Genomic DNA, 230,686 nt, shown 5'->3' with positions numbered 1-230,686 from the left:
TGCGGGCAGCGGCGCACGGTGGTCGTAGGCGATCAGCAGGTCGCCGGTGAGGGGGTGTTCGGTCACCGCGGCGCGTACGCCGAAGACCTCGGCCAGCAGGTCCGGGGTGAGCACCTCGCGCGGGGTGCCGGAGGCCACCACCCGTCCGTCGTGCAGCACGTGCAGCCGGTCGCAGAGCGCGGCGGCGGCGTTGAGGTCGTGCAGGGAGATCAGCGTGGTGCGGCGGCGGTCGCGCAGCAGGGTGAGCAGGTCGACCTGGTGGCGGATGTCGAGGTGGTTGGTGGGTTCGTCCAGCACCAGCACCTCGGGGTCCTGGGCGAACGCCCTCGCCAGCAGGGCGCGTTGGCGTTCGCCGCCGGAGAGGGCGGAGAACCGGCGGGCCTGGTGTCCGGCGAGTCCGACGGCGGCCAGCGCGTGCGCCACCCGTTCGCGGTCCTCGTGGTCGTCCCCGGCGAAGGCCCGTTTGTAGGGCGTCCGCCCCATCATCACGACCTCGCGCACGGTCAGTTCGAAGTCGCTGCCGCGTTCCTGGGGCAGCGCGGCGACCTGCCGTGCGGTCTGCCCGGGCGTAAGTGTGCGCAGGTCGGTGCCGGCCAGCAGGACGCGTCCGGCGGTGGGCCGCAGGTGGCGGTAGACGGTCCGCAGGACGGTGGACTTGCCGCTGCCGTTGGGGCCGACGAGTCCGGCGATCTCGCCGGAGGCGGCCATCAGGTGCACCCCGGCGACGACGTTGCGGCCCGCGTAGCCGACGTGCAGGTCCTCGATCGCGACGTTCACCGGTCGGCCGCCGTCCGCCGGTCCAGCACGAACAGCAGGGCGGGCGCGCCGATCAGCGCGGTGACCACCCCGACCGGCAGTTCCTGGGCGTCCATGGCCGTACGGCACACCAGGTCCACCACGACCAGCAGCAGCGCCCCGGTCAGCGCGGACAGCGGCAGCAGCCGGCGGTGGTCGCCGCCGATGACCAGCCGGCACAGGTGCGGCACCATCAGGCCGACGAAGGCGACGGCGCCGGAGACCGCGACCAGGACGCCGGTCAGCAGGCTGGTGACGACGAACAGTTCGCGGCGCAGCCGGGTCACCGGGACGCCCACGCCGGCGGCGGTCTCGTCGCCCATGAGCAGGGCGTTCATGGCACGGGCCCGGGCCTGGAGGGCCAGCAGCCCGGCCGTGACGGCGAGCAGCGGCAGCCCCAGCAGGCTCCAGGTGGCCCCGCTCAGGCTGCCCATCAGCCAGAACAGCACGCTGCGGGTCTGCTGCTCGTCGCCGGCCTGGAGGACCAGGTAGCTGGTGAACCCGGAGAGGAACTGGCCGACGCCGACGCCGGCCAGCACCAGCCGCAGCGGCGAGAATCCGCCACCGCGCCGGGCCAGGCTCCACACCAGGGCGAACGCGGCCAGTGCGCCGGCGAACGCGGCCGCGGACAGCCCGAGCCCGAGCAGTCCGCCGGTGCTCGCGCCCAGCACGATCGCGGCGACCGCGCCGAGCGAGGCGCCGTTGGAGATGCCCAGCAGGTACGGGTCGGCCAGCGGGTTGCGGACCAGTGCCTGGGTCGCGGTTCCGACGAGCCCGAGGCCGGCGCCCACCAGGGCGGCCAACAGGGCGCGGGGCACGCGGAGTTGCCAGACGATGAGGTCGTCGGTGCCCGGCCGGGGCGGCGCGCCGCCCAGCCTTCGCAGCACCACCGACCAGACCTCCGCGGGCGGGATGGCGGTGGCGCCGACGGAAACCGCGGCGGTCAGGGCCGCCAGCAGGGCGACGCCCAGGACGAGGGCGAGCAGTCCGGCGCGCGGGGTCCGGCGCCCGGTCCGGTCGTCCGCTTCCGCCCGGCCGGGGGCGTCGGCGAAGACGGGTGTCACCGCCGGGCCTCCTTGAACCGCGCCGGGTAGAGCGTGTGCGCGATCTCCTCGACCGTGTCGGCGGTGCCGACCCCGGGGATCGTCGTGCGCTCCGAACCGATCCGCAGGAAGTGCCCCTTCTTGACCGCGGTCAGTCCCTTGGTGGCGGGGAAGCTCTTCAGGAAGGCCGCCGCCTCGTCGAAGGCGCGGGCGTTGGCCGCGGCGTCGCCCCGGTTGCGCACCCCGAGCTGGATCCAGTCCGGGTCCTTGGCGACCACGTCCTCCCAGGAGACGGGCCGGAAGTCGCCGTCGCAGCCGGCGAAGACGTTGCGGGCGCCGGCCTGGGTGAGGACGGCGTTGGCGACCTGCTTCCGGCAGACCGCGAGGGGCTGCTTGGTGCCGGCGTCGTAGTCGAAGAAGAAGTACGTCGGACGCTGCCGCTCGGGGACGCTGCCGACGGCCTGGTGCACGGCGGCGACCTTGGCCCGCATGCCCGCGATGAGCTGCTTCGCCCGGTCGGCCGTTCCGGTGACCGCGCCGAGCCGGCGGATGTCGTCCTCCACCCCGGACAGGTCCCGCTGCGGCTGCTTCGCCATGGGCGCGCAGGCGGTGGAGGCGAGGTAGAGGTGCTTGATGCCGGCCGCAGCGAACTCGTCGTCGGTGGGTGCGTCCCCGGCGCCGCCCATGTGGCCCATCGAGGCGAAGGTGTCGATGTAGAGGTCGGCTCCCGAACCGAGGAGTTTCTCCTTGGCGATGAGGTGCTTGCCGAGGACGGGCACCTTGCGGGCGCGGGCGTCGAGGGCGGCGGGCAGGGCGCCCTTGCCCGGGGGGAAGCCGGTGCCGATGACGCGGTCGCCGGCGCCCAGCCGGAGCAGCATCTCCAGCGCGGAGGCGTTGCTGGTGACGATTCTGCGCGGCGGGGCGGTGAAGGTGGTCTTCGTGCCCTTGCAGTCGGCGATCCGCACCGGGAATCCGGCGCCGCCGCGGCCGGCGTCGTCCCGGCCGGTGTCCGCTCCCCCGCCGGCGCACGCGGTGGCGGTCAGTGCCACGACCGCGGCCAGACCGCACAACTTCCCAGGACGCATGGTGCTTCTCCCCTACGCTTCCGCGGCCGGTCCGCCCGGCCGGGGGGCCGTGGACACGGCCCGGCACAGGTAGTCGGCCGGTTCGGGGGTGCGGTTCCGGGGCGGTGGGGTGCTTTTCGCGCGGCCCGGCCCGGTCAGTCGTCGAAGCCGCTGCCCTGGGGGCCGTAGAGGTCGAGCAGCCGGGTGCGGGTGCCGTGCAGCCGGTGGGAGACGGTCTCGGCGACGTAGCGGTACACCGCGCGGCCGAGGACCGGGTCGCGTTCGCACAGCTCGCGGACCGCCGGGGCGTCGAATTCGACCGCCTCGACCGGGCCGACGGTCTGCGCGCCCAGGTGCCACAGGTAGGGCGGGAACAGCCAGGACCAGCCGAGCAGTTCGTCCCGGCCGAGGGTTTCCACGACGGCGGACCGGCGGCCGGGGACGTGCTGGTCGAGGGCGACCTGGCCGCTGCGGATGATCCAGAACCGGTCCGCCCGCCGGCCCTCCTCGAAGAGCCGGGTGGCGCGGGGCAGCGTCACCTCGCGGGCGAGCTCGGTCAGCAGTCGCCGCTGCTCGGGGGGCATCGCGTCGATCAGGTTTCGCGCCGTGGCCATCTCATCCTCCGTCCGCCGCTTGGCACGATATGCGGTGGACGGCGGGGATGCCGGGAACGGCTCGTCCGGCGGTGCGGCCGTCCCCGGGGTGCGGTCAGGTCAGCTGACGGCGCACCAGGTCGTGCAGCCGGCCGCCGGTGTCGGCGAGGAGCGTGGCCGGGGCACCCTGCTCGACGATCCGGCCGTCGTCCATGACGATCACCCGGTCGGCGTCCATGACGGTGGAGAGCCGGTGGGCGATCACCAGCCGGCTGGCGCTGAGCTTGCGGGTGCTGTCGATGACGATGCGCTGGGTCTCGTTGTCCAGGGCGCTGGTGGCCTCGTCGAAGAAGAGGATCCGCGGCCGCCGGACCAGGGCCTGGGCGATCATCAGGCGCTGCCGCTGCCCGCCGGAGATCGCGCCGCCACCGGAGATCATGGTGTGCAGGCCCATCGGCATCCGCTTGATGTCCTCGGCCAGGCCCGCCATCTCGGCGGCCGCCCAGGCCTCCTCCTGGGTGAAGGACTCGGCGCCGCAGATGCAGTCCAGGATGGAGCCGGTGAGCGGCTGGGCGTTCTGCAGGACGACCCCGCACTGGCGGCGGACCGCGGCCTGGTCCAGGGCGCCGAGGTCCTGGCCGTCGTAGAGGACGCTGCCGGAGGTGGGTTTGTCGAAGCCGATCAGCAGCCGCAGCAGGGTGGACTTGCCGCAGCCGCTGGGGCCGACGACGGCGACGAATTCGCCGGGGCGGACCTGGAGCGAGATGTCGTCGAGGACGAGCGGGCCGTCGTCGGTGTAGCGGAAGGAGAGCTTCTTGGCCTCGATGGCGCCGGTGAGGGTGCCGGGCTGGGCGCTGGCGCCGCGTACCTCGGGTGCCTCGTCCAGCACCGGCCTGATCTGTTCGAACATCGGCAGGGCGGCGGCGGCCGAGACGAAGGCGCCGGTGATCTGGGTGACCGAGGTCAGCAGCATGGTGACCGAGGTGTTGAAGGTGAGGAACGAGCCGGCCGACATGGTGCCGCGGGCCGGGCCGGCCAGCAGCATGAAGAGGGTCAGCGAGCACAGCGGCAGGTAGACGGCGTTGAGGACGGTGGTGAGGTTCTTGATCCGGCCGGCCTTCTGCTGGAGCTCCCGCGACCGGGCGAACTCCCGGGCCCAGGCGGCGTAGGCGAAGCTCTCGGCCGCGGCGACCCGCAGCTTGGGCAGTCCGCGCAGGGTCTGGAACGCCTGGTTGTTGAGCTTGTTGGACAGCTTGATCAGCCGTCGCTGCCAGCGCAGCTCCCACAGGCCCATGATGAGGAAGACCGCGCCGATGACGACCAGCATGCCGAGCGCGGCGAGCGCCAGCGGCACGCTGTAGACGAGGAGCAGGACGAGGTTCATCGCGCCGACGGTCGTGGACTGCACGGCCACCGGGCCGATGCCGGACAGCACCCGCCGGATGGCGCTGATGCCCATCGCGGCGCTGGCCAGTTCGCCGGTGGAGCGTTCGGTGAAGAACTTGGTCGGCAGCCGCAGCAGCCGGTCCCAGACGGCCGGTTGCAGGGCGCTCTCTATGCGGCCCTCCATGCGGAGCACGGTGAGGCTCTGCAGCAGCATGAAGGCGGCGGCGACCACGCTGCTGATGATGACGGCCAGCGCGACCTGCACGATGAGGCCCTTGTCGGCGGCCGGGACGTACACCCCGAGGACCTTGCCGGTCGCGATCGGGACGAGGGCGCCGAGGGCGACCGTCACCAGTCCGCTGAGGGCGAGGTTGCGGACGTCGGTGCGGGTGCCGCGCAGGCTGAAGCGCATCAGCCGCCACATGTTCATCGGCCGCTCGGGCAGCGGGCGGTAGAACATGACGGCGCGGGCCTCGAACTCGTCGGCGTTGTCCTTGCCGATCCGCATCCGCAGGCCGGAGGCGGGGTTGACCGCCTCGTAGCGGCCGCGGCGCCACAGCAGCGCGACGGGGGCGCCGGACTTGGCGCGGTGGCCGACCAGGGGGCCGCTGTCGGTCCGCCACCAGGTGCCGGTGAGCCGGACCGCGCGGGTGCGGATCCGGGAGCTGACCGCGATCCGTTCGACGGGCGTGATGCGGTCGTTGACGGCGCCGCCCCTGGGGGCTCGGTGAGGGTGATCCCGGCGGCCTCGGCGACCGTGCGGCAGACCGCGAAGGTGGTGTCGTCGCCCCGGTCCGACCCGGAGCCGCCCCGCGCGGCGCGGTCCTGGCGGCCGATGGAGGCCAGCAGCGCCTGGTCGGCGCGCTCGCGGACGGCCTCACCGGCCTTGATGCCGGCCGCCGTACGGTCCTCGTGGGCGCGCTCCAGCTGCTCGATCCAGCGGTCGACGGCGGACAGCAGCCGGTACTGCTGGTTGACCATCCGCTGCCACAGCTCGGGGTCGACGAGCAGGTCGGCGGCCGCCTCCGCGCTGTAGGAGGCACCGTACTGGACGCTGCCGGGCGGGACCGGCATCCAGAGGACGTCGTCGTCGGCCACCGCCTCGTCGCCGGGCCGGCCGTCCAGCGGGGCCTCGAAGAGCACGCCGAGGCTGCGGGCGGTGCCCAGCGCGAAGGCGTGCTCCAGCGGGCCGTACGCCGCGGGGTGGCCGTAGCCGCCGGGCGCGGCGTACAGCGGCTGCGGACCGGTGTCGGCCTGCTCGCCGTACCCGCCGTAGTCCCAACGGGGCAGCTCGCGCAGCGGGATCCGGCGCACCGCGCAGTCCTGCGAGGGGCGGCCGAGCAGGGTGTGCTGGGGGCCGTCGACCGGGCCGAGGAGCAGGGCGCCGGGTTCGAGCCGGCCCAGGAAGTGCCAGTGGCCCTCCGCCGCGGCGTCGACCGCGAACAGGTCGAGCACGCCGGCGGTGACCAGCCACAGCACGTGCGGCCCTTCGAGGGGGACGCTGCGCAGTCCGGCGCAGTCGACGGGCGTGCCGAGGCCGCCGAGGGCCTGCGTCACCGCGTCGGTCTCGCCGGGTCCCGCGTGCGGGAACGGGGGCAGGGCTGACACCTCAGTGCTCCTTGACCAGCTCGGCGTACGCGCCTCCGGCGGCGACCAGGTCCTCGTGCCGGCCGCGTTCGACGACCACACCGTGGTCGAGGACGACGATCTCGTCGCTGTCGCGGACGGTGCTGAGCCGGTGGGCGATGACGACGCAGGCGCAGCCGCGTCGCCGCAGGTTGTCCATGATGATCTGTTCGGTCTGCGCGTCGAGGGCGCTGGTGACCTCGTCGAGGACGAGGATGCTGGGGCGCCGGACCAGGGCGCGGGCGATCTCCAGGCGCTGCCGCTGGCCGCCGGAGAAGTTGCGGCCGTCCTGGTCGACCCGGCTGTGGATGCCGTCGGGGCGGCGGGCGATGACGTCGTCGTAGAGGGCGGCGTCCTTGAGGGCGGTGATGACCGCCTCGTCGGGTATGGACGGGTCCCACAGGGCCACGTTGTCCCGGACCGTTCCCTCGAAGAGGAAGACGTCCTGGTCGACGAAGGAGACGGAGGCGGCGAGCGCGCTGCGGGAGAGGTCCTCCAGGCGCTGTCCGTCGATGCGGATGGTGCCTTCCCAGGGGCTGTAGAGGCCGGATATCAGCCGGGAGACGGTGGACTTGCCGCTGCCGGAGCCGCCGACCAGGGCGATCTGGCGGCCCGGGCCGACGGCCAGTGAGAAGCCGGTGAGCAGCGGCTTGTCCAGCGGGCTGTAGCCGAAGGTGAGGTTCTCCAGCGTCACGTGGCCCTTGAGCCGGCGGGTGTCGCCGTCCGAGCCCGGCCGGGTGTAGAGGCTGTCGGCGGGGAAGGACTCGACGTCCTTGAGGCGGGCCACGTCGGCGGCGAAGTCCTGGATGCGGCCGGCGACGCCGTTGAGCCGGGTGATGGGTGCGGTGAAGCGGGTGACCAGCGCCTGGAAGGCGACCAGCAGGCCGATGGAGATGTGGCCCTCGACGGCCCGCAGTCCGCCGATCCAGAGGATCAGGGCGCTGTTGAGGGTGGCGAGGGTGGGCGCGACGACGGCCAGCCAGGCGCTGGGGACGCCGAGCCGCTGCTGTTCCTCCAGGGTGGCGGCGTGCTGGCCGGCCCAGCGGCGGAAGTAGCCGTTCTCCCCGCCGGTGGCCTTCATGGTCTCGATGAGCTGCAGGCCGGTGTAGGCGGTGTTGGTGAGCCGTGCGGTGTCGGCGCGGAGTTTGGCGGTGTGAGTGGCGCGCAGCCGGATCACGATCCGCATGGCGACGACGTTGAGCAGGGCGATGCCGACGCCGATGACGGTGAGCTGGGGGTCGTAGGTCCACAGCAGCACGGCGTAGAGGACGACGACGATGCCGTCCACGCCGGCCGCGGCGAGGTCCCGGGCGAGGGTTTCGGCGACCGCGTCGTTGGACTGCAGGCGCTGGACCAGGTCGGCCGGGCTGCGCTGGGAGAAGAAGGTGACCGGGAGCCGGAGCAGATGGCGCAGGAACCGGGCGCTGGTGAGGGTGGAGGAGATGATCCGGCCGCGCAGCAGGTTGGCCTGTTGCAGCCCGGTGAGGACGGCGGTGAGCGCGACCATCGCGGCCATCGACGCGAAGAGCGGCCCCAGCAGGGAGGTCTGCTTGCCGATCAGGAACATGTCGATGTACGTCCGGCTGAGCGCGGGCACCGCGGCGCCGACCGCGACCAGCAGCAGGCTGGCGAGGAGCGCGGCGAGCAGGGTGCCGGTGGTGCCGCGCATCCGGGCGGGCACGGCGCCGAGGACGCCGGGCTTGCGGCCGCCCTTGCGGAAGGACTCGGACGGTTCGAAGACCAGGGCGACGCCGGTGAAGCTGGTGTCGAAGTCCTCCGTGGGCACGAAGCGGCGGCCCTTGTCGGGGTCGTTGATGTGCACGCCGCGGCGGCCCATCCGGCGGCCCATGCCGTCGTAGACGACGTAGTGGTTGAACTCCCAGAAGAGGATGGCCGGGGCCTGGACCTCGGCGAGCGCGGCGGTTTCCATCTGCATGCCCTTGGCCTGCAGGCCGTAACTGCGGGCGGCCTTGAGCAGGTTGCTGGCGCGGGAGCCGTCGCGGGAGACGCCGCAGGCGATCCGCAGCTCCTCCAGGGGGACGTGCCGTCCGTAGTGGGCGAGCACCATCGCCAGGGAGGCGGCGCCGCATTCCACGGCCTCCATCTGGAGGACGGTGGGGGTGCGGACCGACTTGACCTTCTTGGGTGCCGGGGGCGGGGTGGCGCGGCGGCGCCGGGCACCGGACGCGGCCTCGGGGCGGTGCCGGCCGCGGCCGGCCGGCGGCAGCCGGTCCTGCGGGGGTGCGGAGTCCTGCGATGCGGTCACGGCAGCAGCCAATCGATCGGGTGCTGCGCGGCGAGGTGGACGGCGCCGCTGGCCAGCGTCATGGAGTCGACGGTGTAGGGCGGTCCGTCGGAGGTGGACCAGGCGTAGCCGGACCTGTTCCCGGGGGCGCGGTCGAGCTGTACCAGGACGGCGACCGGCGGGCCGGCTTTGGAGAACTGCTCGCCGAGCTGGCTGCTGCCCAGGTAGGCGCCGATCCGCTGGCGGGTCTGGGCGGTCCGGCCGACGGCCTTGACCCGGCCGCGCAGCACGCCGTACTGCTGGTTCGGCACGGACTGGACGGTGAGGTCGACGGAGGCGCCGACGGGGACGGAGGCGCCGTTCTCGGCCGGTACGTACAGCGTCGCCGTCAGGGGGTCGCCGGTGTGTGCCACGCGTTCGACGGAGGCCACGTCCGCGCCGGTGGTGACGACCGAGCCGATGGTGGCGACCATCGTGGTCAGCCGGCCGGCGGCGATGGTGCGGACGACGGCGGTGCCCTGCGCGGTGCGGACCTTGAGGACCGGGGCGCCCGCGGACACCCGCTGGCCTTCTTGGGCGAGGACGGCGGTGACCTGTCCCGCGACGGGGCTCTGCAGGACGTAGCTGCCCTGGCCGTGGGTGAGGATCCCGGGTGCGGTGAGGGTGGAGGAGACGGTCCCGGTCACCGCCCATACGGCGGCGGCGAGCAGGCAGAGGACCGTGACGATCAGGACGAGCAGTCCCTGCGGCCGGGCGAAGCGGACCGGCAGATCGATTTCCTCGGGCGACTGCAGCTTGGAAAGGGCCTGTTGGCGGAACTGCACGACACTCTTCCCTCAACTGCAAAGGACTGTCAGGACTTCACGGACCCGGCGCCCGTCCCGGCCACCGCGGTGGGGCCGAGCGTACGGTGTCGGGTCCGGGGCTCGGCAGCCGGGTGCCCCGGAACCCGGCGAAGGCCTGGCGGTTCCGGGGCATCCGGCCGGCATGTCGGCAAGGAGGGGACGCCGACCTGCCGTTCGGTCTTTAGAGACCGGCGACGAGGCCCGTGACCTGGCCGGTGTTGACGCCGGTCAGACCCTCGACGGTGCCGGTGACGGTGCCGAGGGTGCCGCCGACGTTGAGGCCCGTGGCACCGTCAAGGCTGGAGGTGGCCGTGCTGGCCAGGTTGCCGACGAGGCCACCGGCCACGTTGTCCAGCTCGCTGTCGGCGATTTCCTGGGTCTGAATCTCGCGCATGATGATTCCTTTCGGATACATATCTCAAATAGCTGCGACCGAGCCGTCCACAGGGCGGTCCGGCCGCGGCAGCGGTCGCCCGGGCCCTCGAAATCGAGAACCTCCGCGCGACTTCCGCAGTGCGAAGGATCAAAGCATGCAGGTGGGTTGTGCTGCTAATCGGACTACGGCCGATCCGGACCGCTTCGAACCTCTCAATTACCTGACGTGGACGCACGTCCATGAATTGGTGGCAGCTTCTTCACAACCCCTGCGGTTTGCGTTCGCTCATCCTGTCGAAGACCCGTCAGGCGAACGGGACATTCCCGCATCAAACCGCTTACGTGCAGGTCAGCGCCGTGACGGACAGCGGGAGGGGGTGTGCCGGCTGCGCAATCGGTGTGCAGATTCCTTGAAGACACACGGTTTTTACAGCACCGATCAACGGGCGCCCGCGGAACTCCACCGAGGGCCCGGAGAACCCTCCGCCGAATGTTGCGCAAGCTTTAACGGCGCCCGATTTACCCGGAGTTACCGGGGTGGTATCAAGCCCATGGAACACCTTGCACGGATTCTTCGGCACTATCCGTACGGCATTCCCATGGAATCGGATCGACCGCCCCGAGAACGGACATAACCCCATAACGGCACACCGTCCGACTCGGCGGGAATGGGCGATTTACCGCCGGTACCGCCCGCGGGCGACGGTCCGGCCGGCGGGCCCGGTGGCAGCCGGTGTCCGCTTGCGGCACGGTGAGAGGGACCCGCGGGACCGGCGCACCCGGAAGGAGCCGTACGTGGAGCCCGTCGACGCGCTGGAGCGGATCGCGTTCCTGCTGGAGCGGCAGGGCGCGGCGACCTACCGCGTACAGGCGTTCCGCGGGGCCGCGGCCGCCCTCGGCGCACTGTCGGACGACGCGCTGCGCGAGCGGGCGCGGCAGGGCACGCTGGTCCGCCTCAAGGGGCTGGGTCCCAAGACCACCCGGGTGGTCGAAGAGGCGCTGGCGGGCGTGCGGCCCACCTATCTGGCGCGGCTGGAGGACGAGGCCGGCGCGCCGCTGGTCGACGGGGAGCAAGGGCAGCGGCTGCGGCGGGCCCTGCGCGGCGACTGCCATCTGCACTCCGACTGGTCGGACGGCGGCAGCCCGGTCGACGTGATGGCCCGGGCCGCCCGCGACCTGGGGCACGAGTGGTGCGTACTGACCGACCACTCCCCCCGGCTCACCGTCGCCCGCGGACTGTCCGCGGAACGGCTGCGGGAACAGCTGGAGCTGGTGGCGGAGGTGAACCAGCGGCTGGCGCCGTTCCGGCTGCTGACCGGGATCGAGTGCGACATCCTCGACGACGGCTCCCTCGACCAGGAACCGGAGCTGCTGGAGCGGCTCGACGTGGTGGTGGCCTCGGTGCACTCCAAGCTCCGGATGGACCGGGCGCCGATGACCCGGCGGATGGTGGCCGCGGTACGCAATCCCCTGGTGGACGTCCTCGGGCACTGCACCGGGCGGCTGGTGACCGGCCGGGGCCGCCCGGAGTCGGAGTTCGACGCCGACGAGGTGTTCGCGGCCTGCGCGGAGCACCGCACCGCGGTGGAGATCAACTGCCGCCCGAGCGCCTCGATCCGCCGTGCCGGCTGCTGCGCCGGGCGCTGGCGGCCGGGACGCTGTTCGCCATCGACACCGACGCGCACGCCCCGGGCCAGCTGGACTGGCAGATCTACGGCTGCGCCCGCGCCGAGGAGTGCGGCGTACCGGCGGAGCGGGTCATCAACACCTGGACGGAGCGCCAGTTGGCCACCTGGACGGCCACCGGCCGCACCCCGCGCTGAACGGACGCCCGGTCAGGCCGCCGACGGCGCCGGGGCGGGGCGGCCGGGCGCGGCGGGGGCCGGGGTGAGCCGCAGCGTCACCACGTAACCGACCACGACGGCGACGATCACCAGCGGCATCACGGTGAGTCCGCTGCGGCCCATCAGCAGCGTCGCCATCAGCACCGACGTCATCGGGAGCCGGAGCATGGCCACCGCCAGCGCCCCGACGCCCATCGCGAACGCCGGGGTGAGCGACAGCCCGGGCAGATGCGACAGCACCACCCCGCCGGCCGCGCCGAGGAACAGCGACGGGAAGATCGGCCCGCCCCGGAAGGCGCTCAGCGACACGGCGTACGCCAGGCCCTTGCCCAGGAGGAGCAGCAGCAGCGCCGCCATCGAGTATCCGGCGCTGTCGTGGAACAGCGTCCCCAGCGCCGACTGGCCCGAGAAGAGCAGTTCCTGGGCGGGCTTGCCGGTGGCCGCGGAGAAGCCCACCGCCAGCGCGCCCACCACCAGACCCATCAGCACCGTGGCCGGCACCCGGTGGCGGATCACCCGCGCCTTCAGCCACCGCGCCAGCCACCGGATCCCGGTGCCGGCGCACGCGGCGGCCACCCCGATGACCAGGGCCCAGCCGAACTCCGGGACGGTGGGCTCGGCGGCCCGGGGGACGTCGTGCAGCGCGAGGGAGTACGTGCCGAGCCCGGTCCAGTCGCCCAGCCCGGTGAAGACCAGTGCCCCGATGCCCGACGCGAGCAGGCCCGGCACCAGCACCACCCCGAGCAGCGGGCCGGCCAGGCCGGCGACCTCCATCAGGAGGAACGCGCCCAGCAGCGGGGACCCGAGCAGGGCGCTGATCGCGGCGAAACTGCCGGCCGATCCCACCATGGCGACCACCCCGGCGGCGTCGGTTCCCCGCCAGGTCAGCCTGGCCGCGGCCGCGGCCAGGCCGCCGCCCAGGGCGATCAGCGGCGCCTCCGGACCGAGCACCGCGCCGAAGGCGAGCGAGGCCAGGGCCGCGAGCGCGACGCCGGGCAGTGCGGAGAGCAGGGGCGGGCCGCCGAGCGCCAGCCCGTCGGCCGGTTCGTGGCCGCCGTTCCCTGGCAGGTAGCGGATGGCGAGCCCGGTCAGCAGCCCGGCGAGGGCGAGCACCGGCAGCGGCCACCACAGCGGCGTGCCGGCGAAGCCCAGCGCCCGCGGCAGGTCGACGTAGAGCAACGGTTCCAGGGCGTGCACGACGGCGAGGAAGCCGAACGCGATCGCACAGACCGGGAACCCGATCACCGCCGCGGTGAGCAGCAGCTTCGGGTAGCCGCGGGTGCGCACCGGTGCGTAGGGGTCGGGGGGCGCGGCGGCCGGCGGTGTGCCGGTGGGGCCGCCAGGGCCGGTGGGACCGCTCTGGCCGGTGGGGCCGACCGACATCGCCTCGCCTCCTCGCCGCAACCGGGACGAGCCTGCCACGGGCGGGGCGGGCGGCCCGGAAGGACGCCGTCCGGATCAGTCCGAAGCACCCGAACGCCGGTCAGCCCTGCGCGGCCGCCGCCTCCCGGAGCGCGGTCAGGACCGGGCGGAACAGCGGGTGGTCCTCGGCCCCGCGGCGTACCGCGGCGAAGACCCGGCGGGTGGGCGCGACGTCGTCGAGGGGGCGCACGACGACCCCGGTCAGGTCCATGTCGCGCAGCGCCGAGCGGGGCACCAGCGCCACCCCGGCCGCGGCCGACGCGAGCGCGACCACCGCCCGGAAGTCGTCGGAGGAGTGTTCCAGCCGCGGCTCGAAGCCGGCGTACTCGCAGGCCAGGACAACCACGTCGTGACAGGGGTTGCCGGGGTAGGGGCCGATCCAGGGGTCGCCGGCGAGGTCGGCGACGGCGACCCGGTCGGCCTCGGCGAGGCGGTGGCCGGGCGGGAGGACCGCGTCGAAGGGTTCGGCGTAGAGCGGGACCCGGGTCAGCCGGGGATCGTCCGCGCGGGGCGCGCCCCGGTATTCGACGGCCACCGCGATGTCGACCTGCCGGTCGAGGACCATCCGCAGACTGGCGTCGCCCTCGGCGTCCTGGACGCGGACCCGTATGCCGGGCGCGCAGCCGGCCAACGCGGTCAGCGCGGGCGCGACGACCAGGCCGATGCCGGTGGCGAAGGACGCGACGGTGACCGTGCCGGCCTCGCCCGAGCCGTACGCGGCGAGCTCGGACTCGGCGCGTTCCAGCTGGGCGAGGACGGCGTTGGCGTGGCCGAGCAGGATGTCGCCCGCGGGGGTCAGCCGGACGCCGCGGGCGCTGCGCTCCACCAGGCGGTGGCCGGTCTCCTGTTCCAGGGCGGCCAGTTGCTGGGACACCGCCGAGGGCGTGAGGTAGAGCGCGGCGGCCGCGGCGGTGACCGTGCGGTGGTCGGCCACCGCACGAAGGATGTGCAGCCGGCGTGCTTCGATCATGTCCCCAGTGTCCCAGGACGCGGACGGACCGGCCGGTCACTCCCCCGTGGCAGCCGCCGCCCCGGCGCTCATCGCGGCTCACGCCTCAGTGTTCACCGCGGCTCATGCCTCCGCGTTCAGCGCAGCTCACGCCTCCGCGTTCAGCGCGGCTCGCGCCGCTACGAAGGCGTCCACGGCACGGTGCACGTCCTCGGTGGAGTGCGCGGCGGACAGCTGGACGCGGATGCGGGCCTGGCCCTGCGGCACGACCGGGTACGAGAAGCCGATCACGTACACCCCGCGCTCCAGCAGCAGCTCCGCCAGCCGGGCCGCCCGGGACGCGTCGCCGATCATGACGGGGGCGATGGCGTGGTCGCCGGGAAGGACGTCGAAGCCCTCCTCGGTCATCCGGGAGCGGAACAGCGCGGTGTTGGCGTGCAGCCGCTCGCGCAGGTCCCCGGCGGACTCCAGCAGGTCGAGGACCTTGAGCGAGGCCGCGGCGATCACCGGCGCGAGCGAGTTGGAGAAGAGGTACGGCCGCGAGCGCTGGCGCAGCAGGGCGACGATCTCGGCGCGGGCCGCGACATAGCCGCCGGAGGCGCCGCCGAGCGCCTTGCCGAGGGTGCCGGTGATGATGTCGACGCGGTCCATGACCCCGTGGAGCTCGGGGGTGCCGCGGCCGCCGGCGCCGACGAAACCGACCGCGTGCGAGTCGTCGACCATCACCATCGCGTCGTAGGCGTCGGCCAGGTCGCAGATCTCACGCAGCGGCGCCACATAGCCGTCCATGGAGAAGACGCCGTCGGTGACGATCAGCTTGCGGCCCGCGCCGCCCTCGGTGGCCTCCTTCAACTGGCGTTCCAGATCGGCCAGATCGCGGTTGGCGTAGCGGAAGCGGCGGGCCTTGCACAGCCGGATGCCGTCGATGATGGAGGCGTGGTTGAGGGCGTCGGAGATGACCGCGTCGTCCGGGCCGAGCAGGGTCTCGAAGACGCCGCCGTTGGCGTCGAAGCAGGAGGAGTACAGGATGGTGTCCTCCTGGCCGAGGAAGGCGGACAGCCGCGCCTCCAGCTCCTTGTGCACCTCCTGCGTACCGCAGATGAAGCGCACGGACGCCATGCCGTAGCCCCAGCGGTCCAGCGCCTGGTGGGCGGCCGCGACGACCTCGGGGTGGTCGGCGAGACCGAGGTAGTTGTTGGCGCAGAAGTTGAGCACCTCACCGGGGTTGCCTCCGGCGGTGACGCCGACGGTCGCCGACTGGGGCGTGCCGATGACCCGCTCGGGCTTGTGCAGGCCGGCGGCGACGATCTCGTCGAGGGTGCCGCGCAGTTCGTCGCGTACGGAGTGGAACATCAGGGGTTCTCCAGGAGAGTGGGGGTGGTGACGGGCGGGACGGACGCGGTCAGACCGTGATCAGGCACTCCAGTCCAGGATGATCTTGCCGCTGCGGCCGCTCGCGGCGTCGTCGAAGGCGGCCTCGAAGTCGGTGTACGCGTACCGGCCGGTGATCACGGGGGCGAGGTCCAGTCCGCCTTCGAGCAGGACCGACATCGCGTACCAGGTCTCGAACATCTCCCGGCCGTAGATGCCCTTGATCGTGATCATGGAGGTGACGATCCGGGACCAGTCGACGGGGAAGTCCTGGGCGGGCAGGCCGAGCATGGCGATCCGGCCGCCGTGCGTCATGTTGGCGATCATGTCGCGCACCGCCTCGGGCCGCCCGGACATCTCCAGCCCGATGTCGAAGCCCTCGCGCAGCCCGAGCGTGCGCTGCCCGTCGGCGATGTCCGCCTCGGCGACGTTGAGCGCCAGGCTGACGCCGATCTTGCGGGCGAGGGCCAGGCGTTCCTCGCTGACGTCGGTGATCATGACGTTGCGGGCGCCCGCGTGCCGGGCCACCGCCGCCGCCATCAGGCCGATCGGCCCGGCGCCGGTGATCAGGACGTCCTCGCCAACCAGCGGGAACGACAGCGCGGTGTGCACGGCGTTGCCGAACGGGTCGAAGACCGCGGCGATGTCGAGGTCCACGGGAACGCGGTGCACCCACACGTTCGTCGCGGGCAGTGCCACGTACTCGGCGAAGGCACCGTCCCGGCCGACGCCGAGCCCGACCGTGGCGCGGCACAGGTGGCGGCGCCCGGCGAGGCAGTTGCGGCACTTGCCGCAGACCAGGTGGCCCTCGCCGCTGACCAGGTCGCCGGTCGCGACATCGGCCACGTCGCGGCCGGTGGCGACCACCTCGCCGACGAATTCGTGGCCGATCGTCAGCGGGGTGGCGAGCGCCTGCTGGGCCAGCCGTCCCAGGCGCGGATGTGCAGGTCGGTGCCGCAGATGCCGGTGCGGAGCACCTTGATCAGTACGTCGCCCGGGCCGATGGCCGGTTCCGGCACCTCCGTGAGCCAGAGCCCCGGCTCCGCCTTCTGCTTGACCAGTGCCTTCACCGCGACGGCTCCCGTACGTAAGAGTGCATGACGTGTCGGGGGCAGTGAGGTTCCGGCCACCCGATCTCCGCCGGAAAATCTTCCGTACGACGGGCGCCCGGTCCATCGAGGTTTTCTTAAGCGCGGTGACAGCTGATCTTCACGCCCCGCCGCGGCGGCCGCGGCGGGGCGGGCGGGCCGCGGCCCGGTTCAGGAGAAGATCGCGTGTACCTGGTCGACCGCCTCGGGCCCGTACCCGACCGTGCCGACCGGGACCGCGCCGTCGATCGCGTCGATGATCCGGCCGGCCCAGACCGGCCCGAAACCGCCGCACAGCTCGATGAGTTGGACCCCGTCGGCCACCAGTTTGCGGGCCGCCTCGACGCCCTCCTCGGGCTTGGTCACCCCGATGAACACGCTGCGGCACGCGCCGGTGTCCACGACGTTGACCTCGCCGCCGGCGGCGCTGCCGGCCGCCGTGTAGATGAACCCCCAGTGGGTGAGTGCCATGCCGTGGACCTCCCGTGGTCGTGGCGGTCACCCGGTCGTGGTGATCGCCGAGGGCACCAGCCAAGCAGAGCCGGGGCGGCCAGGGCACGGATTCGGTCACGCCGGGCCGGCCGCGCGTGAGCCGGGCGCGGGAGTGTAGGGCGTCGGGGAGGAGGCCGGCGGAATTCATCACAGGTTGAGCGGGCCTGAGCCGGGGGCGCGGCGGACTCCGTAGGACTGGATGCAACCACACACGGGGCGCGCCGCGCCGCACCACGGCGCTCCGTGTGCTCCGTTCCTGTGCGGCCCTGGAGGTCAGTGAAGTGAGCCACCGACATGTGAACAAGCGGACCGGCGTCGTCATCGGCGCCGCCGCGGCCGCCGTCATGGGCGCGGCGATCCTGCTCCCCAACGCCAACGCGAGCACGGACCGGCCGCCGGCCCCGCGCACCTTCAGCGCCTCCGCGGCGACACAGCTGGCGACGGCCCTGAAGTCGGACCTCGGCGGCGACAACGCCGCCTGGTACCTGGACGGCGCCAACGGCCACCTGGTGATGAACGTGCTGTCCAAGGACGCCGCCGAGCGGGTGCAGGCCAAGGGAGCGGTCGCGAGGGTCGTGCACAACAGCATGACCGCGCTGAAGGCGGGGACGAAGACGCTGCGCGAGACCGCCGCGGTCCCGGGCACCGCGTGGTCGATCGACCCGCGGACCAACAAGATCGTGGTGGTCGCCGACAAGACGGTCACCGGCGCGAAGATGGCCACGCTCGCCAAGGCCACCCGCGGCATGGGCGCGGGCATGGTCACCGTCAAGCGGTCGCAGGGCGAGTTCCGGCGGTTCGACGGCGGGGGGATGAGCGAGGACCCGGGGACCCCGCCGGCCGGCGGCGACGGCCAGAACGGGGGCCAAGGAGCCAACGGCGGACAGGGAGCCAACGGGGGCCAAGGGGCCAACGGGGGCCAGGGAGCCAACGGCGGGCAGGGGGCCAACGGCGGACAGGGGGCCAACGGCGGACAGGGCGGTGGGCAGGGCGACGGCGGGCAGGCCAACGGTGGGCAGGGCGGCGGCGGTTCGGCCGCGGGGCCGATCGGGGGCAGTGCCATCTTCGGCGGCAACGCCCGCTGTTCGCTGGGGTTCAACGTCACGGTGAAGGGCGCGCCCGCGTTCCTGACGGCGGGCCACTGCGGCAACGACTCCCCCACCTGGTCCGCCGACCAGGGCGGCAGCCAGCCGCTCGGCAGCGTGCAGGACTCGCAGTTCCCCAAGACCGACTTCGCGATCGTCACCTACGACGACAAGAGCGCGCAGCCGCAGAGCGCGGTGGACCTGGGCAACGGCTCCACCCAGCAGATCACCAAGGCCGCGGAGGCCGCCGTCGGCATGAAGGTGCAGCGCTCGGGATCCACCACCGGGGTGCACGACGGCACCGTCACCGGGCTGGACGCCACGGTCAACTACGGCAACGGCGACATCGTCAACGGCCTCATACAGACGGACGTCTGCGCCGAGCCGGGCGACAGCGGCGGCTCGATGTTCGCCGGTGACTCCGCCGTCGGACTGACCTCGGGCGGCAGCGGCGACTGCACCCAGGGCGGCGAGACCTTCTTCCAGCCGGTCACCGACGCGCTCAAGGCCACCGGAGCGGAGATCGGCGCCGGCGGGGGCGACGGCAGCGGTGGCGCCGCCGCGGGCGGCGACCAGAGCGCCGGCGGTGACCAGAGTGGCGGGAGCGACCAGAGCGCCGGCGGTGACCAGAGTGCCGGAGGCGACCAGAGCGCCAGTGGTGACCAGAGTGCTGGAGGCGACCAGAGCGCGGGTGCCGACCAGGGTGCCGGCAGTGACCAGAGTGCCGGGGGTGATGCGCTGAACTGATCACGAGCACGACGTCCGACGACGACGTCTGACCACGACATCTGAGAACGACGGCGCAGATGACGCCCCGCCCGCCCCCCATCCCCTGGGCGGGCGGGGACGTTGGTGGCCACGGGGTCCTGGAGTACCGGCGGAACCATAGCGACCGCCTGGGACGCGGTGTCAGAATACCGGCCCTACTCCGACCCGTCCTCAGGGGCACCATGGCGTCGAACGAACTCGATTCCCAGATCCCCGTCTTCCGCGGAGCAGGCCATCTGCTCCGTCTGATCGCCGACCTGACCCGCCGGCCACGCCGGCGGGAGTGTCCGGAACCGGTGCGGCACCGCGGCGTGGCGCAGGGCCGGGAGGGCCTGCCGGTGCTCTGCCTGGTGGCCGGCCCGGACCACACCCCGCTCGCCAAGGGCATCGGCTATTTCCTCAGCCACGCCGATCCGCGCCGGGTGCCGCACGTGCTGTACGACCTCGCGGCCGACGCGCCGCGGTCCGAGCCGGAGTCCGTCGAGCCGGTGCGGCGGACCCTGGAACGCCTCGCCCAGGGCTTCGCGCGGAGCGTCAACGGCAGCGACGGCAGGGTCCGCTTCCGCCGGTTCGGTCTCGTCAACTGGCTGACCCAGGTGGGCACCGGCAACCGCCCGGACGACCTGGGCGACATGGAGGGCACCGACCACACCCTGTTACAGGGGCTGCGGGAGCGGGAGTTCCGGCGGCGGCGGATGTTCGGGCTGCTGCGCTCCCCGGAGACCGAGCTGGCGGTCGACGGCAAGGTGCCGTGGTGGGTGTGGCTGTTCGCGGTCCATGTCTTCCCGCTCGCCTGGTTCCGGGTCCGCCGCGGCCTGGGCCGGGAGTACCGCTGGCTGCTCAACCAGCCTACCTCGCCCCGCGCGACCCGGGCACCTTCATCGGCTTCGCCGAGCGGCTGACCGCACCGCACAACCAGGTCGAGGACCCGGAGCAGTTGCGGAAGCTGATGGTCAACGCGTTCCTGGAGGATCTGCGGGTCGCCTTCCGCCGCCGTCCGTGGCGGCCCCGTACGGCCCGGCGCACCGCGTACTGCGTCGCGCTGCTCGACGGGGTCGGCCCGGACAACTGCGGTCATCCGCTGCTCCAGGCCGTCATCGACGTCCGCAACGAGACCGGCGCCTTCGACCCGCTGCTGATCATCGCCTGCGGTGCCCAGCCGCCGGCCGAGGGCAGCCGGGCCCGGGCGGACTGGGGCCGCAGCGAGCTGTGGGAGCTGACCGACCGGCTCTACGGCGGCTGGCGGGACACCTTCCTGCACCAGGGCCGGGCCCGCAACCGCGCCCCCTGGTACCTGCCGGTCAGCGTGCCGCGGCTGATGCCGCCGTCCGAGGAGAGCTACGAGCTGACCCGGCGGCTGGAAGTGGCGCAGGACGCCCGGCTGCGGATCCCCGAACCGCCGCTGTGGGCGCGCCGGGTGGTGGTCCGTCGTGGCGGTCTGCGCGGTCGTCGTCGCCCTGCTGGGCGTGGGCGGCCTGGTGCTGGGCGCGGAGCGCCGGTACCGGCAGGCGCACTGCGGGCTCAGCCGGTTCAACGCCGACGCGGACACCCTGCGCACCGCGGAGACCGGTGAGTGCATCGGGGTGGCGCGGCACGGTTTCACCTTCCACTCCCCCGATCCGTCGCTGGACCGGACCCTGCAGAAGATCTACGCCCAGAACGCGGTCGCCGAGCAGGAGCACCAGGCGGCGCCGGAGCGGCCGTTCGTCACGCTGGTGCACCTGTCCGCGCTGCTCAGCGTCTCGGGCAAGCTGTCCGGCCAACTCGCTTACGGGCGCGAGGCGTTGCAAGGGGCGGCGAGCGCGCAGTCCCGGCAGCTGCGCAGCAGCGGGGCCACCGAGCCGATCCTGCGGATCTTCCCCGCGAACGCCGGGTCGGGGATGCGGTTCGGCCCGCGGGTGGTGGAGATCCTGGACCGGCTCAAGGAGCAGGACCCGTCCCTGGTGGGGGTGACCGGGCTCGACCAGAGCCGGGAGGCGACCAACCGGACGATACGGCAGCTGACCGCGGTGGGGCTGCCGATGGTGGCGACCACGCTGTCCGCGGACTCGCTGGTGCGCCAGTCCCCGATGTACTTCCAGGTGTCACCGCAGAACGCCCGGGAGGCGGAGGTCGCCGCGGCCTACGCCGACCACGTCGTACGGACCGGTGCGGGCAAGCCGGCCCGGCGGGTGCGGATCATCGCGTCCGCCGATCCCAGCGACACCTACAGCCGCACGCTCAGCGACGACGTCGAACGGCGGTTCCGGGCGCGGAAGTTCGCGGTGGAGCGGACGTCGTTCACACCGCCCCCGCCGCCGGGCCAGGAGCCCGCCTCGGACGCCCCGGGCCCCGGCACGGTGGGGCAGCGGAGCTGTTCGTACCCGGGGGTGGTGTTCTTCGCGGGGCGCTCGGAGGACTTCGAATCGCTGCTCGGCGGGATCAACGAGTCCTGCAACTCCGCTCCGCCGGTGCTGATCGGCGGTGACGACGTGGCCCGGCTGGCGGCGGACGCGGACCGCCGGGGGCACTATCCGGGGATCCCGTACGACTTCCTGGACTTCACGCTCGGTTCGGCGCACTGCGACGGCACCAGCGAGCTGTACGCGGAGCTGAGCCGGCTGTTCCCCGAGGAGTGCGCGAAGGTCCCCAACTCCTCGCTCGACGGGCATGCGGCGCTCGGGTTCGACGCCGTGAAGCTGTATGTCAACGCGGTCAAGCAACTGCGGGAGGAGGCCGCGCAGATGCCGCTGACGCCGCCCGCGGTGTGGCACGCGATCAGCGGGGTGCACGGGGACGAGGCGCTCGACGGGGCGAGCGGGATCATCAGCTTCGGCGGGGAGGTGGACCGCCAGGTCCCGCTGGACAAGCTGCTGTCGGTGCAGCGCATCGACAAGACGGGGCGGCCGGTCCAGGCCGGGTTCTGCGGGCGGGTCGGCGGGCGGAAGCAGGCGGCGTGGTGTCCCGCGCTGGAACCGGAGGAGGGCTGACGCACCGGCCGGCCGGGTGGGCGCGGTCCGGCGGGGGTCAGGGGGCTTCGGGCGAGGTGACGGTGAACAGGCCGCCGTCGGGGTCGCGGATGACGGCCTGGCTGCCGTTGCCGTCGGCGGTCGCGGTCACCGGGGTGACGGTCCCGCCGGCGGCGACCGCGGCGGCGGTCACCTTCTCGATGTCGTCGACCGGGAAGTGCACGTGCCAGCGCGGCCGCACCCGCGGGTCCGGGGCGGCCTCCACCCCGCCGCCGCGCAGGGTGGCCACGGTGTGGGTGCCGTCGTGCACGATGACCTGGTCGTGTTCGTAGGTGACGTCGCAGCCGCCGGGCCGGCCGGAGGCCCATTCGAAGACCTCGGCGTAGAAGATGGCGGCCTCGAAGGCGTCGCGGGTGCGCAGTTCCAGGCAGGCCGGGGCGCGGCCGTGCCCGACCGACCAGGCGAGCGTCTGGCCCTCCCAGAAGCCGAAGGTGGCACCGTCGCGGTCGGCGGCCAGCGCGGCGCGTCCGGGGCCGAGCTTGAGCGGGCCGACCGCGACCGTCGCGCCGCGCTCGCGGATCCGGTCGGCGGTCACGTCGGCGTCCTCCACCGCGAAGTACGACGTCCAGGCCACCGCGACCTGGAAGCTCTGGGCGAGTGCGCCCATGCCGGCAACCGGCTGCCCGTCGGCCATCGCGACGGAGAACTCCTGGCCGAGGCTGGCCGGGCGGAACCGCCAGCCCAGCACCGCGGCGTAGAACTCCTGCGCCGATTCGAGATCGCGGGCCATCAGGCTCACCCAGCACGGAGCCCCGCGCACGGGGGTCGTGGGGCCATGGGCCGACATGACATCTGCCTCCTGTCGCTTCGCACCCCCGCCGCACCCCCTCCCACTGTGCCAGCGACGCAGCGGGCCCGCACCGGGGCGCCAGGCGCGGTGCAGCGCAGTTGTGCCGGTCTTGATCAGGCTCGATGCTGTAGGTACTGAACCGGGCTGGGTTGATGCCATGAACGCATGGAACGCGGCGGAGAGCGCCGACTTCCGTGGTCCCCTCGACGTCACCAGGGCGGCCACAGCGGTGCTCGACGCCCAGGACCTGGTCATCGGGTGGAGTCCGGCGGCCCAGCGGCTGCTCGGCTACCGGCCCGAGGAGGCCGTCGGGCGCCCCTGCGAGTCGTTCTTCCCGGCCGCCGAGGCGGCCGGTGACGCGTGGTCCGGGCAGTCGGCGAAGGCCCCGCTGAGCAGCGGCCGGCTGGCGACGGCACGGCACCGGGACGGCCGGCTGCTGCCGGTGGCGGTCACCAGCTGCCCGCTGGAGCCCGCCTCCGGCGGTTCCGTGCCGGGCGCGCCGGCCCGCATCCTGGTGGTGGCCGGGCTGGCCGCGCAGCAGGAGTGGGAGTCCCGGCAGGCGATGCTGCACGGACTGGCCACCCAGTCCCCGGTGGGGCTGGGCATCTATGACACCGATCTGCGGGTGACCTGGGGGAACGCCGCGTTCGTGCGGGAGATCGGGCTGCCGCTGCGGGAGTTCCTCGGCACCCGGGCCGAGGCGCTGTACCCGGACGGGGAGTTCGTGACGGAGGGGTACCCGCGCACGCTCGACGCGGTGATGGAGCAGGTCCTGGAGACCGGTGAGCCGGTCCTCGACCTGCACTTCGTCGGCCAGCAGCCGTCCGAGCCGGGCCCGGACCACGTCTGGTCGTGCTCCTACTACCGGCTGCACGACGCCCATGGGCAGGTCCTCGGGGTGTGCGAGGACGCCTTCGACATCACCGACCGCTACCAGGCGCAGCGCCGGCTCAACCTGCTGGTGGCGGCCGGCACCCGGATCGGGACGACGCTCGACATGACGGCCACCGCGCGGGAGATCACCGAGGTCGCGGTGCCGGACTTCGCGCGGACGGTCACCGTGGACCTGGTGCACCCGGTGCTGGAGGGCGAGGAGCCGGCGCCGGGGGACGGTACGGTGCCGCCGCTGGTCCGGGTCGCCACCCGCAGCGCCGACGACCCGCCGGACGCCGTGCCGCACGGCCCGTACCGCATCGAGTATCCGCCGGGGTCGCTGCCGTACCGCAGTCTGTCCTCCGGGGGGATGGTGCGGGCGGAGAACTCCATGGTCGTGCCGCTGCGGGCGGGCGGCGCCCCGATGGGGCTGGTCACCTTCACCCGGGGCACGCATCCGTCGGTGTTCGACAAGGGCGAGGTCGAGCTCGCCGACGAGCTGGTCACCCGGACGGCGGTGTGCCTGGACAACGCCCGCCGCTTCACCCGGGAGCACACCGCCGCGCTGGCCCTGCAGCGCAACCTGCTGCCGCAGCACGTGCCGGAGCAGTCCGCGGTCGACGTGGCGTACCGCTATCTGCCCAGCGACGACCGGGCCGGGGTGGGCGGCGACTGGTTCGATGTGATCGGGCTGTCCGGGACCCGGGTCGGGCTGGTGGTGGGGGACGTGGTGGGGCACGGCCTGGAGGCGGCGGCGACGATGGGGCGGCTGCGGACGACGGTGCGCGCGCTGGCCCAGCTGGACCTGTCGCCCGACGAGCTGCTGAGCCGGCTGGACGACCTGGTGGGCCAGCCCGCGGAGGAGGGGTCCGGCCAGGTCGGCACGCACACCGGCCCGGACGACGTGGCCACCGGCGTGACCTGCCTCTACGCGGTCTACGACCCGGTGTCGCGGCGCTGCACCATGGCCCGGGCCGGGCATCTGCCGCCGGCCGTGGTCGACCCGTCGGGCACGATGTTCTTCCCCGAGCTGCCGGCCGGTCCGCCGTTGGGCCTGGGCGGGCTGCCGTTCGAGTCGCTGGATCTCGAACTGCCGCCGGGCAGTCTGGTCGCGCTGTTCACGGACGGACTGGTGGAGTCGCCGCACCGGGACGTCGACGAGGGGCTCGCGGTCCTGGCCCGGGTGCTGGGCGAGCACCACCGGCCGCTGGAGGAGCTGTGCGACCGGGCGATGGCCGAACTGCTGCCGGACGGGCCGGCCGCCGACGACTCGGCACTGCTGCTGGTGCGCACCCGGGAGCTGGACGCGAGGCAGGTGGCGGCCTGGGAGCTGCCGGCGGAGCCGGCCGCGGTGGGCGCGGCCCGGGAGCTGGCGACCGCCCAGCTGCGGGAGTGGGGGCTGGAGGAGCTGTCGTACGCGACCGAGCTGGCGGTCAGCGAGCTGGTCACCAACGCGGTGCGGCACGCCTCGGGGCCGCTGCACCTGCGGCTGCTGCGCGATCTGACGCTGCTGACCGAGGTGTCCGACACCGGGCACACCTCGCCGCACCTGCGCCACGCGGCCAGTGAGGACGAGGGCGGGCGGGGGCTGTTCATCGTCGCGCAGCTGGTGCAGCGCTGGGGCACCCGGTACACGCCGTACGGCAAGACCATCTGGACCGAGCAGGCGTTCCCGCCGCGGTATCCGGGGGCGCCGCGGCCGGTGGCCTGACCGGGTGCGGGGGCCGCGGCCCGGCGCACGTCGTGCGGGTGTTCGGTGACCGCCCCATCATGGAACCAAGCGAGGTCCCGGCGACCCGGCGGGCGCGGACGAAGGAGGACCTGTGACGACCAACGGCAAGGAGCAGCCGGCCGAGCACCGGCCGGCCGAGCTGTACACCGGTAGCGAGCGGCCCTACGACCCGGAGGACCTGGTGCGGGCGTCCGGGCGCGAGCCCACCCCGTCGAGCCTGGCATGGGCCAGGCGGCTCATCGAGGAGGAGGGGCCGGGCGCCATCGAGCGGTATCTGCCGTGACGGCCGCACGCTCCGGGGGACGCTCCTGAGGGCCTGCTTCCGGATCTCCCGACAACCCCGCGCCGGCGGCTGCGGCGCGGGAGGCGGAGGCGCTGGGGATGGACATCGAGGTCCTGGCGGCCGGTGCGCTCGGCGGTGTGCGGGCCGAGCGCTGGGCGCGGGCACTGTCCGCGCCCGGCGGTGCGGCCCATCCGGTGCTGTCCCCGGACTTCGCGCGGGCGGTCGGCGGGGTCCGTCCGTCCGCCCGGGTCGCGGTGCTGGAGAGCGACGGCCGGTGCGGCTGGCTGGGCTTCGAGGAGCGCGGGCACGGCGTCGGCGAGGTCATCGGCAAGGGCTTCACGGACGTGGGCGGGCTGCTCTGCGAGCCGGGGCTGCCGCGGCCCGACTACCGTGCCGTGCTGGCCGCCTGCGGGCTGGCGGTGTGGCGGTTCGTGCAGGCCGAGCCGGCCGGTCCGCCGCTCGGCGGGGCGGGTACGGCGGTGCCGCCCGGGGTCCGGCTGCTGGGCCGGGTGCCGAGTCCGCTGGCGGATCTGAGCGAGGGCTACGAGGCCCATCGCACGGCCGTCCGGCGGCGCTCGCCCGCCTCGGCGAAGACCCTGCGCAAGCACGAGAACCGGCTGGCGCGCGGCGCGGTGCCGGTGCGGTACGTCTTCGACGAGCGCGATCCGCGGCTGCTGGGGACGATGCTGCGGTGGAAGTCGGCGCAGTACCGGGCGAGCGGCTGGTCCGATCCGCTGGCCGCGGAGCGCGGTTCGGAGCTGGCGCACGCCTTGGCGGGGCTGCGCACGCCGACGTGCACCGGCGCGCTGTCCGTGCTGTACCTCGGTGACGAGCCGGCGGCGATGCAGCTCACGTTGCGTTCGGCGACCGTGCTGACCTGTTGCGTCACCGCCTTCGACCACCGGTACGCGGCGCATTCGCCCGGTACGGTGCTGCTCGGCCGGGTGATCGCGACCGCAGCGGAGCTGGGGGTGACCACCGTCGACCTGGGCACCGGCGACTCGGAGTACAAGCAGGCGTTCACCACCGAGGAACGCGCCCTGCCACAGGGCCTGTTGTGGCGGCCGACGCTGGTGGCGGGCGGCGCCCTGCTGCACGACGCGGCCGAGCGCACGGCGCGGGACTTCATCACCGCCCGGCCGTGGCTGCGGTCCCGGGTGCGGGGCGCGCTGCGGCGCTACGGGGCGCTGCGCGGCTGAACGGGCCGGCGGGTGAACGGGCAAGCGGGCGAAGGGAGTTGTCCGGGTACGGGCCGCGTCATGCGGCGACGGCGGCGTCCTCGGACAGCAGGAACGCCGTGTTCACCAGCGCGACATGGGTGAACGCCTGCGGGGTGTTGCCCAGTTGGCGGCGTTGCTCGGGGTCCCATTCCTCGGAGAGCAGGCCGACGTCGTTGGCCGCCGACAGCACCCGGGCGAAGAGTTCCCGGGCGGCGTCGTGCCGGCCGGTCGCGGCCAGTGCGTCGGCGAGCCACAACGAGCAGGCGAGGAAGGCGCCTTCGGTGCCGGGCAGTCCGTCGACCGCGGCCCGTCCGGCGTAGCGGCGGTGGAAGCCGGCGTGGTCGAGTCCGTCGCGCACCGCGTCGACGGTGCGCACAACCCGGGGGTCGTCGGGCGGCAGGAAGCCGGTCTTGACGATGAACAGGGTGGCCGCGTCCAGTTCCCGGCTGCCGTAGTGCTGGACGAACACCCCGCGTTCCCGGTCGTAACCGTGCGCGCAGACGTCGGCGTGCACCGCGTCGCGCATCGCCCGCCAGCGGTTGACGGGGGCCGCGAGGCCGGTCAGGTGCGCCATCCGGACCGCACGGTCCGCGGCGACCCAGGACATGACCTTGGAGTGCACCCAGTGCCGGCGGCCGCCGCGGCCCTCCCACAGGCCCTCGTCCGGGTCCTGCCAGTGCGCCTCGATGAAGGACATCAAGGTCCGCAGCAGGCCCCAGACATGGCGTTCCATCGGGATGCCGGCCCGCAGCGCGAGGTAGAGGGTGTCGACGACCTCGCCGTAGACGTCGAGCTGGAGCTGGTCGACGGCGGCGTTGCCGAAGCGGACCGGGGCGGAGTGCTCGTAGCCGGGCAGCCAGTCGGCGGCGGTCTCGGGCAGCCGCCGTTCACCGGCGACGCCGTAGACGCTCTGCAGGTCCCGCGGGTCGCCGGCGATGGCCCGAACCAGCCACTGCCGCCAGGCGGCCGCCTCCTCGCGGAAGCCGCCGCGCAGCAGCGCGGACAGCGTCATGCTGGAGTCGCGCAGCCAGCAGAAGCGGTAGTCCCAGTTGCGTACGCCGCCGAGGTGTTCGGGCAGCGAGGCGGTGGCGGCGGCGACGATCCCGCCGGTCGGCCGGTAGGCGAGCGCCTTGAGGGTGATCAGGGAGCGCAGGACGGCCTCGCGCCATTCGCCGTCGTAGCGGCAGCCGGCCGTCCAGCGCCGCCAGGCCTCGGTGGTCTCCCGCAGGGCGCGGTCCGGGTCGACCCGGTGGGCGTTGGGCAGGTGGGAGGGCTGCCAGGTCAGGACGAACGGCACCGTCTCGCCGGCCCGTACGGTGAAGTCCGAGCGGGTGCTGGTGTCCTGGCCGTAGGTGTGCACGCCGGGGGCGAGCCGCAGCCAGGCGGAGTCCGGTCCGGCGACCGCGATGCGGTGGTGCTCGGTGCGCCGCACCCAGGGTGTGATCCGGCCGTAGTTGAAGCGGAGCCGCAGGTCGCCGCGCATCTCGACGCTGCCGCGCAGGCCCTCGACGAGGCGGACCAGGCGCGGTGACTGGTCGCGCTGCGGCATGAAGTCGACGACCCGGACGGCGCCGTCGGGGGTCTCCCAGGTGCTCTCCAGGATCAGGGTGTCGCCGCGGTAGGCCCGGCCGTCGCACGGCCCGCCGGAGACCGGGGCGAGCCGCCAGTGGCCCTGCCGTTCGTCGCCGAGGAGGGCCGCGAAACAGCTGGGCGAGTCGAAGCGGGGCAGGCACAGCCAGTCGATCGAGCCGTCCCGCCCGACCAGGGCGGCGGTCTGCAGGTCGCCCAGCAGGGCGTAGTCCTCGATGCGTCCGGGCATGGCGTCCCTTCGTGCTGTCCATTCTGCGCGCGACGGCGGCGGGGCGCGCGGGCCGCCCGTTCGGCGCACGGCGCACGGCTCCCGACTGGCCCGCTTGCGGCGGATATGGGATCGTAGGAGGCTTTTTTTGCAGCGTGGGATCCCTCGTCTGGGGAGGAGGGACGCTCCATGACGCGGCGGCGGTGGGTGCCCGAGGACACCGACCAGGACGTTCCGAACGTCGCCCGGGTCTACGACTGCTACCTGGGCGGTTCGCACAACTTCGCGGCGGACCGGGATCTGGCCCGGGAGGCCGTCGAGATGTGGCCGGACCTGCCGCTGATCATGCGCGAGAACCGGGCCTTCCTGCGGCGGGCCGTGCAGTTCCTCGCCGGGGAGGGCATCACCCGCTTCCTGGACATCGGCTCCGGGCTCCCCACGTTCGGCCCGGTCCACGAGGTGGCGCGGGTGGTGCAGCCCGAGGCGCGGGTGGTGTACGTGGACATCGACCCGGTGGCCGTGCAGCACAGCAGACTGCTGGTGGCCGATGACCCGCTGTGTGCGGTGGTCGAGGCCGACATGCGGGATCCGGCGCAGCTGCTGGCGCGGCCCGCGGTGGCGGAACTGCTGCGTCCGCGCGAGCCGGTGGCGGCGCTGCTGCTGGCCGTGCTCCACTTCGTGACGGACGAGGAGGACCCGGCGCGGATCGTCCGGGAACTGTCCGCCGCGCTGCCGACGGGCAGTGCGCTGGCGCTGTCGCACGGGGCGCGGGAGGGCCGGCCCGATCTGGTGGAGAAGCACGAGGACCTGTACGCACGGGCGTCGGCGCCGCTGACCATGCGTACCCGGGAGCAGATCGTGGCGCTGTTCGAAGGATTCCGGCTGCTGGAGCCGGGGGTGGTCTACCTCCCCGAGTGGCGTCCGCAGGATCCCGCGTCGGTGGGACCGCATCCGGAGCTGTTGAGCGGCCTGGCGGGAGTGGGGCTGAAGCCGTGAGTTTCCCGGCCGGGGGGCGCGTGGACGCCGCCGCGGTCCGTTTCCGCGACTCCTGGTCCCGGCTGTTGCGGCAGGGCCACGGGGCCGCGGTGAGCCCGGGGGTCCTGGGCCCGCTGGTGTACCGCACGGCCGAGCTGCTCAGCCGGGCCCACGGGGAGGAGCCGTTCGATCCGGGGCCGGCCGAGCGGGCCGGGGCGCTGCTGATCGACGCCCAGTTCACCGACCCCGTGGTGCTCGCCCGGGCCATCGAGCTGCTCCAGGAGTGGCCGGCGCGGGACGACCGGGGACCCGCGCTGACCGGGGCGTTCGCCGCGGGCTGGTCGGCCGCGCTGCGCGACCGGACGCTGCGTGAGCAGGAGGCGATCCGGCGCGCGGTGGACCTGGCACGGCGGGAGGCGGAGCGGGCACTGTACGCGTCGGAGGCCCGGTTCCGGGCGATGTTCGAGCGCGCCGCGATCGGCATCGGCTTCGCGGACCTGGAGGGCAACCTCCTCGTGGTGAACCACACGCTGCAGGAGATGTTCGCGGCCACCGCCGAGGACATGCGCGGGCTCAACGTCGAGTCGCTGGTCCACCCCGAGGACTCGGCCGGCGTCTGGGAGACGTACCACGAGCTGGTCCAGGGCGAGCGGGAGAACTTCCAGTGCGACAAGCCGTACTACCGGCGGGACGGCGAGGTGATCTGGACGCACCTGACGGTCTCGCTGATCCGCGACGAACAGGGCACGCCCCGTTACCAGGTGGCGATGCTGGAGGACATCACCGACCAGCACCGGTTGCAGGAACGGCTGCGCCATCAGGCCACGCACGATCCGCTGACCGGGCTGCCGAACCGGACGGCGTTCTTCGAGCGGCTGGAGGCGCTGTTCGACGATCCGGGGCCGGGGGCGCGGTTCGGGCTGTGCTCGCTGGACCTGGACGGCTTCAAGAACATCAACGACAGCCTGGGCCACGAGGCGGGGGACCAGCTGCTGGGGGCGGTCGCGGACCGGCTGCACTCCGGGGTGGCGCCGTTGGGTCACCTGGTGGCGCGGCTGGGCGGGGACGAGTTCGCGGTGCTGATGGAGCGGAGCAAGGGGCCGCAGGAGGGCATCGCGGTGGCCCAGCGGGTGCTGGGGACCCTGGCGCCGCCCTTCCTGATCGGCGATCAGCATCTGGCGGTCAGGGCCAGCATGGGGGTGGTGGAGCAGCCGGTCTCCGCGACGACGGCGAGCGCCGCGATGCGCAGTGTGGACCTGACGCTGTACCGGGCGAAGAAGGAGGGCCGCGGCCGCTGGACGCTGTTCGATCCGCAGCGCAACGCGGTGGCGGTGAGTCAGTACGCGATGTCGGTGCGGATTCCGATGGCGCTGGACCGCGGGGAGTTCTTCCTCGACTACCAGCCGTTGTGCGCGCTGGACGACGGGGCGATGGTGGCGGTGGAGGCGCTGGTGCGCTGGCGCCACCCGGAGCTGGGGGTGCTGGGACCGGACGAGTTCATCATGACGGCCGAGGACAGCGGGCTGATCATCCCGCTGGGCCGCTGGGTACTGCTGCACGCCTGTGAGCAGGCGGCGCGCTGGGCGGACCGGTTCGGTGACGCGGCGCCGCGGATGAACGTCAATCTGGCGGTGCGGCAGGCCCGTAACGCCGGGCTGATCGCGGACATCGACCGGATCCTGCGGTCGAGCGATCTCGATCCGGGCCGGCTGCAGCTGGAGATCACCGAGAGCGCGATGCTCGGCCCGCGGGACCCGGCGCTGCAGGCCCTGCACGAGCTGGTCGACATGGGGTGTCGCTGACGGTGGACGACTTCGGCACCGGCTGGTCGAACCTGGCGTACCTGCGGGACCTGCCGGTCTCCGGACTGAAGATCGACGGGTCGTTCGTGTCCGAACTGCATGCGGCCGGGGAGGATCCGGTGGGCTGGCGGATCATCGGCGGCATGGTGTCGCTGGCGCATTCGCTGGGGCTGTCGGTGACGGCGGAGGGGGTGGAGACGGCCTCGGACGCACAGCGGTTGCGGGCGATCGGCTGTGACTGCGCGCAGGGCTGGTACTACGGCCGTCCGGTGCGGCCCGGGGAGATCACCCGGCGGATCGTCGAGGCCGCGGGCGGCACCCGCGCCGACGGGGAGGGCTGAACGGCCCCACCATCCCCCGATGATAATTTCTCCGGCATTTTGGACATATCCCCTTGACTCGGCACCGAGGACCTGTCCATGATGGGGCCCTGGCACCCGTAGGCAGTGCGGGCACCGCCCCACAGCCCCAACGGACAGCACATTTGCCAGTCGTGGTGGTCGACGCTTCCAGCGTCCGAGAACGACCCGGCGTCTCATCGCCCGGGGTACAGCGACCGAGTTCCTCCGCGAGCTCCTCCTGCCTCGCGTCCCCGCAGCTCGTTCTCCTCATGGTTCACGGGTGTACCGCGCCTTCTCGAACAGGCCCCGGCGGCCGCGCCGCCGGTGTACGCCCCTCACCTTCCGGTACGCCCTGCGGCTTTCCGGCCCGGGCGTCCGTTGCCGCTTCGTGAGGCACGCTCATGAGTACCACTCTGCCCTCCGGCATGATCCAGCGCACCGTCGACGGCGGCCGCCCGCTGCGCCGCTCCAGCGACCGCATCACCAGTCCACTCCCGATGCGGCGGGAGAGCGACCTCCCACCGACCTCACACACCGTCAGTTTGGTGATCCCGGCGCACAACGAGGCCCGCAACGTCCCCTGGGTGTTCAACCAGATCCCGTCCTCGATCGACGAGGTGATCCTGGTCGACGGAGCGTCCGACGACGCGACCGTGCGGATGGCCGCGCACTGCCTGCCCTCCGTGCGCGTGGTCCAGCAGACCGGGCACGGCAAGGGCGACGCACTGCGCACCGGCTTCCTGTCCGCGACCTGCGAATACATCGTCATGATGGACGCCGACGGCAGCATGTGGCCCGGTGAGATCCCGCATTACGTGCACTTCCTCGACAACGGCTTCGACTTCGTCAAGGGCTCCCGCTTCATCGCCGGTGGCGGCTCGCTCGACCTGACGCCGGTGCGCTCACTGGGCAACCGTGCGCTGCTGACCGTCGTCAACCGGGTCTACCACGCCACCCTGACCGATCTCTGCTACGGCTTCTGCGCCTTCCGCCGCAGCTTCCTGGACGACCTGCACCCGCAGGCGCCCGGGTTCGAGATCGAGGCGGAACTGATCGCCCACGCACTGCGGCTGGGACTTCGCGTCGCCGAAGTGCCCAGCCTGGAACTTCCCCGCCGCAGCGGGCACTCGCATCTCCACGCGGTCTCCGACGGCCGCCGGGTGCTGCGGACGCTGCTCGCCGAACGGCCCGGTGGCCGGCGCACGGCGCCCCTGGGAGTGGGGAAGCGATGACCGGCCTCGGCCCGCGCACCGCAGCGGCCTGCCCCGGTCTCGCCGCCCGCGATTCGCTCTACACCCCCGCCCATGTCGTCGAGCTGGACCTGGCGGCGCCCGGTGAGCTGCGCTCACCCGGCGGCGCACCGGCCGCCGCTCCGGGTGGACGCGTGTTGGCGTTGGTGCGGCTGCAAGGACACCCGCTCGGGATGGTCAGCGCCCACGGTGTGCTCGGGGACACCACCGGCCTGTACCACGCGCTGGCCGAAGCCGCGCATCGCCAACTGACCGCACCGGCCGCCCCGGAGGCACTCCGGACCGGTCCCGGCCGTCCGGCCCGGGCCCCGGGAGCGGCGCAACCACCGGCGGTCACCGTCATCGTCGCCACCCACAACCGTCCCGGGATGCTGCGCCAGTGCCTGGACTCGCTGCTGCGCAGCCGGCACCCCTCGTACGAGATCGTGGTGGTCGACAACGCACCGCGCGACGACGCCGCCGAGCGGCTGGTGCGCGCCCGTTATCCGTCCCGGGTCAGGTATGTGAGGGAATCCATGGCGGGCCTGGCCCGGGCGCACAACCGCGGACTGCTCGCCGCCCGCGGCCGGATCTGCGCCTTCACCGACGACGACACGCTGGCCGACCCCGGGTGGCTGGACGCCCTGGAGCGCGCCTTCGACGACGGCGGCGGCGCACAGGGCGGCGGGGCACGGGTCGGCTGCGTCACCGGGCTGATCGTGCCCGCCGAACTGGTGACCGCGGCACAGTCCGCGCTGGAGTTCCACGGCGGCTTCGGCAAGGGGTTCGCCCCGCGCAGCTGGTCGCTGGCCGACCCGCCCGCCGATCCGCTCTTCCCGTTCACCGCCGGGCAGTTCGGCTCCGGGGCCAACATGGCCTTCCGCACCGACGTGCTGCGGGAACTGGGCGGCTTCGACCCGTCGACCGGCACCGGCACCCCGGCGCACGGCGGCGACGACCTGCTGGCCTTCTTCCTCGTCCTGGCCGCCGGGCACCGCATCGTCTATCAGCCCGACGCCGTCATCTGGCACCGCCACCGCCGCGAGGCGGACGCCCTGCCGGCCCAGGCGTTCGGCTACGGCGCCGGGTTCGGCGCCTTCCTGGCCGCCGCGCTGCGGCACCGTCCCGGGGCGCTGCCCGCCCTGCTGCGCCGGCTGCCGGGCGGCATCCGGCACGCCGTCGGCCGGGCCCACGACCGCTCGGCACCGACCGGTGCCTGGCCGGCCCGGCTGGCCCTGCTGGAGCTGCGCGGCATGCTCTACGGCCCGGTCGGCTATCTGCGCAGCGTCCACGCCACCCACCGGGCCGCCACCGCCCGAACGGGACCGTCATGACCCCGCACACCGCTCCCCCGGGCGTCGCGGACCTGCCCGCCGCGCCCTACCTGGTCGTGCTGCGCCGACGGGTCGGCTCCGCGCTCCGCTACGAGCCGCTGCTGCGCAACGGCCATGTCCTGGTGGCCAGTTCGCTGATGACGGCCGTGGTCGGCGCGTTCTACTGGGTGCTCGCCACGTCCTGGTACCGCCCGGAGACCGTCGGCCGCTCCTACGCCGTGATCTCCGCGGTGACCCTGCTCGCCGGCTTCGGGCAGCTGAACCTCTCCGACGTGCTGGTGCGGTTCGTCCCGTCGGCCGGCCGGCACACCCGGCGGCTGCTGCTGCGCAGCTACGCCGCGGCCGGTCTGTGCGCCGGACTGCTGGCCGGCGCCTTCCTCGCCCTGGTGCCGCTGATCGCCCCCGGACTGAACTTCCTGCGGGGCCCGTTGATCGGCCCGTTCTTCGTGGCGGGGACGATGGGCTATGCGCTGTTCATCGTGCAGGACGGGGCACTGACCGGTGTCCGCCGGGCCAACTGGGTGCTCGGCGAGAACGCGGTGTTCGCGGTGGTCAAGGTCCTGGTGCTGACGCTGGCCGCGGGCTGGGCGATCAGCTCCGGCATCCTGCTGTCGTGGGCCGGGGCGCTGGCCGTCTCGCTCGTCGTCGCCAACTACGTCCTGCTGCGGCGCGCGGTGCCGGCCCACGAACGGGCGCACGGCGACGGGCGGATGCCGCCCCGGCTGCTCGGCTACGCCGCCACCGACTACGGCGGTGCCCTCTTCCGGCTGTCCGCCTACAACATCGTGCCGCTGATCGTGCTCGACACCCTGGGCGGCGCCCGGAACGCCTACTTCTCCCTGTCGTGGGTGATCGCGTACACCCTCTACCTGGCGACCTACAACATGGGCAGTTCGCTGCTGGTCGAGGCCGCGCACGACCCCGCCCGGATCAGCGAGCTCGGCCGCCGGGTGCTGCGGCACACCGGTCCGCCGCTGACCGCCGGGGTGATCGTCCTGGTCGTCACCGCCCCCTGGCTGCTGTCGGTCTTCGGTGCCGAGTACGCCGACCAGGCCACCGGTGTGCTGCGGCTGCTGGCCCTTTCCGCCCTGCCCAACCTGCTGCTCAACGTGGCCATCGACGTGGCGCGCGCCCGCCGCCGGCTGGCCTGGGCCGTCGCCCTCCAGGCGGCGCTGTGCGCCCTGGTGCTGGGCCTGACCGTCCGGCTGATCCATCCCTTCGGCATCACCGGGTGGGCGCCGCCTGGCTGCTGGCCGAGTGCGCACTCGCCCTGCCCCTGCTGATCACACTGCCGCGCTGGCTGCCGTCCCCCGCAAGGAGCCCTCGATGAACGCGCTCCGATTCCGCCTCTTGGGCGCCGGACTGCTGCAGGCGGTCCGCTTCGTGCTCGGCATGCTGTGCAGTGGCGCGTCGACGACCGTGGGGGTGCAGCAAGCTCCGACCGCCGCGGCCCGCACCGAGCCGAGCCTGACCGTCGTCATCTGCGCGTACACCCTCGCTCGCTGGTGGCAACTGCTGGACGCCGTCCGCTCGGTGCAGCTCCAGCACTACCCGGCCGACGAGATCCTGCTGGTCGTCGACCACTGCCCCGAGCTGGCCCGGCGGGCCGAGCGCGCGCTGCCCGGCGTACGGGTGCTGCCCAACGCCGAGGCACAGGGACTCTCCGGTGGCCGCAACACCGGGGTCGCGGCCGCGCACGGCGACATCGTGGCCTTCCTCGACGACGACGCGGCGGCCGACCCGGACTGGACCGCCCGGCTGCTCACCGCCTATCACGACCCGCGGGTGCTCGGCGTCGGCGGGCTGGTCCGCCCCCTGTGGGAGACCGGCCGGCCCGCCTGGTTCCCCCGCGAGTTCGACTGGGTGGTCGGCTGCTCCTACCAGGGGCTGCCCGAACGCCGCGCGCCGGTACGGAACTTCATCGGCGCCAACATGTCCTTCCGGCGCGCCGAGGTGCTGGCCGCCGGCGGTTTCCGCACCGACCTGGGCCGGATCGGCACCCGCCCGCTGGGCTGCGAGGAGACCGAGCTCTGCCTGCGGGTCGCGGCCCGCAACCCCGGCGGGAAGCTGCTGTACGAGCCGGCCGCCGCGGTCCGCCACCACGTACCCGCCGCCCGCACCACCCGCGCGTACTTCCGGGCCCGCTGCTACGCGGAGGGGCTGTCGAAGGCGGCCGTCGCCCGGCACGCCGGTGCCGGCCCGGCGCTGGCCAGCGAACGCACGTATCTGCGCCACACCCTCCCGGCCGCGGTGGCCGACGGGCTGCGGCCGGGCGGCGAGGCACCGCCGCGCACGGTGCCGGCGCTGGTGAGCGGGGTGACCGCCACGGTCCTCGGCTACGCCGTCGGCCGGCTGCGCCGCCCCGTCGAACGCACCCGCGGCCAGGCCGCCCTGCGCGCCCTGGCGGTGCTCGCGCTGCCCGCCGCGCTGCTGCTGTGGCTGTGCACGCTGCTGCGCGGGGTGGACCTCGGCGCGATGGGCGACCTGGGCCTGGTGCAGGTCCTGCCGGTCACCTACTGGACCGGGCTGGTGCTGCTCGCTCTCGGGTTCTGCGCGGCGCTGGCCGACCGGCACAGCCGCACCTGGCAGTACACCGGTTATGTGCTGGCGCTGATCACCTTCCTGCACGCCACGCCGTTGGCGCTCTACCCCGAACTGCGATACTCCTGGGCCTGGAAGCACGTCGCGGTCACCGACGTCCTGCTGGACACCGGCACCCTGCCCACGGCGGCCGGCCGGCTGGCCGTCTACGCCCACTGGCCCGGCTTCTTCTGGCTCAACGACCTCTTCGTCACCCATATCGGCCTCACGTCACCGGGCTCGTACGCGAGTTGGTTCCCCCTGCTGATCAACGCGGCGCTGGTGGTCCCGCTGCTGATGCTGTACCGCACCTTCTCCCGCAGCCGGCGGCTGATCTGGGGCGGCGCCTTCCTCTTCTTCAGCTGCTCATGGGTGGGCCAGGACTACTTCTCGCCGCAGGCCTTCGCCTTCCTGCTGTACGTGTGCGTCATCGCGGCCGTCGCCCACCGCCTCCCGCGGCCCGGCCGGCCGCGACCGGGCCGGCCATCACTGGGCTGGGCGGTGCTGGTGCTGCTCGCGATCGCCACCATCGTCGTGTCGCATCCGCTCACCCCGGTGATGCTGATCGGCTCGCTGCTCCTGCTGTCCCTGCCCCGCCGCAACCGCCGGGTGGTGCTGCCGGTCGCACTGGTCGCGCTGGCGCTGGCGACGGCCTGGGACGCGACCGCGGCCCGGCCGTTCATCGAGGCGAACCTCCACGACCTGATCGGCGGCCTCACCACGCCGGAGTCGAACGCCGGGTCCGGGCTGCTCGGCCTCTCCGGTGCCACCAGCGGACAGGTGATGGTCGCCTGGGCCGACCGGATCCTGTCCGCGGTGGTCTTCCTCTTCGCCGGGCTGGCGGTGCTGGTGCGGCCCTCGCTGCGGCGCACCGCGCTGCCGTGGCTCGCGGTGGCACCGCTGCCCTGGGCCGTGGCCAACAGCTACGGCGGCGAGATGATCTTCCGGGTGTACCTGTTCGCGCTGCCCGCGACCGCGTTCGGCGCCGCGGCGCTGCTGCTGCCCCCGCTGCTGACCCCGTCCCGCGGGCGCGGTCTGCGCCGCGCGCTGCGGCGGGTGCGGGCCGCGGCGGTGCCGCTGGTGCTCGTGGCGCTGTTCGGCGCGCTCTCCCTGGCGTACTTCGGCAAGGAGAACGTCAACTACTTCACCGCCTCGGAGACCTCGGCAGCCAAGTGGCTCGCCACGCACGCCCCCGAGGGCTCGTTGATCGTCGGCGCCTCGGACAACTTCCCGTACGCCTACCACGATTACGAGTACCACGACCGGATCTGGCTGTCCGAGGCGGCGCCCGGCGACCAGTGGCAGGTGCGCCGCGACCCCGCGGCCGAGCTGCACGTGCTGACCGGATCGGGGCCGCCGCGCCCGGCCTACCTGATCCTCAACCGGGCCCAGGAGGCCCAGGTCACCGCCACCGGCGCGCTGCCGCCGGGCACCCTGGCCCATCTGCGGAGCGCACTGGCCCACCGCTCCGACTACCCCGTCATCCACCGCACCGCCGACGCGGTCGTCTACCGCATCCTGCCGGAGCGCACCCCAGGAGGCTCCTGAGAGCACTTCCGGTCCAGAACGGGGGTCCCGAAAGGACACCGGACATGAGCGCCGTGCCCGTCTTCCTCTACCACTCGGTGACCAGCGACCCACCTCCCTGGATCGCGCCGTACACGGTCACCCCCCGGGCCTTCGCCGAGCAACTCGACCGCATCGCGGACGCCGGGCTCACCGTGATCCCGCTGCGCCGGCTGGTCGCCGCGATCCGCGGCGGGCCCGCGCTGCCCGCCCGCTGCGCGGTGCTGACCTTCGACGACGGCTTCGCGGACTTCTACTGGTCGGTGGCACCGCTGCTCACCGAACGCGCCCTGCCCGCGACGGTGTTCATCACCACCGGTGCCGTGCATCCGCCCGGCGGCACCCCGGAGGGCAGCCTGCTGCCGCCCGCCGCCATGCTGAGCTGGCGCCAGATCGCCACCCTGGACGCACTCGGCATCGAGATCGGCGGCCACACCGTCACCCACCCCCAGCTGGACGCCCTGCCCGCGCAGCGCGTCTGGCACGAGGTCGTCGACTGCAAACGGCGGCTGGAGGACGCGCTCAACCACGCCGTTTACGCCTTCGCCTATCCGCACGGCTACTCCAGCAGCGCGGTCCGCCGCACGGTGCGGGAGGCGGGCTGGACCTCGGCCTGCGCGGTGCGCAACGCCCTGGCGACGGCCGACCGCGACCCGATGCGCATCCCCCGCCTGATGGTGCGGGCGGACACCCGGCCGGAGCTGTTCACCCAGTGGGTCCGCGGCGGCGGCGCGCCGGTGAATCCCGCCGGGGAGTCCTTCCGCACGACGGGGTGGCGCCTGTACCGCCGCACCCGCGCCCTGCTCGGCCGCCCGGTCGGCGGGCCGTCGGAATCCGGCACCCTGTCACGGGAATCGGGCTGACTCACCTGACGAGGTGACGCACCTCACATAGTCCAAAATGGATGATTGCCTCCCCGCGGAGCGCGGTCAGCGGTTGGCTGGAGCCGACATCGTCGCCCCGGCCGTCCAGGCCCCGCAACGGGAAGTGATCCTCTTGTCACGTCACTTACGCGCGTTACGCGCCCTTGGCCTCGCCCTCCTCCTCGCCACCCTGTCCCTGGTCACCGCCCCGGCCGCGAGCGCGGACACCCGCACCGCCATCGGGGGCGGCACCGGGATCATCTTCCGGCTGCAGCCGAACCCGCAGGAGCCCACCGGCTTCTACGTCTGCACCCTCACCGCGGTCGGCCGGGACGCGGCCGGCAACCTGGTGGCCCTGACCAACGCCCACTGCTTCATCGACGAGGCGGGCAACAAACTGGTCGGCGAGAAGGTCTACCGGGACCGCTCGCCCGCCGGGACGGCCTTCTCCCCCGCCCCGCTCGCCGACAGCCGCCCCGACCTGGACACCGGCGTCATCGGCACGGTGACCTACGTCAGCACGCCCAACAACCTGCTCAACTCCGGCCCCAAGGGCCTGGACTACGCGGTGATCAAGCTGGACGAGAGCCGGGTCGCGCCGACCAGCACGGTCGGCGGCGTCACCATCACCTCCCTCGGCGCCCCGCCCGCCAACGGCACCCGGATGTGCAAGGAAGGCCACCGCACCGGCCTGACCTGCGGCATCAAGCTGGGCACCCACGACATCTGGTTCACCCACCTCATCTGGACCGACGGCGGTGACTCCGGTTCCCCCGTCGTCGACGGCCAGACGCTGGTCGGCAACGCCTGGGGCGCCCAGCACAGTTCGCCGATCCTGAACATCCTCGACGAGATGAACGCCCACGGCGGCGTCGGCGCCGGCTTCCACCTCGCCACCTGAGCCCGCCCGGAGCGCACGGGCCCGCCCAGGAAGTGCCTCCGGGCCGGGCCCGTGCCCCGCGACCGGCTCAGTGCTGCCAGACCCGCACCCAGTCCACCGACATCCGGGCCGTGTGCACGCCCGGCGGCGGGAGCTCGGGGTAGCCGACCGCGAGGGTGAACAGCAGCTCCATCGGCACGTGCGGGATCTTCGCGGGATCGGTCACCCGGAACCTGAGCTCACCGTCGATGTACCAGGTGAGCGCGTCGCGTTCCCAGTTCAGCGCGAACACGTGGTGACCGGCCGGGAAGTCCACCGGTCCGAAACTCCCCGCGGTCGCCTTTTCCTTGCCGTCCGGGCCCCGCCAGTGCACCGTCATGTCGATCCACCGGGGCATCTCCAGCACCTCCGCGATGTCGATCTCCGGCGGCGTGAACCGCGAGGCCGGCATCAGCCAGAAGGCCGGCAGCATCCCGCCCTGCCCGGGGATGCGCACCGACGCCTCGAAGTAGCCGTAGGTGAAGACGGCGCGCGGGCGGGCGTTCCAGGAGCTGCGGCCGGTGGAGACCATGCCCGAGGTCCAGGGGTAGTCGCGGCCGTCCGTACCCCGGGTCGCCCGCCGCCGGGCGGTGAGGGTGAGCCGGCCGCCGCCGACCGAGACCTGCCCGGGCCGGTACCACTGGAGCTCGTCGTTGCCGCGGTTGGTGCACCCGCCCTGGTTCCAGTCGTAACACGTCGTCCACCGGGCCGGGTTGAGCCGGTCGCCGTGGAAGTCGTCGGCGAAGACCGTGTGCCAGGGCCCGGGGGGCGGCGGGCTCGGCGGCGGGACGCGCGATCCGCCGTCATGGGCGCAGCCCGCGGCGAGGGCGACCGCCAGAAAAAGGCTTGCGGCGGCCCGCACCACTCGGGAAGATCCCATCGGCCGCCTCCCCGGCGCGCTACGGAGCACTCACGAAGATCGTCCCCCAGACCGGGACGCTCCGCTACTTTCCCGCTCCGCCGCCCCGAAGCCCTGGCCGCCTCCCCGCCCGCACCCCTCCCGAAGGACCGGCATGACCACCGAACGCATCTCCCCGCCCGTACGCGCCGGCGAACGGGAGACCCTGCGCGCCTTCCTCGACTTCCACCGCGCGACCCTCACCATGAAGGCCGAGGGCCTGTCCGACGAGGACCTGCGCCGCCGCTCGATGCCGCCCTCCACGCTCACGCTGCTCGGCCTGGTACGCCATATGGCCGAGGTGGAGCGCACGTGGTTCCGCCGGGTGATCAACGGCGAGGACATCCCACTCGTCTGGTCCGCCGAGGGCGACTACCAGGCGGCCTACGACCCGGACGGCTCCACCGGGGCCGAGGCGTTCGCCGTCTGGCAGGAGGAGGTGGCGCACGCCCGCCGCATCGAGCAGCAGGCCCCCTCCCTCGACGTCACCGGCTACCAGCCCCGCTGGGGCGAGCACGTCTCGCTCCGCCTGGTCATGCACCACCTCATCCACGAATACGCCCGCCACAACGGCCACGCGGACTTCCTCCGCGAGGGCATCGACGGCACCGTGGGCGCCTGAACCGTCCGGGCGCCCCCTGGGCGGGGCGCCCGGCGGACGGTCAGCCCAGTTCCAGGCTCGTTACGCCGTACGTGCGGTGCTGGTCCGTCGGAGGGACCGGGCCGGTGTACATGCGGAGGGTGTGGGACCGGGGGGTCAGGCCGCGGCCGGTGGCCAGGGCATGGGCGCCGGTCCGGGGGCCGGGGATGTCGAGGGCGACCTCGTCGGCGGGGGCGAGGGTGGCCGTCAGGGCGTCGAAGAGCGCCTCGGCGACCCGGTCGGTGTCGGCGAAGAGCGGGCCGATGCGGTGGCCGGTGCGGGCCGGTCGCAGCACGCCGTAACCCGCGATCTCGCCGTCCCGCAGGTACGCCCGGGCGGTGTGGCCGGGGGCGGTCAGCCAGCGGGTGACGAAGCCGCGCCGGTCGGCGGGGAAGCAGCGCCGGTCGTAGGCGGCGAGCGCGTCGAGGTGGGAGCCGGTGACGGGGACGACCTCGGGCGGCGGGGTGCCGTTGCGGACCGGCCGCCCGCCGTAGCGGATGGTCTCGTGGGCGGGGGTGAATCCGGCGCGCCGGTAGGTGGCCTGCTGGGCCGGGACGGCATCGAGGCCGACGGTCCGGGTGCCGGCGTGCGGGACGGCGGCGCGCCAGGTCGCCAGGCCCAGTCCCTGCCCGCGCAGGTCGGGGTGGACGAGGTAGTAGCCGAGGAAGGCGTAGGACGCCGAGTAGTTGACGACGGAGACGGCGGAGACGGGCCGGGTGCCGCGGCGGCCCAGGAAGAAGCCGTCCGGGTCGGTGGGGTGGAAGCAGGCGGTGTCGTCGCGGCCGGGGTTCCACTCCTCGTCGGCGGCCCACTGCACCACCTGCTGCCAGTCGTGGGGCGTGGCGGTGGTGACGGTGAGTTCGTCGGTGGCAGGCATGACGGGTGATCGGTTCCCTTCCGGTGGGGCAGCGGGGTGGGGGCGGCGGCGGGCCCCGGGGCCCGGGTGTGCTGTGCGGCCAGGCCCTAGACGAGGTCCATCGCGGCGACCTCGTCCGGGCGGCCGTAGCTGACCGGGCCCTGGAAGCGCCGGCGGGCGGTGGCGAACCACCAGACGGTGGCGATGACGAGCACCACGGCCAGGGCGAGGGGCGCGTAGTTGAAGGAGGCGGGGGTGATCGGGGACGCCTGCGGCAGCATGAACAGCACGTTGCTGATCAGGATCCAGATCACCGCGATCGCCGCGACCGGCTTGCCGTAGCGGCCCAGGTGCCACGGCCCGGCCTGGAAGTCGTCGAGCCGCAGCCGCAGGAAGATCGGCACGGCGTAGGCGAGGAACAGCCCGACGACGTTGACGCTCACCACCGCGGTGAAGGCGGTGTGCGACCACCAGCCGGGCACCACCAGCACGAGCGGGCAGGCCGCCGCGAGCCAGACCGCCTTGACGGGCGTGCGGGTGCGCGCCGACACCGAATGCCACCAGCGGGAGCCGGGCATCGCCCCGTCCCGGGAGAACGCGAAGATCTGCCGGGTATTGCTGGTCATGTTGGCGAGACCGCAGAACAGCATCGCGCCGATGACGATCAACAGCAGGAACTTGGCAGTGCTTTGGCCGAGCGCGTCGATGAGAATCTGCACCGGCGGCGCCTCGGCGCCCGCCGCGTGCCGGTAGTCGCGAATCGCATAGACCAGGGCGAGCATCAGGAGCAGCCCGGTGATCGCGGAGCAGGTGATGGCCCGCATGATGCCGCGGGGCGCGTTGACCGTCGCCTTCACGGTTTCTTCGGACATGTGGAAACTGCCGTCGAAACCGGTGAAGGTCCAGCTGGTGACGAGCAGTCCCAGCATTCCGCCGTACATCGCGTTGGTGAAGCCGGTGTTGTTGACGAAGTGGGTGGCGAACGCGGGCGATTGGTGATGGTCCGGAACGAAGGTGAGCGCGCCGACGATCACCACCATGCCGATCAGCAGCCACCAGACGGAAATCCGGTTCACCAGTGCAACCAGCCGGACGGTATACGTGTTCGCCAGTGCCTGGACGAGCAGGATGGCGGCGGTGATGAGCACGGTCTGCTGCGGCGTCGGTGTGTAGGACGGCCACTGCATCGCGATGAAGGCCTGGATGAAGGTGGCGGCCGCGAAGTTGGTGGCCGCGGTCCCGCCGACCTGGCCCACGAAGTTCAGCCAGCCGGTGTACCAGGACCAGGCGCCCTGGTGCCGCTTGGCCAGCTTGCCGGCCGAGAAGTAGAGCGCGCCGCTGGTCGGGTAGGCGGAGGCGATCTCGCCCATCGCGGCGCCGACGAACAGCACCATGACCGACACACCGATCCAGCCGAAGACGAGGATCCGCGGGCCGCCCGCGGTCATGCCGAATCCGAAGGACGAAAAGATCCCGGAGATGATGTTGATGATGGTGAACGAGATGGCGAAATTGTCGAACGCGCGGAATCTCCGGGTGAGTTTCCGCGGATAGCCCATGGCGTGCAGTGTGGCGTCATCGTCGAGGGTGGCCGGGTCGACCGCGTGGGGGGATTTCGAGCGGGTTATTGACGTGCGCTCGGACACAACCGCAACCTTTCTGGGGGGAGTTTTCCGCATCATGTGTCGTGCGGTACCGGGAGACCGCAGGAACGTCTGGCTTTCGACAATTGCTCCGCCGGGTCGCCGAATGCGCTCCAGGGCATGCGGGAGGCGTACGGCCCCATCGCGGTGAGGACTTCACGCGCCTCGAATTCGTGTTTCGCCATGTACAACGCATGCGCCAGATAGGCCAGATCGAGTACCGGCGTGAAACGGTATCCGGACACCTGAGGCAGCCAATTGCGGTAGATGCCGAGCGCCGTGCTGATCCACTGGGGCTGTTCCCAGGTGCGATCGGCGAGCGGCGCCCCGGGGACGTAGTCCTCGACCAGGGCCACCAGGGGCAGCAGCCGCAGCGCCGAGGTGGCCGGCGCCCGCTGGCTGAGGAAGGCGGCCACGTCCCAGCTCGCGCTGGAGGCACCGCCGTAGCGGGGGAAGAAGAAGGACAGGAAGCGGTGGTGGGCCTCACGGTGCCAGGGGTCGAGCCGGAGGATGTGGGCGAAGAGGTACCAGGGACCGGGCGGTGCGGTCAGCAGCCCTTGCGGCGCGGGGTCCAGGGGGCGGTCGAGACGGGTCAGCGCCAGCTGGGCGACCCAGGGGGTGGGGTCCTCGGGCAGCAGTTTCGCGGCCCGGTCGCACGCCGTCCGGGCGATCCGCGCCAGCGCGCCCTGCCGCCGGTCGGCCGCGCCGGCGTCGGCCATGCGCAGCGCCCGGACCATGGCCACCCGGGCCCACAGCAGGGCGGCCTCCGGGCCGGGCTCCTCGGCCAGCCAGCGTTCGGCGAGGTCCGAGTCGGCGGCGACGGAGGCCAGGACGAGCGAGCGGTGGGCGCGGACCTCGAAATCGTCGCGGGTCTCCTTGAGGACGTCGTGTGCGCTCAGGTACCGCCCGGCGGTGACGTCCATGCAGGCCCGGGCCAGCGCCCGGTCGTCGGCCGCCGGACTCCACACGTACTGCCCCTCGAATGAGCCGGCCGCCATGGTCCCCTCCCGGTCACGAAGGCGTCATCCGCCACACCGCATTCCAGCCGCGCCGAATTCAGCTGGTCCTGCCACCGGTCGAGCAGCAGCGGGCCACACCCTACTCATCATCAACTCACCAGGAAAACAGTCGCCTGGAATATCTGGTTCCGCACCCTTTTGCTCTGGTCGAAGAGAAAGAGATTGAAAAGGAAACCACTTTCCGGCCAACTTCCTCAGGACCCCTTCTCTTTGAGCCTCGTTCAGCCCCAGCGCATTTAATTGGCATATTCGGGCGTTCACCCACCCTCCACAAGCGGAGGCCATCGACGCCCTACCCCTCCGTATCGCGCACGACTCCCCGTCCGCTCCCCGCGCCGGCCGCCGCCCCGTCGGACCGGGCACCTTGTGCGCCGACGGCCCGCACCTCTCGGCCAGTTCGCCCGCGATTTCCGGCCATGCCGGGCGGAGACCGGTTCCCGGACCGGGAAGTCGTCGCGAGCGCGGTACGCGTGCCGCTCCGGGCCTCTTCACGGCGCACTTCCAGGCGCAAACGACTCCCACGCTGATGACGGTCCCTCAGGTTCCGGCAGTTTTTCGCACCTTCGTTGAACGAAACGGCACTCCGCGCCGGTCACCACCCACCCGACGCCCCAAGGGAGTTGACGCACCGCAAGCACGGATTCGACCCAAGAGCAACCGAAATTAGCGGAAGCTACTTTCCGGAAGCGCGCGATCACATGTAGCGTTCGTCCCGACCGGAGGCCGTGGCCACGCACCACGTCATGGCCGAGTACGGGCATGGGCGCGAACGTTCTTGTGCACGGACGGAGCGATTGCCCCCGTTGGGCGCAGCCGCCTCCCACGTGCGTGTTCGCCACCACGCCCCACCACCGGAATGAACGTCGCGATGGCTGCACAGCACCTCAGCACCCTTCGAACGTCGAGCACCGCCATGTCTGTCCGTACACGCCTGCTTTGCAAGAGGAATGGGCCCAGATCATGTTTATGAACTCCTCGACGACCCCGCTTGCGTTGCGACCGGACGCCGACTTCGGCCGACCGGTCATGGCCGGGCCCGGCGAAGGGCCACCCCTGGCGGTCGACCGTCTCCCGGACGGCACCTGGCAACTGACCCTGCACGCCCTGGAGCCCGTCTCCGTGCACCGGCTGCCCTCGGACGAGGTGCACATCATCCTGGCCCCGCCCGGTGAGAACCCGCCCCGTTCCGGGGAGCCGGCGGCCGGGCCGGCCTCCCGCCCGGAGCCGATCCAGATCGACAACGCGGCCCGCACGGTCTTCATCAAGGGCCGCCAACTCGGCCTGCCAAAACTCGAATTCGACCTGCTCGCGCACCTCGTCCGGCATCCCCAGCGGGCCTTCACCCGGGAGCAGCTGATGGCCGCGGTCTGGCCGAGCTGTCAGTCGAGCACCCGCACCGTGGACGTGCACATCGCCCGGCTGCGCCGCCGTCTGGGGCCGGGCCTGCGCGATTCGATCCGCACGGTCTTCGGCATCGGATACAAGTACCACCCCGCGCCCTGACGACGGCCGGCACCCCGGCGCCGTACCTCAACCCCCGCGGAAGCGGCCGGGTTGAGGTGCGCCGGGGTGCCGTCCGAGGGCTCCTTGCGGACGAACGCCCGGCGCAGGGCGTGGTACGGCTGGTCCGGGTCGAAGAAGATCCGGTGCATACGGGCGAGTTCGTGCTCCCGGTAGGCGGCGAGCGGCCGCTCCGCCTCGTCCCGCTCCCGGGCGTCCTTCTTGGCGGCGATCCGCGGCTGGACCGCCGGCGAGGCCGCCAGCCGCCGCGCCAGTTCGGTGGTCCGGTCCGTGAAGTCCCGCGCGGCACAGTCGACGGTCCGGTCCACCAGTCCGAGCCGCTGCCCGGTCGCGGCGGTGACCGGCAGGGCGCGGGTGGTGAGCCGTTCGGCCGCCTCGCGCCCGGCCCGGCGGGGCAGGGTGTAGGTCCAGTACTCCGAGCCGTAGAGCCCCATCAGCCGGTAGTGCGGGTTGAGCACCGCGGCCGAGCGGCACCACACCTCGTCGGCGGCGAGCGCCAGCATCACCCCGCCGGCCGCGGCGTTGCCGCCGAGCGCGGCGACCACCAGCCGGTCGGTGGTGGTCAGCACGGCCTCCACCAGGTCGTCCATGGCGTTGAGGTTGGCCCAGGACTCCTCGGCGGGGTCGGCCGCGGCCTCGATCACGTTGAGGTGGATGCCGTTGGAGAAGAAGTCCCGGCGTCCGCCGAGGACCAGCACCGACGTGGGCCGGGTGCAGGCGTGGCGGTAGGCGGCGAGCAGCCGCCGGCAGTGGTCGGTGCTCATCGCCCCGCCCGGGAAGGAGAACTCCAGGAATCCCGCCGGGCCCTCCTCGCGGTAGCGGATGTCGCTCCAGGTACGGGGCGCCTCGCCCCGGTCGAGTGGTGCCGGGAGCTCGGGGAGCGGCGGCAGGCGGTCGCCCAGTGCGAGGGTGGCGGGGAGCTTGACGGTGCCGGGCTCCCCCGGCCGGCGCGGCGCCCGGAGTTCGGGGATCCACACCGCGCCGTCGGCCGTCGCCCGGCAGATCGCGCCGCACCGGGTGGCGAGAAGTTCACCCGGCCGCCCGCGCAGGGTGTCCTCGGGGTGGCCGCCGTGCAACATCCAGGTGTCGCCGAGGAGTTCGTCCCGTACGCCGGGGCGGGAATCGGCGGCACGGAGCGTGCGTACGACGGTGGCGGTGGAGTCGGAGCCCCAGTCGATCCGGCGCAGGTCCTGGCGGAACGGCGGCCGGGGCCGGCCGGGGCGCGCGCCGGCGGGCAGGCCGGCCTGGGGCTGCGGGCGGTGGGTGCCGGAGGCGAAGCGCTCGACGGCGGTGAGCACCGCCTCGACGGCCGCGTCGGCGATCTCGTTGCGGTACAGGTCGCTCTTACCCACCGCGGGGACCGGGCAGCTCGCCGAGGCCCAGATGTCGCCGGCGTCCATCTCGGCGTTGGCCTGCAGGACGGTCACACCCCAGGCGTCCGCGCCCAGGTGCACCGCCCAGTCCACGGAGGACGGGCCGCGGTCGCCGACCGGGCCGGGGTGCACGATCAGACAGGTGTGGGCGGACCACACCTCCCGGGGAACGGCCGTGGTGAGCATCGGCGCCACGATCAGGTCGGGGGCGTGGCGGCGTACGACGTCGAGCAGCGGGGTCCGCGGAGTCACCAGTTCCACGCCCACCCGGTGGCCGCGGTCGCCTAGTTCGGCGTGGACGCGCTGGGTCAGGCTGTTGAAGGCGCCGGCGATGAGCAGAATGTGCACAGCTTCACTCCCCTGGTGCGGCAACCGGTGCGGTGGGCCGGGGTGGCCGGTGGTGAGCGTTCCCCGGGCACGGCCGTACGCCGCGCGCCCGCCCGGCAGGTCCCCCGTTCGGCGACGGCCGTATGGCGCAACCCGACCGCCGAACCCCCGTCCGCCACGCCGATGACTGACTGGCCGTCAGGTAGTTCCGGGCTCCGTTCACCTCGGCGGTATCCCGCCAAAGTTGGCGCGCCGGGGCCGCCTGACACCGTTCCGGCATTGCCTTTCATTGACATTGGCTTGGCCAGCCTTTTACTTTCGGTGTGCGGCATCGACGCAGGTCAGCGCTGATGCCGGACCGTCTTCCGCACTCTCACGGAGGTTCCCATGGAGCAGCTCATCAAGAAGATGGCCCAGGACGACGTGTGGCGCAGCTGGCTGGCCGCCAACTCCGCCGCACAGGCGGCGAAGGAGGGCTGCATCAGCGCCGCACCCAAGGCCGGCTGCATCAGCGCCGCGCCGAAGGCCGGCTGTATCTCCTGATCGTCCACCGGCACTCCCCGGCGCCCGGGAGCAAGGGACGGCGGCGGCACTTCCCCCGCCGCCGGCCCGCTCCCGGGCGCCGCGCCCCGTCCCCGCGGGCACTCCCCGTTCCTCCCCGAGCCATGACGAGGGTTCCATGGATGGTCAGCCGACCGCCGAGGTCATCGAGCAGATCCGCGACATACCGCTCTACCGCGCATCGCTGGCGAAGGGCTATTTCCCGGTCCTCGACAAACCGGACATCGCCCGCGGCTTCCCCGAGAACTGGATGACCCCCCGGCTGGCCGCGGCCCTGGAGGCCGGCGAGGCGGAATACGTGCTCTCCACCGGCACCAACCACGCCCGGATGCAGCTGATCCGGCCCCCGTACTTCCTGCTGCACTCCTACTACCGGCTGTGGAGCGAGCATCCGGACATCGCCGGGACCTGGGAGTCGGGCTGCCGGCGGGTCTCGCTCACCACCGTGCTGGCGACCGAGCACGTGGCCCGGGTCGGCGCGGCCCGGCGCGGCGTCCCGCCGGCGCAGGTGCCCTCCTTCGAGGACCGGTGGCTGGACGACCGCACCTGCTACCTCAACCTGCGGCTCGACCCCGCGGGGTGGGAGCGCGACGAGGTCGTACGGATGCTCCGGGAGATCGAAGCGGCCCGGGCATCGCATCCGCAGGGCGCGTACCACCTCGACTGCTCCGGGTACCACCTGGCGCATCTGCTGCGGAAGGTCGGGGAGTGGGGACTGTGGGACGACTTCCCGCCGCCCGCCAGCATCATCCACGCCTACGAGTACACCCCGGTCAACGTCCGCCGCTTCCTGGCACAGCACTTCGACTGCCCGGTCATCGACCTCTTCGGCAGCACCGAGCTCGGCTACCTCTACTTCAGCGACCGGCGCGGCGGATACCGGCCGTACCTCGACGGGATGAGCGTGGAACTGCATCCGGTCGCCCCGGAGAGCACGATCCACGAACTCATCGTCTCCAGCGTGCGCAATCCCTTCATGCCGCTGATCCGCTACCGCTCGGGCGACTGCGTGCGCACCCTGGACGGCACGCCGGACCCGGACCGGATCGCCCAATTCTGCGGCCGCCGGAAGGAGTTGCTGCCGATGCGGAACGGGCCGGTCGCCCAGGGCGACCTCGACCGGTGCATCGGCGAGCTGTCGCCGGACGTGTTCGTCTACCAGCTGCAGCTGACCGGTCCCACCGAGGCCCTGCTGGCGTACACCACCTTCCACGGCACCCCCCTCGGGGCCGCCGAGTCCGCCGCGCTGGCGGACGCCGTCGGCGCGCTCACCGGGCGGCGCTGCCGGCTGGTGCACCACGCCCACATCCCCATCGGGAAGTCCGGGAAGTACGCCTGGCTCGTCGACGCCGACTGATCCGCGCACACTCCCTTCCGCCTGCCCGTCCGCACCCGCACAGGAGACCCATGACCAGCCGCCCGCCGCTGTCCGCCGACGCCCTCCGGGAACTGCTCGGGGAGGCGCTGCACACCGAGGTCCTCGACCATTTCGCCGCCCGCAGCGAGGCACCGCGGGAGTTCGTGGCGCGGCAGGTCACGGAATGCCTGCGCTACCTCTTCCTCGTCTCGCGGTACCGCGACCGGCTCGGCGGCCTGTTCCTCCCGGTCGAGCAGGACATCGACGAGATCTGGCACTACCTCATCCTGCAGACCCGGGAGTACCGCGCGCTGTGCGAACAGCGGCTGCCCGGGGGGTACTTCATCGAGCACCGCAGCATCGCCTACGAGGACTATCAGCAGGAGCCGGGCCGCGAGCAGGTCCTCGAAGAGGCGCTGCGCTGGATCCCGTTGTACTGCGCCGAGTTCGGGCCGTTCGACGAGGGTGCGCTGCCGCACTGGACGATCGTGCGCTTCCTCCACGAGCAACTGGGCATGCCGCTCGCGGACATCGCGGCGCTGAAGTCGCCGACACCGGTATAGGGGACCACAGGTCATGCGCGAAAGGCCGGAACAACGGCGCGTCCTGGCCGTCCTGGTGGTGGCCCAGGTCCTCAGCGGGGCCGGGCTCGCCGCGGGCATCACCGTCGGGGCGCTCCTCGCCGAGGAGATGTTCGGCTCCACCGGGCTGGCGGGCGTGCCCAGTGCGCTGTTCACCGCCGGGGCCGCGGGCGGCGCGGCCGTGATCGGCCGGCTGTGCCGCCGCTGGGGCCGGCGCCCCGGCCTCGCCCTCGGCTACGGCGCCGGAGCACTGGGCAGCCTCGGGGTGGTCGCGGCGGCCGCCGCCGGGAGCGCCGTGCTGCTGTGCGCATCCCTGCTGGTCTACGGGGCCGGCACCGCGACCAACCTGATGGCGCGGTACGCGGGCGCCGACCTGGCCTCCCCCGAGCGGCGCGGGCGCGCGGTGAGCACGGTGCTGTTCGCCACCACGCTCGGCGCGGTGGCCGGCCCCAACCTGGTGACGTGGACCGGTGACCTGGCGCGGTCCTGGGGCATTCCCCGGCTGGCCGGGCCGTTCCTGCTGGCCTGCGTGGCGTTCGCCGCGGCGGCGCTGGTGCTGGCCGCGCTGCTGCGGCCCGACCCGCTCCGGCTGGCCGCGCGCCTGGCCGCCGCGCCGGAAGGGGCGGACACCCCACCGGCCGCCGCCCCGGCGAGCGGCCCCCCGTGGGGCGACGCCCGGCGGCGCGGCCTGGCGGCCGGCACCGCGGTCATGGTCCTCACCCAGCTCGTGATGATCGCGGTGATGACGATGACGCCGGTCCACATGCTGGCCCACGGGTCGGACCCGCAGGCCGCCGGGCTGGTCATCGCGCTGCACGTGGCGGCCATGTTCCTGCCCTCGCCGCTCACCGGGCTGCTCGTCGACCGGTACGGCCGGCGGTGGATCGCCGCCGCGTCGGGCCCGCTGCTGCTGGCCGCCGGTGTGCTCGCCGCGACGGCGCCGCCGCACGCGGTTCCGCAACTCGCCACGGCACTGGTGCTGCTCGGCCTGGGCTGGAACGCCGGGCTGATCAGCGGCACGGCCCTGGTCACCGACGCGCTGCCGCCCGAGCGGCGGGCCGCGGTCCAGGGCCTGGTGGACGTCGGCATCGCGGGCGCCGGTGCGGCCGGCGGGCTGTCGTCGGGGCTGGTCGTGGCGGCGGGCGGTTACCCGGTCCTGGCGCTGGCCGGCGGGGTTCTGGCGCTGGCGGTCGTGCCCGCCGTGGGCTGGTCGGCCCGGGTGCCGCGCACCGTCCGCGGGGCGCCGGCGGCCGCAGGTACGGACGCGGAAGGGTCGTGAACTCCCGTACGCACGACGGGTGGTGCGCAAGTGCACCAGGAGAAATCTCGAAACATGGCGTCATTTCGCGTTTTCCTGCCGGAAACCTGGATGCTGCACTATGAGGGAAGGCTGTAGGCGCATGGACCTGCGACGGGGGACGAGGATGCGGAAGGACCGCGGCACACCCGGCATACCGGTGCGCGGCCTGCTCCGGGTCCCGCTGATCGCCGTCGCCGTGGTGCTGGCGTTCCTGCTGGGTGCGGTGGCCGCCGGCGCCGATGCGACCACCACGTTCGCCGCCCCGCTGCCACGCCCGCGGGCGCCCCGCCCGCCGTCAAGCCCGGTTCCGACTCCAACGAGGAGAAGACCAAACGGGACGCCGAGCGCGGCGCCCCCCGGGGGACCGCGCGCACCTCCGTCGGCGTGCCCCGGCACGCCGGCCGGCCGCTGCCGCCGTCCGGCCCCGACCGGCCTGCGCTGCCTTCCGCCGGCGGGTCCGGCGTCCCGGCCGCGGGCACTTCCACCCGGGCCGCTTCGAGACCGGCCCCGTTCCCCGTCCTGCACTGCGTCTTCCGCTGCTGAGCGCGGCCGTGGTGGCTCGCTCCACCGGCCGCATCCCGCACTTTCCCGCCACCACCCCCACAGTGGCACCACTCATCAGCAGGAGACCTCCTCGTGGAGACCTTCATCCAGCATGCCCGGGGCCTGACGGCCCGTATCGCCGAGCGGCGCGAGGAGCAGGAGACCTACGGTCGGCTCGCGGCCGGCCAGTCCCCCCTCGCCCTCTTCATCACCTGCTCCGACTCCCGCGTCGTCCCGTCCCTGATCACCGGGGCGCGTCCGGGCGAACTGTTCGAACTGCGCACCGCCGGCAACGCCGTGCCCGTCTACCGCGAGGACATGGCGGCCTGCGCGGAAGCCGCCACCATCGAGTACGCGATGCGGGTGCTGCGGGTCGCCGACATCGTGGTGTGCGGTCATTCGCACTGCGGCGCGGTCGGCGCCAAGGCCCGCGGCGAGGACCTGACCGGCGCGCCGGCCGTGCGCGACTGGCTGGCCCAGGCGCTCTCCGACGAACTGCCCGAGGATCCCGAGCCCACGGTCTCCGCCGCCGTGCAGCAGCACGTGCGCCAGCAGGTCGACCGGCTGCGCGCCTACCCCTGCGTGCGGGAGCGGCTGGCGGCCGGCGAGGTGAACCTGCACGGCTGGTTCTACGAAGTGCACACCGGCCTGGTCGCGGCCCACCACCCGGCCTCCGACCTGTTCCTTCCACTGTGAGCGCGGGGGTGACGACGATGAAGCGACTGCTCTCCTCCCGTGCGACACCTTCCCGCGCAGCGTCTTTCCGGGCCGACTTCACCGCCTCCCTGGTGGTCTTCCTGGTGGCCGTCCCGCTGTGCGTCGGGGTGGCCGTGGCCTCCGGCGTACCGGCCGAACTGGGCCTGGTCACCGGTGTCGTCGGCGGTCTGCTCACCGGGCTGCTGCCCGGCAGCAGCCTGCAGGTCAGCGGCCCGGCCGCGGGTCTGACGGTGCTGGTCTTCGAGGCCGTCAAGGAGTACGGCCTCGGGGCGCTGGGCGCCCTGGTGCTGGCGGCCGGGGTGCTCCAACTGGCCATGGGCGCCCTGAAGTTGGGGCGCTGGTTCCGGGCGATCTCGGTCGCCGTCGTGCAGGGCATGCTGGCGGGCATCGGCCTGGTGCTGATCGCCGGCCAGCTCTACGCCCTCACGGACGCCAAGGCTCCCGGCAGCGGACTGGCCAACATCGGCGGCGTGCCGGCGCTGGTCACCGCCACCGTCGGCTCGGGCACCGCGCTGTCCGCGCTCGCGGTCGGCGCCGGGACCATCGCCGTGCTGGTCCTGTGGCCGCGCTGGCGGCGCGGCGCCCGGGTGCTCCCGGCGCCGCTGGTCGCGGTGGCGCTCGCCACCACCACGGTCTGGGCACTGGACCTGCCGGTCGCCCGGGTCCGGGTCAGCGGGCTGCTGGACGCGATCCAGCCACCGGGCATGTCGGACCTGAGCCGGCTCACCGAGGTCGGGGTGCTGGGCACCGTGCTCGCCTTCGCGCTGATCGCCTCCGCCGAGTCGCTGTTCAGCGCGGCGGCGGTGGACCGGCTGCACGACGGGCCGAAGACCGACTACGACAAGGAGCTGATGGCCCAGGGCGCCGGCAACACCGTCTGCGGCCTGCTCGGCGCGCTGCCGATGACCGCGGTGATCGTACGCAGTGCCGCCAACGTCCAGGCCGGTGCGCGGACCAAGGCGTCGCGGGTGCTGCACGGCGTCTGGCTGCTGGTCTTCGCGGCGGCGTTCCCGGCCGCGCTGGGCATCGTCCCGGTGGCGGCGCTGGCGGGCGTACTGATCCACGCGGGCTGGAAGCTGCTGCCGCTGAAGTCGTGGCGGCCGCTGTGGCGCGAGCACCGCGGGGAGGCCGTGGTGCTGCTGGTCACCGCGCTGGCCATCGTCACGGTCAACATGTTCGAGGGGGTGCTGATCGGTCTGCTGCTGGCGATCGCGAAGACGGCCTGGGAGACCTCGCACGTCCACCTGGACATCCACACCCCGGACGACGCCGGGCAGCCGGTGGTGGTGCGGGCGGTCGGCAACGCCACGTTCCTGCGGCTGCCCAAGATCCTGGACCAGCTCGACGCGCTGCCCGCCCACCGGGACGTCGAACTGGACCTCGGCGGCCTGCGCCATCTCGACCACGCCTGTGAGGCGGCGCTGACCAACTGGGCCGAGCAGCACCGCCGGAGCCGCCGCGCGGTGGAACTGGTGTCCTGACATCCGACTGGCCTCGGGGCCCGGTTCGCGCACCGGACGGTGTGCGGGCCGGGCCCGTCGTCATGTCCCTTCGGTCCACCGGGCCCGGACCGCCCCGAGGGCGCACAGGCGGCGCCGGAGAGCAGGGGCGGCGACCACCCGCCACCACCGCTGGCGGGACGGCCGCGTACGTGGGCAGGCCGTCGGAGACGGTCCGGCGGGACACGACGGGGCGGCCGGGATGATTGCGTCCGCCGCGGTTGTTGAGCGAAGGTCAGGGCGGCCGCGGGCCGAAGGGCGCCGCGGCCGGTGTCATCGCCGCCGTGCAGGGAGAGAGGACGGGCGGATGCCTCTTCAGGGTGAGTACGAACCGAGCCCGACGCCGTGGGTGCGGGAGCAGGTCGAGGAGTACGAGAGCTCCGGCGGGAGACGGGGCACGACGATCCGGGGGCTGCCGGTCGTGGTCCTGACCACCCGCGGCGCCCGGAGCGGCCGGATCCGCAAGTCCCCGGTGATGCGGGTGGAGCACGAGGGGACGTACGCCGTGGTGGCGTCCCTGGGCGGCGCGCCCAAGAACCCCCTCTGGTACCACAACGTGGTCGCCGACCCCCGGGTGGAGCTCCAGGACGGCCCGGTCCGCCGGGACATGACGGCCCGTGAGGTCACCGGCGAGGAGAAGGCCGTGTGGTGGGGGCGGGCGGTCGAGGCGTTCCCCGATTACGACGCCTACCAGAAGAAGACGGCCCGCGAGATCCCGGTGTTCGTCCTGGAGCCGGCGGCCACGGCACACGGCTGAGGCGGCGGGGCCCCGACGTCCGCTAGAGCGTCACGAGCGAGACCTCGGTGGCCTTGATGCCGGTCCACACCGGCACCCCGTCGGCCAGGCCGAGTTCGAGGGCGGCGGACGGGGTGATCTCGGCGACGAGGTCGGGGGCGTGCGGCGAGGTGATGAGGATCCGCAGCCGGCTGCCGGCCGAGGTGATCTCCCGTACGGTGCCGGACCAGACGTTGCGCGGGCTGCCGGCCGGCTTGTCGAGGTGGACGGAGACCGCCTCGGGGGCGATCACGGCCAGCGCCCGGGCGCCCTCGGGCAGGCGGTCGGCGACGACGAGGTGCCCGCCGCCGGCGAGCGCGAGGCCGTCGCCGGTGGCGGTGCCGGGCCAGGCGTTGCGGCCCAGCATCCGGGCGACCCAGGGCGAGCGGGGGTGCCGGGTGACCTCGGCGGGCGGGGCGTCCTGGAGGGCGCGGCCGTCGTCGAGGACGAGGACCCGGTGGGCGAGCGAGACCGCCTCGACGGGGTCGTGGGTGACGATCAGGCAGACCCCGTCGAAGCCCGCGAGATGGCCGCGCAGCGCGTGCCGGACGTGGGCCCGGGTGGTCTGGTCGAGGGCGGCCAGCGGTTCGTCGAGCAGCAGCAGACGGGGGCGGGCGGCCAGGGCCCTGGCCAGCGCGACGCGTTGGGCCTGGCCGCCGGAGAGCTGGGCGGGCCGGCGGTGGGCGAGGTGGCCGACGCCGAGCCGGTCGAGCCACTCCTGGGCGGCGCGGCGGGCCTCGGCGCGCGGGACGCGCTGCGCGCGCAGTCCGTAGGCGGTGTTGCCCAGGGCGCTGAGGTGCGGGAAGAGCGCGCCGTCCTGGGGGACCCAGGCGACGCCGCGGCGGTGCGGGGGCAGGGCGGTGACGTCGGCGTCGCCGAGGCGCAGGGTGGCGTGGGCGCGCGGGGTGAGGCCGAGCAGGGCGCGCAGCAGGGTGGTCTTGCCGGCGCCGTTGGGGCCGACGACCGCGATGGTGGTGCCGGGCGCGGCCTCCAGGGTCAGCGCGGTGAAGCCGGTGACCTCGGCGTGCAGCGGCCAGCGTTCCGGGTGCGGTTCCACGGCGGCCTCCTGACGCTCCGTCACCATGCGCGGACCGCCGCCGTCGGTTCCGGACGGCTCGGTCTCGTCGGCGGCCGGCGCGGGGCGCGGGGCGCGGCCGGCGGGCAGCGCGCCGGTCCAGCGGCCGCGCAGGCAGATCAGCACGGCCATGGCGATGACGAGCAGCAGCAGGGAGACCGAGGTGGCGGCTTCCGGGGAGTCCTGGAGCAGCAGGTAGACCTGGAGCGGGAGGGTCTGGGTGGTGCCGGGCAGATTCCCGGCGAAGGTGATCGTGGCGCCGAATTCGCCGAGCGCGCGGGCCCAGGTGAGCGCCGCGCCGGCGGCCAGGCCGGGGGCGACCATGGGCAGGGTGACGGTGGCGAAGACCCGGACCGGGGACGCGCCGAGCGAGGCCGCGGTCTCCTCGTAACTGGGGCGCAGGCCGGCGAGCGTGCCCTCCAGGCTGATGATGAGGAACGGCATGGCGACGAAGGTGGCGGCGACCACCGCGCCCGAGGTGTGGAACGGCAGGACGATGCCGAAGGTGTCCTCCAGCCAGGGGCCGAGCAGTCCGCGGCGGCCGAAGCCGAGCAGCAGGGCCACACCGCCGACGGTCGGCGGCAGCACCATCGGCAGCAGCACCAGCGAGCGGACCACCGCCTTGCCGGGGAAGCTGACCCGGGCCAGCAGCCAGGCCAGCGGCACGCCGAGCAGCAGCGAAAGTCCCAGGGCCCAGAAGGAGACCAGCAGGGAGAGGCCGAGCGCCTCGGTGACGCCGGGACTGGTCAGATGGGTGCCGAGGTCGCTCCAGGTGGTCCGGGCGAGGATGCCGAGCAGCGGCATCAGCAGGAACGCGACGGCGACCAGCGCGGGCACGGCGAGCGCGGCCGGGGTACGGGCGCCGGGCGTGCGGCGCCGGGCGGCCGCGGGCCCGGCGGGGGTGCGGGAGCGTCTCATCGTCGGTCCTGGGGTCGGGGCGGGGTCGGGCCGGCCGGGGTGGGCCGGCCATGGTGGCGCGCACGGGGCTGTCCGCTCCCCCGAGCCGGGCAGTCCCGTGCGCGCGGAGCCCCCGTTACGGCTTCTGGAAGCCCGCGTCCTGCAGGATCTTCTGTGCCTCGGGGGTGCTCAGCCACTTCACGAAGGCGGCCGCGGCGGCGGCGTGCTTCGAGGTCTTCAGGGTCGCGGCCGGGTAGGCGGCGACGGCGTTCTGCTTGTCGGGGATGTCGACGGCGTCGACCTTCTTCGGCGCGGAGGCGGCGTCCGTCTTGTAGACCAGGCCGGCGTCCGCCTCGCCCAGTTCGACCTTGCTGAGGACGGCGCGGACGTTGGGCTCCTGGGAGACCGGCGTGACCTTGAGCTTCTGGGCGTCCAGGACCTTCTTGCCGTAGCGGCCGACCGGCACCTCCGGGGCGGCGAGGACGACCTTCAGCTTGCTGTCGGTGAGGTCCTTGAGGGTGTGGACCTTCTTCGGGTTGCCCTCGCCGGTGACGATGACCAGGCGGTTGTGGGCGATGACGGTCGGGGTGCCGGTGTCCGCCTTGAGCCCGTCCATGGTCTTGGTGTCGGCGGTGACCAGCGCGTCGGCGGGGGCGCCCTGCTTGACCTGGGCGGCGAGTTCCTGGGAGCCGGCGAAGGAGAAGTTCACCTTCGTGCCCTGGTGTTCCTTCTCGTACACCGCGGCGGCCTTCTTGAAGACGTCGGTGAGCGAGGAGGCGGCGAGGACGGTCAGCTGGGTATTCACAGTGCTGCCGCCGGACTTCCCGGCGCCCTTGTCGGTCTTGCCGTCGTCCTTGCCACAGGCGGCGAGCGGGACGAGGAGGGCGGCGGTCACGACCGCGGCGGCGGCGCGGCGTCCGGTGAGGAACTGGGGCATGGGCGGGACTCCTTGTGACGCGGGACGAGGGGATCGTCCGAGCGGATGGGCAAAGCCGCGCCGGTGGGGGCCTGCCCTGCTCAAGGACGTTCGAGAGCGGGGGGAAGGGCGACGCCGCTGGGGTGAGAGCCGGCCGGTGGGGACGGGGCGCGGTCCGGCTGTGGTGCTGCCGCGGTGGACGGTGGGGAGCCGGCCCGGGGGTGCGGGCGGACGCCGCCGCGGGGGGTCGGGGCGCGGTCGGTGGCCTCAGGAGCGGTCGATGTGCACGCTGGTGGATTTCACGCGGGCGGTGGCCTGCATGCCGACCTCCAGTCCCAGTTCCTCCACCGCTTCCCGGGTCAGCAGGGAGACCAGCCGGTGCGGACCGGCCTGGATCTCGACCTGGGCGGCGACATCGCCGAGTTTCACGGCGGTGACGATGCCCGGGAAGGCGTTGCGGGCGGAGGTGTACGAGGCGTCGTCCTCACCGGTGCCGGTCTGCGCGACCTCGATGGAGAAGGCGGCCAGATCACGGCCGTCGATGAGGCGGCGGCCGCTGTCGTCGCGATGGGTCGCGACCTTGCCGGCGTCCGCCCATCGGCGGGCGGTGTCCGGGCTGACGCCCAGCAGCCGCGCCGCCTGGCCGATTGTGTAGGACTGCATGTGCGACAACATAGGCAGCCCAGCCTGGCAGGTGCAATCCACAGGGAGGATCTCCGTAGCAAATGCCAGTCGCCTTGGAGGAAGGGACGAATTTCCTCGCGCTGCGCGGCCGGACGGCAGCGCGCAGGGTGTGGGCATGAGCCTGAGCATCCGCAATCAGTTGTCCGGGACCGTGCGCTCCGTCGCCCCCGGCGAGGTCATGGCCCTGGTCAGGGTCCGGCTGGACGGCGGGCAGGAGATCACCGCCGCGGTCACCCGCGAGGCGGTCGGGCAACTGGACCTCGCGGAGGGCACGGCGGTGCGGGCGCTGATCAAGTCCACCGAGGTCGCCCTGGCCACCGGCGGGGTCGAGGGGCTGAGCATCCGCAACCGGCTGCCCGGCACGGTCACCGACGTCTCGGCCGGCGGTGCGATGGCCGGGGTGAAGGTCGCCGTCGCGGGCGGCGAACTGACCGCGGCGATCACCAAGGACGCGGCCGAGGACCTGGGGCTGGCGGCCGGTTCCGAGGTGACCGCGCTGATCAAGTCCACCGAGATCGCGCTCGCCACGGTCTGACCGCCCCGGCCCGGGCGGCACTACGGCTGCTCGGGCGGTGCGCAGGTGCCCACCCAGATGCCGGTGATCGTGCTGATGTAGCGGGCGCCGCAGCGGTCGGAGGGGACCACGAGCTGGCTGCCCGCGGCGTCGAGGGGACGGCCGTCCATGGCCGTGGCCAGCAGGACCGGGGCGTCGCCGAAGTCGGCGTCGATCTCCGCCCAGGACAGCACCGTGTGGTGCCCGTCGCCGCCGCTGACGGCGAGCAGGTAGCGGGAGCGGTCCTTGCGCCGGGACGCGTCGAAGGCCGGGCCCGCGGCGTCGAGGACGTCCCGCAGCAGGACGCCCTCGAAGGTGTGCCGCTGCGGCCCGTTGGTGGCACAGTCGAAGACCACCTCGGCCCGGTGCCGCGGCCACCGCTCGCGCAGCTGGGCGACGGTCAGGGCGAGCGGGCGGCGGAGCTGGCCGCGGATCTCCAGCGGCCGGGGGGCGGGCGCGCCGGTGTCCGCGGGCGTCGGGCGTACGGCGGTGGTGGTGCGGGACGGCGGGCTGGGTGGGCGCATTCGAGTCCCCCTTGAGGCGATCCGCGCGGTGACTGCTCTCTGTGATGCCCGGGCCGTGCACCGTTGAATCACGGATACCACCCATCTCACCCGCTTCCCCTCGCTGATGTGAGGGAAATGGCGCCCGGTGGGCGGTATCTCCGACCGGCGGGGCGGTGTCCCCGCGCCCGCCCGGGGCCGGCCGCGGGCGACAGGGGAAACCACCATCGCCGGGGGCCGGAAATGGATGATCAACCAAGAGGGCTTTGGGCTGGATGAGCTGGCATTTACGATGCAGCTACCCACATTCACCTCGTGAATGTGAGATGCCGGGTCCGTCGCCGGCAGTCAATCGAGGAGCCAGCACATGCACGTCCACGATCTCCTGCGGGTCGACTCGCTCGACCTGACCCTGCTGTGGGGCGAGGGCCCCCTGCTCGACCGGGAAGTCCGCGGGGTCACCGCCACCGACCTGGAGGACCCGGCGCGGTTCCTGCAGCCGGGCGAGCTGGCGCTGAGCGGACTGGTGTGGTGGACGCCCGGTGACGAGCGCGCGAAGGTCGACCGGTTCGTCTCCGCGCTGGACGCCGCCGGGGCCACCGCGCTGCTGGCGGGCGAGGAGACCCACGGCAAGGTCCCCGACGTGCTCGTCGACTCCTGCCGTGCCCACGGGATCGTGCTGGTCGCGGTCCCCGCGCACACCACCTTCCGGGCCATCACGGAGGCCGTTTACCTGCGGCAGTGGGGAGAACTGAGCCGGCGCCCCACCGACCACTACGCGCTGCCGGAGAACGTCCGCGACGAACTGGCCGCGCTGCTGGCCGCGGACGCCGCCCCGGACGTGCTGCTGGACCGCGCCTTCGCCCACCTGGGCGGGCCGCCCTGCTACCTGCTGTCCGCGACCGGCCGGGTGATCGCCCGGACCCCGGCCGCGCCGCCGCTGACGGCCCGGCAGGCCGTCAAGGCCCTCGAAGCGGCCGGGACGGGCCCGACGGTGCGGATCGACGGGGACGCCGGCCCGTACGACACCTGGTACCTGCACGTGGGTGGCCGGGCGGACGCACCGCCGCGGGCGGTGCACGAGATCGCCGAGGTCGTGGACGGGTACCGCCGGCGGGCCGCGCCCCGGCAGGCGGCCGCTCGGCGGGCCGCGGACGTGCTGGTCGCCCTGCTCGCGTCGGCCGATGCCAGAGCGGCGGACGGCGCGGCGCTGGAGGCGGCGCTGCAGGCGTGCGGGCTGCCGGCCTCCGGTCCGTACCGGGTGGTGCTCGCCGCGCTGGGCGGTGCGGAGAGCGGCCACGCGGTGAGCGCGCTGACCGAGGCGCTGTGGCACTCCCCCGGCGAACGGTTCGCGGCCGGGCGGCTGCCGGGCGGCGAGGCGGTCGCCGTGGTCCACGCGGCCTCGGACGCCGAGGACTCCACCCCGCTCGCCGAGGTCTGGCCGGCGCTCACCGCCTGCCGCCCGCAGGCGCCGCTGCACGCCGGGGCCAGCGCTCCCGCGGCGGCCCCCGGCGACCTCAACTCCGCCTTCCAGCAGGCCCGTTACGCACTGGCGTCGGCCCGTGCCGCGGCGCCGGACGGCGCCCGGGTGACCGGTGTCGAGGACCTCGGCACGCTGGCCGAGCTGCTGGCCGGGGTCCCCACGGAGGTCCGTGCGGCCTTCAGCAGCCAGGTGCTGGGGCCGCTGGCACGGGCCGGCACGACGTCCCACCGGATGCTGCTGGAGACGCTGGAGGTCTTCCTCGCCCAGCACGGCTCATGGGCGCGGACCGCCGAGGCGCTGCACCTCCACGTGAACACGGTGCACTACCGCATCCAGCGCATCGAGACCCTCACCGGCCGGGACCTGTCCCGGCTGGACCACAAACTCGACCTGCACGCGGCCCTGCTCTGCCGCTGAGGGAGCCGCCCCGGCCGCGCCGCCGAGGGACGCGCCGCACCTCCCCCGCTCACTCCCGCCCGCCCGGCCGGTCGACATGCACATGGGTCGACTTCACCCGGGCGGTGGCGGTCACCCCGACCTCGATCCCCAGCTCCTCGACCGCCTCCCGGCTGACCACCGACACCAGCCGGTGCGGCCCGGACTGGATCTCGACCTGGGCGATCACGTCGTCCATCGTCACCTTGGTGACGATCCCCGCGAAGGAGTTCCGCACGGACGTGAGCACCTCACCGGGCACCGGATGCAGTCCGGCGGCGCGCTCCTTGGCGAACGCGGCCAGGCTGACCCCGTCGATGACGCGGTTCCCCCGCCGTCCCGCCGCATCCCCAGCTGACCGCCGTCGGCCCACCGCCGGACGGTCTCCGAACTCACACCCAGCAGCTCCGCTGCCTGACCAATGCTGTACGTCGGCACGGTCGCACTCTAGGGGGTGTCTCCCCCGGGCCGGCCCGGCCCCCGCGCCGACCGCGGCCACCGGCCATCCCTCCCGGGGTCCGGCGCCATCCGAACGGAGCAGCGAAATCCGCCATCGGTGCGAGCGGACCACCCCTGGCGCGCCCGGGGCGCGGCGCCGGCGGAGCACGCTGCGGGACCGCCCAACTCGACGCACGGAACGCCACGTTGGGGTGCGGAACGCTCCCTGAGCCGACGTCAAGGATGCGACGTTCATGGCGCCTGATGGGCTTTCTCCCGTTGCATCCCAAAAATCCCGATGTGAATCTGGTATCCCATTCGTCAAAGGAGTTGATCGCATGGTTACGGATCGCACAGCGCCGGTCGAGACGGCCACCCTGGCCGCCGAGGTCGAGGGACTGCTTGAACCCGCCGAGGCCGACGGCGTCTTCCGCGACACCCGCGAGTGTGGAGGTGCGCTGCTGCTGGCCGCGCTGCTCCTGATCTCGCCGCCCACCCCCCGGCCCAAGACTGACGTCCGCTGAGGGGAAAGCGTTGGCTGAACAGACGCAAGGAGCAGTCCCGCTCAGCGCTGTGATCGCCGATGCCGCAACCGGGGTCGCCCTCGCCCTGCGGGGTGAGGGCGACCCTTATGCGTTGTCCGGCATGCTGCGGCACGAGGATGCGCTGACCCCGGCCGCGGTGAGGGTGCTCGGCGCCGATGCGCTGGCGCCGTACGCCGTGGAACACCGGGCGGCACCGGCCGGCGCGGACGACGAAGCGGTGGTGCGGCAGGCACTGATGGCCTACCCACCGGGTGACGGCGCCTCGGAGGTGTCGCTGTGGAGTTACCGCGGCCTGGTCGAGGCCGCGCACGCGTTCCTGCCCGGGGGCGGCCGGCCGTGGCCGCCGGCGCCGGAGGCCGGCACCGCGTGGGTCGGCGACTCCCCCTGGCCGAAGCTGTCGCACCGGGTGTCCCAGCTGGCCGCGCTGGCCCTGCCGGGGCTGGCGTCCGGTCTCGCCGAGCAGCTCGCCGCCCGTACGGACGACCTGTCCCGCGGTTTCGTCCGGGCGGTCCGCCGCCGGGACTGGCCGCAGGCGGCCGGGGTGGGCCGTTGGCTGGCCCGGCTGCCGGACGTGCCGCGGACCCTGGGGCTGGACAGCGGGCTGGCGTTCGTGGCGCAGATGGGCGGCGCCGATCCGCGGGTGGCGCTGCACGTCGCGGCCGCCCGGCGGTTCTACGGGCGGGGCGGGTGACCGGCGAGAACGGCGACCCGGGGCTGCTGGACCACATGGTCCGGGCGAGCCTCGGGTGGCTGGACGGGGCGCGCGGGTTCTTCCGCCTGCCGCCCGACGTCACGACCGACGCCGACCCCAATCTGACCCTCAAACCGCTCGGCGAGCTGGCCGAACTCACCCAGCTGATCGGGGTGGTGCACCCGCGGGCGGAGATCCGCCGGACGGCCCGCGGGCTGTTCGCGTTCGCCTGGAACGAGACCCGGGACGGCGAACTCTTCGCCGAGCTGATCCGCGGCGAGCCGTTCGCCACCTACCCGGTGGAGCTGTACGGGGTGTTCGCGCGGGCCGGGCTGCGCCATGCCGAGGCCGACGAGCTGGTGCGGACCACCACGCGGCTGCGCGGCTGGCGGGTGGCGCGCGAGGACCACACCCGCACGCTCGGGGTGCTGAACGCCGAGCGGCGGATCGGGTTGCGGCCGCACGCCGACTTCGCCTCGGTGCTGGCGCTGACCGGGCTCGGCCGGCTGCCGGAGCCCTGGGCGCTGGACCGCAAGGCGGCCTACGGCGTCACCCACGACGTGTTCCACCTGACCGACTGGGGGCGCGACCGGCAGCGGCTGTCCCCCGAACTCGCCGGCTACCTGCGGCTGTGGCTGCCCTCCTGGCTGGAGAACTGGCTGGAGGAACAGCTGTGGGACCTGGTCGGCGAGCTGCTGGCGGTGACCGCCTGCCTGCCCCGGGCCCCGTACGATCCGGTCGCCTGGCAGCGGCTGGCCGGGGCGCAGGCGGCCGACGGCAGCGTGCCGGAGATGGGCGCGGCGCCCGGCTCCGGCGACCCGGGCGAGATGTTCACCGCCTGCTACCACTCCACCCTGGTGACCGCGTTCGCCGCCACCCTGGCCCGGACCGCCGCCGACGAGGCCGAGACCGGCCCGCGGGGCGGGCACCCGGCGCTGGTGGGCGGCCGGACGCCCGGCGAAAGCGAGAGTGCCCCGTGACCGTGACGGCCGCGTCCCCGCCCTGCTGCACGGTGTCGGCGACCGGGCCCTGTCCTGGCTCGACGACCACCGCGAGCATTTCCGGCTGACCCCCGAGGACTTCCGCTCGAACGGCGCGGTGGTCGAACGGCTCAAGCCCATCGGGGAGCTGGCGCTCAACATGCACGTGCTGTTCCGCGAGGGCGTGGCCGGTTCCCGGCAGAAGGCCCGGGCCGGGCAGCTGCTGGACTTCGCCTGGCGCGAGCTGCTGGACGGCGGCAACGTGCTGGCCCGGCTGCAGCACGACGAGCCGCTCTCCCCCGTACCGCTGGAGGTCTACGCGACCTTCCACGAGCTGGGGCACCGGCACCCGGGGCTGGAGGCGGCGGTGGAGGTGTGCCGGCGCACCGCCACCTGGAACGCGCTGGAGATGATGCCCAACCGGCGCCTCGGGGTGCTGAACGCCGAGCGCAAGCTGGGCCTCGCCCCCAGCAGCGACTTCGGGGAGGCGGTGGCGCGCACCTGGCTGGGGCAGCTGGCCGAGCCGTGGACGGTGCAGCTGCACATCGCCTACGACCTCACCCACACCGTCTTCCACCTCACCAACTGGGGCGAGGCGCCCGAGCGGATCCCGCCGGACATCGCGGACTACCTCGCGCGGTACCTGCCGGCCTGGACGGAGGACTGGGCGGACCTCGAACACTGGGACCTGATGGGCGAGTTGCTGGTCGTCGACGCGTGTCTGCCGCGGCCCACGCTGGACGCGGAGCTGTGGGAGCGGTACGCCGCCGCGCAGTCCGACAGCGGCGCGATGCCGATCCAGCGCGGGATGCCGCAGGGCGATCCGGCGCGGGTCTTCGACCTGGTGCACCACCCCACCCTGGTCGCCGCGTTCGCCTCGGCGATGGCCACCTCACGGGCCCTGTCCGCGGTCTGATGGGCACGCTCTGATGGGCGCGACGCGCGGCGCCCCGCCGGGTGACCGCCTCGCCGACGCGGTCACCCGGATCGACGCGCCGGACGTGGTGCTGGCGGTGACCCGGCGGGGCGTACGGACCGTGGTCACCGGCGGCACCGCGCTGGCCCCGCCCACCCCGCGGCAGGCCCTGCGCTATGAACTCGGCTCGCTGTCCAAGACGTTCACCGTGCTGCTGCTGGCCGAGCTGGCCCGCTCCGGGGTGCTGTCGCTGGACGATCCGCTGGTCGACCATCTGCCCGGGCTGCCGCTGCGGTACCCGAATGCGCGCCGGATCACCCTGCGGCATCTGGCCACCCACACCTCGGGGCTGCCGCGGATCCCCGCGGACCTGATCGCCGGTGCACTGCTGCATCCGTACGCCAACGGCTACGCCCGCTACGACACCGAGCGGCTGCTGCGGACCTTCGCCCGCACCCGGCCGCGGAACCGGCCGGGCACCCGCTGGCGGTACTCGAACTTCGGGCTGGCGCTGCTCGGTCCGGCGATGTCGCACGCGGCGGGCGAGGACTATCCGGCGCTGCTCGGCGGCCGGGTGCTGGGCCCGCTGGGGCTGTCCGGGACGACGCTGGCGCCCGGCGCGACCGGCACCGACGCGGTCGGGCACCGGACGAACGGGGTGACGCCGGTGGCCAGCGCCGACATGGGCGCGTTCATGGCCGCCGGGTCGGTCCGGGCCACCCCCGGCGATCTGCTCCGGTACCTGGAGGCGCACCTCTCGCCGGAGGACACCCCGCTGGCCGGGCCGCTGCGCGACGTCCAGGTCCCGCTGCTGCGGCGCGGCTGGCGGCGCCGCAACACCCACACCCTGACGTGGTACCAGCACCCGGCGCCGCGCGGGCCGTTGCTGTTCCACGTCGGGGCGACCTTCGGGCAGCAGGCGTTCCTCGGGTTCCATCCGGCCACCCACACCGGTCTGGTGGCACTGGCCACCCGGCGCGGCCGGACCTGCCGGATGATCACCACCGCCTACGAGACGCTGTACGCGCTGGCCGGTGAGCCGCCCGCGTGACCGCCCGGGGGCCGGCGGTCACAGCTCGCCGGCCAGGATCCGGGGCAGGGAGGTGCCCGGGCGTTCCTCGCTGGCCTGCCGGAAGACCTCCGTGTAGGCCCGGTCGCCGATCGCCGCGCGGGCCCGCTGCTCGCACTCCTCGCGGACCGCGCGCAGTTCCGGGGTGCCGCGCTGGGGGTGCCCGACGGTGCGCCAGAGGGCCTGGCCGCTGCCGTAGACCCGGGCGGCCGCGGCGCCGGCGCCCTGTGCGGCCAGCGCGGCGGCGAGCACGTCCAGGCCGAGCGCGATGCCGAACTTGTCGCCGATGCCCTGCTTGGCGGCGAGCATCGCCCGGGCGTGGCCGGCCGATTCCGCCGGCCGGCCCTGGAACAGCGAGATCAGGGAGAGCTGGTAGTCGGTGTAGGAGCGGGTCCAGTACTCGCCGCGTTCGACGCAGCCGCGGCGCAGTGCGGTGGCCTGGGCGCGGGCCTCGGCGAGCTTGCCGATGCCGGTCAGCGCGAAGATCCGTACCAGGTGGCAGCGCAGCCGCGCCGGTGAGTCGAAGGGGGCGTCCGGCGGTGGGCCGAGGACCTGGTCGGTGACGGCCTGGGCGGACATCGGGCGGCCGGCCATCAGGTGGGTGAGGCCGATGAGGTAGCCGGCCGCCAGCACCGCCTCGGCGTCGCGGGACGTCTGCGCGGCCCGCGCGCACTCCCGCCCGAGGGCGTCGGCCTGCGGCAGATCGCCCTGGAGGAGGACGGCGACGCCGAGCGCCCACAGGGCCCGGGTGCGGGCGCGGCTGGGCCCGTCGGCGGCGGCGAGGGCGCGGGAGAGGTAGTCGCGGGCCTCGTGCAGATGGCCGCAGCAGCTCCAGAAGAAGCCGACCGCGGCGCTGAGTTCCTGGGCCCGCTCGGGGGCGGTGACCAGCAGGTGGTCCAGTGCGGTGCACAGGTCGACGTGCGCGTCGGCGATCCTGCGGTACCAGCCGACCTGTCCGGGACCCAGCCAGGCCTGTTCGGCACGGCGGCCGTGGCCGACGAAGTACGCGGCGTGCCGGTCGGCGAGGGCGGGCGCCTCATCGAGCTCGCCGAGCCACATCCGGCCGTACTCGCGCAAGGTGTCGAGCATGCGGAAGCGGCCGCCCTCGCGGGCGAGCACGGACTTGGCGGCCAGACCGGTCAGGGCGGTGTGCACCTCCGCCTCGGTGAGCGGCCCGCCGGTGCACACCGCGCCGGCCGACTCCATGTCGAAGGTGCCGCGGAAGACGGAGAGCCGGGCCCACAGCAGCCGCTCCAGGGGGGTGCAGAGTTCGTGACTCCAGCCGATGGTGCAGCGCAGGGTGCGGTGGCGGGGCGGCAGCGGCAGCCCTTCGCCGGTGTCGAGGGTGTCGAAGCGGGTGGCCAGCCGCTCCGCGATCCGTTCGACGGAGCTGGTGGCCAGCTGCGCGCCGGCCAGCTCCAGGGCGAGCGGGATGCCTTCGAGGCGCCGGCAGATGACGTCGGCGGTGGCGGCGTGGGCGGGGTCGGTGAGGACGAGGCCGGGCGCGGCGGTGCCGGCCCGGTCGGTGAGCAGGGTCAGGGCGTCGTTGTCGCCGGTGCAGGGCAGCGGCCCGATCTCGGTGACGCGTTCGCCGTCGAGGCCGAGCGGCTGCCGGCTGGTGACCAGCACGGTCACGCCGGGCGCGGCCGTCAGCAGGTCGCCGAGCAGGTCCCGGCTGGCGGCCACGAGGTGTTCGCAGGAATCCAGCACCAGCAGCAGCCGTTTGTCGGTGAGCCAGGAGCACAGCGCGGCGGCCGGGGTGCGCGCGGTGTGGTCGGCGAGCCCGACGGCGTCGCAGACCGTGGCCAGCAGCCGCCCCTCGCCCTGTAACGGCCACAGATCGGCCCAGCCGACCCCGTCGGGGAACCGCGGTGCCGCCGCCCGGGCCGCCCTGACGGCGACCCGGGTCTTGCCCACCCCACCGGGCCCGGTCAGGGTGACCAGCCGGTGTGCCGCCAACTCCTGGTCGATCCGCTCCAGTTCGCTCCGCCGTCCGACGAAGCTGGTCGACTCCTCGGGAATGCTGCTCGCCACGGGGCCAGTGTGCCCCAGCTTCGGCCCGGGTGGCGTGGGGTGGCGTGGTGGTCCGGGGTGCGCGGGGTTGACGCCGGGCGGAAGCGGCGGCAGGGGTCAGGGCGTGACCACCGGGAACGCCGGGTCCGGGGTGGTGGCGAGGGCGAGGAGGTTGCGGAGGGGGCCGGGTTCGACGCGCGGGGCGGCCTCGGTGGCGGCGCGGGGGGTGAGGAGGTCGAGGAGCTGGGGCCTGGTGAGGGTGAGCGTGAGGTCGGGGACGCCGTCGGCGGAGGGGGCCGGCGCGCCGGGGGAAGCGCGGTGGGTGAGGGCGCCGTTGGAGAGGGTCAGCCGCCAGGTGCGGTCCTCGTCGGGGAGGTAGAGGTCGAGGGTGAGCGCGGTGTACCAGGCGCGCGGGCCGTCGATGCGCAGGGCCAGCGAGTCCAGGAGCTGGTCGACGGTGAGCGCCCGGGTGAGGTCGGGTGCGGCGGTGGCGTCCCCGATGTCGTCCCGGGCGGCGGGGGCGCCGCGCAGTTCGCCCGCACCGGTGAGGTAGACGTTGCGCCAGACGGCGTTCTCCGCGCCGTGGCCCAGGCGTTCGTAGACCTGGGCGAGTGCGCGGCGGGCCGGTACGTTGTCCGGGTCGGCGAAGACGGCGTGGTTGAGGAGGGTCGCGGCGAACCGCAGGTCGCCGTCGGCCGCGTACTGCTTGCCGGCGTCCACGGTGGCCTCGACGCCGCCGAGGGCGTGGACGTAGCGCCGGGCCTGTTCGGCCGGCGGGTGCTCCCACAGATGGGCGGGGTTGCCGTCGAACCAGCCCAGGTGGCGCTGGCTGACCGCCTTGACGTGGTCGCTGACCGAGCCGTAGTAGCCGTGGTGGGACCACACCCGCGCGAGGGCCGGCGGCAGCCGCAGCTGTTCGGCGATCTCGGGGCCGGTGTACCCGGCATTGAGCAGCCGGACGGTCTGGTCGTGCAGGTAGGCGTACAGGTCGCGCTGACCGGCGAGGAGGGCCCGGATGCGGTCCTTGCCCCAGGTCGGCCAGTGGTGCGAGGCGAAGGCGACCTCGGTCCCGTCGCCGAAGAGGGCGAGCGCCTCGTCGAGGTGGCGGGCCCAGGCCCGGCTGTCGCGGACCGCCCCGCCGTACAGCGGCAGGACGGTGTGCAGGGTGTGGGTGGCGTTCTCGGCCAGGCAGAGCGCCCGGTGCGCGGGGAAGCCGAAGTTCATCGCGGCGGGGGCCTCGGCGTCCGGGGTGAGCTGGAAGACCAGGTGGACGCCGTCCAGGATCTCCTCCTGGCCGGTGCGGGTGATGTCCACGGTCGGCGGGATCAGGGTGCGGGTGCCGGTGGACCGGGTGGTGCCGAGCCCGCAGCCGATCTGGCCGTCCGGTCCCTTCGGCAGCGCGGTGCCGTAGGTGAAGGCCGCGCGCCGGGACCTCGCGGGCCCGGCGTCGAGGTGCTCGCCGACCGCGTGGGCGAGGAAGCCGGCCGGGGCGAGGACCGGTACGGGGTCGTGCCCGGCGGGGACGACGCCGCCGGCGCCACCGAAGTGGCCGGCGTGCGAGTGGGTGTAGATCAGCCCGGTGACCGGCCGGTCGCCGCGGTACTTGCGGTAGAGCTCCAGGGCCGCGGCGGCGGTCTCGGCGGAGAGCAGCGGGTCGACGACGACGACGCCGTGGTCGCCCTCGACCAGCGTCATGTGGGCCAGGTCCAGGCCGCGGGCCTGGTAGATGCCGTCGGTGACCTCATAGAGGCCCTGGCGGCCGACCAGCCTGCCCTGCCGCCAGAGGCCCTCGTGGGCGGTGTCGGGGCAGTTCTGGGCCAGGAATCCGTAGGCCGCGGCGTCCCAGACCGGCCGGCCGTCGTCCGTGGTGATCCGCGGCGGGTCGAGCTCGGCGATGAAGCCGCGGTCGGCGTCGGCGAAGTCTTCGTGGTCATCGACGGGTGCAGCGGTCACGGGGCGCTCCCTCTCCGGGGCGGCGGCGGGCCGAAGGCTCCTGCCCCACACGTTCGATTTAACCGGCTTTGTCCGGGTGGCGCATGCCTGCCCCCACGGCGGCCGGGGGGCTTCGGCGCGGCCAACGGCGTTATGGGCAGGGCCGGGCAGGGCACAACAACGCAGGTGGGGTCCTCTCCGGGTGCGGCAATTCGGCCGGCCGGGGCGGGCCCGCCCCGAATCTTCCGGGAGGGGAGGGACGCCCTCTGTCCCCGTACGACGACCGCGCCTTCGGTGAGCTCGCCGAGTCGTTCCGGCACCATGCCGTTCCGTACGCCCGCCCCCGCACTCCACCCCGTCCCGGGTTCCGGGGTACGGCCTGGCTGCTGCCCGCCGCCGCGGCCGGCAGCCTGGCCGCCGGGATCCTGCTGGCGCACGCCCTCCTCCTGGCGGGCGGGCTGGTCCTGGCGGGGCTGTCCGGGCACCTCGCGGCGGGCCGGCGCGGGCGGCGCCGGTAAGGGGCGCCGGACCCGGGGGCGGCGCACGGCCGCCGGCCGGCCTGCCCGGGGAAGGGCAGACGGACCGGCGGTCACTCATTGCGGCCCGGTGGGCAGCGCGTCAGGTGGTGCGCCGCTTCGATGCCGCCATGACGCACAGGGCGCCCAACAGGAACGTCAGAGCACCGATGACGATGTTGTTCCAGATGACGCCCGCGTCCGCGCCACGGCCCACGATCCAGGGCGCGATGATCATCCACACGCCGATCGCGCACATCGCGCCGCTCAGCCCGTACATCCGCGCCGGGGTCACGGTGAAGCCGACCGCCAGCAGGCCGATCGCGATCCCGACGATGAGGTTGTGCGTCGCGAGGCTGGGCTGTGCCAGCGAGTAGTGGACGATCCACGGTGAGGCAGCGCAGTACAGGCCGACGAGGAAGACCGGACCGTCGACAAGTACCACATCACGCCCGCCGAGCACCCGCTCGTATCGGGCCTGCATCTCTGAAGCATCGGGGTGACCTGCGAGATCTCCCCTGGGGTGTGAGACGTCGGCCATGCGACTCGCCTCCTTCGCTCGCAAGTCTGGCCGTTATCGCGTGGCATCGGGCCACGGTTTCATTCTGCGCTTATGTCGCCTTTATGTGTAGATGAAGCAGCAGGTGAATTTTGAACGGGTACGGTCAGCTTCTCGCCCCGGGACCGTCCGGCTTCCCGCAGGTCAGCTTCCCGCCCCGCGGTCCAGCGCCCGGCCCAGACCCAGATTCCAGCGACCGCCCCGCCCGCTCAGCTCCGTCACGGTCAGCGGCGCCACGTCCAGCCGCCAGAACGCGTCCGCGGGCACCCGCAGCGCACACACCGCGGCGGCCCGCACCACGTCCGGTTCCACGACCGCCACCACCCGCCCGGCGTCCAGTGCCATCCGGGTCAGCCAGGTCGCGACCCGGTCGCAGAGCTGCCGCAGCGACTCCCCGCCGTGCCCGGCGAAGTCCGGATCGGACAGCCAGGCGGTGACCCCGAGCGGCTCCGTTTCGGCCACCTCCGCAAGGGTCCGTCCCCGCCACTCCCGATCGCGCAGCCCGCCAGCTCCGGCACCGGCCCGGCCGGCAACCCGAGCTCCTCCGCGGTGCGCCGGCAGCGCACGGAGGGCGAGGCGAAGACCCGGCCGGTGACCGGCAGCGCCCCCGCGGCGGCCCGGGCCCGCCGCAGTCCGGCCGCGTGCGGCGGGCAGTCGTCGTCGAAGCGCACCTCGCGCTGGGCGTCGCCCGCGGCCGGTGAGACCAGCATCACCCGAGTTGTCATGCTCTCTTCTTTCCTTCGTTCCCGAGACGCCAACACACCACTCCGACACGGGAGTTGACCGGCCGATGCGCCCCGGTCCGCACCCGTCCGCCCCCCGTACGGTCTTGGCCGGGTGGCCGGATCGCGGTACGTTCACCGGTGCTTGACGACGGCATGACGGAAGCCGGTGGGATCCCGGCGCGGTCGCGCCACTGTATGTCCGGTTCTTTATCAGCCCGCCAGGGGCCGGTACCGGACGAGCCAGACCCGCATGTCGTGACGCACTCCCATTTACCGGGGACGCGAGTTCCCCCAACAGGAGGTCATGCCATGGCTTCGTCCATCGCACCGCCGGCCGCCGGCACCACCACCCCCGCCCCGCTCCCGCTGAAGGCGATCGCCCCCTGGGCACTGTTCGCCGGTGTGCTGATGCTGGTCCTGCTGTACTTCGTCGGCGCGGAGCAGGGCGCCACCTCGCTGCTGTCCGGTTCGGACGTCCACGAATGGCTGCACGACGGGCGCCACCTCCTCGGTTTCCCCTGCCACTGACCCGGGCGGCCGCAGCCATGAACTCCCTCACCGTCAGAACCCTGCTCGTGCGCGGCATGATCGCCGGCCTCGCCGCCGGCGGGTTCGCGCTCCTCGTCGCCTACCTGCTGGGCGAACCGAGGATCGACGCCGCCATCGCCTTCGAGGAGGCACACAGCCACGAACACGAGATGGAAGTGGTCAGCCGTGGACTGCAGTCCACGGCCGGCCTCGCCACCGGCGTCCTGGTCTACGGCGTGGCACTGGGCGGGATCGCCGCCCTGGCCTTCTGCTTCGCCCTGGGGCGGGTCGGCCGGTTCGGGGCGCGCGCCACGGCCCTGCTGCTCTCCGGGGCGGCGCTGGTGGCCGGTTACGTCGTGCCGTTCCTGAAGTACCCGGCGAACCCGCCGTCGGTCGGCGACCCCGACACCATCGGCAAGCGCACCGCCCTGTATTTCCTGATGATGCTGCTCGGCGTCCTGCTGGCCGTCGCCGCCACGATCCTGGGCCGGCGGCTGGCTCCGAAGCTGGGCAACTGGTACGCGACGGTGGCCGCCGTCGCCGCCTTCGCGGTCGCCGTCGGGCTCGCCTATGCGTTCCTGCCGGCCGTCGACGAGGTGCCCGACGGCTTCTCCCCCGCTGCTGTGGCAGTTCCGGCTGTCGGCACTCGCCGTCCAGCTGGTGCTGTGGTCCGCCTTCGGGCTGGTCTTCGGGCATCTGGCGGAACGCGTCGTCGCGCCGCGGCCGGCCACCGAGCCGGCCGGGGCGGTGTCCGTCGCCTCCTGATCCGGATCGCCTCCCGGTCCGGAGCATCCACCGCACCACCGGTCCGGGGCCCGCGAGCACTCCTCGCGGGCCCCGGACCTGGTGCGCCCGGACCGTTTGCGGGCATGACCGTGCGTCAGAGCTGGCCCGGGATCCCGTCGAGGTGCGGCAGGTCGTGGTCGAGGCGCTCGCGCTTGGTGCGGAGATAGCGGATGTTCTCCGCCTGCGGCTCGGCCAGCAGCGGGACGCGTTCGGTGACGGTGATGCCGTACCGCAGCAACGCGGCGCGCTTGCGCGGGTTGTTGGACAGCAGCCGTACCGCGCGGACGCCGAGGTCGTCGAGGATCTGCGCGGCGGCGCGGTACTCCCGGGCGTCGACCGGGAGGCCGAGCGCGATGTTCGCCTCGACGGTGTCCAGCCCCTCCTCCTGGAGCTGCATCGCGCGGAGCTTGGCCAGCAGGCCGATGCCCCGGCCCTCGTGGCCCTGGAGGTAGACCAGCACTCCGCGCCCGGCCGCCGCTATCGCGCGCAGCGCCGCGGACAACTGATCACCGCATTCGCAGTGCCGGGACGCGAAGGCGTCCCCGGTCAGGCACTCCGAATGCACCCGGGTCAGCACCGGTTCGCCGGTGACCTCGCCGTACACCAGCGCCACGTGCTCGGTTCCGCTGGGCCGGTCGAGATAGCCGACCGCCCGGAACTCCCCGTAGGCGGTGGGCAACCGGACCGACACCGCCCGCGCCACACCGGGCAGCGGGCGGGCCGTATCGGGGGCGACGGCGAGGTCATGACCGGGGCGGGGGCCGCACAGGGCGTCGGGGTCCGTCATGGCGCGATGGTACCCACGGGGGTCGGAACCCGACAGCGATCACTCAGATACATGACAAGTATGCTGCGGCACCCGCGTCCCGACCGGCTCCCGGCGAGCCGACCGACGAAAGGCGGACCGATCCCGATGACCGCTCCCCCGCAACCGCCGATGCCCACCGGGCTGTTGCCGGCCGACACCACCGAGGACGTCCGGCGGCGGCGGCCGCGGCTGGCGGTGCTGCCGATCGGCAGCTTCGAACAGCACGGCCCGTTCCTGCCGTTGACCACGGACACGGTCATCGCCTGCACCGTCGCCCGGGAGGTGGCCGCGGCCCATGACGTCCTGCTGCTGCCACCGCTGACCGTCTCCTGTTCCCAGGAGCACGCCGCCTGGCCGGGCACGGTCAGCATCTCGGCGCGGACGCTGCACGCGGTCGTCACGGACCTCGCCGATTCGCTGCTCCGGTCCGGGATCGGGGCGCTGGTCCTGGTCAACGGCCACGGCGGCAACTACGTGCTGCGCAACGTGGTGCAGGAATCCGCCGGACGCCGCATGCGGATGGCGCTGTTCCCCGGCACCGCCGACTGGGACGCGGCCCGCGACCGGGCCGGGATACGCACCTCCGCGCACAGCGACATGCACGCGGGCGAGCTGGAGACCTCGATCCTGCTGCACGCCCATCCGGAACTGGTCAAGGACGGCTACGCCGGCGCGGATTGCCCGGCCGACGACCGCCGGCACCTGCTGACGCTGGGGCTGTCGGCGTACACCACGTCCGGTGTCGTCGGCCGCCCCTCGCTCGCCTCCGCCGACAAGGGCCGGGAGCTGCTGGCCGGGCTGACCGAGGCGTTCGCCGAGTACGTGGCGCTGCTGGGTACGGGGGCGGACGCCGATGACTGAGGTGCTGGGGACCGCGGAGGCGTGGCAGCGGCTGCGGCGGATCCGTACGGAGGAGCAGGCCCGGGCCGCCGGGCTGGTGCGGGACGGCGACGGCCGGCCGCGCTGGGAGGAGCCCGCCTCGGCCGGTGCCGCGGAGCTCGCCGAGCGCTATCTGCCGCTCTGCCTGGCCGGGCCACGGGTGGCGTTCGGGCAGTTGGGGCAGAGCCTGGACGGCTTCGTGGCGACCCGCACCGGCGACGCCGACTACGTCACCGGGACGGCCGACCGCCGCCATCTGCACCGGCTGCGGGCGCTCGCCGACGCCGTGCTGGTCGGGGCGGGCACGGCCGTGGCGGACGACCCCCGGCTGACCGTACGGGCCTGTCCCGGCGACAACCCGGTGCGGGTGGTGCTCGATCCGCGCGGCCGGGTGCCGCACGGCAGCGGGGTGTTCACGGACCGGGCCGCGCCGACGCTGTGGGTGGTGGGGCCGGACGCCGCGGTGGAGCCGGACGTCCCGGGCGACGGGGTCGAGGTGCTCCGGCTGCCCGACGCGGCGGCGTTCGCGCCGTCACGGCTGCTCGCGGCCCTGGCGCGCCGCGGCCTGGGCCGGGTGCTGATCGAGGGCGGCGGGGTGACCGTGTCGCGGTTCGTGCGGGCCGGTGCGCTGGACCGGCTGTACCTCACCGTCGCGCCGGTACTGATCGGGGACGGCGTGCCCGGGCTGCGGTTCCCCGGGACGACGGTGATGCGCGAGGCGCTCCGGCCGCCGCTGCGGCGCAGCCTGCTCGGGGAGGACACCCTCTTCGAGATGGAGCTGCGGACGGCCGGCGCGGAGGGCGGCGCCCCACCGGACGCACAGGACCACGACGCCGGGCAGGCTCGCGGCGAAGGCGAGGACGCCGTAGACGACGGCGGTGGCCAGGCCCTGCGCGGCGCCCAGCCCGGCCGCGCCGAAGGCCCAGGCGGCGACGCCCTCGCGGGGGCCCCAGCCGCCGACGTTGAGCGGCAGCGCCATCGCCAGCAGGGCGAGGACCACCAGCGGCACCAGCTCGGCGGTCGGCGCGGTGACGCCGGCGACCCGGGCGGCCAGGACGAACGTGGCGAGGTAGCCCGCGAGGACCACCGCGGAGGAGAGCGCGACACCGGACCGGACGCCGGGGGCGCCGAGGCCCTGGCGCGCCTCGGTCAGGAAGGTGCCGAGGGCGCGCCGGACGCGTGAGGTGCCGGGGCGGCGTCGCAGCCACCCGGCGAGGACGAGCGCCGCGGCGCCCACCGCGACGGCGACCGCGGCGGCGCCGGGTGTGGCCAGGGCGCGGACGACCGGTGCCAGGACCGGTGACGGCCGGGCGAGCAGCACCACGGCGCCGGCGACCACCAGCACCAGCTGGCCGGCGGTGCGTTCCAGGACCACCGCCCGCACCCCGCGGCCCAGGTCGCCGGAGGCCCGGCCGTGCCCCACCGCACGGTGGACGTCGCCCAGGACGCCGCCGGGCAGCGCCGCGTTGAGGAACAGCGCCCGGTAGTAGTCGGCGACCGCCCGGCCCAGCGGCAGCCGCAGGCCCAGCCCGCGGGCCACCAGGCACCAGCGCCAGGCGCTGCCGAGGGTGGTCAGCAGGCCGAGGGCGAGGGCCGCGAGCAGCGCTTCGGCGTCGATCCGGCGCAGCCCGTCCAGGAAGGCGCCGGAACCCAGGTGCCACACCAGGGCCGCCAGGATGCCCGCGCCCGCGAGCAGCCGCAGCAGCGCCCAGCAGCGCCGGTTCATCCCCCGTCCCCGGACGGCGGACCGGGCAGTGCCAGCAGGTCGGTGTGGTGCAGGGTCACGCCCAGTTCGCCCGCCGCGCACTCCTCCAGCCGGCGTTCCAGATAGGCCGTCGCCTCCGGTGCCAGCGCGGGCCGCTGGGCCTGTGCGGCGCCGACCCAGCCGCGCAGCCATTCGGCGGTCAGCGCGGACTCCGCGCAGCCGAGTCGCCAGGGGCTGGACCGCAACCGCACCGTCCAGCCGTGCCGTTCGAACGCCGTGACCGCCGCCGCGACCGCGTCCGGGCCGAGCAGCCCGCGGCCGCCTTCGGTACGGCGCTGGTGGTCGTTGAAGGCGCCGGCCAGCTCCCCGTCGAGCGGGTCGGGCGGGGTCAGCTCCACCCGCCCGGAGACCGAGAGCGCCAGCAGGACCGGGCAGCCGGCACCGGCACAGGCCGCGGCGAGCGCCTCGATCTCGTCGAGGGTGAGCAGGTCCAGCAGGGCGGATCCGGTGACCAGGGAGGTCCCGGCGAGGTCGGCGTCGGTGAGGGCGGTCAGGTCGCCGCGCTCGGTGGTGGCCGTGACGGGCGTGCCGTCGGCGGCCGTTGCGGGCATCCGGGAGCCGGCCTCGGCGAGCAGCACGGGGTCGTGGTCGTGCAGGATCCAGCGCTGCGGACCGGGCAGCCGGACGGCGAGCCAGCGCGCCATGGAGCCGGTGCCGCAGCCCAGGTCCCGGATGGTCAGACCGGGCGGGCCGGGCCGTCCGGCCAGCGCTCTGCGCAGCGGGCGGAGGAGTTCGGGGGCCCGGGCCGCGGCGTCGGCGCGTTCGCGCAACTCCAGCCAGCGGGGGGCGAATCGGGGGCTGCCGACGGCGGTCATCGGCTGCTCCGGGGCTCGTGCCGAAGCCGTTCCAGCGCTTCGGCCAGGCTGTGCGACGTCATCTCCCACCCCTCCAGCATGGCACGCCGTCCGCGCGCGGCTTCCCTCAGCCGGTGCCGCAGCGCACGGTCCGCCAGCCAGTCGCGCAGGGCGCCGGAGAGCGCCGCGGGCTCCCCGGAGGGGACGAGCAGGCCGGGCGGGGTGCCGTCGGGGGCCCGTCCGAGGGCCTCCGGTACGCCGTCGACGGCCGTGGCCAGAACGGGAATTCCGCGCGCCAGCGCCTCGGTGATCACCATGCCGTAGGTCTCGGCGTACGAGGCGAGGACCAGCAGGTCGGCGGCGGCGTAGTGCGCGGCCAGCTCGGCACCGGTCCGTGGTCCGGCGAAGTGGACCCGGTCGCCGATGCCCAACTCACCCACCTGTGCGTGCAGTTGAGCGGCGTAGCCGGGGTCGCCGCCGGGGCCGCCGACGAAGGTGCAGTGCCAGGGCGGATCGGTGATGGTCGCCAGGGCGTCGAGCAGCCGGCGCTGCCCCTTGCGCGGGGTGAGCGCGGCGACGCAGAGCAGCGCGGTGCCGGCGTCGGTGCCGGGGGCGAGCGGTGCGGGGTCGGTCCCGGGCCGGGCGAGGTGCACGCGGGCGGGCGGCAGGTGGTGGTGGGCGGTGATCCGGCCGGCGGCCCAGGCGCTGGTGGCCACGACGGCGCCGGCGGCGTGCAGGGCGCGGCGTTCGCGGGCGTCCAGGTCGGCCGCGTCGCGGGGGGCGAGCCCGGTCTCGTCGGCGAGCGGCAGGTGGACGAGGACGGCGAGCCGCAGCCGGGCGGCCTCGGGCTCCAGGACCTCGGGGACGCCGCAGCCGACCAGCCCGTCGAGGAGGACCACCGCGCCGTCGGGCCGGGCCGCCAGCACCCGGGCCAGTTCCGCGCGGTCGGCGGCGCCCGGCCGCGGCCAGGTGCCGGGCAGGGCGTACGGGCGCACCCGCCACCCCGCCGCCGGGAGGCCCTGGCACACCCGGCGGTCGTAGGTGTTGCCGCCGCTGGGCACCGCCGGGTCGTCGACGCCGCCGGGCAGGACGACGTGCACCGTCCGCTCCCCCGCCGGGGCGGCGCCGGGGGTCACAGCGCGCGCTCGTAGCTGGCCCAGGCGATGTGCGATTCGTGCAGGGTGACCGATATGCCGGTCAGTTCGCGGGCGCCCTCACCGAGGTTGCCGGCGTGCACGCGATCGGCGAGCCGGTCGGCGATGACCTTGGCCAGCGCCTCCGTCGAGGTGTTGGTGCCGGCGAAGGCGGGCTCGTCGTCGAGGTTGCGGTAGTTCAGCTCGCCGACCACGCCGGCGAGTTCCTGGGTGGCCAGGCCGATGTCGACGACGATGTTGTCGGCGTCGAGCTCGGGCCGGCGGAAGGTGGCGTCCACGATGAACGTCGCGCCGTGGAGCCGCTGCGCGGGGCCGAACACGGCACCGCGGAAGCTGTGCGCGACCATCAGGTGATCGCGGACGGTGATGCTGAACAAGGCCGTTCCTCCGGTGTGATGTCGGTCTCAGTGACGGTGTGGTGGGGGGGCGGATCCGGGCCGGCGCGCGGCGCCTACCGGCCGTCCGGCGGTGCGTACCGGATGCGGTGGCAGAGCGCCGGGAGGTCGCCGGAGGCGAGCCGGGGCAGCACCTGCGGCAGCTCCTCGAAGGCTGACTCCCGGTGATCAGCGCGTCGAAGGCGGGATCGGCGAGGAGTTCGAGGGCCAGCGCCATCCGGTCCGCGTAGCCGCGGCGGGCCCGCCGGGCCGGGGAGACGGTGCCGACCTGGCTGCTGCGCACGACCAGCCGGCGGGAGTGGAACGCCTCGCCCAGCGGCAGGCTGACCCGCCGGTCGCCGTACCAGCTCAGCTCCAGGACGGTGCCCTCCGGCGCGAGCAGTTCGAGGGCGCGGGCCAGGCCTTCCTCGGTGGCGCTGGCGTGCACCACGAGGTCGCAGTCGCCCCGGGCGTCGGCGGGCAGCGCGAAGTCCACGCCGAGGGCCTCGGCGGTGGCGGCGCGGCCGGGATCGGCGTCGACCAACTGCACCCGCACCGCCGGGTAACGGGCGAGGAGGGCGGCCACACTGCATCCGACCATGCCGCCGCCGATCACCGCGATCCGGTCGCCGATCAGCGGCCCGGCGTCCCAGAGGGCGTTGACCGCGGTCTCGACGGTGCCGGCGAGGACGGCGCGGGCGGCGGGCACGGTGTCCGGTACGGGGGTGACGGCGTGGGCCGGGACGACGTAGTGCGTCTGGTGCGGGTACAGGCAGAAGACCGTGCGGCCGCGCAGCGCGGGCGGTCCCTCCTCGACGACACCGACGTTGAGGTAGCCGTATTTGACCGGCGCGGGGAAGTCGCCCTCCTGGTAGGGCGCCCGCATCGCCGTGTGCTGGCTCTCCGGCACCCCGCCGCGGAAGACCAGGGTCTCGGTGCCGCGGCTCACCCCGGACCAGAGCGTGCGCACCAGCACCTCGTCGGGACCGGGCCGGGACAGCTCCGCCGGCCGGATCCCGCCCTGCCCTGGGGCGTTTGTCCAAAAGGCACAAGCGGCGCGCGGCAACGGGATCCTCCTGGACGCTACGGCGAGGAGTCCTCGATGCTGGGGATCAAGGACGCCGTCACCCTACGCGGCGCCCCCCGACTCCGCCACAGGTCAAAGGAGGCATGGTGGCCGTACAAGGGCACTACGACACAAGAGCCTTGGGGCCGGACACCACGGCGGGCATGGGCGTGCAGCTGCTGGTGCTGGAGGTGTTGTGCCGGGTGGTCGGGCTGGGCACCGCGGGGTGGCTGACGGGTTCCGCGTTCGCGGTGGTGACCTGGGCGGTGCTCACGCTGGCGCTGCGCCGGTCGTGGTCCGGTCCGTTCGGGCCGGCGAACCGCGTCACGCTGGCCCGGGCGATCCTGGTGGGCGGGGTGACCGCGCTGGTCGCGGACTCCTTCGACCGGCGGGCCCCGGTCGCGGTGCTGACCGCGCTGGCCACGGTGGCGCTGATCCTGGACGCGGTGGACGGCCAGGTGGCCCGGCGCACCGACACGGCGACGCGGCTGGGGGCGCGCTTCGACATGGAGGTCGACGCGTTCCTGATCCTCGTGCTGTGCGTGTACGTCGCGATGCCGCTGGGCGTCTGGGTCCTGGCCATCGGTCTGATGCGGTACGCGTTCGTCGCGGCGTCCTGGGCGTGGCCGTGGTTGCGCGGTGAGCTGCCGCCGAGCATGGCCCGGAAGACGGTGGCCGCGCTGCAGGGCATCGTGCTGGTGGTGGCCGGTGCCGGGATCGTGCCGCGGGAGGTGGCCGGCGCTGCGGTGGCCGGCGCGCTGGCGCTGCTGGTGTGGTCGTTCGGACGGGACGTCAGGTGGCTGTGGCGGGCCCGGCCGGGGACCCGGGGAGCGACCCCTACGTGCCCGCGTGCCGTCCCAGATAGACGACCAGCGCGAGAAAGAGCAGCAGCAGGTTCGTGACGAGGACGGAGAGCAGGACCCGGCGCAACAGGCCGGTGCGCGGCGCCCGGTGGGTGATCAGTACGGCGCCGGGCAGCCGGGCCAGCTGGAGGCCCGGGCGGAGCGCGGTGGTGCGCGGGCGCCGGACGCCGCAGCGCGGGGAGGCGTGGTGACGGGCGGTCGGCTGGGGGCAGCCGCGGCCGTGTCCGTGGGGGCGGCGCAACGGCCCCCGGGCCGGCGGGCGCCCGCGGCAGGGCCGGCCGGCACCCGGGCCGGAGGGCGCCGGTATGCAGGTGCGGGAGCGGACCGCCCGCCAGGGCGGCGGTCCCTTGCGCCGTGCTGCGCCGGACATCGCGCTCACCCGGTCCCGGTGGGGTGTGACCGGGCGCCGCTCATGTCCGCGCCCCTGCCCGGCCCGCACCGCGGGTCTGGTGTGCCCGTACCGACTCGGCGAAACCGCCCACGCATGGTCCTCCGCGTTCAGGCCGCACGGCCGTCGCGTCATCTGTTGAATTGCGGATTTCTGCAACTGTAGACGACGGGGGTGCCCGACCTGAATGGGTGGGCCGGACAAACCGGGTGCGCTCCCGGCGCGCAATCCCGGTGGACAGGCCCGGGACCTCCGCAGACACTGACGCGCATGAGCTCACTGATACGGCACATCACCGTCGACTGCACCGATGCCCACCGGCTGGCGACCTTCTGGGCCGAGGTGCTGGGCGGTGCGCTGGCCGAGGACGACTTCCCGGGGGATCCGGAGGCCACGGTCCGCACCGCGGCCGGTGCGCTGCTGTTCGTCGCGGTGCCCGAGGCCAAAGCCGGGAAGAACCGGCTGCATCTGGATCTGCAGCCGCAGGACCGCGGCCGCGACGAGGAGGTCGAGCGGCTGCTGGCGCTCGGCGCGACCCTGGTCGCCGACCACCGCCGGCCCGACGGGACGGGGTGGGCGACGATGGCCGACATCGAGGGCAACGAGTTCTGCGTGGAGCGCAGCGCGGCGGAACGCGCCGGCTGAGGCGGGCGGTCAACTCCCTTGCGTGCGGGCTGCGTCGAGGCGGCCGGGGGTGGTCCCGCAGGAGGTGGACGGGCCTACTCGGCCGGTCGGCGGAGGTAGGTCCGCAGGTGGCGGGCCGTCAGGGTGTCGGCGGTGGTGACAAGGTCGGCGGGGGTGCCTTCGAAGACGATGCGGCCGCCGTCGTGGCCGGCGCCGGGGCCGAGGTCGACGATCCAGTCGGCGTGGGCCATGACGGCCTGGTGGTGTTCGATGACGATGACGGTGTTGCCGTCGTCGACGAGCCGGTCGAGCAGGTCCAGCAGCTTGTCCACGTCGGCCGGGTGCAGTCCGCTGGTGGGTTCGTCGAGGACGTAGAGGGCGCCCTTCTCGGCCATGTGGAGGGCGAGTTTGAGCCGCTGCCGTTCGCCCCCGGAGAGGGTGGTGAGCGGCTGGCCGAGGCCGAGGTAGGCCAGGCCCACGTCGGCGAGCCGGTCGAGGACGGTGCGGGCCTGGCCGGAGGGGAAGAACTCCCGGGCCTCGGCGACCGACATCGCGAGCACCTCGCTGATGTTCTTGCCGCGCAGGGTGTAGGTGAGCACCTCGGGCGTGAACCGCCGGCCCTCGCACTCCTCGCAGACGGCGGCCACGCCGGCCATCATCGCCAGGTCGGTGTAGACCAGTCCGATGCCCTTGCAGGTGGGGCAGGCACCTTCGGAGTTGGCGCTGAACAGTCCCGGGCCGACACCGTTGGCCCGGGCGAAGGCGGTGCGCACCGGGCCGAGCAGGCCGGTGTAGGTGGCCGGGTTGGAGCGCCGGGAGCCGCGGATCGGGGACTGGTCGGCGGTGATGACGCCGTCCCGGCCGCTCAGTGAGCCGTGGACGAGGGAGCTCTTGCCGGAGCCGGCCACGCCGGTGACGACGGTGAGCACGCCGAGCGGCAGGTCGACGCTGACGTCCTTGAGGTTGTGGGTGGTCGCGCCGGTGACGGAGAGGAGGCCGGTGGGCCGCCGGACCTGCTCGCGCAGCCCGGCGCGGTGGTCGAGATGGCGGCCGGTGAGGGTGCCGGAGGCCCGCAGGCCTCCGACGTCGCCCGTGTAGCAGAGCCGTCCGCCGGCCGGTCCGGCGCCGGGGCCGAGGTCGACGACGTGGTCGGCGACGGCGATGGTCTCGGGTTTGTGCTCGACGACCAGGACGGTGTTGCCCTTGTCGCGCAGCCGCAGCAGCAGGTCGTTCATCCGCTGGATGTCGTGCGGGTGCAGGCCGACGGTGGGCTCGTCGAAGACGTAGGTGACGTCGGTCAGGCTGGAGCCGAGGTGGCGGACCATCTTCACCCGCTGGGCCTCGCCGCCGGAGAGGGTGCCCGACTCCCGGTCCAGGCTCAGATAGCCGAGGCCGATCTCGACGAGGGATTCCAGGGTGTCGCGGAGGGTGGCGACCAGCGGGGCCACCGACGGGTCGTCGATGCCGCGGACGAAGTCCACCAGATCGCTGATCTGGAGGGCGGAGCAGTCGGCGATGTTGCGGCCATCGATGCGGGAGGCGAGGGCCGCGGCATTGAGGCGGGCGCCGCCGCAGGCCCCGCAGGCGGCGAAGGTCACCGCGCGGTCGACGAAGGCCCGGATGTGCGGTTGCAGGGATTCCCGGTCCTTGGCGAGATAGGTCCGCCGGACCCGGGTCAGCAGTCCTTCATAAGTGATGTTCGAGGTGCCGCGCTTGATTTTCGTGGCGGGTTTGTGCAGGAAGTCGTCCCACTGCGCGGGGGTGAAATCCGCGAGTTTCACGTCGGGGTCGAAGAATCCGGAGTGCGCGAGGGTCTGCCAGTACCACGAGCCGACGGTGAATCCGGGGGCGCTGATCGCGCCCTCGTTGAGCGAGCGCGAGGTGTCCACGAGCTGGTCGAGGGCGATGGTGGAGACCCGGCCGAGCCCTCGCACTCGGGGCACATGCCCTCGGCGCTGTTGAAGCTGAACGCGGTGGAGGTGCCGGCGTGCGGGGTGCCCAGGCGGCTGTAGATGATCCGCAGCATGGTGTGGGCGTCGGTGGCGGTGCCGACGGTGGAGCGCGCGTTGGCGCCCATGCGTTCCTGGTCGACGACGATGGCCGCGCTGAGATTGCGCAGGGCGTCCACGTCCGGCCGGCTGCGGGCCGGCATGAAGGACTGCACGAAGGCCGTGTAGGTCTCGTTGATCAGCCGCTGGACTCGGCCGCGACGGTGCCGAAGACCAGGGAGGACTTCCCGGATCCGGAGACCCCGGTGAAGACCGTGAGCCGGCGCTTGGGTATGTCCAGGGAAATGTCGGCGAGATTGTTCTCCCGGGCGCCGCGCACCTCGATCACGCCGTGACCGTCCGCCGCGTACGCGGTCTCCTGCTCTGGCTTTCCTGCCTGCTCGGCCCCCATGTCAGCCGCCACCCCTCCTGATATCCTTACACCGTAAAGAGTTCGCCGGGTGACGTTACTTTATGGCGTAAGGAGACGGCAAGTGGTGGTATTCGCCGGCCAGGGCGACCCCCGTCGGTCGATGGCTCTGCTCTGGCGCGACGAGCGCCCCGGCGGGGCGCGTACGCGGCAGTGGCCGGGCCCCAAACCGGCCCTGAGCGTCGAGGTGATCGTCCGGGCCGGGATCGCGGTCGCCGACGCGGAGGGCATGGCGGCCCTGTCCATGCGCGCGGTCGGCGAGCGGCTGGGACGCACCGCCATGGCGCTGTACACCTACGTCCCGGGCAAGAGCGAGCTGGTGGACCTGATGTACGACCAGGTGCTGGCCGAGCTGCCGCACGACTACGACCCGGCGGCGGGCTGGCGGGCCGCGGTGACGTCCTGGGCCGAGGACACCTGGGAGTTCTACCTGCGCCACCCCTGGGTGCTCCAGGTCTCCCAGGCCCGCCCGGTGCTCGGCCCGCACGAGTACCGCGCCCTGGAGACGCTGCTCCGGCTGCTGTACGCCACCGGTCTTGACTCCACGGAGCTGCGGCGGGTGGTCGGGACGCTGGTGCACGTCGTGCGCGGGGCCGCGCGGACCGTCGCCGAGTCCCGGGTGGCCGCGGCCTCGACCGGGGTGTCCGACGAGGACTGGTGGCTGGCGCGGTCCGGGATGCTGGAGGAGGTGGTGCCCGACTTCGCCGAGCGCTTCCCGCTGCTGGTCCGGCTGGAGACCGAGGGCGCGGTCCCGGTCACCGACGACTCGGTGCCGTATCTGGAACGCGAGGCGCGGGCGGCCTTCGAGGGCGGGCTCGCGGTCGTCCTGGACGGGGTCGAGGCGGCGATCCGGCGCGCCCGCTGAGCCGGGACCGGACACACCCGCCGCGCCGCGGAGGGCCGTTGGGGTGATGAAGGGGGCGTCCGGCCCCTTGCCGGGTGTCGTCGGCCGGGCCCCGCGCGTTGGTCTGCCATGACCGTCTTCCGCGTCCGACCGTGGTTCCTGCCGGCCAGCCTCACGGCGTTCCTGACCGAGGTGTGGCCGGACGGGCCGGCTGACCCACCGTCGGACGCCGGGCCCGGGGACCGTGCGGACACGGCATCCGATACCCGGTCAGGTGAGTGCCGGCCGGGCGATCCGCCGACCGGCACGGGGAGCCGCGCCGAGCATCCGGAGAACCCCGCTGACCGGCCCTGATGCGCGGCCGGGCGGAAGGCCGGCCAGCGGACTTGACGGCGTGTCGGACGCCGGCGGGCGCACCCTCGGCCGTCATCGGGTCACCACAAATGGCGAGCGGGGTTGATCGCCCATAGCTTCGCCTCATGGCCCTACAACAGATGACACTCCTGGGCTGCGTCGCCGCGGTGATGGCCGGCGGACTGGGCGCGGCACCCCCCTCCGATGCCCCGGGACGGCATGTCGTCCGCCCGGGCGAGTCGATCCAGCAGGCGGTGGACGCGGCCCGGCCGGGTGACACCGTCGTCCTCCGGCCCGGGGTCTACCGCGAGAGCGTGCTGATCACCACGCCGTGGCTGCACCTCGTCGGGGCCGGCAAGAAGACGGTGATCCGCCCGTCGGCGAAGCGGGCGGCGAACCGCTGCGGCAAGGAAGGCAACGGCATCTGCGTGCTCGGCACGCGGAACCGGCTGCTCCGCGGCGTCAGCATCCGCGCGTTGACCGTCTCCGGCTTCCAGCAGAACGGCATCTGGGCCTCCGGCACCGACCGGCTGTCCGTGCTCGGGGTGACGTCCCGGAAGAACGGGGTCTGGGCATCGCGCAGGAGAAGTCCCTCCGCGGCGTGATCCGCGACAACTTCGTCACCGGCAACGGCGATTCCGGCATCTTCCTGGCGAACACCGTCAAGGAGGAGGGCGGTGCGACCGACACCCGGGGCGCGTCGATCACCGAGAACCGGATGTCCCGCAACCGGATCGGTGTCACCATCCGCCGGGTCAGGAACCTGACGGTGGGTCACAACACCGTCGTCGGGAACTGCGCCGGGGTCTTCATCGTCGGCGACGAGTCCCGCCCCCGGGCGGGCGCGCTGACCGTACGGGACAACGACGTCTCCCGGAACAACCAGCACTGCGCCGCCACCAAGCGGCTGCCGTTCCTCCAGGGCTCGGGCATCGTGCTCACCGGCACCGAACGGGCGCTGGTGCGGCACAACCTGGTCCGCGACAACCGGGGCACGTCGCCGCTCTCCGGCGGCATCGTCCTCTTCCACAGCTTCGTGGGCGCGCTCAACGAGCACAACACCGTCGTCGACAACATCGTGCTGCGCAACAAGCCGGTCGACCTGGCCAACCGGGACCCCAAGGGCCGGGGGAACAGGTTCGTCCGCAACGTCTGCCGGACCTCGAAGCCGGCCGGGCTGTGCTGACGGCCCACCGGGCGCACCCGGTGCCACGGGTGCACTCACCTACCACGGGAGAATAGAGGCGGAATGACCACCGTAAGTCCCACGCCCCAGTCGGCCATGCGGCTGCGGGAGCTCGTCTTCGGAGCCGCGTGCGCGGCGGCGGTACGGGCGGCGGCGCGACTCGGCGTCGCCGACGCGCTCGGCGACCGGCCGGCCTCCGCCGAGGAGCTGGCAGCCGAGGTGAAGGCCGAACCGCGGCCGCTGGAACGGCTGTTGCGCGCGCTGTCCTGCTACGGGATCTTCGCCGAGACCGACGACGGGAAGTACGTCCACACCGACATGTCCCGGATGCTGCGCGAGGACACCCCGAACAGCCTGCGCTACATCTCCCTGTGGTGCACCGAGCCGTGGACCTGGGAGGCGTGGCCGCGGCTGGACGAGGCGGTGCGCTCCGGGCGCGATGTCTTCGACGACCTCTACGGCAAGAGCTTCTTCGAGTACCTGCACCAGGACGCCACCGAGTCCGCCCAGGTCTTCGACCGGGCCATGACGACCTCCAGCAAGCAGTCGGCCGAGGACGTCGCCCGCCTGCTGGACCTGTCGAAGGCGCGGTCGGTGGCGGACATCGGCGGCGGGCAGGGCCACGTCCTCGCCAGCCTGCTGGAGAAGTACCCCGCGCTGGAGGGCACCCTGCTCGACCTGCCCACGGTCGTGGCGCAGCCGGACCCCCGGCTGCGCGCGGGCGGCCCGCTCGCCCCACGGGTGAAGGTGGTGCCCGGCGACTGCCGGGAGGACATCCCGGTCCGGGCCGACGTCTACATCATCAAGAACATCCTGGAGTGGGACGACGACTCCACCCGCCGGACGCTGCACAACGTCAAGGCGGCGGCCCGGCCCGGCGCCCGGGTCGTGGTCATCGAGAACCTCGTCGACGACAGCCCGTCGATGAAGTTCACCACCGCCATGGACCTGCTGCTCCTGCTGAACGTGGGCGGCGCCAAGCACACCAAGGACAGCATGATCCGCCGGATCTCGGACGCCGGGCTGGAGGTGCACGACGTCCTCGTCGTCAACCCGTACCTGCACGCCTTCGAGTGCACCGTTCCGGCCTGAGGACGCGGCCGCCACGATGAACCCGTGCGCGCACGGCCGGCCGCCCGGCGGGGAGAGCTCTCCCCGCCGGGCGGCCGTGCCGGTTCCCGGGCGGCGGCCGGGGCCCCGGGGGATCGCCCCGGCCCGGCCCGCGCGTCAGCGGCTGCCGTCGCGCTCCCAGCGGTAGAACTGCTGGGCCATCGCGTCCTTCGGGCTCCGCCAGGTCTCGGGGTCGTAGGCGCTGACGAAGGCGGACAGCTTGTCGCTCACCGCGCGGAACTCGGGGTGCCCGGTGACCTTGGCGATCTCCGGGCCGGGCGGCCGGTCCGATTCGATGAGGTGCAGGTACACGTCACCGAACTGGAACAGGGTCCGCCGCGAGACACCGACCAGGTGCGGCAGTTCCGTACGGTCGGACTCGCGGAAGACGTCCGCGATGTCCGGTGCCGAACCGGGTTTCATGCGGGCGACGATCAGAGCGTGATGCATCGGGAAGATCCCTTCGTTGCCGCCGGAGGGCGGTCCGGACGCGGCCCGGCGGGCCGTCAGCTGACCGCGGCGGACCGCAGCTCACGGTCCCGCTGCTCGATCTTGTCCCGGATGAGCTCCATCTGGATCCGGGAGTTGCGGTTGATGAGCTCGGTCATGCCCTTGTCGTCGACCGGGGCGTCCGGCTTCATCGCGAAGTCCTGGGTCCAGTGCATCGAGGTGCCGCCCGGGATCTCGGAGTACTGCCAGTGGATGTCCATGTGCGCGAACGGGCCGGTCTCGACCCGGCGGGCGCGGACGGTGCGGTGGGCGCGGTCGACGACCCGCTCGGAGACCCAGCTCCAGACGGTGCCGTTGTCGTCCGGGTGCATGGTCAGCCGGAAGGTGGTCTTGTCGCCCTCGCGGGACAGCACCTCGACCGCGGCGTACTCGCTGAACAGCTGCGGCCAGTTCTCGATGTCGTTGGTGATGTCCCAGACGAGGTCGAGGGGCGCGGCGATGGTGATGTCGTTCTCGGTGTGGCCGGGCATGTCAGGCTCCTGTCGTAGGCACTTTGTCGGCTTCCATGGGGGCTTTGCTGGGGGTGTTCACGAGGGCGAGGAAGTCGCGCGGCGTCTTGCAGCGCTCCGCGTCGGTCGGCATCGGCCGGCCGCGCCGGTTCTCCAGCTCGCCCACGATGCCCAGCAGGCCCAGCGAGTCCAGGCCGAACTCGGCGAAGGTCGAGTCGGCCCGGTTCGCCAGGTCCTTCGGGTCGACGGTCAGGCCGGCGGCGGACTTCATCAGCGCTGCCAGCTCGTCGAGGGTCAGTTGAGCGGTCATGTGCGGTTCTCCTTCTCATGAGGGGGACGGCGGGCCCTGCCGCAGCACCATCGCCGCGTTCGAGCCCATCAGTCCCCGGCTCAGCACCAGCGCCGTCCGCAGTTCGGCGGGGCGGGCCCGGCCGGTCACGACGTCAAGGTCGTGGCACACGTCGACGACGTTGGGGGTGGGCGGCACCACACCGTGTTCCATGGCGAGCACCGCGGCCGCGATGTCCAGGACGGGGGCACCGCAGTACGCCCGCCCGGTGCCCGTCTTGGGCGCGGTCACCGGGACCTGGGTGGCCTGCCGGCCCAGGGTGTCCGCGAGGGCCAGCGCCTCGGCCCGGTCGGCCGAGGGGACGCCCAGCGCGTCCGCGAACACCACGTCGATCTCGTCCGGGGCGCACCGCGCGTCCTCCAGCGCGCCGCGGATGGCGTGGGCGAGTCCGGCCCGGGACTCCTCCCAACGGGAGGCGCCGGTGAAGGTCGCGGTGTGTCCGGACAGTTCGGCCCGGACGGGTGCGCCGCGGCCCTCGGCCGCCGTCGCCTCCTCGACGACCAGCATCGCGCCGCCTTCGGCGGGCACGAATCCGCAGGCGCCGTCGGTGAACGGACGGTAGGCGCGGACCGGGTCGTCGAGCGTGCTCAGATCGTCGTAGCCGAGCTGGCAGACGACCGAGTAGGGGGCCAGCGGTGCCTCGGCGGCGCCCACGACGACCGCGTCGGTGCCGCGCCGCACGGTGCGGCAGGCATGCGCCAGGGCGTCCAGGCCGCCCGCCTCGTCGCTGGCCACGACTCCGCAGGGGCCCTTGAAGCCGCCGCGGATGGAGATCTGTCCGGTGCTGGCGGCGTAGAACCAGGCGATCGACTGGTAGGGGCCGACGTACTTGGAGCCCTGGCCCCAGAGCCGTTGCAGCTCGCGCTGGCCGAACTCGCCGCCGCCGGATCCGGCGGCCGTGACGACGCCCACCGCGAACGGCGAGTCGGCGTAGTCGGCGCGGCCGAGACGGGCGTCGTCCAGCGCGAGGTTGGCCGCCGCCATGGCGAAGTGGGTGAACCGGTCGGTCTGGACGAGGTAGCGCTCCTCGATCAGGTCCGCCGGGTCGAAGCCGCGCACCTCACCGGCGACCTTGAGCGGCAGGTGCTCGCAGCCCTCCCGGGTCACCCGGTCGAGGACGCTGATGCCTTCCTTGGTCGCCTTCCAGAAGGCGTCGGTGCTCACCCCGTTGGGGGCGATCACCCCCATGCCGGTGACGACGGAGCGTCGTTCCTTCGGGGAGCTCATGTTGCCCTCCCACCCTGTCGGGTCAGTACCACCGCTGACTGGAATCCGCCGAAGCCGCTGCCGACCGAGAGCACCGAACGCAGCGGCAGTTCCCGCGCCGTCCTGGGCACGTAGTCGAGGTCGCACTCCGGGTCCGGAGTCTCGTAGTTGGCCGTCGGCGGCACGACCTGGTGGGTCAGTGCCAGCACGCAGGCGACGATCTCGATGGCGCCGATCGCGCCGAGCGAGTGGCCCACCATGGATTTGATGGAGCTCATCGGCACCTTGTGGGCGTGTGCGCCCAGCGACCGCTTGACCGCGGCGGTCTCGTGCCGGTCGTTCTGCTGGGTGCCCGACCCGTGCGCGTTGACGTAGTCGACCTGGGTGGCGTCGAGCCTGGCGTGGTCGAGGGCGCGGTTGATCGCCTCGGCCATCTCCAGGCCCTCCTGGGTCAGCCCGGTCATGTGGTACGCGTTGCCGAAGGTGGCGTAGCCGCGGATCTCGCAGTGCACGGTCGCACCGCGGGCCCGGGCGTGCTCCAGCTCCTCCAGGACGAGCACGGCGCCGCCCTCGCCCATGACGAATCCGTCGCGGTGGGCGTCGAACGGCCGGGAGGCGTGGGCGGGGTCGTCGTTGTTGGCGGAGGTCGCCTTGATCGCGTCGAAGCAGGCCACGGTGATCGGGGAGATCGGCGAGTCCGACGCACCGGCGATGCAGACGTCGACCTTGCCCTCCTCGATGGACTGGAAGGCGTAGCCGATGGCGTCGAGGCCGGAGGTGCAGCCCGTGGAGACGGTCTGCACCGGGCCGTGCGCGCCGACCTGTTCGGCCACCGCGGAGGCCAGCGAACTGGGCGAGAAGGCCCGCTCCAGATAGCGGCCGGCCGGCCGGTGGTCGACGTCCCAGCGCTTGCCTCGGTCGCTCACGGCGACGTAGTCGTGTTCGAGGCGGGTGGTGCCGCCGACGGCGGTGCCCAGGGAGACCCCGATGCGCCAGGGGTCCTCCCGCTCGGGGTCGAGGCCGGCGTCGCGCAGTGCCTCGTCCGCGGCGACCATGGCGAACTGGACGTACCGGTCCGAGCGGGCGACCTGTTCCGCGCTCAGGCCGTGCGCCGCGGGGTCGAAGTCGCATTCGGCGGCAATGCGCGAGCGGAATCCCTCCGGGTCGAAGAGGGTGATGCCACGGGTCGCCGTACGGCCGGCGGACAGCAGGTCCCAGAAGGCGGGCACTCCCACCCCGCCGGGCGCGACGATCCCGACTCCGGTGACCGCCACGCGGCGACTCATGACACCGGCTCCGTGTGTTCGGGCGGGGCGGCGGGGCTGCTCTCCTCGGTGCCCTCGGTGTCGACGTGCCCCAGCTCGGGGCGGGGCGCCAGGGGGCCGAGGTGGAAGACCATCCGGGCCTCGACGTCCCCGACATTGCGGAACCGGTGCCGCATGTACGGCGGGATCAGCAGCCCCTGGTCCGGGCGCAGCGGGTGCGGCTCCCCGTCGAGGTCCACTTCGAGCGCGCCCTGGACGACGTACACGAACTCCTCGGAGTACGGGTGGTAGTGCTCGCCGATGCGCTCGCCGGGCTGTACGAGGGCCATGCCCATGAAGCCGCTCGTGGCGCCCACCGCGCTGGGCGTCAGCATGGCGCGCAGATCACCTCCGCGCCGGCGGTTGGGCTGGGTCTCGCTGAGGTCCACGATGCGTGGGCGGTGCGTGGTCATGGCTGATTCCTCCAGGGGCGTGAAGCCGGCGGTGGGTTGGGATGGGACCTGCTGCGGGCGGACGGTTTCAGGCGCCCGCGGACCGGCGGTCGGTGATCAGGGCCATGTCGCAGCGCGCGAGGAAGCGCGCGAGCTCGCGGTCGTTGGACAGACCGCCGGCCACTTCGGTGTCGAGCAGACGGCGCAGCACCGCCGTCTTGCGCTGACCGCGGATGCCGAGCGAGAGCAGCGGGTCCTGGTCGAGCGGGATCCGCATGTCGACGAGCCGGACGACGACGTCGTCGCGCTGGAAGATGGTGCTGCCGGCGACGGGGCAGTCCGGGTCGTCGGCGGCCAGCTCGTCCTGGCGGGCCAGCATCCTGGCCAGCGCCATGCCGCAGCCTCCCTTGGCGGGGTAGAACAGGGCGTGGCGCCGTACGTCCTCGGGCCGTGCGCTGCCGGAGGCGACGTGGTGCACGGCGGGCAGGGCGGCGCGGGTGAAGAACACCCGGGCGGAGTTCGCGTCGCTGAGGTCGCGGTCCTGCTCCAGGTAGGGGTTGATGGCCTCCTCGACGGCCCGGACCTCGGGCTGCTGGGAGACGTGGCGGAGCGCCGCGACCAGGTCGCCCTGCACCTCGACCGCGCGGACGACGCGGTTGCCGTGCATGAACAGGGAGGTGCGGCGCAGCCGGGTGGTGTCGTCGACCCGGGCCTCCGGCGAGTCGTAGCCGGCCAGGATCTCGGCGACCTTGTCCTCGCTGCCGGGCTTCACGGTGAAGGTCAGCGCGTGCCGCACCACACCGTCGCCGACCCGGGGTTGGCCTGGAGCCGGCCCTTGGGGGGCTCGGGGGCCCGGGCGGCGATGTTCGAGGTCTCGCGCAGGACGCTGAAGCGCAGCGAGCGGGTGTCGCGGACGCAGGCGTGCAGCGGCTGGACCATCTTGACGTGTTCCTCGCTGTTGACCCAGGCGAGGAAGGGGGGCGCGCTCTCCCATTCGCTGGTGATCAGCCACTGCGAGGGGTTCTCGATGGACTGGCACAGCTGGTCGGTGAGGTGCCCGGGGACGGACGCGACCTGGTTGCGCAGGTGCTCGTAGGCTTCCAGGAACTGCTGCTGGGCTCCGTCATGGAGGTCCAGGAGCAGTACGACCCTGAGCCGTGAGCCGTCGAAGGCTGACTGGGATATTCGTTCCGACAGCGTTGTCATCGTCTACGCATCTCCTTCGGTGCCCGTTGGCCCCTGTGGTGCGTCGTCAGTTCCGGTGCGATCCGGGTGACTGAGCCGGATGGTGGGGCCGCCCGCCCCGGTGTCCGGGGGGCGTCCCGGATTCGATCGTGGCCGGGACGTACGGGCGGCGCGAGATCTGTGAGCCATGCAGGTGAACCGTGATCGAACAGGTCCGCGGCCGGGCATTCGTGCTCCATCTGCCCTCAATGCGCCTTGGAGCTGGAGCACGCCATGAATCCCACCCCCCGAGAACGGGTCCCGGTACTGGTCGTGGGCGGGTCCCTGGTGGGCCTGTCCGCCTCGCTGTTCCTGGGACGGCTGGGTGTACGGCACCTGTTGGTCGAGAAGCACTCGGACACCTCCCATCACCCGCGCGGGCGCGGCAACAACGTCCGCACGATGGAGCTGTTCCGGGTGGCCGGCGCCGAGCGGCCGATCCGGGAGGCGGCCTCGACCCTGGCCGGCAACCACGGGATCCTGCAGGCCCGTTCACTGACCGGCGACGAACAGGAGTGGCTGTTCAAGGAGATCGACCCGGGCGGCGGGCTGGCCCGGATCAGCCCGGCCGGCTGGTGTCTGTGCAGCCAGAACGACCTCGAACCGGTCCTGGTGCGCTCCGCCCGCGAGCTCGGCGGCGATCTGCGCTTCTCCACCGAGCTGGTCTCCTTCGAACAGGACGCGGACGGGGTGACCGCGGAGCTCAGGAGCCGGGAGACCGGCGAGCGGCACACCGTGCGCGCGGACTACCTCATCGCCGCCGACGGCCCCCGCAGCCCGGTCCGCGAGCGGCTGGGCATCGGGCAGACCGGCCCGGGCGACCTGTTCCACAACGTGAGCATCACCTTCCGCGCTCCGGAGCTGGCGGAGGTGGTGGGCGACCGCCGCTTCATCGCCTGCTACCTGACGAACCCGGAGGCCGACGGCGCCCTGCTGCCGGTGGACAACGAGCGGGACTGGGTCTTCCACGCGCCCTGGCACCCCGACCAGGGCGAGACCCTGGAGGACTTCACCGACGAGCGGTGCATCGACCACATCCGGCGGGCGACCGGTGCGCTGGACATGGCGGTGGAGATCACCGGCAAGGCCCCGTGGCACGCCGCCGAGCGGGTCGCCGAGCGGTACGGCGCGGGCCGGGTCTTCCTCGCCGGCGACTCGGCCCACGAGATGTCGCCCACCGGCGCGTTCGGGTCGAACACCGGCATCCAGGACGCCCACAACCTGGCCTGGAAGATCGCCGCCGTCCTGGACGGTGCGGCGGGCCCGGAGCTGCTGTCGACGTACGAGGCGGAGCGGCTGCCGGTGGCCCGGGAGACCAGTGCCCGCGCCTCGGCCCGCTCCGCGGAGCACAGCCACCCCGGGTACGCGCCGACGCCCGGGGCCGGCGGCGGCCGGCAGCGCGGGGTGCTCACTGTCGCGCTCGGCTACTGCTACCCGAGCGGCGCGGTCGTCGGCGCCGATCCCGAACTGCCGGTGGTTCCGGACCAGTTGCGGATGACCGGCGAGCCGGGCACCCGCGCCCCGCACATGTGGCTGACCGGCCCCGAGGGGCGCCGCTCCACCCTCGACCTCTACGAGACGTCGTTCACCCTGCTGTCCGGCTCCGACGGCGACATGTGGCGCACCGCGGCCAAGGGCGCCGTCCAGCGCTTCGGGGTGCGGCTGAACTGCTACCTGATCGGCACCGAACCGGACGACGACCTGGCCCCGGAGGAGGGCGCCGACTGGGCCGAGAAGCACGGCACGACACCCGAGGGCGCGGTGCTGGTGCGGCCGGACGGCTATGTGGCGTGGCGGGCGGAGGGCCGGGTGGCCGATCCCGAGGCGGCGCTCGCGGAGGTCCTGGAGGCGCTGCTGTGCCGGACCTGATCCCGGCAGAACCGCCGAAGACGCCCCTGTCGGCGCGGCCGGTGGTGCGGAGGTGAGCGAAGGGGCCGGCGGGGCGTCCGCCGGCCCCTTCGCTCCGGGAACGTATCTTCTGCCCGTCACCACCGCAGGGGCATCTGCGGGCCGCCCCGGCCGCGTCCCGCAACCCGGGCGCCGATTTCCGGTTGAGTCCGGGCATGGATGTCAAGAAGCCCGCCTCGCACCCTTTTCAGCGGATCTCGCTGTCGCACCGGCCCCCGTCGCTGCCGCCGCCGCCCGCCCCGCAGGCGCGCCGGCCGCCCGAGGAGGACACTCCGATCTTCGACCAGCTGCTCAAGGAATGGCAGGCCGGCACCCTGCGCCCGACGGTTTCCTGGCCCACCGACGATCCGGGGAAGATCAGGGCGGGCGGCACCGTTGGGAAGAAGGATGAGGGCCGTCCCCGTCCGCGTACCCGTGAAGAGGAGCATGACCGTGAGCCTGTACGACATCCCGCTGCGCACCCTGACCGGTGAGCCCGCCTCGCTCGCCGACCACCGCGGCAAGGCACTGCTGGTGGTCAACGTGGCGTCCAAGTGCGGGCTGACCCCGCAGTACGAAGGCCTGGAGCGGCTGCAGCAGCGCTATGCGGACCGGGGCTTCTCCGTGCTGGGCTTCCCCAGCAACCAGTTCGCGGGCCAGGAGCCCGGCACCGCCGAGGAGATCGCCACGTTCTGCTCGGCGACGTACGGCGTCAGCTTCCCGCTGTTCGAGAAGGGCGACGTCAACGGCGCCGGCCGGCAGCCGCTGTACGCCGAGCTGACGGCCACCGCGGACGCCGAAGGGACCGCCGGCGACGTCCAGTGGAACTTCGAGAAGTTCCTGATCGACACCGAGGGCCGGGTCGCGGGCCGCTTCCGGCCGCGTACCGAGCCGGAGGCTCCTGAGCTGGTCGCCGCGATCGAGGCGACCCTGCCGGCCTGAGCCGGAGCGGGCCTCACGCCACAGCGATGTCCGCGCCCCCGGCCGCTCCGGCACCGTCGCCGGCGGGGCCGGGGGCGCCGTCCGGCACGAGCTCGAAATGACCGGTCAGTCCGGTCATCCGCAGCAGTCGTCCGACGCTGCCGCCGTCGGTGACCCCGGCCAGCCGCAGCCGGCCGCCCCGCTGCCTGGTCCGGCAGCGGGCGCGGCTGAGCAGCGAGAGCCCGGCGCAGTCGATGAAGGCCACCGCGCGCAGGTCGAGGACGAGATCGGCGCCCTGCGCGCCGGTGAGCTCGTCCAGCCGGGCGGAGAGCACCGACACGGCGAGGATGTCGAGCTCGCCGTGGAGCTCCAAGACGGTCGCGCCGTCCGCGGCGCGACCGGGTCCCACGATTCTCGGGTAGTACTGACGTTCGTCCATCGGCCCGGCCCACTTTCGTGCCGCGGCACCGGAAACGGCCATGGGCCACGGCGGAGTCGTACAAGAGAGGTGGGGGGCGCCCGGCGCGATCCGGGCGGGGTCGGCCCGTTTCCGGGGCGTCGTTGCGCTTGAGTTGCCTACGGCTTACCCGCCGTCCCGCCGCCTCAACTCCCCGGCGTACGCCGCCTCGCGAGGTTGTCTCAAAGTCGCCCCTCGGCGCACGGCGGACGGTATCCGCACCCCGCACGCCCTCGGCTGCCGACCGTCGTCCCGAGGTCCGGCGGCGCGTCCGCGCACCGGGTCCCCCGCCGGGCCCGGAGGATGGTCCTGCGGGAATCGCTTGACCTCAATATTGGTTGAGGTCCTAGGTTCCTTTCATGTCGCCGGTCACGTACGGCGATCCCGTGACGACCCGGCACACAGGAGGCCACCATGGACATGGAAGTCACCGCCTGGCACTCGCTGCACAGCACGATGACCGCGCAGCAGGGCCGGCACCGCTTCTCCCGCGGCACACTGCGCCGCATCGCGGCGTTCGCCCGGCCGCACCGCCGGCATCTGATCTGGTTCCTGCTGCTGAGCACGGTGACCGCGATGCTCGCGGTGGCCACCCCGCTGCTCGCCGGCCGGGTGGTGGACGCGATCGTCGGCGGTGACTCGTCCGCCCTCGTGGTCGGACTGTCCGGTCTGATCGCCCTGATCGCGGTCGCCGAGGCGGGCCTGGGACTGCTGACCCGCTGGCTGTCGGCGAGCATCGGCGAGGGACTCATCCTGGACCTGCGGACCACCGTCTACGACCACGTCCAGCGGATGCCGATCGCCTTCTTCACCCGCACCCGCACCGGCGCCCTGGTCAGCCGGCTCAACAACGACGTGATCGGCGCCCAGCGGGCGTTCAGCGACACCCTCTCAGGGGTGGTCAGCAACATCGTCACGCTGCTGCTCACGCTTGGCGTGATGCTCACCCTCTCCTGGCAGATCACCCTGATCGCCCTGGTGCTGCTGCCGGTGTTCGTGCTGCCCGCCCGCCGGGTCGGCCGCCGGCTGGCGGCACTGCGCCGGGAGGGCGCCGACCACAACGCGGCGATGGGCACGCAGATGACCGAGCGGTTCTCCGCACCGGGCGCCACCCTCGTCAAGCTGATGGGCCGCCCGGCCCGCGAGTCCGCCGAGTTCGCCGTCCGCGCCCGCCGGGTCCGGGACATCGGCGTCCGCTCGGCCATGGTCCAGACGTACTTCGTCACCGCGCTGACCCTGGTCTCCGCCCTGGCGCTGGCCGTGGTCTACGGCCTGGGCGGCTTCCTGGCCCTGCGCGGGCAGCTGGAGGCCGGCGCGATCGTCTCGCTCGCGCTGCTGCTCACCCGCCTCTACGCCCCGCTGACCGCGCTGTCCGGCGCCCACATCGAGGTGATGAGCGCCCTGGTCAGCTTCGAGCGGGTCTTCGAGGTGCTCGACCTCCGACCGCTGATCGCCGAGAAGCCGGACGCCCGCGAGGTCCCCGACGGCCCGGTGTCGGTGGAGTTCGACTCGGTACGCTTCGGCTACCCGTCCGCCGACAAGGTCTCGCTGGCCTCCCTGGAGGAGGTCGCCACCCTCGACACCCGCGGCGGCGAGGAGGTGCTGCACGGCATCTCCTTCCGCGCCGAACCCGGCCAGATGGTCGCCCTGGTCGGCTCCTCGGGCGCCGGCAAGTCGACCGTCGCCCAGCTGCTGCCGCGGCTGTACGACGCGGACTCCGGCGCGGTCCGGCTCTCCGGCGTGGACGTCCGCGACCTGACCGCCGCCTCGCTGCGCGGGGCGCTCGGCATGGTCACCCAGGACGGCCACCTCTTCCACGACTCGATCCGCGAGAACCTGCTGCTCGCCAAGCCGGAGGCGACCGAGGACGAGCTGTGGGACGCGCTGCGCCGGGCCCGCCTGGAGGAGCTGATCGCCGGCCTCCCCGACCGCCTGGACACCGTCGTCGGCGAGCGCGGCTACCGGCTCTCCGGCGGCGAACGGCAGCGGCTGACCATCGCCCGGCTGCTGCTCGCCCACCCCCGGGTGGTGATCCTCGACGAGGCCACCGCCCACCTGGACAACACCTCCGAGGCGGCGGTCCAGGAGGCGCTCGGCGAGGCCCTGGAGGGACGTACCGCGCTGGTCATCGCCCACCGGCTGTCGACCGTGCGCGCCGCCGACCTGATCCTGGTCGTCGAGGGCGGACGGATCGTGGAACGCGGCACCCACGAGACGCTGCTGGCGGCCGACGGGCGGTACGCGGAGCTGTACCGCACCCAGTTCGCGGAGGCGGCGGCCACGTCATCCGGCGCCTCCCCCGCGGGCCCGGACTCCGAGTCCGCGGCGGGCCCGGACACCGGTGCCGCACCGGCCGGCCCCGGCGACGACCTCCTGGTGGACCCGGCGCTGGTGAACTGAACACGGCATGCGGAAGGCCCCCACCTCTTGGCGGGGGCCTTCCGCGTGGCGAAAACTGAGGAGATGACGCAGCGCGCGGAACACTCCATCGTCATGGACCGGCTCGCCCTGGACGATCTGGTCACCGGCTACGCGCTCGCCGTGGACGACGGCGACTGGCCGGGCTACCTGGCCCTCTTCGCCCCGGACGCGCGGGTCGACTACCGCTCGGCGGGCGGCATCGAGGGCAGCGCCGAGGACGTCGCCGCCTGGCTGGCCGAGACGCTCCGGCACTTCGTGATCCGCCAGCACCTGATCGTCAACCGCCGGATCACACTGGCCTCGCAGGACGGCGCACCGGGCGACACGGCCGGCATCCGGGCCGACTACCTCAATCCGATGCGGCTGGCCGGCCCGGCGACCGACGCCGACGGCGGGCCCACCGCCCCCAACTACACCTGCGCCGGCCGCTACGACTTCACCGCCCGCCGCACCCCGGACGGCTGGCGGCTGACCGCGGTCGTCGTACGGGAGAAATGGCGGGAGGTGCGGCAGCCGAGCGGCTGACCCCGGGCGGTCCGCGGCCGGGTGCGCCTCGGCCGTCCCGGCGAGGGTCCGGCTCCCCCGGGCGAGGCCCCCTTTCCTTGATCGCACCGCCCGCGCACACTGGGCGTCCGGCCGGTCCCGCGCGCCCGGCCGGACGGACGAACCGGCACCCGGCAGACCGTGGAGACCGTATGGACAGACCGCTCGGCCCCCGGACGCGGTGGCTCGGCTCCGCCTGGGGCCGCGGAGCGACCGCCGCGCTCGCCGGGGCGCTGCCGGCGCTCACCTTCCCCGCCCCGTCGTGGTGGTGGCTGGCGTACGTGGCGCTGGTGCCGTGGCTGCTGCTGGTGCGGACCGCGCCGACGCCCCGGCGGGCGGCGCTGGACGGCTGGCTGGGCGGGGCCGGTTTCATACTGGCGGTGCACCACTGGCTGCTGCCGAGCCTGCACGTCTTCATCCTCGTCCTCGCCCTGCTGCTCGGTGCGCTCTGGGCGCCCTGGGGGCTGCTGGTACGGGCCCTGCTGGGCGGCACGCCCGGCGCCGGGCGGAGGTCGGCCGCACTGGTGCTGGTGCCCTCGGGCTGGCTGATGGTGGAACTCGTCCGCTCCTGGGAGTACTTGGGCGGCCCCTGGGGCCTGCTGGGCGCCAGCCAGTGGCAGGTCGCGCCCGCACTGCGGCTGGCGTCGATCGGCGGGGTCTGGCTGCTGAGCTTCCTGATCGTGGTGGTGAACACCGCCCTGGCCGAGCTGATCGCCCGCGGCTCCGCCTGGCGGCCCGCGGTCGCCGGTCTGCTGGTGTGCGCGCTGGCGGGCGGCGCCGGATGGCTCGTGGCGCCGGTCCCCCGCCCGGCCGGCACGGTGCGGATCGCGGTCGTCCAGCCCGGCCCGGACGGCACCCCGACCCAGCGGCTGGCCCGCAGCGCGGCCCTCACCCGGTCACTGGCCGGCCGCGGGGTGCACCTGGTCGTCTGGGCGAGAGCAGCCTGTACCAGGACCCGGCGGACCGCCCGGCGCTCGCCGCCCGGCTCGCCGCACTGTCCCGGGAGACCGGCGCCGACCTGCTGGTCAACGCCGACTCCCGGCGCGCCGGCCGGCCGGGCATCTACAAGAGCGCGGTACTGATCGGCCCGCACGGCCCGACCGGCGACCGCTACGCCAAGAGACGGCTGGTCCCGTTCGGCGAGTACATACCGTTCCGGTCCGTACTGGGCTGGGCGACGAAGGTGGGCAAGGCGGCCCGCACCGACCGGATACGCGGCACCCGCCAGGTGGTGATGCCCGTCGCCACGGCCGGCGGCCTGCGGATCGGGCCGCTGGTGTGCTTCGAGACCGCCTTCCCCGACCTGAGCCGCGCGCTGGCGCGCGGCGGTGCGCAGGTGATCGTCGCCCAGTCCTCGACGTCCACGTTCCAGCACAGCTGGGCTCCGCTGCAGCACGCCTCCCTGGGCGCCCTGCGGGCCGCTGAGACCTGGCGGCCGATGGTGCACGCCACCCTCACCGGCGTCAGCGCGGTGTACGGCCCCCGGGGCGAGCGGATCGGCACCACGCTCGGCACCGACCGCAGCGCGGCGGCCGTCTACGACCTGCCGCTGGCCACCGGCACCAGCCCGTACACCCGGTTCGGCGACTGGGTGGTGTACGGGGCGGTGGCCGCGCTGGTGGTCGCGGGTGCGTACGGCGGCGGGCGGAGGATCAGAGGCCGGGTGGCCCGGTCCGGTCGCCCCGACGGCCGGACCGCTCCCTCCGCTCGGCTCAGCGGGCGTGCTGCTCGATCGCGTCGGTGATGACGCGCTCGCACAGCTCGTGGGTGCGCAGCGCGTCCCGGGCGGACGGCTGCCGCCCGGCCCGTACGTCGTCCAGGAACGCCAGGACGATCTGCTCGATACCGCGCTGGCGGGCGACCGGCACCCAGTCGCCGCGCCGCCGGATCGTCGGCTGCCCCTTGTGGTCGATGACCTCGGCGAGGTTCACGACCTGCCGCCGGGTGTCCTGGCCCGAGACGTCGAGGACCTCCTCCGCGGAACCGCTGAGGCGGTTCATGGTGCCGATGGCGGTGAACCCGTCACCGGACAGCTGGAGCACCACGTGGTGCATCAGCCCGTCCCGGATCCTGGCCCGGACGTCGATGTGGTCCGGCTCGCCCGGCAGCAGGAATCGCAGGGTGTCGACGACGTGGATGAAGTCGTCCAGCACCAGCGTGCGCGGGTCCTCGGGCAGCCCGACCCGGTTCTTGTGCATCAGGATCAGGTCGCGGGCGTGCTCGCGGCACTGCGCGTAGGCCGGCGCGAACCGGCGGTTGAAGCCGACGGTCAGGCCCACGCCCCGGTCCTCGGCCAGCGCCACGATCCGCCGGGACTCGGCGAGTTCGTAGGAGAGCGGCTTGTCGACGTAGGTCGGCACACCGGCCTCGATGAGCCGGGTGACCAGCTCCGGGTGGGCGGCGGTCGCCGCGTGCACGAACGCCGCGTCCAGGCCGACGGCGAGCAGCGAGTCCAGGTCCGCGTGGAGCTGGTCGCCGGTCAGCCGGTGGGCGGCGCCGACCCGTTGGAGGGTGGCCGCGGTCCGGGTGTGCAGATGGAGTTCGGTCCCCGGCAGGCTGCCCAGCACGGGCAGGTACGCCTTCTGCGCTATGTCGCCGAGTCCGATGCAGCCGATCTTCACTCTTGCTCCTCGCGTCGTGCCGCGGTCCTGGTGCCCCGCGCCCCGGCAGCATACGTGCCGGCCGGCGGCCGCCAGTCGGCGATCCCGTCGAGGGCGCGCAGCGCGAGATCGGGCGCCAGACGGGCGGTGGCCGCCATCAGCCCGGCGCGCAGGGCACACGCGGGCCGGGACCGCCAGGTGCTGAGCCGGCCGATCCGCTCGGCGCGGCGCACCACCTCCATGGTGCGCGGCAGCCGCTGCCGGGTGTACGCGGCGAGCGCGGCGCCCAGATCGGCGTCCGGCGCGGCCTCGTGCGCCAGCACGACGGCGTCCTCGACGGCCTGGCAGCCGCCCTGCCCCAGGTTGGGCGTCATCGGATGGACGGCGTCACCGAGCAGGGCGACCCGGCCGTGGTGGAAGGCGGGCGGCGGAGTCGCCGCGGTGTACACGTCGTTGCGCAGCACCTCGGCCGGGCCGACGGCGTCGAGCAGCGCCGGCACGGGGTGGTGCCAGGCCCCGAAACGCCGCAGGAGTTCGGCCCGCTCGTCGTCCACGGCCCGGCCCCCGGCGGGCACGGCCGCGGTGGCGTACGCGTAGATCCGCCCACCGGCCAGCGGCACGGTGCCCCACACACCGCCGGGCCCCCAGGTCTCGTGCGCCACCCCGCGCACCCCGTCGGGCGCCGGGACGACGAACCGCCAGGCGGTGAATCCGGCGTAACGGGGCGCGGGGTGGCCGGGGAAGACGGCGCGGCGGACGGCGGAGTGGATGCCGTCGGCGGCGACGACCAGGTCGGCGGAGAGTTCGAGGTCGGGGGCGGGGTGGGGGTGGGTGGCGGGGGTGGTGTCGGGGTGGGTGGCGGGGGTGGTGTCCTCGTCGTTGCCGTTGGGGTCGGCCCTGGTGTTGTCCCTGTCGTTGGTGTGGTGGTCGGCCGTGGCGTTGCCCCCGTCGTCGGCGTCGGCCGTGTTGGGCACGGCGATGCGGACCCGCGCCGGGCGGCCGCCCGGGCGGGGGTCGCCCGGGTCGACGAGGGTGGCCGTGGCGTGCGTCCGGACCGCCCCTTCGGGGAGCCGGGCAGCCAGCAGGGCGACCAGTTCGGCGCGGTGGGCGATCACCACCGGCCCACCGAAGCGCCGGACGGCCGCGGTGTTGTCCGTACGGGCCAGCCGACGGCCGCCGGGCAGCCGGAGCTCCCCGCCCCTGCCAGTCGGCCCTCGCGCGCACCGCGTCTCCCACCTCGATCGTGTCCAGCGCGCGCTGGGCGTTCGGCGCCAGCGCGATGCCCGCCCCGACCGGCTCCAGCGCGGCGGCCCGCTCGACGACGGTGACCGACCACCCCGGCGGTCCAGGGCCACCGCGGCGGTGAGCCCACCGATCCCTCCACCGATCACCAGCGCGGTGCGCGGCTGCTCCATGTCGTCTCCGAGTCCGTCCGAGGTCCTGACAGCGCCAACTACAGCCGTAGTTGCCACTTGGGCCAACTACAGCCGTAGTTACCGCTCGACCGGAGACTACACCTGTAGTCAGACGCGGTCACCGCAATCACTACACCCGTAGTAACCCCGCTAGGCTCCCTTCCATGACCGCCCGTGACGCCCGCCCCCGCCCCTCGGCTACGACCGCCACCAGCACCCCCTCGCCCACCCCCGCCTCTGGCCGCGCCCAGCTGATCGCGGATGCGGCAATTCGCCTGCTCGCCGAACGCGGGATGCGGGGGCTCACCCATCGGGCCGTCGACGAGGCGGCCGGTCTGCCGTTGGGATCCACCTCGAACCTCGCGCGGACCCGGGAGGCCCTGCTGGAGGCGGCGGTACGGCGGCTGGCCGAACGGGAGGCCGCGGTACTCACGCCGGCGCACATGCCGGCCGCCCCCGCACCCACCACCGGCGACGAGACGTCGGCCGCCGCCTCGGGGCCTCCGGAGGCGGACACCGGCCCGGAGGCGGACACCGGTCCGGAGGCGGACACCGGTCCGGGGGCGGTCGCGGGTCCGGGGGTGGACACCGGTCCGGGGGTGGACACCGGTCCGGAGGCGGTCGCGGACGTCCTCGCCCTCGCGCTGCACCGGTACCTCTCACGGCACCGGCAGCTGCTCCTCGCCCGCTACGAACTCGCGCTGGAGGCCACCCGCAGGCCCGCACTACGGGAGATCTACGACCGGGCGGGGCGGGCCTTCCGCGAGCCGATGATCGCGATGCTGGCGGCGGCCGGCTCCGCCGCGCCCGAACGGCATGCGCTCACGATGGTGGCCTGGTGCGACGGCGTGCTGTTCTCCTGCACCGCCGGGCAGTTCCACACCACCACCCCCACCCGCGCCGAGCTGCGCACCTCCTGCGCGGAACTCCTGACCGGCATGCTGCGCGGCCAGGACGCAGGGCGCTAGGGGGTACGGCCGGCGGCCCCGCCGAGCTGGAGCTCCAGACGATGGATCGCGTCCCGTAGCCCCTGGCGGTATTCGCCGTCGGCGAGCGCATTGACCGACGCCCGGGCCCGCAGCAGCTGGGCCCGGGCGTCGGCCGGCCGGTCGAGCGCCGCGTAGTCGGCCGCGATGTTGAGATGCAACGAGGGGAAGAACGCCCGCAGCGCGACGAGGGGGTGGTGCCGGGGCCCGGGGCTCCCCTCCGGCGCGGCGGCCACACCGGACTCACCTGCGGCGGGCACGGTGCTCGGACGCCGCTCGGTGACGAATCCCTCGGCCGCTTCCAGGGCCCGCAGGTCCCAGTCCAGTTCGTCCTGCGGGTCGTCCTGGGTATCGGCCATGTAGTGCGCGAGGGCGCAGCGGTGAAAGGCGTCGCCCTGCGGCCCGATCTCGTGCCACAGCGCGGAGAGGCGGTTACGTGCCTCTTCGCGGTCGCCGGCCCGATGCAGCATGATCGCCTGGCCGATCCGGGTCAGTACCCCGTCCTCGGAGACCGCCTCCCGCCGCTCCTCCACCACCGCGCACTCCCCGTATCCGCTCACCACCGCTGACGTTTCCTCGACGCTAACCGCCACCGGAGAGCTTCGCTCGGTGTGCGCGACGCACCGGGTGGCAGCCGGACGAGCACGGGCTACGCCTACGGCCGGCCGGGTGGCAGCCCGGCGAGGGCGGGCACCGTCCCCGCCAGGCGGAAGCCGTACGAGGACGGGCTACGGCCCCGGCCGGGCGGCAGCCGCACCAGGGCCGGCTACGGCCCGGCCGGCCGCTCAGCCCAGGTCCGGGATCCGCCAGTCGATCGGGGCGTGGCCGTGCGCGGCGATCGCGGCGTTGATCTGGGTGAACGGGCGGGAGCCGAAGAACTTCTTCGCCGACAGCGGGGACGGGTGCGCGCCCTGCACCACGACATGCCGGTCCTCGTCGATCAGCGGCAGCTTCTTCTTGGCGTAATTCCCCCACAGCACGAAGACCGCCGGATCGGGCCGGGCCGCCACCGCGCGGATCACCGCGTCGGTGACCTTCTCCCATCCCTTGCCCTTGTGCGAATTGGCCTCCGCCTCGCGGACCGTCAGGACGGCGTTCAGCAGCAGGACGCCCTGCTGGGCCCACGGCATCAGATAGCCGTTGTCCGGAATGGGGTGGCCCAGCTCCTCCTTCATCTCCTTGTAGATGTTCCGCAGCGACGGCGGCGTCTTGACCCCGGGCTGCACGGAGAAGCACAGGCCGTGGCCCTGACCCGCGCCGTGATACGGGTCCTGGCCGAGAATGAGCACCTTCACCTGGTCGTAGGGCGTCGCCTCCAGCGCCGCGAAAACCTGCTCGCGGGGCGGATAGACCGGGCCCTGGGCCCGCTCCTGCTCGACGAAGTCGGTGAGCTCCTGGAAATAGGGCTTCGCCAACTCCTCGCCGAGTACCCCACGCCAGGACTCGGGCAGCATGTCGGTCACCACGTCAACAACCTCCGGTGTGTGTTGCGTTCTCACTCACAGAACCTACCGGCGACCACTGACAACACCGCCCACGGGCCAATTCCTTCCCGGGGGCGGAGCGGGGGCGGGGGCGGGCGGACCAGGCTGGTGCGGCAGCCGCTGCGGCGTGGCGAGGCGAACCAGGCTGGTGCGGCAGGCCGCCGCAGCGTGGGGAGGCGGACCAAGCTGGTGCGGCAGGCCGCCGCAGCGTGGGGCGGGCGGACCAACGGTACGGGGCACGGGCCTCCCTTGCCGAGCCCCGGCCTCCCCCCGCCAAGCCCCGGCCTCCACCTGCGGCCCCCGACCTCCCGTGCCGAACCCCAGCCGCCGCCTTCGAGCCCCGGTCTCCCGCGCCGAACCCCAGCCGCCGCCTTCGAGCCCCGACCTCCGCCTTCGAGCCCCGGCGGCCTTTCCCGCCCCGCCGCGGCTTCCCCCGCCCCCTCCCCCTCTCCCCCTTCGGGGGAGGGGGCGGGGGGTGGGTTCGGGGGTGGGGGGATGGGGCCACCTCCACGCCGCCCACCAAAGCCGCACCCCATCCCCACCTCGCCCCCATCCCCACCTCCCCCCATCCCCGGCCCAGGCTCCCCCAAGCTTCCCCCGGGCCGGTTCCGGCTGCTGCCCGTCCTACGCCCCGCCCCACCCTTCACGCCGTATCCAGCCGAGCCCTCTGCACCGGGTCCAGCGGGAGGTCCAGGGCCGCCAGGCACTCGTCCAGCTGGGCCCGCAACCGGTCACGCCCAGTACGGGCACGACCGGTTGCGGGCCGCCCATGAGCCAGGCCAGGACCACCTGGTTCACCGTGGCGCCGCACTCCGCCGCGACCTCCGCCAGTACGCGCAGCCGCGCCACCGACCCGGGGTGGTCGTAACGCTCCGGCGGCGGGCGGTCCGGGCGGGCGTAGGCGCCGCCCATCAGCGTCCCGCGGGCGAGCAGCGTCAGGCCGGGGTGCGCCGCCACGTAGTCGAGCAGTTCCTCGTCGGTCTCCACCTGGTGCTCCGGCGGCAGCCCCCGGCGCGGCCGCAGATACGTGTACCGCTGCTGGACTGCCCGGAAGCCGGGCAGTCCCCGCCCGGCGGCGAGCAGCCGGGCCTCGGCGAGCCGCCACGTCCGGTGGTTGGCGGCCCCGAGGACCGCCACCGTGCCGTCCCGCACCAGACCGGCCAGCGCCGTCACGGTTTCCTCCGGGGGAACGCCGCGGTCCTCGGTGTGGACGTAATGGTGGGCGAAGGAGGGGGCGTAATACAGGTCCACCCGGTCGGTGCCCAGCCGGCGCAGGCTGCCCTCGATCGCCGCCCGTACGGCTACGGCGCCCAGACCCTCCGTATGGGCGGGCCACCGCCCTCCGCGAGCCGGGGCGGGCCGGGCGCCGGCCGTAGTGGCCACGACCGTACGGCCGGCGGCACGGCGGCTGCGCAGCCAGCGGCCGAGCAGCAGCTCGCTCTCGTCGCCGGTGGCGCCCGGCACCCGGCAGCCGCAGGGGTTCGCGGTGTCGACGAACGTACCGCCGGCCTCCGCGAACCGGTCGAGGATCGCGAACGCGGTCGCCTCGTCGACGGTGGTACCGAACCGCCGCGTGCCCAGGCAGACGGCGCTGATCCGGGGCCCGTGGCCGCCCCCGAGCGTGCGGTGGTGCATGGCATGTCTCCCGACGGTCCGCTCACGCGAGTGGTGCCGGCCCCTCGGGGACCGGCACCACGGACTCTGCCTCTTGGAGCGCACACCAACGCAAGCCGGCCGACGGGCTCGGCGACGCGGGATCGGCCGGGGCCTACCGCTCCGGGCCGGCGCTCACGCCCCCGCGTTGAGGAACAACCCGCCGTCCACGACCAGCGTCTGGCCGGTGATCCAGCCCGCCGCGTCGGACAGCAGGAAGGCCGCCGCCCCGCCGATGTCCTCCGGGACGCCGAGTCGCGCCATCGGGTAGGCGGCCGCCGCCTCCTCCTCGCGGTCCTCGTAGAGCGCGGCCGCGAACTTGGTCTTGATCACGGCGGGTGCGATGGAGTTGACCCGCACCAACGGCGCGAACTCATGCGCCAGTTGCTGCGTCAGGTTGATCATCGCGGCCTTGCTGATGCCGTACGCGCCGATGAACGGCGAGGCGCTGAGCCCGGCGATCGACGCGATGTTGACGATGGCGCCGCCGTTCTCCTTCTGCCACGCGTGCCAGGTGCGCTGCGCGAGGCCGAGCGCCGAGACGACGTTGGTCTCGAACACCTTGCGGGCGACACCGAGGTCGAGGTCGGCGATGGGCCCGAACACCGGGTTCGTTCCGGCGTTGTTGACCAGGTAGTCGACCCGGCCGAAGGCCTCCATCGCGCGCTCCACGGCGACGGCCTGGTGGGCCTCGTCGTGCGCCTTGCCCGCGACGCCGAGCACCCGCTCCGCGCCCAGCTTCTCGACGGCCTCCTTGAGGGCCTCCTCGTTGCGCCCGGTGATGACGACCCGGTCACCGCGGGCGACCAGCGCCTCCGCGATGCCGTAGCCGATCCCGCGGCTGGCGCCGGTCACCAGCGCCACCTTGCCGGAGGGCTCCGGGAGCCCGCTTGCCTGCTCGGTCATGTCCTGTACTCCTGTGGTCGGTGGGCGGTCAGTTGAGCGGGCCGCCGGCGACGTACAGGACCTGGCCGGAAACAAACCCCGCCGCTTCGCCGGTGAAGAAGGCGATCGCGTTGGCGATGTCCTCGGGCCGGCCGACGCGCTGGACCGGGATCTGGGTGGCGGCCGCGGCCTGGAAGTCCTCGAAGCCCATGCCCACGCGCTCGGCGGTGGCGGCGGTCATGTCGGTGACGATGAAGCCGGGGGCGACGGCGTTGGCGGTCACGCCGAACTTGCCGAGCTCGATGGCGAGGGTCTTGGTGAAGCCCTGCAGACCGGCCTTGGCGGCCGAGTAGTTGACCTGGCCGCGGTTGCCCAGCGCCGAACTGGAGGAGAGGTTCACGATCCGGCCGAACTTGGCGTCCACCATGTGCTTCTGGCAGGCGCGGGACATCAGGAACGCGCCCCGCAGGTGCACGTTCATGACCGTGTCCCAGTCGGTGTCGCTCATCTTGAACAGCAGGTTGTCGCGCAGCACACCGGCGTTGTTGACGAGGATGGTCGGCGCGCCGAGCTCGGAGGCGACCCGGGTCACCGCCGCCTCGACCTGCTCGGAGTCCGAGACGTCACAGCCGATCGCGACGGCCTTGCCGCCGGCCGCGGTGATCTTCTCGACGGTGTCCTTACAGGCCGCCTCGTCGAGGTCGATGACGGCGACGGCGCGGCCCTCGGCGGCCAGGCGTACGGCGGTGGCCGCGCCGATACCGCGGGCCGCGCCCGTCACGATGGCGACGCGCTGCTCGGTGGTGGACATGCGGGTTCTCCTCACCTCGAAACCTCGACAAGCGGTCCGCCGCACCGATATCCCGTGGGTGAGCAACCGCTTAGTAGCCTGAGCAGGGCTGACGCTAGAAGCCCGGCCACCCGCTGTCAACGCCCCACCACCGCGCCGTTGCCGAGCTCACCTGCACCGCCCCGGCGGAGGCGAGGAATCCGGACGGACGGAACAAAGGGGCGCCCGGCCCGGGAGACGGGCCGGGCGCCCCTTACGGATACATCCGGGTATCGGCGCGAAGTCCAGCGATCTACAGGATTCAGGCGGCTGGCCGGGTCATGCGGAAGCCGGCTCAGCGGACCAGCAGGTCCAGCAGCCGCTCCGCCTCGATGGCAGGGTCGGTGGTCAGCCCGGTGTGCACCGGGCCGGGCTGGACGATGGTGCTGCGCGGGGCGATCAGCCAGCGGAACCGGCGCCCCGCGTCGTCCGCCGCGGCCTGTCCGGCCCGTTCGCCGCCCGCGCAGATCCCTTCCACGGCGCCGAGCGCGGCGCGCACCCCCTCGACGTCGACCGTCGGATCCAGCGCCAGCAGCCGGGCCTCGTCCAGATGGGTGCGGGCCTCGACGAAGCGCCTGGCGCGGCAGTACACCACCACCCCGGCATTGATCATCTCGCCGCGCTCCACCCGGGGCACGACCTTCAGCAGGGCGTACTCGAAAACATCGCGTCCGTTGTGCAGACCGCTCACTTCACTGCCCTCCGAGGCAACTTCCCGGCCAGCCATGCCGGCGCCTGCGAGGGCTTGTCCTTGGTGGGCTCCCCGACGGTGATCTGATCGCTGATCGTACGGGCGCGCGCCAGCAGCGTCTTCACGTACGCCTGGCGCAGCACGTCCGGCGAGTCGAATCCGGGCTCGTCGACGAGCCATTCGTCCGGCACGTCCGCGGTGATCTCGGTCAGCAGTTCCTCGGTGATCCGCGGCGCGAATTCCTCGGCCGCCGCCGCGAGGTCCGGACCGAACGTGGCGAGTACGTGGTCGGAGGCGTTGTACGGCCGGCTCGCGGCCTTTTCGGCGGTCGGCCAGTTGTGGTGCCAGATCATCGCGGCGCCGTGGTCGATCAGCCAGAGTTCGCCGTGCCAGACCAGCAGATTGGGATTGCGCCAGGACCGGTCGACATTGTTGATCAGCGCGTCGAACCAGACCACCCGGCCCGCCTCCCGGGCGCTCACCTCGAACGCGAGCGGATCGAATCCCAGCGATCCGGGGAGGTAATCCATGCCGAGATTGAGCCCGCCGCTGGCCTTCAGCAGCTCCTGGACCTCCTGGTCGGGCTCGCTGAGACCGATGACGGGGTCGAGCTGCATCCGGACCAGATCCGGCACCCGCAGCCCGAGCCGGCGGCCCAACTGCCCGCAGATCACCTCGGCGACGAGGGTTTTGCGGCCTTGCCCGGCACCGGTGAACTTCATGATATAAGTTCCGAGATCGTCGCCCTCGACGATTCCCGGGAGCGATCCGCCCTCACGCAACGGCGTGACATAGCGGGTCGCCATGACTTCGGTCAACATCCCCACAGGCTACGGCAGCGTTCCGCCACCCGTTATTCCTTTTCCGCCCGGTCCGGTACCGGTGCTCCGCGCTGCGCGGATTCCGGCGGAAAGACCCGGAAAAAGCTCCCCTGGAACGTCCCGGCGGAATGCCCGTGGAACGCCTTGGAAAACGCCTCGTGGAACGCCCCCGCGGCACCCCCGGGATGACAGTGCAGCACACACACTGGAGGACAGCATCGTGAACGACCGTCCCCTGGACGACCGAACCTCGGCACACCGCACCGCCGGCCCCGCGCCCCTCACCGACCCCACCCCTGCCGTCAACTCCGCCGCGTTTCCACGCCAGTTCGCCCGCACCCGCCGCTTCTCCCTCGGGGTGCCCCGGCATGTCACCGTCTCCCCGGACGGCCGCCGGGTGCTCTTCGTCCGGACGGGTTCCGGCACCGACCCCGTGGGCCGGCTGTGGCAGTACGAGGACGGTGCGGAACGGGTGCTGGCCGATCCGGTGCTCCTCGTGGGGGACGCCGCCGAATCGCTCCCCGAGGAGGAGCGGCTGCGCCGGGAGCGCGCCCGTGAGAGGTCGGCCGGGGTGGTCTCCTACGCGACCGACGACGACGCGCGGCTGGTGGCGTTCGCACTGTCCGGTGCGCTGTGGGCGGTGCGGACGGACGGGGGCGCGCCGTTCCCCGTCCCGGCGGCCGGTCCGGTGGTCGATCCCCGCCCCTCGCCCGACGGGCGGTCCATCGCCTATGTGAGCGGCCGCTCCCTCCACGTCGTCACCCTGGCCGGGGACGACCGTCAGCTGGCCCGCGCGGAGGGCCCCGACGTCTCCTACGGCCTCGCCGAATACGTGGCGGCCGAATCCATGGGCCGGCTGCGCGGCTACTGGTGGGCCCCGGACAGCCGCCGCCTCCTGGTGGCGCGGGTCGACACCGGCCGGGTGGCCCGGCGTTACCTCGCCGACCCCGCGGATCCGGCCAGGCCGCCGCGGACGATCCGGTACCCGTCCGCCGGTACCGCCAACGCGGACGTCACGGTGCAGCTCGTCGCGCTGGACGGCAGGCGCGTGGAGGTCACCTGGGACCGCACGGCGTACGAGTACCTCACCGAGGCCGGCTGGGACGCGCACGGCCCGTTCCTGGCCGTGCAGAGCCGAGATCAGCGCACGGTCCGGCTGCTCGCGGTCGATCCGTCGACCGGGGCCACCGAGGTGCGGCACGAGCGGACCGATCCCGCCTGGGTGGAGCTGATACCGGGCACTCCGGCCCGTACCGCCTCGGGCGCGCTGGTGCTCCCCGAGGACGACGGCGGCACCCGCTATCTGACCGTCGGGGGCCGGCGGGTCACCCCGGAAGGTCTCCAACTGCGCGCCGTAGTGGGGGTGGAGGGAGAACGGGTGCTCTTCACGGCGAGCGAGGATCCGCTGGAGACCCATGTGTGGTGCCATGAGCCCGGCCGCGGCAACCGGCGGCTGAGCCGGGGGCCGGGCCGGTTCACGGGCACGGGGCGGGGCGGCACCGTGGTCGTCGAGGGGCAGACCCCGCACGGCCACGAGGTGAGCGTGGTGCGCGAGGGCGAACCCGCGGCGGGCATCACCTCGCTCGCCGAGACCCCGGCGGTCACCCCCAGGCCGGTCCTCCTCACCCTGGGAGAGCGGGAGTTGCGCGCCGCCCTCCACCTGCCGTCGTGGCACAAGGAGGGCGCGGGCCGGCTGCCGGTGCTGCTCGCCCCGTACGGCGGGCCGGGGCTCCAGGTGGTCGGGCGGGCCCAGGGGTGGTCCGCCTGTGTGGCGCAGTGGTTCGCCGAGCAGGGCTTCGCCGTATTGGCGGCCGACGGGCGGGGTACGCCGGGCCGGGGGCCGGCCTGGGAAAAGGCGGTGCACGGTGACCAGCTCGGACCGGCGCTGGAGGACCAGGTGGACGCGGTACGGGCGGCCGCCGCGCGGTACCCGGACCTGGACCTGTCGCGGGTGGCGATCCGCGGCTGGTCGTTCGGCGGGTTCCTGGCCGCCGCCGCGGTGCTGCACCGCCCCGATGTGTTCCACGTGGCGGTGGCCGGCGCCCCGCCCACCGACCAGCGGCTGTACGACACCCACTGGAAGGAGCGGTTCCTGGGCCACCCGGAGGAGCGTCCGGACGCCTACGCGCGCTCCTCCCTGGCCGGGCACGGCCATCTGCTGACCCGTCCACTGCTGCTCGTCCACGGGCTCGCGGACGACAACGTGGCGGCCGCGCACACCCTGCGCTTCTCGGCGGAGCTGCTCGCGGCGGGCCGGCCGCACAGTGTGCTGCCGCTGCCGGGGGCCACCCACATGCCGACCGACGACGCGGTCAACGAGCAGTTGCTGCTCTTCCAGCGGGACTTCCTCCGGGACGCGCTGTCGACCGTCGGAGTGTGACGCGCCGACAAGAACGTGCCCGGGTTTGAACGCGGCCGCCGAGGCCTCCGTATGGAGCTTGTGCAACGTCCATGGACCAGATCGCGCACCGAAGGCACCACCAGGAACCGGAGGCAGACCATGGCACGACAGGCAGCAACGGGGCGGACGGAGACTGCGGCAACGGAGACGGAGGAGACGGTTCCGGCACGGCCGTGCTGCGGAATGGCCCGGCGGACCGTAGTGGCGGCCGCCGGCGCGGCCGGCCTGACGGTGGCGCTCGCGGCCTGTGGCAACGATATGGCCGGCTCGGGCAGCGGTGACAAGGCGGCGGCCGGCGACGGCGCCACGGGAGCGGGCGGTTCCGAGGCCGGCGGTGGCGCCGGCCCGGCCGGCAAGGAGCTCGCCAAGGCGGCGGAGATCCCCCAGGGCGGCGGCAAGATCTTCAAGGCGGAGAAGGTCGTGGTCACCCAGCCGCAGAACGGCGAGATCAAGGCGTTCTCCGCGGTCTGCCCGCATGCCGGCTGCGTCGTCAACGAGGTCTCCGGCGGCACCATCAACTGCCCGTGTCACGGCAGCAAGTTCGACATCACCGATGGCAGCGTGAAGCACGGCCCCGCCACCAAGGGCCTGCCGCCGGCCAAGGTGAGCGTCAAGGGCGGCGCCGTCACCCTGGGCTGACAGCGTCGCCATCCAGCCGTCCGCCGGGGCCGGAGCCCCGGCGGACGGCCGGCACCTGCCCTCCTGCCTTCCGCTCCCCCTGGCGCCCCTCACACCTCGCCGTGCCGCAACAACGCGCGCAATACCGCTTCCGCGTGCGTCCAGAGCAGCAGCCCGCCGGCGTGCCGGACGATGTAGCGGTGGGCCAGGGGCAGGTCACGGACGAAGGGCTCGCTCAGGTGGTGCGAGTGGAACATGCTGGCGTCGTCCTCGCCGTACCAGAGGTCGACCGGGACGGTGATGTCGGTGAGCGTGAACGGCCAGCGGCCCATGGTCAGTACGGTGTCGCGGGCGAAGCCGCCGGGGCCCTGGGCGAAGCCCCTCTCGATCGCCCGGCGGAAAGCGTGGGCGAAGGCCGGGTGGCGGAAGACCGCGCGGTCGGCGGGGGCGCAGCCGGCCGTCACCATGTCCCACATCGAAGCGGCGTCCGCGGAGGCGGCGACCGTCGCTTCGGCGCCCTCGGGGTCGCGGGCCACGGCCGTCACCATGGCCCGTATGTCCGGCGAGAGGGCGTCGGCCAGTTCGGGTGCCGACGGTTCGGCGCTGCCTGAGACGGCCGATACCGCGGTCGCCAGGCCGTGGGCCGCGCAGGCCAGTGCGAAGGGGACGCCCTGGGAGTAGCCGACCAGATGGGGGCGGCGGATGCCGCGGGCGGCGAGGAGGGCGGCCACGTCGTCGGCCCAGTCGGTCAGGGTCCGACCGGGCGCGGGGTCGGAGGCGCCGAGGCCGGGGCGGTCCACGGAGAGCAGGCGGACGCCCAGGTCGTCGAGCAGATGCGTGCCGAAGCCGAGGGTCCGACCGGTGGCGCCCCCGGGGCACAGCAGCACCGGCCGGCCCTCCGGCGGCCCCCATTCCGCCCAGGCCAGTCGGCGGCCGTCGGGCAGTGCGGTGCGGCCGAGCCGGGCGGGAGCCTCGATGCCCAGTGGGGGCCCTCCGTCCGCGGCGGGGGTCATGCGAGGGCCACGAGGTCGGCGTACTCGTCGCCCCACAGGTCCTCGACGCCGTCCGGGAGGAGGATGATCCGCTCCGGTTGGAGGGCGTCGACGGCGCCCTCGTCGTGCGTCACCAGGACGACCGCGCCGGTGTAGGTGCGCAGGGCACCGAGGATCTCCTCGCGGCTGGCCGGGTCGAGGTTGTTGGTGGGCTCGTCGAGCAGCAGGACGTTGGCGGAGGAGACGACCAGGGTGGCGAGGGCGAGCCGGGTCTTCTCGCCGCCGGACAGGACCCGGGCGGGTTTGTCCACGTCATCGCCCGAGAAGAGGAAGGAGCCGAGGACCTTGCGGATCTCGGCCAGGTCCATGCCGGGCGCGGCGGTGCGCATGTTCTCCAGTACGGTGCGGTCGCCGTCGAGGGTCTCGTGTTCCTGGGCGTAGTAGCCGCACTTGAGGCCGTGCCCGGGGATCACCTTGCCGGTGTCGGGGGTGTCGACGCCGGCGAGGAGGCGCAGCAGGGTGGTCTTGCCGGCGCCGTTGAGGCCCAGGATGACGACCCGGGAGCCCTTGTCGATGGCGAGGTCGACCTCGGTGAAGATCTCCAGGGAGCCGTAGGACTTGGAGAGGCCCTCGGCGGTGAGCGGGGTCCGGCCGCACGGTGCGGGCTCGGGGAAGCGGAGTTTGGCCACCTTGTCGGCGTGCCGCTCGGGCTCCAGGTCCTGCAGGAGCTTCTCGGCGCGGCGGGCCATGTTCTGTGCGGCGACCGCCTTGGTGCCGGCGCGCAGCCGGTTGGCCTGGTAGCTGAGGGCCGAGGCCTTCTTCTCGGCGTTGGCGCGCTCGCGCTTGCGGCGGCGTTCGTCGGCGGCCCGCTGGGCCTGGTACTGCTTCCACCCCATGTTGTAGACGTCGATGGCGGCGCGGTTGGCGTCCAGGTGGAAGACCTTGTTGACGACGGTCTCGACGAGGTCGATGTCGTGCGAGATGACGACGAACCCGCCCTGGTAGGTCTTGAGGAAGTCGCGCAGCCAGAGGATGGAGTCCGCGTCGAGGTGGTTGGTGGGCTCGTCCAGCAGCAGGATGTCGGCGTCGGAGAAGAGGATGCGGGCGAGTTCGACGCGGCGGCGCTGGCCGCCGGAGAGGGTGTGCAGGGGCTGTTCGAGTACGCGGTCGGGCAGGCCCAGGCTGGCGGCGATGGTGGCGGCCTCCGCCTCGGTCGCGTATCCGCCCTTGGCCAGGAACTCGGTCTCGAGCCGCTCGTACCTCTTCAGCGCCTTGTCCCGGGTCGCGCCACGGCCGGTGGCGATCCGCTCCTGGCACTCGCGGATGGACCGGAGCACGGTGTCCAGGCCGCGGGCGGAGAGCACCCGGTCGAGCGCCAGCACGTCCAGGTCGCCGGTGCGCGGGTCCTGCGGCAGGTAGCCGATGTCGCCGGTGCGGGTGACGGTGCCGTCGGCAGGCAGGCCCTCCCCCGCGAGGACCTTGGTGAGGGTGGTCTTGCCCGCGCCGTTGCGGCCGACCAGGCCGATGCGGTCGCCGCGGGCAACGCGGAAGGACGCCGACTCGATGAGGACGCGAGCGCCGGCGCGCAGTTCGAGACCGGTGGCGGTGATCATGAGAAGTGGGGCTCCAGGGCCGTAGTTCGGGTGGTACGAGGAGGGGGCGCGCGACGGCCGGTGCGTGGTGTCGCTCCGGCCGCCGCGGCCCGTCGGGGCGGGGGGTCAGGTGAGCGCGGGCGTCACTTGACCGCGGTGACGATGGGCAGTACGCCCTGCGGGCTGTAGCGGATGTCGGCGACGCTCAGGCCGGCGGCCGCCAGCTGGCCGCGTACCTCCTCCTCGCTGGAGAAGTTCAGGTAGGTGGCCTGGATGATGTCGCCCATGATGGACAGTTCGCGGCGCAGATCGGCCTCGGCGATCTGGTACTTCTGCCAGGCCGCGGCCTGCTCCGGGGCCTCCCACGGGGGCGGGGGCGGTGGGGTGAGGAAGCTCAGCAGCAGCCGGCCGCCGGGGCGGAGGGCCTGGTGGAAGCTGCGGTAGAGGTCGGTGAGCCGCTGCGGGTCCGACTCGTACATGTTCAGGCCGTTGCTGACGATGAGGTCGAACTCGCCCTCCACGCCGAGGTTCCAGGCGTCGCGCACGTGGAATGCGGTGTGCTCGGCGAGGCCGCGCTCGGCGGCGTTCTTGCGGGCGTAGCCGATGGATTCCTCGTCGAGGTCGATCCCGACGAGGCGGAAGCCGGTGACGCCTTCGTAGTCCTGCTGGAGGAGGTCGTCCATCACGCCGCAGGGGACGGAGGCGAGGGTGGCGCCCTCGGTGATGCGGGCGGCGATCTCCTCCTTGAAGCGGTGGTAGCGCTCACGGGCCTGGCACAGCAGGGAGTTGTTGAGCAGCCAGTGCTCCAGCGGCGTGGTCGGGCCGGTGGGCTCGTTGCGGAAGATGTAGGAGGTCCAGTAGCCGTTGAGGCCGCGGTTGTGCAGCAGGAAGCGGCCGAGCTCGAACTGCGTCAGCTGCGCGAGGAGTTCGAGCGTCTCGTCCAGCGGCAGTACGAGCCTGTCGGCCTGCCGGAGGCGCTGCTCGATTTCCGCGGCGATTTCCTTGGTGCGCCGGTCGTCGTCGACCTTGGTGGCGGTGTGGTGCGAAATCGTGGAATTCATGATGTTCCTCGTCGGTCCCGGTACGGGTGGAAGGGTGGGCGGTGCGGGTCAGACGGTCCAGCCGATCCGGGTGAAGCCGGCCCGGACGGAAGGGTGGTCGAGCATTCCCGCGTTGCGGAATGCACGGAGGACGTTCTTGACGATCGGCACGTCCGGGGTGATCTCGAATCCGGCGTAGAGCGCTTCCACGGAGGTGCGGGCCTGCTCGCGGTCCTCGATCAAGGAGGCGAGCAATTCGATGTTGAAGAGCTTCTCCGATTCGACGGAGAGGTACAGCAGGATGAAGTCGGCGAGGTGGATGCCGATGGCCTGCCGGTAGTCCTCGGGGACCTCGGCCCACAGGTAGATCATCAGGTCGTAGAAGAACGCGTAGTGCCGGGACTCGTCGTTCATGTGGTCGTTGACGTAGTACTTGATCGACGGGTGGACGCCGGGGCTGTTGAAGAATTCCACGAGTTCGCGAACGAGCGTGGTCTCGAAACAGCAGTTGGCGAGGATCTCGAAGACATCGTGATACTTCGGGTCGAGGTGTTTCTTGGTCTCGATGACCGCGCGCCGCGAGTCGGATATGGGGTAGTCGAGCGGCTTGAGGTCCGGGTGCTGCTCCTGTAGCTGCAGGATCATGTCCTGGGCGATGTACACGTGGTAGTACTCGTCGATGATCACCGAGTAGGTGTTGAGCTTGGTCTCCTCGGAGAACTCCACGGGAAGGTCCGCGTAGAGGATTTTCGAGCAGGCCGCGACGATTTCCTTGATTTCCAGGTTCACGATGTCGTGCAGGTACTTGTAGAAGGACTGCACGAGGATGTCGTTCTTCGCCTTCCCACCGAGCGAGGCGACCTCGTCGGCCAGCAGCAGCGGCTGCTTGTCCTCGGGGAAGAAGTAGCCCTCCTCCTCGAAGTCGATGGTCTTGCGGGGGCGGGTACGCACGGAGGAGCGGGACTCCCAGCGGACGGTGTACTCGCCGGTCAGGCTGGACAGCGTCCGTCCGGTTTCGGGGGTTTCCTGGCCGTTGGCGTTCATGACGGGCCTCTTTCCGGGCGCGGGGTATCGCGATGCGGCCCCGCGCCCCTGGCGCGGGTGCGTCCGCACGACGGCTGCCGGTGGGCGCCGCCGTGCGGACGAGGGGAGGAGAGAAGGAAAGGTGGGAAGCCGAACTTCCCGTCGGTGGACGGCGGTTGTCAGCCGGCCTCGGGCACCGGCTCGGCTTCCACCTGGTCCGCTGCGCTCTGCTTCGGCTTGACGAAGGCCAGGGGCGCGGCGACGACCACGGCGACGGCCATGACTCCGGCGGTCACGATCGAGTCGCCGGTGAACAGGCTGCTGGCGACGCCGGTGAGCAGCGTCACCAGCAGCGCCCGTCCGCTCATGTTCAGCGAGGACGCGGCGCCCTGGAGTTCCGGGAAGACCGCCAGGGAGCGCCCGAAGATGACCGGGTAGACCGCGGCGAAGCCGACGCAGAAGACGGCGATGGGGCCGGTGGTGGCCCAGGCGCCCGCGCCGAACACCAGGAACAGGGCGATGCCGATGACGGTGGCGGCGATGCTGTAGACCACCGTGCGTTCCGGGCCGCCCAGCACCCCGATGAGCTTCGAGGCGAACAGGCTGGTCACGGCGAACGAGGCCACGATGATCAGCAGATGCCCGGCGAAGCCGATCGTGGACAGCCCGTAGGTGTCGGTGTAGAGGAACGAGCTGGACGCGATGAACACCATGTAGGCGGCGAACAGCAGGCTGGGGACCACCGAGGCCGCAAGGAACTCCTTGCTGGACAGCAGCTTGCGGTAGTCCTTGGCGACCTGACGGACGGTCACCTTGACTCGTTCGCCCTTGGTCTCGGGCAGGAAGCACGCCATCAGCAGCAGGGAGACCAGCGTGATGCCGCAGACGGTGGCGTAGTTGCCGCGCCAGCCGATCGTGCGGTTGATGACTCCGCCGAGGGCGGGCGCCGCCGTCATGAACGTGGACATCGCGGCGTTGGTGAGTCCGAACATCCGGAACAGCGCGCTGCCTTGGTAGACGTCGCCGATGATGACGAAGACCAGGACCACCGAGGTGCTGGCGCCGACGCCCTGGACGAGCCGGGAGCCGAGCAGGAACTCGATGCTCGGCGCGATCGCGCAGCCCAGCGCACCGGCCAGCATGATCGTGTTGCCGATCAGCATGACCTTGCGCCGGCCGAACCGGTCCGAGAGCGGGCCGTAGGCCAGGGCGCCGAGGCAGTAGCCGAAGAAGTTGTAGGTGATCGTCAGCTGTACCGAGGACTCGGACGCCGTGAGGCTGTGGGCGATGTCCGGGAAGCTGGGTACGGACATGTCGAGTTCCATGATCGTGCCGATGAGCGTCACGACCAAAAGGGCAGGCAGATATCTGTGTTGTTTCATGGCCTCATGAAGGACGGACCTGATGGGAAGAAGGGATTGCGGGCACGCTGAGCAGAGCCGTGCCGGGTTCGGCAGGCTCTGCGGTGCGGCTATGGTCTTCGGACCAAGGGCCACCAGGTGGCGTGGGCATTGAGAGGCCGTCGGCTCGCCCGTTCACCACCTGCGGCACGTAATGCCGGCTGCAACGTGTCCCCTTCTGCGTCAAGGCTGTCGTCAAGCCCATCGTATGGGCGTGGTCGGATGGTGCGGCAACTCATTTATGACCTGCGTCGATGCGGGCCAACAGCTCCTTGGCGAACAGCTCGGGGGCTTCCAGATGGGGCATGTGTGAGGCCCCGCGATGACCGCGGTGTCGGCGCGCGGTATCGCCCGGGCGTACGCCTCGCCGGCCCGCGGCGGTACGAAGTCGTGCTCGCCGCAGAGGATGAGGGTGTCGGCCGACAGACCCCCCAGCCGGTCGGTGCAGGTGTACGACCGCAGATTGCCGGTCACCCGGAACTCGGTCCGGCCCCACATGGTGTCGCGCACCGCGGCGGCGGTGTCCATGGTGGCGTCCAGCAGGGTGTCCGGCCATTCGGTGCGGCACATGTGCCGCTCGGCGAAGACCATTGCGGCGTCGACGTACTCCGGTGTGTCGTACCGGCCCGTGCGCAGGGCGTCGGTGAATCCCTGGGCGGTGTCCGGCGGCAGCCGGAACAGCAGCTGCCGCATGTCGTCCTCGTACTTGCGGACGCTGAGCACCGGGGAGACCAGCACCAGCCACTCGGGTCGGTGCGGGCCGCCCCGCAAGGCGTACTCGGCGGCGATCATCGTGCCGAAGGAGTGCCCGAGCAGATGGAATCTCGGCAGGTCCAACTCGGCCAGGAGGGCGGCCAGTTCGTCGACGAAGCGGTCCAGCCGCCACAGCGACGGGTCGGCCGGCCGCTCGGAGCGGCCGCAGCCCAGCTGGTCGTAGACGACCACGGGGTGGCCCGGCAGCAGGTCGGCCAGCGGGCGCAGATAGTCGTGCGGCGTGCCGGGACCGCCGTGGACGGTCACGACCGGCGTGCCGGGTGCGCCGGGGTTGAGGATCTCGTACCGGATCCGGCCGCCGGGGACGGCGCACAGTGCCCCGTTCGTCTGCTCACTCACCGTCTTCTCCCTGGGTCGTTGCGAGGTGGGCGCCGACCGTCGCGACGTGCGGCAGCCCGTTCATGCTGAGGTGGTTTCCGGGCACCGGCACCTCGGTCCAGCCGCCGGCGGCCAGCCGGCGCCAGTGCCGGGCCTGGCCCGCGGGGAACTCCGGGATCTCCTCCTGGTGCGCGAAGTACACGAGGTCGCCGGCGTAGGGACGCGGGACGTATCCGTGCATGGCGCGGCCGTGCCGCTGCCAGGTGCGCAGGTAGCGGGGCAGGAACTCGGCCGAGAGCATCTCCTCGAATTCGGTGCCGCGGGACTTGTCGGCGAGGTAGGCGATCTTCTCGTCGAGGGTGGGCAGCGCTTCGAGCTCGGCCACCGGGAAGTCCAGCCGGGCCAGGCCGTAGCGGAACAGGTAGTCCAGGATGTCCTCGCCGGACATCTCGGCGGGCAGGTTGCCGTGGGCGGGGCTGTCGATCAGCACCACCTCGGGGCGGTACCCGTCGCGCGCGTCGAGCAGCTGGGCCATTTCGTAGGCGACGATGCCGCCGAACGAGGAGCCGCCGAGCCGGAACGGGGCCTGGAGGCCGAATTCCGTGAGCTGCTCCAGATAGTGCGCGGCCATCTCCTCGATGGTGCTGAGCTCCGCGGTGCCGTCCAGCATGGGCGAGCGGAGTGCGTACACCGGCTGGTCGTCCGGCAGGCAGCCGGCCAGCTCGCGGTAGAAGTACACATCGCCGCCGATCGGGTGGACCAGGACCAGGGGCGGCCGGGACTGCGGTTCGCCCTTCTTGACGACGACGACCGACGGCGCGGCCGCGGGGGCGAACCGGTTCGCCAGGTGTGCGGCCAGGTGCTCCGCGACGACCTGGGGAGTGTGCCGTTCGAGGGCCATGAACTCCAGGCGGACGCCGGTCCGTTGCCGGATGCGGGCGACGAGCTGTACGGCGGCCAGCGAGTCCCCGCCGCGGGCGAAGAAGTCGTCGTCGGGCCGGACGTCCCGGACGCCGAGGACGGCGCGCCAGGCTTCCGCGACGACGGTGCTCACCTCGTCCTCGGCGACCGCCGCGGCCGGTTCTTCGGTCGTCGGCCGCGCCTCGGCCGGGGTGGCCCTCGACGGGGTGGCGGCCGCGGTGCCGGAGCGGTCGAGCCAGTGTTCGTGCCGCTGGAAGGCGTAGCCGGGCAGCCGCACCCGGTCGCGGTCGGTCAGGCCGTGGAACGCGGCCGGGTCGACGTCGACGCCCGCGGCCCAGGCCGTGCCCAGGGCCGTCAGCGCGGTGGCCGGTTCCTCCCGGCCCGGACGGCCCGCGGCATGGCCGGGACCACCAGGTGGTCGGTGCGCGCCTCGTGGCCGCGCGCCGACCTGGTGAGGATCCCGCCGGGGCCCAGCTCCAGCAGGACCGCGCCCCGGGTACGCGCATCCCCGTACAGGGTGGTGAGCCCGCGGTGGAACTCCACCGTGCCGCGCAGCTGCGCCGTCCAGTACTCGGGGCGGGTCACCCGGTCGGGGTCGGCCCAGTCACCGGTCAGGTTGGACAGGAACGGGACGGTGGGCGTGCGGAGTTCGGTGCGTGCCAGCACGGCGGCGAACTCGTCCAGTACGGGGTCGAGCAGCCGGGAGTGGAAGGCGTGCGACACCGCCACCCGGCGGCCGGTGATCCCGTCGGCGGCAAGCTCGGCGGTCAGCGCCTCGATCCCCTCGGGCGGGCCGGAGACCACGCAGCTCGTGGCGTCGTTGACCGTGGCGAGGTCGAGGCCGTGCCGGTGCGCCACGGGCCGGATCCGCTCGGCGGGCAGCGGGACCGCGAGCATCGCCCGGGCCCGGTGCCGGCGAGCAGTCGGCCGCGCTCCAGGATCAGGGTCAGCGCGTCCTCCAGCGAGAACACCCCGGCCAGGCAGGCCGCGACGTACTCGCCCAGGCTGTGCCCGATCATCGCGGCCGGCCGGACGCCGAGGCCGGTGAACCAGCGGGCCAGTGCGTATTCCACGATGAACAGCGCGGGATGGGTGTGGCGGGTGTCCCCCACGCGCGCGGTGCGGCCCAGCAGATCGGCCTCGTCGACGCCGTCGGGGAGGCGCGGCCGGAGGATCTCCAGGCAGCGGTCCACCTCGGCCCGGAAGGCCGGTTCGCTGTCGTAGAGCGCCCGTCCCATCTCCTGGTACTGGGCCCCCTGGCCGGGGAAGAGGAACACGGCCGGGCGCCCCTCCTGCCAGGTGATCGGCTCGCGCTCCTCGGTGGCGAGCCTGCCGGCCAGGTCGGTCCGGCTGTCGCCGACCACGACCCGGTGGTGCCGGAAGCGGTGCCGGGCGGTGTGCAGGGTGTACGCGAGCCGGTCGAGCGGGACGTCCGGGTGGGCGGCCAGGTGGTCCGCCAGGTCCTGCGACCGCTGTGCCAGCGCCTCCGGGGAGTGCGCCGACAGCATCAGCAGCTGCTGCGAGCGGGCGGGCGGCTCGGTGGACGCCGCGGCGGCCGGTGCCTCTTCCAGGACGACATGGGCGTTGGTACCGCCGATCCCGAAGGAGCTGACGCCGGCCCGCAGCACGGGGTGCTCGCTGGTCCAGGGCGTACAGGCGGTGTGGACGTAGAAGGGGCCCTTCTCCAGCTCCAGGCGGGGGTTGGGGGTGGTGTGGTGCAGCGTGGGGACCAGGGTGCGGTGTTCCAGGCACAGCACGGCCTTGATCAGCCCGGCGATGCCGGACGCGACGTCGAGGTGGCCGATGTTGGTCTTCACCGAACCGAGCGCGATCCGCTGCGCGGGCAGGTCGGCCTCGGCGAACGCCTCGTGCAGGGCGGCGACCTCGATGGGGTCCCCGAGGGCGGTGCCGGTGCCGTGGGCCTCGATGTAGCCGATGGTCGACGGGTCGATGCCGGCCTTCCGGTGGGCGGTGCGGATCACCGCGGCCTGCCGCTGCCGGCTGGGCGCGGTGTAACCGATCTTCTGCTGGCCGTCGTTGTTGATGGCGGTGGCCTTGATGACGGCGCGGATCGGGTCGTTGTCGGCGAGCGCCTGGTCGAGCCGCTTGAGGACGACGATGCCGACGCCCTGTCCCTCGATCGTGCCCTGGGCGGCCTCGTCGAAGGCACGGCAGGAGCCGTCCGGGGAGAACACCATGCCGTCCTGGTGGACGTAGCCCTCGGTGCCCAGTTTGCCGATCGAGACGCCGCCGGCCATGGCGATGTCGCAGTCCCCGGCCAGCAGTGCGGTGCACGCCTGGTGTACGGCCACCAGGGAGGTCGAGCAGGCGGTCTGCACGGTCACCGCGGGCCCGGTGAGGTTGAGCTTGTAGGCGACCTTGGTGCACAGGAAGTTCGCCTGGTTGTTGATCATCGCCTGGTAGCGGGTGGCCAGGTCGGCGCCCTCGAAGCCCGGCAGGACGTGGTCCAGGGCGTAGTCGTTCTGGCCCGCGCCCGCGTAGAGGCCGATGTCGCCCTCGTAGGTGTACGGGTCGCAGTGCGCGTCTTCGAGGGCGTGCCAGGCGCATTCCAGGAACACCCGGTGCTGGGGGTCCATGGTCTCGGCCTCGCGGCGGGAGTAGCCGAAGAACTCCGCGTCGAAGGAGGCGATGTCCCGCAGCCGGCTCTGTGCCCGGACGTATCCGGGCTGGTCGAGCTCGGCCTCCGGTACGCCGGCGGCCAGCAGCTCTTCCCAGCTGTAGTGGACGACGGATTCATGACCGGCCGTCAGGTTGCGCCAGTACTCCTCCAGGGTGTCGGCGTCCGGGAACCGGCCGGCCATGCCGATGACGGCGATGTCCTGCCCGCCGGGCTCCGCGGTGCCGCGCGCGGCCGGTGCGCGGTCCGGCCGGGCCTCGCCGTCGCGCGGTCCGTCGAGGTGCGCGGCGAGCGCGGCGACGGTCGGGTACGCGAACAAGTCGGTGAGGCTCAGCGTGCGCCGGATGTCCTCCGGCAGCCGGGCGTGCAGCTTGGTGAGCAAAATGGAGTTGCCGCCGGCCTCGAAGAAGCGCTGGTGGACGCCGATCTCGTCCACACCGAGCACCTCGCACCAGAGCCGGGCGAGCAGCTGCTCGGTCTCCCCCTCCGGGGCCACCGGCCGGCCGGTGCTCCTACGGGCGGGCCGCGGCAGCGCCTTGACGTCCAGCTTGCCGCTGAAGGACAGCGGCAGGGCGGTCAGGTGCACCAGCGCGGCGGGCCGCATGTGCTCCGGCAGCAGGCCGGTCAGGTGGGCCCGGAGCGCCGGCTCGTCGAGGGCGGTGTCCGCGACGTAGTAGCCGATCAGGCTCTGGGCGCCGGCCGAGGTGTCCGGGCCGCCGTCCAGGGTCCCGACGATCGCCGCGCTCTGCCGCACCCCGGGGAAGGCGGCGAGCGCGCTCTCCACCTCTCCCAGCTCGATGCGGTGGCCGCGCAGTTTGACCTGGGTGTCGATGCGGCCGACGAACTCCAGCTCACCGTCGTCCAGCCAGCGGGCCAGGTCGCCGGTGCGGTACAGCCGGCCGTGCAGCGGGCTTTCGAGGAACCGCGCCGCGGTCAGTTCGGGGTCGTGGAAGTAGCCGCGGGCGAGCCCGTCGCCGCTCAGATACAGCTCACCCGTCGCGCCTACCGGAAGCGGCCGCAGCCGGGCGTCCAGGACGTGGGCCCGCTCGTTCGGCAGGGCGCGGCCGAGGGTCACCTCCGGGCGCTCCTCGACCGCGGCGAGGTACTCGCGGGAGGTGGACCAGATGGTGGTCTCGGTGGGGCCGTAGACGTTCACCACCCGGGGGCAGCGCCCCAACGCGGCGTGCAGCAGGTGCCGTTCGAGCTTCTCCCCGCCGACGAGCAGCCGGGTGCGGTCGAGACCGCGCAGCGCGTCCAGCTTCATCTCCAGCAGGCTGGGCGTCAGCTGCACGAAGTCGTACGCCGAGCAGTCCAGTTCCGTGAAGAGGTGGTCGCCGACGACCATGCTGCCGCCGCCGAGCAGCGTCAGCCCGTATTCGAGGCCGAAGATGTCGAAGACGTAGTTGGTCATGCTGAAGGTGTGCAGCGGGCCGGCGCCGGGGAAGTGCCGCTCCCGCATGGCCGCCGTCGTCGCGGTGTACGCGCGGTGTTCGACCATCACGCCCTTGGGCGCTCCGGTGGTGCCGGAGGTGAAGAGCACATACGCCAGGGCGTCCGCGGTGACCGGCAGGTCCAGGTTGGCGGCGTTTTCCGCGGCGCAGTCGGCGAGGGTCCGCGGGTCGTCCAGGGCGAGCACGGTCAGGTGGGGCCAGCGCGCCCGGACCCGCTCCCGGTGCCGGGAGTGGGTGAGCAGCAGCCTGGCGCCGCAGCTCTCGACGATGCGGGTGGTGCGCTCGTCCGGGTAGCCGGGGTCCAGCGGTACGTAGGCCGCGCCCGCCTTGAGCGTCGCGAGCAGTCCGACGAGGGTGTCGGCGCCGCGGTCGAGGAGGAGCAGAACGGGCTCCTCCGGCGCGGTCGCCACGTGTCGGCGGGCCACCCGGGCCAGCCGGTTGGCGGCCGCATTGAGCTCTGCGTAGCTGAGCGTGCGGCCGTCGTGGTGGACGGCCGGGGCGTCGGGCGTACGGGCGGCCTGGGCCTCGAAGGCGCGGTGGATGACGGGCTCGGCGGGTTCCGCGGTGCCGGTGTCGTTCCACTGCCGCTGGCGTTCCAGGTCGGCGTCGCCGGCCGGGGCGAGGTCCGCCGGGGAGCTGTCCGGGGCGTCCGCGAAGCGCCGCAGCACCGACTCGACGCCGGCCAGCAGCCGTTCGGCGGTTCCGGGCGCGAAGAGTTCACCGGCGTGGTCGAGGGTGAGCTGGACCTCGTCGTCCTGTTCGGTCACCGAGACGACCAGTGGGTAGTCGCGCTTCTGGTGCCGGGAGACGAACCGGGGGCGCAGCAGCCGCTCGTGCTCGGTGTCGGTGACCTCCGGGTAGTTCTCGTAGATGAAGAGGCTGTCGAAGAGCCGGCGGCCGCCCGACTGGAGGGCCGCGAGGTCCACGACGGGCCGCCGGCCGATCTCGTGGATGTCCTCCTGCAGCCGCTGGACCTCCTCGATCAGGCTGTCGGCGCCGGTGTCGTGGCGGGCGATCAGCGGCACGGTGGAGAGGTAGAGGCCGACCGAGGTGTCGATGCCCTCGACGGGGAGGTCCCGGCCGGCGAGGACGGTGCCGACGACGGTGGTGTCGCAGTGGCCGTAGACGCTCAGCACCTTGTGCCAGGCGTACTGCAGCACGGCGTTGGTGGTGACCCCGTGCTGCTGGGCCACGGACCGCAGCGCCGCGAGCAGTTCCGGACGCAGCGGGAGGGTCCGCTGCTCCTGTCGGAGCAGGTGCTTGTACGTGCCGAGGTCGACGTGCCGGGAGCTGCTGTTCAGCAGTCCGCCGAGGTCACAGCCGTTCTCCACGCCGGCCACGTAGCGCCGCCAGAACGCCTGGTGGTCGTCGGCGTGCCGGTGCAGATGGCGCTGGATCTCGGCGTAGTTCTCCGCCGGGAGTACGGCCGGCTCACCGGCGCGCAGCGCGAGGTAGCAGGTGTGCAGCGCCTGGAGCAGCAGCGGGCTGCTCCAGCCGTCGAGGATGGCGTGGTGGGTGTTGAGGACGCAGGTGAAGTGGTCGGCGGCCCGCTTGACGAGGTGGACCCGGAACAGTCCGCCGGCGCCCAGGTCGTAGGGGATGCCGCGGTCGCGCGCCAGCAGTGCGGCGAAGGCCGCGTCGGGGTCGTCGTGGTCACTGAGGTCGACGTACTGCCAGGTCAGCCGGGATTCCCGGTCGACGACCTGGACCATCTCGTGGCGCCAGTCGAAGCGCAGCCGCAGCGCGCTGAACGCCTGCTGGGTCCGGGCCCAGGCGGCTCGGTAGAGGGCCGGGTCGATCTCCGACGCATAGTCCCAGACCGCCTGCACGCGATAGGCGTCGTCGACATCGCCCTGGGTGAGGGCGTGGTGGATGAAGCCCTGCTGGAGGCCGGTGGCGGCGAAGACGCCGTCGAGCTCACCGTGCTCCTGCAGCCGGTCCAGGTGCTCCTGCGGCAGCAGTCCGCCGATGTCACTGGGCGTCAGGTACGTGCGCGGGCTGCGCGCCGTCGCCTCGACGAGGTCGTCCAGCCGTCGGGCGAACGCCCGGGCGAGCCGCTCGGTGTCCTCCTGCGGCAGCCGGGAGTGGAGGGTGCACCGCAGCCGTCCGTCACTGACCATGGCGACCGCGCTGATCATGTACGACAGTTGGTTGTCCGGGTCCGACCAGTCACCGGACGGTTCGCCGGTGGGCTCCCAGAGGCTGTCGCCGGCCGTGTCGAGCCGGCCGAGGTAGTTGAAACAGGCCCGCGGCAGGGCCCGGTCGTAGCCGAGCAGCGGACCGTAGCCGAGGCCCCGGTCGGGCACCGCCCGGAGGGTCTCCTTGACCGAGGTCAGGGCGGCGGCCGGTTCGTCGGACGCGGTCAGCCGCACCGGGTAGAGGGTGGTGAACCAGCCGAGCGTACGGCTGATGTCCGTTGCCTCGTCCGGTTCCTCGCGGCCGTGCCCTTCGACCATCAGGTGGCTGACGGTCCGGCCGGTCAGGTCGGACAGTGCCTGGGCGAAGGCGGCGAGCAGGAACTCGTCCACGCGGGTGCGGTAGGTGCCTTGGCAGCCGTCGAGCAGCAGCGCGGTGCGCTCCTCGTCGAGGGTGAGCTCGGTTTCGACGGGGACGCCGGTGTCCTGCCGGAGGACGGGCGGCTCCCCGAGGTCGGCGAGTACTTCCTGCCAGTAGGTCCGCTCGTCGGCCGTCCGCCCGGCCTGCGCGGTCACGGCCGCGCTCCATTGGCGGTAGCTGGTGCCCTTGGCGCCGAGTTCCCCGCCCTCGTACAGGGTGCGGAGGTCCTCGGCGAGGATCCGCCAGCTGACGGTGTCGACGAGCAGGTGGTGGAGGGCGAGGAAGACCCGGCTGCTGCCGTCGGCGTAGCCGTGCAGATAGCCGAAGGCGTACGCCGGTCCGGCCGTCAGGTCGAAGCCGGCCTGCCAGTCGGTCAGTGTGCGGTGCAGCGCCGCGTCGCGTTCCGGTGTGCCCTCACCGCCCGGCAGGTCGCGCACGTCGAGCACGTGGAGGGCGGGGACCGGGGCGGTGGTGTCGTAGTGCTGCCGCGGCCCCTGGGTGCCGGTCGTGTCGTGGCGCAGCCGGAAGGCGTCGTGGTGGTCGACCAGTGCGCGCAGACAGGCCTCCAGACGCGGCAGTTCCAGTTCCGGGGTGCGGATCAGGAAGGACTGGTTCCAGTGCGCCGGCCGGGCGAGGTCCTGGGCGAAGAACCACGACTGGACGGGCAGCAGTGGCACCTCGCCGTCGAGGGTGCCCTGCTCGGCCCGTACGGCCGGTCCGGTGGGCGCGCCGGCGGCGGCCACCACCCGGTCGTGGAACCGTTCCACGGTGCGGTGGGTGAACAGGTCGCGCACCTGGGCCTGGATGCCGAACTGCTTGCGCAGGCGGCTGACCAGGCGGATGGCGATGATGCTGTCCATGCCGAGCCGCATCAGGTCGTCGGTGATGCCGAGCCGCTCGGCGGGGATGCCCAGCACTTCGGCCCAGGCGTCCCGCAGTTCCCGTTCGCGGTCGGTGCGCGGCGGTACGTGGTCGGCCGCGGCCACCGCCTCGGGTGCGGGCAGCGCGTCGCGGTCCAGTTTGCCGTTGGGGCTCAGCGGCAGCTCGGACAGGTGCAGCAGGACGTCCGGGACCATGTACTCCGGCAGGCCGGCGGAGAGCTGGGCGCGCAGCTGGGCGGGGTCGAGGGCGGTGTCGGCGACGTAGTAGCCGACCAGGGTCTGGCGGGGGCGGACGGCGCCGGTGTCGTCCTCCTTGACCAGGACGACGCTCTGCGAGATCCGCGGGTCCTGGGTGAGGACGCTCTCGATCTCGCCGAGCTCCACCCGGTAGCCGTTGAGCTTGACCTGGAAGTCGTTGCGGCCGATGAATTCCATGTGGCCCGCGCGGGACCACCGGCCGAGGTCGCCGGTGCGGTAGAGCCGGCCCAGGGTGGGGTGTTCGACGTACCGCCGGTCGGTGAGTTCCGCGTCCTGCCAGTACCCGAGGGCGACGCCGGCGCCGCCGATGTGGATCTCGCCGATGACGCCGACCGGACAGTGTTCGCCCTGGTCGTTGAGGACGTACATCCGCTGGTTGGGCATGGCCACGCCGTAGGGGATGCTGCTCCAGGACGGGTCGACCTCGTCGATCTCGTACCAGATGGACCAGATGCTGCCCTCGGTCGCGCCGCCCAGGCTCATCACGACCGCTTGGGGGACAACGCGCGGATGCGGTCCGGCAGGCCGGTGGGGATCCAGTCACCGCTGAGCAGGAAGGCGCGCAGGGAGTCCAGCTGTCCGCCTTCGTCGACGAGGAGTCCGGCGAGCTGCGGCACGCTGTTCCAGACCGAGACCCGGTGCCGGGCCACCAACTCGGCCCAGTGGGCGGGATTCTTGGTCTCCTGCTGGGTGGGGAAGACAATCGTGCCGCCGGCGGCGAGGGTGCCGAACAGATCCCAGACCGACAGGTCGAAGCTGAGCTCGGACAGTGCCAGCACCCGGTCCTCGGCGGTGATGCCGAAGCGTTCGTTGACGGCCAGGAGGGTGTTGACGGCCCCGCGGTGGCTGATCGTCACGCCCTTGGGGCGGCCGGTGGATCCGGAGGTGAAGATGACATAGGCGACGTCGTCGGGGTGCACCTCCGGCAGGGTGTCCACCGGGTCCGGGCGTTGGTCGAGCAGGTCCTCGATGACCAGCAGGCGGGCGTCCAGGGCGCGTACGTCGGCCCGTTCGTACTGCGCGCGCGAGACCAGGAGCGTGCGGACCCCGGCCTGGTGGAGGATCTCCGTGACCCGGCCGGCCGGCCAGTCGACGTGCAGCGGCAGATAGCCCAGACCGGCCTTCATGACCGCGGCGGTGGCCAGCACCTGGCCGTAGCCCTTCTCCGCGAGCACGCCGACCAGCCGCTCCCCGGCGGGCTCGGTCAGCTCGCCGCGCAGCCGCAGGGCGAGGGTGCGTGTCTGCTCGGTCAGCTCGCCGTACGTGTGGGTGCGGCCGGTGCCGGCGTCGATGACGGCGGGCGCCTCCGGCCGGCCCTCGGTGCGGTACCGGTCCTCGTAGAGGCCGAACAGGGTGTGCTCGTCCGGTGCGGCGTCGGCTGCGTTGGCGGCGGCGATGAGGGCCGGTCGGCGTCCGGAAGATAGGCGTCGCGGGGCAGTCCGGCCGCCCAGTCGCCGTCCGCCAGGCGCTCGATGAGCAGGCAGTAGAGGGCGTTGAGGTGGTCGATGGTGGCCTCGTCGAAGAGCTGCTCGACGTAGAGCCATTTGCTCATGAAGCCGCCCGCGACCTCGATGGCCTGGAGGTCGATCCACGCCTGTGAGGTCTGCGCGCTCCAGTGACGGTCCTCGATCAGCTCGCTGTCGTCCAGGTACGCGCCGCGTTCGAAGTCACGGGTCTCGTTGCCGACGACGCCGGTGAAGACGATCGGGGACACGGCCTTGGTGGTGTCCAGGCCGTGCAGCTTGCTCAGGTCGCGCTGGACCTCCACACCCGAGTAGAGCGCATGGCTGATGTCCTCCCACAGCACGTCGTGGGTGCGCCGGGTCAGTTCCTCGATGTCGGCGCCCCGGTCCGCGTAGTGGAAGAGCACGGTGGAGGTGAAGTTGCCGAGCAGCGACTCGGTGCCGTCCAGGACGGGGTAGCGGTTGAACAGGGTGAGGGTGAGCGGGAATTCCGCGGCACCGGAGAAGTACGAGATCACGCTGCCGAAGAGGCTGAGCAGCGCGGAGGACGTGGACACCCCGTGCCGGCGCGCCTGCTCCTTGAACCGCTCCCACACCTCGGGTGCGACATGGCGGGTGTGCTCGCCGAAGCGGGGGTGATCGACGGTGTCGGGCGACTGGGCGAACGGCAGCGTGCAGCGCAGCGGGAGGCCGGGCAGCTTGCGCTGCCAGTAGGCGCGGTCCGCCTCGTACCAGGCCGAGTTCTTCAGCAGGCCGGTGTAGTCCTGGTAGTCCTTGAAGCTGGCCCGGGGCAGTTCCGGGCGCCGGTCGGTGCCGCGGTAGAGGTCGTCGAGGCGGCGCAGCACCGCGAGCCTGCTCTGCACGTCGAGGATGATCAGGTCCCAGCTGATGTGCAGCACGCTGCGGTCGCGGAAGCGGCTCACCTCGAAGCCGAACAGCGGGAACCGCTCCGGGTCGTACAGCTGGTGGGAGAGCCGTTCCCGGATCTCGGTCAGCAGCGTCGGGGCGTAGTCGTGCGCGCTGAAGTCGTGGACCCGCACGTGGAAGCGCGGGACGTCGGCGGCGTCGAGGACGCGCTGCTGGAGCCGTTCGTAGCTGAAGACGGTGCGCAGTACGTCGCATTCGGCGATGAGCCGGTTCACCGACTCCTCCAGCCGGCCGGTGTCCAGCTCGCGGTATACGTGCTCGTGTAGACGTGGTTGGCGACATTGCCGATCTCGTAGTTGCCGAGCCGGCCGACGAGGTAGGCCTTCTGGATCTCGGTCATGTCGAACCAGCCGGCCGGGTCCGCGCCGATGCCCGGCGGCAGCGCGGTCAGGTCGGCCTCGCCGGTGACCTCGCGGAAGTCGCTGGGGGTGTAGCGGACCGCGGTCCGTGCCGTGCAGTGGCCGATGATCTCGACGAGGGCCGCTTCGAGGGAACGGGCCAGCGTCCGGGTGGTGTCGGCGTCCAGCCGGCTGTCGACGCGGAGGTGCAGCCGGCCTTCGGTGACGTACGCGAAGACGGAGACGAGGGCGCCGGAGGCGTTGTCCGCCGGCACGGCCTCGCCGGCGTCCTCCATCACCAGCCGCCAGTCGTCGTCACCGGACCGCTCCCCGTCCAGCTGGCCGAGGTAGTTGAACCAGATGCGGGGCAGCGGCCGGTCCCGGTAGCCGACCAGCGGGCCGAAGCCGAGGCCCCGGTCGGGCACGGCGCGCAGGCTCTCCTTGACGGCGCACAGGCTCGTTCCGAGGTCGTCCGCCAGGGGCAGCCGGACCGGGTAGAGGGTGGTGAACCAGCCCATGGTGCCGCTGACGTCGAGCGCGGCGCCGATGTCCTCGCGGCCGTGCCCTTCGAGCAGGACGTGGTGGGTGCGTCCGCCGTCGACGGTTTCCAGGGCCCGGCCGAGCGCGGTCAGCAGGAGGTCGTCGATGCGGGTGTGGTAGGCGTGGTGGGCCGCGCCCAGCAGGTCGCGGGTGTGCTGCTCGTCGAGGGTGAATTCTTCGGCGCGGGCGGGCCCGTCGGGCGCCCGCTCGGGCTCGTCCGGCCGGAAGTCGGCCAGCAACTCCTCCCAGTACGCCCGCTGTTCCGGCCGTGCTTCGGCGTACTCGGCCACCGCCCGGCTCCACTGCCGGAAGCTGGTGCCCTTGGCCCCGAGCTCGCGGCCGTCGTGGAGCGCGCGCAGGTCGTCGGCGAGGATCCGCCAGCTGACGGTGTCCGTGATCAGGTGGTGCAGGGCGAAGAACACCCGGCTGCTGCCGTCGGCGTAGCCGTGCAGATGGCCCAGGGCGCAGACCGGCCCGTGCGTCAGGTCGAAGCCGCGCTGCCAGTCGGTGAGCGTGCGGTGCAGCGCGTCGGTGAACTCGGGGCTGCCCTCGGTGCCCGGCAGGGTGCGCACGTCGAGCGCGTGGACGCCGGGGAAGGGCGCGGCCGGGTCGTACTGCTGGACCGGGGCCGTGCCGGCGGTGTCCCGGTAGCGCAGCCGGAAGGCGTCGTGGCGTTCGACGAGGGCGCGGAGCGCCGCGGTCAGCCGCTCGTGGTCCAGCGCGGGCGTACGGAGGAGGAAGGACTGGTTCCAGTGCTCGGGGCGGGCGAAGTCCTGTGCGAAGAACCACGACTGGATGGGCAGCAGCTCCAGCTCCCCGTCGAGCGTGCCCTGTTCGGTCCGGGTCTCGGTGTGCGGGCCCGCGGCGGCCTGTTGTTGCTCCGCGACGAAGTCCGCGAACGCCTCGACGGTGGGCAGCGAGAACAGGTCCGGACGCCGATCGCGACCCCGAGCCGCTGGCGCATCCGGCTGGCGAGCCGGATGGCGACGATGCTGTCCATGCCCAGCCGGGTCACGTCGTCGCGGATGCCCAGTTCGCCTTCGCCGAGGCCGAGGCACTCCGCCCACAGCGCGCACAGCTGCGCCTGGAGCTCGGTCTCCGGGGCGACGCGCTCGGGGGCGCCGTCGTCGGACACACCGGGGTCCGGGAGCGCCTTGCGGTCGAGCTTGCCGTTGACGGTGACCGGCACGGTGGTCAGGTGCACCAGCGCGCCGGGGACCATGTAGGACGGCAGGGTGGCGTGCAGCGACCGGAGCAGCGCGGCCTCGTCGAGCGGCCGGTCGGCGAGGTAGTAGCCGACCAGTTGCTTGTGTTCGGGGCGCTGCGGGTCGGGCTGGCGGACCAGAGCGATGCCCTGCCGGACGCCGGGGCAGCGGGCCAACGCGGCCTCGATCTCACCGAGTTCGATGCGGTAGCCGCGGATCTTGACCTGGAAGTCGTTGCGGCCGAGGAATTCGACGGTGCCGTCGGGCAGCCGTCGTACGAGGTCGCCGGTGCGGTAGAGCCGGCCGGGGCCGAAGGGGTTGTCGACGAAGCGCTCGGCGGTCAGCTCCGGGCGGTTCAGATAGCCGCGGGCGAGGCCGGCGCCGCCGAGGTACAGCTCGCCGATCGCCTGCGCGGGCAGCGGCCTGCGGGCCGGGTTCAGCACGTACACCTGGGTGTTGTCGATGGGCGTGCCGATCGGCACGGTGTCGGCCACCGGGCCGGTGCAGGGGTGGTGGAGGACGTCGATGGACGCCTCGGTCGGGCCGTAGAGGTTGTGCAGGGCGGCGCCGGGCAGCAGCCGGTGTGCGGCGCGCACCTGCTCGGGCTTGAGCTCCTCGCCGCTGCAGAAGACGTAGCGCAGGCCGGCGAGTCCGTCCGGCGCGGGTCCCGCGGAGGTCTCCAGGGCCTCCAGGAAGACGCCGAACATCGACGGCACGAAGTGCACCACGCTGATCCGCTCGCGCTCGACGAGGCCCATCAGGGCGTACGGGTCCTTGTGGTCGCCGGGTCGGCGAAGACCACGGCCGCTCCGAACCAGTTGGCCCACAGCAGTTCCCACACCGACACGTCGAAGACGTACGGCGTCTTCTGCAGCACCCGGTCGTCGGGACCGAGCGGGAAGGCCCGGTTCATCCACCGGATGCGGTTGACCAGCCCGCCGTGCTCGCACAGCACGCCCTTGGGGCGGCCGGTGGTGCCGGAGGTGTAGATGACGTACGCGAGGTCTGCGCCGGTGAGCGGCAGTGCGAGGGCGTCGGCGGGCTGCCGGGCCAGCTGGTCCGCGGTGGCGGTTCCGTCGACGGATGCCACGGGTACCGGCAACCCTGCCTCGGTGCACCGGGAGAGGTGCCGCTCCTCGGTGAGCAGCAGCGGGCTGCCGGTGTCGGAGAGCAGGAAGCGGAGCCGCTCGTCGGGGACGTCGGGATCGACGGGCACGTAGGCGCAGCCGGCCTTCATGACGGCCAGGACCGAGATCAGCATGTGCTCGCTGCGGTCCAGGAGCAGACACACCAGGGTGCCGGGCGAGACCTGGTGCTCCGCCACCAGCCAGCGGGCCAGGCGGTTGGCCCGGTCGTCGAGCTCCCGGTAGCTCAGCCGCCGGTCGCGGTGGATGACGGCGACGGCATCGGGTGTGCGCCGCACCTGCTGCTCGAACATCTCGACCGCGGTGCGTACCGGCCCGTGGTCCAGCTGGGTGGCGTTCCACCCGTCGAGCTGCCGCAGCCCGTCGGGGCCCACCAGGTCCAGGCCGTCGGTCGGGGCGTCGGCCCCCGCTTCGGCGACCGACCGCAGCACCCTGAGGTAGGTGTCGAAGAGGCCCTCCACGTAGGCGCGTTCGTAGCGCGCCTCGGCGTAGGTGACGGTGAAGGCCACCCGGTCGCCGTCCTCCTTGGCGATGACCGAGATGCCGAACTTCTCCGCGAGGTCGCGGTAGGGCAGCACGCGGTGGCCGGGTGCGGCAACGGACCGGGCGGGCCGGGTGAAGTTGTGCATCGTGAAGAGGACCTGCAGGGCGTCGGCCAGGTCGGCGACGCCGCCCGGCAGCGCGTCGGTCAGCATGTTCAGGTTGAGCTGGTGGTGCTGGTTGAGCTCGACGACGTCGTCGTTGACCCGGCGGGCGTTGTCCAGGAAGCGGTCCTCGCCGCGGAACTCCGGTATCAGCGGCAGCGTGTTGATGAACGGGCCGATCGCCGACTGGAAGGCGGGCGGCCGGTTGGCAACCGTGATGCCGACGGCGAAGTCCCGCTGCCCGCCGGCGAAGCTGCCCAGTGTGTGGTACAGACCGGTGAACAGCAGGGAGTACAGACTCAGCCGATGCTGCCCGGCGAGCTCCTTCAGTGCCCGGCAGGTCTCGGGCGGCAGCTCGTGGACAAGGGTCTCGGCCCGGTTGTCGGCCCCGCGGGCGGGGCGCCGCTTCAGGCGCAGCTTCTCGGCGGCCGCCAGCCGGCCGGCGAGCCGCTCGCGCAGTGCGGTGTAGGGGGGCCGGGCGATCTCGGTCTGCTGCTGGGCCACGAGGTCGAAGTAGTTCGGCTCGCGGGCGGCGGCGGATGCGCCGTTCTCCGCCTCGTGCAGCGCCGCGAGCCGGTCGGCGAGCAGCTCCATCGAGTAGGCGTCGGACAGCATGTGATGATGCGTCAGCCCGACGACGACGGCCGGGCGGTCGGTGAGTTCGATGACCTCGGGCCGGACCAGCCGCCCGTCGGCCAGCGGTAAGGCCGTCCGGGCCCGCTCCTCCCGCAGCGCGTCCAGCTCCCCGCGGCGAGCCGGGTCCGGGCGATGTCGTACGAGTCCGCCGGCAGCAGCTCGTACGAGAGATCCTCGTGGACGCGCATCCGCAGCACCGGCTCCGTGGCGAGCAGCGCCCGCACCGCGCGTTCGGCCGCGTCCGCGTCGATGCCGGTGAGCTCGACGAACAGCGGGATGGTGTAGGTGTACCCGAGCTCGTCGATGCGGCTCTGCAGGTACATGCCCTGCTGGATGGAGTGCAGCGACCTGTCGTGGGCGTCGTCCGGCAGCCTGTAGTGCGTGGTCTGCCGGGCCTGTTCCTCGGAGTCGATGCCGTTCAGCGCGAGCAGGGGCAGCAGCCGCTGCTTGCCCTCCTTGACCCGGTCCTTGAGCTCCTGCGGGAAGCCGGTGTCCTGCGGGAAGGAGAAGCCGAGCCGGTCCTCGCCCTTGTTCCAGACGAGAACGCGAGCGGCCCGGAGGTCGTTCAGCAGTTCCAGCTCGGGGTTCACAGCTCTCCTTCTTCGCGGTCGGCGGCCACCTCGGCGGCGCCGACGTGCTGCGCAAGCTTGATGATCGTGTCGTTCTGGTAGAGGTCCCGGAGTCTTAGCTCGATCCCCAGGTCCCGCTGGAGCAGGCGCACCAGCTTCATGGCGGCGAGCGAGTTGCCCCCGACCGAGAAGAAGCTGTCGTTGGCGCTGAGGGCGGCGGCGGGGCGGCCGAGGATCTCCGCCCAGACCGCGGCCAGGGCGCGCTCCCGGTCGGTCGACGGCTCGACGTGGACGCCGGCGAACTCGACGGGCGGGAGCCGGTCGGCGGCCAGCTTTCCGTTGGCGCTGAGCGGCAGTGCGTCCAGTACGGCGTACCCGCTGGGCAGCATGTAGTCCGGGAGGGCGCGGGCGAGTTCCTCGGTGACCGCCGCGGTCAGCGTCAGCGGCTCGGCGGGGCTGTCCGGTGCGGTGAACGCCGCCTCGTCGACCGCGCCCGCGGCCATGGTGTAGACGCCGCCGTCGGTGATCCGCAGACCCAGTGGGCAGGTTCCCAGGCCGTCGGCCCGCAGCCGTTCGCTCAGCCGCTGGAAGAGGAACCCGGCCGACAGATCGGTGGCGAGGTCACCGTCGGCCGGACCGCTCTCCAGCGTGAGCAGGCACCGGGCGCGGCGCAGGACGGCGTAGACGTCGCTGACCCGGTCGAAGACGGGCAGACGGTCCGGGTCGTAGCGGCGCTCACCACCCGCTTCGACGTATTCGGCGCTGTCCATCTCCCTTATGAAGCACGTGAGTTGGAGAGGCAGGGGACGGAAGCCGTGGCCGGTTCCGCCGTCGTGGTCACCGTCGCTCAGGACGATGCGGCAGAGCAGGCTGTGCTCGTCGTCCAGTCGGCGCTCCTCCGGCACCACCCGGTACGGGATGCCGCGCGCGTCCAGGGCCTCGGTGAGCAGGGCCAGCATGTGCCCGGCCTCCAGCCGCGCCAGCCGGTCCGACCGGTCGCCGTACAGCGGGGCGATGGCCGGCCGGTGGAGGACCAGTTGGAGCTCCTCCGTCCCTTCCCCGGGCCGCACCTTGAGGTCGTCGAGGCGGTGTGCGCACAGCTCGCCGGTCAGGGGGTGGTGGTAGAGGTGCTCGCCCTCCCCCGCCCCTTGCAGAAAGGTGCGCACCGCGTAGCTGCTGCCCGCGGACGGGTAGCGGTACTTCGGCAGCGCCCGGTCCGGAAGGTCGACCGCGGTCAGCACACTCAGCAGCTGCGCCCAGTCGCCCGGGCCGAGCCGGGCCCGGCCGCGCGGCGGGCGGGCCGTGGCGGACGCCAGGACCTCGGCGTAACGGTTCTGCGGCAGTGCGGGGTCGACCGCCGCATCGAGGAAGTGCCGGTAGCTCTTCGCCCGGACGTACGCCGCCGGGTCGGGCCGGTCGGCCGCGGGGACCCGGGGCTCGGCGGTCGCCAGCACGCCGGGCGCACCCAGCAGGAACGCCTCCTTGTCCAGGTCCGGGTCGCCGCCCCCGGTCAGCGGCCGGTGGTCACCGGCCGGGACCAGGTAGCCGACCAGCCGGTCGTGCTCCTCGCCGGACTGGATGCGGGCGACCGCCCGGTCGACGCCCGGCAGCCGGGTCATCTTGGCGGCGATCTCCTCCAGCTCCACGCGGTAGCCGTTGAGCTTGACCTGGAAGTCGTTGCGGCCGATGAACTCGATGTGGCCGGCGTCCGACCAGCGTCCGAGGTCGCCGGTCCGGTAGAGGCGGCCCAGCCGGGGATGCTCGGCATAGCGCTCGGCGGTCCGCTCCTCGTCGCGCCAGTAGCCCAGCGCCACGCCCGCACCACCGATGTGGATCTCGCCGATCACCCCGACCGGGCAGTGCTCGCCCTCGGCGTCCAGCACGTACATCCGCTGGTTCGGCATCGCCACGCCGTACGGAATGCTGCTCCAGCCCGGGTCGACCCGGCCGATCTCGTACCAGATCGACCAGATGCTGCCCTCGGTCGCGCCGCCGAGGCTCATCACCACCGCGTCCGGCGCCACGGCCCGGATGCGGTCCGGCAGACCGGTGGGGATCCAGTCACCGCTGAGCAGGAAGGCCCGCAGGGAGTCGAGGCGTCCGCCCTGGTCGACGAGGAGTCCGGCGAGCTGCGGCACGCTGTTCCAGACCGAGACCCGTGCTGCTCGACCAGTTCGACCCAGTGCGCCGGGTTCTTGGTCTCGGCCTGTGCCGGGAAGACGACGGTCCCGCCGGCGGCCAGAGTGCCGAACAGGTCCCACACCGACAGGTCGAAGCTGAGCTCCGAGAGGGCCAGCACCCGGTCCGACGCCGACACGCCGAACCGCTCGTTCACCGCGAGCAGCGTGTTGACGGCGCCGCGGTGGCTGATCGTCACGCCCTTGGGGCGGCCGGTCGACCCCGAGGTGAAGATCACGTACGCCACGTCGTCCGCGGCCACCACGGGCAGCGCCGGCCCAGCGACCGGCTCCCGCTCCAGCAGGTCCTCGATCACCAGCAGACGGCACACCGATTCCAGGGCGCGCACATCCGCGCGCTCCCACTGCCCTCGCGAGACCAGCAGCGTCCGGGTACCGGCCGATTCGAGGACCTCACCGATCCGGGCGCCGGGCCACTCCACGTTCATCGGCACGTACGCCGAGCCCGCCTTCATCACCGCGAGCGTGGTGACGACCTGGAGGTAGCCCTTCTCGGCGAGGACACCGAGGGTGTCGGCCCGGCCGGGCGGTGTGCCGGGGGCCGGCAGCGCCCCGGCGAGCCGGGTGGAGTCGTCGTGCAGCCGGTCGTAGGTGTACGTCCGTCCGGTGGCCGCGTCGACGACGGCGGTGCTCTGTCGGCGCCCGGCCTCGTCCAGCCGGCTCTCGTAGAGGCTGAACAGGGTGTGCTCGCTGGCCGGTTGGTGGGCGGCGTTGGCCGCCTCGATCAGCGCCAGGTCCTCGGCCGGCACCGGCAGCGACGGGAAGCGGCCCGTCTCCCAGTCCAGTGCGGCGAGTTGTTCGATGAGCCGGCAGTAGCCCTCGTGCATGGCGTCGATGACCGCGGGGTCGAAGAGCTGCTCGACGTAGTCCCACTCGGCGACGAAACCCTCGTCGGTCTCGTACGCCTTGTTGTCGAGCCACACCTGCGGGGTCTGTGAGATCGCGTGGTCGATGCCCAGGTAGCCGTCGTCCAGGGGCAGTTCGAACATGCTCGCGTTGCCCTTGGCGCCCAGGGTGCTGGTCAGCACGACCGGCGCGACGATCTTGCTGACGGGTATGGCATGGCGGGTCTTCAGCAGCCGCTGGAAGTCGACGCCGTCGAAGAGGTTGTGGTCGACGTCCTGGAGCAGTTCGCCGTGCGTCCGGCGGAGCTTGTCGGCGATGCCCAGCTCGCGGTCGATCCGGTAGTCGAAGAGTTCGAGGACGGTGAAGTCGCCGATGACGCCGTTGATGTCGGGGTGCAGCGGCAGCCGGTTGAAGAGCGTGAGGTTCATGCACAGCCGGTCCTGGCCGCTCCACTGCCCGAGGACCCGGCTGAAGAGCTCCACGACGAGGGCCGTCGGGCTGATGCCGTGCCGGACGCATTTCGCCGACAGCGCGTCCCACACCTCGGCGGGGATCACCTTGCTCTTCCGCCGGAAAACGGGGCTGCCGATGTCCGAGGGGCGGGCCCGCAGCGGCAGCCTGAGGTCGAGGTGGTAGTCGTCCGCCTTGGCCTCCCAGTACTCCTGGGACTCGCGCATCAGCGGACTGTCGCGGACCCGCTCGTACTGCAGCACGTAGTCCCGGTAGCTGATGCCGAGGTCGGGCAGACAGCGCTGCGGGTCGGCGTAGAGCTGGGCCCACTCGTCGAAGAGGATGTCGAAGCTGCCCATGTCGATGATGAGCGCGTCGAAGCTGATGTGCAGGCGGTAGATGCCGTCGAGGCGGCTGAGGACGACGTCGAAGAGCGGGTACTCCTCGGGGTCGTAGAGCTTGTGCGAGTAGGTGCCGCGCAGCCGCTCCAGGGCGTCCTGGTCCGGCAGTTCGTGGTAGGCGATCCGGTAGCGGGGGACCTCGTCCTCGGCGAGGAAGCGCTGCTGTCCGTCGGTGATGACCGTGCGCAGGGCGTGGTGGCGCCGGATGAGGCGGTGGTACGCCTCCTCCAGCCGCGCGTGGTCGACATGCCGGTACCGGAACTCGCTGTAGACGTGCGTCGAGACGCTGCTCAGCTCGAAGCTGTTGAACCGGCCGAGGTAGTAGGTCTGCTGGACGTTGGTGAGCGGGAACGGTGCGTGGAGCCCGGCGGCGTCGGTGCCGTCGAGCACGAAGTCACGGTAGGCGAAGTCCCCGAGGCTGCCGGCGACCAGCGGCGCCAGGCTGCGGATCGTCTTCTCCCGGAACAGGTCCCGGATGCGGATGTCACAGCCCAGCACACTGTTGATCTTGTTGACGAGCTTGATGCCGAGGATGCTGTTGCCGCCGAAGCCGAAGAAGTCGTCGGTGACCCCGACGGCCCGGCCGCCCTTGGCCGTGACGCCGAGGACCTCGTCCCAGATCTCGCACAGCCGGGTCTCGAGTTCACCGGACGGTGCCAGGTAGCCGCCGGTGAGGTACGCGGACGGGTCCGGCAGCCGGCTGCGGTCGATCTTGCCGTTGACGTTCAGCGGCATGCTCTCCAGGTGGATGAGCACGGCCGGCACCATGTAGTCGGGAACGCGGTCCGCCAGATGCTGCTGGAGCTCCTCCTGCGCCACCGGTTCCGCGGCGACGTAGTGGCCGACCAGGAAGCGCGCCTCGTCGCCCTGGGCCGCGGCCGGTTCGTGGACGGTGACCAGGCTCTGCTCGACGGCGGGGTGGGCCTGGAGCGCGCTCTCGATCTCACCGAGTTCGATCCGGTGGCCGCGCAGCTTGATCTGGAAGTCGTTGCGGCCGATGAACTGGAGGTCGCCGCTCGGCAGCGCGCGGACCAGGTCGCCGGTGCGGTAGATGCGCTCCTCGGGTACGGACGGGCCGTCGCCGGACGTTGCCGGCGGCGGGGTGAGGAACCTGCTCGCGGTCAGTTCCGGCGCCCCGAGGTAGCCGCGCGCCAGCCCGCTGCCACCGATGTACAGCTCACCGGCCACGCCCGGCGGAAGCGGCTGCAGTTCCTCGTCGAGGACGTAAGCGCGGGTGTTGGCCACCGGCCGGCCGATCAGCGGCTCGGGGGCGTCGGGCGTCAGCAGGTGGCGGGTGGACCAGACGGTGGTCTCGGTGGGCCCGTAGACGTTCCAGCAGACGTCGACGGAGGCCGCCAGCACGGCGGCGAGCTGGGGCGACAGCGCCTCGCCGCCGCACAGCGCACGTACCGGCAGCCGCTTGCCGTCGAGGCTCTGGGTGATCAGGTGCCACAGTGACGGGGTCGCCTGGACGACCGCCACGCCCTGTTCGATCAGGTCGATCAGCTTGCCGACGTCGAGCAGGTCGGCGCGGCCGGCCAGGACCACCGTGCCGCCGTGCAGCAGCGGCATGAAGATCTCCAGGGTGGAGATGTCGAAGGCGATGGTGGTCACCGCCAGCATCCGCTCCCCCGGCCGGAAGTCGATGCACCGGCCGATGTCGTCCGCGATGTTCAGATAGCTCTTGTGCTCGACGGCGACGCCCTTGGGCCGGCCGGTCGTGCCCGACGTGTAGATGACATAGGCGAGGTCGTCGACGGAGACCGGGGTGTCGAGGTCCTCATCCGACAGGGACGGGTCCGGGTCCGCCGCCCATACGGCGAGGAGATCATCGGCGTCCATGGCGACCACGGAGGCGCCCGCACTGCTCCCCGCCAGCCGCTCGGCATGGGCCCGGTCGCTGACGACCAGCGCGGGCGAGCTGTCGGCCAGGATGCCGGCGGTGCGCCGCAGCGGGGAATTCAGGTCCAACGGCACATAGGCACAGCCCAGTTTCAGCGCCGCGACGGCCGCGATGAGCAGGTTCTCGGTACGGTCCAGGTACAACGCGATCAGATCGCCGGGTGCCACCCGGTACCGGGTGTGCAGCAGCCGGGCGAACCGGTTGGCCGCCGCGTTGAACTCCCGATAGCTGAGGGTGGTCCCGCCGCAGACGACCGCGGCCGCATCCGGGTGGCGGGCGGCCTGCTCCTCGATCAGCCGGTGGATGGGCCGGTCGTCGCGGTAGGGGGCGTCGGTGCGCACCCGTTCCTCGTCGAGCCGCGCACGCAGCTCGACGGGCAGCGCCAGCAACGCGCCGAAGGGGAGGGCTCCCTTGGCGACTTGGTCCACCGCGCCGAAGAAGCCGTCCAAGTGCTCCGGCAGCACGGCGAGGAACGGCAGCTCCGCCGGAGCCACGACCTCCAGCACCCCACCGCCGTTTTCGGCGCGCAGGCTGAGCAGCGCGCCCGCACCCCCATCGTCCGCCTCGACGCCTCGCGGGACGTCCCAGCACACCTCGACCCGCGGATTCCAGCCGTCACCGAAAACCGCGCCGAAATCGTAGAAGGGATTGCCGCAGACGGCCGGGCGGCCCGCGGAGATACGCTCACCGAGAGCGTCGGCCCGCAGCGCCCTTTCCGCCTCCAGGTAGCGGCGTATCCGGCCCTGCGGGGTATGCAGCTCATATCCATAGAGCCCGGCCTTACGGGAATTGAGCACCATCTGCAGAGCGAGGGCGAGCCATTCCAGACGGGTCGCGTCGAAGGCCGCGCGATGCCGCTCCGGAATCTCGTACCGCAGGGTCGTCATGGACGGGAGACCGTCGCCCGTTTCGGCGCCCAGGAGCTCCGCAAGGTCACAGCGCTCCGGATGCCGTTCCGCCGCCCGCGCCGCGGCGGCGAGTTCCTCCGCCGTGGCTGCCATCTCCAGGTAGGCGGCCAGGTCATGGGGCGTTCCTGGTCCCGCGGAACGAACTCCAGCTGCTCCGCGCCTTCCCGGGAGAGGTGGATCACTGCGTCGACGCAGACGTCCAGCAGCGCGCGGCGCAGGGCGCTGAGCGAGGGGGCGCCCAGGACGGCGGTGCTCCGCAGCAGCGCCTCCTGCCGCGGAGTCCGCAGATAGCAGTCGACGGCCGGCGTCTTTCCCAAGGCCTGAATTTCCGGCGCCAGAACCGGCGCCGCGACTCCCCGCAATGCACCGGAGAGACCCACCACACAGTCGATCTGCCGACCGGCCAAACCGTCTTCGTCGACCACGCTCGCATTGTGCGTGAAGTGCTTGCGCCACTCCTCCGACCCGACCGGGTCGCCCGCCAGGAGATAGACGAAGTGCCCGGCATCCGCCAAGTACTCGGCGATCTCGGGCCCGAGCGCACCTAACTCCGACCCGACCAGCACATGGAGAATCTTCATTTACGGATCTCCCCCGCTCCCATGACAAATGCAGCGCACAGGACGGGTCCGCAAAGAGCCCCCCGCACACTTCTACCCGTATCAAGAAAGGAAACGTAGAAACGTAGAAACGTAGAACAGCTACATGCTCAATCGGCCCAGATGAGCTCACGCATGGCACTCAATACCACACGGAACGGCCGACCAGACGTTCATCCCACCCGCTTCAAAGGCGCCAAGGCAGGTCCTCCCCCGCTTTCATGTCCGCTTTTAGGCAATCACCAGGCGCTACGCGGTGTCAAGCGCTGCCTAATGGTTAAACAAAGGCACTTCCTCGGTATAAGGAGTTATTAGCGACAGCAATAGGGAGGCTTATCGTCGGACCCCGGGCGCCCCGGCCCGCCGACGGCCCGCCCCCACCCTCGGGAGCCCCCAACACCCGCCCCGCGCCCGGCTGACGTGCACCTTTCCCCGTACACCCAGGCCGGCCGCGCGCCCAACAGGCCGGCATCACTTCCGCGCCGGGAGAGCCGCGACGAGGGGGATACCTGCCGGATGAGGGGACACCTGGGACGCACGGGAGCTCCACCACCCCCTCCGCCTTCCTCGTTCCGGCCCGCCGACCGAGATCGGGCACCCCGCATTTCTGGTCTATGCGGTCGGTTTTCCGTCCGGCCTATCGGGCATCCACCCTGCCTATTGGGCAAGGGACTTCGGGCATTAACCAAAGGGCAGGCCGGACCGGAAAGGCCGGGAACGCTGCCGCGCCCGCGAAGGGTCAGCACGAAACCCCGGGGACGGGCAGCAGCCGGTAAGCGCCCGCCTCTGCGGTGACAAGGCCGGTGGTCGGCGACGGCCTCCCTCGAACCGCACGGAGAAAGCCATCCGGCATCGGATAACTGACGAACCGTCCGGACCATGGGCGGACCAACGCCCCGCCGACCGTCCACCACATCGTCTGTTTCAGCAGACCGGCACCGCTCCGAAGGCTGTACCACGGACGAGCTGACTGCCGAGTCGGCCCTTCTCCCCAAGATGGGCGCCCCGTCGGGAGGATCCGGGGAGTGGGGGCACCTCCTGGGGAGCCCGGGAGGAGAGTCGACCGCACCATGCGGCGCTGCCCCCGAATGACGCCGAGGTCTCCGGCGGACTCTCAACTCCCCTTGTCCGGCCGGCCCGTCCACCGGTCCGGCCCGTCAGCGGGCGCGGCGCGGTCTCCGCCAGCTGGTGAGAACGCCCTCCGTAGTGGTGACGGTGGCGACCAGGGCGAGCGTGTTGCGGATCATCGCCGGGGTGTAGTCGGCGGGCACCCCGGCGATGGCGTCCGCGGGCACCACCGCCGTGTAGCCGAGGTTGACCGCGTCGAACACCGCATTGGGGATCGCTACGTTCGCCGACACCCCGGTGACGACGAGCGTCCGGCAGCCGAGGTTGCGCAGCAGCGCGTCCACCTCGGTGCCGGCGAGCGGCGACAGGCCGTGCAGCCGGCGCACCACCAGGTCCCCCTCGCCGACCGGTACGGGATCGGCGATACGCACCGCGGTGGACCCGGCGAGCTGCTGGACGGGCAGCTTCTCCGCGGCCCTGAACAGGCGCGCGTTACGACTGGCGCCGCGCCCGTCGGGGCGGCGCTCGGCCACCGCGTGCATCACCTGGACGCCCGCCTCGTGTGCGGCCGCCACCAGGCGGGCGATGTTCGCCAGCGCCCCTGAGGTGCGGGCCACGTCGGCGAGTTCGGGCAGTGCGCTCTCCGGGCCGACCACGCCCCGCTGGCACTCGACGGTGAGCAGCACCGTCGAGGCCGGGTCGAGTTGCTCGCCGAGCCGTACGGCGTCCGAGGGCATGGCAGGTCCTTCCGGTTCCGGTGGCCCGTTGCTGGCGGTCCGTTGCTGGTGGTCCGTTGCTGGTGGTCCGTTGCTGGTGGTCCGTTGCTGGTGGTCCGTTGCTGGCGGTCCGTTGCTGGTGGTCCGTTGCTGGCGGTCCGTTGCTGGGACCGTTGCTGTTGGTCCGTTGCTGTTGGTCCGTCGGTGGCGGCGTCCTCCCCTGGCGGGCAGTCTCTCCTGCCGGGGCTCTTCGAGGCGGGTGAGGGTAGCGGGCATTGCATCCACCAGGAAGAGCGCCGATGATTTCTGACGCCCAGTCAGGTAGTCCCGGGCGGGCGGTTCCCGTCGGGGCGGTCGCAGCGGAGGCGATGGCGGATGACCGACACACAGCGGCGCTGGCGCCGGATCATGATGACGACGGGCGAACGCGACGGGTTCCTCGCACAGCAGCGTACCTGCCGGGTCGCGACGGTGGGCGGGGACGGGGCGCCGCACGTCGGGGCGCTGTGGTTCGTCTGGGACGGTGCCGCACTGTGGCTCTATTCGATCACCCGCAGCAAGCGGTGGACCCAGATCCGCAAGGACCCGCGGATCGCGGTGGTGGTCGACGACGGGCACGAGTACGGCGAGCTGCGCGGCGTGGAGCTGTCGGGCCGCGCGGAGTGCGTCGGCGAGGCGCCGCGGACCGGTGAGGCATGTGCCGAACTGGACGCTCCGGAGCGGCTGTTCGCGCGGAAGTACTTCGGGATGACCGCGATGCCGCACGACGGCCGGCACGCCTGGCTGCGGCTGACGCCGGACTCCGTCGTGTCGTGGGACTTCCGCAAGATGCCGGGCTGAGCGCCGGGCGCGGCGCGGCAGCAAGGCGGAGTCACCCGCGGTGATCGCCGGATCTCATCGCGTTGTCAGTGGTGTCTGCGAGAGTGGTCTGCGTCAGCCCGTTCCGCGCCCGAGCATGGTGCGGAGGCGGGGCGGCCCGGCCGGGCGCGGCCGGGTGCCGACCAGACGAAGGAGATCCGGTGAACGTGCTCTTCCCCGCACTGCGCGAGGGTTCGCCCGCCCCCGCGCTGCGCTTCGGCGACCGCACGCTGAGCCATCGACAGCTGGCATCGGTGGCGGGCGCGCTGGCCGAGCGGATCGCCGGTGAGACCCGCATCGCGGTCTGGGCGACGCCGACGCTCGACACCTCCGTGGGGGTGGTGGCCGCGCTGCTCGCCGGTGTGGCGGCCGTACCGGTGAATCCGAAGATCGGTGAGAGCGAGCTGGCGCACATCGTCGGCGACAGCGCCCCCTCGCTGGTGCTGGCCGGGGCGGACGACGAGCTGCCGGGCCCGCTCGCCGCGCTGCCCCGTATCGACGTCGACACCACCGAGGCACCCGAGGAGCCCGGGCCCGCGCTGCCGGTGGAACCGGCCGCCGAGACCCCGGCGCTGATCGTCTACACCTCCGGGACGACCGGCCCGCCCAAGGGCGTGGTCCTCCCCCGCCGCGCCATCGCCCACACCCTCGACGCCCTCCAGGACGCCTGGCAGTGGACCGCCGACGACGTCCTGGTGCACGCCCTGCCGCTGTTCCACGTGCACGGCCTGATCCTCGGCGTCCTCGGACCGCTGCGCCGCGGCGGCAGCGTCCACCACCTGGGGCGCTTCGATACGGACGCGGTCACCCGGGAGCTGTCCGGTGAGGGCACGATGCTCTTCGGCGTCCCGACGATGTACCACCGCCTGGCCGTGGCGGCGGGCCGCGATCCGGCCCTGGCGAAGGCGCTGTCGCGGGCCCGGCTGCTGGTCTCCGGTTCGGCGGCGCTGCCGCTGACCGATCACGAGCGGATCGCGGCGGCCTCCGGGCGGCGGGTGATCGAGCGGTACGGCATGACCGAAACCCTGATGAACACCAGCGTGCGCGCGGACGGCCCGGAGGCCACCGGCACGGTCGGGGTGCCGCTGCCGGGGGTGTACGTCCGGCTGGTCGACGACGCCGGCCAGGCCATCGAGGGCGGGGACGGCGAGACGGTCGGGGAGATCCAGGTCCGCGGCCCGAACCTCTTCGTCGAGTACCTCAACCGCCCCGACGCCACCGCGGCCGCCTTCGACGGCGGCTGGTTCCGTACCGGCGACATGGCGGTCCGGGACGCCGCCGGCAACTACCGCATCGTCGGCCGCCGGGCCACCGATCTGATCAAGAGCGGCGGTTACAAAATCGGCGCGGGCGAGATCGAGAACGCACTGCTGGCGCACCCCGGGGTCGCCGAGGCGGCCGTCACCGGCGTCCCGGACGAGGACCTCGGCGAGCGGATCGTCGCCTGGGTCGTGGCCGAGCGCGGCCCGGACGCCGGCCCGCCACCGTCCGCCGAGGAGCTCGCCGACCATGTCGCCCGCCAGCTCGCCCCGCACAAACGGCCGCGCACCGTGCACTTCCTGGACGCGCTGCCGCGCAACGACATGGGCAAGATCCTGAAGCGAGAGCTCCATGCATGAGGGCGGGGACGGCGGTGGAAGCGGGGGCGGCACGTCCGGCGCGGGTGCGGGCGCCAGAGGAGCGGGTGCGGGCGGTGGCTCGGCGAAGCCGTGTGCGCGCCTGACGGCTCGTCAGGCACTGGCGGCGGTCGCGGATTCGTACACCGAGTTGCCGGCGCCGTCGGCGACGGCGCCGTCCGTCCCGGACGGGCCGCTCGGCTGGCCCGGCTATGACGCCGCCCGGGCCCGCGCCCGCACGGCGACCGGCGAGGACGAGTCGGTGGTCACGGCCGTGGCCGACCTCGGTGGGGCCGAAGCGGTCGTGATCTCCTTCGAGTTCCGCTATCTCGGCGGCTCGCTGGGCGAGCGCACCGGCGACCGGCTGGAGGCGGCCTATGCCGCGGCCCGGGAGCGGCGGCTGCCGGTCGTCTCGCTGATCGCGACCGGCGGAAGCCGGATGCAGGAGGGCATGCGCGCCCTGAGCCAACTGCAGCGGGTGGCCCGGCAGTCGGCGCTGAACCGCGCCGCCGGACTGGCGCAGCTCGCCGTGGTCCGCGATCCGACCACCGGCGGCGGCTGGGCCACGCTCGGGGCGGGCGCCGATGTGATCCTCGCGCTGCCCGGGGCGCAGATCGGTTTCGCCGGCTCGCGGGTGCGCCCCCGGGACGCCGACCCGTACGCATACTCCGCCGAGGGGCAGTTCGCCGCCGGCCAGGTCGACGCGGTCGTCCCGCCCGACCGGTTGCGGGGCACCCTCCAGCGGTGGCTGCGGCTGCTCGCTCCCACCGGCCGCCCGGCCGGCGCCGATGCCACGCCCGCGCCCCCGCCGGCCGCGCTCGGCGTCCCGGGGCTGCCGGAGACCGGCTGGGATGCGGTGGTGCGGGCCCGAGCGGCCGGACGGCCGCGCGCCGAGGCGTATCTGCGGGCGTATTTCGACGAGCGGGAGGAGATCAGCGGCGACCGCTGCGGCGGCACCGACCCCGGAATACGCTGCGGTTTCGGCCGTCGCGAGGGCGGGACGATCGCCTTCGTGGCCCAGTGCGGCACGGCCACCCGCCCGGCCGGCTTCCGCACCGCGGCCCGGCTGGTCCGGCTCGCCGACCGGCTCGGCATACCCGTGCTCACGCTGGTGGACACCCCCGGCGCCGCCAACGACGCGGCCGCCGAGCGGGCCGGTGCCGGAGCGGCGATCGCCGACGCCTTCGCGGCGCTGGCCACCGCCGGGGTGCCGGTGACGTCCCTGCTGATCGGCGAGGGCGGTTCGGGCGGGGCGCTGGCCCTCGCCGCCCCGGGCCGGCTCTGGGCCACGCCGGACAGCTACTTCTCGGTGATCGCCCCGGAACTGGCCGCCGCCATCCTCAAACGCGACGAGGGGCAGGTGCACGACACCGCCGAACAACTCCACATCCGCCCCCAGGACTTGCTGGACCTGGGCGTCATCCGCGGCATCGTGCCGACGACCGGAGACGGCGCGACGGACCGCGGCGACTGAGGCCGCCGACGCCCACGTTCAGTCGGCCTCGACCTGCTCCGCGGCCGTCCGCAGCGCGTCCACCGCGGCCCGGATCGAGGGCCTGCGGTCCGCGTCCGCGCGCCAGATGGCGTACACATGCCGGCGCATCGTGTGGCGTACGGGCACCACGCTCACCCCCTCGGGCACCGGACCGCGGCCCAGGCGGGGCGCCACCGCGACGCCGAGCCCGGCCGCGATCAGGGCGAGCTGGGTGCCGTGCTCCTCCGCCATATGGGCGATGCGCGGTTCGATGCCCTTGCTGCGCAGCGTGAACATCAGCCATTCGTTGCAGAACTCCCCCTGCGGCCAGGAGATCCACTCGTCCTCCGCGAACTCCTCCAGCTCCACCGAGCTCCGCCGGGCCAGCGGATGCGTGGCCGGCATCGCCACATCGGCCGGGTCGTCCAGCAGCGGCGATTTCGCCAGCCCGTCGGGGAGGGACAGCGGGCGGTTGTACCAGTCCAGGACGACGGCCAGATCGATGTCGCCGCGCACCACCCCGCGCACCGACTCGTCCGGCTCCATCTCGGTCAGATGGGCGCGCAGTTGAGGATGCGCGGCGCGCAGCCCGGCGAGCGCGGCGGGGAAGAGGCCGCGTGCCGCAGTGGGGAAGGCGCCCATCCGCAGCTCGCCGACCGCCTGGCCGCGGTGCGCCTCCAGCTCGGCCTGGGCGAGTTCGACCTGGGAGAGGATGCGCACCGCGTGGTCGGCGAGCAGCCGTCCGGCGTCGGTCAGCCGCACCCCGCGCCCGTTCTTCGCCAGCAGCTGCTGCCCGGTCTCCCGTTCCAGCTTGGCGATCTGCTGGGAGACGGCCGAGGTGGTCACATGCAGCCCGTCGGCGGCCGCGCTGACCGATCCGTGGCGGGCGACCGCGCTCAGCGTCCGTAGGCGATCAAGGTTCAACATATAAGCAATGCTACGCGATACCTACCACGAAAACTCGCTTGTGCTACTAAATTGCATCCGCCATCTTGGGTGTCATGACCAGCGCCACCAGCACTCCCGTCGCCTCCGGCAGCCCCGTCGCGGCCACGGCAACCACCTCTCCCACGCCCCAGCGGCCCGCCGCCGTGACCCGGCCGCGCGCCCGCGGCTGGCAGGTCCGGTTCGCGATCCTCGTCCTCATCTGGGGCTTCAGCTTCCTCTTCATCAAGGTGGGCACACAGGGCTTCGCGCCCCTGCAGGTCACGCTCGGCCGGGTGACGTTCGGCGCGCTGGTGCTGCTGGCCATCCTCGTGATCAAGCGCGAGCGACTGCCCCGCTCCGCCCGCACCTGGGGGCACCTCGCCGTCGCCGCGTTCTTCCTCAACGCGCTGCCGTTCTCCCTCTTCGCCTACTCCGAGCTGACCATCCCCTCCACCCTGGCCGGCATCTGCAACGCCGCCTCGCCGCTGTGGGGCATGGCGCTGTCGGTCGTGGCGCTCTCCGAGGACCGCCCGACCCGGCGGCGGGTCGCCGGTCTCGGCATCGGCTTCCTGGGCGTGCTGACCGTGCTCGGCGCCTGGCAGGGCTTCACCGGTACGGATCTGACCGGCACCGCGATGGCGCTCGGCGCCTCGCTCAGCTACCCCATCGGCTGGATCTACGTCCGCCGCACCCTGGCCGGCTCCGCGCACTCCCACCTGTCGATGTCCAGCACCCAGCTGCTCCTCGCCACCGCCCAACTCGCCGTCGTCACACCGCTGTTCACCGCCGCTCCCGCCAGTTACCCGATCCTCCCGCTGCTCTCGGTCTTCGCACTCGGCGCGCTGGGCACCGGCTTCGCCTTCCTCCTCCAGTACGGCCTGGTCGCCGAGATCGGCCCCACCACGGCGCAGATGGTCACCTACTTCGTCCCCGTGATCGCCACCGCCGCCGGCGTCGCCCTCCTGAACGAGCGGCTCAGCTGGAACACCCCGGTCGGCGCACTGATCGTGCTGGCCGGCGCGGCCCTCACCCAGAGCAAGCCGCGGGCCTCGGCGGCCCGGCGCTCCACCGTCACCGACTGACACCCCGGCCGGCCCGTCGTCCCTCTCCGGAGCATCAACGGGCCGACCTTCTGCGGCAGTTCGCGCGCCGCGCCAAGCGCACGGGTGAGGGACACGCCCTGGGCGGGAGCGCGAACGGGGGCGTCGTGGACGGGACGAGCGGGACGTCCGGCCTGGCCGGCCTGCTCAGCGAGCTGAAGAACCGGGCCGGCGTCAGCTATGCGGCGCCGGCCCGTTCGACGTACACGACGCGGTCGAGCCGGCACCGCTCCTGCACGGGCGAAAGCGTGCCGCGCGACTAAACGGTGATCGCCGCCATCGCGCACCACTGCGGCACCACCCCGCACAAGCTCAACGAGCTGCTACGGCTGTGGACGGCGGCGACCACGGCTGCTCCACGGGAGACCGAGCACGGTGGCGGCCACGGCAAGTGGGTGCAGGTCCACAACGGCCAGCACTACTACATCAAGCAGGTCACCTGCTGATGCTGGCGGCGGGCCTGACCCGCATCGCAGTCGGTCGCCCGGGCAAAGAACCCGGGCGGTCCTGCCAAGCCCCCTGCGCTACGGCCGAGTTGCAGCCCATCGGCCCCGGCCGAGCGGCCTCTCCCCGGACCACCTTCCCTATTCGTATCGTCGCAGCTCACCCGCCCCCGTGGCCGCGGCGACGGCGTCGGCGACCGGTTCGATGTCGTCGTGGGACAGCCGGGAGACGGTGATGCGGATTCCCGGTGGGGAGAGCAGCCGGAAGCGCGCACCGGGGGCGACCGCCCAGCCGGAATGCAGCAGCCGGGCCACCGCACCGGTCTCGTCCGGAACCGGCACCCAGACGTTCATCCCGCTGCGCCCCCGCGCCGGCACCCCGCGCTCGGCCAGTGCCCGTATCAGCGGATCCCGGCGCCGGCCGTACGCGCCGGCCACGGCCGCCGGATCGACCGCGGACGTCTGCCACAACTGCACGACCGCGTCCTGGAGCAGATGGCTGACCCAGCCGGGGCCCAGCCGCTGCCGTCCGCGCACCCGGTCGACGGTCACCGCGTCGCCGGTGAGCACCGCCAGGCGCAGGTCGGGGCCGTAGGCCTTGGCCGTCGAGCGGACCAGCGCCCAGTGGTCGGTGACACCGGAGAGCGGATGGAGCGGGAGATCGACGATGCCGTGGCCGTGGTCGTCCTCGATGAGGAGGACGCCGGGGTGGTCGGCGAGGAGCGCGCGGAGCTCGGCGGCGCGGGCGGCCGTCACGGCGGCGCCGGTCGGGTTCTGCGCCCGGTCCGTGATGACGACCGCACGGGCGCCGTCCTCCAGTGCCCGCGCCAGCCGGGCGGGGAGCGGCCCTTCGTCGTCCACGCCGACCGGCGCGGGACGCAGTCCGAGCGCCGGCACGAGATCCAGCAGACTCCCCCACCCGGGATCTTCCACGGCCACGCTGTCACCGGGCCGCAGATGGGCGGCGAGCACCCGCTCGATGGCGTCGAGTGACCCACTGGTGACGGCGATCGGGCCCTCCGTCACGCCGTCGTCGGCGAAGGCCGAGCGGGCCAGCGCGACCAGCTCCTCGTCGATGGCCGGGGTGCCGTAGAGCACCGGTCGCCGGGAACTGCGCGCCGCGGCGGCGGCCAGCGCCCGTTCGAGCGGGGGCAGCAAGGACGGGTCGGGGTTGCCGTCGGAGGCGTCGCGGACCCCCGGGGCACCTCCACCCGCAGCGCCTCGCGGGGCGTACTCGCGGGGCGCGGACGCACCCGGCTGCCGCGGCGGCCCGCGGTTTCGATCACTCCCCGGTCGCGGAGCGTGCGGTACGCGGCCGCGACCGTATTCGGATTGACCTCCAGATAGACGGCCAACTCCCGCAGCGGGGGCAGGACTTCGCCCGGTTGGAGCTCGCCCGCACCGATGGCTCGCTCGACGCTGGCGGCAATGTCCGATGCGCGCCGCCCTTCGATCCGATACTCTCCTAGCACAAACTTGATTATGCACTAGTGCAATGGAGCTGGCAATGGCCTCTGCCGAGTCGTACGCGCCGAGCGACCTCACGACCCCGACCCGCGCCCGCGAGCGCGCCGCCTACGACCACGAGACGGTGCACGCCATCCTCGACGAGGGCTACGTCTGCCACCTGGGCTTCGTCCGCGACGGTTCCCCGGTCGTCCTGCCGACGCTCTACGGCCGGGTCGGCGACCGCCTCTACCTGCACGGTTCGACCGGCTCCCGGCCGCTGCGGATGGCCGGCGGGACCACGGACCCGGGGCTTGAGGTCTGCGTCACCGTCACCCATGTCGACGGCCTGGTGCTGGCCAGGTCCGCCTTCCACCACTCCATCAACTACCGCTCGGTGGTGGTGCACGGCACCGCGTACCAGGTGACGGACGCGGAGGAGAAGACGGCCGCGCTGGACGCGCTGGTCGACCACGTCCTGCCCGGCCGGGCCGCGGACTCCCGCCCTGGTAACGCCAAGGAGCTGGCCGCCACCGCCGTGATCCGCCTGGACCTGCGCGACGTCTCCGCCAAGATCCGTACCGGCGGCCCCAACGACGAGCCGGAGGACCTCGCACTGCCGTATTGGAGCGGTGTCCTTCCCGTGGCTCCGGTGTACGGCGCCCCCATACCGTCCGACGACCTCGCGCCCGGCATCGCGGAGCCGGCCTACCTCACCGCCCGTTGAGGAGCACCCGTGCTGATACACCCCTGGGACGCCCCCACCGACGACGCCGAATGGCAACGCTGGCTCGCCGCACACGACTTCGGCCAGCTGGCGGCCAACGGGCGGCCCGGTGAACCGCCACTGGTACAGCCCCTGCACTTCGCCTACGACCCGGACCGCGGCGAGGCGGTGACGCATCTGGCCCGACCGCATCCCCTCTGGGAGGCGCTGGCGGTCCGTCCGCAGGTGCTGCTGAGCGTGGTGGACGACTACACCTTCATCCCCGGCCCCTGGCAGGCCGAGGAGGGCAAGCCGTCCGAGCACGGCGTCCCGACGAGCTTCTACGCCGCGGTCCAGCTGAGCTGCACGGCCCATGTCGTGGACGATCCGGAGGAGAAGGCGGCGCTGCTGCAACGGCAGATGGGCCACTTCCAGCCGGAGGGCGGCTCGGCCCCGGTCACCGCCGGTGAGGCACCGTACGGGCGGTTGCTCTCCGGCATCCGCGGCCTGCGCCTCGAAGTGCACGACATCCGCGCCAAGTTCAAATACGGGGGCAAGCGGAGCGAGACGGTCCAGCACCGGATCTCCGGCCGCCTCGCCGAGCGGAACGGCCCCGGCGACGCAGCCGCCCGCGCCCACCAGCAGCGCCGCCTGGCGGCGGCGGCCGGTGCGGTCCCGAGGACACCCGCCCCCTGACCCGGATGTCCTGCAGACCTGGGGGGGAGCCCGGCCGAAGCCACCGGCCGGGCTCCGCCTCGACTCCTCGACGCGCCCAAGGCGCCGTCGCACCAGCCCGGCACCGTCCCCTCAGCGGGCCCCCGTCGCCATGGCCGGCGCGGCCGTCACGACGTACGGATCGCTGCCCCAACCCCGTCCAGCCACCGGATTGACCAACCTCATCGCGGCGCAGCCGGCTGCCAGTGGCAGGGCGTAGGCGAGACCGGCAGGAGGGACGGTCGCGTCGCCCTCTCCGCCGAGGAGAAGCCACCTCCAGCCCGGCCCTCGCTCTGATGACGGCCAGGGCCATGCCCGTTCACGAGCGTCCCCAGGACGCGGCGGCGCAGCAACGTACGCAGCGCGAGCAACAGGACCCGGCCGCCGGAGATGCGCCAGAAGACCAGCAGCGATCGGGCCCGGGCCGCTGCCTCGGCAGAGAGGGAGCGGCCGCGGCGGCCGCCGCCCGCCCTACGCGGCAGGAGCGGACGACACGGCCGCAGGCATGATCGACACCTATGCGGCGGGCGATCCGGGCGGCACGCCGTCCCCGGCACCCGTCGGCGCACCTGCCGGGGTCGCTGCCGCATCAGCGCCGGACGGGTCCGCACCGCCGCGAGTGCCCGGACCCGTGGCCTGAACCGAGCGGGTTGCCTCCCCGGGCCCCGCGCCCGCCACGACCAACGACTCGGTCGTCTGCGGTTTGGCCAACTGCGCGATGAAGGCACCGATGAGGACGACCACCCCGCCCAGGATCTGCGGAGCGGAGAGGTGTTCGCCGAGCAGTACCCAGGCCAGTACGGTCGCGATGACCGCCTCCAGGCAGGCGACGACCCCGGCCACCTGGGGCGAGAGCCGGCGGATCGACACCACTCCGGTCAGATAGGCCGCCACAGTCGCGACCAGCACGATCCAGGCGAGCAGCAGGACGGCGGGCACCTGGGTGCCGTTCATGTCCGCACCGCCACCGAGGACCGTCCAGTCGAGTTCCCAGGGGCGCGCGATCGCGGTGAGGACGACGGCGCCGAGCAGCAGGCCGTACGCGATCACCCCGAGCGGGTCCACCGTGTCCTCGCCGTCGCTCCCGTGGTCGGAGAGAACGAAGTAGCCCACCTGGCAGCAGGCCGCCCCGAGCGCGAGCGCCAGGCCGAGCACGTCGAAGCTCAGCCCGGACCAGATCTCGACGACACAGGCGAGGCCGCCGACGGCGAGCACCACACCGAGCGCCGCGGCACGGGTGACCGGCCGCTTCTGCACGAAACGGACCCAGCCGAGGACGAGCGCCGGCGCCAGGTATTCGATCAGCAGGGCCACGCCCACGGGAATGCGGGAGAGCGCGGCGAAGTAACACGCCTGCACACCGGCGACGGCGAGCAGACCGTAGCCCGCGAGCAGGGCGGGCCGGCGGCGCGGCAGATCGCGGTGGCGCCAGGCCACCGGCAGCATGACCAGCGCCGCGCCGGCGACCCGGAGCCAGGTGACGTGCAGCGGTTCGAGACCGGCCGTGATCAGGGGTTTGGCGGCCACGCCCGAGCCGCCGAAGGCGAGCGCCGACAGCAGGGCGATGCCGACGCCGGCACCACGGCCCCGCGGCGCGCCGCCCCGGCTCCCGTCGGGCGCGGACGGCCGCTGGTCCGGCCAGGACCCTGGAGTTCCCTGGCCCGGGCCGGCCGCTCGACCTGCCGGGCTCCCTGATGACGCGTGCATCGGGTCATCATGACAGCCGCCGTCAGCAGCGCAACCCCCGAGACCCCTGTCAGTCCTGGCCGGGGCGCTCCCGGTCCAGACGGGCGGCGAGCCGGCCGGTGTCGACGGAGGCTCGGCGCAGCACCTCGACGGCTCGCGATTCGGGATCGTCGACGAGAGCGGCGAGCAGATCGATGCAGCCGGCGCGGGTGTCGTAGCGGGCGTGCGCACGGTCGAGGGCGCCGTCCATGGCGGCCGCCGCGGCCGGTGACCATCCGGGGACACCGCCTTCGGTGACCATCGGAACGGCACCCGAGTCCTCTACGGTGCCGTGCCATTGGAGTCCGTAGCCGATGCTGCGCTGGACGAGATAGCCGAGCAGCCGGGCGACCTGTGGCCCACCGTCGAAGGCCGCGCGTACCGCGGGGTCCGATTCCAGCAGACCGTGCAGCAGATGCGCGGTGTCCACCTGCCGGTCACCGTCCCGGGTGGCCCGCCTGCGGGCCGCGGAGACCACCGATGCGAGCTCGACGGTGAGTCTGCTGCCGAGGTCCTCCTGGACGGAGTCGTCGGTTCCGCTATGGGCAGTACGGTTTTGCACATCCCCACCCCACCAGCCCCTGAACGCCCGGGCATCCCCGCCGGGAAGCATTTGCGCATCCCACGCTGGTTGCGGATGCCACCCGGCGGCCTCCTCCTCAGGGAGGAGATGCGACGGAGAGAATACGCAGATTTCGTGGAGGTTGGACATTCGAGACCAGCAGGTTCTCCCTCCCACGAGCCCCCGGCGACGACAACAGGATCTTCCCCTCCCGTACCACCGACCAGCCAGCTGACGGGCCATCAGAATTAGGCGTCGCCGGTATTGAACCTTCCTCCCCACCCGGCTACCTTCCGCGGCACCAGCCAGGACCGTCACCGGAGGGGTGATCGCATGGCCGAAGTCACCGCACAGACCCGCATCGAGGCACCGGCCGAGAAGGTCTGGGACCGACTCACCGACTTCGATGCGTACGGGCAGTGGAACGCCACCCACACCTCCTTCCCGAAGGGCGGCCCGGAAACGCTGGTGGTGGGCGCGGCCTACGAGGAGAACATGAAGCTGATGGGCTTTCCCGCCGAGGTCACCTGGACCGTACGGGAACTGGACCCGGGCCGGTTGCTCGACATCACAGGCAAGGGCCCCATGGGCGTCAATCTCGGGATGCGCTACTCCCTCACCCCGGACGGCGAGGCGACCACCGTTCAGGTCGACGGGACCTTCACGGGCGCCGCGGTCTCCCTGATGGCAGGCAAGCTCAAGGACTCGGCGAGCACCGCACTGAACGAGTCACTGCGCAAGCTCGCCGGCCTGCTCGCCTGAGCCCCCCGGGCGCCCGGCGCCCGGCCCGACGTCAACCCACTCAACGAGAACCCCGACACCGGCCCCCTTCCACAGGGGGCCATGTGGCATCAGTCCTCTTCGGCGAGGATCAGATACAGCTCCTTACGGGCCTTGTTGACCACCGCCATGGCCTTCTCCCGCTGCTCGGGACTGCCGGTGGCCCACACCTGCCGGAACGCCTCGACCAGGCCGCCGCCCGCCTTGCGTATCTCATTCATCGCCTCCCAGTCGACACCGCGGCCGGCATCCTCCCAGGGGGCGTCCGAGCCGCTGTCGGCTTCGGCGCGTCCGGCCTCGGTCAGCGAGAACAGCTTCTTGCCGCCCTCACTGGCACTGGCGATCAGCCCCTCGTCCTCGAGGAGTTGCAGGGTCGGGTAGACCGAGCCGGGGCTGGGTTTCCACGCCCCGCCACTGCGCTCGGCGATCTCCTGGATCATTTCGTAGCCGTGCATCGGGCGGTCCTTGAGCAGCGCCAGTATCGACGCGCGCACATCCCCTCGCCGCGCTCGGCCGCGCGGGCCGCCACGACCCCGGCCACCACCGAAGGGCGGGCCTCCGAACGGCGGGCCGAAGGGGCCGAAGGCGGAGCGCCGCCGCTCCCAGCCACCCCCGAAGTCGCCCCGACCGCCGTGGCGCCCGGGTCCGTAGTGCTCGTGCCGGTACTCGTGTCCGTGATCGTTTCCTTGGGAACGCATGGCGACGTCCTCCATTCCTATCGTTGATCGGTCGCGATGCTTCAACGATATATCGGGACTGTTCGCCGAAGCAAGACCCGATCCACGTCCGATTCGACGAGAAGCAGGGCGCAGCGACGCGAGCACGGTCGGCGCGGGCACACCAGCGCATCCGCCGCCTCCGCGCCGCGAGAGACTCCACTCCGGCGCGACCGCGCGTGGTGCGGATCCGGCCCGTTTCCACCGGTCCGCCCGGTTCGCCGGCTCCCCCTCACAGTCCAATTTCCCGGGTTTGGCCTTGGCCCGCGCCTCTGTGGCCCCTCTACGCTCACGCTCATGAGGATTCGTATCGTCGACGCCTTCAGTGAGCGTCCGTTCGCCGGTAACCCCGCGGGAGTCGTGCTCTTCGACTCCGGCGCCTTTCCCGAAACGTCCTGGCTGCAGCGGGTCGCCATGGAGGTCAACCTTTCCGAGACCGCCTTCGCGCACCCGCTGCCGGAGGGCGGCGACGCCGACTGGGCGCTGCGCTGGCTCACCCCGGCCACCGAGGTGAACATGTGCGGGCACGCCACTTTGGCCACTGCGCACGTTCTGCACAGCACGGGGAAGGCCACCGGTACGGTCCGCTTCCGTACCCGCAGCGGGGTGCTGACCACGACGGCCGGCGACGACGGCGCGATCACCATGGACTTCCCGACCGCGCCGCTCAGCCCGGTCGAGGTGCCACCCGTGGTCGCGGCCGCGCTGGGTGTCGACATCCTCTCGGCCCACGACACGGGCCCGAACGTCGGGGATCTGCTGGTCGAGCTGGCCGACGAGAAGTCCGTACGGGCCTTGGCCCCGGACCTCAAGGCACTCGCCGGGCACGGCGGGCGCGGGGTGATCGCCACCGCGCGCGCCGAAGACCCCTCCGGCGGCTACGACTTCCTCTCGCGCTGCTTCTTCCCTGCGGTCGGCATCGACGAGGACCCGGTAACGGGCAGCGCGCACACCGCGCTCGCCCCGTTCTGGTCGGCACGGCTGGGCCGCCACTCACTGGTCGGCCTGCAGGGCGCGGCCCGCACCGGCTACGTACGGACCGAACTGCGCGGCGACCGTACGCTGCTGACCGGTTCCGCGGTCACGGTGATCGACGGCGAGTTGCTGAGCGGGGCCTGAGCGGCCGTCTTGCGCTGAGCGTCTCGGCCGGGCCGCAGGGCCGCGATGTCGAGGCCGGCCCGGCCCGTCCGTCGGACGGCGGTTCAGGCACGCTCCGGAAAGACCCCTGCGGCCAGCCGCGCCGGACGCGGGCTCCGAGGATTCCGCCCGCGCACGCGCGAAACCTCACGACTCCCCCCACCCCGAACCCACCCCCCGCCCCCTCCCCCGAAGGGGGAGAGGGGGAGGGGGCGGGGGAAGCATCGGCGGGCCGCAAGCGACCGCCGAGCGGCGGCCGGCGACCAGCAACCAGCAACCAGCAACCAGCAACCAGCAACCAAGCCTCCCCACCCCCTACACCGGAGCCTCACCCCGTAGGCAACCACCCCACCCGCCCCGCCAATACCGCGTAGCCCACGAACGCGACGGTGTCGATGAGGGCGTGGGCGGCCACGAGGGGGCCGACGCGGTGCCAGCGGCGGTAGAGGAGGACGAAGATCGCGCCCATCACCATGTTGCCGAGGAAACCGCCGATGCCCTGGTACAGGTGGTACGAGCCGCGCAGCAGCGAGCTGGCCACCAGGGCGGCCATCGGGGTCCAGCCCAACTGGCCCAGTCGACGCAGCAGATATCCGACGACGATGACCTCCTCCAGTACGGCGTTCTGCACCGCGGAGGCGATCAGTACCGGGATCTTCCACCACACATCGGGCAGCGCCTCGGGGACCACCGTCAGGTTGACGCCGGCCGCCCGCGCGCCCAGGTAGAGCAGCAGGCCGCTGCCGCCGATGGCGGCCGCCAGGCCCGTTCCCCGGCCGAGGTCGAAGCCGGGCCGCTGCCGGTCGAAGCCGATCGCGCGGAGTCCGCCTGCCCGTTCGCGCATCAGGAGATGCGCGACCAGCACCACCGGCACCAAGGCGGTGGCGATCCCGAACAGCTGCCAGGCGAGATCCAGCCACGGCCGGCCGGGCGCATGGGAGGCGTTGAGGGTCGCCGCCTGGTGTTTGAGGCCACCGGGCTTGGTCAGCGACCCGATGAAGCTGATCAGTGACGACACCGCGCTGGCGCCCACGGACAGGGCCAGCACGATCAGCGTCTCACTGCGCAGGACGCACCGGGCCGGCGGCTGGGCCGCGGCCGGTCCCGCGCCGCCGCCGACACCCTCCCCCGGAACGTCCGCACCAGCCCCAGGACTTGTATCCGACTCCACGCTTCCTCCACTTCTGCATTACCGCCTCTTCGCCACCACCGCCCCGCTAGGGTCTCGACAGCAGGTACGAAGATCGCGCGCGACAGGCCGGGGACGGGCGCCATCCACGTGGCGCATTTCCTCCTCCCCATCGATTCACGATCGAGCTCCGAGAAGGAGAGGCGCTACCGCAATGGGACGACACAGCTTGCCCGACCGCCCCACCGCGCAGCCCACCGGGGCTCGCCCCGGCCCCCGGCGCCGCACCGTCGTCCTGTCCACCGCCCTCGTCCTCGCGATCGCCGCCGGCTCCGTAGTGGCGCTGCGCAGCGGCCTGTTGCCCTTCGGAAAGCGATGTGACGGCCCATCGGTGCGGCTCGATGTGGCCGCCTCGCCCGATATTGCGCCGGCCGTCGAAGCGGTGGCGGATACGGCCCGCGAGAAGGCGACGCGTACCGACGGCAGGTGTCTCGACGTCCGGGTCATCGCGCGGCCCTCCCACGAGCTCGCCGACTCCCTCGGACAGCGGCCCGCCGACCCGGAGTTCCAGGTCTGGATACCGGATTCGAGCCTGTGGGTCGACCGGGTCGAAGGGGAGAGTGGCACCCCGCTGACGGCCGCCGGCTCCGTCGCCTCGTCACCCCTGGCGCTGGGCGCCGTCCCCAAGGCGGCCAAGTCCCTGGGCTGGCCGAACAAGCGCTACACCTGGGCCGGTCTCACCGAGAGCGCGACCTCCGGCGATGATCTGCGCCTGGGTGTCGCCGATCCCACCCGCAGCGCCACCGGGCTGCTCGCCCTGGCCCGTATCAGCGCCGCCAATACGGAGGACGCCGGGGACGGGGACGAGGCAGACACCCGTACGGCGGCCACCGCCAAGCTCCTCTACCAGCGCGTCGCGGACGGCGACGGTCAGGTCATGGCCACGTTGCCGCGCGACGACTCCGGTGCCGAACAGGGCAATCCGCGCCGCAACCAGGCGCTGCTGCTGTCCGAACAGGCCGCGTTCGCCCACAACGAGGGCCCGGACGGCGGCCCGGACCTCGATCTCTTCTACCCGGAGGACGGCACGGCCCGGCTCGACTACCCGTACGCCCTGGTCGACGAGGACGAGATGAGCCCCGAACAGTCGCGGGCCGCCAGCCGCTTCATGACGCTGCTGGGCGAGCCCGGCGGGCAGCGCGCGCTGCGCGAGCGCGGCTTCCGGTCCGCGGACGGTACGGCGGACGCCGAGGTGGTGGCGGCCGCCGGCGGGCGCGATCCGCAGCCGTACGCCGCCGCACCGGCCGACGCTCCGACGACCAAGCAGCTCCAGGCCCTGCTGGGCATGTGGACGATCACCGTGCAGAGTGCCCGGATCTCCACCGTGGTGGACGCCTCGGCGTCGATGGGCAACCTGGTGCCGGGGCGGGGCGGCCAGACCCGGATGGACCTCGCCCGGAATTCGCTCCTCCAGGCGCTGGCCACGTTCACGCCCGAGGACGAGATCGGGCTGTGGAGGTTCGCCACCCACCTGGACGGCGAGAAGGACTACCAGGAGCTGTCCCCGACCAGTCGTCTCGGCGACCGGGAGGGCGACAGTGGCACCCACCGTGACGCGCTCGCCGCCGCGTTCGGCTCGCTGGCCCCGGTGCCCCACGGCGCCACCGGTCTGTACGACACCGTCCTCGCCGCCTACGAGGAGGCCCGCCGGACGTACACGAGCGGGAAGTTCAACGCGGTGGTGCTCGTCACCGACGGCGCCAATGACGACCCGAGCGGTCTCGGGCTCGACGCCTTGGTCACCGAGCTGGGGAAGTTGTCGGATCGGGGGCGTCCGGTGCCGCTGATCGCCGTCGCGATCGGTCCGGAGGCCGACGTGTCGGCGTTGGACCGGATCGTGGCACCCACCGGCGGTTCGGCCCACCGGGTGGACGATCCGTCGCAGATCCATCAGGTGATCCTCAAGGCCATCATGGCGGCGGGCAGCAAGGCGCCGCGCTGAACCCGCGCGCCGGCCTCCCCGGCCTCGGCCCCCGGTGGCGGCTACGCCCCCTCGGTCGCCGCCTGGCGGGGACCCGGCACCACGGTGCGGGCGCCGAGCGGCCAGGCGACCGGCCAGGTGTGCACCGGCTGCCCGGTGTGCATCAGTTCGCGGTAGCGCCGGGTCATCGCGGCGAGTGCGGCGTCCCGGTCCAGGCCCTGCCGGCGGGCGTGGTGGTACGCCGCGGCCTGCCAGGAGGCGCCGTTGACCCGCCGTCGGCAGCGCTCCTCGATGATGCCCAGATAGTGGTCGCGGTCGGCCGGCTCCACGCCCCAGGCGTCCAGTCCGCGCGCGGCCAGCGGCAGCAGCTCCTGGCGCACCAGCCGTACGGCCGGGATGTCGGCGAGGGTGGTGGTCCGGCCGGGGCGGGGCCATTGCAGGGTGGCGTCGATGCCGTACCGGCAGGCGGTGTCGAAGTTGCCGGCCGCGGCGGCGAACGGGAGGCGGGTCCAGATGGGGCGCGGTTCCTCGGCCAGGGCGCGCACCAGACCGTAGTAGAACGCGGTGTTGGCGATGGTGTCGGCGACGGTGGGGCCGGCCGGCAGTACCCGGTTCTCGACCCTGAGGTGGGCGATGCCGTCGGCGACCGCGTAGACGGGGCGGTTCCAGCGGTAGATCGTGCCGTTGTGCAGCACGAGTTCGGCCAGGTCGGGTACGCCGCCCTCGGCCAGGACCCGCAGCGGCTCCTGCGGTCCGCACACCGGGAGCAGGGGCGGGAAGTAGCGCAGGTTCTCCTCGAAGAGGTCGTATGCGGACTCGACCCAGCGTTCGCCGAACCAGGTGCGCGGGCGTACGCCCTGTGCCTGTAGTTCCGGTGCGCGGGTGTCGGTGGCCTGCTGGAAGACCGGCGGCCGCGACTCCCGCCACAGTTCCCGGCCGAAGAGGAACGGCGAGTTGGCGCCGACCGCGATCTGCGCGGCGGCAATGGCCTGCGCCGCGTTCCATACGGCGGCGAAGCGTCCCGGAGTCACCTGGAGGTGGAGCTGGACGGAGGTGCAGGCGGCCTCCGGCGCGATCGAGGGGGACCGCGCCACCAGATGCTCGACGCCCTGGATGTCCAGGACGAAGTCCTCGCCGCGGGCCGCCCGCATCTGGTCGTTGAGCAGGACGTAGCGGTCGTTCTCGGAGAGGCTGGCGACGGTCAGGTCGGCGGCGTCCAGGGTCGGCAGAATGCCGATCATCACGATTCCGGCGGCGACTTCGCGGGCCTTTCTCTCGGCGTAACTCAGGCCCGTGCGGAGTTCCTCGGCGAGCTGGTCCAGGACGCGGCCGGAGAGCCGGTGCGGGAGGATATTGACTTCCAGATTGCACTGGGCGAGTTCGGTCTGGAAATCCTGGCTGGCGATCCGTTCGAGAACTTGGGAGTTCAGCATGCGGGGTCGCCCGTCGGCGCCGGCGAGATTGAGCTCGATCTCCAGGCCCATGAGATTCCGGGGCCGGTCGAACCGCTTCTCCACGAGGAGCCTGTGCAATCCCTCGAGACAGTCGTGTAGCTTTCTTCGATAACGCTCCCGGTCCGCCAGGTCGATCCCGTCCGCGGCGACCTTCTCCCCCATCGAAAGGGTCCCTCCTCCAGTGAACGGCCCGCGGCCACGGGCCGCTTGGGGGCGAACCCGGGCACGCCGGGGCTCGCGCTACGGTCGATGATGCCCCGGCAATCTGATCGATAACGCCTCCGGGGCGGCCGGGTGCCGATAGGCTCGAAGTGGTACGGCGCCCGGCATCTTCCACCGGCATATCTCAGCGGCGATCGCCGTCCGCATTTCGCTCGTGAGATTCACCGACGAGATCCGGCCTACCGCATCGGCGAGGCAATACGAGGTGGCGCGACAAAGGCTCCGTACAAATTGGAGTAAATCACCTCGCGGACCGGTCCGGATTCCGCCTTGCCGGAAATCCGCAAGGCCGGTAGCCGAAACATTTTCAGAACATACGTCGTATAAACTCCGCTTACGAGGCAGAGACTTGGCGCCCCGTGTCGCGGTGTTCCCGCCCGTGCCGTGGTTCGACGACAGGCCCTGATTCCCCACGCCGGGCCGCAGCCCCGGCCGGCCACGCTCTGACCCCGCACGCAAACAGCGCCGTTTGCACCTGCCACGCTCCACCGTGTCTCCGAAGTGAGAGGCGACCCACCATGCCGCTGCACGTTGCCCCTGCCCCCGCGCCCGCCCTGCGCAGCATCCTGACCGCCCTCGGCTCGCCCACCGCCGTCCGCGAGGCCCCGGTCCCCGCCCTGCGCGCCCATCAGGGCCCGCTCAGCCCCGACCACCCGCTGCCCCTGCACGTCTGGGACGACGTGAGCCGGGCCGACGGCACGCCGCACACCCGGCTGGCCGGCTGGCAGTTCCTGGTCCGCGGCGGCGAGCGAGCCGTGGCGACCGCCGAGGCGGTGCTCACCGCGGACGGCTGGGCGTTCGGGCGGTTCTGCGGAGGCCCCTACGTCGCCTCGACCGAACGGGCGCTGGCGCAGTCCGAGGCGCTCACCGCGTCCTACCAGCCCCGGCTGCTGTCCGTACCGGAGCTGTACATGCTGACCCTGTGGCTGCATCACGACCTCTCCTCCGACGGGGCCGCGGGGCTGCCGGCGGCCGATGACCTGTTGGTGCCGCTGGCGCCCGCCCCGCCCGGCATCGCCGCCCACCGCACGCACCACGTCGCGGACCTGCTCCCCCGGCTCACCCTGCGTCTGGCCTCCGCGCCCCTGGAGCTGCGCGAACCGGCCTGAGCCGCAAGCCGGCGGCGTCCTTCCGGGTACCCGCGCACCGGCGCACCACGCCCCTCACGAGCGTGCCCCGTGACCCCTTCCGGTCACGGGGCGCGCCGGCGTGCTCACCCGCGCGGCCTAGCCCGCGGAGACCACTGCCAACGCCCTTGGAGAGGATGGCAATTGGGAGCAACCGCCCGCACGGGTGACGCGTCGATATCGAGTGAGTACCGCTGCTGCGAAATCCCTGCGGAATCCCTTCCGTAGGGCAACACTGGGACCGACCGAAGAAACGGGGGAGCGGCCATGGCCATCTCATCGAGCTCATCGAGCCGCACGACGACGTTCACCACACCGCAGCGAAAGACAACTTCCATGTGTCAGCACCAACCACCTTGCCCCTCAGCGGATTCCACCGACCGGGAGGCCGCACACCTTGTGGCACACCACCCGGAGCAGGGCTGGAGCCTGCTCTGCAACGGCGTCCTGCTCTTCGAGGACACCGGTGAGCTGCTGCCTGACGGGCAGGTCATCGCCCCGCACCGGGCCCGGGTCACCGCGGCGGCCTGACCCCGCGCACCCGGTAGAACCACCAGGGCCCCCGGCAGAACGCCTGCCGAGGGCCCTTGCTGTTGCCGTGGAACGGCTCAGCCGTCGTACGCGTCCAGCGGCGGGCAGGAGCAGACGAGGTTGCGGTCACCGAAGGCGCCGTCGATGCGGCGCACCGGCGGCCAGTACTTCTCGGCCGCCACGACACCGGCCGGGAAGACGGCCTCCTCGCGGGAGTACGGGTGGCTCCACTCGCCGCCGAGCGCGCCCGCGGTGTGCGGGGCGTTGCGCAGCGGGTTGTCGTCCTTGTCCCACTCCCCCGTGCCGACCTTCTCGATCTCCGCGCGGATGGCGATCATCGCGTCGCAGAAGCGGTCCAGCTCGGCGAGGTCCTCGCTCTCGGTCGGCTCGATCATGAGCGTGCCGGCCACCGGGAAGGACATCGTCGGCGCGTGGAAGCCGTAGTCGATCAGCCGCTTGGCGACGTCGTCGATGCTCACGCCGGTCGCCTTGGTCAGCGGCCGGACGTCGATGATGCACTCGTGCGCCACCAGGCCGCCGGGGCCGGTGTAGAGCACGGGGTAGTGCGGCTCCAGGCGCTTGGCGATGTAGTTGGCGCTGAGCACCGCGACCTGGGTGGCGCGCTTGAGGCCCTCGCCGCCCATCAGGCGGACGTACGCCCAGGAGATCGGCAGGATGCCCGCGGAGCCCCAGGGAGCCGCCGAGATCGGCCCGACGCCGGTCTCCGGGCCCGCGGTGGGCTGCAGCGGGTGATTGGGGAGGTACGGCGCCAGATGGGCGCGGACGGCGACCGGGCCGACACCGGGGCCGCCGCCGCCGTGCGGGATGCAGAAGGTCTTGTGCAGGTTGAGGTGCGAGACGTCGCCGCCGAACTTGCCCGGCTCGGCGAGGCCGACCAGCGCGTTCAGGTTGGCACCGTCGACGTAGACCTGGCCGCCGGCGTCGTGCACCGCGGCGCAGATCTGGGTGATGTGCTCCTCGAACACGCCGTGGGTGGAGGGGTAGGTCACCATCAGGACCGCGAGCTCGTCACGGTGCTTCTCGATCTTGGCGTGCAGGTCGTCGGCGTCGACCTCGCCGTCCTCACCGGTCTTGACGACGACGACCTTCATGCCGGCCATCACGGCGCTGGCGGCGTTGGTGCCGTGCGCCGAGGACGGGATCAGGCAGACCGTGCGCTGCTCGTCCCCGTTGGCGCGGTGGTAGGCGCGGACCGCCAGCAGGCCGGCCAGCTCGCCCTGGGAGCCGGCGTTGGGCTGGATGGAGACCTTGTCGTAGCCGGTGACGGTGGCGAGGCGCTCCTCCAGCTCCTGGATGAGCGTGAGGTAGCCCTGAGCCTGGTCGGCCGGGGCGAAGGGGTGCAGCTGGCCGAACGCGGGCCAGGTGACCGGCTCCATCTCGGTGGTGGCGTTCAGCTTCATCGTGCAGGAGCCGAGCGGGATCATGCCGCGGTCCAGCGCGTAGTCCTTGTCGGCGAGGGTGCGCAGGTAGCGCAGCATCGCGGTCTCGGAGCGGTGCTCGTGGAAGACCGGGTGGGTGAGGTAGTCGTCGGTGCGCAGCAGCGACTGCGGAAGCGTTTCGTCGGTGGTCGCGTCGAGCTTCTCGATGTCGGCCTGCACGCCGAAGGCGGCCCAGACCCCGGTCAGCTGGGCGCGGCCGGTGGTCTCGTCGCAGGCGATGCCGACCAGGTCCGCGTCGACCTGGCGGAGGTTGATGCCGGCCTCGCGGGCGGCGGCGACGACCTCGGCGGCCCGGCCGGGCACCCGCGCGGTCAGCGTGTCGAAGTACGCGCCGTGGACCAGTTCCACGCCGCCGGCCCGCAGGCCCTCGGCGAGGATGCCCGCGTAGCGGTGGGTGCGGCGGGCGATGGTCCGCAGGCCCTCGGGGCCGTGGTAGACGGCGTACATGCCGGCCATGACGGCGAGCAGCACCTGCGCGGTGCAGATGTTGCTGGTGGCCTTCTCACGGCGGATGTGCTGCTCACGGGTCTGCAGCGCGAGCCGGTAGGCCTTCTGACCGTCGGCGTCCACGGAGACGCCCACGAGGCGGCCGGGGAGGCTGCGCGCGAACGGCTCGCGCACCGCCATGAAGCCGGCGTGCGGCCCGCCGAAGCCCATCGGGACGCCGAAGCGCTGAGTGGTGCCGACCGCGATGTCCGCGCCGAGCTCGCCGGGCGAGGTCAGCAGGGTCAGTGCCAGCAGGTCGGCGGCGACGGTGACGACCGCGCCGAGCTCGTGGGCGCGCTCGATCAGGGCGCGCGGGTCCCGGACGGCACCGGAGGCGCCCGGGTACTGCAGCAGGACACCGAAGACGCCGCGCTCGGCGATCTCGGCGGGGATGCCCTCGGAGAGGTCGGCGACGACGACCTCGACGCCGGTCGGCTCGGCGCGGGTCTCGATCACGGCGATGGTCTGCGGCAGGCAGTCGGCGTCGACGAGGAAGACGCCCTGCTTGACCTTGCCGACGCGGCGGGAGAGCGCCATCGCCTCGGCCGCCGCGGTGCCCTCGTCCAGGAGGGAGGCGCCGGAGGTGGGCAGTCCGGTCAGCTCGGCGACCATCGTCTGGAAGTTCAGCAGCGCCTCCAGGCGGCCCTGCGAGATCTCCGGCTGGTAGGGGGTGTACGCCGTGTACCAGGCCGGGTTCTCCATGACGTTGCGGAGGATCACCGGCGGGGTGAACGTGCCGTAGTAGCCCAGGCCGATCATGGAGGCCAGCACCTGGTTGCGGTCCGCGAGGCCGCGCAGCTCCTGGAGGACCTCGGCCTCGGTACGCGCCTGCGGCAGGCCGAGTGCCTCCGCGCTCTTGATCACGTCGGGTACGGCGGTGGCGGTGAGCTCGTCCAGCGACCCGAAACCGATGTGCGCCAGCATCTTGGCCTGCGCCTCGTGGTCGGGGCCGACATGCCGGTACTCGAAGGGGGTGCCGCGCTCCAGCTCGGTCAGGGAGATGCGGTGGGTGGTCATCTGCGGGGGCCTCCTGGTCGGTACGACCTACGAGGGGCACCACGGCGCGGGTGCCCGGACGGCCTCCCCCTCTGTCATCTCAACCTGAGAGCTTCACCGGCCCGCGCATGGCGGCCCGGCTTTCACCGTCGGTGAGGAGGGGTCCCGGAGCTGTGCCTTCCGCGGCCCGCCCTGCTTTCCAGAGTGACCTCGTCCGTGCGGTACGTGTGCCTGAGAGATTCCGGGGAGGATTTGCTCCTTCGGCGCCCTGGTCGCGTTAACGACAAAGGACTCTCCCGCACGGGTTCTGCGGCCATTCGCCAGCCTACCAGCGCGCCACTCGAAGGATCCTTCGAGTGGCCGGGGCATGAAATGTGCCGTTTGGTAGTTGTCACAGGGCAGTTGCGACCAATTGGAGGGGCCGTGCAAACCGATATCGATCCCCGGAGCCTGATCGGCCGCAAAGCGTTCGACCGTAACGGCGCGAAGATAGGCACCATCGACGAGGTCTATCTGGACGACGCGACGGGGGAACCGGAGTGGGCAGCCGTACGCACCGGGCTCTTCAGCCGGGACGCGTTCGTCCCCCTGGAGCCCAGCAAAATGGTCGGCGAGGGACTGCACATCCCCTACGACCGCAAGCTGATCAAGGACGCCCCGGACTTCGGTGTGGGCCGCCATCTCTCCCCTGAGCAGGAACTCCAGCTCTACCACCACTACCGCCTGGATATCTCCTCCCCCGGATCCGACGCCGCATCCCCCGGCGATTCGGGCACCTCCGACACCGACTTCGGCAAGATCGCCGGATCGGAGGACTGATCCACCGCGGGCCCCCCGCCCACCAGCGGCAGGGGCTCCCCCGGCCGCAGCGCCGGGTCCTCGACGGCGAAGGTCCGCACCCTCCCCGGTGCGGACCACGGCGTCTCGAAGCGGACGGTCACTCTCCCCAGCCCGCTGCCCTGTACCCACCCGGCGCCGTACTCGTCGTGGATCACGTCCACGCCCGGGTGCCAGCGACGCGGCCGCTCCTCCTCGGGCGCCTCCTCGGCCGGCTCCGCCCCGGCCCGCTCTTCCGCAGCCCGCGCCAGCTCCTCGGCCTCCCGCTCCGTCGTCAGCTGGGCGAAGAGGTCCTCCTGGGTGAAGTCGGCCAGCCCGCTGACCCCCACGCCCAGCAGCCGGACGCCGCCGGTGGTGTCCACCAGCTCCAGCAGCCGCACGGCCGCCTCCCGGATGACCGCGGGGTCGTCGGTGGGTCCGCGGAGCGTCTCGGAGCGGGTCAGCGTCGAGAAGTCGTAGTTGCGCACCTTGATCACCACCGTGCGCCCGGAGCGCCCGGCCGCCCGCAGCCGCTGGACGCAGCGGTCGGCCAGCCGCAGCACCTCCGTCCGCACCCGCGTCCGGTCGGTAAGGTCGACCTCGAAGGTGTCCTCGACGGAGATGGACTTGGCGTCGCGCTCGGCCACCACGGGCCGGTCGTCCTGCCCCAGGGCCATCGCGTACAGCCCGGCGCCGTGCGCCTTCCCCAGGAGCCGCACCAGCTCCGCCTCGCCGGCCTCCGCGGTCTCGGCGATCGTGTGGATCCCGGCCCGGCGCAGCGTCTCCGCCGTCGCGGGCCCCACCCCGGGCAGCGTCCGGACGGACATCGGGCCCAGCAGCTCCCGCTCGGTGCCGGGCGGAATGACCACCAGGCCGTCCGGCTTGGCCTGCTCGGACGCGATCTTCGCCAGCATCTTGGCGCCGGCCAGCCCCACCGAACCGGTCAGGCCGGTCGCCGCCCGGATGTCGCGCCGCAGCTGCTCCCCCACCGCCCGCACCGCGGCCGTCTCCGGGGCCACCCCGCCCGCCTCCAGGTCCACGAACGCCTCGTCCAGGCTCAGCGGCTCCACCAGCGGCGACAGCGCGTGCAGCAGCCCCATGACCGTTTCACTCACCTGGCGGTACAGGGTGAATCGCGGACTGAGATAAGCGGCGTTGGGGCACAGCCGCCGCGCCTGGGCCGTCGGCATCGCCGAGCGCACCCCGAAGACCCGGGCCTCGTACGACGCCGTGGCGACGACGCCACGCGGCCCGATCCCGCCGACCACCACCGGTTTCCCGCGCAGGCTCGGCTTCGCCGCCTGCTCAGCAGAGGCGTAGAACGCATCCATGTCCAGATGCAGGATCGTCGGCGCGGGTCTCACATGTCCGATGCTGCCGCATGGCACTGACAATCGACCCGTCGCCGGGCCGGGGCCCGGAGGCGCGGCTCAGCCGGCCCGGTTGCGCCGCCGCGCCAGCTCGTCGTGCGGGTTCTTCCCGACCAGCGTCTCGCCAGTGTCGACGCGCTCCCCGTGCAGCTGCGAGAGGGCGCCCTCCACGTCCCGCCACACCACCCCGACGGCGATCCCGAAGACCCCCTGGCCGCCCTGGAGCAGGTCGACGACCTGGTCGGGCGAGGTGCACTCGTAGACCGTCGCGCCGTCGCTCATCAGCGTCATCCGCGTCAGATCCGCCAGCCCCCGCGCGCGCAGGTGCTGGACGGCGGTGCGGATGTTCTGCAGCGAGACCCCGGTGTCCAGCAGCCGCTTGACGATCTTCAGGACGACGACGTCCCGGAAGCTGTAGAGCCGCTGGGTGCCGGAGCCGTACGCCGGCCGGATGCTCGGCTCCACCAGGCCGGTGCGCGCCCAGTAGTCGAGCTGCCGATAGGTGATGCCCGCTGCCGCACAGGCGGTCGGGCCGCGATAGCCGATGTCCTGCGTCTCGCAGTCCCCCGACACCGCCGCGGCCGGTGCCGGGGCGTGGTTCGCCGTTGCCCCCGCGTGGAGCGGCAACGCCCCTTCCGCCGCCATACCGTCGCCGGTGATTGCCACGCCGCCCTCCGTCCTCCACGTCCCGGACGGGACCTGCCATATCGACGGTATGCAGTCACTCGGGGTGCGTCAACGATCGCCGCGCTCGCCACGCCGAGTGATAATCACCCTACGAGTGGTTTCTCGTGACCTCGCGCGGGGAATGGCTAAATAGTTTGGCCGGAATCAGACCCTTCGACCGTCCGGCCGCACCGGCTACTGGCTGTTGGTCCCGAAGTCCTCGGGTGAGATCTGGTCGAGGAACTCGCGGAACTTCTCCACCTCGTCCTCCTGCTCGTCCGGGATCGCGATCCCCGCGTCGTCCAGCACACCGTCGGTGCCGAAGATCGGCGTTCCGGTGCGCAGGGCCAGCGCTATCGCGTCGGACGGACGGGCACTGACCTCCACCCCGCTGGCGAAGACCAGTTCCGCATAGAAGACCCCCTCGCGCAGGTCGGTGATGCGGACCTGCGTCAGCTCCTGCCCCACTGCCTCCAGCACGTCCTTGAAAAGGTCGTGCGTCAGCGGCCTGGCGGGGACCATGCCCTGCTGGGCGAAGGCGATGGCGGTGGCCTCACCCGGCCCGATCCAAATGGGCAGGTAACGGTCGCCCCCCACCTCCCGCAGGAGCACGATCGGTTGGCTGGAAGGCATTTCCACCCGGACACCCACGACGTCGAGCTCGTTCACACAGCAACCCTAGGACGTGCCCGGCAGGTTTGGGTAGTCGGGCACTCTTTTGCTCACTACGGCCGGCCCCGCAGCGCGCTCTGGACCAGCGCCGCGTGCAGCCGTACGGAGAGCGTGGCGAGCTCCCTGGCGGTGGCCTCGGCATGGGCCCTGGTCTGCGGATTGCGGTGCCGCCGAAGGGGTGCAACGACCTGCTCCACCAGGCCCGCCTCGCGCTCCGCGGCCGCCTTGACGACCCGCAGATGCCGTGGTTCGAGGCCGAAACCGCCCAGGTCGGCGACAAGTTTGGCGACCGTGACCGCCTCGATGTCGTATCCGCCGTCCGCATGGGGGACGATGAGTCCGTACGACTCCCAGTCGGCGAGCGCCGCCTCGTCCACCTCGGCGGCGGCCAGCAGCTCGGCCCGGCCGATCCGGGCAGCCGTGGGGGTTTCCTCGCCCGCTTCCGGGACGCCCTCGATCAGATCGCGGACAGGCGCGGCGGGCGCCGGCAGCGCGACCTGCTCACCGCGCTCGATGGCGTCCAGATGCTCGCGGATGACCTTCAGCGGCAGATAGTGGTCGCGCTGCATCCGCAGGACGTTCGCCAGCCGCTCCACGTCGGCCGGGGTGAATTTCCGGTACCCGGAAGGCGTGCGCTTCGGCTCGACCAGCCCCTCGGCCTCCAGGAAGCGGATCTTGGAGATGGTGACCTCGGGGAATTCCTCGCGCAGCTGGTTGAGCACCGTGCCGATGCTCACCGGCCTGCCGTCCGAGGAGGCGGTGCCGGAATCTCCGGCACCGCCTTTCGGTGTATGGCGCATGTGCCTTCCCTGGCCGGTCAGATACCGGCGCCTCGCTGGCTCGCGTAGAAGACCAGGCGGTACTTGCCGATCTGGACCTCGTCGCCGTTGGTGAGGGCGACGGAGTCGATGCGCTCACGGTTGACGTAGGTGCCGTTCAGGCTGCCGACGTCGGAGACCGTGAACAGGCCGTCCGGGCCGCGACGGAATTCCACATGGCGGCGCGAGACCGTCACGTCGTCGAGGAAGATGTCGCTCTGCGGATGCCGGCCCGCCGTCGTCAGCTCGCTGTCCAGCAGGAAGCGGCTGCCGGAGTTCGGACCGCGGCGGACGATGAGCAGCGCCGAACCCAACGGAAGGGCGTCGACGGCCGCCTGGGCCTCCGGGGACAGCGCGGGCGAGAGGTTCTGGCCCGTCGTCTCCGAGTCGTAGGCCTCGAGCCCCGAGATGGAGATCGTCGACGTCGTCTCGGACGCCCGCTCGGGCTGCGCGCCCGCGCGCAGCGGCGCGCCGCAGTTGGAGCAGAACCGGCTCGCCTCGGCGTTCCGGTGCCCACACCTCGTACAAACCGGCAAGGCCGAACCTCCGCCCGTGGGTGCGGCTGATGGTTCCTGGGAACCTATGCGGGCGGCACCGGAGGGGTCAACAGAACCCGCGCCCTGCCCCCCGGACGGACCGCCGACCTCGTCACGGAAGAGCGGACGGTTCTCGGCCGCGCCACTCTCGTCGGCCCGGCCCGCGGCGCGATGCCGCGCGGAGCCGCTGGCGCCCTCCTGGCGCGCGCTCTTGCCGAACAGCTTTCCAAACAACTTCACGGGCGATTCCCCTTGAACGAAACAGACCCGCCCGTGGGGCAGGACGAACCCTCGATGCACACACCGGCCCATCCGGACATCCAGTGAACGTCCGTGGCCTCCAGACAGTTTCCACCACACACCACACGCACGGTGCGTCGACCCCCGCTACCTCATGCCCTCCTGGGGCACTCGACATACCTGTACGCCTCACTGCGATGACGACCGAGCGTAGTCAGGCCGCTTCGCCGCTCGCAAGGCGTCCACAATGATCTTCTTTTCACGGGTCACAGACACCTTGGCCTGCTCCTTCTCCAGTGTCTGGACCACTCCGCCGGGGATGTTCAGCGCCGGTTCCAGATCCTCCGGCTTGCCGAGGACCTTGAAGCGGTACGGCTGCGTGACGCGCGTGCCGTCGATCTCCACCCCGCCCCGGAGGTCCGAGAGGGAGGTGTTCGCGACGACCCGGACGTCATTGACCTGGATCGCCTCGGCGCCGGCCGCCCGCAGTTCCTGGATGGTGTCCAGCAGCTTGTCCGCCTCCACGGAGTGCGTCGGGTCGTCGATGGTCAGGTTGATGCCGGGCCCTTGCGCCGCGACGGTCCCGGCCAGCACGCCCAGCTGCTGTTCCTTCTCCACGGTCTGCTTACGGGCCTCCTCGGCCTGGTCCGAGCTGTTCGCCAGCTCGGTCTTCTGCCCTTCCAGGCGCCGCTGTTCGTCCGTCAACCGCTGGGAGCGGTTGTCCAGCTCGTCCAGAATGCGCACCAGGTCCTCCTGGCGCGCACCTCGCAGCGCACTGCTGTCACTCGTGGAACGTACCTGAATCGCCAGGCCGAGGCCGAGAATGAACAACAGCAGGGCAACGATCAGTTGAGCCCGGGTCAGCCGCGGCGGCCACAGGCTCGCCACCAGCCGCTCCCGACCGGTCTTCGGGCGTTCCGCGTCCCCGCCGCCGATGTCCGCCGCCGGGGCCGAGGAGTCTGCCCCGTTGTCGGGCTTCTGTCCAGTCGTGTCCGGTTCCTGAATTTCCGCGTCGTCCGCGGACTTCGCCGGTTCCGGGGCGCTCCGGCTCTCCGGCGGCATCGGCTGCCGGCCGGCCGCACCGGGTTCCTGCTCCGGATCCTGCTCGGGCCGTTCGGGCCGCTCCGGCCGTTCGGGCCGTTCGGGCCGCTCAGGCCGCTGCTCCGGCTGCCGCTCCGGCCCAGGGGTCTCGTCCGTTGCCATCCGCCTCACGCCCGGAAGACGTGCCGGCGGATCGCCGCGGCGTTGGAGAAGATGCGGATGCCGAGCACGACCACGACACCGGTGGAGAGTTGGGCACCGACGCCCAGCTTGTCACCGAGGAAGACGATCAGCGCCGCGACGACGACGTTCGACAGGAAGGAGACCACGAAGACCTTGTCGTCGAAGATCCCGTCCAGCATGGCCCGCAGACCGCCGAACACGGCGTCCAGCGCGGCGACGACAGCGATCGGCAAGTAAGGCTCGACCACCGTCGGCACCACGGGCCGAACCACCAGCCCGACCACGACTCCCACGATGAGGCCCAGTACGGCGATCACGATGTGCCCTTCCCTGTGTCGGTGCCGTCCGGCTTGGCGGCACCGGCCTGCGGCTTTGCGGTACGTACGATCAAGCTGGGCGCGGGCGGCAGCGTCAGCTCGCTCTCGGCGGAAATCCTGGCGCGGACGCCGTAGTTCTCCTGCAGAATGTGCAGGTACTGACCGTCGGCGCTGTCCTGGAACGCGGTGCTCAGCCGCTGCCCGTCCCCCACCGCCAGCACCGTATAAGGCGGCACCAGTGGCTTGTTGTCGACCAGTATGGCGTCTCCCGCGGCTCTGATCGCCGAGAGTGACGTAAGCCGCTGTCCATTGACGGAGATGGCCTCCGCGCCCGAGGCCCACAGGCCGTTGACGACGCGCTGCATGTCGCGGTCCCGCACCCGCCCGGTGTCCGAGAAGTCGCTGCTCTCCCGCGGCCCGCCGCCGCTGGACTCGGCCCCTTGGCGTCGTCCACGACGAGCTTCACGCCGGGCCCGGTGGCCTGCGTCGAACCGGCCAGCAGGGCGAGCAGTTCGGCCTTGCCCCCACCGTGCTGCTTCAGCGCCTCGCGCTGCATCCGGCTGACGTCGTCCCGCAGCGCGTCGACGCGCTTCTGCTGCCGGTCCGCCTCGCCGGTGCCCTTCTGGATGCGGTTGATCAGCTCCGTACGCTCCTTGGCGAGCGTCGGTGCGGATATCCGGGCCTGCGCCGCCCCGACGGTCACCACGAGCGCGGCCAGCACCAGACCGGCCGCGAGGCCCAACTTCGCCCGCAGGGTGCGCGGCAGACCGCGCACGCCGGCCTCGGACTTGCGCGCGGCCGCCTCGGCGTACCCGTCGTCGAGGCTGTGATCCATCACGTTGGTCAGCAGCGACATGGACGCGTCGGGGCGCGCGGCCGGTCTGTTCGGTGTGCTCCGATCGGGGCGCTGCTGCGACATGCCGCACATCGTCGCACGTCGGCTCGGCAGTCTCCCAATGGCCCCACCGGCGTGCCGATGCCCGGCCCGCCGGTGGGGTCCGGATCAGCGTCCGGCGCTGTCCACCACAGCCGCCCACTCGTCCAGCAGCTGCTGGGCGGAGGCGTCGTCCGGTCCCTCCGCCCACAGGTGCGTGACCGCCTCGGCCGGGTCGGGCAGGACCAGGATCCAGCGGCCGTCGGACTCCACGACCCGGACGCCGTCGGTGGTGTCCACGTCGCGGTCGCCGGCCGCCTCGACGACGTGCCGCATGACCAGGCCCTTGACCGCCCAGGGGGTGGCCAGGTCGCGGCGCAGGACGTGGGCCCGCGGGATCCGCGCGTCGATCTGGCTGACCGTGAGCTGGGTGCGGGCCACCAGGCCGATCAGCCGGACGAAGGCGGCGGCGCCGTCGAAGACGCTGCTGAACTCCGGGATGACGAAGCCGCCCATGCCGTCGCCGCCGAAGACCGTGCCGTCCTCCCGGCCCACCCGGGTCAGGTCGTCGGGCGAGGTCGTCGTCCACTCCACCTGCGTGCCGTGGTAGGCGGCCACCTGCTCGGCGATCCGGGTGGTGGTCACCGGCAGCGCGACCCGGCCGGTGCGCCGCTCGGCGGCGATCAGGTCCAGCATGACCAGCAGCGCGCGGTCGTCCTCGATGATCCGGCCGCGTTCGTCCACGAGGGACAGCCGCTCGCCGACCGGGTCGAAGCGCACACCGAAGGCGGCCCGCGCCGAGGCCACGATCTCGCCGAGCCGGACGAGCCCGGAGCGCCGGGCGTCGGCGGTCTCGGTGGGCCGGGACTCGTCGAGACCGGGATTGATGGTCAGGGAATCGACGCCGAGCCGGCCCAGCAGGCTGGGCAGGACCAGACCCGCACTGCCGTTGGAGGCGTCCACGACGACCTTCAGCCCCGATTCGGCGATGCCGGTGGTGTCCAGGGACCGCAGCAGCGAGCCGGTGTACGAGTCGAAGACGCTGGCCGGGAACGCCAGGTCACCGATCTCGCCAGGGAAGGCACGGCGGTACTCCTGCCGGGCGAAGACCCGGTCCAGCTTGCGCTGCCCGGCCTGCGAGAGGTCGGCGCCCCGCTCGTCGAAGAACATGATGTCGACGGAGTCGGGCACACCGGGCGTCGTACGGATCATGATGCCGCCGGCGCTGCCGCGGGCGGTCTGCTGGCGGGCGACCGGCAGCGGGACGTTCTCCAGGTCGCGTACGTCGATGGCACTGGCCTGCAGTGCCGAGATCACCGCCCGTTTGAGGGCACGCGCACCACGCGAGTGGTCCCGGGCGGTGGTGACCGTGGACCCCTTCTTCAGCGTGGTGGCGTACGCGCCCGCGAGCCGCACGGCGAGTTCCGGAGTGATCTCCACATTGAGGATCCCGGTCACGCCGCGCGCGCCGAACAGATGCGCCTGGCCGCGGGATTCCCAGATCACCGAGGTGTTGACGAAGGCACCGGCCTCGATGGTCTTGAACGGATAGACCCGCACATTGCCCTGGACGATCGATTCCTCGCCGATGAGGCATTCATCGCCGATGACCGCGCCGTCCTCGATCCGGGCGGCCCGCATGACATCGGTGTTCTTGCCGATGACGCAGCCGCGCAGATTGCTCTGCTGCCCGAGATAGACGTTGTCGTGCACCACGGCCCGGTGCAGGAACGCCCCGCTCTTGACGACGACGTTGGAGCCGACGACGGTGTGCTCACGAATCTCCACACCGGCCTCGACCTTGGCGTAGTCACCGATGTACAGCGGACCGCGCAACACGGCATCCGGGTGCACCTCGGCGCCCTCGGCCACCCATACGCCCGGCGAGATCTCGAAGCCGTCGATTTCCACATCGACCTTGCCCTCGAGCACATCGGCCTGGGCCTTGACGTAGCTCTCGTGGGTGCCGACGTCCTCCCAGTAACCCTCGGCGATATAGCCGTAGATCGGCTTGCCTTCCTTCATCAGCTTCGGGAAGACGTCACCGGACCAGTCGACGGACACGTCCGGCTCGAAGTAGTCGAAGACCTCGGGCTCCATGACGTAAATGCCGGTGTTGACGGTGTCCGAGAAGACCTGGCCCCAGGTCGGCTTTTCCAGAAAGCGCTCGACCCGGCCGCCTTCGTCGACGATGGTGATACCGAACTCGAGGGGGTTGGGGACCCGGGTGAGGCAGACCGTGACGAGGGCGCCCTTTTCCTTGTGGAACCGGATCAGATCGGTGAGATCGAAGTCGGTGAGGGCATCACCGGAGATGACGAGGAAGGCGTCGTCCTTGAGGGCCTCCTCGGCGTTCTTCACACTGCCGGCGGTGCCGAGCGGCTTTTCCTCATTGGCATAGGTGAGCTCCATTCCCAGCTCTTCGCCGTCACCGAAATAATTCTTGACGAGCGAGGCGAGGAATTGCACGGTGACCACGGTCTCGTTGAGACCGTGCCGTTTCAGCAGCCGCAGGACGTGCTCCATGATCGGCCTATTGGCCACGGGAAGCAGCGGCTTGGGCATGCTGGACGTCATGGGGCGAAGGCGTGTTCCTTCGCCGCCGGCCATCACAACGGCCTTCATGTCGGAAGCGTCCTCCTCTGAGAGACGACGGTCTTGCCGACTTCACTCGCCCAGAGCGCCCGCTGTTCCTGTTCTTACCTACGGGCGCCGGGCCCTGGCACCATCTGCCGGTTCGAAGAGCTCAGTCGGCGGTGGCGTCCGCCCTGATGAGCCGGCGAACCTGGACCACGTAGAGGATCCCTGCCCACCAGTACAGCGCCGTACCCCATCCTGCGAACGCCCATCCGAAAACAGCAGCGAGTGAGTGAAGCCAGCCATCTCCGTCGCTCAGCAAGAGCAACGGGAAGGCATACATCAAGTTGAACGTAGCTGCTTTGCCCAGGAAGTTCACCTGGGGAGGGCCGTACCCGTGACGCCCGAGGATTCCCACCGCGATGAGGAGCATCAGTTCCCGCGCCAGCAGGGCAGCGGTGAGCCAGATCGGCAGGATGTCGCGCCACGTCAGACCGACGAGCGTGGACAGGATGTACAGGCGGTCGGCCGCCGGGTCGAGGATCCGGCCCAGCTTGCTGATCTGATTCCAGCGCCGGGCCAGCTTGCCGTCCAGATAGTCGCTGACGCCGCTCAGGGCGAGGACGAGCAGCGCCCAGCCGTTGGCAGCCTTCGGACCCCCGAATTCAGGCCACAGGATCAGCCACAGGAACAGGGGCACGCCGACGAGGCGAGCCATGCTCAGGATATTCGGGATGGTGAGGACGCGATCGGTCTGGACCCGCGTCTCCTGGACCTCCACCGCGGGGGCCTCCTGTGGGAAATGTGCCAACGATGCCCCTTGACCTTACCTGTCCCGACGACCGAGCCGCGCCGCGGGTCCCAAGATCACCGACAACGCAGAAAAGCCCCGCCGGAACCAATGGTTCCCACGGGGCTTTTCATAAAGTTAGTTCGGCGGCGTCCTACTCTCCCACAGGGTCCCCCCTGCAGTACCATCGGCGCTGAAAGGCTTAGCTTCCGGGTTCGGAATGTAACCGGGCGTTTCCCTAACGCTATGACCACCGAAACACTATGAAGTTAACCAACCGGAGCATGACTCAACGGTCGTTACTTCAGAACCTACACAGTGGACGCGAGCAACTGAGGACAAGCCCTCGGCCTATTAGTACCAGTCAACTCCACCGGTTACCCGGCTTCCATATCTGGCCTATCAACCCAGTCGTCTACTGGGAGCCTTACCCTCTCAAGGAGGTGGGAGCCCTCATCTCGAAGCAGGCTTCCCGCTTAGATGCTTTCAGCGGTTATCCTTTCCGAACGTAGCCAACCAGCCATGCCCTTGGCAGGACAACTGGCACACCAGAGGTTCGTCCGTCCCGGTCCTCTCGTACTAGGGACAGCCCTTCTCAAGACTCCTACGCGCACAGCGGATAGGGACCGAACTGTCTCACGACGTTCTAAACCCAGCTCGCGTACCGCTTTAATGGGCGAACAGCCCAACCCTTGGGACCGACTCCAGCCCCAGGATGCGACGAGCCGACATCGAGGTGCCAAACCATCCCGTCGATATGGACTCTTGGGGAAGATCAGCCTGTTATCCCCGGGGTACCTTTTATCCGTTGAGCGACGGCGCTTCCACAAGCCACCGCCGGATCACTAGTCCCTACTTTCGTACCTGCTCGACCCGTCAGTCTCACAGTCAAGCTCCCTTGTGCACTTACACTCAACACCTGATTGCCAACCAGGCTGAGGGAACCTTTGGGCGCCTCCGTTACCCTTTAGGAGGCAACCGCCCCAGTTAAACTACCCACCAGACACTGTCCCTGATCCGGATCACGGACCCAGGTTAGACATCCAGCACGACCAGAGTGGTATTTCAACAATGACTCCACACCAACTGGCGTTGATGCTTCAAAGTCTCCCACCTATCCTACACAAGCCGAACCGAACACCAATATCAAGCTATAGTAAAGGTCCCGGGGTCTTTCCGTCCTGCTGCGCGAAACGAGCATCTTTACTCGTAATGCAATTTCACCGGGCCTATGGTTGAGACAGTCGAGAAGTCGTTACGCCATTCGTGCAGGTCGGAACTTACCCGACAAGGAATTTCGCTACCTTAGGATGGTTATAGTTACCACCGCCGTTTACTGGCGCTTAAGTTCTCAGCTTCGCCATGACGAATCATGACTAACCGGTCCCCTTAACGTTCCAGCACCGGGCAGGCGTCAGTCCGTATACATCGCCTTACGGCTTCGCACGGACCTGTGTTTTTAGTAAACAGTCGCTTCTCGCTGGTCTCTGCGGCCACCACCAGCTCAGAGTGCAAGACTCATCACCAGCAATGGCCCCCCTTCTCCCGAAGTTACGGGGGCATTTTGCCGAGTTCCTTAACCATAGTTCACCCGAACGCCTCGGTATTCTCTACCTGACCACCTGAGTCGGTTTAGGGTACGGGCCGCCATGAAACTCGCTAGAGGCTTTTCTCGACAGCATAGGATCATCCACTTCACCACAATCGGCTCGGCATCAGGTCTCAGCCTTAACGTGTGACGGATTTGCCTACCACACGGCCTACACCCTTACCCCGGGACAACCACCGCCCGGGCTGGACTACCTTCCTGCGTCACCCCATCACTCACCTACTACAAGTCTGGTTCGTCGGCTCCACCACTCCCCTACGCTCCGAAGAGCTCAGGGCGGCTTCACGGACTTAGCATCGCCTGATTCAATGTTTGGCGCTTCAAAGCGGGTACCGGAATATCAACCGGTTGTCCATCGACTACGCCTGTCGGCCTCGCCTTAGGTCCCGACTTACCCTGGGCAGATCAGCTTGACCCAGGAACCCTTAGTCAATCGGCGCACACGTTTCCCACGTGTGTATCGCTACTCATGCCTGCATTCTCACTCGTGAACCGTCCACAACTCGTTTCCACGGCTGCTTCACCCGGCACACGACGCTCCCCTACCCATCACAGCAGACGTTGGTCCTAATGCTGCAATGACATGACTTCGGCGGTGTGCTTGAGCCCCGCTACATTGTCGGCGCGGAATCACTTGACCAGTGAGCTATTACGCACTCTTTCAAGGGTGGCTGCTTCTAAGCCAACCTCCTGGTTGTCTCTGCGACTCCACATCCTTTCCCACTTAGCACACGCTTAGGGGCCTTAGTCGATGCTCTGGGCTGTTTCCCTCTCGACCATGGAGCTTATCCCCCACAGTCTCACTGCCGCGCTCTCACTTACCGGCATTCGGAGTTTGGCTAAGGTCAGTAACCCGGTAGGGCCCATCGCCTATCCAGTGCTCTACCTCCGGCAAGAAACACACGACGCTGCACCTAAATGCATTTCGGGGAGAACCAGCTATCACGGAGTTTGATTGGCCTTTCACCCCTAACCACAGGTCATCCCCCAGGTTTTCAACCCTGGTGGGTTCGGTCCTCCACGAAGTCTTACCTCCGCTTCAACCTGCCCATGGCTAGATCACTCCGCTTCGGGTCTTGGGCACGCTACTCAACGCCCTATTCGGACTCGCTTTCGCTACGGCTTCCCCACACGGGTTAACCTCGCAACATACCGCAAACTCGCAGGCTCATTCTTCAAAAGGCACGCAGTCACGAGAACAAGGCAAGCCTTGTTCCGACGCTCCCACGGCTTGTAGGCACACGGTTTCAGGTACTATTTCACTCCGCTCCCGCGGTACTTTTCACCATTCCCTCACGGTACTATCCGCTATCGGTCACCAGGGAATATTTAGGCTTAACGGGTGGTCCCGCCAGATTCACACGGGATTTCTCGGGCCCCGTGCTACTTGGGTGTCTCTTAAACGAGCCGTTGACGTTTCAGCTACGGGGGTCTTACCCTCTACGCCGGACCTTTCGCATGTCCTTCGCCTACATCAACGGTTTCTGACTCGTCCCACAGCCGGCAGACTGCAGAAAAGAGATCCCACAACCCCAACCACGCAACCCCTGCCGGGTATCACACGTGACTGGTTTGGCCTCATCCAGTTTCGCTCGCCACTACTCCCGGAATCACGGTTGTTTTCTCTTCCTGCGGGTACTGAGATGTTTCACTTCCCCGCGTTCCCTCCACACTGCCTATGTGTTCAGCAGCGGGTGACAGCCCATGACGACTGCCGGGTTTCCCCATTCGGACACCCCCGGATCAAAGCTCGGTTGACAGCTCCCCGGGGCCTATCGCGGCCTCCCACGTCCTTCATCGGTTCCTGGTGCCAAGGCATCCACCGTGCGCCCTTAAAAACTTGGCCACAGATGCTCGCGTCCACTGTGCAGTTCTCAAGCAACGACCAGCCACCCACCACCCCAACCCGAAGGCTGAGTTCACTGGGGCCGGCATCGCGAAGGTCCGGACTCACAGTCCGTACCCTCAGATACCCAACAGCGTGCCCGACACCCTTGACCAACGAACCGCGTTCCACGCCGAAGCAGTACTAACGCTCGTTCTCTCAAGTGTGCCGAGTAGTCAACGTTCCACCCATGAGCAACCAGCATCAGACACTCGCTGATGTACTGGCCTCTGACCCGGACAAGTCCGAGTAAGAAGTGCTCCTTAGAAAGGAGGTGATCCAGCCGCACCTTCCGGTACGGCTACCTTGTTACGACTTCGTCCCAATCGCCAGTCCCACCTTCGACGATTCCCTCCCACAAGGGGTTGGGCCACCGGCTTCGGGTGTTACCGACTTTCGTGACGTGACGGGCGGTGTGTACAAGGCCCGGGAACGTATTCACCGCAGCAATGCTGATCTGCGATTACTAGCAACTCCGACTTCATGGGGTCGAGTTGCAGACCCCAATCCGAACTGAGACCGGCTTTTTGAGATTCGCTCCACCTCGCGGTATCGCAGCTCATTGTACCGGCCATTGTAGCACGTGTGCAGCCCAAGACATAAGGGGCATGATGACTTGACGTCGTCCCCACCTTCCTCCGAGTTGACCCCGGCAGTCTCCTGTGAGTCCCCATCACCCCGAAAGGCATGCTGGCAACACAGAACAAGGGTTGCGCTCGTTGCGGGACTTAACCCAACATCTCACGACACGAGCTGACGACAGCCATGCACCACCTGTACACCGACCACAAGGGGGACCCTGTCTCCAGGGTTTTCCGGTGTATGTCAAGCCTTGGTAAGGTTCTTCGCGTTGCGTCGAATTAAGCCACATGCTCCGCTGCTTGTGCGGGCCCCCGTCAATTCCTTTGAGTTTTAGCCTTGCGGCCGTACTCCCCAGGCGGGGAACTTAATGCGTTAGCTGCGGCACGGACGACGTGGAATGTCGCCCACACCTAGTTCCCAACGTTTACGGCGTGGACTACCAGGGTATCTAATCCTGTTCGCTCCCCACGCTTTCGCTCCTCAGCGTCAGTATCGGCCCAGAGATCCGCCTTCGCCACCGGTGTTCCTCCTGATATCTGCGCATTTCACCGCTACACCAGGAATTCCGATCTCCCCTACCGAACTCTAGCCTGCCCGTATCGAATGCAGACCCGGGGTTAAGCCCCGGGCTTTCACATCCGACGCGACAAGCCGCCTACGAGCTCTTTACGCCCAATAATTCCGGACAACGCTTGCGCCCTACGTATTACCGCGGCTGCTGGCACGTAGTTAGCCGGCGCTTCTTCTGCAGGTACCGTCACTTTCGCTTCTTCCCTGCTGAAAGAGGTTTACAACCCGAAGGCCGTCATCCCTCACGCGGCGTCGCTGCATCAGGCTTTCGCCCATTGTGCAATATTCCCCACTGCTGCCTCCCGTAGGAGTCTGGGCCGTGTCTCAGTCCCAGTGTGGCCGGTCGCCCTCTCAGGCCGGCTACCCGTCGTCGCCTTGGTAGGCCATCACCCCACCAACAAGCTGATAGGCCGCGGGCTCATCCTTCACCGCCGGAGCTTTCCACACGGAGGTCATGCGACCCCGTGTCGTATCCGGTATTAGACCCCGTTTCCAGGGCTTGTCCCAGAGTGAAGGGCAGATTGCCCACGTGTTACTCACCCGTTCGCCACTAATCCCCTCCCGAAGGAGGTTCATCGTTCGACTTGCATGTGTTAAGCACGCCGCCAGCGTTCGTCCTGAGCCAGGATCAAACTCTCCGTGAATGCTTCCGGGTACTCCCGGTGAACACTCGCGTTGAGCGGAACCAGAGGGAGGAATAATCCCTCGGTTCACAGCGTCCTCGCTGTGTTTTTCTTCAAAGGAACCTCGTCACCAGACCATCCGGTCCGGTAGACGGGGTATCAACATATCTGGCGTTGACTTTTGGCACGCTGTTGAGTTCTCAAGGAACGGACGCTTCCTTTGGATTCCCTCTCGGGTTTCCTCCGGGCGCTTCCCTTCGGTGTTTCACACTCTATCAGGCCTTTTCGGGCTTTCGAACCGCCGCTTTTCTGCAGGCATGCAGAATCACGCAATTCTTGAGTCGCGATCAAGACGCTGAGGAGTGCCGCCCACCTCAACCGGGCCGCAGTTGATTGCGACTGGCTGTCCGGGGCAGGTCTCAGACAGTACAGCTCTGCTGTGGGCGAGGCAAATCGATTCAGCGGGACTCGCGGGGTGCAACCGGCGTCTCTCATGCGGAACGGCCGATTCTTATGACTTACGCTCTGAACGGTGCGCCGTCCAGGACAGGTAGTGACGGCGGCCTGATGAATCTCCACCCCTGGGAGGCTTCCCATGACCACCGTGACGTCCCCGCTCGCAGGACGCGCCATCGGACTCGCGGCCGTGCCCGACCCGGTGTTCTCCGGAGCGATGGTGGGTCCCGGTACCGCCATCGACCCCGTCCGTGAGCCGTCCGCCGCCGTCTCCCCCGTGGACGGTGTTGTCGTCTCTCTGCACCCGCACGCCTTCGTCGTCGTGGACCCCGAGGGCCACGGCGTGCTCACGCACCTCGGTATCGACACCGTTCAGCTCAACGGCGAGGGCTTCGAGCTGCTCGTGAACAAGGGCGACAACGTGACCCGCGGTCAGGAGATCGTGCGCTGGGACCCCGCCGCGGTCGAGGAGGCCGGCAAGTCCCCGGTGTGCCCGGTCGTCGCGCTGGAGGCCACCGCCGACGCGCTCGGTGACGTGCGCGAGGACGGCGATGTGAAGGCCGGCGACCAGCTCTTCTCCTGGCAGTAGGCCGGGTGCCGTCGCGGACGGCAGCTACGACATTCATCGCGGCGGCCGGGCCGTCGCATCACAACCGGAGACGGGTGCAATGGAGACAACGCTGCGGGGCGTCGGGGTGAGCCACGGTGTGGCCATAGGCGAGGTGCGGCACATGGGCACGGCGGTGCTGGAGCCGCCGGCCAAGCAGATCCCGGCGGAGGAGGCGGAGCGCGAACAGGGGCGCGCCCGCCAGGCCGTCGAGGCCGTGGCCGCCGACCTGATAGCGCGCGGGAACCTGGCCGGTGGTGAGGCGCAGGCGGTGCTGGAGGCCCAGGCGCTGATGGCGCAGGACCCGGAGCTGATGGCGGACGTCGAGCGGCGGGTCGCGGTGGGCAGCACCGCCGAGCGGGCGGTCTACGACGCGTTCGCGGCCTACCGGGCGCTGCTCGCCGGTGCCGGTGAGTACCTCGCGGGCCGTGTGGCCGACCTCGATGACGTGCGGAACCGTATCGTCGCGCGGCTGCTGGGCGTGCCGATGCCGGGTGTGCCGGACAGTGACGAGCCGTACGTGCTGATCGCGCGGGACCTGGCGCCGGCGGACACCGCGCTGCTGGACCCGTCGCTGGTGCTCGGTTTCGTGACCGAGGAGGGCGGGCCGACCAGTCACAGCGCGATCCTCGCGCGGGCGCTGGGGGTGCCTGCCGTCGTCGCGCTGCCGGGCGCCGGTGAGCTGGTCGAGGGCACGGTGATCGCCGTCGACGGCAGCACCGGGGAGATCTTCGTGGAGCCGAGCCCGGAGAAGCGGGCGGAGCTGGAGCGGGCCGCGGCGGAGCGGAAGGCGGCGCTGGCCGCGTCGTCCGGTCCGGGGGCCACCTCCGACGGGCACAAGGTGCCGCTGCTGGCGAACGTCGGCGGCCCGGGTGATGTGGACGCCGCGGTCGAGGCCGGTGCGGAGGGCGTCGGGCTGTTCCGTACGGAGTTCCTGTTCCTGGACGACAGCAAGCAGGCGCCGTCCGAGGAGAAGCAGGTCGAGGCGTACCGGAAGGTGCTGGAGGCCTTCCCGGAGGGGCGCGTGGTCGTGCGCGTGCTGGACGCCGGTGCCGACAAGCCGCTGGACTTCCTGACGCCGGCCGACGAGCCGAACCCGGCGCTGGGCGTGCGGGGTCTGCGCACCCTGCTCGACCACCCCGAGGTGCTGCGGACGCAGCTCTCGGCGCTGGCGAAGGCCGCCGAGGGGCTGCCGGTCTACCTCGAGGTCATGGCGCCGATGGTGGCGGACCGGATCGACGCCAAGGCGTTCGCGGACGCCTGCCGTGAGGCGGGGCTGCGGGCGAAGTTCGGCGCGATGGTGGAGATCCCGTCGGCGGCCCTGCGGGCGCGGTCGATCCTGCAGGAGGTCGAGTTCCTTTCGCTGGGGACCAATGACCTGGCGCAGTACACCTTCGCCGCGGACCGTCAGGTGGGCGCGGTGTCGCGGCTGCAGGATCCGTGGCAGCCGGCGCTGCTGGATCTCGTGGCGCTGTCGGCCGAGGCCGCGAAGGCCGAGGGCAAGAGCTGCGGTGTCTGTGGTGAGGCGGCCTCGGATCCGCTGCTGGCGTGTGTGCTGACGGGTCTCGGTGTCACCAGCCTTTCGATGGGTGCGGCGTCTCTTCCCTATGTGCGGGCGACGCTGGCCAAGCACACGCTGGCGCAGTGCGAGCGTGCGGCGGCCGCGGCGCGCGCGGCGGACACCGCCGAGGACGCGCGGGCGGCCGCGCAGGCGGTGCTGTCCGGGGAGTGAGGCCGGGCGGCGCGCGGCGCCGCACGGGCCTGACGGCCGTCCCGCCCTTGTGGCGGGGCGGCCGTTCGTGTTTTCCAGCACCGGGGTGTTGCGGTGGCCGGTCAGGGGTGGCAGGGGTGGTCGGGCGGGGGTGTCACGGGCAGGCCGGGGGCGTAGTTGACGCCTGGTTCGGGCGGGACGGGCTCGCCGCTGTCGGCGTCGGTGCAGTAGGCGGTGAACACCTCGCCGGCGCTGAGGGCGTGTGGCCAGGCGTCGCGCAGGGACCAGCCGCGGACCGTGTCGCGGACCATGGCGCGGGGTGTCCCGTGGGATGCGTCGGTGGCCGGGGCGCGGGATGCGTCGGTGGCCGGATCGTGGGCGGTGTCGTGTGCGGTGTCGTCGGGGGCGGGTGTGGTGCGGGAGACGATGCCGCCGGGGGTGCGCAGGGCGAGGCCGGCGGCGAGGACCGTGCAGAAGACCAGGGCCTGGTGTTCGTCCAGTTGGGGGCGGGCGCCGGGGCTGCGGCCGGCGTGCAGGACGGCGAGCAGGGGTGGATCGCCGGCGGCGATGGAGCAGACGAGGTGGTGGGTGCCGTCGCCGAGGGCGTCGAGGAGGCGCTGGACGGCCTGGCCCGCGCGGGTGAAGGCGGCGTGGGCGAGGTCGGCGCCGCAGCTCTCGCAGCGGCCGGCGCGGGTGAGCAGGGCGGTGGCGTGGTCCCAGGTCGCCTGGCGGTCTGCTTCGGCGACGAGTAAGGGGAGGAGCTTGGTCAGCGGTTCGCCGTCGTAGGTGACGGTGGCGCCGGTGCGGGCCACTTCGGCGGTGTAGCGGCTGCGGCTGTCGGGCCGGTCGGGGTCCAGGGAGCGGTCGGCGCAGTACTGCGCGTAGGCGGCCGGGTCGAAGAGGCCGACGGTGGTGAGGACGCCCTGGCCGGCGAGGGTACGCAGCAGGGTCTCCATCTGGCGGAGGTAGCCGGCGTGGTCGTCGAACGGGAAGCTGGCGTACCGGCGCATGGCGGTGAAGTCGCGCTCGTCGGCGAGGACGGCGGCGGCACTCGGGATTTCGCGCCGCAGGCTGCGGCGGGCGGCGGCCGGGTCGGTGGGCCGGGATGTGGTGGTCATGGTTCCCCCTCGGGTGTCTCGGTCTGCGGTGGACGCCGGGCCGGGCGGGTGCACGGCCCGGCGTCCACTCGTCACCGAGAGTAATCGGGGGTCTGACAACGGCGGTCCGGCGCCGGGCCCGGACGGCCGTGCCGGGTCCGGCGCTGACCGGTGGTTCTACCGGGTGCGGTCGCGGGCCACCTGCTCGTAGAAGTGGAGGAGTTCGAGGTTGTCGACCGAGCCGGGGTTGACGGCCTTGTCGAGCGGGGTGCCCTGGAGGAGGCGTTTGACGGGGACTTCGATGCGCTTGCCGGTGAGGGTGTGCGGGACGCCGGGGGCCTCGATGATGTCGTCGGGGACGTGGCGCGGGGAGAGCTGTTCGCGGATGGTGCGCTTGATGCGGTCGCGGAGCGCGTCGTCGAGGGTGCTGCCCGGTGCGAGGTGGACGAAGAGCGGCATCCAGTAGCCGCCGTCGGGGAGTTCCAGGCCGATGACGAGGGACTCGCGGATCTCGGGGAGGCGTTCGACGGCTTCGTAGATGTCGGCGGAGCCCATCCGCACGCCCTGGCGGTTGAGGGTGGAGTCGGAGCGTCCGTGGATGATGACGCTGCCGCGGGAGGTGACGGTGATCCAGTCGCCGTGCCGCCAGACGCCGGGGTACATGTCGAAGTAGCTGTCGTGGTAGCGGGTGCCGTCGGGGTCGTTCCAGAAGCGGGTGGGCATGGACGGCATGGGGTTGGTGACGACGAGTTCGCCGACCTCGTCGATGACGGGCTTGCCCTGGGGGTCCCAGGCCTGCAGGTCGGTGCCGAGGCAGGGGGCCTGGAGTTCGCCGATGTGGACCGGGAGGGTGGGGACGGCGCCGGCGAAGCAGCTGCAGACGTCGGTGCCGCCGCTGACGGAGGCGGTCCACAGGTCGGCGCCGCTCTCCGCGAAGGAGTCGTGCAGCCAGCGGAAGCCGTCCGGGGGGAGCGGGGAGCCGGTGGTGGCGACGCAGGTGACGGCGGAGAGGTCGAGGTCGCGGGCGGGGTGGATGCCGGCCTTGCGGCAGGCCATGACGTACGCGGCGGAGGTGCCGAAGACGGTGGCGCGGGTGGCCTCGGCGACCCGCCACTGGGCGGCGATGTCGGGGTGGCCGGGGCTGCCGTCGTAGAGGACGATCGTGGAGCCCACCAGGAGGCCGGCGACGAGGAAGTTCCACATCATCCAGCCGGTGGAGGTGTACCAGAAGAACCGGTCGTCGGGGCCGAGGTCGCAGTGCAGGCCGGTCTGCTTGAGGTGTTCGAGGAGGATGCCGCCCTGGGACTGGACGATGGCCTTGGGGAGGCCGGTGGTGCCGGAAGAGTAGAGCACCCAGAGGGGGTGGTCGAAGGGGACCTGTTCGTAGACCGGTTCGGTGTCGTTTCCGGTCAGGTCCGACCAGTTGAGGGCGCCTTCGGGGGCGGGGGTGCCGAGCAGGGGGATGTGGACGACGGCGCGCAGGGTGGGGAGTTCGGCGCGGAGTTCGGTGACGGTGTCGCGGCGGTCGTGTTCCTTGCCGCCGTAGCGGTAGCCGTCGACGGTGAACAGGACGACCGGTTCGATCTGCTGGAAGCGGTCCAGGACGCTGCGGGCGCCGAAGTCGGGGGCGCAGGACGTCCAGACGCCGCCGACCGCGGCGGTGGCGAGCAGGGCGACGACGGCCTGGGGGACGTTGGGAAGGTAGCCGCTGACGCGGTCGCCGGGGCGGACGCCGAGGCGGCGGAGTTCGGCGGCCAGCGAGCCGACCTGGGCGCGCAGCTCGCGCCAGGATACGGGGGTCGGTTCGTGGGTCTCGTCGACGTAGAGCAGCGCGGGCTCGTCGGCGCGGGCCGGGTCCTCGGCGGCGCGCAGGGCGTGTGCGGCGTAGTTGAGGGTGGCGCCGGGGAACCAGCGGGCGCCGGGCATCGCGCGGTCGGCGAGCACGGTCTCGTAGGGGGTGGCGAAGCGGACGTCGAACCAGGCGGCGACGGCGCGCCAGAAGGCGGGGAGGTCGTCGACGGACCAGCGGTGCAGGTCGGCGTAGCTCGCGGCAGGGTCGCCCGGGGTGGGGGCGGGGGCGCCGTGGTGGGCGGCGGCCCAGGTGTGGAAGCGGGTGACCTGTGCGCCGGCGATCCGGTCCGGGCCGGGCTGCCAGAGGGGTTCCGGCCGGTGGGCGGAGTGCGGTGCGGTGGTCATGAGGCGGCTCCCGGGTGGTACGCGGCGTATGCGCCGGGCGCGCACCATGGTGGGGGTCTCCCGGCCTGACGTGTGCGCGTGACACGGCTTGTCTGGACGATGCCATGTGATCGTCTTGTGCACCAGGGCCGACCGCCCATATTCGGGGGGTGGGGGATGTGGTGTGCACACGTGGGGGGGCGGCTCGGGCGCATTCCGGCCACCGGCCGTCCCACCCCGGCCTCGGCGTGGCCGAGCGTGACCCCGTGCAGGTGAACGGCAGTTGAACGATGCCCGCCCACCCGGGCGTCAATGGCAGGCTGACCGGCATGGACGGGCGTGATCTGGTGCGATCGGTACGGGTGGTCAGGGCGGTCGGGCCGGCGCAGGGGCTCCGCTCCGTGCGCGCGGCGTGGCGGGCGCGGCGGGCGGATGCGGTGGCGCTGCCGACGCGTGCGCCGGAGCGGGCGCGGGTGCCGGGGGCGGCCACGGGGGCGGAGCCGCAGCCGGGCGGCGGGGTGATCCATTTCGCGCGGTCGTCGCTGCGGGTGCGGGTGGCGACCGGTGGTGCGGTGTTCTGCGGCTGGGACGGTGCCGGGCCGGAGCCGTCGTACGCGCTGGCCGGGGCGTGTCCCGAGGTGGACGCGCGGGCGGTGCTGGAGCCCGATACGGAGGGCGGCTGGCGGGTGGTGTCCGAGCGGGTGCTGGTGGCGGTGTCCCGGCACGGCGCGGTGGAGGTGCGCACGCCGGGCGGGGCGGTGCTGCGGCGCGAGCTGCCGCCGCGCTGGTGGGACCGTACGGCGGGGCCGGACGGGGCGGGCGAGCGGGCCGGGCGGCCGGAGGGCAGTGACGGGTCGCGGTGGGTGCAGCGGTCGGAGGTGGCGGCCGATGCGCGGTTCTTCGGGCTGGGCGGCCGGGCGCACGGGCCGCGGCTGCGGGACGGCGCCTACCGGTTGTGGAACACCGATCCGGGCGGCGCGTTCGTGCCGGGGGACGATCCGCTGTCGCTGACGATGCCGGTGCAGTTGGTGGTGGCGGACGCCGGAACACATCTGGTTTTTCACGACAATTCGTGGGACGGCCGGGTGCTGCTGCGCGAGGGGGCGGAGGGCGCCGGTTCCGGGCACGACCGGCCGGGCACGTGTGAGGTGCGGATGGACGGCGGGCCGCTGCGCTACTGGGTGCTGGCCGGAACCCCGGCCCGGGTGCTGCAGATGTGGACGGCGCTGACCGGTGCGCCCGCGCTGCCGCCCCGGTGGGCGCTGGGGTACCAGCACGCCCGTTGGGGGTTCGGCGGCCAGGACGAGGTGCGCCGGATCGTGGCCGGCTACAAGGAGCGGGAGCTTCCGCTGTCGGCCGTCCATCTGGACATCGACCACTTCGACCGGCACCGGGTCTTCACCGTGGACCGTGCGCGCTATCCGGATCTGCCGGGCCTGGCGCGGGAGTTGCGGGCCGACGGGGTGCGGCTGGTGTCGATCGTGGATCCGGCGGTGAAGGCGGAGCCGGGGGTCGCGGTCTACGAGGGCGGGGCGGCGGCCGACGCCTTCGTACGGGACGCGCGGGGGCGGGAGGTGCGCGGGGTGGTGTGGCCGGGTGAGTCGGTGTACCCGGACTTCACCGATACGCGGGTGCGCAAGTGGTGGGGTGCGCTGTACGCCGAGCGGCTGGCGCAGGGGTTCTCGGGCTTCTGGCACGACATGAACGAGCCGGTGTCGTTCGCGCCGTTCGGGGAGCAGACGCTGCCGCGTTCGGCCCGGCACGCGCTGGAGGGGCGGGGCGGGGACCACCGGGAGGCGCACAACGTCTACGGGCTGGCGATGGCCCGGGCGGGCTTCGAGGGGCTGTGTGAACTGCGGCCCGACGAGCGGCCGTTCCTGTTCTCCCGGGCCGGCTGGGCGGGGCTCCAGAGGTACGGGGGCACCTGGTCGGGGGATGTCGCGACGGGCTGGGAGGGACTGCGGGCCTCGCTGTCGCTCGTCCTGGGGCTGGGGCTGTGCGGGGTGCCCTACAGCGGACCGGACGTCGGCGGGTTCTCCGGGGCGCCGTCGCCGGAGCTGTATGTGCGGTGGTTCCAACTGGGCGCGTACCTGCCGCTGTTCCGGACGCATTCGGCGGTGTGGGCGGGCCGCAGGGAGCCGTGGGAATTCGGCATAGCCGCGCTCGGCCACGCCCGGGCGGCGCTGCGGGAGCGGCAGCGCCTGCTTCCGTACTTCGTGACGCTGGGCCAGTTGGCGCGGCTGGCGGGGGCGCCGTATGTGCGGCCGGTGTGGTGGAGTTCGCCGCGGGACCGGGCGCTGCGGGACTGCGGGGACGCGTTCCTGCTGGGGGACGCGCTGCTGGTGGCGCCGGTGCTGCAGGCGGGGGTGACCCGGCGGGCGGTGCGGCTGCCGCGCGGGCGGTGGTACGACACCGCGACCGGGCGGGCGTACGAGGGTCCCGGGCAGGTGTGGGTGGACGCGCCGCTGTCGCGGATCCCGGTGCTGGCGCGGGCGGGGGCGGTGCTTCCGGTGGCGGACGGGGACGGGGGGACACAGCTGGAGGTGTGGGCCCCGGTGGCCGGCCGGGAGGGCGGCGGGCTGGTGGTTCCGGACGCCGGGGACGGCTGGCAACGGCCGACGGTGGAGCGCTTCGTGACGCGGCGGGAGGCGGACGGCCGGGTGGTCGTGGAGCGGCGGGACGGTGGCGCGGTGGGGTATCGCGTACGGGTGCGGGGGCTGGCGGAGGAGGTGCCGGCGGGGGCGGACGGGTGACGGGGGGCATCCCCGTCCCGGGACGTGCGGGCCGGTGGGCGGGGTCTTCCGCGGAGCCGCCGCTCCTGATAGACGGGGGCCATGCCGAGACCGATACGCGCTGCCGCGCTGCGCGGCGCCGCCACCGCCGCCGCTGCCGCCGCCCTGCTGGCCGTCACCGCGCTCTCCCCCGCCGCGGCGGCCCCGACCGCCCGGCCCGCTCCGCCGTCGGCGCCGGCCCACGATCCCAAGGCGCCCGAGGAGTTCGTCGCCCTGCGGGACGTCGATCCGACCGTCCTCCAGGAGATGCGCTACCCCACCCCGCACAACTTCATGGGCGTCCCGGTGACCGGGTACCGGGCGCCGATGTGTCTGCTGACCAGGGACGCGGCGCGGGCGCTGCACCGGGCGCAGCGTTCGTTCCTGCGCCGCGGCTACTCCCTCAAGGTGTACGACTGCTACCGGCCGCAGCGTGCCGTGAACCACTTCGTGGCGTGGGCCAAGGACCTCGGCGACCAGCGGATGAAGGGCGAGTTCTATCCGCGGGTCGACAAGTCGACGTTGTTCCGGGACGGCTACATCGCCGAGAAGTCCGGGCACAGCCGGGGCAGTACGGTCGATCTGACGCTGGTGCGGCTGCCCGCGGCGCCGACCCGGCCGTATGTGCCGGGTGAGCCGCTGACGCCCTGTTACGGGCCGCGGGCGGCCCGCTTCCCGGACAACTCGCTGGACATGGGCACCGGGTTCGACTGCTTCGACACCCTGGCGCACACCCTCGACCCCCGGATCACTGGGGTGCAGCGGGCGAACCGGCTGCTGCTCAAGGACGGCCTGGAGCGGGCGGGGTTCGTCAACTACGCGGCCGAGTGGTGGCACTACACCTTCACCCCGGAGACGTTCCCGGACACCTATTTCGACTTCCCGGTGTCCCGCCGGTCGCTGACCGGGCACCGGCCGCGCGGCTGAGGTAACGGACGTGCCCGGGCGGGGCGTTCAGGAACCGTCCCGGCCCGGGCGCAGCAGGGCCGGGTGCAGCAGGGCGGCACCGCCCGCGCGGTAGAGACGGGCCCGCGGGCCGCCGCGGGCTCCCCCGCGGGCCGCGGTGGAGCCGGTGGGCTCGACGAAGCCGGGGACGGAGAGCACCTTGCGGTGGAAGTTGCCGGCGTGCAGCGGGCTGCCCAGACGGACTCGTAGACGCCGCGGAGTTCGGCGACGGTGAATTCCTCGCCGAGGAAGGCGGTGGCCAGCGGGGTGTACTCGATCTTGGCGCGGGCCCGGTCCAGGCCGTCGGCGACGATCCGGGCGTGGTCGAAGGCGAGCGGCAGCGGGGCCGGTGTTTCCGGGCCCGGCGCGGCGGCGTCGGGGGTCCGGGGCACGGAATCACCCCCGTCGATCCCGTGCCCCGGACCCTGTTCTGAGGGACGCGGGCGGGCCGCGTCCGGTTCGCCTACGGTCCGGGCCGTACGGTCCCGGTCCGCGGCATCGCTCCCCGGGGCCGCCGCCCGGTCCGTAGGGCCGTCCCGGCGCGCGCCGAGGTCGAGCCGGGAGACCGGGATCCAGGCCGCGGCGGTCGCGTCGCCGCCGCCGCGGGCCTCGGGGAGGTCGGGGGCGAAGGCGAGGTAGGCGACGGTGACGACCGGCATCCGCGGGTCGCGCGCCGGCTCGCCGTAGGAGCCGAGCTGTTCGAGGTGGACGCGTTCCAGGTGGGCGGCGTCCAGGCCGGTTTCCTCGGCGAGTTCGCGGGCCGCGGCCGCGTCGAGGGACTCCCGGCCGGCGCGGACGAAGCCGCCGGGCAGGGCCCAGGCGCCGCGGAAGGGGCGGCCGCCGCGTTCGACGAGCAGGACGTGCAGTGCGCCGCCGCGCAGGGTGAGCGCGACGATGTCGACGGTCACCGCGATGGCGGGGAAGTCCCGGGGGTCGTAGGCGGCCAGGAAAGCGCCGTCGTCGTCCCCGGCGCCAACGCCCTTGGTGCGCCGGTCCTTTCCTGCCATGGCAATCCCCTCCCCCGCGGTCGCGCAGTTGTTCTCACTCTGAGTTTTTCTCGGAGCGAGAACAACATAGCAACCGGCCGCGGACCCGGTCCAGTCCGTTCCCGGCGCATCGCACGTCCCGGGCCCGGTCGAACGCCGTGTGTGCATGGCGGGGACCGTCGTCCGCACGCTCCGGAAGGATGCGTGAACAGTGCGTTAATCAGACATCCCGATGGGTCACGGAGGGGCATGCTGCTGCCCGTGCCTGCGTGGACGGACCAGCTTCGCTTCGCCTTCCAGCCCGTGGTGAACCTCTCGACCGGTTCGGTCGCGGCGATGGAGATACTCGCCCGCCCCGAGCCGGGTGCGGCCGACGTCCTGACGTCCGCGCGGCGCTGCCCGGACCTGGACGCCGAACTGGCCGCGCTCGCGGTGCGGGCGGCGTCGCACCAGGAGACCCTGCTGCCGCTGCACGTCAACGTCTTCGCCGGCACGGTCGCCGAGCTGCCCCGGCTGACGTCGCTGACCAAGGCCGTGCACGAGGTGGGCCGGCGGCCCTGGGAGGTCACCCTGGACATCGGCGGGCCGTTCCTCCACGTACCGGGCGCGGCGCTGCTGGAGTCGGTGGCGGTGCTGCGTGAGGAGGGCTTCCGGATCTGTGCGGACGGGGTCGGGGACGGCGATCTGCCGCTGCGGCTGCTCGGCGCGCTCGCCCCGGACCTGGTCAAGCTCGACGCCTCGCTCTGCGCGGGGCTCGACTCCGACCGGGGGCGGCAGGCGGTGGTGGCCGCGATGCGGGAGCTGTGCGAGCGGACCGGCGGGCTGCTGGCCATCGAGGGGGTGGAGACCGAGCGGCAGTACGCGGCGGTCCGGGACGCCGGGGTGCAGCTGGCGCAGGGCCATCTGTTCGCCCCGCCGGCACGGCGGCCGGCCACCGACGTGTATCTGCCGCCGTCGGTGTCCCCGGTGGTGAGCGGGCCCGCCGCGGCGACGTACCGTCCGCCGTCCGGGCCACCGGTGGCGCAGTTCCTGCAGCCGGCCGCGCTGTTGCCGATGACGGCGTCGGCGGGCGCGGTGCGCAGCCATCTCACCGGCTTCCCCGAGGTGTCGGGGGTGCTGCTGGTGGACACCGACGGGGTGCCGGTCCGGGCGATCGACCGGGACCGGTTCCTGCTGTCGCTGTCCGGGCGGTACGGGCACGCGCTGTACGCGGACCGGCCGGCGCTGCGGCTGGCGGACCGGCCGCGGACGGTCGGCGCGGACGCCACCGCCTGGCAGGTGCTCGACGTGATCGCGGAGGGCGACCGGGACCGTACCGGGGACGACGTGGCGGTGGTGGACGAGCGGGGCCGGTGCATGGGCGTGGTGCACCTCGCGGACATCCTGCGGGCGCTGGCGGAGAGCCGGGTGGAGGAGGCGGCCCGGCTCAACCCGCTGACCCGGCTGCCCGGTTCGGACGAGGTCAACGCGGAGGTGGACCGGCGGATCGCCGAGGGGCGGGCATTCGCCCTGAGCTGGCTGGACGTGGACGGGTTCAAGCAGGTCAACGACGGTGCCGGGTTCGCGGCGGGCGATGAGCTGATCCGGTCGGTGGGGCGGACGCTGGCGGGGGTCGCGGCGGACGAGCCGTCCTGCCGGGTGGGCCACATCGGGGGTGACGACTTCCTGGTGCTGGCCGAGCCGGGCGGGCTGGCGCCGTTCGCGGCCGCGCTGCTGGACGTGGTCTGGGAGGCGGGCGGACGGCCGGTGACACTGTCACTGGCGACGGTGGTGTGCCCGCCCGGCAGCGTCGGCGGGCACCACGAGGCGGCGGCGGCGCTGGCCCCGCTGAAGAAGGAGGCCAAGGCGCTGCCGGGGGCGAGCTGGGTGGTGGGCCGGCCGGGTTCGGTGTGTACGGAGGTGCGCCGGGGGATGGCCCGGGTGCCGGATCAGGCCGGGCCGGAGGGGCTGCGGGCGCGGGGCTGACGGCCGTCGGGCGGCGCGGGGAAGGCTGCCGTCCGCGGTCAACATCCGCTGTGGTGGGCGACCTTGACGCCCCCTCAGCCCGGGTGAACACTTCCCCGTGCCAAGTCGGCACCGCCGCACTCAGGCACCCCGGCCGGGTGGCAGCGGCTGCCCGCTGCCCGCCGGTGGCAACGCACCCTGCACGGAGGACCGGGGGACGTCCCCGGGCCAGGGACAAGGAGCCGCCATGTATTCCAATGGGGACATCGTCGTCGGTGAAGTGATCGGTACCGCGATCCTGATCCTCTTCGGCGCGGGGGTGTGCGCCGCGGTCACGCTGCACCACTCCAAGGCACGGGCGGCCGGCTGGGTCGTGATCGCCTTCGGCTGGGGCATGGGCGTGCTGGCCGGGGCGTACACCGCGGCGCCGCTGTCCGGCGGGCACCTCAATCCGGCGGTGACGGTCGGCTCGGCGGTCGCGGGCGGGACGCCGTGGTCGAAGGTGCCGGTGTACGTGCTGGCGCAGATGGTGGGCGCGGCGATCGGGGCGGTGCTGGCCTGGGCGCTGTACTACGCCCAGTTCGCCGCGAACGCCGACCGGGACAAGGCACAGCCGACGCTGGGGGTCTTCTCCACCGCTCCGGAGATCCGCAAGCCGGCGGCCAACCTCGTCACCGAGGTCATCGCCACCGTCGGCCTGGTGCTGCCGCTGCTGTTCTTCGGCGAGAACAAGGGCATCGGGATCGGGCAGGTGCCCGGCGAGCGGGCCGGGGTCTACGGCTCGGGCATCAATGTGCTGCTGGTCGCGCTGCTGGTGGTCGGGATCGGGCTGTCGCTGGGCGGGCCGACCGGTTACGCGATCAACCCGGCGCGGGACCTCGGTCCGCGCGTGGTGCACGCCCTGCTGCCGATCCCCAACAAGGGGTCGTCGGACTGGGGTTACGCCTGGATACCGGTGGCCGGGCCGCTGATCGGCGCGGTGCTCTCCGGACTGGTCTACCGGGCGGCATTCTGACCGGTGCGGCCGCACGAAGGCGGGCGCACCACGGGTGCGACCCGGGTACCCACTCGGAGCCAGGAGGCCTGACGGCATGAACCAGCACACCGAGAAGTACGTCGCCGCGATCGATCAGGGCACCACGTCGAGCCGCTGCATCATCTTCGACCACGACGGGTCGATCGTCGCCGTGGACCAGCGCGAGCACCGGCAGATCTTCCCCCGGCCCGGCTGGGTGGAGCACGACGCGACGGAGATCTGGACGAAGGTGCAGGCCGTGGTGGCGGGTGCGCTCACCAAGGCGGGGCTGCGCGCCGACCAGCTCAGCGCGCTGGGCATCACCAACCAGCGGGAGACCACGGTGCTGTGGGACCGGGCCACCGGCCGGCCGGTGCACCACGCGATCGTCTGGCAGGACACCCGGACCTCGCAGCTGTGCGCGGAACTGGGCGGCGCGGACGGCCAGGACCGCTTCCGCGAGGCCACCGGCCTGCCGCTGGCGAGCTACTTCTCCGGGCCGAAGGCGGCCTGGCTGCTGGACGAGGTGCCGGGCCTGCGGGCGCGTGCCGAGCGCGGCGAGATCGCGTTCGGCACCATCGACTCCTGGCTGATCTGGAACCTGACCGGCGGTATCGACGGCGGGGTGCACGTCACGGACGTGACCAACGCGGGCCGCACGATGCTGATGAACCTGGCGACCCTGCAGTGGGATCCGGCGATCCTGTCCGCGATGAACGTGCCCGCCGCGATGCTGCCGGAGATCCGGTCGTCGGCGGAGGTGTACGGCTCCGCGGTGGGCCAGCTCCAGGGGGTGCCGGTGGCGTCCGCGCTGGGTGACCAGCAGGCGGCGGTCTTCGGGCAGACCTGTTACGGCGTCGGCGAGGCCAAGAACACCTACGGCACCGGCTCGTTCCTGCTGCTCAACACCGGCAACCGCCCGGTGGCGTCCAAGAGCGGGCTGCTGACGACCATGGGCTACCAGCTGGGCGGTGAGGACCCGGTCTACTGCCTGGAGGGGTCCATCGCCATCACGGGCGCGCTGGTGCAGTGGTTCCGCGACCAGCTCGGCATCATCTCCTCGGCCGAGGAGATCGAGTCGCTGGCGGCGAGCGTCCCGGACAACGGCGGGGCGTACATCGTGCCGGCGTTCTCCGGTCTCTTCGCGCCGTATTGGCGCTCCGACGCCCGCGGGGTGATCACCGGTCTGACCGGTTTCGTCACCAAGGCGCATCTGGCCCGTGCCGTTCTGGAGGCGACCAGCTGGCAGACCCGGGAGGTGGTGGACGCGATGTTCCAGGACTCCGGGGTGCGGATCACCCAGCTGAAGGTGGACGGCGGGATGACCGCCAACAAGCTGCTGATGCAGCATCAGGCGGATGTGCTGGGCGTGCCGGTGATCCGGCCGGTGATCTCGGAGACCACCTGTCTGGGCGCGGCCTACGCGGCGGGCCTGGCCACCGGTGTCTGGCAGGACCTGGACGAGCTGCGGAGCCACTGGAAGCGCGACACGGAATGGGTGCCGCGGATGGACGGTGCGGTCCGGGACCGCGAGTACGCCAACTGGCGGCGGGCGGTGGAGCGGAGCTTCGGCTGGCTGACCGAGGACGGCTCGGCGGCGTCGTAGCGGCGGGCGGCGGACGTACGGCCCGGGCCCCGGACGGCGGGGTGCGGGCCGTACCCGTGCCCTGGCTCCCCCGGTCAGGGCAGTGCGGGCTCCGGGCGCCGGCCGCGGGTCCGCATCGCGTGCTCGACGACGGCGATCAGCACGTCCCGGGCCGAGTCCCGCTCCCGGGCGTCGCAGAGCACCACCGGCACGTCGGGGTCGAGGTCCAGGGCGTCGCGGACCGCCTCGGGCGGGTAGCGGTCGGCGCCGTCGAAGCAGTTGACGGCGACGGTGAAGGGCAGTCCGCGGCGCTCGAAGTAGTCGATCGCGGCGAAGCTGTCTGCGAGCCGGCGGGTGTCGGCGAGGACGACCGCGCCCAGCGCACCGCGGGCGAGTTCGTCCCAGAGGAACCAGAAGCGGTCCTGTCCGGGGGTGCCGAAGAGGTAGAGGACCAGCTGGTCGTTGACGGTGATCCGCCCGAAGTCCATGGCGACGGTGGTGCTGTTCTTGGCCTCCACCCCGTGGAGGTCGTCGACCGGGCGGCCGGCCTCGGTCAGCCGCTCCTCGGTGCGCAGCGGTTTGATCTCGCTGACGGCGCCGACCAGTGTGGTCTTGCCGACCCCGAAGCCGCCCGCCACCAGGATCTTGAGCGTCACCGGATCGGCGGCGGCGGTCTGCTGACGACGGTCGGAACGCCCGAAGACCATGGGTACCTTCTCCTGAATTGCCGGGTGTGCGGGCGGTGCTCACGTCTGCGCCCCCGGGCGTGGTGGGGAGCGGGCAGCAGGCGCACAGGCACCGTACAACGTGCTCGGCGCGGCGCCCACTTGAGATCCGTCACGCTTGGGACACGGCCACCGGCACGGCCGTTCAGCGCGGGGCGAGGGTCTCCGGCCGGTCCAGGAGGCCCAGCAGGCTCACATGGCCGGCCTCGATGAAGGCGCAGAGCTCCTCCTCGGTGCCGTGCTCCGCCATCTGCCAGGTGATGGCGGCCTCTTCGGCGAACGCCATCCAGGCGCGGGTGGCGACCTCCAGCCGCGGGGCCTGCGGCAGGCCGAGCCGCCGCTGCCCGTCGCGGACCCGGCGGGCGATGGTGGCGCGGGTCCCGTCGACCAGGTCGGCGACCGCGGGGTGGCTGCCCGCCGCGCCGCGGACCAGGGCGAGGTACACCTGCCGGTGTTCCAGGACGTAGGCCACGAAGCCGGCGATGAAGGCGCGCATCCAGGCGACCGGCTCCAGGCCGGCGTCCGGTTCGGTGGCGGCGGTGAAGCGGTCGCACTCGGCGCGGACCACGGCGCGGTAGAAGTCGCGCTTGGAGTCGAAGTAGTGGAAGAGCAGCCCGCGGGAGATGCCGGCGCGCCGGGCGACCTCGTCGGTGGACAGTTCGTCCAGGGTCCGGTCGGCGAGCATCTCCAGCCCGATGCCGACCAGTTGCTCCCGGCGCTGGTCGGGGGTGAGTCGGGTGCCTCGCTTGCCGGACATGCCCGCAGTGTACGGCGGTGCCGGGCCGGGTCCGCGGGGCCGCGGCGGCCCGGCCTGCCGTCAGACGTGCCGGGCGAGGTGGTCGAGGATCGCGGGCGTGACGAGCCCGGGGACCTCTTCGGGGAGCCAGTGGCTGGCGCCCTGAAGGGCCTCGAAGCGGTAGGGGCCGTCCACCCACTCCCCCGTCGACTCGGCCGCGCCCCGGCCCAGGGCGACGTCCTCGCTGCCCCAGAGGAAGAGGGTGGGCACGGCGATCCGGCCGGCCGGCACCGAGATGACGGACTCCGGGGCGCGGTACCAGTTGAGGGTGGCGGTGAGCGCGCCCGGTGCGGAGAGCCGGCGGACGTTGCCGTCGACCAGCGCCTGGGGGACCTTGCCGCCGTAGACGGCGCGCAGCCGGGCCGCGTCGTCGGCGAGCAGGGCCCCCTCGGCGGCGCCGTCGTCGCGGCGGAAGAAGCGGACGTAGTCGAGCCGGTGATGCTGTGTCGGGTCCTCGGCGGCGGCCCGGTTGAGGGCCTCCGGGTGCGGGGTGGCCAGCACGCTGAGGGACTTCAGCCGCTCGGGGTGGGCGCCGGCCAGCGCCCAGGCGACCATGCCGCCCCAGTCGTGGGAGACCAGGTGGAAGCGGCCGGCGCCGTGGGAGTCGGCGAACGCGAGGGCGTCGGCGACGAGTTCGGGCACGGCGTAGTCGGCGATCCGGGGCGGGCGGGCGCCGGGGGCGTAGCCGCGCTGGTCGACGGCGACGGCCCGGTAGCCGGCCGCGCCGAGGGCGGGCAGCACCTCGCTCCAGGAGTCGGCGAACTCCGGCCAGCCGTGCAGCAGCAGGACGAGGTCCCCGCCGGCGGGCCCGCAGGCCAGGGCGTCATGGGTGTGCGGCCCGACCTGGATCTCCAGGCGCTCGAAGGGGGCCGGGTCCGGGGTGGCGTCGGTGGCCATGGCGGTGCCTCTCGTCCGGTGGCGGCCGGCTGCGGTGACGGCTGAGCACGGCCGCGATGGCAACGGAACAACTGATCACCGACCCTAACCCGCTGTTGACCGTTGCTCAACAAGGCTCGGCGGTGCCCGCCGGGCCGGGCGTAGGGTGAGAACGGACGCGAGCCGCATCCGGAGCGGAGTGCGCGATGAACCGACGCCGCGGCACCGGGCCGTCACCCGAGGAACTGCTCGCCATCCTCGGCCGGCTCACCGGCCAGGTCATGGAACGGATCAAGCTGCAGCAGGCACGGGTGGCACTGGCCGTGGAACTGCAGCGGCACATGCTCCCGCCGGAGCTCCCGGGCCTGCGGGGGCTGACCACCGCGGCCCGCTACGTCCCGGCGCAGACCGGGCTGGACATCGGCGGGGACTGGTACGACGCCTTCGCCCTGCCGGACGGCTCGCTCGGCTTCGTCATCGGCGACGTCCAGGGCCACGACGTGGAGGCCGCCGCCTTCATGGGCCAGGTCCGCACCGGCCTGCGCGCGGTCGCGGGCGCCACCACCGACCCCGGCGACGTTCTGGAGCGGGCCAACAACCTGCTGCTGTCGATGAGCTCCGACCTCCTGGCGACCTGTACCTTCCTGCGGTTCGAGCCGACGTGCGGCGAGCTCGCCGGCGCCCGGGCCGGACATCTGCCCGCGATCTGGGGCACCGCCGCCGGCGCGGAGGTGCTCACCGACCCGGGCGGACTGCCGCTGGGGGTCTTCCCCGACCAGCGCTACCCGGTCACCCGCCGCCGGCTGGACCGGACCGGGGCGTTCGTCCTGCTCACCGACGGGGTGGTGGAGGGCCCGAGGTTCCCGATCGAGCAGGGGCTGGCCCGGGTGACCGGCATCGTCGGGGCGGCGTACGGGGCCCCGGCCGACGACCTCGCCGCCCAGGTGGTCGCGGTCGCCGATCTGACCGGCCACACGGACGACGCCGCCGTACTGGTGCTCCGTCACGACGGCGGCCCCTACGGGTAGGCGGGCACGGTGGACGGGCGGACTCCGAACGGCCCCGGCAGCCCCGGCAGCGGGGCCGGGCGGATGCTCGCGGCCACGGCGGGGCACCGGGCGCTCGCCGTGCAGATCCTGGCCACCGCGGGTGTCTACTACGGCGGCGCCCGGCTCGGTCTGCTGCAGGAACTGGTCCGCGGGCAGGTCACCCCTCTGTGGCCGCCGACCGGGATCGCCCTGACCGCACTGCTGCTGTTCGGGCCGCGGGTGTGGCCGGGCATCGCCCTGGGCGCGTTCCTGGTCAATGTGTCGCTGGGGCCGTCGTTCCTCGTCGTGTGCGCCATCGTGGCGGGCAACACGCTCGGTCCGCTGCTCTCCCTCCGGCTGCTGCGCCGGGTGGGCTTCCACACCCGGATGGACCGGCTGCGCGATGCGGTGGCGCTGGTGGGTCTCGGCGCGCTGACCGGGATGCTGGTGAGCGCCACCGTCGGCAGCGGGGTCCTGGTCCTCTCCGGGGCGCTGACCGGCGCGGACTTCTGGCCCACCTGGGCGGTGTGGTGGACCGGCGACGCGATGGGGGTACTGGTGGTCACGCCGGTGCTGCTGCTGTTGAGCACGTTCCGGTGGCCGCCCGGGGCCGCTTCCGCCCCTACCGGTGGGCGGAGGGAGTGCTGCTCGGGGTCTGCACGTTCGCCGTCACCGAGCTCGCCGTGAGCAGCTCGATGAACCTGCTCTTCCTCGTCTCGCCGTGCCTGATCTGGGCCGCGTTCCGCTTCGAGCGGGCCGGCGCGGCTCCGTGCGCGCTGCTGGTCTCGACGGTGGCGATCGTGGCCGCCGCCGAAGGCTCGGGGCCGTTCGCGCACCACGACCTGTTCACGAACATGGTCATCCTGCAGGCGTTCAACGGGATCACCGCGCTGACCGCGCTGCTGCTCGCCGCGGTCGTCACCGAGCGGCGCACCACCCACCAGCAGATCCAGCAGGTGGTCGCCCAGCTGACCGAGGCGCTCGCCCGGCTGGAGCCGGGCCGGGCCGGTGAGCAGTGGCCGCCGCCGCGCCACACGGATCAGGGCGACGGCGACGGCTGACGTCGTGGCCGGTCACAGCGCCCGCAGACCGTCGATCACCTCGCGCAGCACCTGCTCGTCCGGCAGTTCGGCCGGCGGTACCGGCCGGCTGACCCGGACCAGGGCGGCGTCGAGCAGATCGCCGATCAGCACCCGGACGACACCGACCGGCAGGTCGAGCTCGGCCGCGAGTTCGGCGACCGACAGCGGCGCGTCCCGGCACCACTCGACGATCTCGACGTGCTCCGGCGACAGCGTCTGGTCCTCGACCGTCTCCGCCGCGCGGCTCTCGGCGATCACCTGGGCGATCAGGTCGAGGCGCCCCTCCGCGGCGGTCCGCGTGCGCCCGCGCGTCATGGCGTACGGCCGGACGACGGGACCCGCTTCGTCGTCGAACCAGCGGGCCGCCTCCCGGTCGCGCGCCGCCCGGCCGTCCTGATCGCTCATGGTGTCACCGTCGTCTGGCTCAGCTGGCCGGACCGGACCGGGGCAGCGTGCCCAGGTGCGTACCCACGCGCTTGACCAGCAGGGTCATCTCGTAGGCGATCAGCCCGACGTCGGAGTCCGCGTCGGCCAGGACGGCCAGACAGCTGCCGTCGCCCGCCGCACTGACGAACAGGAACGCCTCGTCCAGCTCGACCATGGTCTGCCGGACGTGTCCCGCGCCGAAGTGCCGGCCGACGCCCTTGGCGAGGCTGTGGAAGCCGGAGGCGACCGCGGCCAGGTGCTCGCCGTCCTCCCGCGTGAGGTCCTTCGAGGCTCCGGTGGCGAGCCCGTCGCTGGAGAGGACGAGTGCCTTGCGGATCGCGCCGACCCGCTCGACCAGGTCGTCCAGGAGCCAGTTCAGCTCGCCGGATCCCTTCGCCGAGCCCGGTGTGGTGAACGCTGCTGCCTGCGGTTCGGTCATGGACCGTCCCCTCCCGATGTGGTTCCTGGTGGTGCTGTGGTGCCCGGGCCGGTGCCGTCCTGCGTGGCGCCGTCCGGGGCATCCGGATCTGTGGTGTCCGCGGCGGCCGGTGTCCCGCCGGGGTCGTGCGCGTCGTGGGGTGTGCCGTCCGCGCGGGCCTCGTCCTCCTCACTGTTGTGGCGGCGGCCGCGCTGCCAGCCGCGCTGGAGCGAGGCCATCCGGGCGCGTACCGCCTCGGCGTCGCGGTCGTCGTCCGCCGCCGGCGTGGCCGGCCGCTCCGGTCCGGGCCGGCCGCCGCCGCCGTCGGCCTTGAGCTGCGGGGCGAGGCTGGCCTGCCGCACCCGGCGGGGCAGCCCGGTGGACGTGGTGGCCGGGGGTGCCTCGCCGGGCGGCGCGGCGCCGTCGGCACCGTCCGCGGATTCCCCGGCGGAGCCCTGGGCGGCGGGCCGCTCGCCCCGGTCCCGGCCCGGTCGCGGTGCCGATCCCGGCCCCGGTCCTCGTCCCGGTCGCGCTCCCGGTCCCGGTCGTCGACCGTTCTGCCGTGGTCGGAGACCAGCACCGGCGGGCGGGGGCGGCGCGGCAACGGGGCGAGCTCGCCGCCGGGCGCCTGGTCGCGGGTCTGCTGGTGCTGCTCGCCGTCGGGGACCGGCGGTACGGGGGCGATCCCGGCGCGCGGTCCGCGCTCCCGGCCGCGGCGCGGGCCGCCGAAGAGGGCGTCCTCGTCGTCGAGCGGGCCGAGTTCCTCCGGCCGCAGCGGCGGTTCCAGTTCGACCGGCCCGTCGACGAGGCCCCGCCGGTCCCTCGGGGGGAGCGGCACCGGCACCTGCGAGAGGGCGGCCAACTTCCCCGCGGCGTGGTCGAGTTCGTCGTCCACCGGGACGCCGGCGAGCGGTCCGGCGCCGTCCCGGCCGCCGCCCGTGTCCCCGGTCTCGGTGAGGATCGCGCCGGGGAGGAAGACCACGGCCGTGGTGCCGCCGTACGGCGAGGGCTGCAGGGTGACCCGGACGTCCTGGCGCTGGGCGAGCCGGCTGACCACGAACAGGCCGAGCCGGTCGGTGTCGGACAGCTCGAACTCGGGGGTCTCGGCGAGCCGGAGGTTGGCCTCCAGCAGCTGGTCGGGGGGCATGCCCAGCCCGCGGTCGTGGATCTCCAGGGTGTAGCCGTTGGCGACCCGCTCGCCGAGCACCTGGACGGCGGTGTGCGGCGGTGAGAAGACGGTGGCGTTCTCCAGGAGTTCGGCTATCAGGTGGGTGAGGTCGGAGACCGCCGGGCCGTCCACCGCGAGCCGGGGCAGCCGGCGCACCTCGACGCGCTCGTAGTCCTCCACCTCGGCGACCGCCGCGCGCACCACGTCCATCAGCTGGATCGGTTTGCGCCACTGCCGGGAGGGCGCCGCACCGGAGAGGATGACCAGGCCCTCGGCGTGCCGCCGCATACGGGTGGTGAGGTGGTCGAGCCGGAAGAGGTCGGCGAGCTCGTCGGTGTCCTCGGTGCGCCGCTCCATGGCGTCCAGCAGCGTCAGCTGGCGGTGCAGCAGCACCTGGCTGCGGCGGGCGAGGTTGACGAACACCTCGGAGACCCCGCGGCGCATCTCGGCCTGTTTGACGGCGGCCTCGATGGCGGCCCGCTGCAGGGTGTTGAGCGCCTGCCCGACCTGACCGGTCTCGTCCGGGCCGAATTCGAGCCGGGGCGCCTCGGTCTCCACGTCGACCTGTTCCCCGGCGGCCAGCCGGCGCATCACGCTCGGCAGCCGCACGCCGGACACCTCGTGGGCGGTCTTGCGCAGCCGGGTCAGGTCCCGGACGTGCCGGCGGCCGATGCGGAAGGAGACGATGACCGAGACCAGCAGGGCCACGAAGCCGAGGACGCCGGCGGCGACGGCCTTGAGCACGATGCTGGTGGCGGCCGGCGCGACCCGCTCCTGGTAGCGGTCGCCGGCCTCCTTGCCCATCCTGGCGAGGTCGCCGAGCACCTTCCGGGCGGTGGTGTGCCAGCGTTCGGCGTTGACCGCGTCCGGCCCGGCCCGGTCGCCGGCGGCGATCACCCGGTCCTCGTAGGAGGTGAGTTCACGGGCGGTGGCGGAGCGCCAGTAGTCCTCGTAGAGGCCGCGGTCCCGGGAGGGCAGCAGGGGCAGGTTGGTGCCGTAGAGGACCCGGCGCTCGGCGACCCGGTCGGACAGCTCGCGCACATCGCGCCGGCTCATGCTGCCGGAGGCGAGCACCGCGGACATCAGGGCGTCCTCGCGGGCCAGGGCCTCGCGGGCGCGGGTGACGTTGACCAGGGCCCGGCCCTGCTTGTCCATCTCGACGTTGTCCAGGGCGTGCACCGCGGCGAGGAAGTCGTAACCGGGATCGACCAGGGCGTCGTAGGACTCCATGGCCTCGTCGCGGGTGACGGTGTTGTCCTCGACCTGGGTGCGCAGCGAGCGGAGCGAGGACAGGCCCTTGAGGAGGGTGGTCATCCGGTCGCCGACGCCGGCGTTCAGGTCCTCGCGGACATCGCGGCCGGCGGCGTCGTGGCGGAGCCGGGCGACCAGGACGTCGGTGACCCGGGTCCGGGTGTGGAGTGCGCTCAGCGCGTCGGCGCCGCGCCGGTCGGCGAGGTAGAGCAGGCTCTGCCGGCGCTCGCGCTGCAGGGCCTGGATGACGTCCTCGACGGGATAGCCCAGGTTCTTCACGACATTGCCGACGTCCAGCAGCTGGTTGGCCGAGCGGCCGGTGACATAGGTGGTGACCGCCCACATCGTCGTCAGGGACACCAGCGGTACGAGCAGCAACGCCACGATCTTCCGGCGGACCGACTTCCCGCGAAAGCGCATGGCCTCCCCTACGTCAACCCCGGCGCACGGGGGTGGTGTTCCGTCAACAAACGGCGCGAGCCTACTACTCTCGGGGGACCAACCCGTAGGGCTCTCCAGGCCTGGTGCCGCGGCCCACGGCAGGGTCATCCCGAGTTGTCCGCCGATTCCCGGACAACCTGCCCGTATTTGCGAGCCGGAAGCGTGTACCGGCACCGGAGAGCACGGTGGGGTGGTTGGCCGGTTTTGCTCTACCCCGGGGAACCTCGCGGTGCTTCCGTGCGTGCACCATGGGGGTGGACGGGTCCGGCAGCGGGGAATCTTCCGGTGGAACCCGGGCACTCGGCAAGGAGCGGACGCGCGGGGTGAATGCGGGGAGTGTGACACGGTCATGGACACCGGCAGGGAGCCGTTGTGGCAGGAGGAGCCGGCGGCCCGGCCCCGGATGGCGGAGCCGGTGCGGACCGCCGCGGTGCGCGCCGTCATCATCGTGGCGGTCACCCTGATCCAGGCCATGGTGGCGTTCCTGTGCACGCTGTCGGGGTCCTGGCTGGCGTTCCCCGCGGTCCTCGGCACGGTCGCCGGCACGGTGGTCGCCACCTGGGCGGTGCTGGACGTCTGGGTGACCCGTCAGGTCTGGGTGCAGCGCCACGGCGTGCGGTCGCAGCCGAGCAGTACGGCCCGGGAACTGCGGCGCGAGCGGCGGCAGGCGCGCCGCCGGCAGCGGCGGGAGCGGCCGGCGACGCCGGCGGACCGGGCGGCCGCCTGAGCGAGCGCCGCGGCCGGCCGGCCCGCGAGGCCGTTATGCCACCGCCTCTTCCCTGACGGCCGGCCGGACATGGACCATTCCGTCGAAGACGCCGACCTCATGGGTGCGTACCGGGTGCCGGGCCGGCAGGCAGGTCGGGGCGCCGGTGCGCAGGTCGAACAGCGCGGCGTGCAGCGGGCATTCGACGAAGCAGCCCTCGGCCCAGCCCTCGGAGAGCGACGCGTCCTGGTGGCTGCAGGTGTCGTCGACGGCGTAGAAGCCGTCCTCGGTGTGGAAGACCGCGATGGCCGGCGTGGTCTCGTCGATCTCGATCCGTACGGACCCGCCCTCGGGCAGGTCCTCGGTGCGGCAGACGGGAATCATCTGGCCCCCTCGCGCTGATCGGTATCATGTGTTCTGAATAACGCATCGCAGAGCGCGATGCGCAACAGAATCCAAGGCGTGGAGCGGGCCGTCAAGGGCTTCCGGGAAGATGCCCTCGCACGGCCCCTCGGGGCCACCGGGTGGTGAACGAAGACCCATGTCGAATACGAGCGGGACCTCGGACGAACGGTCCGAGGAGCGGCGCGGCGGGGCGGGTTCCGTCCAGTCCGTGGACCGTGCGGTGAGCGTGCTGGAGATCCTCGCCAAGCTCGGCGAGGCCGGGGTGACCGAGATCGCCGAGGAGCTGGGCGTCCACAAGTCGACCGCCTTCCGGATCCTCGGGGTGCTGGAGGGCCGCGGGCTGGTGGAGCAGGAGAAGGAACGCGGCAAGTACTACCTCGGGTCCGGGGTGCTGCGGCTGGCCGGCGCCGCGGCGATCCGGCTGGACATCTCGCAGGAGGGCCAGCCGGTGTGCCGGGCGCTGGCCGACGACACCGGGGAGACCGCCAACATCGCGGTGCTGGACGGCGATGCCGCGGTCAACATCATGCAGGCCAGGGGCGCGGCCGCGGTCACCGCGTACAACTGGCTGGGCCGCCGCACCCCCTTGCACGCCACCGCGAGCGGCAAGGTGCTGCTGGCCCATCTGCCGCGGGAGCGCCGGGAGAGCCTGGTGACCCGCAAGCTGCCGCGCTTCACCGAGCACACGCTCACCACCCGCGGCCGCCCTGCGCGCACAGCTGACGGCCGCGCGGGAGGACGGCTTCGCCTGCACCGGCGAGGAGTTGGAGATCGGGCTGAACGCGGTGGCGGCGCCGGTGCGGGCGCACGACGGCGCGGTGATCGGCGCGATCGGCGTCTCCGGCCCGGCGTACCGGATGGCGCACGGGCTGCTGCCGGAGCTGGCCGAGCGGTCCGTGAAGGCGGCCGTCGAACTCTCCCGCCGCATGGGCTACCCGGGGTGAACGGGGCCCTCTACGGCCGCGGGGCGGCCGTCGCCGGGATGCGGCGCGGGGAGGTGCCGCGGCCGGAGGCGGTGCCCTGACCCGTGGCGCCCCGGCCGCAGCCCCGCGGGTCACCCGGCGTCCGCGCCCTCCTCGGCGGCCGGCTCCTCCGGGCGGCGGTACATCCGCGTCGCCGTGATCTGGCCGTGCACCGCCTCGCCCGACGGGTCGGGCTGCGGCAGGCCCGGCCGCAGATGCTCCTCGACGCTGATGTACTTCAGCCCCGCCCGCAGGTCCGCGTCGTTGCGCAACCGGATGACCAGCGGGAACTCGGCGAGCGCGGTGGTGTCGAACAGACCGGTGGTGTACAGCAGCTGGACGCCCAGCGCGTCGGCGACCGCCCGCTGCAGCTCCAGCAGATAGGTGGCGTTGGCACGGCCGATGGGGTTGTCCAGGAACAGCGTGCCGGCGTGCCGCTGCTTGTCCCGGCCCCGGTCGTTGCTGCGCAGCGCCGCCATCGTGCAGTACAGCGCGATCGCGGCGGTCAGCAGCTGGCCGCCGGAGAAGACGTCGCCCATCTGCCCGACCGGCACCCGCTCGGCGCGCAGCACCGCGTCCGGCTTGAGGATCTCCACCGCGACCCCGCGCGGCTGCAGCGCGGCGCTCACCCCGCGCAGCAGCAGGGACATCCCGTCCCGCCGCAGATCGCTGTTCTTCTTCACGGCCGCGCGGGTCGCCTCGTCGATGACCTCGCCCAGCCGCTCGGTGAGGGTGGCCTGGTCGGGGTCCTCGAAGCGGATCCGCAGGAACTCCTGGCCGGACCACTCCCCCAGCCCCTCCGGGAGCCGGGACAGCCGCTGGGCCGAACGGAGCGTGGTGAGCGAGGACTCGACCAGCCCGCGCAGCCGGTCGACGATCGAGTCGCGGTTGCGCTCCAGCTGGGCCAGCTCGTCGGTGAGCACCCGCAGCCGGGGCGCGAACGCCTCGGCCCACTTGGCGGCGTGGTCCGGCAGGGCCGCGGCGGGCAGTTCGCGGATCTGCTGCCGGGCCGGGGTGCGGACCTGTTCGTAGCGGGTGGAGTTGGCGTGCCGGACGAGGATGTCGGAGGCCTCGCGGACCGCGGACTCCGCGGTGGACAGGTCCGCGGCGCAGCCGCGCAGCGAGCGGCGGGACTCGGCGGCGGCCTGCCGGGCGGCGTCGAGGGAGCCGGCGTAGGGCTCGATCGGCGCCGGCGCCCCCTCCTCGGTGTCGTGGTGGTCCCGCAGCAGATCGCGCAGCAGGGCGGCGGTCTCGTCGAAGCCGCCGGCCGCGTCCTCGGCGGCGCGGTGGGACCGCAGGAGGTCCTCGTGCTCGGTCCGGGCGGTGGCCAGCGCGTCGGTGGCGGTGGCCAGTTCGCCGGACGCGGTGCGCAGCAGCTCCTTGGCGCGGTCGGCGTCGGCCGGCACCAGCTCGTCGGGGAGTTCGGTGTGCGCCTCGCCGTCCGTCGGCGCGAGCCGCTCGGCCTCGCCACGGAGCCGGCCGAGCTGCTCGCTGGCCGCCGAGGCACGGCTCTCCAGCATCTGCACCAACGATTCGGCGCGGGCCGCGGCGGCCTGCCGGGACGGGCCGTCGGCGGCGTCCGGGCTCTCCAGGAGCGCCTCGGCGCGGGTACGGACCTTGTTGGTGAGGCGGTTCAGCTCGGCCAGCGCGGCGGATTCGTCGCCCTCGGCGCGGGCCTGCTCGGCGCGCAGGTCCGCGCCGACACCGACCTTCTCGTAGAGCTGGGAGGCGGCGCGGTAGGCCTCGCGCAGCGCGGGCAGCGAGGTGCTCGGGGCCTCGGGCGCCTCGCCCAGGTCGTCCGGGACGCCGGCGATCTCGGCACGCTCGGCGCGCAGCGCACGGGCCGTCCGGCGGGCGTCGTCGGCGGCCCGCTGGGCGGCCCGGCGGTCCTCGTCGGCGGCCCGGGCGCGGTCCACGCACTCCTCGGCGCGGGCCTCGAACTCGGCGGCCTCGTCGGCGAGTTCGCGCAGCCGGGACTGCCAGGAGGCGCGCTCGCGCAGCCGGTGGGCGAGCCCGGCCAGCAGGTCGGCGGCGCGGCGGGCACGCTGCGCGGCCTCCTGCCGCTCGTCGCGCACCCGGGTGGCCTCGGCGGCCGTCTCGTCGGCCTCGGCCCGGGCCGTGCGGGCCTCGGCCAGCTCGGCGGCGGCCTCCTCGGCGGCCGTGCGGGTCTGCTCCGCGGCGTCGGCGAGCTCGGCGAGCCGGCCGGCCGGGCAGCCGGTGCGCCAGGAGCCGAGCCGGGCGGCGAGCGCGCGGTCGCCGGCGAGCCGGGCGGCCAGCACCCGGATCTCCTCGTCGCGCTCTATGGCGCGGGCCCGCAGCGCCTGCCGCTCCTCGTCGGCGGCGGATTCGTCGTGCATCGCCGGGTTCGGCGGGACGAGAAAGACGGCCGGGTCCCGCTCGTCGGCGGCGGGGGTGGGGGCGAGCAGCGCGGCGGCGGTGCCGACCGCGACGGCGGAGCGGGGCAGCAGCGCGGCCTGGCCGAGCACCTCGCGGGCCCGGGCGTGCGAGTCCGGGTCCGTGATGATCACGCCGTCGACGAGCTCGGGGCGGGCGGCCAGCACCCGGGCGTGGTCGGCCGGGTCGACGGCCTGGGCGAGGTAGCGCCAGCCGGGCAGCGCGGGCACGCCGTGTTCGCCGAGGTACTCGACGGTGGCCAGCACGTCCGGTCCGGGCGGCAGCAGGCCGCCGTCACCGAGGGCGCCGAGGATCCGGGCGTCGTCGGCGGCGGCGGTCCGCAGCTCGAAGAGCTGCCGCTCGGCGGCGGCGACGCCGTCCTCCAGCAGTTCCTGGAGCGCGTCGGCGTTGCGGTCCAGCTCCTCGGCGGTCAGCGGGCCGGCGCCGGCCGGGCGGCGCTGGGTGCCCGGCTCGGCGGCGCCACCGGCCGTACGGGGCCCGGGGACGCCGACGGTGCGGCCCTCGGCCGGCGGGAGGCCGAGGAGGTCGGCCAGCCGCGGTTCGGCGCCGATCGACTCGGCGGCCCGGCGCTCGGCGTCGAAGGCGCGCTCGGCGGCCTCGGCGGCGTCCACCGCGCGGGCCGCGGCGAGTTCGGCGGCGGCGTGCCGGGCGGTCGCCTCGCGGGCCCGGTCGGTGGCGTGGCCGGCCGCCTCCCGGGCCACGTCCCAGGTCTCGACGGCGGCCTTCTCGGCGTCCGAGGCGGCGAGCGCGGCGCGGGCCGGGTCGGCGTCCGGGGCCGCGTCGTCCAGCCAGCCGGCCCGGACGGCCTCCGCGGTCTCCTCGGCGACCTCGGCGAGCCGCTGCCGGAGGTGGTCGGCCTCGCTGCGGGCGCGCTGGGCGTGGGTGGCGGCGGCGGTCGCGTCGCGGTGCGCGGACTCGCCGGCCTCCTGGAGGGCGGCGGAGCGCTCCTCCTCCTCGTTGGCGATCCGCTCGCCGGCCTCGGCCGCGGCGTGCAGGGCGCGCACGAGGTCGGCGGCGGCGGTGGCGCGGGCGGCGAGCGCGGGCGCGGCGTCCCGCTCGGCCTCGCGGATGGCGGCGGCGACCCGGGCGGAGCGGTCGGCGGCGGCGCGGTGCCGCAGCGCGGTCTCGGCGGCCTGCCAGGCGCTGTGCAGCGTACGGGCGTCGTTGAGCTCGCGGCGCTGGGCGGCGGCGCCCTTCTCGGCGGCGGCCAGCGCCAGCGAGGCGTGCCGGTAGGCGAGTTCGGCGGAGACCAGGGCGCGGCGCTCGCGGACCCGCTCGGCGTCGGTGACGCGGTGGGCCGCGGTGGCGACCTGCTCGGCCAGCTCGGCGGCGCGGCCGCGCTCCTCGGTGCCGCGGGCGTGCAGCCGCTGGGCCAGGGCGCGGGTGCGGCGCTCGGCGCCGGCGTGTACCTCGCGGGCGCGTTCGCGCTGTTCGGCGGCGTCGGCGATGCGGGAGAGCAGGTCGAGGGAGCCGGCGGTGAAGTCGCGTTCGGCGGTGAGCTCGGCGCGCCGGCCGAGCTTGTGGGCGAAGCCGTGCACGAGGTCGGCGAGGCCGTCGGTGTCCCGGGTGTCGGTGACGGCGCGCAGCAGCAGGTCGGTGAAGTCGGAGTCGTTCTTGACCGCGAAGAGGCCGGCCGCCTCGCCCTCGTCGGCGTTCATCTCGCGCTGGTAGCGGAAGAGTTCCGGGTCCAGGCCCAGCTCGCCGAGGTGGACGTTCCAGCGCTCGTGGCCCTCCTCCCAGACCACGTCCAGATTGGGGTAGTTCTTCCCCGCCTCGGTGAGGACGTCACGGAAGCCCTTCATCGTGCGGCGGCGGCCCTGGGCGCCGGAGCTGCCCTCGGCGCCCTCCTGGCGTGGCCGGACGACGGTGGCCTCGGCGACCGGCAGCGAGTCCAGGCTCATGCCGGGGCCGGGGCGGAAGCTGTACCACGCCTCGGCGAACTTGCGGGGGTCGTTGGAGACCTGCCGGCCGCGCCATTCGCTGACCTTGCCGACGACGACGGACTCGCCGGTGAGGACGTGCTGCCACTCCAGGGCGACGTGGCCGCAGTCGTCGGCGAGCAGGAATTTGCGCAGCACGCCGGAGCTGGCGCCGCCGAGGGTGTTGCGGTGACCGGGCAGCATCACCGAGAAGATCAGCTTGAGCAGGACGGACTTGCCGCCGCCGTTCTCCAGGAAGAGCACGCCCGCGGGGGCCGGCCGGCGCGGCGGCCCGACCGGCTCGTCCTCGAAGAAGTCCGCCTGGGCCGGGGCCGGTCGGGGCACGGGCGCGCCGACTCCGCGCAGGTCCAGCACGGTGTCGGCATAACGCGCACCGGCGGGCCCGATGGAGTAGAGACGGACCCGGGACAGCTCGTACATGGCGGACTTTCGTTGTCGGGGCGGGAGGCGGCGGGGCGGGGCGGGCGGTCAGCCGGAGTGGAAGGGCAGGCCGGCGTCCGCGACCAGGTCGAGGGCGTCGGTGTCCTCGCCGGGCAGCAGCGAGGCGCTGCCGTCGGCGACCGGGACGATGCCCAGGTCCAGGAGCTCGGCCATGGCGGCGCTGCCGGCCATGTCGCGGACCTGGAGTTGGTAGCGGGCGGTGGTGCGGTAGGCGCCGCCGGCGTCGTCGCCGGTGCGCTGCAGGAAGCCGGAGTCGACGAGGAAGGTGACGGCCTTGGCGATGATGCCGGTGGTCGAACCGGCCAGCCGCCGGGCGTCCTTGGTGGCGCCGGTGGCGCTGCGCCGCGCGTAGATCCGCCAGGCGGATTCCAGGCCGGGCGCGTCGGTGGCCGGGTCGGTGTTCTCGCCCTGCTGCTCGGCGCGCTCCTCCAGGCGGCGGCAGGTCTGCCGGACGAAGGCGTCGACGCCGTTGACGGTGATCCGGCCGATGTAGCCGTCGTCGGCGAGGTCCTCGGGGCGCGGGAAGGCGAGCGCGGCGACCGCGAGGTGGGCCAGGCCGTGCAGGAAGCGGTCGGCGGAGTCGGCGGAGGCGCGGCGGGCGTAGTCGCCCATGCGGACCGCGAAGACGGAGTCCTCGGCGGCGGTGACGGCCATGCCGGCGCGGGTGGAGACCTCCAGGACGACCAGGCCGAGGCCGGTGGCGACGGCGTCGGCGAGCCGGGCGAAGGCGGGGTCGTCGCGGTAGCGGCGCAGGAGTTCGCCGTAGTCGGCGTCGCGGGCGGGCAGCAGCTTGGGCTGGAGTCCGAAGGAGACCAGCCGCGCGGCGTCCGCGGCGTCGGCCGGGGTGACGGGGGCGTGGCCGGTGGTCTGCCCGGCCGGTGCGCCGTCGGCGGCGGGCGCGCCCCGGTCCGGTTCGCCGGGCGGGGACGCCAGGTCCGGCTGCGGCGTCTCGTCGGCGTCGTACGGGGTCACGGGACAAGCTCCTTGCGGGGGACGGTCGGGGGCGGTGCGGGCGGGGTCGCGGGCGTCATCAGGCGACCTCCGAGCGGTCGGCGGCCATGCCCGCGGCGTCCAGCAGGGCCGTGCCGACGATGAGGTCGGCGCCGCCGAACTCGGGGTCGGCCAGCTCGGTGCCGTCGTCGACGGCGAACAGCAGCTGCTGTTCGCCCTGGCGGTAGGCGGTGCCGACCGGGGGCTGGCGGCGTGCACCGCCAGCAGGGCGACGAGGTAGGGGAGTTCGGGGTCGCCGCGGCGGGCCTCGGCGAGCAGGCCGGAGAGCCGGCGGGGCGCGTCCGGCGGCAGGTCGAGCAGGGCCATCGCGGCGTCGAGCTGGGCCTCGCTGAAGCGGCTGTCGTCGGGCGTGGCCACCAGGTCGGGCTCGGGCATCTCGGCGCCGAGGTGCTCGCGCTCGACGGGCGGGGTGAGCAGCACCTCGACGAGGTCGCCGACGCGGACGGCGGCGGGGGTGCGCAGGCCGGTGCCGTGCGCGAAGAAGGCGTCGGTGACGCGGGTGGCGTGCTCCACGGGGAGCGGCAGCACGGGGGCGACGAGCTGGCCGTACAGGTCGAGGCCGGCCCGGGCGACGGGGGTGGCGAACGCCTGCCGGTCCTGTTCGGCGCGGAAGAGCGGGCCGGCCTCCAGCAGCCGCGACTGGAGCTGGGTGTGGCGGCGGATGCAGTCCTTGACGATGTCGACGAGCTCGGCGGCGCGCCGCTTGTGCTCGGGTTCCTCGGCCTCGTCGCGGGCCTTGCGGATGTTGGTGAGGATGGCGTTCTCGTGGCGGTAGCGGTCCGCGACGTGGTCCAGCGCCTCGTTGATCATGTCGGGGACGGTTTCCAGCCAGTCGACCGCGCGGACGTTGCGCCGGGTGGCGTCCAGGGTCCGGCGGAGGGTCTCGGCGTACTGGACGGTGCGGTAGCGGGCCTGTTCGGCGGCGAGCTGGGCGTCGGCCAGCCGGCCGCGGCTGATCAGCACCTCCAGCTTGACCTCGGCGGCGATCTGGGCGCTGGTGACATCGGTGTCGAGCGCGCCGACCAGGACGTTGACCGCTTCGTCGGTGGCGCGGAGGTAGACGGTGCCGCCGGCGCCGGGGACCTCTTCGATGAGCTTGAAGTCGTAGTCGCGGCGGATGTACTCGCCGTCGGTGGTGAAGGTGCCGTAGACGGCGCGGAAGCCGCGGTCGACGCTGCCGACGTTGATGAGGTTCTCCAGCACCCAGCGGGCCACCCGCTCGTGTTCGGCGGTGGGGCGGCCGGGGGTCTGGGCGGCGACCCGGGGGAGCACCTTGGCCACTATTTCCTCGTGGTCGGCGCCGGTGTCGAAGTCCATGTTGAGCGTGACCAGGTCGATGACGGCGAGCGCCACCTCCGCCATGGCGTAGACGCCGTACTCGCCCGCGAGGTTGGCCTTGCGCGCGTCGAGGTCGTGCAGCGGCGCGGTGCAGGCCAGGGCACGCAGCCGGCGGGCCAGGCCTTCGTCGGCGGCCGGGCCCGGCGCGGGGCGGTTCACCCCGTTGAGCTGGGGCGCAGCGGGCCCCTGGGCGGGAAAAGTCACGTCGCACAGAGTAGGCGCTCGCACTGACAACGGACGAAACGGCGCGGATCCGCTCATGGGTGGAACGGCTGCCGGATCCCTTGACGGACCGCGGGCGGGCGGCGTTTCGGCCGGTCGGCCAGTTTACGGCGTGGCCGGCCGCGGCCGGGCGTCAGGCCCCTTTGCCGGTCACGTCCCGAAAGGTCCGTCGCCGGCCGGCGGTCCGTCCAGGGCGAGCACGGCGAAGGTGGCGAGCCAGTGGTCGGCGGTGAAGTCTCCGGTGACGGTGTGCGGGAGGCCGGCGACCAGGTGGTCGCGGGCCGCGGCGGTGAGGACCGGGCGGCGCGGGTCACCGTCGGGCAGCGCGGCGGCGATCCGGCGCAGTGCGGCCGCCCGGCTCAGCGAGAGGCCGATGAGGTGGCCGATCTGGGGGTCGGCGGGGTCGGAGACGGTGGGCGGGCCGAGCAGCGCGGCCGGGGCGCGCCGGTCGAGGCCGGGCAGGAAGCGGCCCAGCCAGGCGGCGAATTCCGGGCCCGGCAGGACCCGGGCCATCGCCTCGGCCTCACTGAGCGCCGGGGAGAGGAAGTCCTGTCCGGAGGGCTCCCAGTGGGCGGGCGCGGTGTGGTCGTCGGTGAACCAGCGGCGCAGCGTACGGGCGACCGGCCCGGCCAGCGCGGGGCGGCCGGCCGCGGCGGCGCTGTCCAGGACCAGGCCGAGCGCGAAGGCACTGTTGGTGTGGGTGCCGTGGCGGACGGGATAGGTGGCGCGCGGCAGCCAGGCGCGCAGCAGGGCGTCGACGGTTTCGGCCGCGGGCGCCAGGGCGGCGGCCCAGCGTTCCCCCTCGGCGCCGCCGAGCGCCCGGCATTCGGCGGCCAGGGCCAGCAGCCAGGCCCAGCCGTAGGGCCGCTCGAAGGACGGGTGGGCGCGCAGGTAGGCGGCTTCCGCGGCGAGGTGGGCGGGGGTGAGGTGGGCGTCGAGGACGGCGGTCACCGCCGCGCGGGGGACGCGCCGGGGGCAGCGGCGCAGCAGCCGGACGAGCAGCCAGTGCATGTGGACCGCGGAGTGCCAGTCGTACGCGCCGTGGAAGGCGGGGTGGTGGGTGCGGGGCGGCACCAGGTCCTCGGGTCCGGCGAGCAGGTGCATCGGGGCGTACGGGTAGGCGCGGGTCACGTTGGCCCGGGCCAGGTCGGCGAACCGCTCGGCGTGCGCGGCGAGTTCGGTGGCGTGGGCGCCGGTGGCGGTGCTCAATGGGTGGCTCCGCCGGCGATGCGGAGGTCGGTGCGGGTGCGGGCCGCGGTGGCGGTGATCTCCCGCAGCGCCCGGGCGACCGCTTCGACCGGGAGGGACGGCTGGGCGCGGTCGGTGACCTGCTCGGGGGCGTAGGGGACGTGCACGAATCCGCCGCGCACGCCGGTGAGTTCGGTGGCGATGAGGTGGGCGAGGCCGTAGAAGACGTGGTTGCAGACGAAGGTGCCGGCGGTGTTGGAGACCGAGGCGGGCAGGCCGGCGGCGCGTACCGCCGCCACGCAGGCCTTGATGGGCAGGGTGGAGAAGTAGGCGGCGGGGCCGCCGGGCACGACCGGTTCGTCGACGGGTTCGGCGCCCGTGGCGTCGGGGATGCGGGCGTCGTCGACGTTGAGGGCGACGCGTTCGACGGTGATGTCGGGGCGGCCGCCGGCCTGGCCGACGCAGAGGACTATCTCGGGGCGGGCCTCGTCGATCGCGGCGCGCAGCACGGCCACCGACGCGCCGTAGACGCAGGGCAGTTCGACGGCGGAGGCCTCGATTCCGGGCGGCGGTTCGGCCGCGGCGGCGCGTACCGCCTGCCAGGAGGGGTTGACGGTTTCCCCTTCGAAGGGGGCGAATCCGGTCAGCAGTACCCGGGTCATACGGTCGTCCTCGGTGCGGGTGGGCGGAGGGGGACTGCGCGGGCACGGCGGTGGGGGCGCCGTGCCGCGGCGGGGCGGGCCGGTTCAGAAGGCGAACAGGGCCATGATCACGATGTTGCAGCCGAGCAGGACGCCCGCGGTGGGCAGTTGGGCCTTGATGGGCCCGTACTGGTCCTTCAGCTCCAGCAGGGCGGCCGGGACGATGTTGAAGTTGGCGGCCATGGGCGTCACGAGGGTGCCGCAGAAGCCGGCGAGCATGCCGACGGCCAGGACGGCGGCGGGGTTGCCGTGGAAGTGCCCGATGAGCACGGGCCAGCCGACGGCCGCGGTCATCACGGGGAAGGCGGCGAAAGCGTTGCCCATGACGATGGTGAAGGCGAACATGCCCACGCAGTACAGGGCGATGGCGAGGTACAGGGAGTCCTTGGGCAGGACGGAGGTGGTGAGTTCGCCGACCCGGTCGCCGACACCGGAGACCTGGAAGATCGCGCCGAGGGTGGCCAGCATCTGCGGCAGCAGCATCGCCCAGCCCATCGCCTCCAGCATGGAGCGGCCGGCCTGGACGGGCACCGCGATCCGCTTCTCGCGCAGCATCACCATGCCGACGACGAGGGCGGAGACGGCGCCGATGCCCAGGCCCAGGATGGTTTCGCTGCCCTCCTGGAGGACCGGTTCGCCGCCTATGGAGAGGTGCTTGACGCCGATGGCGCAGGCCATGGCGACGGCCGGGATGGTGAGCGCGGGGACGAACAGCTTGTTGCCGAGCCGGGCCGCGCTGGCCGTGCGCTCCTCGGGGGTGGTGGTGCGCGGGGTGCCGCGTCCGGTGAAGCCGAAGCCGGCCAGGCAGGCCATGACGAGCACGGCGACGCCGAGCGGTTCGGCGGGTGCCTGCTTGGTGACGACCCAGCTGCTGTAGACGAAGCCGGCGCCGATCAGGCCCCAGAAGGCGCCGGTGCCGTACCGCTTGGGGTTGCTGCGGTCGGTGAGCATCTGGGCGGCCATCACCAGGAAGCTGAGGCCGACCAGCCAGTAGAACCATTCCGCCTTGATCACTGGGCTGCCTCCACTGCGGTGCCGGACGGGACGGGGGCGGTGCCGAGTTCGCGCTCCAACTGGCGGTCCAGGCGCAGCAGTCGCCAGCCGTGGACCAGGAAGGCGCACACCGCGGTGGGGATGGCCCACAGCGCGAGCTGCAGCGGTTCGAGGTGGGTGCCGTAGGTGGTGTTGACGAAGCCGGTGATCAGCAGGATCGAGCCGACCGCGAGGAAGACGTCCTCGCCGAAGAACAGGCCGACGTTGTCCGCGCTGGCGGAGAACGACCGGATCTTCTCCCGGGTCCGTTCGGGCAGCCCGCCGTACTTGCGCTCGGCGGCGCCCTCGGCCATCGGGACGGCGAGCGGGCGGACGGTCTGGGCGTGCCCGAAGACGTTGGTCAGTCCGACGGCGGCGCCGATCTGCCGCAGGCCCAGGTAGAGCGCGAGGTACCGGCCGGTGGTGAGCCGGCCGAAGCGGGCGATGAGGGTGCGGGCGCGTTCCTGGAGGCCGTAGCGCTCCAGGAGGCCGATGACCGGGAGGGTGATCGCGAAGATGGTCACCGCCCGGCTGCCGGCGAAGCCCTCGCCGAAGGCGGCGAGGACCTTGCCGGGGGACAGTCCGCCCAGGAGGCCGGTGGCGATGCCGGCCACCGCGACGACCAGGAGCGGATTGCGTTTCGTGGCGAAGCCGATCACGACCACGAGCACGCCGAGGAGCACGATCATGGGTCCGCCTTCCGCGTACGGGACCACAGGGGGTCCGGGAGAGGGGTGAAGAGATTGCAGCGGAGGCTAGGCGATTGTTCAACGATCCGACAAGGGGTCTGCGCGGACGAACCTCGGATCGCGCGTCAGTCCCGGGCGATGTGCTGGGCGTACGCGCCCGACAACTGGCTGCGCGAGTCCTCCAGGTAGGACAGCAGCAGCCGTTCGGCCTCGACCGCGTCGCCGGCCTGCAGGGCTTCCACGATCTGCCGGTTCCGGGTCAGATAGGGCGCGTGGAACCGCCGGGGATCGGCCATGACGTGGAAGACCAGCCGCAGTTCGGCCAGCACGCCGCGCATCAGCTCGTCGGTGCGCGGGCTGCCGGCCAGCGCCACGATGCCCTGGTGGAAACGGATGTTGGCGGTCGACAGGTCCTGCCACGCGCGGTCGTGGGAGGCCGCCTCACCGGCCCGCACGGCCGCCTCGATCGCGGCGACGGCAGCGGTCGTCCGGTCGTCGTGGGGCCCCTCCCCCAGGCCGCGTACCGCCGCGCACTCGACGAGCATGCGCACCCGGTAGATGTCGTCCAGGTCCTCGACCGTCACCACCCGCACGAACACCCCCCGGTTGAGCTCGTGCACCAGCAGCCGCTCGTGCGTCAGCAGCCGGAAGGCCTCGCGCAGGGTGTTGCGGGAGACGCCCAGCGCGCCGCCGATGCTCTCCTCCGACAGCCGGGCGCCGGGCGGGAAGTAGCCCTCGGTGATCCGGTCACGCAGGATGTCGGCGACCCGCTCCGCCGTACTGGCGCGGCCCAGCAGGGCCCGGTCCCGTTCCAGTCCCGCGACCTCGGCGAGCCGCCGCTGATCGTTCTTCGCCACTCCGCCGGCCATCTGGCTCCCCGCTCTCGTGCCGTGCCCGGTGGCCGTCCGGGCCGTCCGGGCGTCGTGTGGACGGAAGTCAATCCCAGATCCGGGGACAAGACAACGGAACCTCCTCCGGGGCCCGCACACCTCTTGTCGGATCGTTCAACGATCCTCTACGTTGTCCCCCAACGCCGGTCGGCTCGAGTGCCCTCGGGGGAGAGTCACTACGGATACGGGCCGACCGGTTCGCCCCCGCCGTCCCTCCCCCGCCCGCAACCGGGCCGCCCCGGCCCGCCCGGCCGGCACCGAGCACCCTGGAACGGAGCGACATGAGCGACGCGGTGGACTCCCCCGGCGACGCCCCCGTCATCGACCTCAACGCCGACCTCGGCGAGGGCTTCGGCCGCTGGCAGCTCACCGACGACGAGGCCCTGCTGTCCGTGGTGACCAGCGCCAACGTCGCCTGCGGCTTCCACGCCGGCGACCCGGCCACGATGCGCCGGGTCTGCGCGCTGGCCGCCGAGCGCGGCGTGGTCATCGGCGCCCAGGTCTCCTACCGCGACCTGGCCGGCTTCGGCCGCCGCGCGATGGACGTGCCGCCGGACGAACTCGCCGACGAGATCGCCTACCAGATCGGCGCCCTGGAGGTCTTCGCCCGGACGGCCGGCGCCCGGGTCGGCTACGTCAAACCGCACGGCGCGCTCTACAACCGCTGCGTCCACGACGCGGAGCAGGCGGGCGCCGTGGTCGCCGGCATCCGCACCGCGGGCGGCGGACTGCCGGTCCTCGGACTGCCCGGCTCCCGGTTGCACGAGGCCGCCCGGCAGGCCGGACTGCCGGTGGTCGGCGAGGCGTTCGCGGACCGCGCCTACACCGCCGCCGGCACCCTCGTCCCGCGCCGCGAGCCGGGCGCGGTCGTCCACGACCCCGACGAGGTCGTCAAGCGCGCCCTGGGCATGGCCCGGGACCGCGCGGTCACCGCGATCGACGGCCATCGGGTGGAGATCACCGCCCGCTCGCTGTGCCTGCACGGCGACACCCCGGGCGCCGCCGGCCTGGCCCGGCGCGTCCGGTCCGAGCTGACCGCGGCCGGGGTGCGCCTCCGGAGCTTCGTATGAGGCCGCTGCCGGTCGGCGAACACGGCCTGCTGATCGAGCTGGACAGCGCCGAGGAGGTCGGCGCGCTCCACGCCGAGCTGCTGCGCCGGGCCGCCGACGGCACCCTGTCATCGGTCGGGGGCACCTCCCGGACGACGTTCGGGGGAGAGATCGTGCCGGCCGCCCGCACGGTCTTCCTCGGCGGCCTGGCCGACCCCCGCGGGCTGATCGCCGAACTCGCGACCTGGGACGTCCCGCCGCGCCCCGCCGACGACCGGCCGGCCGTCGAGATCCCGGTCCGCTACGACGGCCCCGACCTCGCCGACGTCGCCGCCCTGTGGGGCACCACCCCCGACGAGGTCGCCCGCCGGCATTCCGGCACGACCTTCCACGTCGCCTTCTGCGGCTTCGCGCCCGGCTTCGGCTATCTGACCGGGCTGCCCGAGCCGCTGCACGTGCCGCGCCGGGACACCCCCCGGACCAAGGTCCCGGTCGGCTCGGTCGCGCTGGCCGGCCCGTACACCGGGGTCTATCCGCGCTCCTCCCCCGGCGGCTGGCAGCTGATCGGCACCACCGACGCCGTGCTGTGGGACCCGCGCCGGGAACCGGCCGCGCTGCTCACCCCCGGCACCCGCGTCCGCTTCGTCCCGCTGGAGACCACCCGATGACCGACCGCGCCCTCGCGGTGGTCCGGGCCGGTGCGCTCACCACCGTGCAGGACCTCGGCCGCCCCGGTCACGCCCACCTCGGGGTGCCGCGGGCCGGCGCCCTGGACGGGCCCGCGCACCGCCTCGCCAACCGCCTGGTCGGCAACCCCGAGACGGCCGCCACCCTGGAGACGACGCTGACCGGCTGTGCCGTACGGGTGCGGACGGCCACCACGGTCGCGGTCACCGGCGCGCCCTGCCCGGTGACCGTCGACGGCCGCCCCGCCCCCTGGGGCGCCCCGGTGCGCGTCCCGGCGGGCGCCGTCCTGGACGCCGGGCCGGCCGTGCACGGGCTGCGCTCCCACCTCGCCTTCGCGGGCGGGATCGACACCGAGGAGGTGCTCGGCAGCCGCGCCGCCGATCTGCTCTCCGGCCTCGGCCCCGACCCGCTCACCGACGGAGCGGTGCTACCGCTGGGCGCCCCGTACGGCCCGCCCGCCGCCGCGGACGCCGTCCCGCACCCGGGCCCGGTGACCGAACTGTGCCTGCCGTTCCTGCCCGGCCCGCGCGACGACTGGTTCACCGGGGCCGGGCTGCGCACCCTGACCACCGGCCGCTTCACGGTCTCGGCGGCCAGCAACCGCATCGGGCTGCGCACCGAGGGCCCGCCGCTGGAACGCGCCCGGACCGGTGAACTCCCCAGCGAGGGCATGCCGTTGGGCGCCCTGCAGGTCCCGCCGAACGGCCTGCCGGTGCTCTTCCTGCACGACCACCCCACGACCGGCGGCTACCCGGTCATCGGCGTGGTGCCCGAGCGTTTCCTGGCCCCGGCGGCACAGGCGGTGCCGGGCACCCCGGTCCGGTTCGTGCGCCTCGGCCGGCGGCCGGCCCGGGTGGCGCACTCCGGGTGACGCCGGCGCGCACCGCCGCCCGAAGTGGGCACCGTACGCCGGCCGTTCGCGCCCGGCGCTCCACCTCCGCCCGCGTCGCCGGGGAGACCGCTGGGCACGTTCCGTAGCGGATCAACCGCTCCGAGTGACCAACTCGGGCTTCCGCACGGAAGGAACTGTCACCACCATGCGTCTCGTCCCGCGCCTCGCCGCCGCACTCAGCGGTCTCGCCCTCGCCCTCGGCGGCGTCGTGGCCGTCGCCCCGGCCGCCCACGCGACCCCGCAGGCCTGCTTCTACACCGTCCTGGAACAGCATCCCGAAGCCGACCCGGAGGTGGTGGAAGGGGCCTGTCTCATCGGCGCCGAGGGCACCCCCGAGGCGGTGCGGGCCTGCTACTTCGAGCTGCGGCGGAACTTCGTCCCCGCGGTGATCGCCTTCGAGGCGTGCCGCCGCGCGGCGGAGGAGTAACGGCCGGCCCGACCGGCGCGCGGCCGGCCGTGGACCGCGGACTCCACGGCCGGCCGCGTGTCACGGCTCCCCGTAGCCCCCGCCCCGGGCGTCCGCAGGACCAGTACGTCGTCCACCCCGGCGTCCGCCGCGTCACAGCCCCGGAGCTCCTCGCGGCTGCCGTCGGCCCGTTCGATGAGGTTGGCGCCCAGCGCGCCCGGGGCGCCGCCCGCCATGCCGTACGGCGGGACGCGGCGGTGGTGGGTGAGCAGGGCGAGGGTGACCGGTTCCAGGAAGCGCAGCCGGCGCTCGACGCCGCAGCCGCCGTGCCAGCGTCCGCGGCCGCCGCTGCCGGTCCGGATCGCGAAGGCGTCGACCCGGACCGGGTAGCGCCACTCCAGGACCTCGGGGTCGGTCAGCCGGGAGTTGGTCATGTGGGTCTGCACGGCGTCCGCGCCGTGGAAGCCGTCGCCGGCGCCCGAACCGCTGGCCACGGTCTCGTAGTACTGCACCCGGTCGTTGCCGAAGGTGAGGTTGTTCATCGTGCCGGAGCCCTCGGCCTGGATGCCCAGCGCGGCGTAGAGCGCGCCGGTGACCGCCTGGGAGGTCTCCACGTTGCCCGCGACGGTGGCCGCCGGGAAGACGGGGGCCAGCATCGAGCCCTCGGGGATGCGGACCTCGACGGGCTTGAGGCAGCCGCTGTTGAGCGGGATGTCCTCGGCGACCAGGGTGCGGAAGACGTACAGCACCGCGGCCATCACCACCGAGGTGGGCGCGTTGGCGTTGCCGGGCTGCTGCGGCGAGGTGCCGGCGAAGTCCAGCACCGCGCTGCGGGCGTCCCGGTCGACGGTCAGCGCGACCCGGATCTCCGCGCCACTGTCGGTCTCGTAGCGGTAGCTGCCGTCCGACAGCCGGGCGATGATCCGGCGGACCGATTCCTCGGCGTTGTCCTGGACATGGCCCATGTAGGCCCGTACGACGTCCAGGCCGAACTGGTCGGTCATCCTGCGGAGTTCCTGGATGCCCTTCTCGTTCGCGGCGATCTGGGCGCGCAGATCCGCGAGGTTGGCGTCCGGCGAACGGGACGGGTACGGGCCGGAGGTGAGCAGCTCACGGGTCTCGCGCTCGCGCAGCGTCCCGTCCCGCACCAGCAGCCAGTTGTCGAAGAGGATGCCCTCCTCCTGGATGGTGGTGCTGAACGCCGGCATCGAGCCGGGGGTGATGCCGCCGATCTCGGCGTGGTGGCCGCGGGAGGCCACCAGGAACAGCAGGTCGTCGCCGTCGGCGTCGAAGACGGGCGTGACGACCGTGACGTCCGGGAGGTGGGTGCCGCCGTGGTACGGGTCGTTGATCGCGTAGACGTCGCCCGGCCGCAGGTCGCCCCGGCGCCGGCGGAGCACCTCCTTGATGGACTCCCCCATCGAGCCCAGGTGCACCGGGATGTGCGGGGCGTTGGCGATCAGATTGCCCTCGGCGTCGAACAGCGCGCAGGAGAAGTCCAGCCGCTCCTTGATGTTGACGGAGTGCGCGGTGTTCTCCAGCCGGACGCCCATCTGCTCGGCGATGGCCATGAAGAGGCTGTTGAAGACCTCCAGCATCACCGGGTCGGCCTCGGTGCCGACCGCGACCCGGTCGCCGCGCGGGCGGGTACGGGTCAGCAGCAGGTGCCCGCGGTCCCCCCTCTCCGCCTGCCAGTCGGGGTCGACGACGGTGGTGGCGTCGGCCTCGGCGACGATCGCCGGGCCGGTGAGGACGTCACCGGGCCGCAGTTCGGTCCGCCGGTACAGGCCGGTGTCCCGCCAGCGTCCGCCGGCGTACATCCGCACCGTCGCGGCGGGGGTCAACTCCCCTTCCCTGCCGCCCGTTTGTGCCTCGTAGCCGCGGGCGCCGCCGGACTCCCCGCGGGCCTCGACCGACACCGCCTCGGCGACCAGCGGTTTGTCCATGGTGAAGGCGTACCGCGCGCGGTGCGCCCGGACGAACTCCTCGGCCATCGCCGCGGCGTCGCCGAGCGGGACGCCGAGGGGGGAGTCGGTCCCGGCGTAGCGGACCAGCACCCGGGAACGGGTGGTGATCGACGCGTCCGGCACCCCGTCGTCGAGGAGTTCGCGGCGGGTCTGGTCGGCGAGCGCGGCGCACACCTCGTGGACGTGGTCGAGCGCGGCGGGGTCGGAGAACTCCGCCTCGACGGCCTGTTCGCGCATCGCGGTGGCGTCCGCGACGCCGATGCCGTACGCCGAGAGGACGCCGGCCAGCGGCGGGACGAGGACCGTGTTGATGCCCAGCGCGTCGGCGACCGCGCAGGCGTGCTGGCCGCCGGCGCCGCCGAAACTGGTGAGGGCGTAGCGGGTGACGTCGTGGCCGCGCTGGACGGAGATCTTCTTGACCGCGTTGGCCATGTTGAGCACGGCGATGTCCAGGAACCCGGCGGCGACCTCCTCGGGGCCGCGGTCGTCCCCGGTCTCGGCGGCGGCCCGCTCGGCCAGCTCCGTGAAGCGCTCCCGGACCGTCTCGTCGTCCAGCGGCAGGTCGCCTTCGGGGCCGAACACCGCGGGGAAGTGGGCCGGCTGGATGCGGCCGAGCATCACATTGGCGTCGGTGACGGTCAGCGGGCCGCCGCGCCGGTAGCAGGCCGGTCCCGGGTCGGCACCGGCCGAGTCGGGGCCGACCCGGTAGCGGCGCCCGTCGAAGTGCAGGACGGAGCCGCCGCCGGCCGCGACGGTGTGGATGTTCATCATCGGGGCGCGCATCCGGACGCCGGCGACCTCGTTGCCGAAGACCCGCTCGAACTCACCGGCGTAGTGCGACACGTCGGTGGAGGTGCCGCCCATGTCGAAGCCGATCACCCGGTCGTGGCCGTCACCGGCCTCGGCGGCCGTCCGGACCATGCCGACCACGCCGCCCGCGGGGCCGGAGAGCACCGCGTCCTTCCCGCGGAAGTGCGCGGCCTGGCGGAGCCCGCCGTTGGACTGCATGAACATCAGCCGGATGCCCGGGAGCTGGGCGGCGATCTCGTCGACGTAACGGGCCAGGATCGGCGAGAGGTAGGCGTCGACGACGGTGGTGTCGCCGCGCGGCACCAGCTTCATCAGCGGGCTGACCTCGTGCGAGCAGCTGACCTGGGGGAAGCCGGCCTCCCGGGCCAGCTCGGCGACGGCCTGCTCGTGGTCGGAGTGGCGGTAGCCGTGCAGCAGGACGACGGCGGCGCTGCTCAGCCCGT

163 protein-coding genes, 3 rRNA genes, 23 pseudogenes and 1 riboswitch (2 of these 190 running past the window's edge) are annotated in these 230,686 nt (G+C 72.7%); of the genes and pseudogenes, 79 read left to right on the top strand and 110 right to left on the bottom strand.

The window, feature by feature from the left end; translation table 11 throughout:
- The 8 genes and pseudogenes from OJ254_RS23340 to OJ254_RS23305 all read right to left on the bottom strand — a co-directional run.
- On the bottom strand, window positions 1–777 hold the 5' portion of the coding sequence (locus OJ254_RS23340; RefSeq protein ID WP_265363898.1) for an ABC transporter ATP-binding protein. It extends 12 nt beyond the left edge of the window; 777 of the gene's 789 nt are visible here — the first part of the coding sequence; the start codon lies at window positions 775–777; its stop codon lies off the left edge, out of view.
- A complete protein-coding gene (locus OJ254_RS23335) occupies window positions 774–1,859 on the bottom strand; it encodes a FecCD family ABC transporter permease (RefSeq protein WP_423835939.1) in 1,086 nt (361 codons plus the stop codon). Before OJ254_RS23335 ends, OJ254_RS23340 begins: the two co-directional genes overlap by 4 nt.
- Complete coding sequence (locus tag OJ254_RS23330) at window positions 1,856–2,923, bottom strand: ABC transporter substrate-binding protein (protein WP_265363897.1); 1,068 nt, start codon at window positions 2,921–2,923, stop codon at window positions 1,856–1,858. Before OJ254_RS23330 ends, OJ254_RS23335 begins: the two co-directional genes overlap by 4 nt.
- A gap of 134 nt (window positions 2,924–3,057) precedes the next feature.
- The gene (locus tag OJ254_RS23325) at window positions 3,058–3,516 is read right to left on the bottom strand and encodes a cyclic nucleotide-binding domain-containing protein (protein WP_261952971.1); all 459 of its coding nucleotides are present in this window, start codon (window positions 3,514–3,516) and stop codon (window positions 3,058–3,060) included.
- 94 nt (window positions 3,517–3,610) lie between these two features.
- A pseudogene (locus tag OJ254_RS23320) lies at window positions 3,611–6,480 on the bottom strand (NHLP bacteriocin export ABC transporter permease/ATPase subunit).
- A gap of 10 nt (window positions 6,481–6,490) precedes the next feature.
- Window positions 6,491–8,773 (bottom strand): NHLP family bacteriocin export ABC transporter peptidase/permease/ATPase subunit, encoded by a 2,283-nt coding sequence (locus OJ254_RS23315; RefSeq protein WP_265363896.1) that lies wholly within the window; start codon window positions 8,771–8,773, stop codon window positions 6,491–6,493.
- Window positions 8,770–9,576 carry an HlyD family efflux transporter periplasmic adaptor subunit gene (locus OJ254_RS23310; RefSeq protein ID WP_265363895.1) on the bottom strand — a complete coding sequence of 269 codons (807 nt, stop codon included), beginning with the start codon at window positions 9,574–9,576 and terminating at the stop codon, window positions 8,770–8,772. Before OJ254_RS23310 ends, OJ254_RS23315 begins: the two co-directional genes overlap by 4 nt.
- 202 nt (window positions 9,577–9,778) lie before the next feature.
- On the bottom strand, window positions 9,779–9,991 hold the full coding sequence (locus OJ254_RS23305; protein ID WP_265363894.1) for a type A2 lantipeptide: 213 nt from the start codon (window positions 9,989–9,991) through the stop codon (window positions 9,779–9,781).
- A gap of 776 nt (window positions 9,992–10,767) precedes the next feature.
- On the opposite strand from OJ254_RS23305, the pseudogene OJ254_RS23300 reads away from it, so the two are divergent.
- Window positions 10,768–11,795 (top strand): annotated as a pseudogene (locus OJ254_RS23300) (PHP domain-containing protein).
- Between the two features lie 12 nt (window positions 11,796–11,807).
- Here the strand turns inward: OJ254_RS23300 and OJ254_RS23295 are convergent.
- The 5 genes and pseudogenes from OJ254_RS23295 to OJ254_RS23275 form a co-directional block, all read right to left on the bottom strand.
- Window positions 11,808–13,199 (bottom strand): chloride channel protein, encoded by a 1,392-nt coding sequence (locus OJ254_RS23295; RefSeq protein WP_265363893.1) that lies wholly within the window; start codon window positions 13,197–13,199, stop codon window positions 11,808–11,810.
- A gap of 100 nt (window positions 13,200–13,299) precedes the next feature.
- Complete coding sequence (locus OJ254_RS23290; protein WP_265363892.1) at window positions 13,300–14,208, bottom strand: LysR family transcriptional regulator; 909 nt, start codon at window positions 14,206–14,208, stop codon at window positions 13,300–13,302.
- A 126-nt stretch (window positions 14,209–14,334) separates the two neighbouring features.
- Window positions 14,335–15,540 carry a glycine C-acetyltransferase gene (locus OJ254_RS23285; RefSeq protein WP_265363891.1) on the bottom strand — a complete coding sequence of 402 codons (1,206 nt, stop codon included), beginning with the start codon at window positions 15,538–15,540 and terminating at the stop codon, window positions 14,335–14,337.
- Window positions 15,541–15,600: 60 nt separating this feature from the next.
- A pseudogene (gene tdh / locus OJ254_RS23280) lies at window positions 15,601–16,628 on the bottom strand (L-threonine 3-dehydrogenase).
- A 189-nt stretch (window positions 16,629–16,817) separates the two neighbouring features.
- Window positions 16,818–17,117, bottom strand: a complete 300-nt coding sequence (locus OJ254_RS23275) for a DUF6506 family protein (RefSeq protein WP_030411092.1) — start codon at window positions 17,115–17,117, stop codon at window positions 16,818–16,820.
- Window positions 17,118–17,482: 365 nt separating this feature from the next.
- Here OJ254_RS23275 and OJ254_RS23270 point away from each other — a divergent pair, with 365 nt between their 5' ends.
- The 3 genes from OJ254_RS23270 to OJ254_RS23260 all read left to right on the top strand — a co-directional run bounded on the left by OJ254_RS23270 (window position 17,483) and on the right by OJ254_RS23260 (window position 21,960).
- Entirely contained in the window at window positions 17,483–18,970 is a 1,488-nt protein-coding gene (locus OJ254_RS23270; protein ID WP_423836032.1) for a S1 family peptidase, read from the top strand.
- Window positions 18,971–19,173: 203 nt separating this feature from the next.
- Window positions 19,174–19,893: a hypothetical protein gene (locus OJ254_RS23265; protein WP_265363889.1), complete on the top strand. Its 720-nt coding sequence runs from the start codon at window positions 19,174–19,176 to the stop codon at window positions 19,891–19,893.
- Between the two features lie 528 nt (window positions 19,894–20,421).
- Window positions 20,422–21,960, top strand: a complete 1,539-nt coding sequence (locus OJ254_RS23260) for a type 1 periplasmic-binding domain-containing protein (protein WP_265363888.1) — start codon at window positions 20,422–20,424, stop codon at window positions 21,958–21,960.
- A 37-nt stretch (window positions 21,961–21,997) separates the two neighbouring features.
- On the opposite strand, the gene OJ254_RS23255 is transcribed toward OJ254_RS23260, so the two are convergent.
- Window positions 21,998–22,786: a VOC family protein gene (locus OJ254_RS23255; RefSeq protein WP_265363887.1), complete on the bottom strand. Its 789-nt coding sequence runs from the start codon at window positions 22,784–22,786 to the stop codon at window positions 21,998–22,000.
- 160 nt (window positions 22,787–22,946) lie between these two features.
- Here OJ254_RS23255 and OJ254_RS23250 point away from each other — a divergent pair, with 160 nt between their 5' ends.
- From OJ254_RS23250 to OJ254_RS23240, 3 genes are all read left to right on the top strand, one after another.
- Complete coding sequence (locus OJ254_RS23250; RefSeq protein ID WP_265363886.1) at window positions 22,947–25,373, top strand: SpoIIE family protein phosphatase; 2,427 nt, start codon at window positions 22,947–22,949, stop codon at window positions 25,371–25,373.
- Between the two features lie 112 nt (window positions 25,374–25,485).
- Entirely contained in the window at window positions 25,486–25,677 is a 192-nt protein-coding gene (locus OJ254_RS23245) for a hypothetical protein (RefSeq protein WP_261952957.1), read from the top strand.
- Window positions 25,678–25,775: 98 nt separating this feature from the next.
- Entirely contained in the window at window positions 25,776–26,876 is a 1,101-nt protein-coding gene (locus tag OJ254_RS23240; protein WP_265363885.1) for a GNAT family N-acetyltransferase, read from the top strand.
- A gap of 58 nt (window positions 26,877–26,934) precedes the next feature.
- Here the strand turns inward: OJ254_RS23240 and OJ254_RS23235 are convergent, their stop codons facing one another.
- The gene (locus OJ254_RS23235) at window positions 26,935–28,785 is read right to left on the bottom strand and encodes a glycoside hydrolase family 15 protein (RefSeq protein WP_265363884.1); all 1,851 of its coding nucleotides are present in this window, start codon (window positions 28,783–28,785) and stop codon (window positions 26,935–26,937) included.
- Window positions 28,786–28,884: 99 nt separating this feature from the next.
- Between OJ254_RS23235 and OJ254_RS23230 the strand changes: the two genes are divergently transcribed.
- The 8 genes and pseudogenes from OJ254_RS23230 (at window position 28,885) to OJ254_RS23190 (ending at window position 40,286) form a co-directional block, all read left to right on the top strand.
- On the top strand, window positions 28,885–29,691 hold the full coding sequence (locus OJ254_RS23230) for an SAM-dependent methyltransferase (RefSeq protein ID WP_265363883.1): 807 nt from the start codon (window positions 28,885–28,887) through the stop codon (window positions 29,689–29,691).
- Window positions 29,692–30,128: 437 nt separating this feature from the next.
- Window positions 30,129–31,813, top strand: a pseudogene (locus OJ254_RS23225) (putative bifunctional diguanylate cyclase/phosphodiesterase).
- A 401-nt stretch (window positions 31,814–32,214) separates the two neighbouring features.
- On the top strand, window positions 32,215–33,045 hold the full coding sequence (locus OJ254_RS23215; protein WP_265363880.1) for a glycosyltransferase family 2 protein: 831 nt from the start codon (window positions 32,215–32,217) through the stop codon (window positions 33,043–33,045).
- Window positions 33,042–34,376, top strand: coding sequence for a glycosyltransferase family 2 protein (locus tag OJ254_RS23210; protein ID WP_265363879.1), 1,335 nt, complete (start codon window positions 33,042–33,044; stop codon window positions 34,374–34,376). Before OJ254_RS23215 ends, OJ254_RS23210 begins: the two co-directional genes overlap by 4 nt.
- Entirely contained in the window at window positions 34,373–35,659 is a 1,287-nt protein-coding gene (locus OJ254_RS23205) for a lipopolysaccharide biosynthesis protein (protein ID WP_265363878.1), read from the top strand. The genes OJ254_RS23210 and OJ254_RS23205 overlap by 4 nt, the downstream gene beginning before the upstream one ends.
- A gap of 43 nt (window positions 35,660–35,702) precedes the next feature.
- Window positions 35,703–38,504, top strand: coding sequence for a glycosyltransferase (locus OJ254_RS23200; protein WP_265363877.1), 2,802 nt, complete (start codon window positions 35,703–35,705; stop codon window positions 38,502–38,504).
- Between the two features lie 44 nt (window positions 38,505–38,548).
- Window positions 38,549–39,385, top strand: coding sequence for a polysaccharide deacetylase family protein (locus OJ254_RS23195; RefSeq protein ID WP_265363876.1), 837 nt, complete (start codon window positions 38,549–38,551; stop codon window positions 39,383–39,385).
- A gap of 73 nt (window positions 39,386–39,458) precedes the next feature.
- Window positions 39,459–40,286 carry a trypsin-like peptidase domain-containing protein gene (locus OJ254_RS23190; RefSeq protein ID WP_265363875.1) on the top strand — a complete coding sequence of 276 codons (828 nt, stop codon included), beginning with the start codon at window positions 39,459–39,461 and terminating at the stop codon, window positions 40,284–40,286.
- A 67-nt stretch (window positions 40,287–40,353) separates the two neighbouring features.
- Here OJ254_RS23190 and OJ254_RS23185 read toward each other — a convergent pair whose 3' ends face one another.
- Window positions 40,354–41,184: a glycoside hydrolase family 16 protein gene (locus tag OJ254_RS23185; protein ID WP_265363874.1), complete on the bottom strand. Its 831-nt coding sequence runs from the start codon at window positions 41,182–41,184 to the stop codon at window positions 40,354–40,356.
- Window positions 41,185–41,317: 133 nt separating this feature from the next.
- Between OJ254_RS23185 and OJ254_RS23180 the strand changes: the two genes are divergently transcribed.
- A complete protein-coding gene (locus OJ254_RS23180) occupies window positions 41,318–41,824 on the top strand; it encodes a DinB family protein (protein ID WP_265363873.1) in 507 nt (168 codons plus the stop codon).
- A gap of 40 nt (window positions 41,825–41,864) precedes the next feature.
- Here OJ254_RS23180 and OJ254_RS23175 read toward each other — a convergent pair whose 3' ends face one another.
- The 3 genes from OJ254_RS23175 to OJ254_RS23165 all read right to left on the bottom strand — a co-directional run bounded on the left by OJ254_RS23175 (window position 41,865) and on the right by OJ254_RS23165 (window position 45,339).
- Window positions 41,865–42,719, bottom strand: a complete 855-nt coding sequence (locus tag OJ254_RS23175) for a GNAT family N-acetyltransferase (protein ID WP_265363872.1) — start codon at window positions 42,717–42,719, stop codon at window positions 41,865–41,867.
- An 86-nt stretch (window positions 42,720–42,805) separates the two neighbouring features.
- Complete coding sequence (locus OJ254_RS23170; RefSeq protein ID WP_265365274.1) at window positions 42,806–44,257, bottom strand: amino acid permease; 1,452 nt, start codon at window positions 44,255–44,257, stop codon at window positions 42,806–42,808.
- A gap of 119 nt (window positions 44,258–44,376) precedes the next feature.
- A complete protein-coding gene (locus OJ254_RS23165; protein ID WP_265363871.1) occupies window positions 44,377–45,339 on the bottom strand; it encodes a hypothetical protein in 963 nt (320 codons plus the stop codon).
- A gap of 780 nt (window positions 45,340–46,119) precedes the next feature.
- Here OJ254_RS23165 and OJ254_RS31160 point away from each other — a divergent pair.
- Window positions 46,120–46,785, top strand: a pseudogene (locus OJ254_RS31160) (winged helix-turn-helix domain-containing protein); the annotation flags it as partial.
- Here OJ254_RS31160 and OJ254_RS23155 read toward each other — a convergent pair.
- A complete protein-coding gene (locus OJ254_RS23155; protein WP_265363870.1) occupies window positions 46,740–48,602 on the bottom strand; it encodes a hydrogenase maturation protein in 1,863 nt (620 codons plus the stop codon). The pseudogene OJ254_RS31160 and the gene OJ254_RS23155 sit on opposite strands and share 46 nt — an antisense overlap.
- A gap of 366 nt (window positions 48,603–48,968) precedes the next feature.
- On the opposite strand from OJ254_RS23155, the gene OJ254_RS23150 reads away from it, so the two are divergent.
- The 7 genes from OJ254_RS23150 to OJ254_RS23120 all read left to right on the top strand — a co-directional run bounded on the left by OJ254_RS23150 (window position 48,969) and on the right by OJ254_RS23120 (window position 55,896).
- Window positions 48,969–49,124 carry a hypothetical protein gene (locus OJ254_RS23150; RefSeq protein ID WP_261952940.1) on the top strand — a complete coding sequence of 52 codons (156 nt, stop codon included), beginning with the start codon at window positions 48,969–48,971 and terminating at the stop codon, window positions 49,122–49,124.
- A gap of 136 nt (window positions 49,125–49,260) precedes the next feature.
- The gene (locus tag OJ254_RS23145) at window positions 49,261–50,499 is read left to right on the top strand and encodes a phenylacetate--CoA ligase family protein (protein WP_265363869.1); all 1,239 of its coding nucleotides are present in this window, start codon (window positions 49,261–49,263) and stop codon (window positions 50,497–50,499) included.
- Between the two features lie 50 nt (window positions 50,500–50,549).
- Window positions 50,550–51,062 carry a glycine-rich domain-containing protein gene (locus OJ254_RS23140; protein ID WP_265363868.1) on the top strand — a complete coding sequence of 171 codons (513 nt, stop codon included), beginning with the start codon at window positions 50,550–50,552 and terminating at the stop codon, window positions 51,060–51,062.
- 13 nt (window positions 51,063–51,075) lie between these two features.
- Window positions 51,076–52,359: an MFS transporter gene (locus OJ254_RS23135; RefSeq protein WP_265363867.1), complete on the top strand. Its 1,284-nt coding sequence runs from the start codon at window positions 51,076–51,078 to the stop codon at window positions 52,357–52,359.
- Window positions 52,360–53,016: 657 nt separating this feature from the next.
- Window positions 53,017–53,619: a carbonic anhydrase gene (locus OJ254_RS23130; protein ID WP_265363866.1), complete on the top strand. Its 603-nt coding sequence runs from the start codon at window positions 53,017–53,019 to the stop codon at window positions 53,617–53,619.
- Window positions 53,620–53,636: 17 nt separating this feature from the next.
- Window positions 53,637–55,121: a SulP family inorganic anion transporter gene (locus tag OJ254_RS23125; protein ID WP_265363865.1), complete on the top strand. Its 1,485-nt coding sequence runs from the start codon at window positions 53,637–53,639 to the stop codon at window positions 55,119–55,121.
- Window positions 55,122–55,446: 325 nt separating this feature from the next.
- The gene (locus tag OJ254_RS23120) at window positions 55,447–55,896 is read left to right on the top strand and encodes a nitroreductase family deazaflavin-dependent oxidoreductase (protein ID WP_265363864.1); all 450 of its coding nucleotides are present in this window, start codon (window positions 55,447–55,449) and stop codon (window positions 55,894–55,896) included.
- A 22-nt stretch (window positions 55,897–55,918) separates the two neighbouring features.
- On the opposite strand, the gene OJ254_RS23115 is transcribed toward OJ254_RS23120, so the two are convergent.
- From OJ254_RS23115 to OJ254_RS23105, 3 genes are all read right to left on the bottom strand, one after another.
- A complete protein-coding gene (locus tag OJ254_RS23115; RefSeq protein ID WP_265363863.1) occupies window positions 55,919–57,907 on the bottom strand; it encodes an ABC transporter permease in 1,989 nt (662 codons plus the stop codon).
- Between the two features lie 115 nt (window positions 57,908–58,022).
- Window positions 58,023–58,823 (bottom strand): molybdate ABC transporter substrate-binding protein, encoded by an 801-nt coding sequence (modA, locus tag OJ254_RS23110; protein WP_265363862.1) that lies wholly within the window; start codon window positions 58,821–58,823, stop codon window positions 58,023–58,025.
- A gap of 246 nt (window positions 58,824–59,069) precedes the next feature.
- On the bottom strand, window positions 59,070–59,465 hold the full coding sequence (locus OJ254_RS23105) for a TOBE domain-containing protein (RefSeq protein ID WP_261952930.1): 396 nt from the start codon (window positions 59,463–59,465) through the stop codon (window positions 59,070–59,072).
- 136 nt (window positions 59,466–59,601) lie between these two features.
- Between OJ254_RS23105 and OJ254_RS23100 the strand changes: the two genes are divergently transcribed.
- On the top strand, window positions 59,602–60,021 hold the full coding sequence (locus OJ254_RS23100; protein ID WP_265363861.1) for a TOBE domain-containing protein: 420 nt from the start codon (window positions 59,602–59,604) through the stop codon (window positions 60,019–60,021).
- A 20-nt stretch (window positions 60,022–60,041) separates the two neighbouring features.
- Here OJ254_RS23100 and OJ254_RS23095 read toward each other — a convergent pair whose 3' ends face one another.
- On the bottom strand, window positions 60,042–60,563 hold the full coding sequence (locus OJ254_RS23095) for a molybdopterin-dependent oxidoreductase (RefSeq protein ID WP_265363860.1): 522 nt from the start codon (window positions 60,561–60,563) through the stop codon (window positions 60,042–60,044).
- A 346-nt stretch (window positions 60,564–60,909) separates the two neighbouring features.
- Between OJ254_RS23095 and OJ254_RS23090 the strand changes: the two genes are divergently transcribed.
- Window positions 60,910–62,442: a helix-turn-helix domain-containing protein gene (locus OJ254_RS23090; RefSeq protein WP_265363859.1), complete on the top strand. Its 1,533-nt coding sequence runs from the start codon at window positions 60,910–60,912 to the stop codon at window positions 62,440–62,442.
- A 49-nt stretch (window positions 62,443–62,491) separates the two neighbouring features.
- Here the strand turns inward: OJ254_RS23090 and OJ254_RS23085 are convergent.
- A pseudogene (locus tag OJ254_RS23085) lies at window positions 62,492–62,898 on the bottom strand (TOBE domain-containing protein).
- A 338-nt stretch (window positions 62,899–63,236) separates the two neighbouring features.
- Between OJ254_RS23085 and OJ254_RS23080 the strand changes: the two are divergent.
- The 5 genes from OJ254_RS23080 to OJ254_RS23060 are packed head-to-tail and all read left to right on the top strand — an operon-like array spanning window position 63,237 to window position 67,081.
- Complete coding sequence (locus OJ254_RS23080) at window positions 63,237–63,422, top strand: hypothetical protein (RefSeq protein WP_030411128.1); 186 nt, start codon at window positions 63,237–63,239, stop codon at window positions 63,420–63,422.
- Window positions 63,423–63,432: 10 nt separating this feature from the next.
- A complete protein-coding gene (locus tag OJ254_RS23075; protein WP_265363858.1) occupies window positions 63,433–64,134 on the top strand; it encodes a hypothetical protein in 702 nt (233 codons plus the stop codon).
- Window positions 64,131–65,114 (top strand): DUF6895 family protein, encoded by a 984-nt coding sequence (locus OJ254_RS23070; RefSeq protein WP_265363857.1) that lies wholly within the window; start codon window positions 64,131–64,133, stop codon window positions 65,112–65,114. Before OJ254_RS23075 ends, OJ254_RS23070 begins: the two co-directional genes overlap by 4 nt.
- Window positions 65,104–66,030 carry a DUF6895 family protein gene (locus OJ254_RS23065; protein WP_265363856.1) on the top strand — a complete coding sequence of 309 codons (927 nt, stop codon included), beginning with the start codon at window positions 65,104–65,106 and terminating at the stop codon, window positions 66,028–66,030. The genes OJ254_RS23070 and OJ254_RS23065 overlap by 11 nt, the downstream gene beginning before the upstream one ends.
- A 13-nt stretch (window positions 66,031–66,043) precedes the next feature.
- Window positions 66,044–67,081, top strand: a complete 1,038-nt coding sequence (locus OJ254_RS23060; protein WP_265363855.1) for a serine hydrolase domain-containing protein — start codon at window positions 66,044–66,046, stop codon at window positions 67,079–67,081.
- A gap of 18 nt (window positions 67,082–67,099) precedes the next feature.
- Here OJ254_RS23060 and OJ254_RS23055 read toward each other — a convergent pair whose 3' ends face one another.
- A complete protein-coding gene (locus OJ254_RS23055) occupies window positions 67,100–69,133 on the bottom strand; it encodes an ATP-binding protein (RefSeq protein ID WP_265363854.1) in 2,034 nt (677 codons plus the stop codon).
- Between the two features lie 96 nt (window positions 69,134–69,229).
- A complete protein-coding gene (locus OJ254_RS23050; protein ID WP_265363853.1) occupies window positions 69,230–71,065 on the bottom strand; it encodes an alkyl/aryl-sulfatase in 1,836 nt (611 codons plus the stop codon).
- 83 nt (window positions 71,066–71,148) lie between these two features.
- Here OJ254_RS23050 and OJ254_RS23045 point away from each other — a divergent pair, with 83 nt between their 5' ends.
- A complete protein-coding gene (locus OJ254_RS23045) occupies window positions 71,149–71,562 on the top strand; it encodes a hypothetical protein (protein WP_265363852.1) in 414 nt (137 codons plus the stop codon).
- A gap of 100 nt (window positions 71,563–71,662) precedes the next feature.
- On the opposite strand, the gene OJ254_RS23040 is transcribed toward OJ254_RS23045, so the two are convergent.
- Together OJ254_RS23040 and OJ254_RS23035 are read right to left on the bottom strand one after the other, a co-directional pair.
- Window positions 71,663–72,100: an SPW repeat protein gene (locus OJ254_RS23040; protein ID WP_265363851.1), complete on the bottom strand. Its 438-nt coding sequence runs from the start codon at window positions 72,098–72,100 to the stop codon at window positions 71,663–71,665.
- Between the two features lie 162 nt (window positions 72,101–72,262).
- A pseudogene (locus tag OJ254_RS23035) lies at window positions 72,263–72,843 on the bottom strand (histidine phosphatase family protein).
- Between the two features lie 309 nt (window positions 72,844–73,152).
- Here OJ254_RS23035 and OJ254_RS23030 point away from each other — a divergent pair.
- Window positions 73,153–73,371, top strand: coding sequence for a CbtB-domain containing protein (locus tag OJ254_RS23030; RefSeq protein WP_261952916.1), 219 nt, complete (start codon window positions 73,153–73,155; stop codon window positions 73,369–73,371).
- Window positions 73,372–73,388: 17 nt separating this feature from the next.
- Window positions 73,389–74,136 (top strand): annotated as a pseudogene (locus tag OJ254_RS23025) (CbtA family protein).
- Window positions 74,137–74,251: 115 nt separating this feature from the next.
- Here the strand turns inward: OJ254_RS23025 and ribA are convergent.
- A complete protein-coding gene (gene ribA, locus OJ254_RS23020; RefSeq protein WP_265363850.1) occupies window positions 74,252–74,944 on the bottom strand; it encodes a GTP cyclohydrolase II in 693 nt (230 codons plus the stop codon).
- 126 nt (window positions 74,945–75,070) lie between these two features.
- Between ribA and OJ254_RS23015 the strand changes: the two genes are divergently transcribed.
- Window positions 75,071–75,826, top strand: a complete 756-nt coding sequence (locus tag OJ254_RS23015) for a creatininase family protein (RefSeq protein WP_265363849.1) — start codon at window positions 75,071–75,073, stop codon at window positions 75,824–75,826.
- A pseudogene (locus OJ254_RS23010) lies at window positions 75,819–76,463 on the top strand (RibD family protein); the annotation flags it as partial. The gene OJ254_RS23015 and the pseudogene OJ254_RS23010, both read left to right, overlap by 8 nt.
- On the opposite strand, the gene OJ254_RS23005 reads toward OJ254_RS23010, so the two are convergent.
- The 5 genes and pseudogenes from OJ254_RS23005 to OJ254_RS22985 form a co-directional block, all read right to left on the bottom strand.
- Window positions 76,377–77,570, bottom strand: a complete 1,194-nt coding sequence (locus OJ254_RS23005) for a lysylphosphatidylglycerol synthase transmembrane domain-containing protein (RefSeq protein ID WP_265363848.1) — start codon at window positions 77,568–77,570, stop codon at window positions 76,377–76,379. The pseudogene OJ254_RS23010 and the gene OJ254_RS23005 overlap by 87 nt on opposite strands.
- Entirely contained in the window at window positions 77,567–78,424 is an 858-nt protein-coding gene (locus tag OJ254_RS23000) for a class I SAM-dependent methyltransferase (RefSeq protein WP_265363847.1), read from the bottom strand. Before OJ254_RS23000 ends, OJ254_RS23005 begins: the two co-directional genes overlap by 4 nt.
- Window positions 78,421–79,539 (bottom strand): glycosyltransferase family 4 protein, encoded by a 1,119-nt coding sequence (locus OJ254_RS22995; protein WP_265363846.1) that lies wholly within the window; start codon window positions 79,537–79,539, stop codon window positions 78,421–78,423. Before OJ254_RS22995 ends, OJ254_RS23000 begins: the two co-directional genes overlap by 4 nt.
- Window positions 79,536–79,934, bottom strand: a complete 399-nt coding sequence (locus OJ254_RS22990; protein WP_265363845.1) for a 6-pyruvoyl trahydropterin synthase family protein — start codon at window positions 79,932–79,934, stop codon at window positions 79,536–79,538. Before OJ254_RS22990 ends, OJ254_RS22995 begins: the two co-directional genes overlap by 4 nt.
- A gap of 74 nt (window positions 79,935–80,008) precedes the next feature.
- Window positions 80,009–80,997, bottom strand: a pseudogene (locus tag OJ254_RS22985) (zinc-dependent alcohol dehydrogenase).
- A 107-nt stretch (window positions 80,998–81,104) separates the two neighbouring features.
- Between OJ254_RS22985 and OJ254_RS22980 the strand changes: the two are divergent.
- Window positions 81,105–81,899 (top strand): CDP-alcohol phosphatidyltransferase family protein, encoded by a 795-nt coding sequence (locus OJ254_RS22980; RefSeq protein ID WP_265365273.1) that lies wholly within the window; start codon window positions 81,105–81,107, stop codon window positions 81,897–81,899.
- On the opposite strand, the gene OJ254_RS22975 is transcribed toward OJ254_RS22980, so the two are convergent.
- A complete protein-coding gene (locus OJ254_RS22975; protein WP_265363844.1) occupies window positions 81,835–82,230 on the bottom strand; it encodes a hypothetical protein in 396 nt (131 codons plus the stop codon). The genes OJ254_RS22980 and OJ254_RS22975 overlap by 65 nt on opposite strands.
- Window positions 82,231–82,518: 288 nt before the next feature.
- Here OJ254_RS22975 and OJ254_RS22970 point away from each other — a divergent pair, with 288 nt between their 5' ends.
- Window positions 82,519–82,893, top strand: a complete 375-nt coding sequence (locus OJ254_RS22970; protein ID WP_265363843.1) for a VOC family protein — start codon at window positions 82,519–82,521, stop codon at window positions 82,891–82,893.
- Between the two features lie 74 nt (window positions 82,894–82,967).
- Here the strand turns inward: OJ254_RS22970 and OJ254_RS22965 are convergent.
- A pseudogene (locus OJ254_RS22965) lies at window positions 82,968–85,272 on the bottom strand (ATP-binding cassette domain-containing protein).
- A gap of 82 nt (window positions 85,273–85,354) precedes the next feature.
- Between OJ254_RS22965 and OJ254_RS22960 the strand changes: the two are divergent.
- From OJ254_RS22960 to OJ254_RS22950, 3 genes and pseudogenes are all read left to right on the top strand, one after another.
- A complete protein-coding gene (locus OJ254_RS22960) occupies window positions 85,355–86,155 on the top strand; it encodes a TetR/AcrR family transcriptional regulator (protein ID WP_265363842.1) in 801 nt (266 codons plus the stop codon).
- Window positions 86,156–86,613: 458 nt separating this feature from the next.
- A pseudogene (locus tag OJ254_RS22955) lies at window positions 86,614–87,674 on the top strand (right-handed parallel beta-helix repeat-containing protein).
- Window positions 87,675–87,737: 63 nt separating this feature from the next.
- Window positions 87,738–88,766: a methyltransferase gene (locus OJ254_RS22950; RefSeq protein WP_265363841.1), complete on the top strand. Its 1,029-nt coding sequence runs from the start codon at window positions 87,738–87,740 to the stop codon at window positions 88,764–88,766.
- A gap of 135 nt (window positions 88,767–88,901) precedes the next feature.
- Here OJ254_RS22950 and OJ254_RS22945 read toward each other — a convergent pair whose 3' ends face one another.
- From OJ254_RS22945 to OJ254_RS22915, 7 genes and pseudogenes are all read right to left on the bottom strand, one after another.
- Window positions 88,902–89,234: a TcmI family type II polyketide cyclase gene (locus tag OJ254_RS22945; RefSeq protein ID WP_265363840.1), complete on the bottom strand. Its 333-nt coding sequence runs from the start codon at window positions 89,232–89,234 to the stop codon at window positions 88,902–88,904.
- A 56-nt stretch (window positions 89,235–89,290) separates the two neighbouring features.
- Entirely contained in the window at window positions 89,291–89,764 is a 474-nt protein-coding gene (locus tag OJ254_RS22940) for an SRPBCC family protein (RefSeq protein WP_265363839.1), read from the bottom strand.
- Between the two features lies 1 nt (window position 89,765).
- Window positions 89,766–90,053: an acyl carrier protein gene (locus OJ254_RS22935; protein ID WP_265363838.1), complete on the bottom strand. Its 288-nt coding sequence runs from the start codon at window positions 90,051–90,053 to the stop codon at window positions 89,766–89,768.
- Window positions 90,054–90,068: 15 nt separating this feature from the next.
- Window positions 90,069–91,319, bottom strand: a complete 1,251-nt coding sequence (locus tag OJ254_RS22930) for a ketosynthase chain-length factor (protein WP_265363837.1) — start codon at window positions 91,317–91,319, stop codon at window positions 90,069–90,071.
- A complete protein-coding gene (locus OJ254_RS22925) occupies window positions 91,316–92,584 on the bottom strand; it encodes a beta-ketoacyl-[acyl-carrier-protein] synthase family protein (protein WP_261952898.1) in 1,269 nt (422 codons plus the stop codon). Before OJ254_RS22925 ends, OJ254_RS22930 begins: the two co-directional genes overlap by 4 nt.
- On the bottom strand, window positions 92,581–93,015 hold the full coding sequence (locus tag OJ254_RS22920) for a cupin domain-containing protein (protein ID WP_261952897.1): 435 nt from the start codon (window positions 93,013–93,015) through the stop codon (window positions 92,581–92,583). Before OJ254_RS22920 ends, OJ254_RS22925 begins: the two co-directional genes overlap by 4 nt.
- 67 nt (window positions 93,016–93,082) lie before the next feature.
- A pseudogene (locus OJ254_RS22915) lies at window positions 93,083–94,200 on the bottom strand (TcmI family type II polyketide cyclase).
- Window positions 94,201–94,452: 252 nt separating this feature from the next.
- Between OJ254_RS22915 and OJ254_RS22910 the strand changes: the two are divergent.
- Window positions 94,453–96,087: an FAD-dependent oxidoreductase gene (locus OJ254_RS22910; protein ID WP_265363836.1), complete on the top strand. Its 1,635-nt coding sequence runs from the start codon at window positions 94,453–94,455 to the stop codon at window positions 96,085–96,087.
- 471 nt (window positions 96,088–96,558) lie between these two features.
- Window positions 96,559–97,047 carry a glutathione peroxidase gene (locus OJ254_RS22905; RefSeq protein WP_265365272.1) on the top strand — a complete coding sequence of 163 codons (489 nt, stop codon included), beginning with the start codon at window positions 96,559–96,561 and terminating at the stop codon, window positions 97,045–97,047.
- Window positions 97,048–97,060: 13 nt separating this feature from the next.
- Here OJ254_RS22905 and OJ254_RS22900 read toward each other — a convergent pair whose 3' ends face one another.
- Window positions 97,061–97,435: an STAS domain-containing protein gene (locus tag OJ254_RS22900; protein ID WP_265363835.1), complete on the bottom strand. Its 375-nt coding sequence runs from the start codon at window positions 97,433–97,435 to the stop codon at window positions 97,061–97,063.
- A gap of 462 nt (window positions 97,436–97,897) precedes the next feature.
- Between OJ254_RS22900 and OJ254_RS22895 the strand changes: the two genes are divergently transcribed.
- From OJ254_RS22895 to lnt, 3 genes and pseudogenes are all read left to right on the top strand, one after another.
- Complete coding sequence (locus tag OJ254_RS22895; RefSeq protein ID WP_265363834.1) at window positions 97,898–99,883, top strand: ABC transporter ATP-binding protein; 1,986 nt, start codon at window positions 97,898–97,900, stop codon at window positions 99,881–99,883.
- A 63-nt stretch (window positions 99,884–99,946) separates the two neighbouring features.
- On the top strand, window positions 99,947–100,429 hold the full coding sequence (locus OJ254_RS22890; protein ID WP_265363833.1) for a nuclear transport factor 2 family protein: 483 nt from the start codon (window positions 99,947–99,949) through the stop codon (window positions 100,427–100,429).
- Between the two features lie 170 nt (window positions 100,430–100,599).
- Window positions 100,600–102,191 (top strand): annotated as a pseudogene (gene lnt / locus OJ254_RS22885) (apolipoprotein N-acyltransferase).
- Here lnt and OJ254_RS22880 read toward each other — a convergent pair.
- Both OJ254_RS22880 and OJ254_RS22875 read right to left on the bottom strand, forming a co-directional pair.
- Entirely contained in the window at window positions 102,160–103,068 is a 909-nt protein-coding gene (locus OJ254_RS22880; RefSeq protein ID WP_261952889.1) for a Gfo/Idh/MocA family protein, read from the bottom strand. The pseudogene lnt and the gene OJ254_RS22880 overlap by 32 nt on opposite strands.
- Entirely contained in the window at window positions 103,065–104,462 is a 1,398-nt protein-coding gene (locus OJ254_RS22875; protein ID WP_265363832.1) for an FAD-dependent monooxygenase, read from the bottom strand. The genes OJ254_RS22880 and OJ254_RS22875 overlap by 4 nt, the downstream gene beginning before the upstream one ends.
- Window positions 104,463–104,626: 164 nt before the next feature.
- Here OJ254_RS22875 and OJ254_RS22870 point away from each other — a divergent pair, with 164 nt between their 5' ends.
- Window positions 104,627–105,430 carry a TetR/AcrR family transcriptional regulator gene (locus OJ254_RS22870; protein WP_265363831.1) on the top strand — a complete coding sequence of 268 codons (804 nt, stop codon included), beginning with the start codon at window positions 104,627–104,629 and terminating at the stop codon, window positions 105,428–105,430.
- Here OJ254_RS22870 and OJ254_RS22865 read toward each other — a convergent pair.
- The 7 genes from OJ254_RS22865 to OJ254_RS22835 form a co-directional block, all read right to left on the bottom strand.
- The gene (locus OJ254_RS22865) at window positions 105,427–105,981 is read right to left on the bottom strand and encodes a hypothetical protein (protein ID WP_265365271.1); all 555 of its coding nucleotides are present in this window, start codon (window positions 105,979–105,981) and stop codon (window positions 105,427–105,429) included. The two genes, OJ254_RS22870 and OJ254_RS22865, sit on opposite strands and share 4 nt — an antisense overlap.
- 252 nt (window positions 105,982–106,233) lie before the next feature.
- Window positions 106,234–106,902 carry a uracil-DNA glycosylase gene (locus OJ254_RS22860; protein WP_265365270.1) on the bottom strand — a complete coding sequence of 223 codons (669 nt, stop codon included), beginning with the start codon at window positions 106,900–106,902 and terminating at the stop codon, window positions 106,234–106,236.
- A 654-nt stretch (window positions 106,903–107,556) separates the two neighbouring features.
- Window positions 107,557–108,567 carry an aldo/keto reductase gene (locus OJ254_RS22855; RefSeq protein WP_341483664.1) on the bottom strand — a complete coding sequence of 337 codons (1,011 nt, stop codon included), beginning with the start codon at window positions 108,565–108,567 and terminating at the stop codon, window positions 107,557–107,559.
- 153 nt (window positions 108,568–108,720) lie between these two features.
- Window positions 108,721–109,491 (bottom strand): SDR family oxidoreductase, encoded by a 771-nt coding sequence (locus tag OJ254_RS22850; protein WP_265363830.1) that lies wholly within the window; start codon window positions 109,489–109,491, stop codon window positions 108,721–108,723.
- A gap of 28 nt (window positions 109,492–109,519) precedes the next feature.
- Window positions 109,520–110,281 (bottom strand): 3-oxoacyl-ACP reductase FabG, encoded by a 762-nt coding sequence (gene fabG / locus OJ254_RS22845; RefSeq protein WP_265363829.1) that lies wholly within the window; start codon window positions 110,279–110,281, stop codon window positions 109,520–109,522.
- Window positions 110,282–110,594: 313 nt separating this feature from the next.
- Window positions 110,595–110,990 (bottom strand): DUF3037 domain-containing protein, encoded by a 396-nt coding sequence (locus tag OJ254_RS22840; protein ID WP_423835937.1) that lies wholly within the window; start codon window positions 110,988–110,990, stop codon window positions 110,595–110,597.
- Window positions 110,987–111,811 carry a HipA family kinase gene (locus tag OJ254_RS22835; RefSeq protein ID WP_265363827.1) on the bottom strand — a complete coding sequence of 275 codons (825 nt, stop codon included), beginning with the start codon at window positions 111,809–111,811 and terminating at the stop codon, window positions 110,987–110,989. Before OJ254_RS22835 ends, OJ254_RS22840 begins: the two co-directional genes overlap by 4 nt.
- A gap of 358 nt (window positions 111,812–112,169) precedes the next feature.
- Between OJ254_RS22835 and OJ254_RS22830 the strand changes: the two genes are divergently transcribed.
- On the top strand, window positions 112,170–114,191 hold the full coding sequence (locus OJ254_RS22830) for a prolyl oligopeptidase family serine peptidase (RefSeq protein ID WP_265365269.1): 2,022 nt from the start codon (window positions 112,170–112,172) through the stop codon (window positions 114,189–114,191).
- Window positions 114,192–114,395: 204 nt separating this feature from the next.
- The gene (locus OJ254_RS22825) at window positions 114,396–114,851 is read left to right on the top strand and encodes a Rieske (2Fe-2S) protein (RefSeq protein ID WP_265363826.1); all 456 of its coding nucleotides are present in this window, start codon (window positions 114,396–114,398) and stop codon (window positions 114,849–114,851) included.
- An 89-nt stretch (window positions 114,852–114,940) separates the two neighbouring features.
- Here OJ254_RS22825 and OJ254_RS22820 read toward each other — a convergent pair whose 3' ends face one another.
- The 16 genes and pseudogenes from OJ254_RS22820 to OJ254_RS22735 all read right to left on the bottom strand — a co-directional run bounded on the left by OJ254_RS22820 (window position 114,941) and on the right by OJ254_RS22735 (window position 147,251).
- Entirely contained in the window at window positions 114,941–115,843 is a 903-nt protein-coding gene (locus tag OJ254_RS22820; protein WP_265363825.1) for an alpha/beta fold hydrolase, read from the bottom strand.
- Window positions 115,840–117,435, bottom strand: a complete 1,596-nt coding sequence (locus tag OJ254_RS22815; protein ID WP_265363824.1) for an ABC-F family ATP-binding cassette domain-containing protein — start codon at window positions 117,433–117,435, stop codon at window positions 115,840–115,842. The genes OJ254_RS22820 and OJ254_RS22815 overlap by 4 nt, the downstream gene beginning before the upstream one ends.
- A 122-nt stretch (window positions 117,436–117,557) precedes the next feature.
- On the bottom strand, window positions 117,558–118,475 hold the full coding sequence (locus tag OJ254_RS22810) for an SAM-dependent methyltransferase (RefSeq protein WP_265363823.1): 918 nt from the start codon (window positions 118,473–118,475) through the stop codon (window positions 117,558–117,560).
- A gap of 48 nt (window positions 118,476–118,523) precedes the next feature.
- Window positions 118,524–119,498, bottom strand: a complete 975-nt coding sequence (locus OJ254_RS22805; RefSeq protein WP_265363822.1) for a diiron oxygenase — start codon at window positions 119,496–119,498, stop codon at window positions 118,524–118,526.
- Between the two features lie 158 nt (window positions 119,499–119,656).
- On the bottom strand, window positions 119,657–120,823 hold the full coding sequence (locus OJ254_RS22800; RefSeq protein WP_265363821.1) for an MFS transporter: 1,167 nt from the start codon (window positions 120,821–120,823) through the stop codon (window positions 119,657–119,659).
- Between the two features lie 249 nt (window positions 120,824–121,072).
- The gene (locus tag OJ254_RS22795) at window positions 121,073–121,990 is read right to left on the bottom strand and encodes a proline iminopeptidase-family hydrolase (RefSeq protein ID WP_265363820.1); all 918 of its coding nucleotides are present in this window, start codon (window positions 121,988–121,990) and stop codon (window positions 121,073–121,075) included.
- Window positions 121,983–123,167: a thioesterase domain-containing protein gene (locus OJ254_RS22790; RefSeq protein ID WP_265363819.1), complete on the bottom strand. Its 1,185-nt coding sequence runs from the start codon at window positions 123,165–123,167 to the stop codon at window positions 121,983–121,985. Before OJ254_RS22790 ends, OJ254_RS22795 begins: the two co-directional genes overlap by 8 nt.
- 77 nt (window positions 123,168–123,244) lie before the next feature.
- A pseudogene (locus OJ254_RS22785) lies at window positions 123,245–131,966 on the bottom strand (amino acid adenylation domain-containing protein).
- Window positions 131,924–133,279 (bottom strand): condensation domain-containing protein, encoded by a 1,356-nt coding sequence (locus OJ254_RS22775; RefSeq protein ID WP_265363818.1) that lies wholly within the window; start codon window positions 133,277–133,279, stop codon window positions 131,924–131,926. The pseudogene OJ254_RS22785 and the gene OJ254_RS22775 overlap by 43 nt, the downstream one beginning before the upstream one ends.
- The gene (locus tag OJ254_RS22770; RefSeq protein WP_265365267.1) at window positions 133,276–134,739 is read right to left on the bottom strand and encodes a condensation domain-containing protein; all 1,464 of its coding nucleotides are present in this window, start codon (window positions 134,737–134,739) and stop codon (window positions 133,276–133,278) included. Before OJ254_RS22770 ends, OJ254_RS22775 begins: the two co-directional genes overlap by 4 nt.
- Complete coding sequence (locus OJ254_RS22765) at window positions 134,643–135,164, bottom strand: phosphopantetheine-binding protein (protein ID WP_265365266.1); 522 nt, start codon at window positions 135,162–135,164, stop codon at window positions 134,643–134,645. Before OJ254_RS22765 ends, OJ254_RS22770 begins: the two co-directional genes overlap by 97 nt.
- Window positions 135,165–135,563: 399 nt before the next feature.
- Window positions 135,564–137,620 (bottom strand): annotated as a pseudogene (locus OJ254_RS22760) (non-ribosomal peptide synthetase); the annotation flags it as partial.
- Complete coding sequence (locus OJ254_RS22755; protein WP_265365398.1) at window positions 137,563–138,162, bottom strand: hypothetical protein; 600 nt, start codon at window positions 138,160–138,162, stop codon at window positions 137,563–137,565. The gene OJ254_RS22755 and the pseudogene OJ254_RS22760, both read right to left, overlap by 58 nt.
- Window positions 138,159–144,739, bottom strand: a pseudogene (locus tag OJ254_RS22745) (amino acid adenylation domain-containing protein). Before OJ254_RS22745 ends, OJ254_RS22755 begins: the two are co-directional and overlap by 4 nt.
- A gap of 83 nt (window positions 144,740–144,822) precedes the next feature.
- Window positions 144,823–145,428, bottom strand: a complete 606-nt coding sequence (locus OJ254_RS22740) for a hypothetical protein (RefSeq protein WP_265363817.1) — start codon at window positions 145,426–145,428, stop codon at window positions 144,823–144,825.
- A 1,175-nt stretch (window positions 145,429–146,603) separates the two neighbouring features.
- The gene (locus OJ254_RS22735; protein ID WP_265363816.1) at window positions 146,604–147,251 is read right to left on the bottom strand and encodes a cysteine hydrolase family protein; all 648 of its coding nucleotides are present in this window, start codon (window positions 147,249–147,251) and stop codon (window positions 146,604–146,606) included.
- Between the two features lie 354 nt (window positions 147,252–147,605).
- Between OJ254_RS22735 and OJ254_RS22730 the strand changes: the two genes are divergently transcribed.
- The 3 genes from OJ254_RS22730 to OJ254_RS22720 all read left to right on the top strand — a co-directional run bounded on the left by OJ254_RS22730 (window position 147,606) and on the right by OJ254_RS22720 (window position 151,178).
- The gene (locus OJ254_RS22730) at window positions 147,606–148,070 is read left to right on the top strand and encodes a pyridoxamine 5'-phosphate oxidase family protein (protein ID WP_265363815.1); all 465 of its coding nucleotides are present in this window, start codon (window positions 147,606–147,608) and stop codon (window positions 148,068–148,070) included.
- Between the two features lie 179 nt (window positions 148,071–148,249).
- Window positions 148,250–149,707, top strand: coding sequence for an acyl-CoA synthetase (locus OJ254_RS22725; RefSeq protein ID WP_265363814.1), 1,458 nt, complete (start codon window positions 148,250–148,252; stop codon window positions 149,705–149,707).
- Window positions 149,700–151,178, top strand: coding sequence for a carboxyl transferase domain-containing protein (locus OJ254_RS22720; RefSeq protein WP_423835936.1), 1,479 nt, complete (start codon window positions 149,700–149,702; stop codon window positions 151,176–151,178). Before OJ254_RS22725 ends, OJ254_RS22720 begins: the two co-directional genes overlap by 8 nt.
- Before the next feature lie 18 nt (window positions 151,179–151,196).
- Here OJ254_RS22720 and OJ254_RS22715 read toward each other — a convergent pair whose 3' ends face one another.
- Window positions 151,197–152,105 carry a LysR family transcriptional regulator gene (locus OJ254_RS22715; RefSeq protein WP_265363813.1) on the bottom strand — a complete coding sequence of 303 codons (909 nt, stop codon included), beginning with the start codon at window positions 152,103–152,105 and terminating at the stop codon, window positions 151,197–151,199.
- 74 nt (window positions 152,106–152,179) lie between these two features.
- Here OJ254_RS22715 and OJ254_RS22710 point away from each other — a divergent pair, with 74 nt between their 5' ends.
- From OJ254_RS22710 to OJ254_RS22700, 3 genes are all read left to right on the top strand, one after another.
- On the top strand, window positions 152,180–153,187 hold the full coding sequence (locus OJ254_RS22710; protein WP_265363812.1) for a DMT family transporter: 1,008 nt from the start codon (window positions 152,180–152,182) through the stop codon (window positions 153,185–153,187).
- Between the two features lie 125 nt (window positions 153,188–153,312).
- Window positions 153,313–153,468, top strand: a complete 156-nt coding sequence (locus OJ254_RS22705) for a hypothetical protein (RefSeq protein WP_265363811.1) — start codon at window positions 153,313–153,315, stop codon at window positions 153,466–153,468.
- 3 nt (window positions 153,469–153,471) lie between these two features.
- Complete coding sequence (locus OJ254_RS22700) at window positions 153,472–153,651, top strand: hypothetical protein (protein WP_265363810.1); 180 nt, start codon at window positions 153,472–153,474, stop codon at window positions 153,649–153,651.
- A 138-nt stretch (window positions 153,652–153,789) separates the two neighbouring features.
- Here OJ254_RS22700 and OJ254_RS22695 read toward each other — a convergent pair.
- Window positions 153,790–155,120 (bottom strand): annotated as a pseudogene (locus OJ254_RS22695) (aminotransferase class I/II-fold pyridoxal phosphate-dependent enzyme).
- Between the two features lie 35 nt (window positions 155,121–155,155).
- Between OJ254_RS22695 and OJ254_RS22690 the strand changes: the two are divergent.
- Together OJ254_RS22690 and OJ254_RS22685 are read left to right on the top strand one after the other, a co-directional pair.
- The gene (locus OJ254_RS22690) at window positions 155,156–155,821 is read left to right on the top strand and encodes a pyridoxamine 5'-phosphate oxidase family protein (protein ID WP_030416378.1); all 666 of its coding nucleotides are present in this window, start codon (window positions 155,156–155,158) and stop codon (window positions 155,819–155,821) included.
- Window positions 155,822–155,830: 9 nt separating this feature from the next.
- Window positions 155,831–156,496, top strand: coding sequence for an FMN-binding negative transcriptional regulator (locus OJ254_RS22685; protein ID WP_265363809.1), 666 nt, complete (start codon window positions 155,831–155,833; stop codon window positions 156,494–156,496).
- A 534-nt stretch (window positions 156,497–157,030) separates the two neighbouring features.
- On the opposite strand, the gene OJ254_RS22680 is transcribed toward OJ254_RS22685, so the two are convergent.
- Window positions 157,031–158,221 (bottom strand): EamA family transporter, encoded by a 1,191-nt coding sequence (locus tag OJ254_RS22680; protein WP_265363808.1) that lies wholly within the window; start codon window positions 158,219–158,221, stop codon window positions 157,031–157,033.
- Between the two features lie 49 nt (window positions 158,222–158,270).
- The gene (locus tag OJ254_RS22675; RefSeq protein WP_265363807.1) at window positions 158,271–158,801 is read right to left on the bottom strand and encodes a Clp protease N-terminal domain-containing protein; all 531 of its coding nucleotides are present in this window, start codon (window positions 158,799–158,801) and stop codon (window positions 158,271–158,273) included.
- 333 nt (window positions 158,802–159,134) lie between these two features.
- On the opposite strand from OJ254_RS22675, the gene OJ254_RS22670 reads away from it, so the two are divergent.
- The gene (locus OJ254_RS22670) at window positions 159,135–159,563 is read left to right on the top strand and encodes a type II toxin-antitoxin system Rv0910 family toxin (protein ID WP_265363806.1); all 429 of its coding nucleotides are present in this window, start codon (window positions 159,135–159,137) and stop codon (window positions 159,561–159,563) included.
- 89 nt (window positions 159,564–159,652) lie between these two features.
- Here the strand turns inward: OJ254_RS22670 and OJ254_RS22665 are convergent, their stop codons facing one another.
- Window positions 159,653–160,279, bottom strand: coding sequence for a PadR family transcriptional regulator (locus OJ254_RS22665; RefSeq protein WP_265363805.1), 627 nt, complete (start codon window positions 160,277–160,279; stop codon window positions 159,653–159,655).
- Between the two features lie 315 nt (window positions 160,280–160,594).
- On the opposite strand from OJ254_RS22665, the gene OJ254_RS22660 reads away from it, so the two are divergent.
- The gene (locus OJ254_RS22660) at window positions 160,595–161,416 is read left to right on the top strand and encodes a PhzF family phenazine biosynthesis protein (RefSeq protein ID WP_265363804.1); all 822 of its coding nucleotides are present in this window, start codon (window positions 160,595–160,597) and stop codon (window positions 161,414–161,416) included.
- A 346-nt stretch (window positions 161,417–161,762) separates the two neighbouring features.
- On the opposite strand, the gene OJ254_RS22655 is transcribed toward OJ254_RS22660, so the two are convergent.
- Complete coding sequence (locus OJ254_RS22655; protein WP_265363803.1) at window positions 161,763–162,605, bottom strand: CPBP family intramembrane glutamic endopeptidase; 843 nt, start codon at window positions 162,603–162,605, stop codon at window positions 161,763–161,765.
- A gap of 172 nt (window positions 162,606–162,777) precedes the next feature.
- On the opposite strand from OJ254_RS22655, the gene OJ254_RS22650 reads away from it, so the two are divergent.
- On the top strand, window positions 162,778–164,565 hold the full coding sequence (locus OJ254_RS22650) for a substrate-binding and VWA domain-containing protein (RefSeq protein ID WP_265363802.1): 1,788 nt from the start codon (window positions 162,778–162,780) through the stop codon (window positions 164,563–164,565).
- A 41-nt stretch (window positions 164,566–164,606) separates the two neighbouring features.
- Here the strand turns inward: OJ254_RS22650 and OJ254_RS22645 are convergent, their stop codons facing one another.
- Window positions 164,607–166,160, bottom strand: a complete 1,554-nt coding sequence (locus OJ254_RS22645) for a glutamate-cysteine ligase family protein (RefSeq protein ID WP_265363801.1) — start codon at window positions 166,158–166,160, stop codon at window positions 164,607–164,609.
- A 578-nt stretch (window positions 166,161–166,738) separates the two neighbouring features.
- Here OJ254_RS22645 and OJ254_RS22640 point away from each other — a divergent pair.
- Window positions 166,739–167,329, top strand: a complete 591-nt coding sequence (locus OJ254_RS22640; RefSeq protein WP_265363800.1) for a hypothetical protein — start codon at window positions 166,739–166,741, stop codon at window positions 167,327–167,329.
- 354 nt (window positions 167,330–167,683) lie between these two features.
- A complete protein-coding gene (locus OJ254_RS22635) occupies window positions 167,684–167,878 on the top strand; it encodes a DUF5999 family protein (protein ID WP_030416598.1) in 195 nt (64 codons plus the stop codon).
- A gap of 77 nt (window positions 167,879–167,955) precedes the next feature.
- On the opposite strand, the gene gcvP is transcribed toward OJ254_RS22635, so the two are convergent.
- Window positions 167,956–170,841, bottom strand: coding sequence for an aminomethyl-transferring glycine dehydrogenase (gene gcvP, locus OJ254_RS22630; RefSeq protein WP_265363799.1), 2,886 nt, complete (start codon window positions 170,839–170,841; stop codon window positions 167,956–167,958).
- Between the two features lie 188 nt (window positions 170,842–171,029).
- Window positions 171,030–171,129, bottom strand: a riboswitch (glycine riboswitch).
- 114 nt (window positions 171,130–171,243) lie between these two features.
- On the opposite strand from gcvP, the gene OJ254_RS22625 reads away from it, so the two are divergent.
- Window positions 171,244–171,639, top strand: a complete 396-nt coding sequence (locus tag OJ254_RS22625; protein WP_265363798.1) for a PRC-barrel domain-containing protein — start codon at window positions 171,244–171,246, stop codon at window positions 171,637–171,639.
- On the opposite strand, the gene OJ254_RS22620 is transcribed toward OJ254_RS22625, so the two are convergent.
- From OJ254_RS22620 to OJ254_RS22560, 13 genes and pseudogenes are all read right to left on the bottom strand, one after another.
- Window positions 171,537–173,000: a DNA polymerase IV gene (locus OJ254_RS22620; protein WP_265363797.1), complete on the bottom strand. Its 1,464-nt coding sequence runs from the start codon at window positions 172,998–173,000 to the stop codon at window positions 171,537–171,539. The two genes, OJ254_RS22625 and OJ254_RS22620, sit on opposite strands and share 103 nt — an antisense overlap.
- A 66-nt stretch (window positions 173,001–173,066) precedes the next feature.
- Entirely contained in the window at window positions 173,067–173,672 is a 606-nt protein-coding gene (locus OJ254_RS22615) for a MerR family transcriptional regulator (protein ID WP_265363796.1), read from the bottom strand.
- A 195-nt stretch (window positions 173,673–173,867) separates the two neighbouring features.
- Window positions 173,868–174,341 (bottom strand): bifunctional nuclease family protein, encoded by a 474-nt coding sequence (locus OJ254_RS22610; protein ID WP_006606439.1) that lies wholly within the window; start codon window positions 174,339–174,341, stop codon window positions 173,868–173,870.
- Between the two features lie 56 nt (window positions 174,342–174,397).
- Window positions 174,398–175,144 carry a transcriptional regulator FtsR gene (gene ftsR, locus OJ254_RS22605; protein WP_265363795.1) on the bottom strand — a complete coding sequence of 249 codons (747 nt, stop codon included), beginning with the start codon at window positions 175,142–175,144 and terminating at the stop codon, window positions 174,398–174,400.
- 17 nt (window positions 175,145–175,161) lie between these two features.
- The gene (locus OJ254_RS22600; RefSeq protein WP_265363794.1) at window positions 175,162–176,010 is read right to left on the bottom strand and encodes an FHA domain-containing protein; all 849 of its coding nucleotides are present in this window, start codon (window positions 176,008–176,010) and stop codon (window positions 175,162–175,164) included.
- A gap of 117 nt (window positions 176,011–176,127) precedes the next feature.
- Window positions 176,128–177,141, bottom strand: coding sequence for a DUF881 domain-containing protein (locus tag OJ254_RS22595; protein ID WP_265363793.1), 1,014 nt, complete (start codon window positions 177,139–177,141; stop codon window positions 176,128–176,130).
- 5 nt (window positions 177,142–177,146) lie between these two features.
- A complete protein-coding gene (locus OJ254_RS22590; RefSeq protein WP_003984969.1) occupies window positions 177,147–177,479 on the bottom strand; it encodes a small basic family protein in 333 nt (110 codons plus the stop codon).
- Window positions 177,476–178,407 (bottom strand): annotated as a pseudogene (locus OJ254_RS22585) (DUF881 domain-containing protein). The gene OJ254_RS22590 and the pseudogene OJ254_RS22585 overlap by 4 nt, the downstream one beginning before the upstream one ends.
- 75 nt (window positions 178,408–178,482) lie before the next feature.
- Window positions 178,483–180,978 carry a mannose-1-phosphate guanyltransferase gene (locus OJ254_RS22580; protein ID WP_265363792.1) on the bottom strand — a complete coding sequence of 832 codons (2,496 nt, stop codon included), beginning with the start codon at window positions 180,976–180,978 and terminating at the stop codon, window positions 178,483–178,485.
- Window positions 180,979–181,099: 121 nt separating this feature from the next.
- The gene (clsA, locus tag OJ254_RS22575) at window positions 181,100–181,711 is read right to left on the bottom strand and encodes a cardiolipin synthase ClsA (RefSeq protein ID WP_261952845.1); all 612 of its coding nucleotides are present in this window, start codon (window positions 181,709–181,711) and stop codon (window positions 181,100–181,102) included.
- 150 nt (window positions 181,712–181,861) lie between these two features.
- Window positions 181,862–181,978 (bottom strand): 5S ribosomal RNA (gene rrf / locus OJ254_RS22570).
- 76 nt (window positions 181,979–182,054) lie between these two features.
- A 23S ribosomal RNA gene (locus OJ254_RS22565) occupies window positions 182,055–185,175 on the bottom strand.
- Window positions 185,176–185,481: 306 nt separating this feature from the next.
- Window positions 185,482–187,010 (bottom strand): 16S ribosomal RNA (locus OJ254_RS22560).
- Together the 16S, 23S and 5S rRNA genes form the textbook arrangement of a ribosomal RNA operon.
- A 574-nt stretch (window positions 187,011–187,584) precedes the next feature.
- On the opposite strand from OJ254_RS22560, the gene OJ254_RS22555 reads away from it, so the two are divergent.
- Together OJ254_RS22555 and ptsP are read left to right on the top strand one after the other, a co-directional pair.
- Window positions 187,585–188,034 carry a PTS sugar transporter subunit IIA gene (locus OJ254_RS22555; RefSeq protein WP_261952844.1) on the top strand — a complete coding sequence of 150 codons (450 nt, stop codon included), beginning with the start codon at window positions 187,585–187,587 and terminating at the stop codon, window positions 188,032–188,034.
- A gap of 79 nt (window positions 188,035–188,113) precedes the next feature.
- The gene (ptsP, locus tag OJ254_RS22550) at window positions 188,114–189,784 is read left to right on the top strand and encodes a phosphoenolpyruvate--protein phosphotransferase (RefSeq protein ID WP_261952843.1); all 1,671 of its coding nucleotides are present in this window, start codon (window positions 188,114–188,116) and stop codon (window positions 189,782–189,784) included.
- Between the two features lie 101 nt (window positions 189,785–189,885).
- On the opposite strand, the gene OJ254_RS22545 is transcribed toward ptsP, so the two are convergent.
- A complete protein-coding gene (locus OJ254_RS22545; RefSeq protein ID WP_265363791.1) occupies window positions 189,886–190,881 on the bottom strand; it encodes a hypothetical protein in 996 nt (331 codons plus the stop codon).
- Between the two features lie 156 nt (window positions 190,882–191,037).
- Window positions 191,038–193,056 (bottom strand): acetoacetate--CoA ligase, encoded by a 2,019-nt coding sequence (locus OJ254_RS22540; protein ID WP_265363790.1) that lies wholly within the window; start codon window positions 193,054–193,056, stop codon window positions 191,038–191,040.
- 308 nt (window positions 193,057–193,364) lie between these two features.
- On the opposite strand from OJ254_RS22540, the gene OJ254_RS22535 reads away from it, so the two are divergent.
- Both OJ254_RS22535 and OJ254_RS22530 read left to right on the top strand, forming a co-directional pair.
- Complete coding sequence (locus OJ254_RS22535) at window positions 193,365–195,788, top strand: glycoside hydrolase family 31 protein (RefSeq protein ID WP_265363789.1); 2,424 nt, start codon at window positions 193,365–193,367, stop codon at window positions 195,786–195,788.
- An 81-nt stretch (window positions 195,789–195,869) separates the two neighbouring features.
- The gene (locus tag OJ254_RS22530) at window positions 195,870–196,733 is read left to right on the top strand and encodes a M15 family metallopeptidase (RefSeq protein ID WP_265363787.1); all 864 of its coding nucleotides are present in this window, start codon (window positions 195,870–195,872) and stop codon (window positions 196,731–196,733) included.
- Between the two features lie 135 nt (window positions 196,734–196,868).
- On the opposite strand, the pseudogene OJ254_RS31715 reads toward OJ254_RS22530, so the two are convergent.
- Window positions 196,869–197,698: pseudogene (locus OJ254_RS31715) on the bottom strand (NUDIX hydrolase); the annotation flags it as partial.
- Between the two features lie 300 nt (window positions 197,699–197,998).
- On the opposite strand from OJ254_RS31715, the gene OJ254_RS22515 reads away from it, so the two are divergent.
- From OJ254_RS22515 to glpK, 3 genes are all read left to right on the top strand, one after another.
- The gene (locus tag OJ254_RS22515) at window positions 197,999–199,702 is read left to right on the top strand and encodes a GGDEF domain-containing protein (protein WP_265363786.1); all 1,704 of its coding nucleotides are present in this window, start codon (window positions 197,999–198,001) and stop codon (window positions 199,700–199,702) included.
- A gap of 226 nt (window positions 199,703–199,928) precedes the next feature.
- On the top strand, window positions 199,929–200,696 hold the full coding sequence (locus OJ254_RS22510; protein WP_265363785.1) for an MIP/aquaporin family protein: 768 nt from the start codon (window positions 199,929–199,931) through the stop codon (window positions 200,694–200,696).
- Between the two features lie 76 nt (window positions 200,697–200,772).
- Entirely contained in the window at window positions 200,773–202,302 is a 1,530-nt protein-coding gene (gene glpK, locus OJ254_RS22505) for a glycerol kinase GlpK (RefSeq protein ID WP_265363784.1), read from the top strand.
- Between the two features lie 74 nt (window positions 202,303–202,376).
- Here the strand turns inward: glpK and OJ254_RS22500 are convergent, their stop codons facing one another.
- The 3 genes from OJ254_RS22500 to OJ254_RS22490 all read right to left on the bottom strand — a co-directional run bounded on the left by OJ254_RS22500 (window position 202,377) and on the right by OJ254_RS22490 (window position 204,699).
- Complete coding sequence (locus tag OJ254_RS22500; RefSeq protein ID WP_265363783.1) at window positions 202,377–202,988, bottom strand: GTP-binding protein; 612 nt, start codon at window positions 202,986–202,988, stop codon at window positions 202,377–202,379.
- Window positions 202,989–203,151: 163 nt separating this feature from the next.
- Window positions 203,152–203,763, bottom strand: coding sequence for a TetR/AcrR family transcriptional regulator (locus tag OJ254_RS22495; protein ID WP_265363782.1), 612 nt, complete (start codon window positions 203,761–203,763; stop codon window positions 203,152–203,154).
- A gap of 60 nt (window positions 203,764–203,823) precedes the next feature.
- Entirely contained in the window at window positions 203,824–204,699 is an 876-nt protein-coding gene (locus OJ254_RS22490; protein ID WP_265363781.1) for an alpha/beta fold hydrolase, read from the bottom strand.
- A 185-nt stretch (window positions 204,700–204,884) separates the two neighbouring features.
- Here OJ254_RS22490 and OJ254_RS22485 point away from each other — a divergent pair, with 185 nt between their 5' ends.
- Genes OJ254_RS22485 through OJ254_RS31150 form a run of 3 tightly spaced genes read left to right on the top strand, consistent with a single transcriptional unit; the run spans window position 204,885 to window position 206,767 of the window.
- Window positions 204,885–205,706: a PP2C family protein-serine/threonine phosphatase gene (locus OJ254_RS22485; protein ID WP_265363780.1), complete on the top strand. Its 822-nt coding sequence runs from the start codon at window positions 204,885–204,887 to the stop codon at window positions 205,704–205,706.
- A gap of 9 nt (window positions 205,707–205,715) precedes the next feature.
- Window positions 205,716–206,393, top strand: a complete 678-nt coding sequence (locus tag OJ254_RS31155) for an MASE1 domain-containing protein (protein WP_341483642.1) — start codon at window positions 205,716–205,718, stop codon at window positions 206,391–206,393.
- Window positions 206,390–206,767 (top strand): MASE1 domain-containing protein, encoded by a 378-nt coding sequence (locus OJ254_RS31150; protein ID WP_341483641.1) that lies wholly within the window; start codon window positions 206,390–206,392, stop codon window positions 206,765–206,767. Before OJ254_RS31155 ends, OJ254_RS31150 begins: the two co-directional genes overlap by 4 nt.
- Before the next feature lie 12 nt (window positions 206,768–206,779).
- Here the strand turns inward: OJ254_RS31150 and OJ254_RS22475 are convergent, their stop codons facing one another.
- From OJ254_RS22475 to OJ254_RS22465, 3 genes and pseudogenes are all read right to left on the bottom strand, one after another.
- Window positions 206,780–207,193, bottom strand: a complete 414-nt coding sequence (locus tag OJ254_RS22475) for a DUF742 domain-containing protein (RefSeq protein WP_261952831.1) — start codon at window positions 207,191–207,193, stop codon at window positions 206,780–206,782.
- Between the two features lie 19 nt (window positions 207,194–207,212).
- Window positions 207,213–207,653 (bottom strand): roadblock/LC7 domain-containing protein, encoded by a 441-nt coding sequence (locus tag OJ254_RS22470; RefSeq protein WP_261952830.1) that lies wholly within the window; start codon window positions 207,651–207,653, stop codon window positions 207,213–207,215.
- 1,006 nt (window positions 207,654–208,659) lie between these two features.
- Window positions 208,660–210,396 (bottom strand): annotated as a pseudogene (locus tag OJ254_RS22465) (sensor histidine kinase); the annotation flags it as partial.
- A gap of 445 nt (window positions 210,397–210,841) precedes the next feature.
- On the opposite strand from OJ254_RS22465, the gene OJ254_RS22460 reads away from it, so the two are divergent.
- Entirely contained in the window at window positions 210,842–211,219 is a 378-nt protein-coding gene (locus tag OJ254_RS22460) for a hypothetical protein (RefSeq protein ID WP_265363779.1), read from the top strand.
- Window positions 211,220–211,252: 33 nt separating this feature from the next.
- On the opposite strand, the gene OJ254_RS22455 is transcribed toward OJ254_RS22460, so the two are convergent.
- Entirely contained in the window at window positions 211,253–211,582 is a 330-nt protein-coding gene (locus OJ254_RS22455) for a bifunctional 3-phenylpropionate/cinnamic acid dioxygenase ferredoxin subunit (RefSeq protein ID WP_265363778.1), read from the bottom strand.
- 157 nt (window positions 211,583–211,739) lie between these two features.
- Between OJ254_RS22455 and OJ254_RS22450 the strand changes: the two are divergent.
- Window positions 211,740–212,547 (top strand): annotated as a pseudogene (locus OJ254_RS22450) (IclR family transcriptional regulator).
- A gap of 110 nt (window positions 212,548–212,657) precedes the next feature.
- On the opposite strand, the gene OJ254_RS22445 reads toward OJ254_RS22450, so the two are convergent.
- The 8 genes and pseudogenes from OJ254_RS22445 to OJ254_RS22410 form a co-directional block, all read right to left on the bottom strand.
- Window positions 212,658–217,340, bottom strand: a complete 4,683-nt coding sequence (locus OJ254_RS22445; protein WP_265363777.1) for a coiled-coil domain-containing protein — start codon at window positions 217,338–217,340, stop codon at window positions 212,658–212,660.
- Window positions 217,341–217,388: 48 nt separating this feature from the next.
- A complete protein-coding gene (locus OJ254_RS22440) occupies window positions 217,389–218,333 on the bottom strand; it encodes a hypothetical protein (RefSeq protein ID WP_265363776.1) in 945 nt (314 codons plus the stop codon).
- A 58-nt stretch (window positions 218,334–218,391) separates the two neighbouring features.
- Window positions 218,392–219,914 (bottom strand): annotated as a pseudogene (locus tag OJ254_RS22435) (hypothetical protein).
- Window positions 219,915–220,082: 168 nt separating this feature from the next.
- Window positions 220,083–221,141: a DUF2891 domain-containing protein gene (locus OJ254_RS22430; protein ID WP_265363775.1), complete on the bottom strand. Its 1,059-nt coding sequence runs from the start codon at window positions 221,139–221,141 to the stop codon at window positions 220,083–220,085.
- On the bottom strand, window positions 221,138–221,782 hold the full coding sequence (pcp, locus tag OJ254_RS22425) for a pyroglutamyl-peptidase I (RefSeq protein ID WP_265363774.1): 645 nt from the start codon (window positions 221,780–221,782) through the stop codon (window positions 221,138–221,140). Before pcp ends, OJ254_RS22430 begins: the two co-directional genes overlap by 4 nt.
- 84 nt (window positions 221,783–221,866) lie before the next feature.
- Window positions 221,867–222,835, bottom strand: a complete 969-nt coding sequence (locus OJ254_RS22420) for a DUF979 domain-containing protein (protein WP_265363773.1) — start codon at window positions 222,833–222,835, stop codon at window positions 221,867–221,869.
- The gene (locus OJ254_RS22415) at window positions 222,832–223,542 is read right to left on the bottom strand and encodes a DUF969 domain-containing protein (protein ID WP_265363772.1); all 711 of its coding nucleotides are present in this window, start codon (window positions 223,540–223,542) and stop codon (window positions 222,832–222,834) included. Before OJ254_RS22415 ends, OJ254_RS22420 begins: the two co-directional genes overlap by 4 nt.
- A gap of 125 nt (window positions 223,543–223,667) precedes the next feature.
- Complete coding sequence (locus OJ254_RS22410) at window positions 223,668–224,411, bottom strand: GntR family transcriptional regulator (protein WP_265363771.1); 744 nt, start codon at window positions 224,409–224,411, stop codon at window positions 223,668–223,670.
- Between the two features lie 302 nt (window positions 224,412–224,713).
- Between OJ254_RS22410 and OJ254_RS22405 the strand changes: the two genes are divergently transcribed.
- The 4 genes from OJ254_RS22405 to OJ254_RS22390 all read left to right on the top strand — a co-directional run bounded on the left by OJ254_RS22405 (window position 224,714) and on the right by OJ254_RS22390 (window position 227,487).
- A complete protein-coding gene (locus OJ254_RS22405) occupies window positions 224,714–225,502 on the top strand; it encodes a LamB/YcsF family protein (protein WP_265363770.1) in 789 nt (262 codons plus the stop codon).
- A complete protein-coding gene (locus OJ254_RS22400) occupies window positions 225,499–226,149 on the top strand; it encodes a 5-oxoprolinase subunit B family protein (RefSeq protein WP_265363769.1) in 651 nt (216 codons plus the stop codon). The genes OJ254_RS22405 and OJ254_RS22400 overlap by 4 nt, the downstream gene beginning before the upstream one ends.
- A complete protein-coding gene (locus tag OJ254_RS22395; RefSeq protein WP_265363768.1) occupies window positions 226,146–227,039 on the top strand; it encodes a 5-oxoprolinase subunit C family protein in 894 nt (297 codons plus the stop codon). The genes OJ254_RS22400 and OJ254_RS22395 overlap by 4 nt, the downstream gene beginning before the upstream one ends.
- Before the next feature lie 166 nt (window positions 227,040–227,205).
- Window positions 227,206–227,487, top strand: a complete 282-nt coding sequence (locus OJ254_RS22390; RefSeq protein ID WP_265363767.1) for a hypothetical protein — start codon at window positions 227,206–227,208, stop codon at window positions 227,485–227,487.
- Here OJ254_RS22390 and OJ254_RS22385 read toward each other — a convergent pair.
- A protein-coding gene (locus tag OJ254_RS22385; protein WP_265363766.1) for a hydantoinase B/oxoprolinase family protein crosses the window boundary here: on the bottom strand, window positions 227,412–230,686 show its 3' portion. It continues 469 nt past the right edge of the window; the window shows 3,275 of its 3,744 coding nt (coding positions 470–3,744); its start codon lies beyond the right edge, outside the window — the gene reads right to left on this strand; it ends in the stop codon at window positions 227,412–227,414. The genes OJ254_RS22390 and OJ254_RS22385 overlap by 76 nt on opposite strands.

This window comes from Streptomyces endophytica (assembly GCF_026153355.1).
In the GTDB taxonomy this organism is placed as follows: Bacteria; Actinomycetota; Actinomycetes; order Streptomycetales; family Streptomycetaceae; genus Streptomyces; species Streptomyces endophytica.
This window is presented reverse-complemented; position numbering and strand designations above follow the sequence as displayed.

What these genes read in the sequence shown, in the direction of transcription:
- OJ254_RS23330 (WP_265363897.1), bottom strand. Translation starts at nt 2,923, where the DNA reads ATGCGTCCTGGGAAGTTGTGCGGTCTGGCCGCGGTCGTGGCACTGACC.
- OJ254_RS23325 (WP_261952971.1), bottom strand. Translation starts at nt 3,516, where the DNA reads ATGGCCACGGCGCGAAACCTGATCGACGCGATGCCCCCCGAGCAGCGG.
- OJ254_RS23305 (WP_265363894.1), bottom strand. Translation starts at nt 9,991, where the DNA reads ATGCGCGAGATTCAGACCCAGGAAATCGCCGACAGCGAGCTGGACAAC.
- OJ254_RS23295 (WP_265363893.1), bottom strand. Translation starts at nt 13,199, where the DNA reads ATGTCGGTCGGCCCCACCGGCCAGAGCGGTCCCACCGGCCCTGGCGGC.
- OJ254_RS23290 (WP_265363892.1), bottom strand. Translation starts at nt 14,208, where the DNA reads ATGATCGAAGCACGCCGGCTGCACATCCTTCGTGCGGTGGCCGACCAC.
- OJ254_RS23285 (WP_265363891.1), bottom strand. Translation starts at nt 15,540, where the DNA reads ATGTTCCACTCCGTACGCGACGAACTGCGCGGCACCCTCGACGAGATC.
- OJ254_RS23275 (WP_030411092.1), bottom strand. Translation starts at nt 17,117, where the DNA reads ATGGCACTCACCCACTGGGGGTTCATCTACACGGCGGCCGGCAGCGCC.
- OJ254_RS23270 (WP_423836032.1), top strand. Translation starts at nt 17,483, where the DNA reads ATGGGCGCGGCGATCCTGCTCCCCAACGCCAACGCGAGCACGGACCGG.
- OJ254_RS23265 (WP_265363889.1), top strand. Translation starts at nt 19,174, where the DNA reads ATGGCGTCGAACGAACTCGATTCCCAGATCCCCGTCTTCCGCGGAGCA.
- OJ254_RS23255 (WP_265363887.1), bottom strand. Translation starts at nt 22,786, where the DNA reads ATGTCGGCCCATGGCCCCACGACCCCCGTGCGCGGGGCTCCGTGCTGG.
- OJ254_RS23250 (WP_265363886.1), top strand. Translation starts at nt 22,947, where the DNA reads ATGAACGCATGGAACGCGGCGGAGAGCGCCGACTTCCGTGGTCCCCTC.
- OJ254_RS23240 (WP_265363885.1), top strand. Translation starts at nt 25,776, where the DNA reads ATGGACATCGAGGTCCTGGCGGCCGGTGCGCTCGGCGGTGTGCGGGCC.
- OJ254_RS23230 (WP_265363883.1), top strand. Translation starts at nt 28,885, where the DNA reads ATGACGCGGCGGCGGTGGGTGCCCGAGGACACCGACCAGGACGTTCCG.
- OJ254_RS23215 (WP_265363880.1), top strand. Translation starts at nt 32,215, where the DNA reads ATGAGTACCACTCTGCCCTCCGGCATGATCCAGCGCACCGTCGACGGC.
- OJ254_RS23210 (WP_265363879.1), top strand. Translation starts at nt 33,042, where the DNA reads ATGACCGGCCTCGGCCCGCGCACCGCAGCGGCCTGCCCCGGTCTCGCC.
- OJ254_RS23205 (WP_265363878.1), top strand. Translation starts at nt 34,373, where the DNA reads ATGACCCCGCACACCGCTCCCCCGGGCGTCGCGGACCTGCCCGCCGCG.
- OJ254_RS23200 (WP_265363877.1), top strand. Translation starts at nt 35,703, where the DNA reads ATGAACGCGCTCCGATTCCGCCTCTTGGGCGCCGGACTGCTGCAGGCG.
- OJ254_RS23195 (WP_265363876.1), top strand. Translation starts at nt 38,549, where the DNA reads ATGAGCGCCGTGCCCGTCTTCCTCTACCACTCGGTGACCAGCGACCCA.
- OJ254_RS23185 (WP_265363874.1), bottom strand. Translation starts at nt 41,184, where the DNA reads ATGGGATCTTCCCGAGTGGTGCGGGCCGCCGCAAGCCTTTTTCTGGCG.
- OJ254_RS23180 (WP_265363873.1), top strand. Translation starts at nt 41,318, where the DNA reads ATGACCACCGAACGCATCTCCCCGCCCGTACGCGCCGGCGAACGGGAG.
- OJ254_RS23175 (WP_265363872.1), bottom strand. Translation starts at nt 42,719, where the DNA reads ATGCCTGCCACCGACGAACTCACCGTCACCACCGCCACGCCCCACGAC.
- OJ254_RS23170 (WP_265365274.1), bottom strand. Translation starts at nt 44,257, where the DNA reads ATGGGCTATCCGCGGAAACTCACCCGGAGATTCCGCGCGTTCGACAAT.
- OJ254_RS23165 (WP_265363871.1), bottom strand. Translation starts at nt 45,339, where the DNA reads ATGGCGGCCGGCTCATTCGAGGGGCAGTACGTGTGGAGTCCGGCGGCC.
- OJ254_RS23150 (WP_261952940.1), top strand. Translation starts at nt 48,969, where the DNA reads ATGGAGCAGCTCATCAAGAAGATGGCCCAGGACGACGTGTGGCGCAGC.
- OJ254_RS23145 (WP_265363869.1), top strand. Translation starts at nt 49,261, where the DNA reads ATGGATGGTCAGCCGACCGCCGAGGTCATCGAGCAGATCCGCGACATA.
- OJ254_RS23140 (WP_265363868.1), top strand. Translation starts at nt 50,550, where the DNA reads ATGACCAGCCGCCCGCCGCTGTCCGCCGACGCCCTCCGGGAACTGCTC.
- OJ254_RS23135 (WP_265363867.1), top strand. Translation starts at nt 51,076, where the DNA reads ATGCGCGAAAGGCCGGAACAACGGCGCGTCCTGGCCGTCCTGGTGGTG.
- OJ254_RS23125 (WP_265363865.1), top strand. Translation starts at nt 53,637, where the DNA reads ATGAAGCGACTGCTCTCCTCCCGTGCGACACCTTCCCGCGCAGCGTCT.
- OJ254_RS23120 (WP_265363864.1), top strand. Translation starts at nt 55,447, where the DNA reads ATGCCTCTTCAGGGTGAGTACGAACCGAGCCCGACGCCGTGGGTGCGG.
- OJ254_RS23115 (WP_265363863.1), bottom strand. Translation starts at nt 57,907, where the DNA reads ATGAGACGCTCCCGCACCCCCGCCGGGCCCGCGGCCGCCCGGCGCCGC.
- modA (WP_265363862.1), bottom strand. Translation starts at nt 58,823, where the DNA reads ATGCCCCAGTTCCTCACCGGACGCCGCGCCGCCGCCGCGGTCGTGACC.
- OJ254_RS23105 (WP_261952930.1), bottom strand. Translation starts at nt 59,465, where the DNA reads ATGCAGTCCTACACAATCGGCCAGGCGGCGCGGCTGCTGGGCGTCAGC.
- OJ254_RS23100 (WP_265363861.1), top strand. Translation starts at nt 59,602, where the DNA reads ATGAGCCTGAGCATCCGCAATCAGTTGTCCGGGACCGTGCGCTCCGTC.
- OJ254_RS23095 (WP_265363860.1), bottom strand. Translation starts at nt 60,563, where the DNA reads ATGCGCCCACCCAGCCCGCCGTCCCGCACCACCACCGCCGTACGCCCG.
- OJ254_RS23090 (WP_265363859.1), top strand. Translation starts at nt 60,910, where the DNA reads ATGCACGTCCACGATCTCCTGCGGGTCGACTCGCTCGACCTGACCCTG.
- OJ254_RS23080 (WP_030411128.1), top strand. Translation starts at nt 63,237, where the DNA reads ATGGTTACGGATCGCACAGCGCCGGTCGAGACGGCCACCCTGGCCGCC.
- OJ254_RS23060 (WP_265363855.1), top strand. Translation starts at nt 66,044, where the DNA reads ATGGGCGCGACGCGCGGCGCCCCGCCGGGTGACCGCCTCGCCGACGCG.
- OJ254_RS23045 (WP_265363852.1), top strand. Translation starts at nt 71,149, where the DNA reads ATGCCTGCCCCCACGGCGGCCGGGGGGCTTCGGCGCGGCCAACGGCGT.
- OJ254_RS23040 (WP_265363851.1), bottom strand. Translation starts at nt 72,100, where the DNA reads ATGGCCGACGTCTCACACCCCAGGGGAGATCTCGCAGGTCACCCCGAT.
- OJ254_RS23030 (WP_261952916.1), top strand. Translation starts at nt 73,153, where the DNA reads ATGGCTTCGTCCATCGCACCGCCGGCCGCCGGCACCACCACCCCCGCC.
- ribA (WP_265363850.1), bottom strand. Translation starts at nt 74,944, where the DNA reads ATGACGGACCCCGACGCCCTGTGCGGCCCCCGCCCCGGTCATGACCTC.
- OJ254_RS23015 (WP_265363849.1), top strand. Translation starts at nt 75,071, where the DNA reads ATGACCGCTCCCCCGCAACCGCCGATGCCCACCGGGCTGTTGCCGGCC.
- OJ254_RS23005 (WP_265363848.1), bottom strand. Translation starts at nt 77,570, where the DNA reads ATGAACCGGCGCTGCTGGGCGCTGCTGCGGCTGCTCGCGGGCGCGGGC.
- OJ254_RS23000 (WP_265363847.1), bottom strand. Translation starts at nt 78,424, where the DNA reads ATGACCGCCGTCGGCAGCCCCCGATTCGCCCCCCGCTGGCTGGAGTTG.
- OJ254_RS22975 (WP_265363844.1), bottom strand. Translation starts at nt 82,230, where the DNA reads ATGTCCGGCGCAGCACGGCGCAAGGGACCGCCGCCCTGGCGGGCGGTC.
- OJ254_RS22970 (WP_265363843.1), top strand. Translation starts at nt 82,519, where the DNA reads ATGAGCTCACTGATACGGCACATCACCGTCGACTGCACCGATGCCCAC.
- OJ254_RS22950 (WP_265363841.1), top strand. Translation starts at nt 87,738, where the DNA reads ATGACCACCGTAAGTCCCACGCCCCAGTCGGCCATGCGGCTGCGGGAG.
- OJ254_RS22945 (WP_265363840.1), bottom strand. Translation starts at nt 89,234, where the DNA reads ATGCATCACGCTCTGATCGTCGCCCGCATGAAACCCGGTTCGGCACCG.
- OJ254_RS22940 (WP_265363839.1), bottom strand. Translation starts at nt 89,764, where the DNA reads ATGCCCGGCCACACCGAGAACGACATCACCATCGCCGCGCCCCTCGAC.
- OJ254_RS22935 (WP_265363838.1), bottom strand. Translation starts at nt 90,053, where the DNA reads ATGACCGCTCAACTGACCCTCGACGAGCTGGCAGCGCTGATGAAGTCC.
- OJ254_RS22930 (WP_265363837.1), bottom strand. Translation starts at nt 91,319, where the DNA reads ATGAGCTCCCCGAAGGAACGACGCTCCGTCGTCACCGGCATGGGGGTG.
- OJ254_RS22925 (WP_261952898.1), bottom strand. Translation starts at nt 92,584, where the DNA reads ATGAGTCGCCGCGTGGCGGTCACCGGAGTCGGGATCGTCGCGCCCGGC.
- OJ254_RS22920 (WP_261952897.1), bottom strand. Translation starts at nt 93,015, where the DNA reads ATGACCACGCACCGCCCACGCATCGTGGACCTCAGCGAGACCCAGCCC.
- OJ254_RS22910 (WP_265363836.1), top strand. Translation starts at nt 94,453, where the DNA reads ATGAATCCCACCCCCCGAGAACGGGTCCCGGTACTGGTCGTGGGCGGG.
- OJ254_RS22895 (WP_265363834.1), top strand. Translation starts at nt 97,898, where the DNA reads ATGGACATGGAAGTCACCGCCTGGCACTCGCTGCACAGCACGATGACC.
- OJ254_RS22890 (WP_265363833.1), top strand. Translation starts at nt 99,947, where the DNA reads ATGACGCAGCGCGCGGAACACTCCATCGTCATGGACCGGCTCGCCCTG.
- OJ254_RS22875 (WP_265363832.1), bottom strand. Translation starts at nt 104,462, where the DNA reads ATGGAGCAGCCGCGCACCGCGCTGGTGATCGGTGGAGGGATCGGTGGG.
- OJ254_RS22870 (WP_265363831.1), top strand. Translation starts at nt 104,627, where the DNA reads ATGACCGCCCGTGACGCCCGCCCCCGCCCCTCGGCTACGACCGCCACC.
- OJ254_RS22860 (WP_265365270.1), bottom strand. Translation starts at nt 106,902, where the DNA reads ATGCTGCCCGAGTCCTGGCGTGGGGTACTCGGCGAGGAGTTGGCGAAG.
- OJ254_RS22855 (WP_341483664.1), bottom strand. Translation starts at nt 108,567, where the DNA reads ATGCACCACCGCACGCTCGGGGGCGGCCACGGGCCCCGGATCAGCGCC.
- OJ254_RS22850 (WP_265363830.1), bottom strand. Translation starts at nt 109,491, where the DNA reads ATGACCGAGCAGGCAAGCGGGCTCCCGGAGCCCTCCGGCAAGGTGGCG.
- fabG (WP_265363829.1), bottom strand. Translation starts at nt 110,281, where the DNA reads ATGTCCACCACCGAGCAGCGCGTCGCCATCGTGACGGGCGCGGCCCGC.
- OJ254_RS22835 (WP_265363827.1), bottom strand. Translation starts at nt 111,811, where the DNA reads ATGTTGACCGAAGTCATGGCGACCCGCTATGTCACGCCGTTGCGTGAG.
- OJ254_RS22825 (WP_265363826.1), top strand. Translation starts at nt 114,396, where the DNA reads ATGGCCCGGCGGACCGTAGTGGCGGCCGCCGGCGCGGCCGGCCTGACG.
- OJ254_RS22820 (WP_265363825.1), bottom strand. Translation starts at nt 115,843, where the DNA reads ATGACCCCCGCCGCGGACGGAGGGCCCCCACTGGGCATCGAGGCTCCC.
- OJ254_RS22815 (WP_265363824.1), bottom strand. Translation starts at nt 117,435, where the DNA reads ATGATCACCGCCACCGGTCTCGAACTGCGCGCCGGCGCTCGCGTCCTC.
- OJ254_RS22810 (WP_265363823.1), bottom strand. Translation starts at nt 118,475, where the DNA reads ATGAATTCCACGATTTCGCACCACACCGCCACCAAGGTCGACGACGAC.
- OJ254_RS22805 (WP_265363822.1), bottom strand. Translation starts at nt 119,498, where the DNA reads ATGAACGCCAACGGCCAGGAAACCCCCGAAACCGGACGGACGCTGTCC.
- OJ254_RS22765 (WP_265365266.1), bottom strand. Translation starts at nt 135,164, where the DNA reads ATGGTCCCCGGCGCGCTGGTGCACCTGACCACCGTGCCGGTCACCGTC.
- OJ254_RS22740 (WP_265363817.1), bottom strand. Translation starts at nt 145,428, where the DNA reads ATGAAGATTCTCCATGTGCTGGTCGGGTCGGAGTTAGGTGCGCTCGGG.
- OJ254_RS22735 (WP_265363816.1), bottom strand. Translation starts at nt 147,251, where the DNA reads ATGCCCTCGGACGCCGTACGGCTCGGCGAGCAACTCGACCCGGCCTCG.
- OJ254_RS22730 (WP_265363815.1), top strand. Translation starts at nt 147,606, where the DNA reads ATGACCGACACACAGCGGCGCTGGCGCCGGATCATGATGACGACGGGC.
- OJ254_RS22720 (WP_423835936.1), top strand. Translation starts at nt 149,700, where the DNA reads ATGCATGAGGGCGGGGACGGCGGTGGAAGCGGGGGCGGCACGTCCGGC.
- OJ254_RS22715 (WP_265363813.1), bottom strand. Translation starts at nt 152,105, where the DNA reads ATGTTGAACCTTGATCGCCTACGGACGCTGAGCGCGGTCGCCCGCCAC.
- OJ254_RS22710 (WP_265363812.1), top strand. Translation starts at nt 152,180, where the DNA reads ATGACCAGCGCCACCAGCACTCCCGTCGCCTCCGGCAGCCCCGTCGCG.
- OJ254_RS22690 (WP_030416378.1), top strand. Translation starts at nt 155,156, where the DNA reads ATGGCCTCTGCCGAGTCGTACGCGCCGAGCGACCTCACGACCCCGACC.
- OJ254_RS22680 (WP_265363808.1), bottom strand. Translation starts at nt 158,221, where the DNA reads ATGCACGCGTCATCAGGGAGCCCGGCAGGTCGAGCGGCCGGCCCGGGC.
- OJ254_RS22670 (WP_265363806.1), top strand. Translation starts at nt 159,135, where the DNA reads ATGGCCGAAGTCACCGCACAGACCCGCATCGAGGCACCGGCCGAGAAG.
- OJ254_RS22665 (WP_265363805.1), bottom strand. Translation starts at nt 160,279, where the DNA reads ATGCGTTCCCAAGGAAACGATCACGGACACGAGTACCGGCACGAGCAC.
- OJ254_RS22660 (WP_265363804.1), top strand. Translation starts at nt 160,595, where the DNA reads ATGAGGATTCGTATCGTCGACGCCTTCAGTGAGCGTCCGTTCGCCGGT.
- OJ254_RS22650 (WP_265363802.1), top strand. Translation starts at nt 162,778, where the DNA reads ATGGGACGACACAGCTTGCCCGACCGCCCCACCGCGCAGCCCACCGGG.
- OJ254_RS22645 (WP_265363801.1), bottom strand. Translation starts at nt 166,160, where the DNA reads ATGGGGGAGAAGGTCGCCGCGGACGGGATCGACCTGGCGGACCGGGAG.
- OJ254_RS22640 (WP_265363800.1), top strand. Translation starts at nt 166,739, where the DNA reads ATGCCGCTGCACGTTGCCCCTGCCCCCGCGCCCGCCCTGCGCAGCATC.
- OJ254_RS22635 (WP_030416598.1), top strand. Translation starts at nt 167,684, where the DNA reads ATGTGTCAGCACCAACCACCTTGCCCCTCAGCGGATTCCACCGACCGG.
- gcvP (WP_265363799.1), bottom strand. Translation starts at nt 170,841, where the DNA reads ATGACCACCCACCGCATCTCCCTGACCGAGCTGGAGCGCGGCACCCCC.
- ftsR (WP_265363795.1), bottom strand. Translation starts at nt 175,144, where the DNA reads ATGCGCCATACACCGAAAGGCGGTGCCGGAGATTCCGGCACCGCCTCC.
- OJ254_RS22600 (WP_265363794.1), bottom strand. Translation starts at nt 176,010, where the DNA reads ATGGGCCGGTGTGTGCATCGAGGGTTCGTCCTGCCCCACGGGCGGGTC.
- OJ254_RS22595 (WP_265363793.1), bottom strand. Translation starts at nt 177,141, where the DNA reads ATGGCAACGGACGAGACCCCTGGGCCGGAGCGGCAGCCGGAGCAGCGG.
- OJ254_RS22580 (WP_265363792.1), bottom strand. Translation starts at nt 180,978, where the DNA reads ATGAAGGCCGTTGTGATGGCCGGCGGCGAAGGAACACGCCTTCGCCCC.
- OJ254_RS22555 (WP_261952844.1), top strand. Translation starts at nt 187,585, where the DNA reads ATGACCACCGTGACGTCCCCGCTCGCAGGACGCGCCATCGGACTCGCG.
- ptsP (WP_261952843.1), top strand. Translation starts at nt 188,114, where the DNA reads ATGGAGACAACGCTGCGGGGCGTCGGGGTGAGCCACGGTGTGGCCATA.
- OJ254_RS22545 (WP_265363791.1), bottom strand. Translation starts at nt 190,881, where the DNA reads ATGACCACCACATCCCGGCCCACCGACCCGGCCGCCGCCCGCCGCAGC.
- OJ254_RS22540 (WP_265363790.1), bottom strand. Translation starts at nt 193,056, where the DNA reads ATGACCACCGCACCGCACTCCGCCCACCGGCCGGAACCCCTCTGGCAG.
- OJ254_RS22535 (WP_265363789.1), top strand. Translation starts at nt 193,365, where the DNA reads ATGGACGGGCGTGATCTGGTGCGATCGGTACGGGTGGTCAGGGCGGTC.
- OJ254_RS22530 (WP_265363787.1), top strand. Translation starts at nt 195,870, where the DNA reads ATGCCGAGACCGATACGCGCTGCCGCGCTGCGCGGCGCCGCCACCGCC.
- OJ254_RS22510 (WP_265363785.1), top strand. Translation starts at nt 199,929, where the DNA reads ATGTATTCCAATGGGGACATCGTCGTCGGTGAAGTGATCGGTACCGCG.
- glpK (WP_265363784.1), top strand. Translation starts at nt 200,773, where the DNA reads ATGAACCAGCACACCGAGAAGTACGTCGCCGCGATCGATCAGGGCACC.
- OJ254_RS22500 (WP_265363783.1), bottom strand. Translation starts at nt 202,988, where the DNA reads ATGGTCTTCGGGCGTTCCGACCGTCGTCAGCAGACCGCCGCCGCCGAT.
- OJ254_RS22495 (WP_265363782.1), bottom strand. Translation starts at nt 203,763, where the DNA reads ATGTCCGGCAAGCGAGGCACCCGACTCACCCCCGACCAGCGCCGGGAG.
- OJ254_RS22490 (WP_265363781.1), bottom strand. Translation starts at nt 204,699, where the DNA reads ATGGCCACCGACGCCACCCCGGACCCGGCCCCCTTCGAGCGCCTGGAG.
- OJ254_RS22485 (WP_265363780.1), top strand. Translation starts at nt 204,885, where the DNA reads ATGAACCGACGCCGCGGCACCGGGCCGTCACCCGAGGAACTGCTCGCC.
- OJ254_RS22475 (WP_261952831.1), bottom strand. Translation starts at nt 207,193, where the DNA reads ATGAGCGATCAGGACGGCCGGGCGGCGCGCGACCGGGAGGCGGCCCGC.
- OJ254_RS22470 (WP_261952830.1), bottom strand. Translation starts at nt 207,653, where the DNA reads ATGACCGAACCGCAGGCAGCAGCGTTCACCACACCGGGCTCGGCGAAG.
- OJ254_RS22460 (WP_265363779.1), top strand. Translation starts at nt 210,842, where the DNA reads ATGGACACCGGCAGGGAGCCGTTGTGGCAGGAGGAGCCGGCGGCCCGG.
- OJ254_RS22455 (WP_265363778.1), bottom strand. Translation starts at nt 211,582, where the DNA reads ATGATTCCCGTCTGCCGCACCGAGGACCTGCCCGAGGGCGGGTCCGTA.
- OJ254_RS22445 (WP_265363777.1), bottom strand. Translation starts at nt 217,340, where the DNA reads ATGTACGAGCTGTCCCGGGTCCGTCTCTACTCCATCGGGCCCGCCGGT.
- pcp (WP_265363774.1), bottom strand. Translation starts at nt 221,782, where the DNA reads ATGACCCGGGTACTGCTGACCGGATTCGCCCCCTTCGAAGGGGAAACC.
- OJ254_RS22415 (WP_265363772.1), bottom strand. Translation starts at nt 223,542, where the DNA reads ATGATCGTGCTCCTCGGCGTGCTCGTGGTCGTGATCGGCTTCGCCACG.
- OJ254_RS22410 (WP_265363771.1), bottom strand. Translation starts at nt 224,411, where the DNA reads ATGGCCGGCGGAGTGGCGAAGAACGATCAGCGGCGGCTCGCCGAGGTC.
- OJ254_RS22405 (WP_265363770.1), top strand. Translation starts at nt 224,714, where the DNA reads ATGAGCGACGCGGTGGACTCCCCCGGCGACGCCCCCGTCATCGACCTC.
- OJ254_RS22400 (WP_265363769.1), top strand. Translation starts at nt 225,499, where the DNA reads ATGAGGCCGCTGCCGGTCGGCGAACACGGCCTGCTGATCGAGCTGGAC.
- OJ254_RS22395 (WP_265363768.1), top strand. Translation starts at nt 226,146, where the DNA reads ATGACCGACCGCGCCCTCGCGGTGGTCCGGGCCGGTGCGCTCACCACC.
- OJ254_RS22390 (WP_265363767.1), top strand. Translation starts at nt 227,206, where the DNA reads ATGCGTCTCGTCCCGCGCCTCGCCGCCGCACTCAGCGGTCTCGCCCTC.